The sequence below is a fragment of the Aminobacter niigataensis genome (genome assembly GCF_014200015.1).
Lineage (GTDB): Bacteria > Pseudomonadota > Alphaproteobacteria > Rhizobiales > Rhizobiaceae > Aminobacter > Aminobacter niigataensis.
The window spans coordinates 112,298-332,787 of record NZ_JACHOT010000002.1; the positions used below are offsets into that span (position 1 = coordinate 112,298).

230 protein-coding genes, 3 tRNA genes, 2 pseudogenes and 1 riboswitch (2 of these 236 running past the window's edge) are annotated in these 220,490 nt (G+C 63.6%); of the genes and pseudogenes, 111 read left to right on the top strand and 124 right to left on the bottom strand.

Going from position 1 to position 220,490, the window contains the following annotated elements:
• The 5 genes from GGQ99_RS10315 to GGQ99_RS10335 form a co-directional block, all read right to left on the bottom strand.
• A protein-coding gene (locus GGQ99_RS10315; protein ID WP_159091604.1) for a nuclear transport factor 2 family protein crosses the window boundary here: on the bottom strand, positions 1–174 show its 5' end (the start). Its footprint begins 198 nt before the window's first position; the window shows 174 of its 372 coding nt (coding positions 1–174); the start codon lies at positions 172–174; its stop codon lies beyond the left edge, outside the window.
• 47 nt (positions 175–221) lie between these two features.
• Positions 222–1,241, bottom strand: coding sequence for an esterase-like activity of phytase family protein (locus GGQ99_RS10320; RefSeq protein ID WP_183262484.1), 1,020 nt, complete (start codon positions 1,239–1,241; stop codon positions 222–224).
• On the bottom strand, positions 1,238–3,136 hold the full coding sequence (gene cobT / locus GGQ99_RS10325) for a cobaltochelatase subunit CobT (RefSeq protein WP_108606809.1): 1,899 nt from the start codon (positions 3,134–3,136) through the stop codon (positions 1,238–1,240). Before cobT ends, GGQ99_RS10320 begins: the two co-directional genes overlap by 4 nt.
• A gap of 12 nt (positions 3,137–3,148) precedes the next feature.
• Positions 3,149–4,135 carry a cobaltochelatase subunit CobS gene (gene cobS, locus GGQ99_RS10330; protein ID WP_067957584.1) on the bottom strand — a complete coding sequence of 329 codons (987 nt, stop codon included), beginning with the start codon at positions 4,133–4,135 and terminating at the stop codon, positions 3,149–3,151.
• Between the two features lie 116 nt (positions 4,136–4,251).
• A complete protein-coding gene (locus GGQ99_RS10335; protein ID WP_108606808.1) occupies positions 4,252–4,860 on the bottom strand; it encodes a J domain-containing protein in 609 nt (202 codons plus the stop codon).
• 140 nt (positions 4,861–5,000) lie between these two features.
• Here GGQ99_RS10335 and GGQ99_RS10340 point away from each other — a divergent pair, with 140 nt between their 5' ends.
• The gene (locus tag GGQ99_RS10340) at positions 5,001–5,303 is read left to right on the top strand and encodes a BolA family protein (RefSeq protein WP_108606807.1); all 303 of its coding nucleotides are present in this window, start codon (positions 5,001–5,003) and stop codon (positions 5,301–5,303) included.
• A 2-nt stretch (positions 5,304–5,305) separates the two neighbouring features.
• On the opposite strand, the gene GGQ99_RS10345 is transcribed toward GGQ99_RS10340, so the two are convergent.
• Genes GGQ99_RS10345 through GGQ99_RS10365 form a run of 5 tightly spaced genes read right to left on the bottom strand, consistent with a single transcriptional unit; the run spans position 5,306 to position 8,650 of the window.
• On the bottom strand, positions 5,306–5,707 hold the full coding sequence (locus GGQ99_RS10345; protein WP_183262485.1) for a type II toxin-antitoxin system VapC family toxin: 402 nt from the start codon (positions 5,705–5,707) through the stop codon (positions 5,306–5,308).
• The gene (locus tag GGQ99_RS10350; RefSeq protein WP_108606805.1) at positions 5,704–5,937 is read right to left on the bottom strand and encodes a type II toxin-antitoxin system Phd/YefM family antitoxin; all 234 of its coding nucleotides are present in this window, start codon (positions 5,935–5,937) and stop codon (positions 5,704–5,706) included. Before GGQ99_RS10350 ends, GGQ99_RS10345 begins: the two co-directional genes overlap by 4 nt.
• Positions 5,938–5,997: 60 nt before the next feature.
• Positions 5,998–6,918 (bottom strand): HlyC/CorC family transporter, encoded by a 921-nt coding sequence (locus GGQ99_RS10355; protein WP_183262486.1) that lies wholly within the window; start codon positions 6,916–6,918, stop codon positions 5,998–6,000.
• Positions 6,915–8,030: a 3-dehydroquinate synthase gene (gene aroB, locus GGQ99_RS10360; protein WP_183262487.1), complete on the bottom strand. Its 1,116-nt coding sequence runs from the start codon at positions 8,028–8,030 to the stop codon at positions 6,915–6,917. Before aroB ends, GGQ99_RS10355 begins: the two co-directional genes overlap by 4 nt.
• A complete protein-coding gene (locus GGQ99_RS10365; protein WP_183262488.1) occupies positions 8,027–8,650 on the bottom strand; it encodes a shikimate kinase in 624 nt (207 codons plus the stop codon). Before GGQ99_RS10365 ends, aroB begins: the two co-directional genes overlap by 4 nt.
• Positions 8,651–8,782: 132 nt before the next feature.
• Between GGQ99_RS10365 and GGQ99_RS10370 the strand changes: the two genes are divergently transcribed.
• From GGQ99_RS10370 to GGQ99_RS10390, 5 genes are all read left to right on the top strand, one after another.
• On the top strand, positions 8,783–8,932 hold the full coding sequence (locus tag GGQ99_RS10370) for a hypothetical protein (protein ID WP_055973301.1): 150 nt from the start codon (positions 8,783–8,785) through the stop codon (positions 8,930–8,932).
• On the top strand, positions 8,929–9,840 hold the full coding sequence (locus tag GGQ99_RS10375) for a site-specific tyrosine recombinase XerD (RefSeq protein WP_183262489.1): 912 nt from the start codon (positions 8,929–8,931) through the stop codon (positions 9,838–9,840). Before GGQ99_RS10370 ends, GGQ99_RS10375 begins: the two co-directional genes overlap by 4 nt.
• A 98-nt stretch (positions 9,841–9,938) precedes the next feature.
• On the top strand, positions 9,939–10,889 hold the full coding sequence (locus GGQ99_RS10380; RefSeq protein ID WP_108606800.1) for an acetyl-CoA carboxylase carboxyltransferase subunit alpha: 951 nt from the start codon (positions 9,939–9,941) through the stop codon (positions 10,887–10,889).
• Positions 10,890–11,112: 223 nt separating this feature from the next.
• Complete coding sequence (locus GGQ99_RS10385; RefSeq protein WP_183262490.1) at positions 11,113–12,372, top strand: L,D-transpeptidase family protein; 1,260 nt, start codon at positions 11,113–11,115, stop codon at positions 12,370–12,372.
• A 5-nt stretch (positions 12,373–12,377) separates the two neighbouring features.
• A complete protein-coding gene (locus tag GGQ99_RS10390; RefSeq protein WP_108606798.1) occupies positions 12,378–12,611 on the top strand; it encodes a sulfurtransferase TusA family protein in 234 nt (77 codons plus the stop codon).
• 293 nt (positions 12,612–12,904) lie between these two features.
• Here GGQ99_RS10390 and GGQ99_RS10395 read toward each other — a convergent pair whose 3' ends face one another.
• Both GGQ99_RS10395 and GGQ99_RS10400 read right to left on the bottom strand, forming a co-directional pair.
• Positions 12,905–14,014, bottom strand: a complete 1,110-nt coding sequence (locus GGQ99_RS10395; RefSeq protein ID WP_183262491.1) for a GTP-binding protein — start codon at positions 14,012–14,014, stop codon at positions 12,905–12,907.
• A complete protein-coding gene (locus GGQ99_RS10400) occupies positions 14,011–15,162 on the bottom strand; it encodes a D-alanyl-D-alanine carboxypeptidase family protein (protein ID WP_183262492.1) in 1,152 nt (383 codons plus the stop codon). The genes GGQ99_RS10395 and GGQ99_RS10400 overlap by 4 nt, the downstream gene beginning before the upstream one ends.
• A 211-nt stretch (positions 15,163–15,373) precedes the next feature.
• Between GGQ99_RS10400 and GGQ99_RS10405 the strand changes: the two genes are divergently transcribed.
• Together GGQ99_RS10405 and GGQ99_RS10410 are read left to right on the top strand one after the other, a co-directional pair.
• Positions 15,374–16,537 carry a M20 aminoacylase family protein gene (locus GGQ99_RS10405; protein ID WP_183262493.1) on the top strand — a complete coding sequence of 388 codons (1,164 nt, stop codon included), beginning with the start codon at positions 15,374–15,376 and terminating at the stop codon, positions 16,535–16,537.
• A gap of 107 nt (positions 16,538–16,644) precedes the next feature.
• Positions 16,645–16,721, top strand: a tRNA-Arg gene (locus GGQ99_RS10410).
• A 140-nt stretch (positions 16,722–16,861) separates the two neighbouring features.
• Here GGQ99_RS10410 and GGQ99_RS10415 read toward each other — a convergent pair.
• From GGQ99_RS10415 to GGQ99_RS10460, 10 genes are all read right to left on the bottom strand, one after another.
• The gene (locus GGQ99_RS10415) at positions 16,862–17,314 is read right to left on the bottom strand and encodes an urease accessory protein UreE (protein WP_183262494.1); all 453 of its coding nucleotides are present in this window, start codon (positions 17,312–17,314) and stop codon (positions 16,862–16,864) included.
• A 69-nt stretch (positions 17,315–17,383) separates the two neighbouring features.
• Positions 17,384–18,076: an ABC transporter ATP-binding protein gene (locus GGQ99_RS10420; RefSeq protein ID WP_108606772.1), complete on the bottom strand. Its 693-nt coding sequence runs from the start codon at positions 18,074–18,076 to the stop codon at positions 17,384–17,386.
• Positions 18,069–18,797: an ABC transporter ATP-binding protein gene (locus GGQ99_RS10425; protein ID WP_183262495.1), complete on the bottom strand. Its 729-nt coding sequence runs from the start codon at positions 18,795–18,797 to the stop codon at positions 18,069–18,071. Before GGQ99_RS10425 ends, GGQ99_RS10420 begins: the two co-directional genes overlap by 8 nt.
• Positions 18,794–19,825 (bottom strand): branched-chain amino acid ABC transporter permease, encoded by a 1,032-nt coding sequence (locus GGQ99_RS10430; RefSeq protein ID WP_183262496.1) that lies wholly within the window; start codon positions 19,823–19,825, stop codon positions 18,794–18,796. The genes GGQ99_RS10425 and GGQ99_RS10430 overlap by 4 nt, the downstream gene beginning before the upstream one ends.
• Positions 19,822–20,688 (bottom strand): branched-chain amino acid ABC transporter permease, encoded by an 867-nt coding sequence (locus tag GGQ99_RS10435; RefSeq protein WP_108606769.1) that lies wholly within the window; start codon positions 20,686–20,688, stop codon positions 19,822–19,824. The genes GGQ99_RS10430 and GGQ99_RS10435 overlap by 4 nt, the downstream gene beginning before the upstream one ends.
• A 77-nt stretch (positions 20,689–20,765) precedes the next feature.
• The gene (locus GGQ99_RS10440) at positions 20,766–22,013 is read right to left on the bottom strand and encodes an ABC transporter substrate-binding protein (RefSeq protein WP_108606768.1); all 1,248 of its coding nucleotides are present in this window, start codon (positions 22,011–22,013) and stop codon (positions 20,766–20,768) included.
• An 82-nt stretch (positions 22,014–22,095) separates the two neighbouring features.
• Positions 22,096–23,133, bottom strand: a complete 1,038-nt coding sequence (locus GGQ99_RS10445; protein WP_108606767.1) for an alpha/beta fold hydrolase — start codon at positions 23,131–23,133, stop codon at positions 22,096–22,098.
• A 312-nt stretch (positions 23,134–23,445) separates the two neighbouring features.
• Positions 23,446–24,015, bottom strand: a complete 570-nt coding sequence (locus GGQ99_RS26300) for an ANTAR domain-containing response regulator (RefSeq protein WP_159091599.1) — start codon at positions 24,013–24,015, stop codon at positions 23,446–23,448.
• Between the two features lie 142 nt (positions 24,016–24,157).
• Positions 24,158–25,297: a transporter substrate-binding domain-containing protein gene (locus tag GGQ99_RS10455; RefSeq protein ID WP_183262497.1), complete on the bottom strand. Its 1,140-nt coding sequence runs from the start codon at positions 25,295–25,297 to the stop codon at positions 24,158–24,160.
• A gap of 271 nt (positions 25,298–25,568) precedes the next feature.
• Positions 25,569–26,489, bottom strand: coding sequence for a LysR family transcriptional regulator (locus GGQ99_RS10460; RefSeq protein ID WP_183262498.1), 921 nt, complete (start codon positions 26,487–26,489; stop codon positions 25,569–25,571).
• Between the two features lie 105 nt (positions 26,490–26,594).
• Here GGQ99_RS10460 and dsdA point away from each other — a divergent pair, with 105 nt between their 5' ends.
• Together dsdA and GGQ99_RS10470 are read left to right on the top strand one after the other, a co-directional pair.
• Complete coding sequence (gene dsdA, locus GGQ99_RS10465; RefSeq protein WP_183262499.1) at positions 26,595–27,899, top strand: D-serine ammonia-lyase; 1,305 nt, start codon at positions 26,595–26,597, stop codon at positions 27,897–27,899.
• Positions 27,900–27,964: 65 nt separating this feature from the next.
• The gene (locus tag GGQ99_RS10470) at positions 27,965–29,536 is read left to right on the top strand and encodes an ABC transporter substrate-binding protein (RefSeq protein WP_183262500.1); all 1,572 of its coding nucleotides are present in this window, start codon (positions 27,965–27,967) and stop codon (positions 29,534–29,536) included.
• Positions 29,537–29,625: 89 nt separating this feature from the next.
• Here GGQ99_RS10470 and GGQ99_RS10475 read toward each other — a convergent pair whose 3' ends face one another.
• The 7 genes from GGQ99_RS10475 to GGQ99_RS10505 all read right to left on the bottom strand — a co-directional run bounded on the left by GGQ99_RS10475 (position 29,626) and on the right by GGQ99_RS10505 (position 38,302).
• A complete protein-coding gene (locus GGQ99_RS10475) occupies positions 29,626–31,086 on the bottom strand; it encodes an amidohydrolase family protein (protein ID WP_183262501.1) in 1,461 nt (486 codons plus the stop codon).
• A 54-nt stretch (positions 31,087–31,140) separates the two neighbouring features.
• Positions 31,141–32,661 (bottom strand): amidohydrolase family protein, encoded by a 1,521-nt coding sequence (locus GGQ99_RS10480; protein WP_246389548.1) that lies wholly within the window; start codon positions 32,659–32,661, stop codon positions 31,141–31,143.
• Positions 32,661–33,614, bottom strand: a complete 954-nt coding sequence (locus GGQ99_RS10485; protein ID WP_245439678.1) for an ABC transporter permease — start codon at positions 33,612–33,614, stop codon at positions 32,661–32,663. The genes GGQ99_RS10480 and GGQ99_RS10485 overlap by 1 nt, the downstream gene beginning before the upstream one ends.
• A gap of 7 nt (positions 33,615–33,621) precedes the next feature.
• Complete coding sequence (locus tag GGQ99_RS10490; RefSeq protein WP_245439676.1) at positions 33,622–34,572, bottom strand: ABC transporter permease; 951 nt, start codon at positions 34,570–34,572, stop codon at positions 33,622–33,624.
• Between the two features lie 64 nt (positions 34,573–34,636).
• Complete coding sequence (locus GGQ99_RS10495) at positions 34,637–36,232, bottom strand: ABC transporter substrate-binding protein (protein ID WP_183262502.1); 1,596 nt, start codon at positions 36,230–36,232, stop codon at positions 34,637–34,639.
• A 94-nt stretch (positions 36,233–36,326) separates the two neighbouring features.
• Positions 36,327–37,310: an ATP-binding cassette domain-containing protein gene (locus GGQ99_RS10500; protein ID WP_183262503.1), complete on the bottom strand. Its 984-nt coding sequence runs from the start codon at positions 37,308–37,310 to the stop codon at positions 36,327–36,329.
• Complete coding sequence (locus GGQ99_RS10505; RefSeq protein WP_210307837.1) at positions 37,307–38,302, bottom strand: oligopeptide/dipeptide ABC transporter ATP-binding protein; 996 nt, start codon at positions 38,300–38,302, stop codon at positions 37,307–37,309. The genes GGQ99_RS10500 and GGQ99_RS10505 overlap by 4 nt, the downstream gene beginning before the upstream one ends.
• A 912-nt stretch (positions 38,303–39,214) precedes the next feature.
• On the opposite strand from GGQ99_RS10505, the gene GGQ99_RS10510 reads away from it, so the two are divergent.
• The 3 genes from GGQ99_RS10510 (at position 39,215) to GGQ99_RS10520 (ending at position 43,426) form a co-directional block, all read left to right on the top strand.
• Positions 39,215–40,567 (top strand): 8-oxoguanine deaminase, encoded by a 1,353-nt coding sequence (locus GGQ99_RS10510; protein ID WP_183262504.1) that lies wholly within the window; start codon positions 39,215–39,217, stop codon positions 40,565–40,567.
• A gap of 55 nt (positions 40,568–40,622) precedes the next feature.
• On the top strand, positions 40,623–41,957 hold the full coding sequence (locus tag GGQ99_RS10515) for a uracil-xanthine permease family protein (protein WP_183262505.1): 1,335 nt from the start codon (positions 40,623–40,625) through the stop codon (positions 41,955–41,957).
• 698 nt (positions 41,958–42,655) lie between these two features.
• The gene (locus GGQ99_RS10520; protein WP_183262506.1) at positions 42,656–43,426 is read left to right on the top strand and encodes a glycosyltransferase family 25 protein; all 771 of its coding nucleotides are present in this window, start codon (positions 42,656–42,658) and stop codon (positions 43,424–43,426) included.
• Positions 43,427–43,520: 94 nt separating this feature from the next.
• Here GGQ99_RS10520 and GGQ99_RS10525 read toward each other — a convergent pair whose 3' ends face one another.
• From GGQ99_RS10525 to GGQ99_RS10545, 5 genes are all read right to left on the bottom strand, one after another.
• Positions 43,521–44,270 (bottom strand): F0F1 ATP synthase subunit A, encoded by a 750-nt coding sequence (locus GGQ99_RS10525; RefSeq protein ID WP_183262507.1) that lies wholly within the window; start codon positions 44,268–44,270, stop codon positions 43,521–43,523.
• A 286-nt stretch (positions 44,271–44,556) separates the two neighbouring features.
• Positions 44,557–45,954 (bottom strand): dihydrolipoyl dehydrogenase, encoded by a 1,398-nt coding sequence (gene lpdA, locus GGQ99_RS10530; protein ID WP_183262508.1) that lies wholly within the window; start codon positions 45,952–45,954, stop codon positions 44,557–44,559.
• 4 nt (positions 45,955–45,958) lie between these two features.
• Entirely contained in the window at positions 45,959–47,272 is a 1,314-nt protein-coding gene (locus GGQ99_RS10535) for a dihydrolipoamide acetyltransferase family protein (protein ID WP_183262509.1), read from the bottom strand.
• 2 nt (positions 47,273–47,274) lie between these two features.
• Positions 47,275–48,288, bottom strand: coding sequence for an alpha-ketoacid dehydrogenase subunit beta (locus tag GGQ99_RS10540; protein WP_108606752.1), 1,014 nt, complete (start codon positions 48,286–48,288; stop codon positions 47,275–47,277).
• 3 nt (positions 48,289–48,291) lie between these two features.
• Positions 48,292–49,527 (bottom strand): thiamine pyrophosphate-dependent enzyme, encoded by a 1,236-nt coding sequence (locus tag GGQ99_RS10545; RefSeq protein ID WP_183262510.1) that lies wholly within the window; start codon positions 49,525–49,527, stop codon positions 48,292–48,294.
• A 196-nt stretch (positions 49,528–49,723) separates the two neighbouring features.
• A riboswitch (TPP riboswitch) is annotated at positions 49,724–49,840 on the top strand.
• 109 nt (positions 49,841–49,949) lie between these two features.
• Between GGQ99_RS10545 and thiC the strand changes: the two genes are divergently transcribed.
• From thiC to GGQ99_RS10575, 6 genes are read left to right on the top strand one after another with little or no spacing between them, the layout of a single operon-like run.
• Positions 49,950–51,776, top strand: a complete 1,827-nt coding sequence (gene thiC, locus GGQ99_RS10550) for a phosphomethylpyrimidine synthase ThiC (RefSeq protein WP_183262511.1) — start codon at positions 49,950–49,952, stop codon at positions 51,774–51,776.
• Positions 51,773–52,762, top strand: a complete 990-nt coding sequence (thiO, locus tag GGQ99_RS10555; RefSeq protein ID WP_183262512.1) for a glycine oxidase ThiO — start codon at positions 51,773–51,775, stop codon at positions 52,760–52,762. The genes thiC and thiO overlap by 4 nt, the downstream gene beginning before the upstream one ends.
• Entirely contained in the window at positions 52,746–52,943 is a 198-nt protein-coding gene (gene thiS / locus GGQ99_RS10560; protein WP_183262513.1) for a sulfur carrier protein ThiS, read from the top strand. Before thiO ends, thiS begins: the two co-directional genes overlap by 17 nt.
• Positions 52,944–52,946: 3 nt before the next feature.
• The gene (locus GGQ99_RS10565; RefSeq protein ID WP_183262514.1) at positions 52,947–53,720 is read left to right on the top strand and encodes a thiazole synthase; all 774 of its coding nucleotides are present in this window, start codon (positions 52,947–52,949) and stop codon (positions 53,718–53,720) included.
• Positions 53,717–54,322: a thiamine phosphate synthase gene (locus tag GGQ99_RS10570; RefSeq protein ID WP_183262515.1), complete on the top strand. Its 606-nt coding sequence runs from the start codon at positions 53,717–53,719 to the stop codon at positions 54,320–54,322. The genes GGQ99_RS10565 and GGQ99_RS10570 overlap by 4 nt, the downstream gene beginning before the upstream one ends.
• Entirely contained in the window at positions 54,319–55,065 is a 747-nt protein-coding gene (locus GGQ99_RS10575) for a hydroxymethylpyrimidine/phosphomethylpyrimidine kinase (RefSeq protein ID WP_210307857.1), read from the top strand. The genes GGQ99_RS10570 and GGQ99_RS10575 overlap by 4 nt, the downstream gene beginning before the upstream one ends.
• A gap of 16 nt (positions 55,066–55,081) precedes the next feature.
• Here GGQ99_RS10575 and fghA read toward each other — a convergent pair whose 3' ends face one another.
• The 6 genes from fghA to GGQ99_RS10605 all read right to left on the bottom strand — a co-directional run bounded on the left by fghA (position 55,082) and on the right by GGQ99_RS10605 (position 61,571).
• On the bottom strand, positions 55,082–55,915 hold the full coding sequence (gene fghA / locus GGQ99_RS10580) for an S-formylglutathione hydrolase (RefSeq protein WP_183262517.1): 834 nt from the start codon (positions 55,913–55,915) through the stop codon (positions 55,082–55,084).
• Between the two features lie 201 nt (positions 55,916–56,116).
• Positions 56,117–57,244: an S-(hydroxymethyl)glutathione dehydrogenase/class III alcohol dehydrogenase gene (locus tag GGQ99_RS10585; RefSeq protein ID WP_183262518.1), complete on the bottom strand. Its 1,128-nt coding sequence runs from the start codon at positions 57,242–57,244 to the stop codon at positions 56,117–56,119.
• Positions 57,245–57,303: 59 nt separating this feature from the next.
• Positions 57,304–57,951 carry a glutathione S-transferase family protein gene (locus tag GGQ99_RS10590; RefSeq protein WP_183262519.1) on the bottom strand — a complete coding sequence of 216 codons (648 nt, stop codon included), beginning with the start codon at positions 57,949–57,951 and terminating at the stop codon, positions 57,304–57,306.
• A gap of 10 nt (positions 57,952–57,961) precedes the next feature.
• Positions 57,962–59,728 (bottom strand): 2Fe-2S iron-sulfur cluster-binding protein, encoded by a 1,767-nt coding sequence (locus GGQ99_RS10595; RefSeq protein WP_183262520.1) that lies wholly within the window; start codon positions 59,726–59,728, stop codon positions 57,962–57,964.
• A 43-nt stretch (positions 59,729–59,771) separates the two neighbouring features.
• On the bottom strand, positions 59,772–60,677 hold the full coding sequence (locus GGQ99_RS10600) for an aromatic ring-hydroxylating oxygenase subunit alpha (RefSeq protein ID WP_183262521.1): 906 nt from the start codon (positions 60,675–60,677) through the stop codon (positions 59,772–59,774).
• A gap of 27 nt (positions 60,678–60,704) precedes the next feature.
• Positions 60,705–61,571, bottom strand: coding sequence for an aromatic ring-hydroxylating oxygenase subunit alpha (locus GGQ99_RS10605; RefSeq protein ID WP_108606739.1), 867 nt, complete (start codon positions 61,569–61,571; stop codon positions 60,705–60,707).
• A gap of 244 nt (positions 61,572–61,815) precedes the next feature.
• Between GGQ99_RS10605 and GGQ99_RS10610 the strand changes: the two genes are divergently transcribed.
• The 11 genes from GGQ99_RS10610 to GGQ99_RS10660 all read left to right on the top strand — a co-directional run bounded on the left by GGQ99_RS10610 (position 61,816) and on the right by GGQ99_RS10660 (position 73,537).
• Positions 61,816–62,586 (top strand): GntR family transcriptional regulator, encoded by a 771-nt coding sequence (locus tag GGQ99_RS10610; protein ID WP_108606738.1) that lies wholly within the window; start codon positions 61,816–61,818, stop codon positions 62,584–62,586.
• Positions 62,587–62,632: 46 nt separating this feature from the next.
• Positions 62,633–63,727: a BMP family ABC transporter substrate-binding protein gene (locus GGQ99_RS10615; RefSeq protein ID WP_183262522.1), complete on the top strand. Its 1,095-nt coding sequence runs from the start codon at positions 62,633–62,635 to the stop codon at positions 63,725–63,727.
• 87 nt (positions 63,728–63,814) lie between these two features.
• Entirely contained in the window at positions 63,815–65,356 is a 1,542-nt protein-coding gene (locus tag GGQ99_RS10620) for an ABC transporter ATP-binding protein (protein ID WP_108606736.1), read from the top strand.
• Entirely contained in the window at positions 65,340–66,407 is a 1,068-nt protein-coding gene (locus GGQ99_RS10625) for an ABC transporter permease (RefSeq protein ID WP_108606735.1), read from the top strand. Before GGQ99_RS10620 ends, GGQ99_RS10625 begins: the two co-directional genes overlap by 17 nt.
• The gene (locus GGQ99_RS10630) at positions 66,407–67,327 is read left to right on the top strand and encodes an ABC transporter permease (protein ID WP_108606734.1); all 921 of its coding nucleotides are present in this window, start codon (positions 66,407–66,409) and stop codon (positions 67,325–67,327) included. Before GGQ99_RS10625 ends, GGQ99_RS10630 begins: the two co-directional genes overlap by 1 nt.
• A 26-nt stretch (positions 67,328–67,353) precedes the next feature.
• Positions 67,354–67,827, top strand: coding sequence for a hypothetical protein (locus GGQ99_RS10635; protein ID WP_183262523.1), 474 nt, complete (start codon positions 67,354–67,356; stop codon positions 67,825–67,827).
• Between the two features lie 173 nt (positions 67,828–68,000).
• Positions 68,001–68,840, top strand: coding sequence for a MurR/RpiR family transcriptional regulator (locus GGQ99_RS10640; RefSeq protein ID WP_210307838.1), 840 nt, complete (start codon positions 68,001–68,003; stop codon positions 68,838–68,840).
• 30 nt (positions 68,841–68,870) lie between these two features.
• Positions 68,871–69,980: an ABC transporter substrate-binding protein gene (locus GGQ99_RS10645; RefSeq protein ID WP_425486802.1), complete on the top strand. Its 1,110-nt coding sequence runs from the start codon at positions 68,871–68,873 to the stop codon at positions 69,978–69,980.
• Between the two features lie 112 nt (positions 69,981–70,092).
• The gene (locus GGQ99_RS10650) at positions 70,093–71,838 is read left to right on the top strand and encodes an ABC transporter permease (RefSeq protein ID WP_183262526.1); all 1,746 of its coding nucleotides are present in this window, start codon (positions 70,093–70,095) and stop codon (positions 71,836–71,838) included.
• Positions 71,835–72,932, top strand: coding sequence for an ABC transporter ATP-binding protein (locus GGQ99_RS10655; protein ID WP_183262527.1), 1,098 nt, complete (start codon positions 71,835–71,837; stop codon positions 72,930–72,932). Before GGQ99_RS10650 ends, GGQ99_RS10655 begins: the two co-directional genes overlap by 4 nt.
• On the top strand, positions 72,932–73,537 hold the full coding sequence (locus tag GGQ99_RS10660) for a histidine phosphatase family protein (RefSeq protein WP_108606729.1): 606 nt from the start codon (positions 72,932–72,934) through the stop codon (positions 73,535–73,537). Before GGQ99_RS10655 ends, GGQ99_RS10660 begins: the two co-directional genes overlap by 1 nt.
• Positions 73,538–73,931: 394 nt before the next feature.
• On the opposite strand, the gene GGQ99_RS10665 is transcribed toward GGQ99_RS10660, so the two are convergent.
• Positions 73,932–74,327 (bottom strand): c-type cytochrome, encoded by a 396-nt coding sequence (locus GGQ99_RS10665; protein WP_108606728.1) that lies wholly within the window; start codon positions 74,325–74,327, stop codon positions 73,932–73,934.
• Between the two features lie 265 nt (positions 74,328–74,592).
• Here GGQ99_RS10665 and GGQ99_RS10670 point away from each other — a divergent pair, with 265 nt between their 5' ends.
• Positions 74,593–75,432, top strand: coding sequence for a DUF2189 domain-containing protein (locus GGQ99_RS10670; RefSeq protein ID WP_108606727.1), 840 nt, complete (start codon positions 74,593–74,595; stop codon positions 75,430–75,432).
• Positions 75,433–75,533: 101 nt separating this feature from the next.
• Here GGQ99_RS10670 and GGQ99_RS10675 read toward each other — a convergent pair whose 3' ends face one another.
• The 7 genes from GGQ99_RS10675 to GGQ99_RS10705 form a co-directional block, all read right to left on the bottom strand.
• Complete coding sequence (locus tag GGQ99_RS10675) at positions 75,534–76,004, bottom strand: aminoacyl-tRNA deacylase (protein WP_108606726.1); 471 nt, start codon at positions 76,002–76,004, stop codon at positions 75,534–75,536.
• Between the two features lie 114 nt (positions 76,005–76,118).
• A complete protein-coding gene (locus GGQ99_RS10680) occupies positions 76,119–76,502 on the bottom strand; it encodes a cytochrome C oxidase subunit IV family protein (RefSeq protein ID WP_183262528.1) in 384 nt (127 codons plus the stop codon).
• 8 nt (positions 76,503–76,510) lie between these two features.
• Complete coding sequence (locus tag GGQ99_RS10685) at positions 76,511–77,233, bottom strand: heme-copper oxidase subunit III family protein (RefSeq protein ID WP_183262529.1); 723 nt, start codon at positions 77,231–77,233, stop codon at positions 76,511–76,513.
• A gap of 11 nt (positions 77,234–77,244) precedes the next feature.
• Positions 77,245–77,949, bottom strand: a complete 705-nt coding sequence (locus GGQ99_RS10690; RefSeq protein WP_183262530.1) for a cytochrome c oxidase subunit 3 — start codon at positions 77,947–77,949, stop codon at positions 77,245–77,247.
• Positions 77,946–79,718 (bottom strand): cbb3-type cytochrome c oxidase subunit I, encoded by a 1,773-nt coding sequence (locus GGQ99_RS10695; protein ID WP_183262531.1) that lies wholly within the window; start codon positions 79,716–79,718, stop codon positions 77,946–77,948. The genes GGQ99_RS10690 and GGQ99_RS10695 overlap by 4 nt, the downstream gene beginning before the upstream one ends.
• Positions 79,719–79,788: 70 nt before the next feature.
• Complete coding sequence (locus GGQ99_RS10700) at positions 79,789–80,634, bottom strand: cytochrome c oxidase subunit II (RefSeq protein WP_183262532.1); 846 nt, start codon at positions 80,632–80,634, stop codon at positions 79,789–79,791.
• Between the two features lie 243 nt (positions 80,635–80,877).
• On the bottom strand, positions 80,878–81,075 hold the full coding sequence (locus GGQ99_RS10705) for a heavy-metal-associated domain-containing protein (protein WP_108606720.1): 198 nt from the start codon (positions 81,073–81,075) through the stop codon (positions 80,878–80,880).
• Between the two features lie 331 nt (positions 81,076–81,406).
• Here GGQ99_RS10705 and GGQ99_RS10710 point away from each other — a divergent pair, with 331 nt between their 5' ends.
• The 3 genes from GGQ99_RS10710 to GGQ99_RS10720 all read left to right on the top strand — a co-directional run bounded on the left by GGQ99_RS10710 (position 81,407) and on the right by GGQ99_RS10720 (position 85,225).
• Positions 81,407–83,872, top strand: coding sequence for a heavy metal translocating P-type ATPase (locus GGQ99_RS10710; protein WP_246389549.1), 2,466 nt, complete (start codon positions 81,407–81,409; stop codon positions 83,870–83,872).
• A 73-nt stretch (positions 83,873–83,945) separates the two neighbouring features.
• The gene (locus GGQ99_RS10715) at positions 83,946–84,209 is read left to right on the top strand and encodes a glutaredoxin family protein (RefSeq protein ID WP_183262533.1); all 264 of its coding nucleotides are present in this window, start codon (positions 83,946–83,948) and stop codon (positions 84,207–84,209) included.
• The gene (locus GGQ99_RS10720) at positions 84,206–85,225 is read left to right on the top strand and encodes a 2Fe-2S iron-sulfur cluster-binding protein (protein WP_425486796.1); all 1,020 of its coding nucleotides are present in this window, start codon (positions 84,206–84,208) and stop codon (positions 85,223–85,225) included. Before GGQ99_RS10715 ends, GGQ99_RS10720 begins: the two co-directional genes overlap by 4 nt.
• A gap of 37 nt (positions 85,226–85,262) precedes the next feature.
• On the opposite strand, the gene GGQ99_RS10725 is transcribed toward GGQ99_RS10720, so the two are convergent.
• Positions 85,263–85,556, bottom strand: coding sequence for a hypothetical protein (locus tag GGQ99_RS10725; protein ID WP_183262534.1), 294 nt, complete (start codon positions 85,554–85,556; stop codon positions 85,263–85,265).
• A 224-nt stretch (positions 85,557–85,780) separates the two neighbouring features.
• Here GGQ99_RS10725 and GGQ99_RS10730 point away from each other — a divergent pair, with 224 nt between their 5' ends.
• The 3 genes from GGQ99_RS10730 (at position 85,781) to GGQ99_RS10740 (ending at position 88,280) form a co-directional block, all read left to right on the top strand.
• On the top strand, positions 85,781–87,310 hold the full coding sequence (locus tag GGQ99_RS10730) for a multicopper oxidase family protein (RefSeq protein ID WP_183262535.1): 1,530 nt from the start codon (positions 85,781–85,783) through the stop codon (positions 87,308–87,310).
• 115 nt (positions 87,311–87,425) lie between these two features.
• Positions 87,426–87,821 carry a Cu(I)-responsive transcriptional regulator gene (gene cueR, locus GGQ99_RS10735; protein WP_108606716.1) on the top strand — a complete coding sequence of 132 codons (396 nt, stop codon included), beginning with the start codon at positions 87,426–87,428 and terminating at the stop codon, positions 87,819–87,821.
• 21 nt (positions 87,822–87,842) lie between these two features.
• Positions 87,843–88,280, top strand: a complete 438-nt coding sequence (locus GGQ99_RS10740; protein ID WP_108606715.1) for a YqaA family protein — start codon at positions 87,843–87,845, stop codon at positions 88,278–88,280.
• A 103-nt stretch (positions 88,281–88,383) separates the two neighbouring features.
• Here the strand turns inward: GGQ99_RS10740 and GGQ99_RS10745 are convergent, their stop codons facing one another.
• Genes GGQ99_RS10745 through GGQ99_RS10755 form a run of 3 tightly spaced genes read right to left on the bottom strand, consistent with a single transcriptional unit; the run spans position 88,384 to position 92,771 of the window.
• Positions 88,384–89,460: an ABC transporter ATP-binding protein gene (locus tag GGQ99_RS10745; protein WP_108606714.1), complete on the bottom strand. Its 1,077-nt coding sequence runs from the start codon at positions 89,458–89,460 to the stop codon at positions 88,384–88,386.
• Positions 89,460–91,742 carry an ABC transporter permease gene (locus GGQ99_RS10750; RefSeq protein WP_183262536.1) on the bottom strand — a complete coding sequence of 761 codons (2,283 nt, stop codon included), beginning with the start codon at positions 91,740–91,742 and terminating at the stop codon, positions 89,460–89,462. Before GGQ99_RS10750 ends, GGQ99_RS10745 begins: the two co-directional genes overlap by 1 nt.
• A gap of 3 nt (positions 91,743–91,745) precedes the next feature.
• The gene (locus GGQ99_RS10755; protein WP_108606712.1) at positions 91,746–92,771 is read right to left on the bottom strand and encodes an ABC transporter substrate-binding protein; all 1,026 of its coding nucleotides are present in this window, start codon (positions 92,769–92,771) and stop codon (positions 91,746–91,748) included.
• A gap of 194 nt (positions 92,772–92,965) precedes the next feature.
• Here GGQ99_RS10755 and GGQ99_RS10760 point away from each other — a divergent pair, with 194 nt between their 5' ends.
• Together GGQ99_RS10760 and GGQ99_RS10765 are read left to right on the top strand one after the other, a co-directional pair.
• A complete protein-coding gene (locus GGQ99_RS10760) occupies positions 92,966–93,445 on the top strand; it encodes an NUDIX hydrolase (protein WP_183262537.1) in 480 nt (159 codons plus the stop codon).
• Between the two features lie 153 nt (positions 93,446–93,598).
• Entirely contained in the window at positions 93,599–94,618 is a 1,020-nt protein-coding gene (locus GGQ99_RS10765) for a LacI family DNA-binding transcriptional regulator (protein WP_108606710.1), read from the top strand.
• Here GGQ99_RS10765 and GGQ99_RS10770 read toward each other — a convergent pair.
• From GGQ99_RS10770 to GGQ99_RS10815, 10 genes are all read right to left on the bottom strand, one after another.
• Positions 94,576–96,303, bottom strand: a complete 1,728-nt coding sequence (locus tag GGQ99_RS10770; RefSeq protein ID WP_183262538.1) for a metallophosphoesterase family protein — start codon at positions 96,301–96,303, stop codon at positions 94,576–94,578. The two genes, GGQ99_RS10765 and GGQ99_RS10770, sit on opposite strands and share 43 nt — an antisense overlap.
• A gap of 28 nt (positions 96,304–96,331) precedes the next feature.
• Positions 96,332–96,964, bottom strand: coding sequence for a dual specificity protein phosphatase family protein (locus tag GGQ99_RS10775; RefSeq protein ID WP_183262539.1), 633 nt, complete (start codon positions 96,962–96,964; stop codon positions 96,332–96,334).
• A 38-nt stretch (positions 96,965–97,002) separates the two neighbouring features.
• Positions 97,003–97,839: an inositol monophosphatase family protein gene (locus GGQ99_RS10780; protein ID WP_183262540.1), complete on the bottom strand. Its 837-nt coding sequence runs from the start codon at positions 97,837–97,839 to the stop codon at positions 97,003–97,005.
• Between the two features lie 132 nt (positions 97,840–97,971).
• Positions 97,972–98,850: an inositol monophosphatase family protein gene (locus GGQ99_RS10785; RefSeq protein WP_183262541.1), complete on the bottom strand. Its 879-nt coding sequence runs from the start codon at positions 98,848–98,850 to the stop codon at positions 97,972–97,974.
• The gene (locus GGQ99_RS10790; protein WP_246389550.1) at positions 98,847–99,656 is read right to left on the bottom strand and encodes an HAD family hydrolase; all 810 of its coding nucleotides are present in this window, start codon (positions 99,654–99,656) and stop codon (positions 98,847–98,849) included. The genes GGQ99_RS10785 and GGQ99_RS10790 overlap by 4 nt, the downstream gene beginning before the upstream one ends.
• A gap of 75 nt (positions 99,657–99,731) precedes the next feature.
• Positions 99,732–100,874 (bottom strand): ABC transporter substrate-binding protein, encoded by a 1,143-nt coding sequence (locus GGQ99_RS10795; RefSeq protein ID WP_108606705.1) that lies wholly within the window; start codon positions 100,872–100,874, stop codon positions 99,732–99,734.
• A 65-nt stretch (positions 100,875–100,939) separates the two neighbouring features.
• Positions 100,940–102,067 carry an ABC transporter substrate-binding protein gene (locus GGQ99_RS10800; RefSeq protein WP_183262542.1) on the bottom strand — a complete coding sequence of 376 codons (1,128 nt, stop codon included), beginning with the start codon at positions 102,065–102,067 and terminating at the stop codon, positions 100,940–100,942.
• Positions 102,068–102,168: 101 nt separating this feature from the next.
• Positions 102,169–103,299: an ABC transporter ATP-binding protein gene (locus GGQ99_RS10805; protein WP_108606703.1), complete on the bottom strand. Its 1,131-nt coding sequence runs from the start codon at positions 103,297–103,299 to the stop codon at positions 102,169–102,171.
• Between the two features lies 1 nt (position 103,300).
• On the bottom strand, positions 103,301–105,064 hold the full coding sequence (locus GGQ99_RS10810; RefSeq protein ID WP_210307859.1) for an ABC transporter permease: 1,764 nt from the start codon (positions 105,062–105,064) through the stop codon (positions 103,301–103,303).
• A 610-nt stretch (positions 105,065–105,674) separates the two neighbouring features.
• Positions 105,675–106,136 carry a L,D-transpeptidase gene (locus tag GGQ99_RS10815; RefSeq protein ID WP_183262543.1) on the bottom strand — a complete coding sequence of 154 codons (462 nt, stop codon included), beginning with the start codon at positions 106,134–106,136 and terminating at the stop codon, positions 105,675–105,677.
• Positions 106,137–106,504: 368 nt separating this feature from the next.
• Between GGQ99_RS10815 and GGQ99_RS10820 the strand changes: the two genes are divergently transcribed.
• Together GGQ99_RS10820 and GGQ99_RS10825 are read left to right on the top strand one after the other, a co-directional pair.
• Positions 106,505–106,819 carry a hypothetical protein gene (locus tag GGQ99_RS10820; RefSeq protein ID WP_108606701.1) on the top strand — a complete coding sequence of 105 codons (315 nt, stop codon included), beginning with the start codon at positions 106,505–106,507 and terminating at the stop codon, positions 106,817–106,819.
• A 49-nt stretch (positions 106,820–106,868) separates the two neighbouring features.
• Positions 106,869–107,033, top strand: coding sequence for a hypothetical protein (locus tag GGQ99_RS10825; protein ID WP_183262544.1), 165 nt, complete (start codon positions 106,869–106,871; stop codon positions 107,031–107,033).
• A 22-nt stretch (positions 107,034–107,055) separates the two neighbouring features.
• On the opposite strand, the gene GGQ99_RS10830 is transcribed toward GGQ99_RS10825, so the two are convergent.
• Positions 107,056–107,778 carry a response regulator transcription factor gene (locus GGQ99_RS10830; RefSeq protein WP_183262545.1) on the bottom strand — a complete coding sequence of 241 codons (723 nt, stop codon included), beginning with the start codon at positions 107,776–107,778 and terminating at the stop codon, positions 107,056–107,058.
• A gap of 199 nt (positions 107,779–107,977) precedes the next feature.
• On the opposite strand from GGQ99_RS10830, the gene GGQ99_RS10835 reads away from it, so the two are divergent.
• Entirely contained in the window at positions 107,978–108,757 is a 780-nt protein-coding gene (locus GGQ99_RS10835) for a response regulator (protein WP_183262546.1), read from the top strand.
• 26 nt (positions 108,758–108,783) lie between these two features.
• Entirely contained in the window at positions 108,784–110,871 is a 2,088-nt protein-coding gene (locus GGQ99_RS10840) for a PAS domain S-box protein (protein WP_183262547.1), read from the top strand.
• A 153-nt stretch (positions 110,872–111,024) separates the two neighbouring features.
• Here GGQ99_RS10840 and GGQ99_RS10845 read toward each other — a convergent pair whose 3' ends face one another.
• From GGQ99_RS10845 to GGQ99_RS10860, 4 genes are all read right to left on the bottom strand, one after another.
• The gene (locus tag GGQ99_RS10845) at positions 111,025–111,435 is read right to left on the bottom strand and encodes a hypothetical protein (RefSeq protein ID WP_183262548.1); all 411 of its coding nucleotides are present in this window, start codon (positions 111,433–111,435) and stop codon (positions 111,025–111,027) included.
• A 341-nt stretch (positions 111,436–111,776) separates the two neighbouring features.
• The gene (locus tag GGQ99_RS10850) at positions 111,777–112,076 is read right to left on the bottom strand and encodes a GNAT family N-acetyltransferase (RefSeq protein WP_183262549.1); all 300 of its coding nucleotides are present in this window, start codon (positions 112,074–112,076) and stop codon (positions 111,777–111,779) included.
• Complete coding sequence (locus GGQ99_RS10855; RefSeq protein WP_183262550.1) at positions 112,073–112,693, bottom strand: alpha/beta hydrolase; 621 nt, start codon at positions 112,691–112,693, stop codon at positions 112,073–112,075. Before GGQ99_RS10855 ends, GGQ99_RS10850 begins: the two co-directional genes overlap by 4 nt.
• A 10-nt stretch (positions 112,694–112,703) precedes the next feature.
• Positions 112,704–113,636, bottom strand: coding sequence for a VOC family protein (locus GGQ99_RS10860; protein ID WP_183262551.1), 933 nt, complete (start codon positions 113,634–113,636; stop codon positions 112,704–112,706).
• A 231-nt stretch (positions 113,637–113,867) separates the two neighbouring features.
• On the opposite strand from GGQ99_RS10860, the gene GGQ99_RS10865 reads away from it, so the two are divergent.
• Positions 113,868–115,424: a sulfatase-like hydrolase/transferase gene (locus GGQ99_RS10865; RefSeq protein ID WP_183262552.1), complete on the top strand. Its 1,557-nt coding sequence runs from the start codon at positions 113,868–113,870 to the stop codon at positions 115,422–115,424.
• Between the two features lie 84 nt (positions 115,425–115,508).
• Here the strand turns inward: GGQ99_RS10865 and GGQ99_RS10870 are convergent, their stop codons facing one another.
• The gene (locus tag GGQ99_RS10870) at positions 115,509–116,441 is read right to left on the bottom strand and encodes a PRC-barrel domain-containing protein (protein WP_183262553.1); all 933 of its coding nucleotides are present in this window, start codon (positions 116,439–116,441) and stop codon (positions 115,509–115,511) included.
• A gap of 207 nt (positions 116,442–116,648) precedes the next feature.
• A complete protein-coding gene (locus GGQ99_RS10875) occupies positions 116,649–116,819 on the bottom strand; it encodes a hypothetical protein (RefSeq protein WP_183262554.1) in 171 nt (56 codons plus the stop codon).
• A 153-nt stretch (positions 116,820–116,972) separates the two neighbouring features.
• Between GGQ99_RS10875 and GGQ99_RS10880 the strand changes: the two genes are divergently transcribed.
• Complete coding sequence (locus tag GGQ99_RS10880; protein ID WP_343061725.1) at positions 116,973–118,376, top strand: sensor histidine kinase; 1,404 nt, start codon at positions 116,973–116,975, stop codon at positions 118,374–118,376.
• A gap of 4 nt (positions 118,377–118,380) precedes the next feature.
• Here GGQ99_RS10880 and GGQ99_RS10885 read toward each other — a convergent pair whose 3' ends face one another.
• Together GGQ99_RS10885 and GGQ99_RS10890 are read right to left on the bottom strand one after the other, a co-directional pair.
• A complete protein-coding gene (locus tag GGQ99_RS10885; RefSeq protein ID WP_108606690.1) occupies positions 118,381–118,833 on the bottom strand; it encodes a hypothetical protein in 453 nt (150 codons plus the stop codon).
• A gap of 19 nt (positions 118,834–118,852) precedes the next feature.
• A complete protein-coding gene (locus GGQ99_RS10890) occupies positions 118,853–119,179 on the bottom strand; it encodes an ElaB/YgaM/YqjD family protein (RefSeq protein ID WP_183262556.1) in 327 nt (108 codons plus the stop codon).
• Positions 119,180–119,300: 121 nt separating this feature from the next.
• Between GGQ99_RS10890 and GGQ99_RS10895 the strand changes: the two genes are divergently transcribed.
• Positions 119,301–120,413: an AI-2E family transporter gene (locus tag GGQ99_RS10895; protein ID WP_183262557.1), complete on the top strand. Its 1,113-nt coding sequence runs from the start codon at positions 119,301–119,303 to the stop codon at positions 120,411–120,413.
• 120 nt (positions 120,414–120,533) lie between these two features.
• Here the strand turns inward: GGQ99_RS10895 and GGQ99_RS10900 are convergent, their stop codons facing one another.
• The gene (locus tag GGQ99_RS10900; RefSeq protein ID WP_183262558.1) at positions 120,534–121,382 is read right to left on the bottom strand and encodes a hypothetical protein; all 849 of its coding nucleotides are present in this window, start codon (positions 121,380–121,382) and stop codon (positions 120,534–120,536) included.
• 15 nt (positions 121,383–121,397) lie between these two features.
• Positions 121,398–122,855, bottom strand: coding sequence for a metal-dependent hydrolase family protein (locus tag GGQ99_RS10905; RefSeq protein ID WP_343061711.1), 1,458 nt, complete (start codon positions 122,853–122,855; stop codon positions 121,398–121,400).
• A 141-nt stretch (positions 122,856–122,996) separates the two neighbouring features.
• Here GGQ99_RS10905 and GGQ99_RS10910 point away from each other — a divergent pair, with 141 nt between their 5' ends.
• Positions 122,997–124,064, top strand: a complete 1,068-nt coding sequence (locus GGQ99_RS10910) for a linear amide C-N hydrolase (protein WP_183262559.1) — start codon at positions 122,997–122,999, stop codon at positions 124,062–124,064.
• 107 nt (positions 124,065–124,171) lie between these two features.
• Here the strand turns inward: GGQ99_RS10910 and GGQ99_RS10915 are convergent, their stop codons facing one another.
• Complete coding sequence (locus GGQ99_RS10915) at positions 124,172–124,933, bottom strand: Crp/Fnr family transcriptional regulator (protein WP_183262560.1); 762 nt, start codon at positions 124,931–124,933, stop codon at positions 124,172–124,174.
• A 133-nt stretch (positions 124,934–125,066) separates the two neighbouring features.
• Here GGQ99_RS10915 and GGQ99_RS10920 point away from each other — a divergent pair, with 133 nt between their 5' ends.
• Positions 125,067–125,450 carry a response regulator gene (locus tag GGQ99_RS10920; RefSeq protein WP_183262561.1) on the top strand — a complete coding sequence of 128 codons (384 nt, stop codon included), beginning with the start codon at positions 125,067–125,069 and terminating at the stop codon, positions 125,448–125,450.
• On the opposite strand, the gene GGQ99_RS10925 is transcribed toward GGQ99_RS10920, so the two are convergent.
• Both GGQ99_RS10925 and GGQ99_RS10930 read right to left on the bottom strand, forming a co-directional pair.
• Entirely contained in the window at positions 125,436–125,984 is a 549-nt protein-coding gene (locus GGQ99_RS10925; RefSeq protein WP_108606683.1) for an RNA polymerase sigma factor, read from the bottom strand. The two genes, GGQ99_RS10920 and GGQ99_RS10925, sit on opposite strands and share 15 nt — an antisense overlap.
• A 6-nt stretch (positions 125,985–125,990) precedes the next feature.
• The gene (locus GGQ99_RS10930) at positions 125,991–126,188 is read right to left on the bottom strand and encodes a NepR family anti-sigma factor (RefSeq protein WP_108606682.1); all 198 of its coding nucleotides are present in this window, start codon (positions 126,186–126,188) and stop codon (positions 125,991–125,993) included.
• 201 nt (positions 126,189–126,389) lie between these two features.
• On the opposite strand from GGQ99_RS10930, the gene GGQ99_RS10935 reads away from it, so the two are divergent.
• The 5 genes from GGQ99_RS10935 to GGQ99_RS10955 all read left to right on the top strand — a co-directional run bounded on the left by GGQ99_RS10935 (position 126,390) and on the right by GGQ99_RS10955 (position 129,440).
• Positions 126,390–127,184 carry a response regulator gene (locus tag GGQ99_RS10935; RefSeq protein ID WP_108606681.1) on the top strand — a complete coding sequence of 265 codons (795 nt, stop codon included), beginning with the start codon at positions 126,390–126,392 and terminating at the stop codon, positions 127,182–127,184.
• 75 nt (positions 127,185–127,259) lie between these two features.
• A complete protein-coding gene (locus tag GGQ99_RS10940) occupies positions 127,260–127,424 on the top strand; it encodes a DUF1328 domain-containing protein (RefSeq protein WP_108606680.1) in 165 nt (54 codons plus the stop codon).
• Between the two features lie 219 nt (positions 127,425–127,643).
• A complete protein-coding gene (locus GGQ99_RS10945) occupies positions 127,644–128,609 on the top strand; it encodes a sensor histidine kinase (RefSeq protein WP_425486798.1) in 966 nt (321 codons plus the stop codon).
• Positions 128,610–128,703: 94 nt separating this feature from the next.
• Positions 128,704–129,024 carry a hypothetical protein gene (locus GGQ99_RS10950; protein ID WP_183262563.1) on the top strand — a complete coding sequence of 107 codons (321 nt, stop codon included), beginning with the start codon at positions 128,704–128,706 and terminating at the stop codon, positions 129,022–129,024.
• Positions 129,025–129,194: 170 nt separating this feature from the next.
• Positions 129,195–129,440 (top strand): YMGG-like glycine zipper-containing protein, encoded by a 246-nt coding sequence (locus tag GGQ99_RS10955; protein ID WP_108606677.1) that lies wholly within the window; start codon positions 129,195–129,197, stop codon positions 129,438–129,440.
• Between the two features lie 79 nt (positions 129,441–129,519).
• On the opposite strand, the gene GGQ99_RS10960 is transcribed toward GGQ99_RS10955, so the two are convergent.
• From GGQ99_RS10960 to xylF, 4 genes are all read right to left on the bottom strand, one after another.
• Entirely contained in the window at positions 129,520–131,121 is a 1,602-nt protein-coding gene (locus GGQ99_RS10960) for a CHASE domain-containing protein (protein ID WP_183262564.1), read from the bottom strand.
• A 114-nt stretch (positions 131,122–131,235) separates the two neighbouring features.
• Positions 131,236–132,024, bottom strand: a complete 789-nt coding sequence (locus GGQ99_RS10965) for an ATP-binding cassette domain-containing protein (RefSeq protein ID WP_183262565.1) — start codon at positions 132,022–132,024, stop codon at positions 131,236–131,238.
• 21 nt (positions 132,025–132,045) lie between these two features.
• A complete protein-coding gene (locus GGQ99_RS10970) occupies positions 132,046–133,398 on the bottom strand; it encodes a sugar ABC transporter permease (RefSeq protein WP_183262566.1) in 1,353 nt (450 codons plus the stop codon).
• A gap of 139 nt (positions 133,399–133,537) precedes the next feature.
• Positions 133,538–134,578 carry a D-xylose ABC transporter substrate-binding protein gene (xylF, locus tag GGQ99_RS10975; RefSeq protein ID WP_108606674.1) on the bottom strand — a complete coding sequence of 347 codons (1,041 nt, stop codon included), beginning with the start codon at positions 134,576–134,578 and terminating at the stop codon, positions 133,538–133,540.
• Positions 134,579–134,827: 249 nt separating this feature from the next.
• Here xylF and GGQ99_RS10980 point away from each other — a divergent pair, with 249 nt between their 5' ends.
• The gene (locus GGQ99_RS10980) at positions 134,828–136,078 is read left to right on the top strand and encodes an ROK family protein (RefSeq protein ID WP_183262567.1); all 1,251 of its coding nucleotides are present in this window, start codon (positions 134,828–134,830) and stop codon (positions 136,076–136,078) included.
• A gap of 35 nt (positions 136,079–136,113) precedes the next feature.
• Here the strand turns inward: GGQ99_RS10980 and GGQ99_RS10985 are convergent, their stop codons facing one another.
• The 12 genes from GGQ99_RS10985 to GGQ99_RS11040 all read right to left on the bottom strand — a co-directional run bounded on the left by GGQ99_RS10985 (position 136,114) and on the right by GGQ99_RS11040 (position 149,343).
• Complete coding sequence (locus tag GGQ99_RS10985) at positions 136,114–136,839, bottom strand: ferric reductase-like transmembrane domain-containing protein (RefSeq protein WP_183262568.1); 726 nt, start codon at positions 136,837–136,839, stop codon at positions 136,114–136,116.
• Positions 136,836–137,297: a hypothetical protein gene (locus GGQ99_RS10990; RefSeq protein ID WP_183262569.1), complete on the bottom strand. Its 462-nt coding sequence runs from the start codon at positions 137,295–137,297 to the stop codon at positions 136,836–136,838. The genes GGQ99_RS10985 and GGQ99_RS10990 overlap by 4 nt, the downstream gene beginning before the upstream one ends.
• A gap of 75 nt (positions 137,298–137,372) precedes the next feature.
• On the bottom strand, positions 137,373–138,182 hold the full coding sequence (locus tag GGQ99_RS10995) for a L,D-transpeptidase (RefSeq protein WP_343061712.1): 810 nt from the start codon (positions 138,180–138,182) through the stop codon (positions 137,373–137,375).
• 330 nt (positions 138,183–138,512) lie between these two features.
• Positions 138,513–138,935 (bottom strand): hypothetical protein, encoded by a 423-nt coding sequence (locus GGQ99_RS11000; RefSeq protein ID WP_183262570.1) that lies wholly within the window; start codon positions 138,933–138,935, stop codon positions 138,513–138,515.
• Positions 138,936–139,206: 271 nt separating this feature from the next.
• Entirely contained in the window at positions 139,207–139,896 is a 690-nt protein-coding gene (gene phoB / locus GGQ99_RS11005; RefSeq protein WP_108609689.1) for a phosphate regulon transcriptional regulator PhoB, read from the bottom strand.
• A gap of 97 nt (positions 139,897–139,993) precedes the next feature.
• Positions 139,994–140,698: a phosphate signaling complex protein PhoU gene (phoU, locus tag GGQ99_RS11010; RefSeq protein ID WP_108606668.1), complete on the bottom strand. Its 705-nt coding sequence runs from the start codon at positions 140,696–140,698 to the stop codon at positions 139,994–139,996.
• 40 nt (positions 140,699–140,738) lie between these two features.
• Entirely contained in the window at positions 140,739–141,560 is an 822-nt protein-coding gene (pstB, locus tag GGQ99_RS11015) for a phosphate ABC transporter ATP-binding protein PstB (protein ID WP_108609688.1), read from the bottom strand.
• A gap of 24 nt (positions 141,561–141,584) precedes the next feature.
• Complete coding sequence (gene pstA / locus GGQ99_RS11020) at positions 141,585–142,901, bottom strand: phosphate ABC transporter permease PstA (RefSeq protein ID WP_108606667.1); 1,317 nt, start codon at positions 142,899–142,901, stop codon at positions 141,585–141,587.
• On the bottom strand, positions 142,898–144,364 hold the full coding sequence (gene pstC, locus GGQ99_RS11025) for a phosphate ABC transporter permease subunit PstC (RefSeq protein ID WP_183262571.1): 1,467 nt from the start codon (positions 144,362–144,364) through the stop codon (positions 142,898–142,900). The genes pstA and pstC overlap by 4 nt, the downstream gene beginning before the upstream one ends.
• 102 nt (positions 144,365–144,466) lie before the next feature.
• On the bottom strand, positions 144,467–145,504 hold the full coding sequence (locus tag GGQ99_RS11030; RefSeq protein ID WP_183262572.1) for a PstS family phosphate ABC transporter substrate-binding protein: 1,038 nt from the start codon (positions 145,502–145,504) through the stop codon (positions 144,467–144,469).
• A 416-nt stretch (positions 145,505–145,920) separates the two neighbouring features.
• Positions 145,921–148,860, bottom strand: a complete 2,940-nt coding sequence (locus GGQ99_RS11035; RefSeq protein ID WP_183262573.1) for a response regulator — start codon at positions 148,858–148,860, stop codon at positions 145,921–145,923.
• Between the two features lie 126 nt (positions 148,861–148,986).
• Positions 148,987–149,343, bottom strand: coding sequence for a putative quinol monooxygenase (locus tag GGQ99_RS11040; protein ID WP_108606663.1), 357 nt, complete (start codon positions 149,341–149,343; stop codon positions 148,987–148,989).
• Between the two features lie 798 nt (positions 149,344–150,141).
• Here GGQ99_RS11040 and GGQ99_RS11045 point away from each other — a divergent pair.
• A complete protein-coding gene (locus GGQ99_RS11045; RefSeq protein ID WP_108606662.1) occupies positions 150,142–150,369 on the top strand; it encodes a hypothetical protein in 228 nt (75 codons plus the stop codon).
• Between the two features lie 228 nt (positions 150,370–150,597).
• A complete protein-coding gene (locus GGQ99_RS11050) occupies positions 150,598–151,161 on the top strand; it encodes a hypothetical protein (RefSeq protein ID WP_183262574.1) in 564 nt (187 codons plus the stop codon).
• A 43-nt stretch (positions 151,162–151,204) separates the two neighbouring features.
• On the opposite strand, the gene GGQ99_RS26305 is transcribed toward GGQ99_RS11050, so the two are convergent.
• The 3 genes from GGQ99_RS26305 to GGQ99_RS11060 all read right to left on the bottom strand — a co-directional run bounded on the left by GGQ99_RS26305 (position 151,205) and on the right by GGQ99_RS11060 (position 152,857).
• A complete protein-coding gene (locus tag GGQ99_RS26305) occupies positions 151,205–151,336 on the bottom strand; it encodes a hypothetical protein (protein WP_256371664.1) in 132 nt (43 codons plus the stop codon).
• A 106-nt stretch (positions 151,337–151,442) separates the two neighbouring features.
• Positions 151,443–151,793: a hypothetical protein gene (locus tag GGQ99_RS11055; protein ID WP_108606660.1), complete on the bottom strand. Its 351-nt coding sequence runs from the start codon at positions 151,791–151,793 to the stop codon at positions 151,443–151,445.
• A 194-nt stretch (positions 151,794–151,987) separates the two neighbouring features.
• Entirely contained in the window at positions 151,988–152,857 is an 870-nt protein-coding gene (locus GGQ99_RS11060; RefSeq protein ID WP_183262575.1) for an outer membrane protein, read from the bottom strand.
• Here GGQ99_RS11060 and GGQ99_RS11065 point away from each other — a divergent pair.
• Complete coding sequence (locus GGQ99_RS11065) at positions 152,850–153,251, top strand: iron chaperone (protein ID WP_183262576.1); 402 nt, start codon at positions 152,850–152,852, stop codon at positions 153,249–153,251. The genes GGQ99_RS11060 and GGQ99_RS11065 overlap by 8 nt on opposite strands.
• Before the next feature lie 33 nt (positions 153,252–153,284).
• On the opposite strand, the gene GGQ99_RS11070 is transcribed toward GGQ99_RS11065, so the two are convergent.
• Positions 153,285–153,587, bottom strand: a complete 303-nt coding sequence (locus GGQ99_RS11070) for a hypothetical protein (protein WP_108606657.1) — start codon at positions 153,585–153,587, stop codon at positions 153,285–153,287.
• Positions 153,588–153,789: 202 nt separating this feature from the next.
• Here GGQ99_RS11070 and GGQ99_RS11075 point away from each other — a divergent pair, with 202 nt between their 5' ends.
• The 10 genes from GGQ99_RS11075 (at position 153,790) to GGQ99_RS11120 (ending at position 162,987) form a co-directional block, all read left to right on the top strand.
• Complete coding sequence (locus tag GGQ99_RS11075; RefSeq protein ID WP_183262577.1) at positions 153,790–154,032, top strand: hypothetical protein; 243 nt, start codon at positions 153,790–153,792, stop codon at positions 154,030–154,032.
• A gap of 4 nt (positions 154,033–154,036) precedes the next feature.
• On the top strand, positions 154,037–156,490 hold the full coding sequence (ligD, locus tag GGQ99_RS11080) for a DNA ligase D (RefSeq protein WP_183262578.1): 2,454 nt from the start codon (positions 154,037–154,039) through the stop codon (positions 156,488–156,490).
• 30 nt (positions 156,491–156,520) lie between these two features.
• Complete coding sequence (gene ku / locus GGQ99_RS11085; RefSeq protein WP_183262579.1) at positions 156,521–157,393, top strand: non-homologous end joining protein Ku; 873 nt, start codon at positions 156,521–156,523, stop codon at positions 157,391–157,393.
• Positions 157,390–158,472 (top strand): tetratricopeptide repeat protein, encoded by a 1,083-nt coding sequence (locus tag GGQ99_RS11090; RefSeq protein WP_183262580.1) that lies wholly within the window; start codon positions 157,390–157,392, stop codon positions 158,470–158,472. The genes ku and GGQ99_RS11090 overlap by 4 nt, the downstream gene beginning before the upstream one ends.
• Positions 158,473–159,111 carry an alpha/beta hydrolase family protein gene (locus GGQ99_RS11095; protein ID WP_183262581.1) on the top strand — a complete coding sequence of 213 codons (639 nt, stop codon included), beginning with the start codon at positions 158,473–158,475 and terminating at the stop codon, positions 159,109–159,111.
• A gap of 16 nt (positions 159,112–159,127) precedes the next feature.
• Positions 159,128–159,898 carry an exodeoxyribonuclease III gene (locus tag GGQ99_RS11100; RefSeq protein ID WP_183262582.1) on the top strand — a complete coding sequence of 257 codons (771 nt, stop codon included), beginning with the start codon at positions 159,128–159,130 and terminating at the stop codon, positions 159,896–159,898.
• 181 nt (positions 159,899–160,079) lie between these two features.
• The gene (locus tag GGQ99_RS11105; protein ID WP_183262583.1) at positions 160,080–160,520 is read left to right on the top strand and encodes a DUF3291 domain-containing protein; all 441 of its coding nucleotides are present in this window, start codon (positions 160,080–160,082) and stop codon (positions 160,518–160,520) included.
• 542 nt (positions 160,521–161,062) lie between these two features.
• Entirely contained in the window at positions 161,063–161,542 is a 480-nt protein-coding gene (locus GGQ99_RS11110; RefSeq protein ID WP_183262584.1) for a GFA family protein, read from the top strand.
• A 160-nt stretch (positions 161,543–161,702) separates the two neighbouring features.
• A complete protein-coding gene (locus GGQ99_RS11115) occupies positions 161,703–162,077 on the top strand; it encodes a tudor domain-containing protein (protein WP_183262585.1) in 375 nt (124 codons plus the stop codon).
• A 415-nt stretch (positions 162,078–162,492) separates the two neighbouring features.
• Positions 162,493–162,987 carry a DUF2165 family protein gene (locus GGQ99_RS11120; protein ID WP_108606648.1) on the top strand — a complete coding sequence of 165 codons (495 nt, stop codon included), beginning with the start codon at positions 162,493–162,495 and terminating at the stop codon, positions 162,985–162,987.
• Positions 162,988–163,543: 556 nt separating this feature from the next.
• On the opposite strand, the gene GGQ99_RS11125 is transcribed toward GGQ99_RS11120, so the two are convergent.
• From GGQ99_RS11125 to GGQ99_RS11135, 3 genes are all read right to left on the bottom strand, one after another.
• Positions 163,544–163,618, bottom strand: a tRNA-Glu gene (locus tag GGQ99_RS11125).
• A gap of 184 nt (positions 163,619–163,802) precedes the next feature.
• On the bottom strand, positions 163,803–164,222 hold the full coding sequence (locus tag GGQ99_RS11130; RefSeq protein ID WP_183262586.1) for a VOC family protein: 420 nt from the start codon (positions 164,220–164,222) through the stop codon (positions 163,803–163,805).
• Positions 164,219–164,599, bottom strand: coding sequence for a fimbrial protein (locus GGQ99_RS11135; RefSeq protein WP_108606618.1), 381 nt, complete (start codon positions 164,597–164,599; stop codon positions 164,219–164,221). The genes GGQ99_RS11130 and GGQ99_RS11135 overlap by 4 nt, the downstream gene beginning before the upstream one ends.
• Positions 164,600–164,623: 24 nt before the next feature.
• Here GGQ99_RS11135 and GGQ99_RS11140 point away from each other — a divergent pair, with 24 nt between their 5' ends.
• Entirely contained in the window at positions 164,624–165,652 is a 1,029-nt protein-coding gene (locus tag GGQ99_RS11140) for an RluA family pseudouridine synthase (RefSeq protein WP_183262587.1), read from the top strand.
• A 186-nt stretch (positions 165,653–165,838) separates the two neighbouring features.
• Positions 165,839–166,738, top strand: coding sequence for an RNA polymerase sigma factor RpoH (gene rpoH, locus GGQ99_RS11145; protein ID WP_108606616.1), 900 nt, complete (start codon positions 165,839–165,841; stop codon positions 166,736–166,738).
• Between the two features lie 94 nt (positions 166,739–166,832).
• Here rpoH and GGQ99_RS11150 read toward each other — a convergent pair whose 3' ends face one another.
• Together GGQ99_RS11150 and GGQ99_RS11155 are read right to left on the bottom strand one after the other, a co-directional pair.
• Positions 166,833–167,195: a cell division protein ZapA gene (locus GGQ99_RS11150; protein ID WP_108609686.1), complete on the bottom strand. Its 363-nt coding sequence runs from the start codon at positions 167,193–167,195 to the stop codon at positions 166,833–166,835.
• 7 nt (positions 167,196–167,202) lie between these two features.
• A complete protein-coding gene (locus GGQ99_RS11155) occupies positions 167,203–167,475 on the bottom strand; it encodes a DUF4164 domain-containing protein (RefSeq protein ID WP_055974268.1) in 273 nt (90 codons plus the stop codon).
• A gap of 283 nt (positions 167,476–167,758) precedes the next feature.
• On the opposite strand from GGQ99_RS11155, the gene tkt reads away from it, so the two are divergent.
• From tkt to GGQ99_RS11170, 3 genes are all read left to right on the top strand, one after another.
• Positions 167,759–169,747 (top strand): transketolase, encoded by a 1,989-nt coding sequence (gene tkt, locus GGQ99_RS11160; protein WP_183262588.1) that lies wholly within the window; start codon positions 167,759–167,761, stop codon positions 169,745–169,747.
• 24 nt (positions 169,748–169,771) lie between these two features.
• The gene (gene gap, locus GGQ99_RS11165; RefSeq protein ID WP_108606614.1) at positions 169,772–170,782 is read left to right on the top strand and encodes a type I glyceraldehyde-3-phosphate dehydrogenase; all 1,011 of its coding nucleotides are present in this window, start codon (positions 169,772–169,774) and stop codon (positions 170,780–170,782) included.
• Between the two features lie 191 nt (positions 170,783–170,973).
• On the top strand, positions 170,974–172,842 hold the full coding sequence (locus tag GGQ99_RS11170) for a potassium/proton antiporter (protein WP_183262589.1): 1,869 nt from the start codon (positions 170,974–170,976) through the stop codon (positions 172,840–172,842).
• 89 nt (positions 172,843–172,931) lie between these two features.
• On the opposite strand, the gene GGQ99_RS11175 is transcribed toward GGQ99_RS11170, so the two are convergent.
• Positions 172,932–173,360, bottom strand: a complete 429-nt coding sequence (locus GGQ99_RS11175; RefSeq protein WP_183262590.1) for a VOC family protein — start codon at positions 173,358–173,360, stop codon at positions 172,932–172,934.
• Between the two features lie 256 nt (positions 173,361–173,616).
• Here GGQ99_RS11175 and GGQ99_RS11180 point away from each other — a divergent pair, with 256 nt between their 5' ends.
• Complete coding sequence (locus GGQ99_RS11180) at positions 173,617–174,813, top strand: phosphoglycerate kinase (protein WP_183262591.1); 1,197 nt, start codon at positions 173,617–173,619, stop codon at positions 174,811–174,813.
• Positions 174,814–175,081: 268 nt separating this feature from the next.
• Positions 175,082–176,107: a class I fructose-bisphosphate aldolase gene (locus GGQ99_RS11185; RefSeq protein WP_183262592.1), complete on the top strand. Its 1,026-nt coding sequence runs from the start codon at positions 175,082–175,084 to the stop codon at positions 176,105–176,107.
• A gap of 78 nt (positions 176,108–176,185) precedes the next feature.
• Here GGQ99_RS11185 and GGQ99_RS11190 read toward each other — a convergent pair.
• The 3 genes from GGQ99_RS11190 to GGQ99_RS11200 all read right to left on the bottom strand — a co-directional run bounded on the left by GGQ99_RS11190 (position 176,186) and on the right by GGQ99_RS11200 (position 177,270).
• Positions 176,186–176,259: transfer RNA gene (locus GGQ99_RS11190), tRNA-Gln, on the bottom strand.
• Between the two features lie 80 nt (positions 176,260–176,339).
• A complete protein-coding gene (locus tag GGQ99_RS11195) occupies positions 176,340–176,711 on the bottom strand; it encodes a hypothetical protein (RefSeq protein ID WP_343061713.1) in 372 nt (123 codons plus the stop codon).
• Between the two features lie 103 nt (positions 176,712–176,814).
• The gene (locus GGQ99_RS11200) at positions 176,815–177,270 is read right to left on the bottom strand and encodes a hypothetical protein (protein WP_183262593.1); all 456 of its coding nucleotides are present in this window, start codon (positions 177,268–177,270) and stop codon (positions 176,815–176,817) included.
• 164 nt (positions 177,271–177,434) lie between these two features.
• Here GGQ99_RS11200 and GGQ99_RS11205 point away from each other — a divergent pair, with 164 nt between their 5' ends.
• Positions 177,435–177,689 carry a DUF982 domain-containing protein gene (locus GGQ99_RS11205; RefSeq protein ID WP_108606607.1) on the top strand — a complete coding sequence of 85 codons (255 nt, stop codon included), beginning with the start codon at positions 177,435–177,437 and terminating at the stop codon, positions 177,687–177,689.
• Positions 177,690–177,754: 65 nt separating this feature from the next.
• On the opposite strand, the gene GGQ99_RS11210 is transcribed toward GGQ99_RS11205, so the two are convergent.
• From GGQ99_RS11210 to GGQ99_RS11220, 3 genes are all read right to left on the bottom strand, one after another.
• Complete coding sequence (locus GGQ99_RS11210) at positions 177,755–177,931, bottom strand: hypothetical protein (protein ID WP_183262594.1); 177 nt, start codon at positions 177,929–177,931, stop codon at positions 177,755–177,757.
• Between the two features lie 223 nt (positions 177,932–178,154).
• A complete protein-coding gene (locus GGQ99_RS11215; RefSeq protein ID WP_183262595.1) occupies positions 178,155–178,331 on the bottom strand; it encodes a hypothetical protein in 177 nt (58 codons plus the stop codon).
• Positions 178,332–178,430: 99 nt separating this feature from the next.
• Entirely contained in the window at positions 178,431–178,577 is a 147-nt protein-coding gene (locus tag GGQ99_RS11220; protein WP_108606606.1) for a hypothetical protein, read from the bottom strand.
• A gap of 255 nt (positions 178,578–178,832) precedes the next feature.
• Between GGQ99_RS11220 and GGQ99_RS11225 the strand changes: the two genes are divergently transcribed.
• Positions 178,833–179,588: a sulfite exporter TauE/SafE family protein gene (locus tag GGQ99_RS11225; protein WP_183262596.1), complete on the top strand. Its 756-nt coding sequence runs from the start codon at positions 178,833–178,835 to the stop codon at positions 179,586–179,588.
• Here GGQ99_RS11225 and GGQ99_RS11230 read toward each other — a convergent pair.
• Positions 179,585–179,740, bottom strand: a complete 156-nt coding sequence (locus GGQ99_RS11230) for a hypothetical protein (RefSeq protein WP_183262597.1) — start codon at positions 179,738–179,740, stop codon at positions 179,585–179,587. The genes GGQ99_RS11225 and GGQ99_RS11230 overlap by 4 nt on opposite strands.
• A 266-nt stretch (positions 179,741–180,006) precedes the next feature.
• Here GGQ99_RS11230 and GGQ99_RS11235 point away from each other — a divergent pair, with 266 nt between their 5' ends.
• From GGQ99_RS11235 to GGQ99_RS11245, 3 genes are all read left to right on the top strand, one after another.
• Positions 180,007–181,914: a propionyl-CoA synthetase gene (locus GGQ99_RS11235; protein WP_183262598.1), complete on the top strand. Its 1,908-nt coding sequence runs from the start codon at positions 180,007–180,009 to the stop codon at positions 181,912–181,914.
• A gap of 117 nt (positions 181,915–182,031) precedes the next feature.
• A complete protein-coding gene (locus tag GGQ99_RS11240) occupies positions 182,032–182,502 on the top strand; it encodes a nucleoside deaminase (protein WP_108606603.1) in 471 nt (156 codons plus the stop codon).
• Positions 182,503–182,800: 298 nt separating this feature from the next.
• Positions 182,801–184,453 carry an alpha/beta hydrolase gene (locus GGQ99_RS11245; protein WP_183262599.1) on the top strand — a complete coding sequence of 551 codons (1,653 nt, stop codon included), beginning with the start codon at positions 182,801–182,803 and terminating at the stop codon, positions 184,451–184,453.
• 6 nt (positions 184,454–184,459) lie between these two features.
• Here GGQ99_RS11245 and ybaK read toward each other — a convergent pair whose 3' ends face one another.
• Complete coding sequence (ybaK, locus tag GGQ99_RS11250) at positions 184,460–184,933, bottom strand: Cys-tRNA(Pro) deacylase (protein ID WP_183262600.1); 474 nt, start codon at positions 184,931–184,933, stop codon at positions 184,460–184,462.
• Between the two features lie 408 nt (positions 184,934–185,341).
• On the opposite strand from ybaK, the gene GGQ99_RS11255 reads away from it, so the two are divergent.
• From GGQ99_RS11255 to GGQ99_RS11280, 6 genes are all read left to right on the top strand, one after another.
• The gene (locus GGQ99_RS11255) at positions 185,342–186,739 is read left to right on the top strand and encodes an MATE family efflux transporter (RefSeq protein WP_183262601.1); all 1,398 of its coding nucleotides are present in this window, start codon (positions 185,342–185,344) and stop codon (positions 186,737–186,739) included.
• A 212-nt stretch (positions 186,740–186,951) separates the two neighbouring features.
• Positions 186,952–187,275, top strand: a complete 324-nt coding sequence (locus GGQ99_RS11260; RefSeq protein WP_183262602.1) for an ArsR/SmtB family transcription factor — start codon at positions 186,952–186,954, stop codon at positions 187,273–187,275.
• On the top strand, positions 187,272–187,682 hold the full coding sequence (locus tag GGQ99_RS11265) for an SRPBCC family protein (RefSeq protein ID WP_108606598.1): 411 nt from the start codon (positions 187,272–187,274) through the stop codon (positions 187,680–187,682). The genes GGQ99_RS11260 and GGQ99_RS11265 overlap by 4 nt, the downstream gene beginning before the upstream one ends.
• A 44-nt stretch (positions 187,683–187,726) precedes the next feature.
• Positions 187,727–187,954 (top strand): hypothetical protein, encoded by a 228-nt coding sequence (locus tag GGQ99_RS11270; protein WP_183262603.1) that lies wholly within the window; start codon positions 187,727–187,729, stop codon positions 187,952–187,954.
• Positions 187,951–188,373 carry a DUF1801 domain-containing protein gene (locus tag GGQ99_RS11275; protein WP_183262604.1) on the top strand — a complete coding sequence of 141 codons (423 nt, stop codon included), beginning with the start codon at positions 187,951–187,953 and terminating at the stop codon, positions 188,371–188,373. Before GGQ99_RS11270 ends, GGQ99_RS11275 begins: the two co-directional genes overlap by 4 nt.
• Positions 188,374–188,408: 35 nt before the next feature.
• A complete protein-coding gene (locus GGQ99_RS11280; RefSeq protein WP_183262605.1) occupies positions 188,409–188,858 on the top strand; it encodes a GNAT family N-acetyltransferase in 450 nt (149 codons plus the stop codon).
• A 64-nt stretch (positions 188,859–188,922) separates the two neighbouring features.
• Here the strand turns inward: GGQ99_RS11280 and GGQ99_RS11285 are convergent, their stop codons facing one another.
• Positions 188,923–189,396 (bottom strand): VOC family protein, encoded by a 474-nt coding sequence (locus GGQ99_RS11285; protein ID WP_343061727.1) that lies wholly within the window; start codon positions 189,394–189,396, stop codon positions 188,923–188,925.
• A gap of 245 nt (positions 189,397–189,641) precedes the next feature.
• Between GGQ99_RS11285 and GGQ99_RS11290 the strand changes: the two genes are divergently transcribed.
• On the top strand, positions 189,642–190,292 hold the full coding sequence (locus GGQ99_RS11290) for a glutathione S-transferase family protein (RefSeq protein ID WP_183262607.1): 651 nt from the start codon (positions 189,642–189,644) through the stop codon (positions 190,290–190,292).
• 34 nt (positions 190,293–190,326) lie between these two features.
• Here GGQ99_RS11290 and dmeF read toward each other — a convergent pair whose 3' ends face one another.
• Positions 190,327–191,298 (bottom strand): CDF family Co(II)/Ni(II) efflux transporter DmeF, encoded by a 972-nt coding sequence (gene dmeF, locus GGQ99_RS11295; protein ID WP_183262608.1) that lies wholly within the window; start codon positions 191,296–191,298, stop codon positions 190,327–190,329.
• Positions 191,295–191,567, bottom strand: coding sequence for a metal/formaldehyde-sensitive transcriptional repressor (locus tag GGQ99_RS11300; protein WP_108606593.1), 273 nt, complete (start codon positions 191,565–191,567; stop codon positions 191,295–191,297). The genes dmeF and GGQ99_RS11300 overlap by 4 nt, the downstream gene beginning before the upstream one ends.
• A gap of 171 nt (positions 191,568–191,738) precedes the next feature.
• Between GGQ99_RS11300 and GGQ99_RS11305 the strand changes: the two genes are divergently transcribed.
• The 5 genes from GGQ99_RS11305 to GGQ99_RS11325 all read left to right on the top strand — a co-directional run bounded on the left by GGQ99_RS11305 (position 191,739) and on the right by GGQ99_RS11325 (position 194,970).
• A complete protein-coding gene (locus tag GGQ99_RS11305; protein ID WP_183262609.1) occupies positions 191,739–192,524 on the top strand; it encodes an SDR family NAD(P)-dependent oxidoreductase in 786 nt (261 codons plus the stop codon).
• 140 nt (positions 192,525–192,664) lie between these two features.
• Positions 192,665–192,838, top strand: coding sequence for a hypothetical protein (locus GGQ99_RS11310; protein WP_183262610.1), 174 nt, complete (start codon positions 192,665–192,667; stop codon positions 192,836–192,838).
• Between the two features lie 26 nt (positions 192,839–192,864).
• A complete protein-coding gene (locus GGQ99_RS11315; RefSeq protein WP_183262611.1) occupies positions 192,865–193,476 on the top strand; it encodes a DJ-1/PfpI family protein in 612 nt (203 codons plus the stop codon).
• Between the two features lie 184 nt (positions 193,477–193,660).
• The gene (locus GGQ99_RS11320; RefSeq protein WP_108606590.1) at positions 193,661–194,377 is read left to right on the top strand and encodes a helix-turn-helix transcriptional regulator; all 717 of its coding nucleotides are present in this window, start codon (positions 193,661–193,663) and stop codon (positions 194,375–194,377) included.
• Positions 194,378–194,535: 158 nt separating this feature from the next.
• Positions 194,536–194,970: a GFA family protein gene (locus GGQ99_RS11325; RefSeq protein ID WP_183262612.1), complete on the top strand. Its 435-nt coding sequence runs from the start codon at positions 194,536–194,538 to the stop codon at positions 194,968–194,970.
• A gap of 54 nt (positions 194,971–195,024) precedes the next feature.
• Here the strand turns inward: GGQ99_RS11325 and GGQ99_RS11330 are convergent, their stop codons facing one another.
• From GGQ99_RS11330 to GGQ99_RS11355, 6 genes are all read right to left on the bottom strand, one after another.
• A complete protein-coding gene (locus tag GGQ99_RS11330) occupies positions 195,025–195,828 on the bottom strand; it encodes a class I SAM-dependent methyltransferase (RefSeq protein ID WP_183262613.1) in 804 nt (267 codons plus the stop codon).
• A 180-nt stretch (positions 195,829–196,008) separates the two neighbouring features.
• Complete coding sequence (locus GGQ99_RS11335; RefSeq protein ID WP_183262614.1) at positions 196,009–196,701, bottom strand: DUF1013 domain-containing protein; 693 nt, start codon at positions 196,699–196,701, stop codon at positions 196,009–196,011.
• A 224-nt stretch (positions 196,702–196,925) separates the two neighbouring features.
• On the bottom strand, positions 196,926–197,414 hold the full coding sequence (locus tag GGQ99_RS11340; protein ID WP_108606586.1) for a GlcG/HbpS family heme-binding protein: 489 nt from the start codon (positions 197,412–197,414) through the stop codon (positions 196,926–196,928).
• A gap of 114 nt (positions 197,415–197,528) precedes the next feature.
• Positions 197,529–198,119 (bottom strand): response regulator transcription factor, encoded by a 591-nt coding sequence (locus GGQ99_RS11345; RefSeq protein ID WP_183262615.1) that lies wholly within the window; start codon positions 198,117–198,119, stop codon positions 197,529–197,531.
• A 66-nt stretch (positions 198,120–198,185) separates the two neighbouring features.
• A complete protein-coding gene (locus GGQ99_RS26370) occupies positions 198,186–199,838 on the bottom strand; it encodes an ATP-binding protein (protein WP_183262616.1) in 1,653 nt (550 codons plus the stop codon).
• 108 nt (positions 199,839–199,946) lie between these two features.
• Positions 199,947–200,399, bottom strand: coding sequence for a deaminase (locus tag GGQ99_RS11355; RefSeq protein ID WP_183262617.1), 453 nt, complete (start codon positions 200,397–200,399; stop codon positions 199,947–199,949).
• A 98-nt stretch (positions 200,400–200,497) separates the two neighbouring features.
• Between GGQ99_RS11355 and GGQ99_RS11360 the strand changes: the two genes are divergently transcribed.
• The 4 genes from GGQ99_RS11360 (at position 200,498) to GGQ99_RS11375 (ending at position 204,546) form a co-directional block, all read left to right on the top strand.
• The gene (locus GGQ99_RS11360; RefSeq protein WP_183262618.1) at positions 200,498–201,235 is read left to right on the top strand and encodes a dCTP deaminase domain-containing protein; all 738 of its coding nucleotides are present in this window, start codon (positions 200,498–200,500) and stop codon (positions 201,233–201,235) included.
• Complete coding sequence (locus GGQ99_RS11365; protein ID WP_183262619.1) at positions 201,232–202,083, top strand: thymidylate synthase; 852 nt, start codon at positions 201,232–201,234, stop codon at positions 202,081–202,083. Before GGQ99_RS11360 ends, GGQ99_RS11365 begins: the two co-directional genes overlap by 4 nt.
• 800 nt (positions 202,084–202,883) lie before the next feature.
• Positions 202,884–203,180, top strand: a complete 297-nt coding sequence (locus GGQ99_RS11370) for a hypothetical protein (RefSeq protein WP_108606580.1) — start codon at positions 202,884–202,886, stop codon at positions 203,178–203,180.
• Between the two features lie 223 nt (positions 203,181–203,403).
• Positions 203,404–204,546, top strand: a complete 1,143-nt coding sequence (locus GGQ99_RS11375) for a DUF6666 family protein (RefSeq protein WP_183262620.1) — start codon at positions 203,404–203,406, stop codon at positions 204,544–204,546.
• Positions 204,547–204,689: 143 nt separating this feature from the next.
• Here GGQ99_RS11375 and GGQ99_RS11380 read toward each other — a convergent pair whose 3' ends face one another.
• On the bottom strand, positions 204,690–205,700 hold the full coding sequence (locus GGQ99_RS11380) for an NAD(P)H-quinone oxidoreductase (RefSeq protein WP_183262621.1): 1,011 nt from the start codon (positions 205,698–205,700) through the stop codon (positions 204,690–204,692).
• A gap of 115 nt (positions 205,701–205,815) precedes the next feature.
• Here GGQ99_RS11380 and GGQ99_RS11385 point away from each other — a divergent pair, with 115 nt between their 5' ends.
• The 3 genes from GGQ99_RS11385 to GGQ99_RS11395 all read left to right on the top strand — a co-directional run bounded on the left by GGQ99_RS11385 (position 205,816) and on the right by GGQ99_RS11395 (position 207,686).
• Positions 205,816–206,010 (top strand): DUF1192 domain-containing protein, encoded by a 195-nt coding sequence (locus tag GGQ99_RS11385; RefSeq protein ID WP_108606577.1) that lies wholly within the window; start codon positions 205,816–205,818, stop codon positions 206,008–206,010.
• Positions 206,011–206,082: 72 nt separating this feature from the next.
• Positions 206,083–207,336: an MFS transporter gene (locus tag GGQ99_RS11390; RefSeq protein ID WP_108606576.1), complete on the top strand. Its 1,254-nt coding sequence runs from the start codon at positions 206,083–206,085 to the stop codon at positions 207,334–207,336.
• A gap of 86 nt (positions 207,337–207,422) precedes the next feature.
• Positions 207,423–207,686, top strand: coding sequence for an ArsR/SmtB family transcription factor (locus tag GGQ99_RS11395; RefSeq protein ID WP_108606575.1), 264 nt, complete (start codon positions 207,423–207,425; stop codon positions 207,684–207,686).
• A 180-nt stretch (positions 207,687–207,866) separates the two neighbouring features.
• Here GGQ99_RS11395 and GGQ99_RS11400 read toward each other — a convergent pair whose 3' ends face one another.
• Positions 207,867–208,046, bottom strand: coding sequence for a YdcH family protein (locus GGQ99_RS11400; RefSeq protein WP_055974385.1), 180 nt, complete (start codon positions 208,044–208,046; stop codon positions 207,867–207,869).
• A 236-nt stretch (positions 208,047–208,282) separates the two neighbouring features.
• Here GGQ99_RS11400 and GGQ99_RS11405 point away from each other — a divergent pair, with 236 nt between their 5' ends.
• The 3 genes from GGQ99_RS11405 to GGQ99_RS11415 all read left to right on the top strand — a co-directional run bounded on the left by GGQ99_RS11405 (position 208,283) and on the right by GGQ99_RS11415 (position 210,149).
• A complete protein-coding gene (locus tag GGQ99_RS11405; protein ID WP_108606574.1) occupies positions 208,283–208,486 on the top strand; it encodes a YdcH family protein in 204 nt (67 codons plus the stop codon).
• Between the two features lie 119 nt (positions 208,487–208,605).
• Positions 208,606–209,070, top strand: coding sequence for a 5-(carboxyamino)imidazole ribonucleotide mutase (gene purE / locus GGQ99_RS11410; RefSeq protein ID WP_183262853.1), 465 nt, complete (start codon positions 208,606–208,608; stop codon positions 209,068–209,070).
• Positions 209,067–210,149: a 5-(carboxyamino)imidazole ribonucleotide synthase gene (locus GGQ99_RS11415; protein WP_108606573.1), complete on the top strand. Its 1,083-nt coding sequence runs from the start codon at positions 209,067–209,069 to the stop codon at positions 210,147–210,149. Before purE ends, GGQ99_RS11415 begins: the two co-directional genes overlap by 4 nt.
• A gap of 7 nt (positions 210,150–210,156) precedes the next feature.
• Here the strand turns inward: GGQ99_RS11415 and GGQ99_RS11420 are convergent, their stop codons facing one another.
• Positions 210,157–210,564, bottom strand: a complete 408-nt coding sequence (locus GGQ99_RS11420; protein WP_183262622.1) for a lysozyme inhibitor LprI family protein — start codon at positions 210,562–210,564, stop codon at positions 210,157–210,159.
• Between the two features lie 243 nt (positions 210,565–210,807).
• Here GGQ99_RS11420 and ykgO point away from each other — a divergent pair, with 243 nt between their 5' ends.
• The 3 genes and pseudogenes from ykgO to GGQ99_RS26420 all read left to right on the top strand — a co-directional run bounded on the left by ykgO (position 210,808) and on the right by GGQ99_RS26420 (position 212,784).
• Positions 210,808–210,933 carry a type B 50S ribosomal protein L36 gene (gene ykgO, locus GGQ99_RS11425; RefSeq protein ID WP_108606572.1) on the top strand — a complete coding sequence of 42 codons (126 nt, stop codon included), beginning with the start codon at positions 210,808–210,810 and terminating at the stop codon, positions 210,931–210,933.
• Between the two features lie 79 nt (positions 210,934–211,012).
• Positions 211,013–211,594, top strand: coding sequence for a tetratricopeptide repeat protein (locus tag GGQ99_RS11430; protein WP_183262623.1), 582 nt, complete (start codon positions 211,013–211,015; stop codon positions 211,592–211,594).
• Between the two features lie 135 nt (positions 211,595–211,729).
• A pseudogene (locus tag GGQ99_RS26420) lies at positions 211,730–212,784 on the top strand (alpha/beta fold hydrolase).
• Between the two features lie 120 nt (positions 212,785–212,904).
• On the opposite strand, the gene pyk reads toward GGQ99_RS26420, so the two are convergent.
• Together pyk and GGQ99_RS11445 are read right to left on the bottom strand one after the other, a co-directional pair.
• Positions 212,905–214,341: a pyruvate kinase gene (gene pyk, locus GGQ99_RS11440; protein WP_108606569.1), complete on the bottom strand. Its 1,437-nt coding sequence runs from the start codon at positions 214,339–214,341 to the stop codon at positions 212,905–212,907.
• Positions 214,338–214,826 carry a DUF1036 domain-containing protein gene (locus GGQ99_RS11445; RefSeq protein ID WP_108606568.1) on the bottom strand — a complete coding sequence of 163 codons (489 nt, stop codon included), beginning with the start codon at positions 214,824–214,826 and terminating at the stop codon, positions 214,338–214,340. Before GGQ99_RS11445 ends, pyk begins: the two co-directional genes overlap by 4 nt.
• A 243-nt stretch (positions 214,827–215,069) precedes the next feature.
• Here GGQ99_RS11445 and GGQ99_RS11450 point away from each other — a divergent pair, with 243 nt between their 5' ends.
• The 7 genes and pseudogenes from GGQ99_RS11450 to GGQ99_RS11480 all read left to right on the top strand — a co-directional run.
• Positions 215,070–215,867 carry an N-formylglutamate amidohydrolase gene (locus tag GGQ99_RS11450; protein WP_183262625.1) on the top strand — a complete coding sequence of 266 codons (798 nt, stop codon included), beginning with the start codon at positions 215,070–215,072 and terminating at the stop codon, positions 215,865–215,867.
• A gap of 11 nt (positions 215,868–215,878) precedes the next feature.
• Complete coding sequence (locus GGQ99_RS11455) at positions 215,879–216,187, top strand: DUF1244 domain-containing protein (RefSeq protein WP_108609680.1); 309 nt, start codon at positions 215,879–215,881, stop codon at positions 216,185–216,187.
• A gap of 138 nt (positions 216,188–216,325) precedes the next feature.
• Positions 216,326–216,475 (top strand): annotated as a pseudogene (locus GGQ99_RS11460) (GapR family DNA-binding domain-containing protein); the annotation flags it as partial.
• A gap of 105 nt (positions 216,476–216,580) precedes the next feature.
• A complete protein-coding gene (locus GGQ99_RS11465; RefSeq protein WP_183262626.1) occupies positions 216,581–216,841 on the top strand; it encodes a DUF2312 domain-containing protein in 261 nt (86 codons plus the stop codon).
• Between the two features lie 801 nt (positions 216,842–217,642).
• Positions 217,643–219,178 carry an AAA family ATPase gene (locus GGQ99_RS11470; protein WP_183262627.1) on the top strand — a complete coding sequence of 512 codons (1,536 nt, stop codon included), beginning with the start codon at positions 217,643–217,645 and terminating at the stop codon, positions 219,176–219,178.
• Positions 219,179–219,236: 58 nt separating this feature from the next.
• A complete protein-coding gene (locus tag GGQ99_RS11475; RefSeq protein ID WP_183262628.1) occupies positions 219,237–219,893 on the top strand; it encodes a M41 family metallopeptidase in 657 nt (218 codons plus the stop codon).
• Positions 219,890–220,490, top strand: the 5' portion of a protein-coding gene (locus tag GGQ99_RS11480; RefSeq protein WP_246389556.1) for a metallophosphoesterase. Its footprint extends 173 nt past the window's final position; the window shows 601 of its 774 coding nt (coding positions 1–601); it begins with the start codon at positions 219,890–219,892; the stop codon falls past the right edge of the window. Before GGQ99_RS11475 ends, GGQ99_RS11480 begins: the two co-directional genes overlap by 4 nt.

Here is a 220,490-nt window from a genome sequence, read left to right on the forward strand (position 1 = left end):
AATGTTTGCGATATGGGCCAGCAGTTCGTCTGCGCCGACAGCGTCGGCACGCGGGTCGGTGTATGTCGCCCCCTCGGCCCAGACAGCTTCGAGCGACGCCTTGCGCCGCACCGGGTCGGGTTCGTTCCAGACCGCGCAGTAGCGGTCAATGAGGCTGGTGGCATCGGACGACATGGCCGGCTCCTGCATCGCAAGCATCGACCATAGCGAAAAATCGCCGGTCAATCGCCGTGCAGGATGAATTCCAGGTAGAGATTGCGCTGCAGGATCGAGTGGTTGTCGTCGGAGATCAGCGACACCATCAGCGCGCCGTCGCTGCGCTGCCAGACGTCGAGTCCTTCCATATTGTCGATCTGGTAGCCCATGTTGGCTTCCAGCAGCACCTGGCCGTCGGCAACCTGGCCCTTGGCAATGCTGGCGGAAGCGATGCGCCTGAGCCGCATCTTGACCCCTGAGGCCATCGAGAAGCTGCGCTCCAGCAGCAACAGGTCGCCGCCGGGCAGGAAGGCACCATCGGTGATGTCGAACTCGCCGTCGCGCTTGACGGTGAAGATGCCCTTCTGTGGTCCCTCGATGATGGCGGCAAAGATGTTGCCGGCCGGATCGAGGCTCTTTTCCGACACCACCACCAGCCCGCCCTTCTCGGCGGAATAGGCCACGGTCTCGAAGCCGCGGTTCTGGCGCAGTTCGTTGCGCGGTACCAGGAAGTCGAGTTCGCGCAACGCCGGCTTCATGTTGGCGGGGTCGATGCGGAACTGGGCGATACGGTGGGTACGCTCGAAGCCGACGGTGGCGATGCCGTCCCTGACGGCGAGCCCTTCGGCATCGGCCATCCACTTCTTTTCGATGGCATTGCCCGAGGCGTCGACCATCTGGACCATGCTGAAATTCTCGACGCCCGCAGGCCGCAACGCGGCGTCGCGGGAAATCCGGCCGAAGAACCAGAAACCGGTGTCGGCGACGCCGATGAAGTCGCTTCCCGGCTTGAGGAAGCGGAACGCCGACAGCGCGCCGAGATTGCGCGAAGACGAGGTCAGTTCGAGGCCGCCGACGAACTCCAGCGGGCCGAACATCTTCTCGTCGAGGCCGATCTGGAACCGGGCGATCGGGCGCGCGGAAATCTCGATGCGTTCGATGGCGGGTTGCTCGGCCCGCGATGAGGCGGTGAGCGACGTGCAAAGGGCAAGCGCCGCCACAGCAGCGCAAGCAATGTGCCGCAGGCGGGCCGCGGACAGGATCATCCGGCGCGCCGGAAGCCGCCGCGGCGGTTCTCGCGGGCGCTCTCCTCGCCAAACAGCGATGCAAGCTGCTCGGTCATCGCGCCTGCCAGTTCTTCGGCGTCGACGATGGTGACGGCACGACGATAGTAGCGCGTGACGTCGTGGCCGATGCCGATGGCCAGAAGCTCGACCGGCGAGCGCGTCTCGATCAGGTCGATGACCGCGCGCAGGTGGCGCTCGAGATAGTTGCCGGGGTTGACCGACAGCGTCGAGTCGTCGACCGGGGCGCCGTCCGAGATCATCATCAGGATCTTGCGCTGCTCGGGCCGCGCGATCAGGCGCTGGTGCGCCCACAGCAGCGCCTCGCCGTCGATGTTTTCCTTGAGCAGGCCTTCGCGCATCATCAGGCCGAGATTGCGCCGCGAACGCCGCCAGGGCGCGTCGGCGCTCTTGTAGATGATGTGGCGCAGGTCGTTGAGGCGGCCGGGATTTGGCGGCTTGCCGTCCTTCAGCCATTTCTCGCGCGCCTGCCCACCCTTCCACGCACGCGTGGTGAAGCCGAGGATCTCCACCGAGACGCCGCAGCGTTCCAGCGTGCGCGCCAGGATGTCGGCGCAGGTGGCGGCAACCGTGATCGGACGGCCGCGCATCGAGCCGGAATTGTCGAGCACCAGCGTGACGACGGTGTCGCGGAACTTGGTGTCGCGCTCCTGCTTGAACGACAGCGGCTGCATCGGGTCGATGACGACGCGCACGAGGCGGGCCGGATCGAGGTAGCCCTCTTCCAGGTCGAAGTCCCAGGAACGGTTCTGCTGCGCCATCAGGCGGCGCTGCAGGCGGTTGGCCAGACGGCCGACCACGCCCGACAGGTTGGCGAGCTGCTTGTCGAGGAAGGCGCGCAGACGATCGAGTTCGTCCTCGTCGCACAGTTCTTCGGCACCCACCGTCTCGTCGAAGGCGTTGGTGAAGACCTTGTAGTCGATCTCCCTCGGCAAGTTGGCGAAGGGATTGTCCTGGCGGCGCGCCTCGCCCGGCGTCTCCGAATCGACATCGTCGTCGTCGGACATGTCGTCGGATGTGGCGTCGGACGCCTCCATCTCGCCTGACGGCTCCTCTTCGGCAGAGGATTCGGCCTCATCGGACTGCGATTGGTCGGCGCCGGAATCGTCCTCGCCGCCGTCCTCGCTCTGCTCCTCGCCTTGCGGCTGATCGTCGTCCTGGTCCTCGTTGTCCTCGGTTTCCTGGTCGTCGCCGTATTCCTCGGCCATTTCCAGCGAAGCGAGCATGTGGCGGACCATACGGGCGAAGGCCTGCTGGTCTTCAAGGCTGCCGAGCAGCCCCTCGAAATCCCCGCCGGCCTTGTCCTCGACCCATGAGCGCCAGAGCTCGACCATGCGCTCGCCGCTCTTGGGAACGGGCTGGCCGGTCAATTTCTCGCGCACCATCAGCGCCAAGGCTTCCTCGAGCGGCGCTTCGGACTGTTCGGTGACCTCGGCCAGATTGGCCTTGGCGTATTTGTCCTCGAGCATCGAGGTGATGTTCTGGGCGACGCCGGCCATGGCACGGCTGCCGATCGCCTCGACGCGGGCCTGTTCGACGGCGTCGAAGACGGCGCGGGCCTGCTTGCCCTCGGGCGCAAGGCGGGCGTGGATGCGGGTGTCGTGACAGGCGCGCTTGAGCGCCATGGAATCGCCGAGTCCGCGGGTGACGGCAATGTCGCTGGCCGAAGCCTTCTTGGGCAGTTCCGGCAGGCGGGCGCGATTGCCGGCAAGTGCCGGCCGCTCCTTGGCGAATGCCACTTCGAGCTCGTTGTCGCCCGAAATGGCGCGCATGGAGACGGTCACGGCACGCTTGAAGCTGTCAGCTTCCGAGCCCGTCTTCGATTTGTTGCGCGTGTTGTCGCCCGGCCCCGCCATCTGAGCCTGTTCTTATCCCAGCACGACGTTGGCGGCTGATTCGGGCAGGTCCTCGCCGAAGGCGCGCTGGTAGAACTCGGCAACGACGGAGCGTTCGAGTTCGTCGCACTTGTTGAGGAAGGTCAGCCGGAACGCCATGCCGACATCGCCGAAGATCTCGGCGTTCTCAGCCCAGGTGATGACGGTACGCGGGCTCATCACGGTCGACAGGTCGCCGTTGATGAAGGCCGAACGCGTCATGTCGGCAACGCGGACCATCTTGTTGACGATCTCCTTGCCCTTGGCGTCGCGGTAATGCTTGGCCTTGGCAATGACGATGTTCACTTCGTTGTCGTGCGGCAGGTAGTTCAGCGTCGTCACGATCGACCAGCGGTCCATCTGTGCCTGGTTGATCTGCTGCGTGCCGTGATAGAGGCCGGTCGTGTCGCCGAGACCGACGGTGTTGGCGGTGGCGAACAGGCGGAACGCGGGGTGCGGACGGATGACGCGGCTCTGGTCGAGCAGGGTCAGGCGGCCCGACGATTCGAGCACGCGCTGGATGACGAACATCACGTCCGGACGGCCGGCATCGTACTCGTCGAAGCACAGCGCGACATTGTGCTGGTAGGCCCAGGGCAGGATGCCGTCCTTGAACTCGGTGACCTGCATGCCTTCCTTGACGACGATGGCGTCCTTGCCGACGAGATCGATGCGGCTGACATGGCTGTCGAGATTGACGCGGACCATCGGCCAGTTGAGGCGGGCTGCGACCTGCTCGATGTGGGTCGACTTGCCGGTGCCGTGATAGCCCGACACCATGACGCGGCGGTTGTAGGCAAAGCCGGCGAGGATCGCCATCGTCGTCGCCTTGTCGAACAGATAGTCCGGATCGATGTCCGGCACATGCTCCGACGACGCCGAATAGGCCGGCACGACCATCTTCGAATCGAAGCCGAAGGTGTCTTTCACTGACACTGTCGTGTCCGGCAGGTTGGTGATGTCGCGATCGACCTTGTTCATAGCGTCTCCACGCGCGAAGCCTCAGCTACGCCGGCAATCGAAAATTTCTTCGGGGGCGGTCTTAAAGCCTTTTCCGACCAGATGAAAGTTGGAAAAAGGCCGCGGCCGCGGCTGGCTCAACACAATCCCGCTTGCTTGAGCACGCGATATGCCTGGAGCACATCCCTGAAGCGGTCCTCCGAACCCCGATCGCCGCCATTGGCGTCGGGATGGTGGCGTTTCACCAGTTCCTTGTAGCGCGCCTTGATGTCGGCGCCGGTGGCTTTCGAATCCAGCCCAAGCGTCTCCAGCGCCTTGGCCTCGAGGGGCTTGGCCTTGCGCTGTCGCGGCGCGCCGGCAGTGCCGAACATGTTGTGCGGATCGCGCATGCGGTTGTGGTAGCCGGCGCGGCCCGAGCGCTGCTGGGCGAAGTCGGGCGCCGAACGCGCCGCACTGTTGGAACCCATGGTCCAGGTCGGCCTGTGGCCCGTCATCGCCTCCTTCTGGAAGCGCGCGATCTCACCGTCGGCGAGGCCGGAGAAATAATTGAAGCCCTTGTTGTACTCGCGCACGTGGTCGAAGCAGAACTGGAAATACTCGCCTTCCTTCATGCGGCCGACTGGCGCCTTGTGCGTGCCGGGCTGCTTGCAGCCGTCCCACTGGCAGGCCGGGGCGCGCGACTTCACCTCCGCTTCCGGATCGGGCCGGACGCGGATCTTGTCGAAATATTTCGGATACGGCTTCATCTAATGGTATTTACCGCCTCTTGGCGCGGCGAAACAAGAATTGACATTTCGAGGATGTTGGCCCTAACGCCTGATTTGCGGCTCAATTGCGCCCGATGGCGCGAATGCCGCAGCGACACATGTGGTGAAAGGCGAAACCGATGTCCATACAGGCGACCATCGAAGACAAGCTGAACAAGGCATTTTCGCCGGAACGGCTCGTCGTCCTCAACGAAAGCCACCTGCACGCCGGCCATCACCATGTCGACGGCGGCCATGAAGCGGTGTTCGACGGCTCCGGCGAGACGCACTTCCGCATCCGCATCGTCGCACCCGGCTTCGCCGGCATGAACCGTATCGACCGCCACCGCGCGGTCAACGAGGCGCTCTCCGCCGAACTCAAGGCCGGCCTGCATGCGCTGGCGATCGAGCCGGCGGCACCGGGCGAACAGACGCGCTGGTAGGACTACCAGACGGTTACGACATGCGGGTAGCGCGTTATCTTGCTATCCGCGGTAACCAGCGGGGCAGCAAGTTCACGCGCCAGCGCCACGATCATCCGATCCGCCGGATCCGCGTGGAATTCACCGGGCAACATGACGCTATTCACCGCTACCCTGTTGTCGACAGGGATGAAGCGAAAACCTTCAATTTCACTGACGACATCCAGCCAGTGCGACACATCCATGGACAGTTCGAGTTTGCCTTTTGAAACCAGCATGGCGATCTCCCATGCGGAAATCGCCGAGGCCACTACGCCTTCATGGTCGTTCAATGCGCTTTCAATGGCTTGCCGCGCCGCGGCAGACAGCCTGGATGCATCGCTGCCAGCCCACCAGACGAGGGCGTGAGTGTCCAGGACGATCATTTCAGGGCGTCCCAGTCCGCCACGCCAACTGGTTCAAAAGGATTGTCATAGCGCTGCACCGACCCCTTCAGAAGATCGAGCGGATTGCGGTGTTTTCGATCAAGTCGTCGGATTTCAAGCTTCGGCTCACCGTGATCAGTGACGATCAGTGGCTCGCCGGTCGCTTCGATTTCACGAAACAACTCCAGCGCCTTTGCCTTGAACTGAGATTTTGACACGCGGACAACCATCAACGTACCTCCTGCACACCTACAAGATAGTGCAGAAATGACTATGGTCAATGACTATGGTCAACGAGGCGTTTGCGTCGCCGGTTGCGGCTCCACCACTGCCGGCCTGATCCTGATCCGCGCCAGCCGGTTCTTGTCGCGCTTCATGACGATGAAGCGCTTGCCGTGGAAGGTAAATGCCTGCTTTTCCTCGGGGATCGACTGGGTCTCGTGAATGACAAGCCCGGCGATCGTCGTCGCCTCGTCGTCGGGCAGGTGCCAGTCGAGCGCACGGTTGAGGTCGCGAATCGGCACCGTGCCGTCGACCACCACGGAGCCGTCGGCCTCCTGCTTGACGCCCTGGACGTCGATGTCATGCTCGTCGGCGATCTCGCCGACGATCTCCTCGATGATGTCTTCGAGCGTCACCAGCCCTTCGACCTCGCCATATTCGTCGACGACGATGGCGAAATGCGCCTTTCGGCGCAAAAAGGCGTTGAGTTGCTCCTGAAGTGTCGTCGTGTCAGGCACGAACCAGGGTTTGGATGCGACTTTCGGCACGTCGACCCTGCTGTAATCGCCCTCGACGTCGTTCAGGGCACGCAGCAGATCCTTGGCGTGAACGACGCCGACGATGTTGTCGAGCGAGCCGCGCCACAGCGGCATCCGCGTATATGGGCTCTGCAGGATCTCGCGGACCAGCGCCTCGGATGCGATGTCCGCATTGACCGACCGCATGGCGGTGCGGTGGACCATGACGTCGGAGACTTCGAGCTCGTGCAGGTCGAGCAGGCCACCGACCTGGTCGCGGTCCTGCTTCACCACCTGGCCGTCGCGGTGGAATTCGTCGACGGCGCCGCGCAGCTCGTCATGGGCGGAACGCTGGGGCGACAGTGCGATCAGCTCGTAACCGAGGGACGCGAGCAAGCGGTCGCGGAATACCATGATGGCAAGCATCAGCCCCCCAAGAACTGCCGCGGCGATCCAGCCTGCTTCGCTCATCCCGGGTGATTCTCCTTGAGGAAGGAGATCACTTCGGAGGCTGGCACGTCCTTGGCGATGAAGGACTGGCCGATGCCGCGCGTCAGGATGAAGGTCAACGCGCCGCGCGACACCTTCTTGTCCTGGGTGATGAAGTTGAACAGCGCATCGGCGTCGGGCAGGCTGCCCGGGATGTCGGCCATGCGCCACGGCAGGCCGACGTCGCGAAGATGCGCCTCGACGCGCGCCGCATCGTCCGGGCTCGCGAGGTTGAGGCGAGCCGAGAAGCGATGCGCCAGCGCCATGCCGATGGCGACGCCCTCGCCATGGACGAGCCGCGCGCCGTCATAAGCGGTCGCGGCTTCGAGCGCGTGGCCGAATGTGTGGCCCAGATTGAGCAGCGCACGGTCGCCGGTCTCGAACTCGTCGCGGGCGACGACATCGGCCTTGGCGCGGCAGGATTGGGCGATGGCCTCGATGCGAGCCGGGCCGCCGGAGAAGACCTCCTGCCAGTTGCTTTCCAACCAGGCGAAGAAGTCCGGCCTGTCGATCAGGCCGTATTTGGCGACTTCGGCATAACCGGCGCGGAATTCGCGCAGCGGCAGCGTGTCGAGGGCGGCGGTATCGGCCAGCACCAGCTTCGGCTGATGGAAGACGCCGATCAGGTTCTTGCCGCGCAGGCTGTTGATGCCGGTCTTGCCGCCGACCGACGAATCGACCTGTGCCAGAAGCGAGGTCGGCATCTGGACGAAATTCATGCCGCGGCGGACGATGCCGGCCGCGAAGCCGGTGAGATCGCCGATGACGCCGCCGCCGAGCGCGATCACCGCGTCGCCGCGTTCGAGGCGGGCGGCGATGATCTGGTCGACCACGGTTTCCAGAGAATCGAAGCTTTTCGTCTTTTCGCCCGCTGGGAGCTTGATCACGGCAGGCGGATTGCCGCCAGCGGTGAGGCTTTCGACCAACGGCCCGAGATGGGCAGCGGCGACGTTTTCGTCAGTGACGATGGCCGTGCGCGCCTTTGGCAAGCGTTTCTGGATCAGCTCCGCGCCACGCGCAATCAGGCCCGGGCCGATCAGGATGTCATAGGCGCGGTCGCCAAGCCCGACTTCGACTGTGACGGTGCCTGTCATTCGTGATCCTCCGAGACTTCCGATACGTGTATGCTGCCGGGCACGCCGAGATGGTTGCAAAGCGCTTCGATGACCTCGCTGGCGATCGCTTCCTTGCGGTCGTCGCGCGTCGCCACTGCGAGATCGGCAAGTGCATAGACCGGGTAGCGCTCGTCCATCAGCTTGGCCAGCACGGCGCGTGGGTCGGCGTTCTGCAGCAGCGGCCGGTTCTGCTTCTTGGAAACGCGCTCCATCAGCAGGTCGAGATCGGCCTTGAGCCAGACCGAGACGCCGTGCGCGGCAATGGCCGAACGCGTCTGCGCATTCATGAAGGCGCCGCCGCCGGTCGACAGCACCTGCGGGCCGCTTTCCAGCACCCGGCCGATGACGCGCTGCTCGAGCGCGCGAAACTCGGCTTCGCCGTAGCGTTCGAACAGCTCGGGGATCGTCATCCGCGACACGCTTTCGATCTCGTGGTCGCTGTCGATGAAGCGGAGACCGAGCACCTGGGAGACCTTGCGGCCGATGGCGGTCTTGCCCGCGCCCATCAGACCGACAAAGACGATCGAGCGCGTGCCGAGCCGTTCAAGCAGGGCAGTTGTCGAACCGTCCGGAAATGGAGTCTGCTCGTCGGGTGTCATGGCGTCCCTTTCGCCGGCGTATCGACATGAAAAGCCCCGTTGCGTCAAGCGCAGGGCGCCAAGAGCACCCTTGAATTGCAGGGAACGGCGTCCCATAAGGGCACAGGATAGGACAGACGGGCAAACACATCGATGCCGACACTTTTCCGGTTCCTTGTCACGCTCGCCGTTCTGGCGGGCATCGGCTACGGCGCGATGTTTGCGCTGGTGATGTTCGTCGAGCCCAAGAAGGCCGAAATCACCATCCGCATTCCGCCGGAAAAGCTCGCGCCAAAGCAATGAAAAGCGGCGCGCGCATCGAAGCTTTTCTCGAAATGATGAGCGCCGAGCGCGGTGCCGCCGACAACACCCTGGCCAGCTACCGCCGCGACCTCGAAGACGCCTCCGAACATCTCGGCGGCCGCCTGGCCGACGCAGACGCCGCCGGCATTCGCGGCTATCTCGACGACATCGCCGGCCGCGGCTTCGCCACCACCTCGCAGGCCCGCAAGCTGTCGGCGCTCAGGCAGTTCTTCCGCTTCCTCTATGCCGAAGGGCTGCGCGGTGACGACCCCACCGGCATCCTCGACAGCCCGAAGAAGGACCGGCCGCTGCCCAAGACGATGAGCGAGGGCGAGACCGGACGATTGCTCGACCGCGCGGCGGCGGAAGCGAAAGCTGCCACCGGCAACGAAATGGCGAGCGCAACGCGGATGCACGCGCTGGTCGAAGTGCTTTATGCCTCCGGCCTGCGGGTGTCGGAACTTGTCAGCCTTCCGCTGACCGTGGCGCTACGCGACGAACGCTTCTTCGTGGTGCGCGGCAAGGGCGACAAGGACCGCATGGTGCCGCTGTCGGCCAAGGCACGCGAGGCTATGCGGCGTTGGCTGGAAGAACGGAATCGCGATCCGAAACTAGTGGAAAGCCTGTTCCTGTTTCCGGCGGCGTCGGACAGCGGCCACATGCCCCGCCAGGTTTTTGCCCGCGATCTCAAGGCGCTGGCCGCGCGCGCCGGCATCGCCTCGGCAAAAATATCGCCGCACGTGCTGCGCCACGCCTTCGCCAGCCACCTGCTGCAGAATGGCGCCGACCTGCGCGCTGTGCAGCAATTGCTTGGCCATTCCGACATCTCGACCACGCAAATCTACACGCATGTGCTCGAAGAAAGGCTGTTGAAACTGGTCAACGAACATCACCCGCTTGCCGATTAAGGTCCATATCGCTATGTGAGTGCCACGTTCCACTGGCGCGGCGCCGCATTTTTCGTGCCCCGGTGCCTATTCTTTTCAGCGTGGTAGTCCGCTCGCCAATGTACAATTACCTCGATTTCGAAAAACCGGTCCAAGATCTCGAAGGCAAGATCCTCGAGCTCAAGAAACTCGCCGAGAACGGCGAGGCCGTCGATGTTGGCGACGAGATCAAGCGGCTGGAGAAGCGCTCGCGCGATGCGCTGCGCGACGCCTACAAGGCGCTGACCCCGTGGCAGAAGGTCCAGGTCGCGCGCCATCCCGACCGCCCGCATTGCCTCGACTACGTCAGGGCCCTGTTCACCGATTTCACCACTCTCGCCGGCGACCGCAATTTCGGCGAGGACGCCGCCATGGTCGGCGGATTTGCCCGCTTCCGCGGCGAACCGGTTCTGGTTCTGGGCCAGGAGAAGGGTTCCGACACCAAGAGCCGCCTCAAGCACAATTTCGGCTCGGTCCGCCCCGAAGGCTACCGCAAGTCCGTGCGCCTGATGGAAATGGCCGACCGTTTCAAAATTCCTGTCGTCATGCTGGTCGACACGGCAGGCGCCTATCCCGGTGTCGGCGCCGAGGAGCGCGGCCAGGCCGAAGCCATTGCGCGCTCGACCTCGGCCTGCCTCGGCCTCAAGGTGCCGTCGATCGCCGTCGTCATCGGCGAAGGCGGTTCGGGCGGTGCGATCGCCATCGCCACTGCCAACCGCGTCTTCATGCTCGAACACGCGATCTATTCGGTGATCTCGCCGGAAGGCGCGGCTTCCATCCTGTGGCGCGACACGACGCGCTCCAAGGATGCGGCGACCAACATGAAGATCACCGCGCAGGATCTGCTCGGCCTCAAGATCATCGACCAGATCATCGACGAACCGCTTGGCGGCGCGCACCGCAATGCCGAGGCGGTGATTTCGGCCACCGGCGACCTGATCGCCAAGACGTTCAGCGAATTTGCCGGCTCGAACATCGATTTCCGCGAGCACCGCCGCGAGAAATACCTGGCCATCGGCCGCAGCCTCTGATTGCGTAAACTGTGGCCCGAATGGGCCACATCACCGTTTCGCCACAAAATTGCCGCCTCGCCGAGTTCAATGAACTTGCCGTGATTTTGCGCGCGTGGGACGGGCCAGGAACTTGCGGTAAGGATTTTTCAAGGTTAACGACCCTAAGGTCGAAGCAGTATCAGGACGGGCCGGCCGAAGGCGTGAATGCGCTGTGGCCGCAAATGAGACGACATTAGCAACGATGATCGCCAATATCGCACGTGCCGGATTGCTTCTCGCCGCTATCGCAGTGGCAGGCTGTTCGGAATCCTCCGTTACGGACTTCGTTCCGCAGCATGCCAACCGGCAGCTGCCGCCCAAGATCCTGGCCGAAATGAAGGCCAAGGGCATGAGCCGCAGCTCGCCCGTGCTGGCGCGCGTGTTCAAGGAAGAAGGCAAGCTGGAAGTCTGGAAACAGAAGACCAACGGCCGCTACGACCTGATCGCCGCCTACGACATCTGCAAGATCTCCGGCAAGCTCGGCCCGAAGTTCACCGAGGGCGACCGCCAGTCGCCGGAGGGGTTCTATACCGTACGTCCGGGGCAGATGAACCCGAACTCCAGCTATCACCTCGCCTTCAACATCGGCTATCCCAATACCTATGACCGCGCCAACGGCCGTACCGGCTCGAACCTGATGGTTCACGGCGCCTGCTCGTCGTCCGGCTGCTTCTCGATGACCGATGCGCAGATCGAGGAAATCTATGCCTTCGCGCGCGATGCGTTCAAGGGCGGCCAGACCGAGTTCCAAGTGCAGTCCTATCCGTTCCGGATGACCGCCGCCAACATGGCGCGCTATCGCAGCGACCCGAACTACCAGTTCTGGGCGATGCTCAAGGAAGGCTACGACCACTTCGAGATCACCAAGGTGCCGCCGAAGGTCGACGTCTGCGAAAAGCGCTACATCTTCAATCGCATTCCCGAGGGCGGCGCCACTTTCAACCCGACCGGCGCATGCCCTGCCTACACCCAGCCGCAGGCGCTGCAGACGGCCTATCAGTCCTACAAGACCAAGTATGACAGCGCCTTTGCCAGCGCCAGCGGCGGCGAGGCGCCCAAGCCGACCATCGCCGGCATCAAGGAAGCGGCCATCGTCTCGGACTGGACCAAGAAGCGGGCCCGCGGCGAGCGCGTGCCGATCGAGCCGCCATCCCTGAACCACGACGGCACAGTGACCGTCACCGACCGCATGGGCCGCATCGACTCGGCCGAAGGCCGCCGCATGGCAGCGCTTGACGCCGCCGAAGCCGCCAAGAAAAGAGCTGCCGAGGAAAAGGTCGCTGCCGCAGCTGCAGCCAAGGCCGCCAAGCTGGCCGCCCAGCAGCCGGTGGTAACGGCGACCGTGCCGTCCCCCGAGCCCGTGGCAACCGAAGCACCCGCGCAGGCAGCCCAGGCAGCCCCCGCCGAAGAGGGCGGCGCCGCCAAGCTCAAGAAGAGATTGCTCGGCATGTTCGGCAGCTGAACGGCGTGAGCGAAACCGCCGACATCTACGATCTCAGGGGACTCAATTGCCCCCTGCCCGTGCTGAAGGCCAAGCGGCGCCTAGCCGACATGGCCGTCGGCAGCCAGCTCTGGCTCGAAACCACCGACCCGCTCGCAGTCATCGACATTCCCGCCTTCTGCCAGGACGCCGGGCACAGGCTTGTCGAGACGAAAGCCGTCGAAGGCGGCCATCGCTTCCTGATCGAACGGGCCGGCTGAGCTTCAGGCACTTGCAGTGCCTCCTTCGAGGCTCGCCCGCCAAGGGAATTACTGGCTCTGCCACAGCATTGCGGGCTCGTTCCTCAGGATGAGGACCGCGTAGACCCAGCCAGCCCTACTCCAGAGATGCTAAGCGCTTTGTGAATCCGCTGCAGTTGGATCAACCGCCGGTGCATGAACAAACGCAACGGTCCTCATCCTGAGGTGCGAGCCCACTATGGCATTGAAAAGATGGGAGCAAATGCCGGCGGGCGAGCTCAAAGGAAGCACGCCGCAGCCGATAGACCCGGATCCTACCGGCCGGCGATGGCCAGCGGGTTGTTTTCCATCGCCTCGCGGTCGGGCGTGTCGATCGCCGGCTTGTTGACGAAGGCCGCAAACAGCCGCTCGACATAATCCTGCGGCAAGTCGATGCCGATCAGCACCAGCCGGGTGCCGCGAACCTCATCCGGCCAAGCCGGCAGGCGTGCCGGCGGATGCAGCATCTTCTGCACGCCATGGATGACCAGCGGCCGCAACGGATCCTCGGCCAGCTCGACGATGCCCTTGATACGCAAAAGCTTGTCGCCCTGGGTCGACAGCAGCAGGTCGAGGAACATCTCGACCGTCGAAAACGGCAGCGCGCCGGCATGGACCAGCGAAAACGACCCGACGCGGGCATCATGGCGATGCGCGTGGTCGTGATGATGGTGATGATCGTCGCCGCCGTGGTGATGGTGGTCGCCGTCCGCCGCCTCGCCGAGCCAGCGACGCACGTCGGCGGTCTTGGTTGTGGGATCGTAAAGCCCGCATTGCAGCAGGCGAGCCACGGCAGCACCTTCCACTTCGCGGATTTCGGCACCCGGATTGATGCGGGTGAGCCGCGCCTTGAGCGCGTCGAGCCAGTCGGCGTCGTCGACAAGGTCGGACTTGGTAAGCACGATGCGATCGGCGACCGCCACCTGCTTGACCGCCTCGACATGGGCGTCGAGCGTCATCGAGCCGTTGACCGCGTCGACGAGTGAGATGACGCCGTCGAGCCGGAAGGCATGGATCAGCGCCGGATGGCCCATGATCGACTGCAGCACCGGCACCGGATCGGCAAGCCCGGTGGTTTCGATCACCACGCGTGCAAGACGCTGGATGCGTCCGGTCTGCAGGCGGTCGACCAGATCGGCCAGCGTATCGACCAGTTCGCCGCGCACGGTGCAGCACAGGCAACCGTCGGACAGCTCGATGATGCCGTCCGAAGCCTTTTCGACCAGCAGGTGGTCGATCGCGACATCGCCGAACTCATTGATGATGACGGCCGTGTCGGCAAGCTCCGGGTCTTTCAGCAGCCGGTTAAGCAGCGTTGTCTTGCCGGCGCCGAGAAAGCCGGTCAGCACCGATACGGGGATAGGAAAGGCCGCCTGCTGGCTCACGACCGGGCCTGGACGTTGCCGGAAACGAGCGGCGCGGCACCTGTGGGCGCCGGCATGTCGGGACGCCAGGTCGGCAGCGGCACGTCGGCATAGTCGACAAGGTCGCGCCCGCCGAGCGCCTTGGGCTTCGGCCCGGTGGCGCCGCCCAGACTAACCGTCACCCAGTTCCGCGGGCGCGTCATTTCGGGAATGATCGAGACCTTTTCGGGCGCTGCACCCGCTTCCGTCGGCACGGGTCCGTCGGAGGCCACATGCTTGGATTTTTTCGAGCAGACCTCTTCGCGCATGTTGGTCGCCACGTCGCGGTTGTCGCCATAGGGCGTCAGTCCGGTGACACTCACCGAACTTCCGGAACGGCTGAAGCCGTTCTGCAGCAGCTTGGCGGCTTCTTCGGCACGGTCGTCGGGCGAGGTCGCGCCCAGAACGATCGCGGCGAGCGTCCTGCCGTCGCGGTTGGCCGAAGCGACCAGGTTGAAGCCGGATTCGCAGACGAAGCCGGTCTTCATGCCGTCGGTGCCCGGAAAGCGTCCGACCAGCGGATTGAAATTCTTGAGCTTCGCCTTGCCGGCGATGATGCCTTCGATATCGAAATAGGAGGCATATTGCGGATACTCGAGACGGATTGCCCGCACCAGGATCGCGAGGTCGCGCGCGGTCGTGTACTGGTCGGGATCATGCAGGCCGTTGGCGTTGACCCAGTGGCTGCCCGACATGCCCAGGCGCTGCGCCTCGGCGTTCATGCGCGCCGCAAAGGCCTCGGTCGTGCCGCCGACATTCTCGCCGATGGCAGCCGCGACGTCGTTGGCCGACTTGACCATGATGATCTTCAGCGCGTTGTCGAGGGTCAGCACCGAGCCGGGCTTGTAACCCATCTTGGCCGGCGGGAAGGCCGCCGCTTTCTTGCTGATCCGGATCGGCGAGTTGAGCGCCAGTTCGCCCGCCTGGACCGCTCGGAACGTGGTGTAGGCGGTCATCAGCTTGGTCAGCGACGCCGGATGCCAGCGCTGAAACGCGTCCTGATGCTCGATCACGGCGCCCGAATTGACATCGAAAAGCATCGCCGGATTGGCGGCAGCCGGGACGGCGCCCAGCGCGGTTGCGGCCGCAAGACCGAGGAGCATGCTTTTGACGAACTGCATCTTCATCATCAAATCCGAAATCGCCTCTTGCCGACCATAGCCGGCCGTCCATAAGATTTCCGTAAACCGGGATGGCAACGCGCTGGCCGGTACCAAAGACCATGGCCACGGCGTCGCCGCTGCTGCTAAATAACGTATGTGACGCCAAGATGGCAGAGCTTGCGCGATCACAATTGCGAATCCGGACCCCTGGTCCAACAAACAGGAAGTCGAGACCAAAATGCCGATCCTGAACCGAGCCGCCGAAATGCAGGAAGAGATCGCCGGTTGGCGCCGCCACCTGCACCAGAAGCCGGAGCTGAATTTCGACGTCTTCGAGACCGCCGACTTCGTCGTGGGCAAGCTCAAGGAATTCGGCTGCGACGAAATCGTCACCGGGCTTGGCAAGACCGGCGTCGTCGGCATCATCAAGGGCGGCCTCGGCACAGGCGGCACGATCGGCCTGCGCGCCGACATGGATGCGCTGCCGATCGAGGAGATCACCGGCAAGCCTTATGCCTCGACCGTACCGGGCAAGATGCATGCCTGCGGCCATGACGGCCACACCGCCATGCTGCTCGGAGCTGCGAAATATCTGGCCGAGACACGCAACTTCGCCGGCTCCGTCGCCGTCATCTTCCAGCCCGCCGAAGAAGGCGGCGGCGGCGGCAACGAGATGGTCAAGGACGGCATGATGGAGCGCTTCGCGATCCAGAAGGTGTTCGGCATGCACAACATGCCGAGCCTGCCGGTCGGCCAGTTCGCCATCCGCCCGGGCGCCATCATGGCGGCGACCGCCGAATTCACCATCACAGTCACCGGCAAGGGCGGCCATGCCGCGATCCCGCACCGCGCCATCGACCCCATCGTCGCCGGCAGCCAGCTGGTCGCGGCGCTGCAGACCATCGCCTCACGCTCGACCGACCCGGCCGAGGCGATCGTCGTTTCGGTGACCAAGTTTATCGCCGGCTCTGCCTATAACGTCATTCCCGAGCACGCGATGCTCGCCGGCACGGTGCGCACGCTGAAGAAGGAAGTGGCGAAACTTGCCGAAGCGCGCATGAACGCGATCTGCCGCGGTGTCGCCGAGACGACAGGCACCGAGATCAAGCTCGACTACGACGCCAACTACCCCGTCACCGTCAACCACCCCGAAGAGACGGTGTTTGCCGGCGATGTCGCCGCAACAGTGGCCGGCGAGCCGCAGGTGCACCGGGCGATCCAGCCGCTGATGGGCGGCGAGGACTTTTCCTACATGCTGGAAGCGCGCCCTGGCGCCTTCATCTTCATCGGCAACGGCGACAGCGCCAACCTGCATCATCCCGCCTATGACTTCAACGACGAGGTCATCCCCCACGGTGTCAGCTACTGGGTGCGGCTGGCCGAGACGGCGCTCGCCGCCTGACGAAAATCGGAGGCGGCAACGGCGCGACAGAGGTTTTGCCGCTGCCGCCGATGTTCGGCAAAAACCGTTGGCGAATCCGCCGGAAGCCGCTATGTGTGCAGCCGAGTGGTCCCGTAGCTCAGTAGGATAGAGCGGCAGATTCCTAATCTGTAGGTCACAGGTTCGATTCCTGTCGGGATCACCATGCTTTTCAAGCACTATCGAACCGTCGCCATCCTTCTTTGCGAATTGGTACGGCAACCTTTGCGCGGGGGCCGTTGGTGTCGCGCGCAAGAATGGATGTCCCAGGGCGCAATCCACCCGCATTTCCTCGCAGGCTGACCATCATTTGTCTTCGCCGAGGAAAACAACGTCGCCGCGGCCGAGCACATGGTTGAGGCGGTCCAGAACGTGGCCGGATCCAAGTTCGCCGACGACGTAGAGATGGTCGCCTTCGAAACGCACCGGCCAATGCATGTTGCCGGCGCAGTATCCGAGCTCGATTCCCGCCGCGGCATCGACCGCCTTGAAGATCAGCCACCTCTCAGGCTCCGCCCGGACGACGATGGCGCGCTTGTCCTCGAGCAACAGCACCGCGCCGTCGACAAGCCGCTGCGTGCGCGGCAGGGAGATCGCGCAGAGCGTGCCTCGGTCTGTTGTCACCGACAGGCGCCGTCGGGCAATTTCGGCGGTGTCGAGCATGATGAACTCGACACGGCCTTCGTGATCCAGCAGATGGAGCCGGGCGCTCAACTGCTGGTCAGCCGCCAATCCGACAATGGAATTCAGCTTCAACATTCGACATCCCCCTGGAGCAGTTGGCCGCACGTTCTGGATCCCGTGGCAAATTCGCAGCCGGGTCCCGGGTCAGATCCCCAGATGGGCGTCGACGATTTCCCTGTCGTAGAGCTGGTCTGGCGAAATCTCGGCAACGAACGCGCCCTTCTGGATGATCAGCACACGATCGGCCAACTGGCGGATGAAGCGGATGTCCTGTTCGACCAGGATGATGCCCAGGCCCAGCGTGACTTTCAGTTCGCCGAGCTTTTCAGCGATGAGATCGACGATCGAGGGCTGGATGCCTTCGGTCGGCTCGTCGAGCAGCACCAGCTTCGGGCGCCCGGCAAGGCAGCGAGCCAGCGCCAGTATCTGTTGCTGTCCGCCTGACAGCCCGCGGCCGGGCCGCTCGAGCAGATCCTTCAGCACCGGGAAATGCCCGAGCATCTCGGGTATGGCGCTTGCGCCATCGCGCATGATCTCCCCCATCTTCAGGTTCTCCATGACCGAAAGCAGCGGGAAGATGTCGCGGCCCTGCGGCACGTAGCCAATGCCGGCGCGAGCCCGCTCGGACGAGCTGGCAGACGTGACGTCGCGGCCGTCGAACTCGATGCGCCCTTGCGTCGTCTTGATTTGGCCGACGAGCGTGCGCAACAGCGTGGTCTTGCCCATGCCGTTGTGGCCCAGGATGCCGACGACCTCGCCCGGCTTCATCGTGAAATTGATGCCGTGCAGGATCGGGATCCGACCGTAGCCGGAGTGCAGGTTCTTGACCTCAATCATCTTCGGATTTCCCCAGATAGACTTCGCGGACCAGTTCGTTGCCCTGAACCTTGTCCATCGTGTCCTCGATGAGAACGCGCCCCTGGTGGAACACGGTCACCGTTTGCGCGATCTGCTTGATGAACTGCATGTCGTGCTCGACGACGACGATGGCCGCCGACTTGTTGACCTCGCGGATGAGTTCAGCTGTCTTGTTGGTCTCATCCGCCGTCATTCCGGCCGCCGGTTCGTCCAGCAGGATCAGCTTGGGCTCGAGCGCCACCACCATGGCGAGCTCGACCCATTGGCGCTGGCCGTGGGCCAGTTCGCCGACCAGCCTGCCTGTCAGGGCGGTCAGGCCCAGCCGCTCCATGACGTCCTTGCCCTTGGCCGCGGCGCGCGCCTTGCCATGGCGAGAACGGGCGGCAACGGAGATGTTTTCGGCCACGGTCAGGTTGTTGAAGACGTCGGGCACCTGGTTCTTGATGCCGATGCCCAACCGGCTGACCTGATGCGGCTGGGCTCGGGTGATGTCGACGCCATCGAACAATATCTGGCCGGTCGTCGGCTTGAGCTGTGCCGTCAGCATCTTGAAGAAAGTGCTTTTGCCGGCCCCATTGGGACCGATCAGGCAGCGCAACTCACGCTGCTTCAGGCGGAAGTCGACGCTGGCAATGGCAACGACGCCGCCAAAGCGCTTTTCGAGGCCTCGGGTCTCGAGGATGCAATCGGGCGAAGTCATGGCACTCTCCTCTGTTCGACCAGCGGAGCGACGTAGGGGCGGAATTTCAACCGCCGAAGGGCGTCACTGACTGTCGGCACGACACCCTTCGGCACCAGCAGGACAAAGCCGATCAGGATCGTACCGAGCACCAGGTTGGCATTGAGCAGTTGCTGGGCGCCGAGCTTCGTGGCGATCCACTGGATGGCGAAGCAGCCGACGATGGGGCCAAGCAGCGTCCCAGTGCCACCGACGATCACCCAGATGATGACTTGCGCCGACTGCGCCAGCCCGAAGACATCGGGGCTGATGAACATGCCCCAGTTGGCGAACAGGCAGCCGGCCAGGCCAGCGATGGCGCCGCCAATCGCGAAGGTCGCCAGCTTGTAGAAGCGTGCGTCATAGCCAAGCAGTTCGGCGCGGCGTTCGTTTTCGCGGATGGCAACGACGACCTGTCCGAAGCGGCTCTTCAGCATCAGCCGCAAGCCGACATAGACCGCCAGCAATGTGAGGCCGGACAGATAGAACAGGCCGTCAAAGGAGAGCGCGACGTCGGGCCTGCCCGGAAGGTTCAGGGGCGGAACAGCCGGGATGCCGTTGTAGCCACCCAAGGGGGCGGCGCCGATGACATACTGGGAACCGGAAGTCGCGCCCATGACCTTGTAGAGGATCAATGTCACCGTCAGCGTGATGACGCCGAAATAGACATCGGTGATGCGCGCGTAGAACAGGAAGTAGCCGAGCAATGCCGCAAACAGCCCGGGAACGACGATCGAGAGCAGCAGCGGAATCGTGCTGTCGCCGAAATTGATGACGGCGATGGCGTAGGCATAAGCGCCGATGCCGAAGAACGCCGACTGGCCGAAGCACAAGATACCGCCATAGCCCCAGATCAGCCCGAGGCTGAGCGCCAGGATGGCCATGATCACATAGGACGTCAGCTCGATCATCATGACCGGGTCGACGATCTGCGGCAGTGCCAGCAACAGCACCAGCCCCAACACCGTGGCGGCAACCAGTCCGCCGTTTCCTTGCCAATTCGCGGTCATGCCGCCCTCCTGAAGAAACGCCCGGTGATGCCTTGCGGCATGAACCGCAGCAGCACGACGGCAGCGGCAAGAAGGGCCACCTCGCCGATAACCGGGGTCGAAAGATATGTGATGATCTGGTCGATCGCCCCGAACAGCACCGAGGCCGAAACCGTGCCCGCAAGGATAGCCGGGCCGCCACCGATGACGGTGATGAAAGCCTTGGCGACATAGGCCGCGCCGATCGTCGGTACGATGCCCGTGATCGGCGCCATGACGCCGCCGGCAAGGCCGGCCAGGCCGGCGCCGACACCGAATGTGACGGCATAGACGCGCGATGGATTGACGCCCAGGGCTGCGGCCATGTCGGCATTCTGCATCGTGCTGCGGGCGATCAGCCCATAGCGCGTGAAGCGGAAGACAGCCCAGATCGCGGCGAACACGGCGATTGCGATGACGATGATGATCAGCGAGTAGGCGGCGATGCGGTAGTCGCCGATCTGCAGCGACCCTGCCGGTGCCGAAATACCCTCGGTGGTATTGCCGAAAACGGTCGTCGCCAGGCCGACCAGGAAAAGGCTCAGCCCCCAGGTCGCAAGCATGGTGTCGCGCGGCCGGCCATAGAGGAAGCGGATGATCGTCCGCTCGATGACCACACCGAACAACCCCACCACAAGGGGACTGACCAGAAGCGTTGCGACCCAGATGTTGACGCCCGCCTTGGTCGCGACGATCGCAGCATAGCCGCCGAGCATGAGGAATTCGCCATGCGCGAGGTTGATCACCCGCATCATGCCGAAAATGATGGCAAGTCCGACGCTGATCAGCGCCAGGCTTGCAACGGCTTTGAGAGCCTCAAAGGAAAGTACTACGAGCAGGTCCATAACCGGCACAGCCTCCTGGATCGCTGCGTGGTCGTTCGCTCCAGTGCGACCGAACGACCCGCAACCTTTCGGATCATTCAGACCTTGATGACGTACATCGAGTTGTCGTCGGGGTTCTTCTTGAGATCGCAGACGCCTGACGTGTCGAGCGGCTGCTGCTGCGGAAAGCTCTCCAGGATGTTGATCTTGCGGTCCTGGATCTGGCCGATGTTGATGTCCATGACGCAGTGATGCGTCTGCGGATCGATCGAGAACTTGCCGCTGGGCAGGTCGAGGCTGATGCCAGACTCGAGTGCCTCGATCACCGGCATGCGTTCGGCGGTGCCCGCCCGCTTGACCCCTTCCGCCCACAGGTAGACGGACTGGTAGGTGGCCATCGCCAGTTCGGTCACATACGGGTAGTCGGCACCGAAGCGTTTATGGAAGCGCTCCAGGAAGGCCTTGTTGGCCGGCGTGTCGAGCGACTCGAAATAATTGAAGCACAACAGGATGCCGTTGGTTTCCTCGGGCGAAAGCACCATCTGCTCGCCGCCGATGGTCATCGTCGTCGACGCCATCGGGATCTGCTTGTTCATGCCGGCAGCGGCCCACTGACGGTAGAACGACTGGTGCGCGCCGCCGACCAGGACGAGATAGAGGAAGTCCGGCTTGGCTTCCTGGATCTTCTGGATCGTCGATCCGAAGTTGGTGACGTCGAGGGGGAAGAAGTCCTCGCCGACGATCTGGCCACCGTTTTCAGTGCAATATTTTCGGGTCCACGCTGCGGTGATCTGGCCGTAATTGTAGTCGGCAGCCAGCGTGTAGATCTTCTTGCCCCATTTGTTCATCGCATAGGGCACGTGCTTGGATTGTTTCTGCGCTGGCGTGATGCCGGTGCAGAAGATGTTGCGGTCGCAGACGCCGCCTTCGTATTGGGTGTTGTAGAAGTAAAGCGTGTTGAGACGCCGGAGTACCGGCCGCATCACCTCGCGGGAGGCGGACGTAATGCCTCCAAACACGGCAGACACCTTGTCCTTCAAGGCTGCCTGCTGGGCATACTGCGGATAGAGCCGCATGTCGGTCTGGGTGTCGTAGGTGACCAGGCTGATTTGCTTGCCCAGGAGCCCGCCTGCCTGGTTGATCTCTTCGACGGCGAAGGTGATGGCGTCCTGCATCGGCTTTCCGGCCGCATCGAGACCTCCGGAAAGATCGAGCAAGCTGGCGATCTTGATCGTATCCTCTTGCGCGAAAGCGCGGCCACCGGCGCCGATCAGGCCGAGGCTTGCTGCGGCGGTAGCCGTCGTCTTCAGGAATGACCGGCGATTGACGCTTGAATTTATTATCATTTGCGTTCCCCTTTGCTTTGAGGCCTATCCGCGCGGATAGGCCCGGTCCAAGTTCATGTTCGGAAAAGAAAGGCGTTGCGGCTCAGCTCGCCAGTAGTTCCCGCCAAGCCTCGTCGAGGAACTTCACATCCGCCTTCCTGAGGCCGGATCCGCCCGCGAAGTGTCCATGGCTCGAGCGGAAGGGGCGAAGTTCCGCATTCGGCATGTGTTCGACCTCGAACGCGCTGTCTTCCGGCGGAAAGTAGAGGTCGCAGTCGCCCGGCATGACGATCGCCTTGGCCTTGATGGCGCCGAGCGCCTTGCGGAAGTCGCCGTTGTAGAGCTCGTTGTCGCTGATGTCGCCGGACTGCCAGGTGCGGATCATCGCGACCATGTTGTTGGCGTCGCGCAGGTTGAACCACTGCTCCCAATAGCCGACGATGAAATCCTCGACGGAAGCGTAGCCGAGCTCGAGATATTCCTCCTTGCGGAAGAATTCCTGCGAGAAGCCCCAGCCCGCATAGACGCGACCCATGGCGCGCAGGCCTTTGAAGGGCTGCTCGTCATACCAGCCGTCCTTGAAGGCATCGTCGGCCGTCAGCGCAGCTTTCACGCCCTCAAGCATCACATGGTTATGCTTTGCCGTCTTCGCCGAGCCGGCAGTCGGACAGATCGTCTCGACCATATCGGGATAGAGCGCAGCCCAATGGAACGTCTGCGCGGCGGCCATCGACCAGCCAGTGACCATCTTGATCTTGGTAATGCCGAACTTCTCGGTCAGCAGGCGATGCTGCGCCTTGATGTTGTCGTAGTAGGTGACATGCGGGAAGCGCGCCTTGTTGTAGGGCGCCGGCGTGTTGCTCGGCGAGGACGACAGACCGTTGCCGAAGACGTTGGGGATGACGATGAAATACTTGCTCGGGTCGAGCGCGCCGCCTTCCCGGATGACCCACTGGTTGTCGTAGTGAGTGGAGGCCATGTAGGTCAGCAGGACGATGACATTGCTCTTGTCGGCGTTCAGCCTGCCAAACGTCTTGTATGCCAGCTTGGCGTCAGGAAGGGTCATCCCTTTCTGGAGTTTAAGATCTCCAAGCTCGAAGACTTCATAGTCAACTTCCTTGTCTAGCTTCCACTGCGCCATAGCTACCTCCTGCATTTGGCAATAGTCCAGGGTTCGGCCGCCCTTCTCAGGCCGGCCGTGGTGATAGTTCTGCTCAGGCAATAAGTATTCGTCCCGACCCGTCAGGGTCAGTTGCTGTCTACCTCAGAACTCTTGGCGTGTTTTCTCCAGTGCGATCCGCAGTTGGTAGAAAAACGCAAAAACCCCGCGCACTCAGAAACCTGAGTTTGCGCGAGGTCAATCTTGATCCTCTATGGAGCGCAGCGCTTTTGCTGCGAAAGTCGGCTCGCTTGGAGCCATCGAAGACCCAAAGGCCTCACGAACATTTAGATGTTATTCCATCAATCCGTAGGCGTCAACCAGGGCCGCAGAAATTGCCGCAACCGACATCTGCTTGGTCATGGCTTGCCGTCGCAGATAGTCGTACGCCTCGTTGGCGCGCAGCTTCTTCTGCGTCATCAAGATGAGCTTGGCCTGCTCGATCTGGCGTGAGGCATGCAGCGTCTCCTCGAGCTTCGCCACCTTGTTCAGCAGCCGCCGCTCGTAGCTGAATATGTTGCGCGCCAGAGCAAGGTTGGACAGTATGGCCGCCGGCTGGCACGGCTTGACCAGCACCGCCTGGGCGTTGGAAAGCCTGAGCACATCGACCGGTACACCCTTGTCCCCGTCCACGACCGCCACGACGGGCACCGGCGGCGCTCCGGAAAGCCACGGCGCCGTGGCAAGCACTTCGGCATCGATTGCCACCAGTGCGAAGTCGAAGCCGATCGGCGGCAACGTTGGCGCTGGCCAAGTCATCTCCACGCGGCATCCGACCCGCCTCACCTCACGCAGGACGGCATCGCCCTGGCCGTCGCGCGGATGCACAAGAAGCACCGTCGACTGGCGCAATTCCGCCTGCACGCCTCCCGATCCGCGCGTAGCCCTTGGTTGCGCACCGCTTGCACGCTGCGAACCGTCAGCACCTGCGCCAGGGGAACTCCGAGTGGGCGGGCCGCTCATGACCGATCCTCGTTTGCGCAGTTCTCAACCAAGTCGGTCACCTTCATGTCACCAGAAATGGGTCGGGCCGCAGCGCGACCATCGATTCCCGCAGGATATCGAACCGGCCGCGGTCGTCCGCCTTGCCGATCCGCGTCCAGAGTTCGGCGTGGCTGTTCTTGTAGTCGATGCCGATCCGCCCCTGAGGGGCTGCGATCTCCCGGCCGAGCACCGCCGGGCGCAAGGTGTCGGTATCCATGCTGTTGGTCTCGGCAACGGCCTGGGCGAAGAGGTGAACCTGAAAATATGCCGCCTCTGCGCACATGTTGGTCGACTCGTCCTCGCCGAAGCGCTGTTTGAAGAGACGAACGAAGCGGTCGTTCTCGTCATTCTCCACGCTCTCGAAATAGGTCGCAGCGGTGATGTGCCCGGCCCCGACGTCTGTTCCCATGAGCCGCAACTCCGCCTCGCAGGTGTTCAAGCTGCCGATGGGCATGTTGTCGGGGGTGAAACCGGCGTCGGCGTAGGCCTGGTAGAAGTGAGAGATCGCCTGGCCGACGACCGTCGAAAAGATGACGTCGGGTTTGTTGTTGCGAAGGTCGCGGATGATCGGCCGAATATCGTTCGGGCTGGCACCGAAACTCAAATATTCCTCGCCGACGATGGTGCCGCCTTGGCCGCACACCAGATCGCGCACGATCCGGTTGGTTCGCCGGGGATAACAATAGTCGGTGCCCAGCAGGTAGAATCGGTTGCCGTGGGTCGTGAGCAGGTAGTTGATCAGTTCGATCGTGTTCTGGTTGGGCGACGACCCGGTGTAGATGATGTTGGGCGAGAACTCGAAGCCCTCGTAGCGCGTCGGGTACCACAGCAATGCGTTGACCCGCTCCACCAGTGGCAGCACTGCCTTGCGGCTTGTCGAAGTGTAGCAACCGAAGATCGTCGTGACGCGATCCTCGATCAAAAGCTTCCGCGCATAATGGGAATAGAGTTCGGTGCTGGATGTCGGATCGTAGATGATCGGCACGATCTCGCGACCATTGATGCCGCCCGCCGCGTTGATTTCGGCGATGCCCAGCATCGTGCCCTTGAGCTGGGTCTCCTCGATCGCGCCGGTGTCTCCGGATTGCGAGAAGAGGACGCCGACGCGCCAAGGCTCACCCGTCGAGCCCATGGTCAACCGCCGCCTCTGGCAAGATGACATGCCAACATCTTATCCTCCGCGTCCATGCGCCTCGTCGGCCGGGTTCCAGCCATGGCCGACGCAGCTTATGCGCTGCTGCCCGCCACCCCTACGAGGAATTAGTTTTTCCTAACATATAAGTCGATTGGTACCAATCGAAAATGGGGGTCGTCCCTTCGAGGTCAGTTCGACCAGTTGGAAGGCGCATGCGCCAAGGGGCCGGACCTACATGCCTCCGCGAGGCTGCTTCGCTATTCTGTCGAGGCGGCGCGGCGGTCTGCCGCCGCCGCCATCAGGCTGTTTGGAGCGGTGACGGCCACGCATCGCACACGTAGCTCACAAAACTGGTGAGAGCCGCGCTCGGCGCCGCATCCATCAATGAAAGAAAATAGTACCGCGCCGCGACTATCGGCCGGGCCGATGTTGCCGGAACGAGACTGCCGTTCAAGATTTGCTGGTTGACCAGAGGAGTTCGACCGATTGCCACGCCTGCCCCCTGGGCCGCAGCCTGAAGAGCCAGCTTCGACAAGTTGAAGTATACGTCCTTGTGCCGTCGATCCGCGAACTCACTCGTCACCGCGTCGATTGCATCCCACTCCGCCGTGCGACTGGCTTTCGGCCATGCATGCGCGTCGTGCAGGCGCGTGAAGGAACATGCTTTGTCGCGAGCCAGCTTGGTTCGCAATTCCGATGTGCATACCGGGAAGATCAACGAGTCCAGGACCGCAAGTATCATGAGCCCCTGTGGCGGCGAGCTGTCATAGCGAATCGCAAGGTCGATGCTTTCGCGGCGTAGCTTGGCGATCTCCGGCAGGTCATCCTCCGCCACCAACTCGATCTCGATCGCCGGCTCCGTTGTCTGGAATTGCAGGATGAGACCGCCCAGCCAATCCAGCGCCAGCGAGCCGGAGCAGCTGATCCGTAGACGGCGCGGCTGAAACGGGCCTCCAAGCTTGAGCAACGCTTCAGCAATCTGGTCCATGGCGGGCCTGACTGCTTCGGCCAGCGACGCCCCCATGGAAGTAAGCGCGAGCCCCCTCGAACCCCGGAAAAAAAGCGGCTCGCCCAACCGCTTTTCCAAACGTGCAATTCTTTGGCTGACCGCGCCTTGGGTGACACGCATTCGCTCGGCAGCGCCGGTAAAGCTCCCGCACGCCGTCACTTCGGAAAACACAAAGAGATCTGCGGCCATCGTTGGGTCGAGCGTGCGCATCATCGTTCCTAATGCCGGCATTAGCAATACTGGCTTGTAACTTCTCAGTATCGAATTAACAATTCCCGTTAATCACGATTATATAGTTTGCAAGATGATGGGAATATGGAAAATAAACCAGAGACAATTCCGCAAGAAGTGCTGAATCGCGAACCATATATATGGATGAATCCAGGATTAGATTCATCATATGTTGTTATTCCGAGCCTTGACATAAACATAACGGACATTCGAGCAGCTCAAGCGCGATGGATACGGTTCCAGCCACTAATTGCCAGACTGTTCCCTCAGACAGTAGCGACAAATGGGCGTATTGACTCTGACTTGATCGAAATATCGGACATACCCTCATTGTTTCCAAATGCGGCTGTAGAGAGTCGCATTTTTGTTAAGACTGATCATGACTTGCCAATAACTGGCACTATTAAGGCAAGAGGCGGCATCTATGAGGTGTTAACTATTGCGGAAAAATTGGCCCTCAGCACTGGGCTTATTTCTTCGCCCGAGGACACTCTGGCCCTGGATAGCCCGAAGGCTGCCGAAACATTCAGCAGATTCAAGATAATCGTCGGATCAACTGGAAACCTTGGGTTCAGTGTCGGCGCAATCGCACGGTCGCTTGGCTTCAAGGCCGAAGTGCACATGTCGAAGGACGCCAAGAGTTGGAAAAAAGACCGGCTGCGGCGCATCGGCGTTTCAATAGTCGAACATCCGGGTAGCTACACGTCAGCGGTGGCCGCGGCACGGGCGTCCGCGGAGTTGGATCAATCATCCTTCTTTATCGATGACGAGAATTCCCGTGCCCTGTTTCTCGGTTATTCAACAGCGGCGTTCGATCTGGTCAGGCAACTCAAGTCGGCCGACATCGCGATCAACGCGGATACACCAGCCAATGTCTATCTTCCCTGTGGTGTGGGCGGCGCGCCGGGTGGCATCACATTTGGGTTGAAAGCGTTACTTGGCGACGCCGTTCGCTGTTACTTTATCGAGCCGGTCAACGCGCCTTGCATGTTGGTTCAACTGGCTTCTGGCTCCGATATCGCCATAGCGCTGGAAGACTTAGGCCTGAATGGCGAGACCATTGCAGACGGTTTGGCGGTAACATCAGCTTCCATGCTGGTGGCGCGGCTCATGGATCGATTGGTCGATGGCTGCCTGACATGCACGGATGCAGACATGGTGGCTTGGGTACAGCGCCTGTGGGAACAGGAAGGCTTGAGGCTTGAGCCCTCGGCGGCAGCCCCGTTTTGCGGCCTATCGCAATTGCTCGCCGCAGGGTCAGGATCAAATGCTGTCCATGTCCTGTGGACGACAGGCGGCTCTCATCTTCCCGACGAAGAATTCTTGCCGCTGATCAATCGGGAACCGCGGAGCGTCACCGGTGACGAAGCCGTGATGGCGACGACCTAGATCACAAACCGCTGCGAGCAGCCTTTGCCAAAAGCAGATCCATTCATCATATGGGAGGTACAACTATGCATGCATTCTTTTTGGCCGCGTTATCGCAAAGCCGGCGGCAGTTCCTTGCGAGCGTCGGCGTCGGCGCAGTCGCCGGGATGATTGGTCTCGGCGGTTCGACGGCCTTGGCCGCGGATCGTGAACACACGATCATCGTCGGGCGAAGCGGTCAGATCAACACGCTGGATCCCCTGCGGGCCGATTACAACCAGACCAACGCTGTCATCAGCGCAGTCTACGACACGCTGGTGACTTATGATGAGACCACGCTCATCGGCAGCCTGGCGACCGAATACGCCTATTCGGACGACGCCAGGTCGATCACCTTTACGCTTCGCTCCAGTGTGAAATTCCATGACGGGACGGCGCTGACGGCCAAGGACGTTGCCTACACGCTTGACCGCCTGAAGCGTCTCGGCGCCGGCGTCGGCTCGCTGGTGAGCGACTACAAGTCGACCACCGTCACCGATGACACCCACTTCACCATCAATTTGTCCAATCCAAACCTGCTTTTCCTGCCGTCGCTGAGCAAGATCTACATCCTCAACTCCGCATTGGTCGCCGCCAATGCTGGTGACAACGATGGCCAAGGTTGGCTCCAGGTTCATGACGCAGGCAGCGGCCCCTATGTGGTTGGCGATCAGTCGCAGGCAGTGGTCATCGACCTGTTCAAGGACTACTGGGCTCACGAGGAGGGACGTCCGCAGTCGATCGTGTTCCGTCGCATCGATGAAAGCTCGACGCTTCGCGATGAACTGCGGGCAGGTAACATCGACGTTGCCTTTAACTTTGCGGCCCGCGACGCCGCCACGATCGCCGCGGACCAGGCGCTCAAGGTTGTCCCGATCAACACCAGCTACCAGGCCGAAGTGGTATTCAACACCCGTGTCGGCCCGACCGCTGATCCCAAGGTCCGCAAGGCGCTACGTATGGTCTACGACTATTCAGGTGGCCTGCGCGGCATCCGCGATGGCTTTGGTGCGCTTGCCAATGGACCTTTGCCGGCCCGTCTCGACTGCCGTCCCGAATTGCCGGAGGTGAAGCGCGACCTCGACGCCGCCAGGGCGTTGCTTGCCGAGGCAGGTGCGAGCAACCTGAAGCTCAAGATGAACTTCCAACCCGTGTTCGACATGATGAAACAGGAAGCGACGCTGTTCCAGTCCAACCTGCGTGAGATCGGCGTCGAGTTGGAGCTCGAGCCGATCGCCTTTCCAAACTATCTCGCCAGCCTGAAGGACCCGAACTCGATTCCGCAGATGATGTTGATCGAGGACTCCGCCCAGGTGCCGGATGCCGGCGTCATGTTGGTGAAGAGCTACAAGTCGGATGCCATCGGCACCAACCGCACCGGCTATGCCAATCCGGAAGTCGACAAACTGCTGGACCAGGCTGTTGCGACCGCAGACGACGCCAAGCGCTGCGACCTTTACAAGCAGGTCCAGACCATCCTCCACAATGACGCAGTGATGGTCGACATGTATGGGGTCTACTTGCCGGCCGCCTACCGAGTCGATGCACTCGCTGAGTTGAAGCCCAGCATGCTCACAATGGGTATCGAGCCGGCGGACTTCCGTCTCGCCAAACCGTAAGCGAGGCCGGACAGGTTCGCGGTCTGTCCAAGCAGCCTCGAAACGAGGCTGCTTGGACATCGCGAAAAATGCGCGCCGGCAACCACGTGTCACGCCAACGGAAACGATGGCTTGAAGATCTCGTCGACTGAAGGATGACGCCAGGTACGTGCCGGATACTTGGCGATCAGTCCATCGAACTGGGCTTGCGCCCGATGGCGATAGGCTTCGAGGTCGATGCCCGGCAGTTGGCGATCCTTCATGACCACCCGCCCGTTGACGATCGACATCTTGAAGTCGCGGCCGGTGCCGCTCAGCATCATCGTCTGGATCGGGTCGATGACCTGGCCGAGTTCGAAGGCCGAGAGGTCGAACAGCGTCATGTCGGCCTTGGCGCCGACGGCGAGGCGCCCAAGATCCGGACGGCCGAGCGCATCGGCGGCGACGATCGTGGCAGCATTGTAGAAATCGGCCGAACTGCAGGCCGACACATCGCCCTCCGCAACGCGGCACAGGCTGATGCCGAGCCGCATGTTCTCGACCATGTCGGGCGGGAAGGTGTCGGTGCCGAGGCCGATGGGGATGCCCGCCTTCTTGAGCCGGGCAAAGGATTCCATCATCCCACCGTAGCGTGACAGCACCAGCGGACAGTGGATCAGCGCGGCACCGGAAGCGGCAAGAATGTCGACGTCGTTGCCGGTGCGCTTGATGGCACTGTGACCGGTGACGTAGACGCCATGCGGCAGCAGGGACCGCTTCGACAGGAAGCCCAGCGACGAGAGCCATTCCACCGGTGTCTTGTCGTAGCGCTCGACAATGCTGTCGAACTCGTCGAGGCCCTGGCAGCAATGCAGCCGGATCGGGCAGTCGAGCTCCTCGGCCACCGCGGCTGAGCGCCGAATGAGTTCGGGGGTGCAGTTTTCGATCCGGTCCGGCGCCAGCATGCCTCGGACCAGGCCATCATGGGCGCCGTCGAACTTGCGGACATAGTCGCGGGCAGACTCCAGGCCCTTGAGCCCGCGCTCCTCGTCCCAATGGACGCCGAAGCTGCCATTGTCGCGGATCAGGGAGACCCCGGTCATATAGCATGGCCCCAGATAGGCCCTGATGCCGATTTCGGCGGCGCTGTCGGCCGAGCGGGCGAACTCGTCGTAGGTCTCGGCCCATTCGCGATAGAACATCGAGGTGATCGGAAGTGCTGTGGTGATGCCGTTGCGGATCAGTTGGACGAAGGCGTACTTCATCTTGAAGGTCTGCTCGTCGGTGGAATACATCTCCATCGGACCCGATGCGACATAGTCCTCCGGCCAGACCCTGCCCTTGGCCCAGTCCGGCTGGTTGTCGAAGGCAAGCACCGTCGTGTCGAGATCGGCCAATGCGTTGAGGTCGATGAAGCCCGGCCCGAGGATGGCGTTGCCGCCGTCAATCTCCTGATCCACCGGCCCTTCATAGCCGCGTCCGACGAAGATGATGGTGTCGCCACGATAGACGACTTCCGCGTCCTTCATCGTCCGGTGGCCTTGGCCGTCAAAACCGATGACGTAGCGCGCTTTCACTCGTGTCGTGGTCATGCTGGAAACTATCCGGTTGTAGTGATTGGAGAATGTTGTGGCGAACGGCGCTGGCTACGGCACCATCGGGCCGGCCCATCTGTTCAGGCCGACCGGCGTGTCGAGCGCCTTAAGATACATCTGCCGATAGTACGGCTCGAGCTCGTCGGCGGCCGACTTGCAGCGTGCCATGTATTCGGAGAATTCCCCGGCAAGCGAACGTGCCTCGGCCTTGATCGCGTCTTCGTCGACGGTCAGCAGCTTGCGGTTCTCCATGACGATCTCGCCGCCAACCATGGCGGTGACGACCGAGGAGCCGTTCTCGCAATAGACGAGCTGCCGCCTCAGGTCGTTCAGCGGCGTGAACGCCAGCGAATTGAGATCGAGCAGGATGATGTCGGCCTGGAAGCCGGGCGCGAGACGCCCCGAGGGTTGCGGCAGCCGCATGGCCTTCGCGCCGCCCGACGTCAGTGCGGTCAGGATCTCGACCGGCCGAGGCCAGTCGTCATATCGGGGGTCGCCGATATTGTGCACGAGGCCTGCAACCTTGGCCACGGTCCACAGATGGATGCCGTCATCGGTAGAGGCCTCGTCATTGCCGATGCAGACATTGATGCCGGCCTTCTGCAACCGTCGGAACGGCATGACGCCGCTGCCGATCTTGAGGTTCGAGACGGGGTTGTGCGCGACCGAGCATCCGGACCCGGCAAGCAGCGCGATATCGTCATCGTCGACCCAGATCGAATGGATGACCATCGCCTGTTCATTGAGCACGCCCATGTCGTGAACGTAGCGGATCAGCGACTTGCCGAAATTCTCCTGGCCAAGCACCCGCTGCAGGCGGGTTTCGAGAATGTGCATGTTGTAGGGAATGTCGCGTTCGCGTGCGATCCGACCAAGCGCCTGCAGATAGGCCGGTGTCACGCGCTGCGGCGCCGAGCATGACACCGCACAGCGCAACCGGCCGGCCTCGGTGCCATGCCAGGTGGCCATGAAGCGGTCGTAGCAGCCAAGCAGCTCGGCATCCGTCATCAGCCGCACCTCGCTCATGCGCTTGAGCAGATGCGGGGGAAGGAAGTCCTTCAGGAAGGGATATTTCTGGTGCTCGGGCACATTGGGCTGGTCGAGCGTGACTGTGGCGCGAATGCCTGAGTCGGCATAGGCGCGCATGACGGCGTCGACCTCGTCATCGGTGACAACCGGCACGAAGAAACAGTCGTCGTGGACGGAGGTGACGCCCTGCTTCAGCATTTCGATGCAGCCGAGCATGGTCCGTACATAGGCGAAGCGCGGCGAGGCCACCTGATCCATCAGCGGCGGCACCTCGTAGAGCATGAACAGCTCGAGCGGCGAGTTGCCGAGCGCCCCCTTCATGAAATTTCCGGGCGAGTGGAAGTGCCCGTTGACGAGACCGGGCATCGCAAGCAGCCCCTTGCCGTCGATGATACGTGCCCCCTCACCCGCCTCTTTCGCAGCACCCGGCCCCAGGGCTTCTATCTTGCCGCCCGATATGACGATGTCGGCCTCGGCATATTCGGTATCGCGCTCGTCGAGCGTCAGGATGCGCGCGTTTCGGATGACCGTCTTTATCGGCATCACGCCTTGCCTTCATCGTCGGCCGAGGGCGCAGCGCGATGCTTGACGAGCTGCAGCCTGGTCTTGGGGTCGAGTGAATCCCGCAGCGAGTCCCCGAGCAGGTTGAACGCCATGACCAGAACGGTGATCGCAAGGCCTGGGAGTGCTGCGATATGCGGCGCGACGAAGACATAGCTCCTGCCTTCGCTGGTCATGATGCCCCATTCCGCGATCGGCGGCTGGACCCCGAGGCCCAGGAAACTCAACCCGGCCGCGGTGATGACGACCGCGCCGACGATGGTGCAGCTGTAGACCACCGAAGCGGCGACCACGTTGGGCAGCATCTCGACGAACAGGATCTTGAGGTCCGATGTCGCCATCGCCTTGGCCGCCTCGATATAGGCGAGCTCGCGCTCCTGGCTCGCGGCGGCATAGACCACGCGCGTGTTGTAGGGGATCAAGGTGACGACCAGCGCGATCATCATGTTGCCGAGGCCCGGCCCCATCAGGGCTGCAAGCATGATCGCCAGCAGCGCCATCGGGAAAGCGAAAAAGACGTCCATCACCCGCATCACCACTTCGCCGAGGCGCGGATACCATGCGCCGATCAGCCCGAGCGGGATCGAGATGGCTGCGCCCAGGATCACCGGAACGACACCCGACAGCAGGGTCAGGCGGGCGCCATAGATCAGGCGGGAGAGAATGTCCCTGCCTTGGTGATCGAGCCCGAGCAGGTGACCCGGCGTCCCCAGCCCCTGCAGGCGCAGGGCGGGATCGGCCTCGTTGGGCGGGAACGGAGCGAGATAAGGCGCAAAGATCGCGCAAAGCACCAGCAGCAGGATGATGACCGCCGCAATGCGGGCCACCGGATCGCCGAGCACGCCGCGCCAGACGAAATAGAGGTTGGAGCGGCGCGCCGGGCTGAAGCGCTGGCTGGGGACAGGACTGGTCGTTGCCATGGAGGTCACGCTCATGGTTGTCTCACCGCTTTCTGGGGTCGAGGGCATGGACGATGACGTCCGAGACCATGTTGCCGAGCACGAAGACGATCGCCACGACAAGCACGCAACCCTGGATGACCGGCACGTCGCGCTGCATGATGGCATCGAATAGCAGGAGCCCGACGCCCGGCCAGTTGAAGATGATTTCGGTGAAGATGACGCTGCCGAAGAGATAGCCGATCTGCAGGCCGCCGATATTGGCGAAGGTCGGCAAGGTGTTGCGCACCGCATGGCGAAGCACGATCTGCCTGCGGCTCAGCCCCCTCGCCCGCGCGGCAAGGACGTAGGGCTGGCCCAGCACGTCGATCATGCGCGAGCGCGTGACCCGGGTGACGACCGCGATGGAAGACGCCGCGGTGGTGATGGCCGGCAGCACCATGTGATGCAGCAACTGGCCGAGGCCTCCCGGATCGACCATGTTGTACATGCCGGAAATCGGGAACAGCTTCCATTTGAAGCCGAAGAAATAGAGCAGGACGATGCCCAGCCAGAACACCGGCAGGCTTGCCAGCACCAGGGTGAGTGCGACGACCGCCCGATCGGCAAAAGTGCGGAACCGAGGTGCGGACGCCACGCTGAGCAGGAAGCCGGCGGCAAGCACAAGCGCCAGGCTGCCCGCCATCAGGATCAGCGAATTGACGATCTTCGGGCCGAGGATCTGGGTAACCGGCAATTGCTGCGAGATCGAGTTGCCGATGTCTCCCCTGAACAGGTCGAGCAGCCAGCCGGCGTATTGGACGAGCAGTGGCCGGTCGAGCCCGAGATCCAGGCGCAGGGCTTCGAGCTGTGCCTGGGTGGCCATGCGGCCGAGCAAGGTGAGCGCAATGTCGCCGGGAATGAGTTGCAACGACAGGAATACGATGACGGTCACGCCGAGCAGCACTGGCACGGCATAGAGCATCCTGGTTCCGATGAAAGCGATGATCGACACGGACAGCCTCCCAACTGCACCGCCGACCGGCCCGCAAAACGGGCCGGCCGGACATGTGTGACGTCTATTGCTTGGTGATGCTGGTCAGGTCGAACCAGTGCTGCGGCGCCAGCACGAAGCCTTTGACTTCGGGCCGCGCGGCATAAGTCGACATGGCGGTGTAGTACGAGGTGAAGGCCATGTCGCCGGCGATGATATCGCGGATCTCGTGCAGCTTCTTGTCCATCTCCTCGCTGGACGCAGCACCGCGGGCAGCAGACAGCAACTCGTCGATCTTGGGGTTGCTGTAGTAGCCGGAGTTGCAGCAGTTCGGCGGCAGTGCACCGGCGGCAAGGACCTGGTCGAGCCAGGCAAACGTGCTCTCGCCCCACGACGCCGAGGTGAGGCCGGTGCCGTCGCGCATGCCCTTCGACATCATTTCCCAGAAGGTGTTGTTGTCGAACATCTCGATCGACGCCTTGATGCCGACCTTCTCGAAGTCGCGCTGCAGCCACTCCGCATCGCCCTTGGTGTTGACGTCGGCGCCGGCACCGAAGGTCCAGTCCATGCGGGTGGTGAAGCCGTCGGGATAGCCGGCCTCGGCAAGCAGCTTCTTGGCGCCCTCGGGATCGTATTCGCAATCCTTGTAGCCCGGGTCGTAACCGGGGCCGCCGAAATTGAGGACGCCATAGGACGGCCGTGCTAGGCCCTTGCGCTGATACTTGGCCATGTCCTCGCGGTTGATGGCCATGCACATCGCCTTGCGCACCTTCGCATCCTTGAAATGCGGATCTTTGGTATTGATCCACATGACATAGAGCATCGGGCTGTCGCCCGAGATGATCTGCATGCCCTGCTGCTTGAGGAATTCGAGCGAGTCGGGAGATGGCGTGCCGATGACGTCGACCTCGCCGCCAACCAGCGCGAGTTCACGGGTGGCGACTTCCGGGATGCCGCGCAGCACGATCTGGTCCGCCTTCGGCTTGCGCGCCTCGTTCCAGTAGTCGTCGTTGCGGGCGATGACCAGCTTCTCGCCAACGACACGCTCGACGAACTTGAACGGCCCGGTGCCTACGGGATGCTGCTCGACATTGTCGTTGCCGTGGGTCTTGACCGCCGTCGGGCTGATCATGCGCGGCGCACCGGAGCCACCGGCCGCCATGCGGCGCAGGAACTCGGCATTGGGCTGCTTGAGATTGATCTCGAAAGTGTTCTCGTCGACCACTTCGTAGCCGGCCAGGTCCTGCCACATCCAGCCCATCAGGCCGGGCGAGACGGGCTGATGGAACTCGAAATTCTTGTCCGTCATCCGGTCCATGTTGAATTTCGCAGCTTCCGCGTTCCACGGCGTGCCGTCATGGAACTGCACGCCCTTGCGGAGGTGGAAGGTGTAGGACTTGCCGTCTTCCGAAACATCCCAGCTTTCGGCGAGTGCGGGCACGATCGCCGGTGTCTCGGAGCCACCCTTGGTGAGGTCTTCCTCGACGAAGGTTTCGAAGATGTGGCGCACCACCTTGAAGGTGTTCCAGGTGCGCGAGGCGTGCGGGTCGAGGCGGCTGAAATCGGACTCGACCGCGAACACGATGGTGTTGCCCTCGGCGTGGGCCAGGTCGACGACCGCGGTGCCGCCGAAGCTGGCAGCGAGCAACACAAGAGCAGTGCCGGCCAGGCGATCGCGCATTCGGCGCGCTATTTGTCTTGAGGCGTTGGACTTCCGAAACATCATGCTTTTCCTCCCAGTTGGACAGATGTTTCTTCCTCCGCGCCACCGCCCCTCAGCGGTGGTCGTAGAGGAAGCAGGCGACGTTCCGCTGGTTTTCTATTTCGATCAGCGGAGGTGCGGATCCGCGGCACGCATCGAAGCAGTCCGCGCAATTGCCGACATAGGGGCAGCACGCGCCCCCAAGCTTGGCCGTACCCTCGAGGTCTTCGGCGCGTTCGGCCGCCTGCTCCCAGCGCATGTCGCCGCGCACGTGCAGGACGGTTCCCAGGAAATCGCGGGTGAAGGGATGCTTCGGCTCGCGGTAGACGGCTTCGCTCGATCCGGTCTCGAGGATATTGCCGCGATACATGACGATCGTACGGTCGCAGAACTGCTTCACGATCTTCAGGTCGTGGGAAACGAACAGGAATGTGAGATCGAGCTTCTTCTGAAGGTCTCCCAGCAGGTTCAGGATCTGCGCCTGGATCGAGACGTCGAGCGCCGAGACGGGCTCGTCGAGGAACAGGAATTCCGGCTCCAGCGCCAGGGCGCGGGCGATGGCGATGCGCTGGCATTGGCCGCCGCTGTATTCGTGCGGATAGCGATAGGACTGCGTCGGATCGAGGCCGACAAGCTCGAGCAGTTCCTCGACGCGCCGGCGGGCGACGGCCTTCGGAGTGCCGAAGTTGAGCAGCGGCCGCTCGACGTTCTCGGCAACGGTCCGACGCGGATTGAGCGACTGCAGCGGATCCTGGAAAACGATCTGCATGCGGCGGCGGAAGCCCCGCATCTCTTCCTGGGAAAGCGCGCCGAGGTTCTGCCCGTCATAACGCACCTCGCCGCTGTCGGGCTCGATCAGCCGCAGGATCATGCGGCCGAGCGTCGATTTGCCCGAGCCTGATCCGCCGACGCAGCCAAGGATCTCGCCCTTCCTGATATCGAGGCTGACATTGTTGACCGCCTTGGTACTGGCGGTCGTGCGGCGAAAGAAGGCGCCGCGCCTGACCGTGAAGGCCTTGTTGAGGTCGCGGACTTCGATCAGGTTCTGGGCGCTCATTGCCGTGCCTCCAGGTCGAACAGGTGGCAGCGCACGAAACGTCCCGGCTCGGGATTGTGCCACGCCGGAACCTCGTCGCGGCAGCGGCCGATGGCGTGCTCGCAGCGCGGGGCGAACCGGCAGCCCTTCGGCGGCGCCAGAAGGTTTGGCGGCTCGCCGCGAATGTAGGTCATGCTGCCGTGATCCTCGTCCGGGTCCGGAATCGAGCGGATCAGCGCCTGGGTATAGGGATGATGCGGGGTGGCGAGCAGGTCTTCGACCGCGCCCTCCTCCTGCACGTGCCCGCCATACATCACCAGCACACGCGTCGCGATGGCGCGCACCACGCCGATGTCGTGGGTGATGAAGACGATCGGCAGGCCGGTGTCGCGGCTGCGGTTCTTGAGCAGCAGCAGGATCTTCGCCTGCACCCCGACGTCGAGCGCGGTCGTCGGCTCGTCGGCGATCAGCAATTTGGGTTGGCAGGCGAGCGCCATTGCCAGACCGACGCGCTGGCACATGCCGCCGCTGAGCTGATGCGGATAGCTTGCCAGCACCCGGTCGGGATCGGCGAAGCCGACCTCGATCAGCGCTGCGCGGGCGGCCGCCTGTGCAGCCTTGCGATCGAGCTCGGGATTGTGCCGCAGCAAGGTCTCGACGAGCTGGAACTCGGCCGTGAACGACGGATCGAGCGAGGCGCGCGGGTTCTGGAAGATCATGCCGATGGTCTTGCCGCGCACGTCTTCGAGTTCGCGCTCGCTGAGGGCCAGGATGTTCTTTCCGTCGATCTCGATCTCACCGCCGAGATATTTGCCCGGTGGCGTCGGCACCAGCTTCATCAGCGACAGCGCGGTCACCGTCTTGCCGGAGCCGGACTCGCCGATGATGGCGAGAATTTCGTTCTGGCAGAGCGAGAAGCTTACATCGTCGACCGCCCGGGCAACGCCGGCAGGGGTGACAAAGGCGGTCCTCAGATTACGGACCGAAAGAACGACATCGGCGTCCTGCAGCACTCAGTTTCCTCCCGAGATCGAGTTGGAAAGCGCAATTGCCAATTCGTTTCATGTATACAATTTAATGTCAACATCGTATGCATCAACGACATGACACCAGACGCCTGTGAAGCTTCCTGAGTTGCTACCGTCTTTCCAAACAATGTGATTTCCAAACTTGGAGTTAGGCTTCCGGCTTCGCTTGGCGAGCCAAACCGATCCTGGCGTTGGAGCAGCTTTATGATCACCCCCGGAGAGGTTTTCTCAGAGCCATATTATGCACAATATCAATGGTATATCGTATACTTTTTGCGATCCTGAGCGCCCTGCTGTTTCGCAGGTTTCGCGAGCCAAGCTCATGCTGAACGCAGCGCCAACGAACCGATGTCGTTCTGATGCAATAGGCCTAGCCCCTGCCATCCATCCATTGAGCTAATTGCCTGCCAGCCGCCGCGGAGTAAGATGCATGATGGGCAGGTGGGGTAACGCCGACGTGACGCCTTAAATGCAGCGTGCAAGCGTTGCGTCGGCCACCCGCCCCCGCCACCTACGCAATGCCAATGGCCCGCTTGGATCGAGCATCCGGGCGGGCCGTTCGTTTGATCTCCAAGCGCAAAAGCCCATAGCCGAGCCTCCGTTGCGGCGCGGCCCGCTCCGCCGCGCAGCATCCCTCAAATGAAAATAATTTGACACAAGGGCAAATCTACGATTGCATCGCCAATGCCTGATGATGCGAACGCGCGAGCTTTCGCTCAGGCGAGGACGGCGACTGCAGCGTCAGTCGGCTTCCGAACAGCATGATCAGAGCAAGCCCGCTCAACCTACCAGTCGATGACGATCCGGAACTCGCAATTCCAGGGACAGGGCTCATAGCGCGACGAGGCTGAAAGGCAGCTTCGTCGAGTCGAATGAGAACCGACCTGGAGAAGTTGCATGTCCGTAGACCTGCTCGTCCGTGACGCATACGTGTATGTCGATCGCGGTTGGGAAATCGCCGGCGGCTGGATCGCCGTCAAAGACAAGAGAATCCATTCAGTGGGCAAGGCCGGCGACGAACCGGCCGCTGCGAAGACCATCTCCGCGCATGGCCGATTGGTCACGCCCGGCCTGATCAATGCCCACCACCACATGTACCAAAACCTGACGCGATCCTACGCGCCGGTGACCAACGGTACGCTGTTCGAATGGCTGACCGGCCTCTATCCGATGTGGGCCGGCTTGACGGAAGAATCCGTCTACGCCTCGACCTATGTCGCCATGACCGAACTGCTGATGGGCGGCTGCACCACCTCGATGGACCACATGTACGTCCATCCCAAGCCCAAGCTGATCGACGCCCAGATCCGCGCCAGCACCGACATCGGTTTCCGCTTCTATGCGACGCGCGGATCGATGACGCGCTCGGTCGAGAATGGTGGCCTGCCGCCGGCCTCGGTGGTGCAGCGCGAGGACGACATCCTCGACGACAGTATCCGTCTGGTCGAGGCGTATCACGACGCCAAGCCAGGCGCGATGACGCGGGTGGCGCTGGCGCCGTGCTCGCTGTTTTCAGTCACCGAGCGCATCATGTCGGAATCGGCGCGCCTCGCCGACAAGTACGATCTCAGGCTGCACACCCACCTCGCCGAGGACCCGGAGGAGGACAAGTATTGCGCCGAGGTCTATGGCTGCACGCCGACCGAATATTTCGAGCGTGTCGGCTGGGCCAGCAAGCGCTCCTGGGTCGCGCATTTCATCTATCCCACAGATGCGGAGATCGGCCGGCTTGCGCATGCCGGCGTCTGCGCCACGCAGTGTCCGTGCTCCAACATGCTGATTGGTGGCGGTTCGGCCGATGCCATGGGCCTGCGCTCTCGCGGCATGCGAGTCGGGCTCGGCTGCGACGGCTCGGCATCAACCGACCATGCCTCGATGTGGCTGGAGGCGCGCACCGCGCTGCTGCTCGGGCGCTACCGCAACGGGCCCCATTCGATGTCGGCACGCGACGCGCTTGATATCGCAACCCGCGGCGGCGCGGCCTGCCTTGGCTGGGAAGACGAGATCGGCCACCTCCGGCCCGGCGCCTGCGCCGATTTCGTCCTCTGGAGCATGTCGGAGGTGGCTCTCGCTGGCGCCCACAGCGACCCTGTCGAAGCCTGGTTGCGCTGTGGCCCGGCCGTCGCCGGCACCACCGTCGTCAACGGCAAGATCCTGGTCGAGGACGGCCGCCCGGTGATGGCCGAGCTCGGCAACGTGCTTGCCGAGCATGCCCGGCATTCGCGCCGCATGCAGTGCCTCGAAGCCTAGCCAACAACATCACTCAACGCCGCGCAGGCGGCACATACTTCTGGGAGGAGGTATCATGGCTGAATATGTTCATGCCCATGCGGGCGAGCATGACGTAGACCAAGGCGTGGTCGGGGATGTCGAGGAGATCATCCCCGCCCAGCGCCGGATCGCATTGGGTTTGCAGCAGGCGCTGGTGTCGAATGCCTGGCTCGATCCGATCTTCATAGCCTCGGTGGCGGGCTTTTCCGCCACCCTGGCGACCAATCTTGTGACGGCGACTTTCCTTGCTGCCGGTATCGTCACGGTCGTCCAGAGCACCAAGCTGGTGCGGCTGCCGGTGGTGCAGGGGCCGTCCTCGGCGTTTTCTCCGCTGGCGATCGGCTACTACAAGGCCGGCACCATCTCGGCCGCCAGTCTCGGGCTGATCATCGGGGCGGCGTTCGTGTTCATCCTGTCGGTGCTGGGTCAGTTCGCCCGGCTGCGGCGGCTGCTTTCCCCGGCTGTTTCGGGCACCATCATCACCCTGGTCGGCATAGCTCTTGCCGGCTTCACCTTCATGGAGTTCTTCGGCGGCATTGGCACGTCGAATTTTGCCACTGGCCAGAGCATCTTTCTCGCCTGCGTGACGACCGCAGTCGTTCTGGTCAGTTCAGCGCTGGGCGGCACCTTTCGGATGTTCGGCTTCCTGATCGCCCTGATCGTAGGCGACGCCCTGGCCCTCGGCCTCGGCCAGCTCGACTTCTCGGGCGTCGGCCAGGCACCTTGGATCGCCTTCCCCAAGCTCCTGCCCTATGGCTCCCTCACCTTCGACCCTGCGATCACCATCACCATGTGCATCGTCTTCGTGGTGGCGGTCGTTGAGGCCATGGGCATGTATGAGGCCACCGCGCGGCTGACCGGTGTCGAACTCACCGACAGGCGCGTCAATGCCGGTATCGCCGGCGAGGCGGGCGGGTCGATGCTTGCCGCCCTAATCGGCGGCTTCGGCACCACTGCCTACGCCCAGAACCTGGGGGTGATCAGGCTGACGGGCGTCGCCAGCCGGCATGTCGTGCGCGTCGCCGGTTTCATCTTCATCGCGCTTGCCTTCCTGCCCAAGGTCGCGGCGGTGCTGGTCGCAACACCGGCAGCGGTCGTCGGCGGCCTGTTTTTGCCGGCAGCCGCCACGGTTGTCATGACCGGCATCCAGATGGCCAGCCAGGATCGCGGCTCGGCGGTAAAGAACCTGGTCGCGCCCCTCGGTCTCATGGCGGGCCTGGGCATCCCGGCACTGGCGGGAGCCTTGTCCGGCGGTCTGCCACAAGTGCTCGCCGAAATGCTCACCCATTCGATCGTCGTGGGTGCAGTGACGGTATTCGCCGCAGAAATCCTGCTGGTGCGGGTACCTGAACTGTTGCGAGGTCGCTGACCCCATCGACACCAAAACGGTCGTCACGAAAAAGCCCCGCCAGCCGAAGCCGGCGGGGCCAGGGATGGGAGGTTCAACCCCTCCAGCCTATCATGATTCTGTCAGAGCACCCCAGGCTCCCGCGATGAGGAGCAACAACGACATGCCAATGCCGTGGACTTGGTGACGTCCTCGGCGCCCCGCTACCGGACAGTAGAAGAGCTTCCTCGATGCATGCAGCCATGACGACTAACGATGCGCGCACCAGTTTTTCGGCAGGTGTTTTGGCCTCGCCATGGACAGGCCGGCCGTTAGCGCCTCGTCCAGGCTTGAAGTGAAACATGCAGTCTCGGGCATCCCACCGAAATGGTTGACCCGAATGCTGCTGCCCCTCTTGCTGATCAGGACTCCGACAATTCTCAACTGCTCCCGAACCTCGCGGAACGTCATTTTCCACTCTCCCGCCACCACTTGAACCCCTCAGCAAGATTAGTGAGCACTAATTTAGCTCCACAGGCAAGAGCTTGGTTAATCGATGGTTAACCAGAGCCGGCAGATCGACTGCGAGGAAACCGGGCCGATCGATCAGGCATGAACGCACCTTTGGAAGCGGGGCGCCCGACACCGATCCCGTGGATGCCTTGCTGCGTCTGCGAGGGAGTTCGTTTGCCCCGACAACTCTGCTAGAAGTTCCGCGCCAGGAGTGAGGCGGAGCTGCCATGAAGTGCTACCTGATCAATCTCGACCGCTCGCCCGGGCGCCTGGCATTCATGGCAGAACAATTCGAGCGCCTGAGCCTGTCCTACATCCGCATCCCGGCGATCGACGGCGTCGCGCTCGGCGACGATGTTCTGGCCAGGCACAGGATGCCGGCAGCCATAGCAGCCTGCTTCCTGAGCCATCGGTCAGCCTGGCAGGCATTCCTCCACTCGGGCGAAAAGTTCGCGGCGGTCGTCGAAGACGACGCCTGGCTGTCCCCTGCCGCAAGCCACTTCCTTGCCGGCGAAAGCTGGATCCCGGCGGGTGCGGACATCGTCAAACTCGAGACGACAGGAACCAAGGCGGCAGTCGGCAACGACTGCATTGCCCTGGGGCCGACCAGGTCGCTCCGCAGGCTGCACTCGCTGCACGAAGGTGGCGCCTGCTACGTCGTCTCGCGGGTCGCCGCCGCTCGGCTCATCGAGGTCTCCGAGCACTTTGCCACCCCGCTGGACATGTTCGTGTTCGGGCAGCCCGTTATCGACGACATGAAGGTCTACCAGATGATCCCTGCGCCTGTCAGACAGCGGAGCACCGTCGAAGCCGAAGCCGTCGGCGAATTCAACAGCACGATCGACATATCTCGCTTCTCGGAGCCGCGTCGCAAGACGAAGCGCAGCATCAGGAAACTGTGGCATGAGTTCGGCCGCCCCTTCCGTCAAGCCTGGGCTCTCGTTCGACGAGCCATGAAGCTCGACGACGTTACGATACGGCGCATTCCATTCGGCTGAGGCTCACGCGGAAGCGCGCTTCTGGTGACCGGGCCCGAAACGAAAAGGCCCGCCACAACGGGCGGGCCTTTTGCTTTGAATTTTGCCGCTGCGTTCAGTGCCCGGGATGCAGGGCGTCGTTCAAATACATGCAGGTCAGCATGGTGAAGATGTAGGCCTGGATCACCGCCATCAGCAGTTCCAATGCGGTCAGCGCAACCGTCATCGCCAGCGGTAGGATCGCAACGAAAACGCCGAGGGTTCCCATGCTGCCGAGACTGACGACGAAGCCGGCAAAGACCTTGAGCGTGATGTGGCCGGCGAGCATGACGGCGAACAGACGCACCGAATGGCTGATCGGCCGCGAGATGTAGGATACGATCTCGATCGGCACGATGATCGGCGAAAGCGCCAGCGGCACGCCGGACGGCAGGAACAGCCGGAAGAAGCCGAGGCCGTTTTTCCAGATGCCGTAGAGCGTGACGGTGGCGAACACGATCATGGCGAAGGAGAAGGTCACGATGATGTGGCTGGTGACCGTGAAGGCATAGGGGAACATGCCGGCGAGATTGGCGATCAGGATGAAGACGAACAGCGAGAACACAAGCGGAAAGAACTTCATGCCGCCCTCGCCCGCATTTTCACGCAGCGTCTTCGACACGAACTCGTAGATAAGCTCGGTGATCGACTGCAGCCGCGACGGCACAAGGGCCCGGGCGCTTGTCGACAGCAGCAGGAACAGCCCGCCGAAAACAGCCACGCCCACCATGTAGGCGGCCGAATTGGTGAAGGCGATTTCCTGCCCCGCAAGCTCGAAGAGGGTGAAAATCGGCTTGATTTCAAACTGTTCTATCGGTCCCGCCACAGCGCCTCTCCGGTCTGTTCAATTGGTGATGAAAAAGCGCACGCTGCCGAAGCAAGCCCGGGATCCAGACGCAGCCGAGTGCGCCCACGGGTGGCCAAGCGCCGGCCTGCAGCGTTTTCGCGATTTTTCAGGATGAGATTGGGTCGGGGTGACAATTGATCGGCGCCATCTTTTGGATGGGGCCGTCCCCGAATGTGCAAGACACTGGTCGTCCAGTGCGTGGGCTTGTTAGCCTAACCGGCGGGCGCAGACAAGCCACAAGGTGACGCGGGGCACGCGCTCCACGTCAGATGTGGAGCGCGTGGCCGAGCGTGCGCAACGCCGCCTCGAGGAAGGCTTCGCCCTGTGTCGGATGCGCATGGATCGTGCCGGCGATATCCTCCAGCCGCGCACCCATCTCGATTGCCAGGCTGAAAGCTGCCGAGAGCTCCGACACACCCGTGCCGACCGCCTGGATACCGAGCACCAGATGGTTGTCGGCGCGGGCAACGATGCGGACAAAGCCGTCTTCCCCCTGCAAGGTCATGGCCCGGCCATTGGCCGAGAACGGGAACTGCGACGACTTGATCTCGATGCCGAGGTTCTTGGCTTCGTCAGGCGACAGGCCAGCGGTGACGACCTCCGGGTCGGTGAAGCAGACGGCGGGGATAGCGCGCTTGTCCCAGCTGCGCTTGTGGCCGGCGACGATCTCGGCAACCATTTCACCCTGGGCCATGGCGCGGTGCGCCAGCATCGGCTCGCCGGTGACATCGCCGATGGCATAGATGCCGCGCATCGAGGTGCGGCACTGTTCGTCGATACGGATGAAGCGGCCATCGCGGTCGAGGTCGATCTCTTCGAGGCCCCAACCTTCGACGAGAGGCTTGCGGCCGACGGTGACGAGCACCTTGTCGGCAGCAATCTTCTGCTCGCTGCCATCGGCGGCCTCGACAAGCAGCGCGTCGCCTTTGGAGGACAGTCCCTTGGCCTTGGCGCCCGTGAGCACCTTGACGCCGAGCGTGTCGAGCCGCTTGGCCACGGGCCGGGTCAGCTCGGCATCGTATTGCGGCAGGATGCGCGGCAGTGCTTCGACCACGGTGACCTTGGATCCGAGCTTGGCAAAGGCGGTGCCGAGTTCGAGCCCGATATAGCCGCCGCCGACAACGGCCAGAGCCTGCGGCACCTGCTTGAGCGCCAGCGCTTCGGTCGACGAGATCACCGGCCCGCCGAAAGGCAGGAACGGCAGCTCGACCGGGACCGAACCCGTGGCAATCACGATGGTCTCGGCGCGGATCACCTGCAGGCCGGTCTCGGTGTCGACCTCGACGGTCTTGCCGTCGCGAAAGCGCGCCCAGCCCTGCACCGACTTGACCTTGGCCTTCTTGAGCAGGCCGGCAACGCCGGTGGTCAGGCGACCGACGATGCGGTCCTTCCAGGCAACGGTCTTGGCGAGATCGAGCACCGGTGCCGTCAAGCTGATCCCCAGCGGGCTGGTACCACCGGCCATCTCGCTGACCTTGAGATATTCGTCGGCCGCGTGGATCATCGCCTTGGACGGAATGCAGCCGACATTGAGGCAGGTGCCGCCGGGCTTGGCCGCCTCGACGATGACCGTGTCGACGCCGAGCTGGCCGGCCCGGATGGCGCAGATATAGCCGCCGGGGCCGGCGCCGATGACGAGAAGCTTGCAGGAGATTTCCTTCACAGCCTCAGCCCTCCACGAAGATCATTGCCGGCGCCTCGAGCAGCGCCTTGAGGCGCTGGACGAAGACCGCAGCATCCCAGCCGTCGATGACGCGATGGTCGAAGCTGGACGACAGGTTCATCATCTTGCGCGGCACGAACTGCGTGCCGTCCCACATCGGCCGCATCATGATCTTGTTGACGCCGACGATCGCCACTTCGGGGTAGTTGATGACCGGCGTGGTGGCGACGCCGCCCATGGCACCCAGCGAAGTGATGGTGATGGTCGAGCCGGTCAGTTCCTCGCGCGTCGCCGTGCCTGCTTTGGCGGCGTCGGCGAGGCGGTTGACCTCGGTGGCGCAGTCCCACAGGTCGCGCGCTTCGGCGTGCCTGACGACAGGCACCATCAGCCCGCCCGGAGTCTGGGCCGCCATGCCGATATGGACGCCAGCATGGCGGTGGATGATGCCGGCATCGTCGTCGTAGATCGCGTTCAGTTGCGGCTGCTCCGCCACCGCCTTGACCAGCGCGCGCATCAGGAACGGCAACAGCGTCAGCTTCGGCCTGTCCGGCTTCTTCGAGGCGTTGAGCTTGGCGCGCAGCTCCTCGAGCGCCGTGACGTCGACCTCCTCGACATAGGTGATGTGCGGGATGCGCGACTTGGCCAGCGCCATCTTCTCGGCGATGCGCCGGCGCAGGCCGATAACCTTGATCTCCTCGACCTCGGTCTTCGCCTGCAGCCCGGCAGCGGGAACAGCCGAGCCCCGCGCGGCAAAGCCGTCGAGATCGTCATGGGTCACGCGCCCGGCCGGCCCGGTGCCCGGGACCTGGCGCAGGTCGATGCCGGCTTCCTTGGCACGCAGCCGGACAGCCGGAGAAGCGAGCGGACGTTCGCCTTCGGGACGCGGCAGGCCGAAGTTCGTGGCGCGCGGCACGGGCTTGAGCGCTCCGGACGGTACCGGAGCTTTCACAACAGGTTCGGATTCAACCTTCTTAGCCGGCGCAGGAGTTGGTTTCGGAGGTTCTGCTGCAGCCGGTTCGACGTCGCTTTTCGCCTTAGCCAGCGCGACGGCTGGCTCAGCTTCGGCTGGTGCGTCGCCGGCAACCTTGATGCGCACGATCGGCGAACCGACCGGGACAGTGTCGCCGATCTCGGCACCAAGCCAGAGGATTTCGCCATCGACCGGCGACGGGATCTCGACGGTTGCCTTGTCGGTCATGACCGCGGCCAGCACCGCGTCCTCGCGCACGAGATCGCCGATCTTGACGTGCCATTCGACGAGCTCGGCCTCGGCCACACCCTCGCCTACGTCGGGAAGCTTGATGACATGTTCGCCCATGTTCAGGCCCCCATCGTTTCGATCAATGCTTCGCCGACCCGCTTGGGGCCGGGGAAGTAGTCCCATTCCTGTGCATGCGGATAGGGCGTGTCCCAGCCGGTGACGCGGGCGACCGGTGCTTCCAGATGGTAGAAGCAGTTTTCCTGCACCAGCGACACGAGCTCGGCGCCGAAGCCAGAGGTCAGCGTCGCCTCATGTACCACCACGCAGCGGCGGGTCTTCTTGACCGAGGCGACGATGGTGTCGAGATCGAGCGGCAAAAGAGTCCGGAGGTCGATGACCTCGGCGTCGATGCCGGTCTCTTCGGCCGCCGCCTGCGCGACATAAACCATGGTGCCGTAGGCGAGCACCGTGACGTCGGAGCCCGGGCGCCGGATCTCCGCCTTGCCGAGCGGCACGGTGTAATGACCATCGGGCACCTCGCCCAGCTCGTGCTTCGACCAGGCCGTAACCGGCCGGTCGTGATGGCCGTCGAAGGGGCCGTTGTACAATCGTTTCGGCTCCAGAAAGATCACCGGATCCGGGTCCTCGATGGAAGCAATCAGCAGGCCCTTGGCGTCGAGCGGGTTGGACGGAACGACCACCTTGAGGCCGGACACGTGGGTGAAAAGCGCCTCCGGACTCTGGCTGTGCGTCTGGCCGCCGAAGATGCCGCCACCAGTGGGCATGCGGACGACGATCGGGCAGGTGAATTCGCCATTCGAGCGGTAACGCAACCGTGCCGCTTCCGAAACGATCTGGTCATATGCTGGATAGACGTAGTCGGCAAACTGGATTTCGATGCATGGCTTGAGCCCATAGGCGGCCATGCCGACGGCGGCGCCGACGATGCCCAATTCACTGATCGGCGCGTCGAAGCAGCGCGAGCGCCCATATTTCTGCTGCAGCCCTTGGGTGCAGCGAAAGACGCCGCCGAAGTAGCCGACATCCTCGCCGAAGACGACGACGTTGTCGTCGCGGCCCATGGCGACATCCATGGCGCTGCGGATGGCCTCGATCATGGTCATGCGTGGCATCGGCTACACTCCCGCCTTCTGGCGCTGGCGACGGAGATGCGGCGGCATCTCGGCATAGACGCCTTCGAACATGTCGCGCGTCGACGGCTTACCGCCGGCATGCAGGGTGCCGTGGCTCTCGGCTTCCTTCTGCGCCGATATGACGGTTTCGAGGATTTCGGCCTCGGTCTGCTTGTGGCGCTCGTCGGACCACTGGCCGCGCCTGATCAGATGGTTCTTGAGCCGGATCACCGGGTCGCCCAGCGGCCAGGCATCCGACTCGGTCTTGGGCCTGTAGGCGGAAGGATCGTCTGATGTCGAGTGCGCCCCGACGCGGTAGGTGACGTATTCGACCAGCGTCGGCCCGAGATTGCTACGGGCGCGTTCCGCAGCCCACTTGGCCACGGCATGGACGGCGAGATAATCGTTGCCGTCAACCCGCAGAGCAGCAATGCCGAAGCCGAGGCCACGCGCCGCAAACGTGCCCGAGCCGCCACGGGCGATGCCCTGGAAGGTCGAGATCGCCCACTGGTTGTTGACGATGTTGAGGATCACGGGCGCCTTGTAGGTCGAGGCGAAGACGAGCGCGGCATGGAAATCACTTTCCGCCGTGGCCCCGTCGCCGACCCAGCCGACCGCGATCTTGGTGTCGCCCTTGATCGCCGACGCCATCGCCCAGCCGACCGCCTGGATGTACTGGGTCGTCAAATTACCGGAGATCGAGAAGAAGCCGTGCTCCTTGGCCGAATACATGATCGGCAACTGCCGGCCCTTCAGCGGATCCTTCTCGTTGGAATAGATCTGGTTCATCATGTCGACCATCGGATAGCCGCCTGCGATCAGCAGGCCGGCCTGACGATAGGTCGGAAAATTCATGTCACCGGGATTGAGCGCCTTGCGGAAGGCGCAGCTCACCGCCTCCTCGCCCATATGCTGCATGTAGAACGAGGTCTTCCCCTGGCGCTGCGCCATCTGCATGCGCGCATCGAAGGTGCGCAGCGTCATCATGTGGCGCAGGCCGTCGAGCTGTTCCTCGTCGGTCAGCGTGCCTGCCCATGGCCCGACAGCATCGCCCTCGCGATTGAGCACGCGGATGATCGAATAGGCGAGATCGCGGATCGTCCTGGGATCGACGTCGACCGGCGGCCTGTCGACCGAACCCGCCTTGGGAATCGGCACGTTGGAAAAATCGGGCGTGCCGCCCGGCCGCACTTCGGGCTCGGGCACGTGGAACTTGAGCGGCGAGGGATTGTCCGTCACAGATGCTCCTCCTGTCTTGCCAGCGGGCCGAACGTCCTCCCCGGACACCGCAAGCACCAGACAATTTATGTCAGTAATACTGACCTATTATCCGATCGCATCGGTAACCGCAATGGGGTCCGACACCAGGACTTTGGCATTCTCTCGGCCTCAACGAAAGGCCGTTGACAGCACCGGCATTCGTCGCCCATGTTGCCGGCCTCACCAGGGGGGTCCCGACAAGGGGCTGAGATACTGCTGGCTCGCGCAGCGCAGTGACCCGTTGAACCTGATCCAGTTCACACTGGCGTAGGGACGGTGCGAGGCGCTGCGGGCCGGGCAATCCGGCTTTGGCATTCGGGTTCACGCCCGAACTCCCCAGGCAAAACCTCACCTCCTCCTCATCGCACGAACTGGGTCTCCATTGCACCGGAGACTCACTCATGAATGCCCACACCCCGACAGTCACGACAGGCGAACTGCCCGCCTCGAAGAAAGTCCACAAGCCTGGCAAGCTGCATCCCCGCATCCGCGTACCGATGCGCGAAATCTCGGTCCACCCGAGCGCCGGTGAGCCGCCTGTCACCGTCTACGATTCGTCCGGCCCCTACACCGACACGTCGGTGAAGACCGACATCGAGCGCGGCCTGCCGCGGCTGCGCGAAGACTGGATCCTCGCCCGCGGCGACGTCGAGCGCTACGACGGCCGCACGGTCAAGGACGAAGACAACGGCTTTGTCTCGGCCGAACGGCTGACGCCCGAATTCCCCGTGCGCAACGCGCCGCTGCGCGCCACAGGCGGCCGCGCCGTCACCCAGCTTGCCTATGCCCGCGCCGGCATCGTCACGCCCGAAATGGAATTCGTCGCCATCCGCGAAAACCTCGGCCGCGAGCAGCTCAAGGCAAAACTCGACCGCGACGGCGAAAGCTTCGGTGCCGCGGTCCCCGATTTCGTCACGCCGGAATTCGTTCGCGACGAGGTCGCCCGCGGCCGCGCCATCATCCCCTCCAACATCAACCACCCCGAGAGCGAGCCGATGATCATCGGCCGCAATTTCCTGGTCAAGATCAACGCCAACATCGGCAATTCGGCCGTCACCTCGTCGATGGCCGAGGAAGTCGAGAAGATGGTGTGGGCGACCCGCTGGGGTGCCGATACGGTGATGGACCTGTCCACCGGCCGCAACATCCACAACATCCGCGACTGGATCATCCGCAATTCGCCGGTGCCGATCGGCACGGTGCCGCTCTACCAGGCGCTTGAGAAGGTAAACGGCATCGCCGAGGACCTGACCTGGGAAGTGTTCCGCGACACGCTGATCGAACAAGCCGAGCAGGGCGTCGACTACTTCACCATCCATGCCGGCGTGCGCCTGTCCTACATCCACCTGACCGTCGACCGCGTCACCGGCATCGTCTCGCGCGGCGGCTCGATCATGGCCAAGTGGTGCCTGCACCACCACAAAGAAAGCTTCCTCTACGAGCATTTCGAGGAGATCTGCGACATCTGCCGGACCTATGACGTCGCCTTTTCGCTCGGCGACGGCCTGCGCCCCGGTTCGATCGCCGACGCCAACGACGCCGCCCAGTTCGCCGAATTGGAGACGCTGGGCGAGCTCACCAAGATCGCCTGGGCCAAGGACTGCCAGGTGATGATCGAGGGTCCCGGCCACGTGCCGATGCACAAGATCAAGGAGAACATGGACAAGCAGCTCGAGGTCTGCGGCGAGGCGCCCTTCTACACGCTTGGACCGCTCACCACCGACATCGCGCCGGGATACGACCACATCACTTCGGGCATCGGTGCGGCGATGATCGGCTGGTTCGGCACGGCCATGCTTTGCTACGTCACGCCCAAGGAGCATCTTGGCCTGCCCGACCGCGACGACGTCAAGGTGGGCGTCATCACCTACAAGATCGCGGCCCACGCAGCGGACCTCGCCAAAGGCCATCCGGCGGCCAAGGTCAGGGACGACGCACTGTCGCGGGCACGCTTCGAATTCCGCTGGGAGGACCAGTTCAACCTCTCGCTCGACCCGGAAACGGCACGCTCCTACCACGACCAGACCCTGCCCAAGGAGGCGCACAAGGTGGCGCATTTCTGTTCCATGTGCGGCCCGAAATTCTGCTCGATGCGGATCTCCCACGACATCCGCGCCGAGGCACAGAAGGAAGGGCTGGCGGCGATGGCGGCGAAGTACCGCGACGGCGGCGACCTCTACATGGCCGTGGAAAGCGCCGAACCCGCGGAGACGGCAGACCAGCCATGAAGGTGCTGATCCACGGTGCGGGCGTCGCCGGACTGACGCTCGCACATGAGCTGGCGACCTGCGGCGCTGGCGTCACCGTGATCGAGAAACGCAGGCAGATCGCCGGCAATGCCTCATGGCAGGCCGGCGGCATGCTGGCGCCCTGGTGCGAGCGCGAGAGTGCCGAGGACCCGGTGCTTTCGCTCGGGCGGGACGCTGCCGACTGGTGGGAGAACGCCCTGCCCGGCCACGTCATCCGCAACGGCACACTGGTGGTCGCGCCGGCTCGGGACGCGGCCGAACTCGACCGCTTCGGCCGCCGCGCATCGGGGTTTCGCCCAGTGGACGCCGAGGCGATAGCGGCGCTCGAGCCCGACCTCGAGGGCCGCTTCGGGCGCGCGCTGTTCTTTGCCGGGGAAGCGCATCTCGACCCGCGCAAGGCGCTGCTCGGGCTACAAGAGAAGCTCGTGCAGATGGGCGTGCGCTTCGAGTTTGGCTATGGCACCGCATCGAAACCGTACATGGCGGATTTCGAGGCCGACTGCACTGGCATAGCCGCCGCGCAACCCACTTTGCGCGGTGTGCGTGGCGAGATGCTGATTCTCAGGACATCGGAGGTCTCGCTGGCGCGGCCGGTGCGACTGTTGCATCCGCGCATCCCCGTCTACGTCGTGCCGCGCTCCGGCAACCTGTTCATGGTCGGCGCCACCATGATCGAGTGCGATGCAGCGGGGCCGATCACCGCGCGCTCGGTGATGGAACTGCTCAACGCCGCCTATGCTTTGCATCCGGCCTTTGGCGAGGCCGAACTGGTCGAAACCGGCGTCGGCGTGCGGCCGGCCTTTGCCGACAACCTGCCGCGCGTCGAGCGCGACGGAAACAAAATCCGCATCAACGGCCTCTATCGCCACGGCTTCCTGCTCGCACCTGCAATGGCGCGGCAGGCTTCCGACATGATCCTGGGCCACGAGACGAAGAAGGAGCTCGTCCATGAAGCTCACCGTTAACGGCGAAAATCACGAGGTCGCGTCCGGCACACTGGCGGCCCTGCTTGCCGAGCTCGACTACGAAGGCGGCTGGCTCGCCACGGCCCTCAATGGCGAGGTGGTACCCGCGAAGGAACGCGACGGCTGCGCGCTGGCGGATGGCGACCGCATCGAAATCCTCGCACCGATGAAGGGAGGGTGAACCATGCTCGAACTCTACGGACAACAGGTGTCCTCCCGCCTTCTCCTCGGCACCGCGCTTTACCCCTCACCCGCCATCATGGCCGAGGCAATCAAGGCGTCGGGCGTCGACATCGTCACCGTCTCGCTGCGCCGCGAGACCTCGGGCGGCAAGGCGGGCGGGCAGTTCTGGTCGCTGATCCAGTCGCTCGGCGTGCACGTGCTGCCCAACACTGCCGGCTGCCATTCGGTCAAGGAGGCCGTGACGACGGCAAGGATGGCGCGTGAGGTCTTTGCAACGAACTGGATCAAGCTCGAGGTCATCGGCAATCACGACACGCTTCAGCCCGACGTGTTCGGGCTGGTCGAGGCAGCAAAGATCCTGTCCGCTGAAGGCTTCGAGGTCTTTCCCTACACGACCGACGATCTGGTCGTCGCCGAACGCCTGCTCGACGCCGGTTGCAAGGTGTTGATGCCATGGTGCGCGCCGATCGGGTCCGCGCGGGGGCCTCAAAATCTTGACGCATTGCGCAGCCTGCGTGGCCATTTCCCCGGCGTGCCGTTGATCGTCGACGCCGGCATCGGCCGCCCGTCGCATGCGGCCACCGTCATGGAACTCGGCTACGACGCCGTACTGCTCAACACCGCCGTTGCCAAGGCAGGCGATCCGGTCGCCATGGCCGCGGCCTTCGGCAAGGCGGTCGAGGCCGGACGGCAAGCATTCCTCGCCGGCCCGCTCGAACCGCGCGACATGGCCGTCCCCTCCACCCCCGTCATCGGCATGGCAGCGTTTTCATGAAGCTCGACCCGTTCTACCTCATTCTGGATTGCGCCGCCTGGATCGAGCGTCTTGTGCCATTGGGCGTGAAGCTGGTGCAGCTGCGCATCAAGGACATGGACGACGCCAGCCTGCGCCGCGAAATCCGTGCGGCGAAGGCCATCTGCGAACGCCATGGCTGCCAGCTCGTCGTCAACGACTACTGGCGCCTCGCCATCGACGAAGGCTGCAACTTCGTCCATCTCGGCCAGGAGGACCTCGCCGAGGCCGACGTGGCAGCGATCCGCCGCGCCGGCATGAAGCTCGGCCTCAGCACCCACGACGACACCGAACTCGACACGGCCCTTGCGGCCGGACCCGACTATGTCGCGCTCGGACCCGTCTATCCGACCATCCTCAAGGCGATGAAGTGGGCGCCGCAGGGGCTCGACCGCATCTCCGAATGGAAGCGGCGTGTCGGTGCCACACTGCTCGTCGCCATCGGTGGACTGAACATCGAGCGCATCCCGGGCGTCTTCGCCCAAGGCGCCGATGTTGCAGCCGTCGTCACCGACATCACCCTGAATGCCGATCCCGAAGCGCGCACGCGCGAGTGGCTGGCGGCAACGGCTGAGTGGCGATGACCCCGCATGTGCTCATCGTCGCCGGGTCCGATTCGAGCGGCGGCGCCGGCGTCGTCCGCGACATCGAGACGGTATCGGCCTTCGGCCTGCGCAGTTGCGTTGCGGTCACGGCCGTGACGGTCCAAACCCATGACGCTGTCGAACGGATCGAGCATAGTGCACCCGACCTCGTTGCCGCCCAGATGCGCGCGGCATTTGCCGCCAACCCGGTCAAGGCGGTGAAGATCGGCATGCTCGGCAGCGCCCCGATCATAGAGACGGTCTCATCGGTACTGGCAAGCAGCCTGCCGGTCCCCGTCGTGCTCGACCCCGTCCTCGCCTCGACCTCGGGCCGTCAGTTGCTCGACGACGACGCGGTCGAAACGCTCAAGCGCAAGCTGTTTTCGCTTTGCACGCTGATCACGCCCAACCTGCCTGAGCTGGCGCTGTTGACCGGCCTGCCGCTCGCCGCCGGCGAAGGCGACATCATCTGGCAAGCCGCCAAGATGTTCGATGCAGGCGCGCCCGCCATTCTGGTCAAGGGCGGGCACGCATCGGGAGCAACGTCGACGGACCTGCTGCTCCTGCCCGGCCGCGAGCCCATCCGGTTCGACGCGTCGCGTATCCCGGTCGTAATGCGCGGCACCGGCTGCATGCTCGCAAGCGCGATAGCTGCGCATCTGGCCCAGCACGAAACGCTGGAGATCAGCGTCGGCAAGGCGAAGCGCCATGTCTTCGCCAAGCTGCTTGCTTCAAAGCCCTGACAGCGACTTTCGCCGCTCAGCCCAGACGGGCAGCATGCCACCGCAAATGGTCGTCCATGAAGGTGGAGATGAAGTTGTAGGAATGGTCGTAGCCTTCCTGCATGCGCAGGGTGAGCCCGATGCCAGCCTTCTTGCAGGCCTCTTCAAGCAGCCACGGCCGCAAGCCCTCCTGCAGGAAACCGTCGGCCGAACCCTGATCGACCAGGAACTCGGAAAAGCGCTTGCCGTCCTCGATCAGCAGCGTCGTGTCATAGGCGCGCCAGGCAGCTTCGTCTGAGCCGAGATACTTCTCCAGCGCCGGCTTCGACCAGCCCGCCGTCGAAGGCTGTGCGATCGGCGCGAAAGCCGAGCAGCTCTTGAAGCGCTCGGGGTGCTTCAGGGCGATGGTCAGCGCGCCGTGGCCGCCCATCGAGTGGCCGAAAATCGCCTGGCGTGACATGTCGGCCGGGAAGTTCGCCGCAATCAGCGCCGGCAGTTCTTCGGTGACGTAGGAGTACATGCGATAGTTTTTCGCAAAGGGCTCCTGCGTCGCATCGACATAGAAGCCGGCGCCGGAACCGAACTGCCAGTTGTCCTTTTCGTCGGCCACGCCTTCGCCGCGCGGGCTGGTATCGGGGCAGACGATGATCAGGCCGAGTTCGGCGGCCAGGCGGCGGTACTCGCCCTTGTCCATGACATTGGCGTGCGTGCAGGTGAGACCCGAGAGATACCACAGCACCGGCACCGGACCATCCTTGGCCTGCGGCGGTACGAACACGGCAAAGGTCATGTCGCAGGCGCAGGCCTCGGAGGCGTGCGAATAGACGCCCTGGACACCGCCATGCGACTTCGAGGTGGAAACGGTCTTCATCTGCTTTGCCTTCTCGTCAAACAATTCCGCCCGGCATACCCTCGGCGGACGGGGGCTGCAACGCTCAAAAAGATGCCGGCGGCGCGGCCGAGAGGTCGTGGAACCCTCGAACGCACCGCCGGCCGACGCCTGGCTTGGGGAACATGCGGGCAAGCTGGGAGGCTTTAAAGACCCGCAACAAGCCCAGGCGCGGTTCCGTTTTTAGTAAACCACGACGCTTCGGATGCTCTCGCCGGCATGCATCAGGTCAAAACCCTTGTTGATGTCCTCGAGCTTCAGCGTATGCGTGATCATCGGGTCGATCTGGATCTTGCCCTCCATGTACCACTCGACGATCTTCGGCACGTCGGTGCGGCCGCGCGCGCCGCCGAAGGCGGTGCCCTTCCAGGTCCGGCCGGTGACCAGCTGGAACGGACGCGTCGATATCTCCTGGCCGGCACCGGCGACGCCGATGACGATCGATTCGCCCCAGCCGCGATGGCTGGCCTCGAGCGCCTGGCGCATCACCTTGACGTTGCCGGTGCAGTCGAAGGTGTAGTCGGCGCCGCCGATCTGGTCAGCACCGCGCTTGGTCATGTTGACGAGGTAAGGAACGATGTCGCCCTCGACCTCCTTCGGATTGACGAAATGCGTCATGCCGAACTTTTCGCCCCAGGCCTTGCGCTCATTGTTGAGGTCGACGCCGATGATCATGTCGGCACCCGCCAGGCGCAGACCCTGCAGCACGTTGAGGCCGATGCCGCCGAGGCCAAAGACGATGGCCGTTGCGCCGATCTCGACCTTGGCGGTGTTGATGACCGCACCGATGCCGGTCGTCACGCCGCAGCCGATGTAGCAGATCTTGTCGAAGGGCGCGTCGGGGTTGACCTTGGCCAGCGCGATCTCGGGCAGTACGGTGAAGTTCGAAAACGTCGAGCAGCCCATGTAGTGGAAGATCTTGTCCTTGCCGATCGAAAAGCGCGACGAACCGTCCGGCATCAGGCCCTGGCCTTGCGTCGAGCGGATCGCGGTGCACAGATTGGTTTTCCGCGACAGGCAGGACGGGCACGAGCGGCATTCGGGCGTGTAGAGCGGGATGACGTGATCGCCCTTCTTGAGCGAGGTCACACCCTTGCCGACGTCGACGACGACGCCCGCACCCTCATGGCCGAGGATCGCCGGGAAGATGCCTTCCGGATCGGCGCCCGACAGCGTGAATTCGTCGGTGTGGCAGATGCCGGTCGCCTTGATCTCGACCAGCACCTCGCCCTCGCGCGGGCCTTCGAGGTCGACCTCCATGATCTCGAGCGGCTTTCCGGCTCCGACGGCGACTGCGGCGCGGGTTTTCATGTCTTTCTCTCCCAACAACAAGTAGGCGCCGGGCATTTCGTCCGGCGGATTATCGAACTTTAGGCAGCCTTGGCCGGCCCTGCGGGGAACACGCCCGACATGACGCTGAAACCCTTGAGGCGCTTGACGCGGTCGCACCAGCGGCGGATCGCCGGATAGTCCTGTCTGGGGATGCCGCCCTCTTCCGACAGCATGATGTAGGGGAAGCACGCGATGTCGGCGATGGTCGGCTGGGATGCCGAGCAGATCCAGTTGCGCCCTTCCTGCTCGCCGAACCACAGATGTTCGTCGAGGATGCGGAACAGCCGATGCGCGCCCGCGCGGGCCGCCTCGACGTCGAAGTCGTAGAACAGCGCGTCATGCAGCCGCGCCGCGGACGCGGTGCCGGTGATGCCGTCGGCAAAGGCCAACCACTGGCTGATTTCGCCGAGCAGCGCCGGGTTGTCGCGTGGATACCAGGTGCCTGACGCATCGTATTTCGAGGCGAGGTAGACCAGGATCGCCTGGGCATCGCGCAGCACCAGCCCGTCGTCGTCGATGACAGGAAGCTGGCCCAGCGGATTGATCTTCAGGAACCAGTCCGACTTGTGCTCGCGGCCGGGATAGAAGTCGACGGGAACGGTCTTCCATTCGACACCGAGCATGCCCATCAGCAGGCGCAGCTTGTAGCAGTTGCCCGACAGTTCGTAGTCATAGAGCGTGATCATCGGAGAACTCCTAGAGGTCGAGTACAAGCCGCGCCGACTTGGCACGCGACACGCAGGTCATGATCTTGGTGCCGGACTTGCGCTCGGCATCGTTGAGGTAGACGTCCTGGTGGTCGGGCTCGCCTTCGATGACGGTGGCCAGGCAGGTGCCGCAGGCGCCCTGCTCGCAGGACGACGGCATGTCGATGCCGGCGTCGCGCATCACCTCGAGGATCGTCTTGCCGGCAGGCACCGTCAGCGTCATGCAGGAGCGCGCCAGTGCGACCTCGAAGCTGGTGCTGTCGTCGATGACATTGGTGTTCTTGAAGTATTCGAAATGCACCGCCGTCTCCGGCCAACCCATCTCGGCAGCGATATGGCGTGCCGCCTCGAGCATCGGTCCGGGGCCGCAAAGATAGACATGCTTGTCCGGGCCGTAGCCGCTGAGGATCTCGCGCAGCATGGCGCCCGTCTGGTCGGGCGAAAGACCTAGATGCGGCTTCAGCGAGGCGCCGAGCGTGCTCGTCTTCTCGGGGAAGGCCAGCTGTGCCTCGTTCTGCGCGAAATAGTGCAGCTCGTGCGCAAGGCTCTGGTTTTTGAGTGCCTGGGCCATTGCCAGCAGCGGCGTGATACCGATGCCGCCGGCGATAAACAGCGTCTGGACCGCGTCGCGGCGCAGCGGGAAATTGTTGCGCGGCTCGGAGATCGCCAACACGTCACCTTCACGCACCGTCTCATGCAGGCAGGTCGAACCGCCCTTCGAGTCGCGCTCGAGCTTGACGCCGATGACATAGCTGTCGCTCTCGCCCGGGCCGTTGGTGATCGAATATTGCCGGATCAGGCCGTTCGGCAGGTGCACGTCGATATGCGCGCCGGGCTGGAAGGTCGGCAGCAGGCCCTTGATCGGCCGGAGCTCGAAGCCGGCGATACCGTCGGCGGCCGGCCACTTCCGCGCCACCTGGACTCGGATCGTCGCCTTGCGGCCGTGCTTGGTTTCCTCCGGCATCTCCGCCAGTTCCGGCGAGACGCGTTCGATCACCGGCTCCAGTGGTGCCGGCGCGGGCTTGTGCGCAGCCTCGGCCTCGACCGCGACGCGCAGTGCGGAGAGAAGTTCGTTGTGGTGGCGCAGCACGGCGAGACGGGCGGCACCTTCGACCTTGCCGTCGAGCACGCCGCGGATCACCGAGCGGTTGGAATCGACCGGCTGGACAAAGAACGCGGCGAGCGTCGCAGCACCACCTTCGACCGCGCGCAACGCGACGGTGAAATCGTTTGAAGCCTCGACGGCGACTTTTGCGTCCTTGCCGTCAAGGGCTGCGTTCGGCTGGAAGCGATAACCCTTGAGCCTGGCTGCCACGACGTCGGCCGGCGCGTTGACCGGGATGCCGCGCAGGGCGAGCAACTCGCCTTCGGCCAGGCCCGGAATTTCCGGAACCTCGCCTTGCGGCTCCTCCGCCGACCAGACCAGGCCGTAGCGTTCCACCGCCGCAAAGGTGCGGTTGGTGATGGTGCGGGCCGGCGCATCGGCCGGATGAGCGGGAATATAGGTGCAGCCGGCCGTGCGGTTCGAATAGCGCCAGCCGTGGTACTGGCACTTCAGCTCGCGGCCGTCATTGATGCCGATCGACAGGCGCACGCCGCGATGCAGGCAACGGTTCTCCCAGATATTGACGTAGCCATCGTCGGCGCGCCAGACGGCGAACTCGCGGCCGAGCAACTGGCCGTGGAAGACGTGGCGCAATGGCAGGTCGTAACCCGCGGCGATGGGATGCCATCTGGTCTTGGCTAGGTCGAGCATATGTTCCTCGCTGATATCTTGTCGGTTGGCGCCTTGAGGGCGCTCAGGTGGCGGCGGGGATGACCCCGTAGGTCACGCCCTTCTGGCTCAGCCACCGGCGGTAGGCGATGGCCGACTTGTCGGCACGGATCGGTGTTTCGGCACGCGGATCGAGCGGCAGCCGCTTCGGGAACTGATTTTCCAGGATCGGCTTGTCCTGTCCGAAGATCGTCTGCTGGAAACGCTTGATCACCTTGTCTTCATTGTCCTCGTCCAGCACGCACAGCATCATGTGGGCGCGGACATGCTCCTGGTCGACCGGTTGCAGGAACACGGCAATCACGTCGAGACGGCTCTCATCCAGGGGGCTCGATTTGTAGAGCACCGAGCAATAAGGATGCGGCACACGGTAGATGTAGTCGACATCGGCGCCGCCGTCGGAGGCCGTCGATGCCATCGGCTGGAAGAAGCGGCAGCGTGTGGCCAGGATCTCGTCGCGGTCGACCGAGATTTCGACGTCATACTCCTTCACCTCCGTATGCGGTTCGGCGCCGAGGATGTCGGTGTGGACATAGGGGAAATGGCCCATGTCGAGGAAATTCTCGATGGCTCGCGGCGCCGAGACATTGACCCCCAGCGTCGCGGCATTGAGCCTGCGCCGGTCGGCCTCGGCATATTCGGGGATCGGGAAGATATCGGCCGGCGGGTTGCCCAGTGAGGTCCAGACATAACCGTAGGCGATCTTGACCGGCAACGTGCCGCCGAGCGCGGCGATGTCGACGGGATTGTCCGCTGCAATTTCCGGACGCGAGCGCCACACGGCTGCCTTGCCGGCGCTGTCGGCGGCGAGGCTGAGCCGCTCTTCGAGCAGGACGGTGTCGACGACCACGCCCACCGGCAGTTCCGAAACGGCCGCGAGCGGGTGCCAAAGGTCGAGGATCACCTGATCCGTGCATCTCGTCTGGGTCATATGAGGTTCCTTCCTAAGGGCGCGGGTTCACATCCGCGCCGGTATCGCACCGTAGGTGACAGACTTGTCGCGCAGCCAGCGCCGGTAAAGGACGGCGACGGCATCCGCACGGATCGGAGTTTCAGCGCGCGGGTCGAGCGGCAGGCGCCTCGGCACCTGGTTTTCGAGGATCGGCTTGTCCTGCGCGAAGATCAACTGCATGAAGTTTCGGATTCCAGCCTGGTCGACGCCGTCCTTGAGGTAGCAGAGGAAGGGGTGAGCGACGCAATTGTCCTCGTCCACGGGCTGGACGAACAGGGTGATGACGTCGAGCCGGGCCTTGTGCACCGGGTTGCTCTTGTAGAGCGCCACTGTATAGGGCCGTATCACCTTGTAGACGTAGTCGACGATGAAGCCCTCCTTGGCCGTCGGCGAGGCGACAGGCTGGTAGAACTTGCATTCGGTCGCAACCAGTTCGTCGGCGGCCGTCAGTTCGACCTTGTAGGGTGCAACTTCCGTATGCGGCTCGTCGCCCAGCCAGCCCGTATGGACAAACGGAAAATGCCCCATGTCGAGAAAATTTTCGACCGCCCGAAGGCCCGAAACCTTGACCGCGATCGACCCGCCGGTGACCAGGTAACGGTCGCCCTCCTCCGCCTCCGGCACGAACACGATATCGCGCTCCGGTGTGCCAAGGCAGGCCCAGAGAAAGCCGTAGCGCTTGGTCGAATTGACAAGCGCACCGGTATCGTTGCGGACCACTTCCTTGTTGTAGCGGCCACGGCAATGGATGGTGATGTCGACGCCGAGAAGGCGGGTCTGGAACGGCTCGGCGGCCGACAGGTTCGTGAGGTCGGCGACCACATGCCAATCGTTGAGAAGAACTCTGTCGCTACAAAGGGCAGCTATGCTCATCGCACCCTCCCTGGCTAGCACTTCCCCATGAACCTAGCTCTTTTATGGCATTATTGGAAACACAAGATTGGATATCAATCAATGGAAATTTGCATTGCCATGTGAGAAAGTTGGTTGACAGGCGGAAAGGATTGACTACCGATATGGGAAACGTAACTCGGGATATGCGGCACATCAGGTGCAGCCAACGCCGGTGCGTGACCGCTGAGCAAGCCAAAGTGCGCAGGTGGGGGAGGAAGGTGCCATGAGCAGTCGCTCGCAGGCCATTGCCGACATACTGACGCGGGCGATCATCGATCACCGGCTGGTGCCCGGCTGCAAGCTCGGCGAACGCGAGCTGGCCGAGATTTTCGACGTCAGCCGTATCGTCGTCCGCCAGTCGCTGATCCGGCTGACCGATGACGGGCTCGCCCAGATCGAGCGCAACCGCGGCGCCTTCGTTGCCCGCCCGAGCATGCAGGAAGCGCTGGAAATCTACGACGCGCTGACGCTGGTCGAGCAGGGCGTCGCCGCCCAGCTCAGCGATCGCCTCGGGCCTGCCGGATGGGCCGAACTGCGCCAGCATGTCGAGCGCCAGCGCCAGGCGGTGGCTTCCGGCAACGACGCGCTCGCCGACGTGCTCGGCCAGGAATTCCACACCGTCTTCGTCCGCCTCAGCCGCAACAGGGTGATGCAGGAGATCCATGCCCAGCTGGTGCGCCGCACGACGCTGCTGCGTTCGCTGATCACCGCCGATTTCGACTATTGCAACCTGCTCGACGACCACGCCCGCGTCATCGACCTGCTCGAAAAGGGCCGGCTCAAGCCGGCGATGGAACTGATCGACGCGCATCACCGCTCCGTCGTGCGCGGCTACATCATGGACCGGCAGGTGTTTCCGGAACTGTCGCCGCGCGAGGCGCTGGAGCCGTATCTCGACGGCAAGGCCGGCGAAGCGCCGAAGCCTGCACCACGAAAAAAGACGGGAGATAACGGTGGAGCGGGGGCGCACGCCCACGTCCACGCCGCTAAATAGACCCGGCACGAAGCCGGGCGCCGACTACCAACAGAGGGTTACCACCATGATCAATCTCACCAGACGAAAATTCCTGCAATATTCCGGCGCTGCCGGCGCAGCTATCGGCACCGGCGGCTGGGCTGGCCTCGCCAGCGCCCAGGAGCCGCTCAAGGTCGGCGTTGTCTACGTCTCGCCGATTGCCGACATCGGCTGGACCAAGCAGCACAGCCTGGGCGTCGACGCCATCAAGGCGGAATTCGGCGACAAGGTCGCGCTCACGGTCATCGACAACATCTTCATGCCGCAGGACGCCGAGCGCGTGTTCCGCGAACTCGCTGCCTCCGGCAACCAGCTGATCTTCGGCACCTCGTTCTCGCACGGCACGCCGATGCAGAAGGTGGCGCCGCGCTTCCCGAAGGTCGCCTTCGAGCATTGCTCGGGCATCGTCCACCTCGCCAATCTCGGCACCTTCGAGGCCAAGTATTACGAAGGCACCTTCGTTGCCGGTGCCGCCGGCGCGCATATGAGCAAGTCGGGCAAGATCGGCTTCATCGGCGGCTTCCCTATCCCCGACATCGTCGGCCCGGCCAATGCGTTGCTGCTCGGCGCCCAGAGCGTCAATCCCGACATCACCTGCAATGCCATCTTCCTCAATTCCTGGTTCGATCCGGGCAAGGAAAAGGAAGCGGCCAACACACTGATCTCGCAAGGCTGCGACGTCATTTGCTCGATGACCGATACCGCAACCGGCGTGCAGGTAGCGGGCGAAGGCGGCGCATGGTCGATCGGCTACGCCAGCGACATGGCCAAGTTCGGCTCGGGCAAGCAACTCACGGCCTTCACGCTCGACTGGTCGAGCGACTATGTCGGCGCCGCCAGGGGTGTGGCTGCCGGCACCTGGAAGCCGGAAGCACGTTGGGACGGCCTTGCCGGTGGTGTGGTCAAGATGGCGCCCTACAACGAAGCCATCCCTGCCGACGTCATCGCCAAGCTCAAGCAGCTCGAGGCCGACATCGGCTCGGGCAAGGTCCATCCCTATGCCGGCGAACTGAAGGACCAGGACGGCAACGTCAAGGTCGCGGCCGGCAGCGTGCTGGCCGATGCCGACATCCGTGGCATGAACTGGTTCGTCAAGGGAATGATCGGCAAGCTCGGCTGATTTCCGCCCCACGCTAGCAAGTCCACCGGAGCGCAGGCTCCGGTGGCTATGGCTGCGCATCGTCCAACCCATATGGCAGGACCGGCTATGCCCCCACGCCTCGAATTGCGCAACATCACCAAAAGCTATCCCGGCATCGTTGCAAATGACGACATCTCGATGTCGATCATGCCGGGCGAAATCCACGCCGTGCTCGGTGAAAACGGCGCCGGCAAATCGACATTGATGAAGATCATCTACGGCGCGGCCCAGGCCGATTCCGGCGAGATCTACTGCGACGGCAAACCCATCGCCGCACACACGCCCGCCACCTCGCGGGCACTCGGCATCGAGATGGTGTACCAGCACTTCGCCCTGTTCGAATCCGTCACCGTGGTCGAAAACATCGCACTCGCCGTATCCAACACCTTCGACCTCGATGCCCTTGCCCGCCAGATCACCGAGCTGTCGAACCGCTACGGCATGCCGATCGACCCCCACCGGCGGGTGCACGACCTCTCGGTCGGCGAGCGCCAGCGCGTCGAAATCGTACGCTGCCTGCTGCAGGCCCCGAAGCTTCTGATCCTCGACGAGCCGACCTCGGTGCTGACGCCACAGGCGGTGGTCAAGCTGTTCGAGACCCTGCGCCAGCTCGCCAGCGAAGGTTGCTCGATCGTCTATATCAGCCACAAGCTCGACGAGGTGCAGGAGCTTTGCGACACGGCGACCGTGCTGCGCAACGGCAAGGTCACCGGCACCGCGCGGCCCAAGCAAAGCACGTCGCTCGAACTCGCCCGAATGATGGTCGGTGCGGAGCTGCCCGAAATGCATGTCAGCCCGTCGGTGCCGAGCGAAAAGCCGGTGCTCGAGGTGCGCGGACTCACCGCCCCTGCCCGCGACAAATATGGCGTCGAACTCAAAAACGTCTCCTTCGAGGTGCGCGGCGGCGAGATCGTCGGGCTTGCCGGTGTGTCCGGCAACGGCCAGGCCGAACTGATCTCGCTGCTCAGTGGCGAGCGCACCCACGGCAATGCCCTTTCGATCCAGATCGACGGCAGGGCTGCGGCCCATCTCAACGCCAGCGAACGGCGCAAGCTAGGCATGGCGTTCGTGCCGGAAGAGCGGCTCGGCCGCGGCGCCGTGCCCCCGCATGCGCTGTGGCAAAATGCGGTCCTGACCGCCCATCGCACCGGTCTGGTCCGAAACGGCCTCGTCGACCGCAAGGGAGCAAACAGCTTCGCCGCGAAGATCATCGAGCGCTTCAAGGTCAAGGCCAACGGGCCGCAGGCGAGTGCCCAAAGCCTGTCAGGCGGCAACCTGCAGAAATTCATCGTCGGCCGCGAAATCGCGCTGCAGCCGAAACTGTTCCTGGTCGCCCAGCCGACCTGGGGCGTCGATGTCGGTGCAGCCGCCTTCATCCGCCAGACGCTCGTCGATCTCAGCCGGTCGGGCGCGGCCGTGCTGGTGATCTCGGAGGAACTCGACGAGTTGTTCGAGATTTGCGATCGCCTGCTCGTCATCTGCCAGGGACAGGTTTCGCCGCCGCTGATCAGGACAAAAACCAACCGCGAGGAGATCGGCCTGTTGATGACCAAGGTCGACCGCGGCAACGGCACCAACGGGAGAGGCGAAGTTGCGGTACAGGATTGAACAAAGACCGGAACCATCCGCCAGGATGCGGGTGGCGGCGCCGGTCATCGCGACCGTGCTTACGCTTGTCGTCGGCTCGCTGTTATTTGCCACGCTCGGCTATGACCCGCTGGTGACGCTGCAGGCCTTCTTCATCGCCCCGCTCAACTCGTTGAACGGGCTTTCCGAGTGGCTGCTCAAGGCATCGCCGCTGATCCTCATCGCCTGCGGTCTGGCCGTCGGCTTTCGCGCCAATGTCTGGAACATCGGCGCCGAGGGACAACTGATCGTCGGGGCGATCGCCGCTTGCGGCGTCGGCCTGTTCTATCCCAACCCCGAGAGTCCCATCCTGCTGCCGTTGATGTTCCTGGCTGGCGCCTGTGGCGGCATGGCCTGGGCCGCCATCCCTGCCTTCCTCAGGGCGCGGATGAACACCAACGAGATCCTGGTCACCCTGATGCTGACCTATATCGCCACGCTTCTGCTGTCGTGGCTGGTGCATGGGCCGTGGCGCGATCCGGCAGGCTTCAACTATCCGCAGACGGCGCTTCTGTCGGCTGCCGCGATGTTCGAGCCCTTCGACTATGCCTACCGTCTCAACGCCTCGGTCTTCATCACCGTGGTCGCTGTGTTCCTGATGTGGCTGTTCACCGACCGCAGCTTCCTCGGCTACAAGATGTCGGTCAGCGGCGCGGCCCCCCTGGCGGCACGTTATGCCGGCTTCCGCGAATCCTCGGCCGTCTGGATCGGCCTGCTTGCCGGCGGTGCTGCCGCCGGCGTCGCGGGCATGGCGGAGGTGGCCGGGCCGCTCGGACAGTTGTCGCCGCAGATCTCGCCCGGCTACGGCTTCGCCGCGATCATCGTCGCCTTCATCGGCCGCCTCAATGCCTTCGGCATCGTGCTCGGCGGGCTATTGATGTCGCTGCTGTTCCTCGGTGGCGAGGCAGTGCAGATGAACCTTGGCCTGTCCGCAGCATTGACGCGAATCTTCCAGGGCATATTGCTGTTCTTCCTGCTCGCCGCCGACTTCTTCATCTTCTATCGACTTCGCCGCATTCCGGAGCACGCCTGATGGACCTGTTCATTGCCATCTTCACCGGTACCATCATTGCCGCCACGCCACTGATCTTTGCCGCCCTCGGTGAGCTCGTCGTCGAAAAGTCCGGCGTACTCAACCTCGGTATCGAAGGCATGATGCTGATCGGTGCCGCCTTCGCCTTCTGGGCGGTCATTGCCGGCTTGCCCATGCCGGTGGCGATCATCGCCGGCGCGCTCGGCGGGGCCGCCGCCTCGCTCCTGTTCGGCGTGCTGGCGCTGACCTTTCTCACCAACCAGTATGCGGCGGGGCTGGCCCTTGCCATCTTCGGCTCCGGCGTCTCCGCCTTCCTCGGACGCAACTTCGGCTCGGCCCCGATCGATGCGCTCGACCGCATGAGCATCCCGTTCCTGTCGGACATTCCCGTCGTCGGGCCGATGTTCTTCCGCTTCGACCCGATGGTCTATTTCGCCATTGTCATGTTCTTTGTCATCAGCTGGTTCCTCTACCGCACCAAAGGCGGCCTGATCCTGCGCACCATCGGCGAGTCGCCCGAGACCGCGCACGCCATCGGCTATCCGGTGATCAGGATCCGCTATCTCGCCGTGCTGTTCGGCGGGCTGATGGCCGGGCTTGCCGGGGCCTATCTGTCGGTCGCCTATACCCCGCTCTGGGTCGAGAACATGACCGCCGGCAAGGGCTGGATCTCGCTGGCGCTGGTGGTCTTCGCCACATGGCGGCCGTTGCGCGTGCTGCTCGGCGCCTGGCTGTTCGGCGGCATGACAATCCTGCAGCTCCAGGGCCAGGCGCTGGGCATCGCCGTTCCCTCCGAACTGCTCTCGGCCCTGCCCTATCTCGCGACGATCGTCGTGCTCGTGATCATCTCGCAGAACCGGCAGATGCTCGCACTGCATTTCCCGGCATCGCTGGCGAAGCCGTTCCGTCCGGCGACGTGAGCCGCCGGCAAGTAGAGAAGCAAAACATGATCACTGCCGAAAACCCGTTCCCCAACGACCCAGACCGCGCCGCGATCTGGGAGATGCTGGTGCGCCGCGACATCACCGCCTTTGTCGGCCAGGACTGGGCGATGGTGTCGGGCGATTTCGACGAACACCGTTTCCTCGGCGTCCATGCCCACAACTCGGCCAATCCCGACGACTGGCATGCAGCCTTCCCGACGCTATCGGTCTATCGCGACGAGTGGCTGCGCCAGGCGGCGGAGACGGCTGCCACCGCCTATGCCGAGCCGCTGGCCGACGGCATCTTCCGCGCCACGCGCCTGGCCGAAATCGACATCACGGGCGACGTCGCCGTTGCCCGCAAGAAGTTCGACGGCACCATCCGCCGCGCCGATGGCAGCGACGACCGCCTGAACTGGCAGACACTCTATTTCTGCCGCAAGGCTGGCGATCGCTGGAAGATCACCGGTTTCGTCGGCTATATGAAATACAGGTGAGCCACTTCGAGCGCTGCTAATCGTCCTATCTGCTCCCAATAAGGCGCCCCTTCGGGCGCCTTTTCTTTTCCCTGCCCATCGGCCTGCAAGATAGAAAGGTCAATCTTGCACACGTTTGCACTTGACTGCAAGATGCCTTGCATCATAAGAGTCGAGTGCAATATGGATGCAAGATGATGACTCTGCTGGATCGCATCAAAAGCCATTCGACCCGCCTCACCGAGGCCGACCAGCGACTCGTCTCAGCCCTGCTCGACAACGCCGCCGAAGCTGCCTTCCTGTCGAGCGCCCGGCTTGCCGAACGCGCCAGCGTGCATGAGGCGGCGACCACCCGGCTGGCCCAGAAACTCGGCTTCAAGGGCTATCCCGAACTGCGCTCGCAATTGCAGCGCGAACTGGTCGAGAGCCAGGATGCCGCCGAGCGCATGCGCCGCTCCGTCGCCAAGGTCGAGCATGGCGACTTCCTGCTCGACCTGATCGGGACCGAGATCGCGGCCCTCGAACACCTTCGCCTTGCCGTCACCCAGGACAGCATCAACCGCGCCGCCGACATGATCGTCGAGGCCAAGCGCATCTTCCTGTTCGGCCAGGGCCATGCCCAGTCGATCACCCAGTTCCTGCGCCGAAGGCTCGACCGCTTCGGCATGACCCCGATCGTGCTCGAGGGCCGCGGCCGCGACATCGCCGAGCGTGTCGTCGGCATGCGCGAGGGCGACCTCGTGCTCGCGCTCGCCTTCCGCAAGCAGCCGACCAGCTACGCTCCACTTGTCGAGCACTGTCATGCGCAAGGCGCCAAGGCCATGCTGGTCACCGACCTCGCCGGCACCATGATGCAGCCCCAGGCCGACCTTGTGCTGGCGGCACCCCGTGGCCGCTCGGGCAGCGAGTTCCAGACGCCGACGGTGCCGTTCGCCATCGTCAACGCCATCCTTCTGACCATTGCCGGCCGCCACCAGCCCCGCGTCATGGGCGCGCTGGAACGGCTGTCGGGTCTGTTCGACGAATTCGATTGAGAAACCTGGGAGGGAAATATGCTCAAGTCGATGAAATGGGCGCTGTTTGCAGCAGCCGCCATACTGCCACTGGCAGCGAGCGCTGCCGAGCTCGACACCATGAGCACGGCCGAGCTGCTGCCGCTCGCGCAGAAGGAAGGCAAGGTCACTGTCTTCTCGCTGTCGAGCCGCATCGCCAAGGTCGAGAAGGCCTTTGAGGAAGCCTATCCCGGCATCGACCTCGTCGGCGTCGACATGAGTTCGGTCAAGCAGATCGCCCGTGTCGTCGCCGAGCAAACCGCCGGCGTCAACGCCGTCGACGTGCTCTACATCGCCGACACGCCTGTCGTGTACGAGGATCTGGTGAAAACCAATCGCATCGTGCCCTACATCCCGCCGCGCGTCGCCGGCGAACTCGCCGAGGAACACAAGACTCCGCTGCTGACCCAGCGCCTGTCGACCAAGGTGCTGATGTACAACGAGGCGGCCAACCCGAATGGCGCGCCGGTCAACAATGTCTGGCAACTGACCACGCCGGAATGGAAGGGCCGCGTCCTGATGGTCGACCCCATGCAGCGCGGCGAATTGCTTGACCTCCTCGTCGAGTTCTCGCTGCGGCCCGACGACATGGCCAAGGCCTACGAGGCGCAGTTCGGCAAGCCGATCGCCGTCGACAGCGACCTCCAGGGTGCCGGCGAGCAGTTCATCCGCGACCTATTCGCCAACGACCTCGTGCTGGTGCCCAACAGCGACGCTATCAACAAGGCCATCGGCGACAAGACGACGGCCAATCCGCCGGTCGGCTTCGCCACCTATTCCGATCGCCGCGACAACGAAAAGGAAGGCTGGGCGTTGCAGGTTGCCAACGACGTCGCGCCCTCCAATGGCATTCTGTTCCCAGCAGTCCTTGCGCTGGTCGACAAGGCACCGAGCCCGGCTGCGGCTCGGTTGCTGATCGACTTCATGATGGGCGACGACTCGGCCACTGGCGGACCGGCCTTCGAGCCCTTCAACGTGCCGGGCGACTATGCCGTGCGACCGTCGGTGAAAGACAGCCCGGATTCAGTGCCGCTCAAGGACCTCAAGGCCTGGCGCATCGATCCCGTGAAGACTGCCGCCGCCCGCAAGCGCATCGCCGACCTGGTGCTGACGCTGCAATGACTGCGGCCGGACCGGCGCCTTGGGGGAGGCGCCGGTCCGTTCCCTTTGCCTTGCTGCCCGCGTCGCCACGGTCCGGTTGCCCCCGCGCTTCAATTCCGCGAGAAAGAATGTCATGTCCGCCGTTGCAACATCCGTGTTGTCCCGGAGAGGCTTTTTGCGCTCCGAAACGCTCGTACCCGTCGTCCTGATCCTGGTCGTCGGCGTCCTGGTCATCGCGCCGCTGGTCAAGATCGTCCTGTCGACGCTGACCGTTGAAGGCCTCGATGCCTGGCAGGCCGTGCTTGCCAGCAAGATGTCCGAGAACCTGTGGTGGCGTCCGCTCTGGAACACCGTGCTGCTCGGCATCGGCGTCGCCGCAGGATGCGTCCTGATGGGCGGCTTCCTTGCCTGGCTGGTTGTGCTGACCGACGTTCCCGCACCGAAGACGCTCGGCCTGCTCGCCACCCTGCCCTTCATGATCCCGAGCTTTGCCGCAGCCCTTGCCTGGGGCGCGCTGTTTCGCAACAGCCGGCTTGGCGGTTCGGTCGGCTTCTTCGAGGCCAACGGCTACATCGTGCCCGACTGGCTCGCTTGGGGCCTGCTGCCGACCCTGATCGTGCTGATCGCGCATTATTATTCGCTGGCCTTCACCGTCATTTCGGCGGCGCTGAGCTCTGTCGGCGCCGATCTCGTCGAAGCGGCACAAGTCGCCGGCGCCAAGCGTTCACGCATCTTCTTCGGCATCATCCTGCCGGTCGTCACCCCCGCGCTCGTCGCCGCAGCCTCGCTCACCTTCGCCGGCGCGGTCTCCAACTTCGCCGCCCCGGCCCTGCTCGGTCTGCCGGTCAGGATGCAAACTCTGTCGACGCGCCTGTTCGGCATGATCGAGACCGGCCAGACCGAACGCGGCTTCGTCATCGCACTGCTGCTGATCATCGTGTCGGCGTCCTTCCTGTGGCTCGGCGAGCGCCTGGTCGCCGGCCGCAAGAGCTATGTCACCGTCACCGGCAAGGGCGGGCGCACCAAGCGCTTCCCGCTCGGCAAATGGCGCTGGCCGCTGTTCTGCGTCGCCGTGCTGATGTGCGCACTGACGACCTTCCTGCCGGCAGTCATCCTCACCGCCTCGAGTTTCGCGCTGCAGAACGGCTCGCTCTTCTCCAACTGGACGACGCATTTCTGGATCGGCGAAGGCGGCACCGACATGGCGCAGGGCCAGGCCGGCATCTTCCGCAACCCCGTACTGATCGAGGCTTTGTGGATGACGCTGAAGCTTGCCGTTACCGTGGCATTCACCACCATGGCGCTTGGCCTGGCGCTGGCCCACACCATCGCCCGCAACAAGGGTTCGGTGCTCGCCACCGTCCTCGGCCAGGTGTCGTTCACCCCGATCCTGATCCCGAGCATCGCCTTTGCCGCCGCCTACATCGCACTGTTCGGCGCACCCATCGGCCCGCTGCCTTCCCTCTACGGCACCTTCCTGCTTCTGGTGCTGGCAGCTTCGGCGCATCTGCTGCCCTACGCCGTGCAGTCGGGCCGCTCGGTGCTTGGCCAGATCTCGGCCGACATCGAAGAGAGTGCCCGGCTGACCGGCGCCGGCTTCTTCCGCCGCATGGGCGCCATCATCATGCCGCTCGCCATCCGCGGCCTGCTCGCGGGTGCGCTGCTTGTGTTCGTCAAGATCGTCCGCGACCTGTCGCTGGTGGTGCTGCTGTTCACCTCGACCTCGCCGGTCCTCAGCATGCTCGCCTACCGCTACGCCGCCGAAGGCTTCATGCAGTTCGCCAACGCCATCACCATGGTCATCCTCGTCCTCTGCGTCGTCGCCACGCTTCTGGCGCACCGCCTGCAGAACCGCGTCCAGAAGTGGAAATCCGCATGACCTCGCAACACGGCACATCCGTCCCGGCGATCGCGATCCGCAACGTCACCAAGCGTTTCGGCAACTTCACCGCCGTCGACAATGTCGACATCTCGGTGCCGCAGGGATCGTTCCTGGTGCTAGTCGGCCCGTCCGGCTGCGGCAAGTCGACCTTGCTGCGCATGCTGGCCGGGCTGGAAACGCCGAGCGAAGGCGAATTCGCCTTCATGGGCCGCACCGTTTCCGACGGCACGCGCGGCCTCGTCGCCGATGCGGGCGCCCGCGATGCCGGCCTGGTGTTCCAGAGCTACGCGTTGTGGCCGCACATGACGGTCGCCGGCAACATCGAATGGCCGCTCAAGGTGGCGAAATGGAGCAAGGCCGACCGCACCGCCCGCGCCGACGAAGTGCTCGGCCTTCTCGGCATCTCCGCCCTGAAGGAGCGCTACCCCGCCGAAATCTCCGGCGGCCAGCAGCAGCGCGTGGCGATCGCCCGCACCATCGGCCCCAAGCCGAGCATCCTGTTGTTCGACGAGCCGCTGTCCAATCTCGACGCCAAGCTGCGCATCGAGATGCGCAGCGAACTGATGCGCATCCACCGGGCCACCGGGGCAACCTCTGTCTATGTCACCCACGACCAGGTCGAGGCGATGACGATGGCGAGCCATGTCGCCGTGCTGAACAACGGTCGCGTCGAGCAGTTCGGCGTGCCGCTCGACCTGCTGGAAAACCCGCGCACCACTTTCGTCGCCACCTTCCTCGGCACGCCGCCAGCCAATCTGATCGAAGTAACAAGAAGCGGCGACGGACTCGTCTACGATGGCTTGCGGCTGGCCGATGCCAGGCGGGCCGAAACGCAAGACGGGGTGCAGCTTCTCTATCCCGCCCACGGCCTGATGGTCGGCGACGTGCCGGGACGGCCGGCGATCACGGCGCGCTTCGAGGAGGCGGCGCCGATCGCCGGGCGCACCATGGTGACGGCCTTCTCCGGCGGCAAGCGGCTGACCGCAATGGCCGACGGCTACTTCCGCGCCGCGAGCGGCGACACGATACGCCTCAGCTTCCTGGGGGAGCCGAGTGCGGTTTTTGCAATGACTGGTGAAAGGATCGACTGATGAGATTGATAATGGTGCGCCATGGCGAGACCACCTGGAATGCCGAACACAGGCTCCAGGGCCACGACAACGCGCCGCTGTCTCCACGGGGCATCAGGCAGGTCCAGCGTTTCATCGATTTCGCAAAGGCCATGGAGCCCGACCATGTCGTCGTCTCCGATCTTGGCCGCACGCGCCAGACGGCCAGCCTGCTCGGCTATGGCGATGCCCCGCTCGACCCGCGCCTGCGCGAGATCGACATGGGCACCTGGACCGGCCGCGTCAAGCACGAGCTCGAAGCGGAGCGTCCGCACGAATATCTGGCCTGGCGCGCCGGCACCTTCACGCCCGAGCGCGGCGAGCCTTGGGCCGATTTCTGTGCCCGCATCGTCGACGGGTTGAGGGACTGCCTGAGGAAATGCAACGGCGACACGCTTGCCATCGTCCATGGCGGCGTCATCCGTGCGGCCTGCCATGCCTTCCTGGGGCTTCCGCCCTCGCGTGTGGTTCCGGTGACGCCGGGTACCGCGACGATCCTGAGCTTCGATGCCGCCGACGCGCCGACCGCGCGGCTCGAGGCCTACAACATCGCAGCCGTCACGCCCGATTTCGATGCGCCGGATTGAGGTGTCTTGCTAGACGCCGACGGCTGCATTGCGGCTGAGCGCGTACCGATCGGAAATCAGGGAAGCTCGCGGCGAAAGGAAAATGTCGCGGCTTCCGAGGGTCCCCCAAGAAGCCGCAGTTTCCCCCCTCACAGAGGCACTAATAGCTAGATTATTTAAAACGCTGGCCTGCAATACAGAGCTTGCTCAAAATGCTGTGCCGCCAATTGCAATGTTTCGTCCGACATACGTTATGAGTTGTTAGACGTTTGGTGCACCGAAGCTACCAACACCATTCCAAATTTTGCAGCATCCCCCGTTTGGAGTATGCCGCCCAAAAAATAGGCATTATTTGCAGCTCCGCCGCTGCAGCGACGAGCCGCCGTGATACCAGCACAGGCAACCGACCTGGCTGCTACTTCGAGGATTCCTCGATATAGGCGATCACATTGGCGATGTCGGCATCGTCCTTGAGACCGGGAAAGGCCATCTTGTTGCCGGGCACCTTTTCCTTCGGCGCCTTCATGTAGGCGGCGATGTTGGTCTCGTCCCAGACGAGACCGCCGGCGCCGGCCTGCTTCATGGCATCGGAGTATTTGGCTTCGAAACTGGCGAGCGTGCCTGCAGTACGGCCAACCACGCCGTGCAGGGAGGGGCCTATCTTGTTCTTGTCGACCGCCAGGTCATGGCAGGCCATGCATTTGCTGAACACCTTCTTGCCGGCGGCTGCATCGCCTGCCGCATGGACCGGATTGTTGACTAGAACCGAAGCTGCAAGAAGGGCGGATGCGCCCCATGCCGTCAGTCTCATGGCTATCTCCTAAGTCAGGTCGGCGCTCCACGTCGACGCGAGCGATACTATCCCCGGCTGTGGTAACGCGCCATGCTCCATTGCGTTGCAGCTTCTGGAGCCAGCAGGACCGCGAAATCGGAGGCGTGGTGCGGCAGGGGCGACAAGGGCCGCGATGATTGCTATCATCGTCCACGGTGCAGGTCGCGGTTCGCGTGACCAGTCACGCTGGACGGCAGCACCACAAGCCGCGACCGAACCGGGCCCGATCTCGGAGGAATGGTTAATGGCAAGTTTCCATGTCTACGCAGCAGGAACCGGCAGCAACGTCGAACACCCCGCCATACGCCGGATAGGGGTTTCGGATGTATTTGACGCGCTTCGCCGCGGATTTGAAGACTTTTGGGACAAACCTTCACACTACGTCTTTTTATGTCTGATCTATCCGGTGGTCGGCGTGTTCCTCATTACATGGACCTCCGGCGGCAACGCTCTTCAGCTCATCTACCCGCTGATGACGGGCTTCGCCCTGCTCGGCCCGTTCGCCGCGATCGGCCTCTACGAGATCAGCCGCCGGCGCGAACAGAATCTGGATACCTCCTGGTGGCATGCGCTCGACGTCCGGAATTCGCCCGCCATGCCGGCGATTGCCGTGCTCGGCATCATGCTGATGGCGTTGTTCATTGCCTGGTTGTTCACCGCGCAGGCCTTGTTTTCATGGCTGTACGGCGACAGTGCTCCAGCGACCTTCTCCGGTTTCGCCAGCGACGTGCTGACCACCCAGCGCGGCTGGACGCTGATCATCCTCGGCAACGTCATCGGCTTCGCCTTCGCCCTCGTCGCGTTGAGCACGACGGTCATCGCCTTCCCGGTGCTGCTCGATCGTGACATCGGTGCTTATGCCGCCGTCGAGACCTCGGCGCGCGCGATCATGGCCAACCCGATACCGATGCTGCTCTGGGGCCTGATCGTCGCTGTCGGTCTGGTCATCGGCACGCTGCCGCTGCTCGTCGGACTGGCAGTGGTTCTGCCCGTGCTCGGCCATTCGACCTGGCATCTCTACCGCAAGGTGATTGAAGCCGCGCCGGTACCGGCGCCGGTCAACACCGCAGGCAAGCGGGCCTGACCAACTCATCGCCGGTGGCGCCCAGCCGCCGGCGCATTTTCTCTCTCGAAAAAACTTCGCCCGCCCTGATGAGGGGCGGGCGTTGAAGTATCCGGCCCCTGTCAGGCCGGGTGGCTGAAACGGGCGACTTGCGCGCCCTGCAGCAGGTTGCGGAAATCGCCGCCACTGACATGCACCAGCGTCTTATGATCGCCGCCTTCGAAATAGACGTCGCCCTCCGCGCCGAAGCTTTCGTCGAGAATGACGGGCACGTCATAGGCAGCACCGACCGGGGGCACGGCGCCGATATCGCAGTCGCTGAACAGTTGCCCGACCTCGTCTTCTGAGGCGAGCCCGAGCCGCTTGCCGAGCACGTCCTGCAGGGTATTGAGTTCGACCCGGTGGCTGCTCGGAACCACGGCCAGCGCGTAGCCCATTTCGTGGTGGAGCAACACCGGCTTGGCAAGCCGCCTGCCCGGAATGTGCGCCGCCTGCGCCGTCTGGCTGCTGGTCGAGGTCCGGTGATGGGCAACGGTATCGAAGGGGATACCCTTGCCGGCCATGTAGTCTTGCAATTTCCTTGCGATCGTCATCTTGGGCGTCCTTCTGTTGGGGGTGATCCTCGAAGAACGAGAAAACTCATTCTCCTCCCATCAGTTTTCCTGTCAACGAAGAACGCGCCGGCGACCCGGTGCGGCCGGCTGCCGTTACGGCCCGGCGCCGAAGGACAGCACCCGCGTGATTTCGGTGTAGCGCGACTCGACCACCATGATCGCCACGAAAACCAGGATTACCAGCGGCGGCACGATGATTGCATAGGACAGCGCCAGCCGTTCCCAGGCCATGTGCATGAACACGGCAACAATCAGCCCGGCCTTCAGCATCATGAAGATGAGGATCAGCGCCCAGCGCAGATAGCCGTGAACGCCGAAATAATCGACGGCGTAGGAGCAGGCGCTGAGGATGAAAAGCCAGCCCCAGACGACGAGGTAGAGCTTGATCGGGTGTTGCTGCCCCTCGGCATGGGTAGCCGCGTGAGTCGCTGCGGCGTGCCCGTGCAGCCCATGATCCTGCGCTTCGACCTGTGCCATCGCTCACCTCACCAGAGATAGAAGAACGCGAAGATGAACACCCACACCAAATCGACGAAGTGCCAGTAGAGCCCCATGATCTCGACGCTCTCATACTGGCCCCGCCGGCTGGTGAAGAACCCGCGCGCACCGGTTTCGTAGTCGCCGCGCCAGACCTTGCGCGCGACGATCAGCAGGAAGATCACCCCGATCGTCACATGGGTGCCGTGGAAGCCGGTGATCATGAAGAAGGTCGAGCCGAACTGCGCGGCCCCCCACGGGTTCTCCCAGGGCCGCACGCCTTCGCTGATCAGCTTGGTCCACTCGAAGGCCTGCATGCCGACGAAGGTCGCGCCGAGGGCTGCGGTCAGCAGCATCAGGATCGCCGTCTTCCTGCGGTCGCGCCGGTAGCCGAAATTGACCGCCATCGCCATCGTGCCGGACGACGAGATCAGCACGAAGGTCATGATCGCGATCAGGATCAGCGGGACGTCCTGGCCGAACAGGTGCAGGGCAAAGACCTCGCTCGGATTTGGCCACGGCACGACAGTCGACATGCGCGCGGTCATGTAGGACAGGAGAAAACAGCCGAAGATGAAGGTGTCGCTGAGCAGGAAGATCCACATCATGGCCTTCCCCCAGGAGACGCCCTTGAACGCCCGCTGGTCCGACGACCAGTCGGCGACGAAGCCGCGCAGGCCCGGCGGCCGCGGCGCGGTGTGGTCGGCATGTCCCAGTGTGGTTTCGGCCATCCCCGTTCTCCTCAGCTCAGCAATCGGCGGCAGATGTCGATGAAGTCGGCCGCCCAGCCCATCAGCACGGCGAAGAGCACCAGCCAGACGATGAGCAGCACGTGCCAGTACATGGCGCACAGTTCCGTCGAGAGGACGAGATGTGCCGAGCTTTCGCCGCGCCATGCCCTGACATTGGTCCGGCCGAGCGCCACCAGGCCGCCGATGATGTGCAGCCCGTGCATCGCGGTGATCAGGTAGAAGAAGCTGACCGCCGGGTTCTCGGTCGCGAAATAGCCTTGTGCCGCCAGATCGCGCCAGGCCAGCAACTGACCGCCGAGAAAGACCGTCGAAGTCAGCGCACCGGCCAGCAGCGCGAGGCGGAGATTGTCGCGTTGCCCCTTGTGGGCGGCCACCACCGCGCATTGCAGCGCGACGCTCGCCAGCACCAGCATCGCGGTGTTGAGCCACAACAGCTGTGGCACGGGCGCTGCCTGCCAGTCGGCATAGACCATGCGCATGAAATAGGCGCTGATCATCAGCGCAAACAGCGCGCCTACCACCGCGAGAAACACGCCGAGCCCGATCTTCGCCGGATGCATGATCGGCGCTTCAGTCTCGGGAAAGGCCGTGACCGGCCCCACTTCGAGCCACGGCTTGGACATCAGCCGCTGACGCGACAGCCACCAGCCCGCAATGGCCGTGATCAGCGCGAGGAAGACCAGGATGACGCTCATGCCGGCCCGCCTTGCGTCGCCGGGCGCGGGTCGTTCTGCGGAATGAAGTCTTCAGGCGCACCCGGCACGCTGTAGTCATAGGCCCAGCGGTAGACCACCGGCAGTTCCTTGCCGAAATTGCCATGCGGCGGCGGCGTGCCCGCCGTCTGCCATTCGAGCGACGTCGCCCGCCACGGATTGTCGCCGGCATCCTTGCCGTTGCGCAGGCTCCAGAACAGATTGAACAGGAACACCATCTGGGCGAAGCCGACGGTCAACGCAGCGATGGTGATGAATTCGTTGAGCGTATGCACCGACGGCGGGATGAACGCCGTGTCCCCGAGTTCGGGATAGCGCCTGGGAACGCCGACCAGCCCGACATAGTGCATCGGGAAGAAGATCAGATAGGCACCGACGAAGGTGACCCAGAAATGGAAGCGGCCCATCGCCTCGTTGAGCATCCGGCCGATGATCTTGGGATACCAGTGATAGATCGCGCCGAAGACGACCATGATCGGCGCCACACCCATCACCATGTGGAAATGTGCCACCACGAACATCGTGTCCGACAGCGGCACGTCGACCACGACATTGCCGAGGAACAGGCCGGTCAGCCCGCCATTGACGAAGGTGACGATGAAGGCGAGCGCAAACAGCATGGGCAAGGTCAGGTGGATGTCGCCGCGCCACAGCGTCAGCACCCAGTTATAGACCTTGATGGCTGTCGGCACCGCGATGATCAGCGTCGTGGTGGCGAAGAAGAAGCCGAAATAGGGGTGCATGCCCGACACGTACATGTGGTGCGCCCAGACGACGAAGCTGAGCGCGCCGATGCCGACGATCGCCCACACCATCATGCGATAGCCGAAGATGTTCTTGCGCGCATGCGTGCTGATCAGGTCGGAGACGATGCCGAAGGCGGGCAGCGCCACGATGTAGACCTCGGGGTGGCCGAAGAACCAGAACAGGTGCTGGAACATGATCGGGCTGCCGCCATTGTGCGGCGATTGCTCGCCCATCTCGACCATGGCCGGCATGAAGAAACTCGAACCGATGATGCGGTCGAACAGCATCATGACGCAGGCGACGAACAGTGCCGGGAAGGCCAGCAGCGCCATGACCGTTGCCGTGAAGATGCCCCACACGGTCAGCGGCATGCGCATCAGCGTCATGCCGCGCGTGCGGGCCTGCAGCACGGTCACCACATAGTTGAGGCCGCCCATGGTGAAGCCGATGATGAACAGGATCAGCGACACCAGCATCAGGATGATGCCCCAGTCCTGGCCTCCGGGCGTGCCGGAAGTGATCGCCTGCGGCGGATAGAGCGTCCAGCCGGCCCCCGTCGGTCCGCCCGGCGCAAAGAAGCTCGACACCAGGACCAGCACCGCGACCAGGTAGATCCAGTAGCTCAGCATGTTGACATAGGGGAACACCATGTCGCGCGCGCCGACCATCAGCGGGATCAGGTAGTTGCCGAAGCCGCCGAGGAACAACGCGGTGAGCAGGTAGATCACCATGATCATGCCGTGCATGGTCATGAACTGGTAATAGGCCTCGGGCGTGATGAAGTCGAAGGTGCCGGGAAAGCCGAGTTGCAGCCGCATCAGCCATGACAGCACCAGCGCCACCAGGCCGATGGCCATCGCGGTGCCGGAATACTGGATGGCGATGACCTTGGCGTCCTGCGAGAAGACGTATTTCGTCCACCAGCTGTGCGGATGGTAGAGATCCATCTCGCCCACTTCCGCCGGTGGGATCAGGTCTGCTCCGTGCGGCGTGACATCGACCATGCGTGCACCTGTTGCTCTTGCCTCTGCCTTTCGCGGTGAGGCCGCCATCGAGCGGTCGCGCCGTGTCTCCTTATTCCACTGTCGCCGCAGCCTTCGCCCGGTCGACCAGCGCCCCCACCTTGGCAGGCCCGGTCAGCTGGGCGAATGTCGACTGCTGCTGCAGCCATGTCGTGTAGTCCTGCGCAGTGTCCACCATGACGATGCCGCGCATGAACCCATGTCCCGTGCCGCAGAGTTCCGCGCACAGCACTTCGAACGTTCCCGTCCGCGTCGGGGTCAGCCAGAAATAGGTGACCATGCCCGGCACCATGTCCATCTTGGCGCGGAACTCGGGCACGTAGAAATCATGCAGCACGTCGATCGAGCGCAGCAGCATCTTGACCGGCTTGTCGATCGGCAGGTGCAGGTCGGCTGCTTCGACCACGACATCGTCCTGGCCGTTCGGATCTTCGGGATTGATGCCAAGCGGGTTGTCGGAATTGATCAGTCGGGCGTTCGACGTGCCGAGCTTGCCGTCGGCTCCGGGCAGGCGGAAGCTCCACTGCCATTGCTGGGCGACGACCTCGACCTCGGTCGCATCCTTCGGCACGGTGACGAACTGCTTCCAGACATAAAGGCCGGGTGCCAGCATCGCCGCAACGCCGACCGCCGTTATCAGGGTCAGCCAGGATTCGAGTTTCCTGCTCTCGGGCTCGTAGGCCGCCTTCTGCCCTTCCTTGTGGCGGAAGCGGTAGACGCAATAGGCCATGAACAGCACGACCGCCGAGAAGACGGCGCCGGTGATCCAGAAAGTGACGACGAGGGTACTGTCGATGTAGCCCCAGTTGGAGGCTATCGGCGTCCACCACCAAGGGCTCAGCACATGAAACAGCACCGAGCCAATGACAACAAGAACGAGTACGAGCGCTATGGCCATCCTCTGTCCTCCCGGCATCCCGGGGGACGCTGTCCCCGCAGGAAGGCCAGCCGCATCATAGCTTGATTTGTCGTCGAAATACTAGGGGAGCAGGCCCGGCCAGGGTCGCGTCATATTTGCAGGCGCCTCGACAGCGCCGGAAACTCTTCCGCGGCAGCGTTATGTTGTTGCCAGCCGGACAAAATACAAAAAGGCGGTGCGGGTGGGGAAATCCCGCCGCACCGCCTTTGATTTTCGACCCTGTCAGACTGCTTGCGCGGGATAGCCGGCAGCGTCGAGCGCCTGGGCCACCTTGGCGGCATCGGCCGACGTTTCGACGGAAACGGTCTGCGACTTCAGGTCGATGTCGATACGCGCGGCCGCGTCGACGCTTTGCACGGCCTTGGTCACCATGCCGGCGCAATGGCCGCAGGTCATGTCGGGAACATTCATCTTCAGCATTTCAAGTCCTCATTCGGGTCGGCATGACGCCGTAGCCGCAATCTGGTGTTTCCAGCCACTGTAAGGTCAACAATTTTTCAATCACGGATTTGTTACCACGACTTTTCCCTCGTCGGCAAAGCCCCTTCAAGCCGAATTGGGGCGCATAGGTAAACGTTTTCAATGCGTTATCACCAAGATGGAAAACATGCAGGAAAGCGCTTGACCTTACCAACACTGGAAGCCTTAGACCTCGGTTCGAAAATCGATGAAATAGAGGTCCATGACCATGAATGCTCCCTTGAACCCACCAGCGGCCAGCACCGTCCGGCAAAGCTTCCCGATCGAAGGCATGACTTGCGCCTCCTGCGTGCGTCGCGTCGAAGTCGCCATATCAAAGGTGCCGGGGGTGACCGCGGCTGCCGTCAACCTTGCCACGGAAAGCGCTGACGTTGCCTTCGACCGCACGGCGGATTCCGCTGCCGTTATCGCCGCCATCAACAGTGCCGGCTATGCGGTTCCGGTCGAAAAGTCGGAGGTCGAGATCGAGGGCATGACCTGCGCCTCCTGCGTCCGTCGCGTAGAGCTGGCAATCGCCGCCGTACCGGGCGTGCTCAAGGCATCCGTCAATCTCGCCACCGAGCGCGCCACCGTTGAGACTTTCGCCGGTGCAGCCCCCCGTTCGGCGATCGACGCCGCCATCCGCAAGGCCGGCTACGAGCCGCGCCGCAGCGACAAGACCGGCGTCGAGGGCGACAGCCGCGAGGACGCCCGCAACCGGGAATTCTCTCATCTCAAGCGCGACTTCGCCATCGCTGCCGTGCTGACGCTGCCGATCTTCGTGCTCGAGATGGGCTCGCACCTGTTTCCGCCGATGCACCACTGGCTGCTGACGAATATCACCCAGCAGAGCCTCTACATCGCATTTTTCGTGCTGGCGACCATCGTCCAGTTCGGCCCCGGCCTGCGCTTCTACAAGAAGGGCGTGCCGGCCTTGGTGCGGCTCGCGCCCGACATGAACTCGCTGGTCGTGCTCGGCTCGACCGCCGCCTGGGCCTATTCGGTGGTCGCCACCTTTGCGCCCGGCGCGCTGCCTGCTGGCACGGTCAATGTCTATTTCGAGGCCTCGGCGGTCATCATCACGCTAATCCTGCTTGGCCGCGTGCTCGAGGCCAAGGCCAAGGGCCGCACCAGCGAAGCGATCAAGCGGCTGATGGGCCTGCAGGCCAAGTCGGCGCGCGTCCAGCGCAACGGCGAGTTCGTCGACGTCGCCCTGGAAGAAGTCGCCGCCGGCGACGTCATCCAGGTGCGCCCGGGCGACAAGGTGCCGGTCGACGGCACGGTGCTTTCGGGCTCGTCCTTTGTCGATGAATCCATGATCTCCGGCGAACCTATCCCGGTCAGCAAGGGCGAAGGCGCCGAGGTCGTCGGTGGCACCATCAACAAGACCGGCAGCTTCACCTACCGGGCCACCAAGGTCGGCGCCGACACGCTGCTGGCCCAGATCATCCGCATGGTCGAAACGGCTCAGGGCTCCAAGCTGCCCATCCAGGCGCTGGTCGACAAGGTCACGTCCTGGTTCGTACCTGCCGTCATGGTCACCGCAGCACTGACCTTTGCCGTCTGGCTGTTCTTCGGTCCGGAGCCGGCCGTCAGCTTCGCGCTGGTCAATGCGGTCGCCGTGCTGATCATCGCTTGCCCGTGTGCCATGGGTCTCGCCACGCCGACCTCGATCATGGTCGGCACCGGACGCGCGGCAGAACTCGGCGTGCTGTTCCGCAACGGCGAGGCGCTGCAGTCGCTGAAGTCGACGCAGGTCGTCGCGCTGGACAAGACCGGCACGCTGACGGCGGGCAAGCCCGTGATGACCGACCTCGAAGTCGCCAATGGCTTTGACCGTGCGAAGGTTCTGGCCCTGGTGGCCTCAGTCGAGGCCCAGTCCGAGCACCCGGTGGCTTCCGCCATCGTTGCTGCCGCCAAGGACGAAGGCCTTGTGCTCGGTGAGGCAGGTGCGTTCGAGGCCGTGCCCGGGTACGGCGTCAGCGCCAGCGTCGGCAAGCATCGCATCGCAGTCGGCGCCGACCGCTACATGGCCAAGCTCGGCATCAGCGTGCAGGAGTTCGCGGAGACCGCGATCAGCATGGGCTACAAGGCCAAGACCCCGCTCTATGCGGCTGTCGACGGCAAGCTCGCAGCTGTGATCGCCGTCTCCGACCCGATCAAGCCGACGACGCCGCAGGCCATCCGCGCTCTGCACGACCTGGGCCTGAAGGTCGCGATGATCACCGGCGACAACCGCCGCACGGCGGAAGCCATCGCCGCCCAGCTCGGCATCGACGAGGTCGTCGCCGAAGTGCTGCCCGACGGCAAGGTCGACGCCATCAAGCGCCTCAGGGCCGGCGGCCGTGCGGTGACCTTCGTCGGCGACGGCATCAATGACGCGCCCGCTTTGGCCGAGGCCGAGGTCGGCATCGCCATCGGCACCGGCACCGACGTCGCCATCGAAAGTGCGGACGTGGTGCTGATGTCCGGCGACCTGCTGGGCGTGACCAACGCGATCGCGCTTTCCAAGGCGACGATCAGCAACATCAGGCAGAACCTGTTCTGGGCCTTCGCCTACAACGCCGCCCTCATCCCGGTCGCGGCGGGCGTGCTCTACCCGATCAGCGGCACGCTGCTGTCGCCGATGCTGGCGGCAGGCGCGATGGCGATGTCGAGCGTCTTCGTGCTCGGCAATGCGATGCGGCTGAAGCGCTTCAAGGCTCCGGCCCGCGCAACGGCCACATCGGGCGCCCCGTCGCTGGTTCCCGCCGAGTAGCCAAACCTTGCGGCCTGCTTTCCCAGCAGGCCGCTCCTCCCCTCATCACCACGTCTGCTCATGCGAGGCCGCCATGCCCAACGCTCCCTGGATCGAGATCTTCACCACGCCCACCTGCCCCGACTGCCTGGCGCTGAAGCGCTGGCTGAATGCCCAGAAGCTCCCCTTCGTCGAGCGCGACCTGCGCGACCCCGCCATCGCCGACGAGGCCAAGCGCCGCACCGGCGTGCGCGTCGCTCCGATCACCATCATCGACGACAAGCACGTCTTCTTCGGCACTTTCCCAACCCAGCGCGCCGAGATCGAAGCGCTGCTGGACCTGACCCGAGCGGCATGACCATGACCTACCTGACCCTGCCCCAGCCCGGCCGACGTATCCCCGTTGGCGAAGCCCAGACGATCCTTCTGGCGGCACTCGAGGCCGGCGTTCCCTATCCGCATGGCTGCCGCTCCGGCCGCTGCGGCGCCTGTAAGTCGCGCCTGATCACCGGCGATGTCGAACTCGGCAAGCATTCGCCTTTCGCCCTTACGGAGGAGGATCGGGCCAATGGCCTGATTCTCGCCTGCCGGTCGGTGCCGACAGCTGACGTCACCGTCGAATGGCTGGACGAAGCCTTTGTCGCAAGGCCCGCCGTGACCCAGGACGCCGAAGTCGTCGCCATCGAGCGCATGACCCATGACATCCTTGCTCTCAGCCTGCGGCTTTCCGATCGCGCGGCCTTCCGCTTCGCCGCCGGGCAATATCTGACACTCACCGTTCCCGGCGCGCCGCCCAGGCAATATTCAATGGCCAATCGCGCCAGCGAAGAGCTCATCGAACTGCACATCAGGGCTGTGCCAGGCGGCCGCACCAGCGGGCTGATCCATGCGTCACTCACAGCGGGCGACAAGGTGCGGATCGAGGGTCCGGCCGGCTCCGCCTACCTGCGCGAAGCCCACGCCGGCCCGATCGTAGCGCTTGCCGGCGGCAGCGGCCTCGCGCCGATCAAGTCGATCGTCGAGACGGCGCTGCATGGCGGCTTCGACGCGCCTATCCATCTCTATTTCGGCGCCCGCGCCGAGCGTGACCTCTATTTGATCGCGTATTTCCGGGCGCTGGCGCAGAGGTTCCCCAACCTGAATTTTGTACCGGTGCTTTCGCAGGATGCCTCGGATGGTCGCCGCAGCGGCTACGTTTCAGACGCGCTCGCGCAAGATCACCGCGACCTTGCCGGCGCCAAGGCCTATGTCGCCGGCCCTCCGGCCATGGTCGACTCAGCCATGGCCGTTCTAGGCGCAAGCGGGGTTTTGGCAGCCGACATTCACGCCGACGTCTTCTTCACGCCTGAGGAAAGCGACAACAACGCCGCTTGACCAAGGCGAGTCCAGTACCCATTGATAGGACATGCATTCAATGCGGCACATGACGAACCACCCCGGGCGCGCTGGCCAGCGCGGGCAGGCTGGCGCGCGTGCTGTCGTGATGGCGTACGGCAGGCCCAGGGCATCGAGCGCCCTGCGCCTGATGCTGCCGCTGCTGCTCCTCTTCTTCCTCGCACTCGGTCAGGCAGCCTCTGCCCACCCGGCCAGCAGCCAGCACCAGCCGCATGCCACCCAAACGATGTCGCATCACGCCAAGGCAGCCGACGGCGCCTGTTGCGGCGACAATTCGCAGGACGTCGATGGCAATGCCTGCCTTGCTCAATGTGTGGCGTCGTGCAGCTATTGCGCACCCCTGCCCCTGCCCACAGTCTTCCCCGACCTGGCAACCATTTCGCCGCATCCCGCGACGACCGAACCCCTTTACGGGGCAATAGCCTCGCCTCACCCCCGGCCACCATCCGTCGCCTGAACTGACAGGCGCTGCAACGCGCCCGATCCGGCTCGCCCAAGAGCCGGAACTCTTTCAGTTTTTGGAGACTTTAGAAAATGAAAACCCTTTCACGCCGCAGGTTTCTGACGGCATCCGCCGCCACGCTTTCAGTTGCTGCGGTTCCCTCTCTCCTGCTTCCCGCCCGCCCGGCACGCGCCGACGGGCACAAGGTCATCGCGGCAGGCAAGCGCGTCATCGAGGTCAAGGGCAAGGCGGCCAACGTCTTCGGCCTCACCCAGGCCGATGGCAGCTCGGGCCTTGTCATGAATGCCGGCGAGAACTTCCGCGTCACGTTGAAGAACCTCATCGGCGAACCGACCGTCATCCACTGGCACGGTCTTACCCCGCCCTGGCAGCAGGACGGCGTCGCAGGCATCTCGCAGGAGCCTATCCCCGACGGCGGCAGCCACGATTACGACTTCCCCGTGGCCCGCGCCGGCACCTTCTGGATGCACTCGCATTTCGGGTTGCAGGAGCAGTTGATGCTTGCTGCTCCGCTGATCGTGCGCGATCCGGCCGAGGCAGGCCAGGACATGCAGGAGGTCGTGGTGCTGTTCCACGACTTCACCTTCCGCGATCCCCGGGAGATCCTGGCCGAACTACAGACCGGTGGCCACGACATGGGCGCTATGGCGCCTGCACCCGCCCCGGCAACAGGCGGCCATGAAGGCCACAACATGCCGGGCATGGCGATGGATGGCGGACAAATGAGCGGCATGGACCATGGCTCGATGAACATGGGCGGCATGCAGATGGGCGGCCAGATGGATGGCATGTCTCACCTACAGGACGTGCAGTATGATGCCCTGCTCGCCAACGACCGTACCCTCGACGACCCCGAAGTGTTCCCCGTCGAGCCGGGCGGGCGCGTGCGGCTGCGCCTCATCAACGGTGCGGCCAGCACCAACATGTGGCTCGACCTCGGCAAGCTCACGGGCAGGCTGATCGCCGTCGACGGCATGCCGGTGGAACCGGTCGAAGGCTCGCGCTTCGAGTTCGCGGTGGCGCAGCGCCTTGACATCGTACTCGAGCTGCCGAAGGAAGCTTCGGCCTGGCCCGTTTTCGCCGTGCAGGAAGGTGGGCGCATGCGCACCGGCGTGGTGCTCGCCGCCAAGGGCGCGTCGGTTGGCAAGCTGGCCGACATGGCGGACGAGGACTTCCCTGCCGTTGGCATAGAGCTCGAACAGAGGCTGCGGGCGGCAAAGCCACTAGCCGAAAAGGCGGCCACGCGCCAGCACACCATGATGCTGGGCGAAGGACCCAACTATGTCTGGACGCTCGACGGCGCCATGCATGGCCAGGACAAGCCGTTGGCGGTGAAGAGCGGCGACCGCTTCGAGCTGACCTTCATGAACCACACCACCATGTCGCACCCGATGCACCTGCACGGCCATCTCTTCCAGGTGGTCGCGGTCAACGGAAAACGCTTTGCCGGTGCGATGCGCGACACGGTTCTGGTGCCGGCCAACATGGGCATGGTGACCATCGCCTTCGACGCCGACAACGCCGGCAAGTGGGCGCTGCACTGCCACCATCTCTACCACATGGCCGGTGGCATGATGACCTCGATGGCCTACGACGATTGATTTGAACAGCAGGCCGGCGCTACGCGCGCCGGCCTGCATCACGTTTTCGCCAGCCCCTTGAACTTCCAGTTACTGGAAGCCTTATATCATTCGAAGATCGCTCAAGGAGTGAAAGATGAACATTGGTACTGCTTCGGAAAAGTCGGGCCTGCCGGCCAAGACCATCCGCTACTACGAGGACATCGGCCTGCTGCGTCCCGATCGCGCCGGCAATGGCTATCGCGACTATTCGATGTCGGACGTGCACCGCCTGCGCTTCCTGCAGCGCTCGCGCAGCCTGGGCTTTTCGGTCGAGGAATGCCGACAGCTGCTGTCGCTCTATGGCGACAAGGAGCGCGAGAGCGCCGACGTCAAGGCCATCGCCGAGATCAAGCTGGTCGAGATCGACCGCAAGCTCGCCGAACTGACCGAGCTGCGCAACACGCTGCGCCACCTCGTCCACAACTGCCACGGCGATGATCGGCCCGATTGCCCGATCATCGACGGCCTTTCCGGCAGGGCGACCCAGTAAGCTGCCGGGCAGGACCGCAGCATGACCGGCCTCGCCGCCTATGGCGGCCTCTTCGTCGCGGCCTTCGCGGCCGCGACGCTGTTGCCGGCGCAGTCCGAGGCCGTGCTCGCCGGGCTGATCCTCAATGGCGGCCATTCGCTTGCCTTGCTGATTGCCGTCGCAACCATCGGCAATGTGCTGGGATCGCTGGTCAACTGGGTGCTCGGCCGACAGGTCGAGCGCTTCAAGGACCGCCGCTGGTTTCCGGCCAGCCCGGCAGCGCTTGCGCGCGCCGAAAGCTGGTATCGCCGCTACGGCCGCTGGTCGCTGCTGCTCTCCTGGGTGCCGATCATCGGCGACCCGCTGACGCTGATCGCCGGCACGCTGAAGGAGCCGCTGTGGAGCTTTCTTTCTCTCGTCAGCATCGCCAAGCTGACGCGCTACGTCGCCATCGCGGCGGCAGCGCAGAGCTTCGTTTAGGCACTTCGCCGCTTGGCCGAAACAACTTGGACCGGATCAGCAGTGGCCTTGCCGTGCCCTTAACACTGAAACGGTTTGGATAGCCCAATCAAGCCAGAGATCCCTACCCCCTGATCAGCACCGGTCCGCGCGCGGCAAAGCCGATGCCAACCTCCTGCCCAGGCACGAACGGCGCATCGACATCGGACGACACGGCGAACACCTCGCCGAACTCTGTGCCGACCATGAACTCCAGGTCGGAGCCGACATAGGTCACCTTGTCCAGCCGGCCGGGGATCGTGCGCGGGCTGCCTGCCGGCTTGATCTCGATGCGGCTCGGCCGCACGGCGAGCTTGGCAGGCCCCGGCGCCATGCCGCGCGCGTCAAGCTTGGTCTCCAACCCACCCAACCGCACGCTCGCCATGCCGTCCGCCACCGCTGAAATCTCGCAGTCGAAGATGTTGGCCTCGCCGATGAAGTCGGCGACGAAGGCATCCGCCGGCGCGTCGTAGAGTTCGCGCGGCGTGCCGTCCTGGGCGATGACGGCATTGTTCATGACGATGATGCGATCGGAGACGGCCAGCGCCTCCTCCTGGTCGTGGGTGACATAGACCACCGTCAGCCCGAGCTTGGTCTGGATGTCGCGGATCTCCTCGCGCACCCGGCGCCTCAGCTTGGCGTCGAGATTGGACAGCGGCTCGTCGAACAAGAGCACCTGTGGCTCGAGCACCAGCGCGCGCGCCACGGCCACGCGCTGCTGCTGGCCGCCGGACAGCTCGCTCGGCAAGCGGCTGCCGTAGCCGGAAAGCCCCACCAGCTCCAACCCGGCGCGGGCGCGATCACCGATCTCCTTCTTGGCGAAGCCGGAGAACTTAAGCCCGTACTCGACGTTCTCGTTGACCGTCATATGCGGAAACAGCGCATAGGACTGGAACACCATCGACACGTCGCGGTCTGTCGCTGGCAAATGGGTGACATCGGCACCACCGATCAGGATCTGCCCCCGCGTCGCCATCTCCAGCCCGGCAATCATGCGCAGCGTCGTCGTCTTGCCGCAGCCGGAGGGGCCGAGCAAAGTGACCAGCTTGCCGGCCTCGACGAACAACGACACGTTGTTGACCGCCGGCACCGGGCTTTTGCCGTAGACCTTGGTGACCTCGCGGAACTCCACCGAAGCGGCGTTGCTCTTGATCTCAGCCATCAGCCGCCTCCAGAAAATGCCGGTTGGTTGCGCGCAGGCAGGCTGACGTTGGAGCGCCAGCCGCCGGACTGCGGATCCCCATGTTGCCCGCGCCGGCCGATGTTGCGCCGCCCGACCACAAGCTGCATCAGCCCGACCACCACCAGCATGACGCCGATCAGCACGGCCGAGTAAGCAATGGCAATGCCGTATTCGTTGTTTTCGACGCGGCCGACGATGTAGCTCGTCGACATGTCGTAGCGGGCGCTGACCAGGAAGATGATGGCGCTGATTGCCGTCATCGCACGCACGAAGGAATAGACCAGTGCGGCAACGATCGCGGGCCTGAGCAAGGGCAGCACCACCTTGCGGAAGGTCTGCCATGAATTGGCACCCAAGGTCAGCGACGACTCGTCAAGGCTCTTGTCGATCTGCGACATCGACGCCACGCCCGCCCGCACGCCCACCGGCATGTTGCGGAAGATGAAGGACAGAACGAGGATGATGCCGGTGCCGGTCAGCTCGATCGGCGGCACGTTGAAGGCGATCACGTAGCTGACGCCGATCACCGTGCCCGGAATGGCGAAGGACAGCATGGTGCCGAACTCGAAGGCGTTCTTGCCGGCAAAGTTCTGCCGCACCAGAAGATAGGCGGTGAGCAGACCGATGGCCGCCGTCAGCGGCGACGAGATCAGCGCGATCTGCAGCGTCGTCCAGAACGAGCTCCAGGCCGAGCCCTTCCAGTGGATGCCGAACTCGTTCCAGCCCACCGCGAAGGCCTTCACATAATGGGCGAAGGTCAGGCTGTGATCGACGCCCCAGAGCTTGACGAAGCTGCCATAGAAGATCGTCGCATAGATGAAGATGGTGAACGCGACCCAGAAGCCGGCAGCGCCGTAGACGGCGCGCTTCAGGCCGGTGGGCAGCTCCGGGTGGACGCCGGCGTCGCCCTTGCCCGACATCGTCGTGTAGGACTTCTTGCCGAGCCAGAAACGTTGGGCATAAAAGGCGAGCAGCGTGAAGGCGAGCAGCACCAGCGCCAGGATCGCCGCCTGCGCCTCGTCGTTCTGCGCGCCGACGATGGCAAAGAAGATCTCCGTCGACAGCACGTCGAAATTGCCGCCCAGCACCAGCGGGTTGCCGAAATCGGCCATGCTCTCGATGAAGCCGAGCAGGAAGGCGTTGGCGAGGCCCGGCCGCATCAACGGCAGCGACACCGTCCAGAAGGTCTGCCAGCGGTTGGCGCGCAGCGTCTGCGCCGCCTCCTCCATCGACGGGCTGACGCCCTCGACCACCCCGATCAGCACCAAAAAGGCGATCGGCGTGAAGGCCAGAAGCTGGGCGATCAGCAGTCCGGGTAGGCCGTAGATCCAGCGCGTCGGCTGGATGCCGAACAGCTCCGAGAACGTCTGCGTCACCGCGCCCGACAGGCCGAACAGTAGGATGATGGCGAGGCCGATGACGAAAGGCGGCGTGATGATCGGCAGCACCGTCAGCGCCCTGAGCAGCTTGCCATAGCGGAAGCCCGTGCGCGTCACCATCAGTGCGAAGACGAGGCCCAGCACGGTCGTCAGCACGCCCACGAGCACGGCGAGGAACAGCGAATTCCAGGCGACTCCGCAACGGCTGCCGCCAGCAAGGCAGTCGAGGCTCCACAGCCGCGCGCTGAACAGCTTGCCGAGGAAGGTCGTCAACGAATAGGTGCCGTCCTCCGTGATCAGCGCATTTGCCAGCATCTGCAGGATCGGCATGAAGATGAACAGGCCGACCGACGCCACTACGAAGGCGATGGTCGAGACCACGAAGACGTCGCCGCCGACCGCGCCGCGCGCCGCGAACCCGAGCGAGAACAGGAACAGGAAGGCCAGCCCCACCAGCAGCGCGCCGTAGCCCATGCCGAACTGGCGGTCGTCGAGATCGCCGAACAGGCTGTGCAGCCAGCCGAACTGCCAGCCGCGCAGGCCTATGGCAAAGCCCTGGAACAGCAGCCAGGCAAAGCCCGCCGCGCCTATCGCAACGAGCAGCCTGCCGAACAGTGGATCGGATTTCCTGCGGCCCCACAAAAGCAGCGGCGTAGCCAGCAGCAGGCCGAGCGGTGCCAGCCACAGCTTCTCCCCCTTGAGATTGAGGATCAGCGCGGGCGCGAACTCACTGTCGAGGGGATAGCCCTCGAACAGCCAGGACAAGCCGAAGAACCCGTCTTCGACGCCGTACCAGGGGAGCACGGCAAAGCCGAGCAATCCGACCGCCACCCAAAGGATGACGGTCGGGTGCAGGCCGCCGCTAAAGTCGCGGGAGCGCATCTATTATTGCGGCAGCGTCGAGACTTCCGTGTCCCACTTTGAAAGCAGCCGCTTGCGTTCTTCGCTCGAGCCGTACTTCTTGAAGTCGTAGTCGATCAGCTTGATCGTCGACAGGTCGGGCGTCAGCTCGGACACGGCAGCCGTCTTGTTCGAAGGCAGCTGGAACGACTTCACGTCCTTGGCCTTGCCTTGCATCTCAGCCGAAAGAGCCCAGTCGTAAAACTTCTTGGCCGCCTCGGCATTGCGGGCGCCCTTGATCAGCGACATCGAGCCGATCTCATAGCCGGTGCCCTCGCAGGGTGCCACCGTGACGATCGGGAAGCCGGCCGCCGTCTGGGCCACGGCATCGTGCATGAACACGATGCCGACTGTGGTTTCGCCGAGGCCCGCAGCCTTGATCGGCGCCGAGCCTGACTTGGTGTACTGGTTGATGTTGGCGTGCAGGGCCTTCATGTAGTCGAAGCCCTTGTCCTCGCCCATCAGCTGCACCATCGTTGCCAGCGTCGTATAGGCGGTGCCCGACGAGTTCGGGTTGGCGATCTGGATCTGGCCCTTGAATTCGGCCTTGGTCAGATCCGCCCAGCACTTCGGCTCGGGCAGGCCGTTCTTGGCCAGAAGATCTTTGTTGTAGCCGAAGCCAAGCGCGCCCGAATAGACGCCGATGGTCTTGTTGCCGGCGGCCTCGGCCTGCTTGATCGCCCAGTCGTGCAGTTCGCCGCGCATCGGCGAGATATACTCTTCGGTCAGGTTCTCCTCGGCGGCCTGCAGATGCGGATCGCCGGTGCCGCCCCACCACACATCGCCCTTCGGGTTGCTCGCTTCGGCACGCACCTGGGCATAGGTCTCGCCCGAACTCTTGCGCGTCATGTCGACGGTGATGCCGGTCTTTTCCTCGAAGCCGGTCTTGATCTGCTGGCACCAGGCCTCGTCAGCGCTGCAATAGAGCGTCAGGCTTTCAGCCTGCGCCGACGCGCCGCCGGCCATCATCAACGCGGCCAGCGCGGCCGAACGCAAAAGGGCAGTCTTCATATTGCAGTTCCCTCCATCTTTTTCGCCGTCTAACGATCTGATGTCGTTTTGGCCTGTTGCAGAGTGAGTGGTTTTTACGCATTTTGCAATCGTGTTCATTGCACTATCTTAAGCGTCATGAACCCAAACGGGCCGAGGTGTTACAAACAAAGCCGACAGCGCTTCGGCACATGCAAAGGAACAAGCGGGCAAAAATGCCGAAGGACAAGAAGACCATCCGCAAGGCGAACAAGGGCGAGATCATCGCCCAGGTCGCTGCCATCCCGTTCCGTGTGAACGAGGCCGGCGAGCTTGAGGTCATGCTTGTCACCTCGCGCGGCACGCGCCGTTTCATCGTGCCCAAGGGCTGGCCGATGAAGGGCAAGAGCGGCCGCCAGGCCGCGCTCATCGAGGCCCGCGAGGAAGCCGGCGTACGTGGCAAGGCATTGAAAAGGCCAGCCGGCAGCTATTGTTACTGGAAGCGGCTGTCGACCAGCTTCGTCCATGTCGAGGTCACCGCCTATCTCATCGACGTCTCCGAGGAACTCGACGCATGGCAGGAAGCCGGGGTACGTCAGCGCGCCTGGCTGACGCCGTCGGATGCGGCCGTGCTGATCGACGAGCCCGAGCTTTCGACCCTGATCCGCGGCCTCACCGTCGCCGATCTGGTCCAGCCCGAGGCAGAGCTGGCCTGAGCGGCCGCTCGAATCCCGATGCAGCATTTGCGGCTGCAAGATTCCAGTTGCAGCATTGCAGGCGGTCAAATCCGATTGTATCAGGGTGCAGCCGTTGCACATTTGTGCAAAGCCAAAAATTGGTTTGACGACCGACCCAAACTGGAGCCGTCGATGTCCGAACTGAAGCCGGGCAGGTCATTCGTAAGCGCCCAGCAGGTCGCCGAACTCGCTGGCGTTTCCCGCTCGGCCGTCTCCCGCACCTTCACCGATGGCGCCAGCGTTTCCGAGACCACCCGCAAGAAGGTGCTCGAGGCTGCCGAGACACTCGGCTATCACGTCAACCATCTCGCCCGCAGCCTGATCCACGAGGACAGCGGCATCGTCTGCCTCATCGGCGCCGACATCAACACGCCCTATCATTCACGCCTGCTCGACGCGATCACGCGGCGCCTGCAGGCCATCAACCGCGTCGCCATGGTCATCAACACCTCTGGCGACAGCGACAGCGTCGATGCGGCGCTGCGCCAGACGCTGAACTACCGCGCCAACGCCACCGTGGTTCTGTCAGGCACCCCGCCAGCCTCGCTCATCAACACCTGCATCAACAGCGGCCAGCACGTCATCCTGATCAACCGCGACGACCATCTCGACGGCCCCGAAAACATCACCGTCGACAATGCGGCCGCGGCCCGTGAAGCCTTCCATATGCTGCATCGCGCCGGCTGCCGCCGCATCGCCGTGGTGTCGTCGCAAGCCGGCACGCCGAGCCTGGTTGCCCGCGAGCGCGCCTTCGAGGCTGCGGCCGGCGAGGCCGGCCTGTCGGTCACCATCACCCGCGCCGGGCCCACCGGCTATGGCGCGGGCTTCGAAGCAGGGCGCCTGCTGCTCAGCGGCTCGGACCGGCCCGATGCCGCCTTCTGCGTCACCGACCTGCTTGCCTGCGGTTTCATGGATGCTGCGCGCGTCGAATTCGGCATGAACGTGCCGGCCGAGCTGTGCGTCGTCGGCTTCGACGACATCGAGCAGGCGGGCTGGGCGTCTTACCAACTGACCACCTTCCGCCAGCCGATCGACCAGGTGGCCGACCATATCACCAAGCTGCTCGACAGCGACGACCCCGAGCCTGCGCAAGGCGGCCGCGTCTGCTTTCACGCCGACCCGGTCTGGCGCAAAACCGTCCGGCCCAAGTGATTCTTTGAGGTCACTTCGCCGGTCGCAAGGTCGACCGAGAAGTCGCGTGACGGCGCGCTGGCCAGCCAGTCCATCATCATCTGCATGAACGATGCCAGCCGGTCCTGCAGGCAGCCCTCCGGCCACGCGCCGGCGGCGAACCGTCCAGCCAGATGGCGATAGGCGGCGATGCGCGCCGGATCGATGAAATCGAGCGCCACCTCGCGTCCCTTGCGCAGCCTGTACCAGTCGACCACCATTTCGAAAAGCGGCAGCCCTTGCCAGTCCGGCGCGTCCGGTTCGCCGGCAGAGGCCAGGAAGGTAAAGGCGTCGCCCGACGTCAGCGGCACCGTAGTGCCGGCCAGCCGATCGAGATCGCCTAGGTTCAGTTGCGGCACCAGCGCCGCAAGATCCCGCGGCCATTCCTTGGGCAGGTAGCGGTGCCTGACCATCTCCGCGAGATGGCGGCTCAGGAAATCAGCGTGGTTTTCCGCTTCCGTCACCGCGGCCGACGTTCTCTCCCGCGCAGCCTCGATGCGGTAGTATGGAAATGCCGCGTCGTGTCCCGGCACATCGGCGATGATGACCGTCTCGACCTCCAACCGCTCGCCGTCCATCTCGACGATCTTGTAAGCGGGCGGAAAACCCACCATCGACGGCACGGCGATGTTGACCAGCCAGTCGTCGCCGTCACGGAAGACGGCGGTGTCGTTGATGTGCAGGTGCCCGCTGAAATGCACCTTGATGCCGGTCGCCGCCGCAGCACGCGACACTTCCGCCCCCGGCGTGCGGCGCAGGAAGCTGGTGTCGTTGAGCAGCTTCGCCTCGTCGGCCGAGGTACCGTTGAGCGGATCGATGATCGGATAATGCGAGAATGCGATCAGCCGCTTGCCGGCTGCGTTGGCGCGTGCGGCAACGTCCTTCATCCAGTCGAGCACGAAACCCTTGTTGCGCGGCATCGAGTTCCAGCCGGCATCGGTGCTGTCGTGATAGCTCTTCTCCAGCCTCGAATCGAGGTCGCCATCCTTCGGCTCGAACACATTGGCATCGATGCATAGCAGCCATAGGCCTTCCACCGGCTCGACCAGGAATGAGGCATCGACCATGCGCCTCACAGTCCGGCCATCGGCCGAAACGATCTCGAAAGCCCGCGCCTCCAGCCTGTCGTCGGTTCCGAACGGGCACTCCCAGTGCAGGTCGCCTTCGCTGCGAAAGAAACCATAGGCGCCCATCGCCGGGATCGCGGCGCCATAGCCACCGCAATACATCTCGTCCGAGACGATGCGCTCGACGGAGTCGCCCTGTTCCATGGCGGGATCGCTGGTCACCAACGTGTGCGAGCCGTCTGTGTTGAGGAACCGCTTGCTCTGGTGCCGGCCGTGGATGGCGTAGAGGTCGTGATTGCCTGCAGTCGCCACGAAGCGCAGGCCGAACCGCCGGGAATAGTCGGCCAGCAGCGCCGTCGCCGCGACCATCGTCGACTGCTGGCCATCGTCTGTCAGGTCGCCGGCAACGACGACCAGCGAGATGCCGCGCCGGACGATGTCGTCAAGCAGCGCCTTGGTGGCATGGAAGCTTTCGTTGAAGACACGCGTCGAGGCGTTGGTGTCGGCCAGCGTCCGCACCGCCACCTGGTCCCCACGCCCCACGCCCTGGCGATAGTCGATGTCGTGGAAATGCGGGTCGGCGATGACGGCAATCTTCATTTCATTCTCTCTGCGAACGGCCTCGCCGTCAGTCCTGGGCGACCAAGACCGGCGCCGGCAATCCCTTGTCGATCATCGCGATCCACTGCGCCGCCTTGCGAGCGGCCTCGACCAGCATCGGCTTGGGCGCCTCGTGCCATTCGTCGCGGCGCAGCTCGCGCTGGGTGCGCACATGGTTCAGCGCATCGTCCAGCGTCGGGAACTTCTCGGGCATCTCGACATGCAGGAAGAGTGCGACCAGCGACACCGAGCGGCTGCGGCCGCCACGGCAATTGACCAGCACATTGCCCTTCTCGCGCCGGCGATAGGTCGCCTTCTCCGGCAGCACCTGGCTGAGGGCCCCGCGCAGCAGGTAAAAGCCCGACAGCATCATGGTCTCGGGGTTGCCGTGCCCGTCGATCAGGCCGAGCTTGTAGTAGCGCACCGCGCCGACACCGTAGATGGCGTCCGCCGCCTCGCCTTCGCCGAAAGGCTCGGTCGCATAGTTGAAGTCGAGATTGACGGCGCAGTTCACCACGGTCGTGATGTTCTTTTGCCGGAGCAATTCGAGATCGCCCGCGCCATCCATGCCGCCGACATAGATGTCGACGCCGTAGCCGGCGACGTCGCGCTCGATCAGGCTGAGCGCCGGGCGCTCATAGCGCGGGCTGGTCATGTCCATGGCTGTTCGGCCTTCCGTTTGTCGTTGTCCGGCGGCCGTCAGCGCGCGCCTTCGAGGCTGATGCCCGTTGCTTCGCTGATGCCTTGTGCCACGCCCGGTGCCGCTGCCAGCACCGCCCCGCCCTTGGTCAGGCCGTCGAGCGAAAGAAACGGTGCGACCACGCCGCCGGCTTCCTTGACCAGCAGAAGCCCGGCCAGGCAGTCCCAGGCATGCATGTGAAGTTCGGCATAGGCATCGGAGCGGCCGTCGGCGACATAGGCGAGGCCGAGCGCGCCGGAGGCGCCGCGCCGTACATTGGCGCCGCGCTCCAGGATGTTGGACAGCACTTCGAGGTAGCGCTTGTTTGTCTTGCGGTTCGACCAGCCGAACTCGACGCAGGCGGCGTCGAAATCGCGGGTCTTGGATACCGAGATCGGCTTGCCGTCGCGAGTCGCGCCCTCGCCCCGCCTGGCGAAGTAGAACTCGTCGAGCGCCGGATTGTAGATCGCACCGATCTCGATCTCGCCATTGCGCACGAAGGCGATGGAGATGCAGAAATGCGGGATGTCGCGGGCAAAATTTGCCGTGCCGTCGATCGGGTCCACGACCCACACGTCGGACTTGATCGCGCCACCGGTTTCCTCGCCGAGGAAGCCGTCTTCGGGAAACGCCTCCGCGATGCGCGCCTTGAGGTGGCGCTCCACCGCCGCATCGGTCTCGGTCAGAAAATCCTGCGGCCCCTTCATGCCGAAGCCCGGCGTCCTGTTCCTGAAGCCGTCGAGCGCCACCGCACCTGCGGACCTTGCAATCTCGCGGCAGAAGGCGGCACGCCGGTCCAGCTCAGCTTCGGCATCAGGCTTTGGGGCGACTGCGTGAACGGTCATGTCAATGCTCATTGGTGATTTCCGGGGTCAGATTGCACACGTGTGCAAATTCGTCAACGCCGCAGGATGAATAATGTTTTGCCGATGCACCGAAGATCATGGGATAGCAACGTGACCGCCGATGCACAGCCGTGCCGGACACGCTCATGCCACGCTTCCCGCCATCGAAAGTTTCGGCCTGGCGGCCTTCGCGGCCTCGCGGCCATCAGAGATTTCGCGAGCCACCCGCATCAGTGTCGGATAGTCGGCGCCGTCGCCGAGCGCGACATAGCCCGGGCACATGAAATCAGGCACGCCGGCGCCCACCTTGCCGAGGGTCAGGGGGTGATAACTGCCCCCAGCCTGCTTGAGAATGAGAACCGCCGCCGCCACATCCCATGGGTTGGAGCCGAACCCGGCGGAGGCATCTACCCAGCCCGCTGCGACATGGCAGAGGCTGAGCGCCCCGCTGCCTGGCCGGCGCAATGTCGAAAACGTCTCGGCCAGCACGCCGAAATTCGCCAGCGCCTGTTCGCGTCCGTCGAGCCTGAGGTCGCGCGCCACCGGATAGCCGGTGATCAGCGTTGCATGGCGTTCGTCGGCTATGGCGCGCGATTGCAGCGGCTCGCCGTTCAGCCAGGCGCCGGAAAGATCGGCCGAAAACAGCATGCCGGCGACAGGGTCGTAGACCGCGCCGGCGACGATCTCGCCATCGATCGCAACCCCGACCGAAACGCACCAGAAGGCAAATCCGCGGGCGAAATTCGAGGTGCCGTCGATCGGATCGACATACCAGCGCACCCGGCCCACACCGCTCTCGCCGGCCTCCTCGCCGACCACGACGGAGTCGGGCACCTCGCCGAGGATGAAGGCGCGGATCGCCACCTCCGCTTCCTTGTCGTGCCTGGTCACCACGTCGTGCAGGTCGACCTTGTAGTCGACCGCCATGTTGGAGCGGAATGCCGCCAAAAGCGGCTCGCGCATCAGCTGCGATGCCTGTTCGGCGACCGCCCGCAGGCGCCTCGATTCGTCTATTTCGATCATGCCGCAATCCCGCGCGTGGCTTCACGGAACAGACCGAGCAGCCCGACCGGATCGGCAACGATGGCGTCCGGCTTGAGCTTCAGCTCGTAGGGCAGATCGTAAGTTCCCTTGTCTTCCATCAGGATGTTGCCGCCGATGCCGGCACGCTTGCCGCACAGCACGTCGCGGTCAAAATTGTCGCCGACATACCAGGCCTCGGACGGCTCGATGCCAAGCGCCCGCGTCGCCAGCCAGATCATTTCCGGGTTGGGCTTGCGCACCTTCACCTCGTCGCTGTGGACGACCGTGGCGAACCGCGCGGTCAGCCCGTGGGCGTCGAGGAAGTCGACATGCACCTTGCCGCACAACGCATTACTGACGATGCCCACCGGCACGCCGGCCGCGTCCGCCGCATCGAGCAGGTCGAGCATGCCGCTGCGCAGGATGCGCTCACTCTTCCAGTTGCCCATCTTGCAGCAGAGATCGTAGGCCTCGGCGACGACGACGTCCCGCGCCTGTTGCGGCCAGTCGCCGGCAACGAAATCTCCCCAGAACTCCTCGTGCCGCAGTTCGCGCGGTGCCAACGGCCGCGACATCGCATTCTTCCAATGCGAGTCGGCCACGCCACCTGCCTTGATGTCATCGGCGATCTGCTCGGCCGAAAGTTCGGGCGCCGCCATGCCGGCCTTGTCGAGCAGGCCGCGTACGTGCCCGGCCAGCCGCGCCTGCCAGCCCGGCAGATGCGCCGTCGACACGATCACACCACCGAAATCGAGCAGCAGTGCCCTGGGTGGCGCGAGCTTTCGCCCCGAACTTTTCGACATCATCAAATCTCCATTTGCCAGTGGAAAAAAGCGGGACGGAGCCGAAGGAGAAGGGCCCCGTCCCTAGCCACCGGGAAGCTATTTCTTGTAGGCGAGGCGCCACAGATCCTGCCAATCTTGGCGCGCATCCCAGTCTTCGAGTGCCGTCGAGGCGTCGTATTGCTGCAACCTGTCCAGCACCTTGCCGATGCCCGAGGGCTCATCGGCGGGCAGGCCGATATCAGGGTTGGTCGGCAGCTTGCCGTCCTTCACCTGCGGCGCGATGCCTTCCTCGGTCAGGATGTAGTGGATGAACAGCTTGGCCGCGTTCGGGCTCTTGGTGCCGGTGGCGATCAGCCCGAGCTTGACGTAAGTCCAGCCCGGCCATGGCTCCAGCCCCTCGCACAGGCCGAGCTTGAAGCCCTTGTCGGCATTGTCGCGGAACTTGGCCGAACTCATCAGTCCGAAGAACGGCTCCTTCTGGCCCGGCGCACCCACGCTTTCCGATATTGCATCGTCGGAGTCGGAAAGCAGGGGGGCATTGCCGGCGAAGGCCTTGACCCAGGCGGCCGTGGCGCTGTCTTCGCCGACCTCGATCTCCTTGCCGAAATGCGCCTTGTAGGCGGCCTTCATCTTGTCGTCGTCATGCGTCGCCGTCTGGTTGAACCAGTCGGGATAGGTGCCCTTCGACAATGGATCGTAGAAGGCGACCTTGCCCTTCCACTTGGGGTCGGTGAGCTCCCAGATGTTCTTCACCGGGCAGGCGTCATGGACTTCCGTGTTGTAGGCCCAGACGCTGGCATTGGTGGTGATCGCCAGCGGGTCCTGGAACTTGGCCGGGATCTTGTCGGCCATGTCCGGCGGCAGGTAGCTCTCGACGAATTTCTGCGGCAGCAGCTGCGCAAGGCCTGCTGGCGCATCGGTGATCAGCACCACGTCGCCCTTGACGTTCTTGGCCTGGCCCTCGCGCACGATCATCTCCAGCTGCGCGCTCGCCGACACCTTGATGCCGGTCGCCTTCACCCCGTATTTGGCGGTGAAGTTCTCGGCCATTTCGACGATCTTGCCGGTGCTGTCGTAGATGTTGATCGGCGCTTCCTTCTTCGCCGCTTCGACCAGCGCATTGAGGTCGAAGGCCTCGGCGCGCGCCGGTGCCGACGCCATCACGCTAGCTGCCATCATCCCGGCCAGCGCCGTCGTCGCCAGTGCAACTTTCCTACTCGTTTCAAATGCCGGCTTCATTGTTTCCTCCCGAAAAATCCGGCTGAAACGCGCCCGGCCGAACGCCGGGCGCGCAATCGCAAGCACTATTTCTTGTAGTTGATGCGCCACAGGTCCTGCCAATCCTGGCGCGCGTCCCAGTCGCCCTGGGCCGACGCCGAGTCGTAGGGGAAGATCTGGTCCAGCGCCTTGCCGATGCCTGAGGGCTCGTCGTCAGGCAGCTTGGCGTCGCTGTTGGTCGACATCTTGCCGTCGGCCGCCTGCGGTGCGATGCCTTCCTCGGTCATCAGGTAGTGGATGAACAGCTTGGAAGCGTTTGGGCTGTCGGTGCCCTTGGCGATGAAGCCGAGGCTCGGATACATCCAGCCGGCGAAGGGTTTGAGCCCTGTGCACAGGCCGAGCTTGGAGCCGACGTCCTGGTTGTTGCGGAACTTGGCCGAGCTGATCAGCCCGATGAACTGTTCCTTCTGGTCGGGTGCGCCGACAGCCTGCGCAGCTCCTTCATCGGCGTCGGTCAACAGCGGGCCGTTGGCAGCCAGCGCCTTGACCCAGGCCGCGGTAGCGCCCTCCTCGTCGGTCACCAGATCCTTGCCAAAATATTCCTTGTAGGCCGCAGCCACCTTGTCGTCGGCATTGGTCGCCATCTGGTTGAACCAGTCGACATAGGACGCCTTGTTCAGCGGGTCCTGCATGGCGAGCTTGCCCTTCCACTTGGCTTCCGTCAGCTCCCAGATGTTCTTGACCGGGCAGCTTTCGTTGAGCTGGGTGTTATAGGCAAAGACGTTGGCCTCGTTGGAGACGGTCAGCGGGTTCTGGTACTGCGCCGGGATCTTGTCGGCGAGGTCCGGCGGCAGCCAGCTGTCGACGAAGCCCTGCGGCACCAGTTGCGCCACGCCAGCCGGCACGTCGCTGATCTGGATCACGTCGCCCTGCACGTTCTTGGCCTGGCCCTCGCGGATCACCATCTCCAGCTGGGCTGCGGCATTGGCCTTGGTGCCGGTCGCCTGCACGCCGTACTTCTTGGTGAAGTTCTCGGCCTGCTTCACGATCTTGCCGGTACTGGAATAGACATTGATCGGCGGCTCCTTCTTCGCCGCCTCGATCAGCGCGTTGAGGTCGAACTCCTCGGCCTGAGCGGCACTTGCAAACAGGCCGGCAGCGACGCCCAGCGCCGTCGCAGCAAGGAGCCGTTTCACATCGAAATGTCTGCTCATCTTTTCCTCCCTCTGTCGGGCCGGCGCCATGCCGGCCGTCTCGTTTCCCGATAGTCCTGCTTCATTTCCGGCGGACGGTCCTCCACCGCCCGCCGAACCTCTCAATGCAGCTTGGCCGGCCGCATCAGCCTGTCTGCCGCCTCCACGCGCTGGCCGGCCTTGTCGAAGACATGCAGAGCCTTGGGCTTGACCCACCAGGTCACGGCCTCGCCGACCTCGACCTCAGGCGATTGGTGCGTGGTCAAGAACAGCTTTTCGCCGGCGGCGGTCAGCTCGATGATCCAGCTGCCGCCCGTGGGCAGGATACCGGTCACCTCGGCCTTGCCCGACAGCGCCCCTTCCGAGACGCCGCGCTCGTCGTCTGCAAGGCGGATCGCTTCCGGCCGGATGCCGATCGAGCCCGCATCCAGTAGATCGGCGAAGTGCGAGCCGAGATAGGCATTGGCCAGCCGCGACACCTCCGACTTTGCATCGCCGAGTTCGACGATGTTGATCGGCGGGTTGCCGACGAACTGCGCCACGAAGCGGTTGGCCGGGCGGTCGTAGATGTCGTTGGGCGTGCCGACCTGCTGCAGTTGGCCCTCGCTCATGACGGCGATGGTGGTGGCGAGCGTCATCGCTTCCCACTGGTCGTGGGTCACGAACACGATCGTCGTCTTGAACTCGGCGTGCAGGCGCTTGAGCTCGGCGCGCATCTCGAGCCGAAGTGCCGCGTCGAGGTTCGACAGCGGCTCGTCGAGCAGCAGCACCTCCGGGTTGACCGCCAGCATGCGGGCCAAGGCCACGCGCTGCTGCTGGCCGCCCGACAGCTGCGACGGGTAGCGGTCGCGGTACTTCTCGATGCCGAGCGTCTTCATTACCTGGTCGACGCGCTGCTCACGCTCGGCCTTGGGCATCTTGCGCAGCCGCAGGCCGAAATCGGTGTTGCGCTCGATGGTCAGATGCGGCCACAGCGCGTAGCTCTGGAACACCAGCCCCATCTCGCGGCGCTCCGGCGGCACGAACACGCCCTCGACGACCGAGTCGACGACGCGGGGCCCGACGCGGATTTCGCCTGCCGTCAGGTGCTCCAGCCCGGCGATCATGCGCAACGTCGTGGTCTTGCCGCAGCCGGAGGGCCCCAACAGGCACATGAATTCGCCGTCACCTATTTCGAGGTCGAGGTCGGCCACCGCATTGGCCGAGTTGCCGCCGTAGTTCTTCTCGACGCCGCTCAGGTTGATCTTCGGCATGTCAGTTCCCCAGTCCTTGCGCGAGATTGGTCTTGGTCAACTTCTGGCCGAGCAGCGCGCCGAAATAGGCGAGGCCGGCGATGATGAGCACGACGGCGTTGGCGGCCTGCGTGTAGTGGTAGTCGACGAGCCTGAGTGAATAGGTGGTCAGCACGTCGGTCGACGGCACGGCCAGCACGACGAACAGGCTGAGGCCCTTGATGCCCGAGATGAAGGGCAGCAGGATGCCCGTCGTCAGCGACCCTTTCTGGATCGGGATGACGATCGAGGTCATGCGGCGGAACCAGCCGGCGCCGGCGATCTGCGCCGCCTCCTCCGGATCCTTGCCGAGCTGCGTCATCGCCGCGATGCCGGCGCGCGAGGCATAGGGCATCTGGTCGGCGATCAGCGCCAGCATCAGGATCAGCGTCGTGCCGTAAAGCGCCGGGATCGGCCCGCGCGGCACGGCAAACAGCGAGAGATAGGCAGCCGCAAAGGCGATGCCCGGCACCAGATAGGGCAGGAACGTCACCTGGCGCAGGAAGGTGCCGAGCGGCTTCACCGGGGTACGCGCCACGACATAACCGACCAGCAACCCGAGGATGCCGGATGTGATCGAGGCGACGCCGACGATGCGCAGGCTGTTCCACGCCGCGTTCCACAGGTCGGGGCTGAGCAGGATGCCGGTCTGTAGCGCCACCGTGTTGAGGTTGGTGCCGATCCAGTAGTCGAGCGTGAAATTGTCGAGGTTGAACTGGCCCGGCACCCGCATGATCGTGGACAGGAAAAGCGTGCCGATCGGCAGGCCGACGCTGAGCACGAACATCAGCGCGGCGAAACCGGTTGCCGGCATGCGCAGGATGCCGAGCGGGCTCAGCCGGTTCATCGAGCCTTTGGAACCGATGGTCACGAAGCGGCGCGCTTCCCGCATCAGCCGGGCATCGATGGTGATGGTGATGATGCCGATCAGCATGATGGCGCCGGCCAGCACCGCACCGACGCCGACCTGGCGCGATGAGATGTTCTGGTAGAGCGAGGTCGCCAGCACGTCGAAATTGACCGGCAGGCCGAGCACGTAGGGCACGCCGAACTCGCCGAGGCACTTGGCGAAGATCAGAACCATCGCCGACATCAGCGACGGGCGCATCAGCGGCATGATGATCTTGCTCGCCACCGTCAGCCTGTTGGCGCCCAGGATGCGGGCCGAGTCCTCGAGCTGCGAGTCGAAGCGGCGCAGCGCATTGCCGAACAAGAGGATGACGAAAGGCGAATAGTGCAGCGCCAGGATGATCGTCACCGGCAGTTGGCCATAGGACAGCCAGTCCGGCGGCGAAAAACCTATGGATTCCAACCAGCCGGGCTGGCCGCCGACGGTGCGGTTCTTGAACAAGGTCGTCCAGGCCAGCGCAAACGTCCAGGCCGGCAGCATGTAGGGCACGATGAGGGCCGTGGCGAACCAGCGGCGGCCGAACATATCGGTACGGCTGAGCAGCCAGGCGAGCGTGCCGCCGACCAGCATCGACAGTACGATCGCGCCGGCTGCCACGCTCAGCGTGTTGACCAGCGGTTCCCAGAACAGGTCGTGCGAAATGCGCGAGAGGAAGACGCGGTCGATATAGTACCAGGTGAGCTCGCCGACATCCTGCTTGATGCGGCGCTCGTCGCCGAACTGCACCCGCATCGCGTCGGACAGCATCGAGATGATCGGCACGACGATGAGATAGGCAAACAGCGCCGCGGCCAAAACGCCGATGATCGTCGTCGGCTCGCGCAGAGCCACCTTCATCCGGTAGCGCAGGCGCTGGCCTCGCGTCGGCGCGGCAAGCCGCGATGTGCCAGAGTTGCGGCGCACGGGCGCCGGCTTGGCCGATGTTTGGGCTGATGTCTGGGCAGGGCCGCTCACGAAGCGCCCCTCCTGATGCCGGCCTGGCCGGGACCATGGCCGCGGCCGCAGTCCATCGGACGCAGAGCCAGGCCTTCATGCGATGGCACGAACATGCATTCTCCTCCACTGGGCGCCTCTGGCTGGGCTCGGCCGGACTATGTCCGGCGCTCCTCGCCGCCCTTGCTTCAGGCGCGCCCGCCCTTCTCCGGGCAGGACGGCACATCGCTGTGCCTGTTGGCATATTCATTCCATCCGCGGTACGTCCGTGTCAATCCGGATTATCCATTTTTTTGCACAGGCGTGCAAATCGATGCGACTTGCTTGAAATCCTTTGTTTTTCTTACCTATGGCGGACATGTATCCGGCGACGCCGCATATCTCATGGGAAAATTGTGCACTGCCGTGCAACTATCGGTTTCCGAACAGTCGGCGCAGCAAAAAGCCCACCCGGGAACGGCGCAACGGCCGATCCTGGGCAGGCTTTGAAGCTCCAGCCGGATAGCCGGCGAGCCTACTTGACGATCTGGATGCTCGTGTTCGACGAGCCGAAGGCCTCGACCAACTCGTAGAAATCCTCGGCATGGTCAGGATGCAGCCGCACGCAGCCATGCGACGCCGGCCGGCCGAGGCGGTTGATCTGGCTGGTGGCATGCACGGCATAGCCGCCGTTGAAGAACACCGAGTGCGGCATCGGCGCGTTGTCGTATTTTCGCGAGTACCACATCTCGTGCATGCGTATCGGCTTGTAGGAACCCTTCGGCGTGACATAGCCCTTGCCGCCGGTGGAGACCTTCCAGACGAAGGTCGTCCGCCCGTCGATCATGACATGCATCCGCTGTTCGCCGATCGACACTCGGGCGACGATCTTGCTCGCCGCCTGCGCAGCACCCTGCCCGGCTCCAAGAAGAAGTGCGGCACCCGTCATGGCGACGGCCGTGATGTTGATGAACCGGGCGGAAAGGACGAACTGCATGTCTTGCTCCATCTGCCGGCCCGCGCCGGACGTTGAACTGATGGGCAGCGTTATGCGCGCTCCGTGTTTCATTAACATTTCGTTTGAGCTTGTTTCTCGTTTCGATTGTGTTTCATGACTTATACACGCGGTTTCAGAATCTGATCGAACCGCTACCGGAAACTGGCAGGCGAACGGCCCTGAAAGCCACTGGTCTACGGCGTGACGCGCCTCCCTCACCCCACGATCGATGAAAAAGAGGCCGCCACGGCAGGGATCCGCAACAGCATTGCAACAATTGAAGCCGTGCCGGACCCATCCGGCGGCATCTTCCCGATACAGCCGCCCGCCAAATTCACTCCCGACGAAACGAACGTTGCGAAAGTAGGATGGGCGCGAAACGGTCGACAGCAAGATGGTTCCTGCGGGTGGGCGTCGCTACGGCGATACTGTCGGGGATCGGAATTCTGGCCGACCCGGGCAACGCCATGGCAGCGGATTTGCTGCCGGTGCAGGACATGGCGCCGGCAGCCCACGCCATTCTTGCCTTCGCAACAGCATTGTTCGTCGCAACTCTGCACATCGGCCGGGTCCATGGGCGTGGGTGCCTGGCCTGGGTGAGCAGAACCTCGCGCGTCACTCGCAGCGAGGACAGGATACCCGCGCCGTCCACGGCAGGTCAGGCGGCGCGGGTATTCGGTTGATTGCAGGCCGGCACCACTAACCCCTGGGACGAAAACGGAACCCACGACCATGAAGAACAAATTCGTCGCATCCGTGCTTTCGGCACTTCTCTACACCCAGGGGCTTCTAGGCTTTGCCGCAGTGGCGAGCGTGCTCCTGAAGGACAGGGCCCACGCCGAAACGATGCCCATCGTCGGAACGGCCGTACCGGCCGCAGCCGCGCCGGCGCGCTGAAATCTTGGTCGCCGCAGCGACGTCAGCTCGGATTTTCGGTTGGAGCAGAGCCGGCCTCCTGGCCGGCCGCTTTTGTCGGCGGATCGAACCTGTAGCCCGATCCGCGGATGGTGGTGATGCTTTCCGTATCGAGTTTGCGGCGCAGGCGCACGATGCGCGAGTCGATCGAGCGGTCGAAGGCATCGGCGCTCTCGGCCGGCGCCGCAGCCATGATGTCGTCGCGCGTCAGCACTTTCCGCGGCTGCGACAGGAACAGCTTGAGCAGGGCGATCTGGCCTGGCGACAGTTGCTCCTCCTCGCCGGAACGATGCATCACCAGCGCCGACCGCAGGTCGACGGTCGAATTCTCCAGCACCACCAATTCCTGGGTGCCGCGTCCCCGGCGCGCCAGGAGGCCGCCGATGCGCGCGGCGAGCTCTCTGACATTGAGAGGGCTCTCCACGACATCGGCGGCGCCGAGCTCCAGCGCCAGCACCTTGTCGACCAGTTCGGTCGGCCGGCAGATCAGGATGAAGTCGGGTCCGCCCTCGCCGCCAAAGGCGCGCAGCAGGTCGCGGCCCTGCGATGGCGTCAGGCCATCGCCCACGACAACCACGTCGATGCCTTTGGCCGAAAGCAGCGACTCGGCTTCCCACAGCCGACGCGCCGTGCGCACGTCATGGCCACGCCGGTCGAGATGATCGGTCAGGTCGGAGGCAACGACCTCCGCTATGGCAACAAGTGCTACGACCGATCTTCCAGCCATGTTCCATCCCGCAGCGACAGTGTCGTCGCGACCATTGCCTGCCGGTCCGGTCTTGTCGCCGCTCCCAGGGGCAAGAAGATGCCGCGGGACGCGCTTGGCCGGGGATGGATCCCCAGTCTGGACGTCCGAAGCCTCTATCCGCCCCTAACGAGGCACAACGCCGTTAGCAACTGCCCACGCCAAATGATCACTGGACATCATGTTTATACCCAATCTACTTTCCGCCGATAGCGGAGGCGAGACTAAACTGCGCGCTCGGATTGTCATCGTCGAAGATGAGCCCGACCTGAGGGATGCCGTGGCCGAGTACCTCGGCGCGAACGGCTTTGACGTGACCGCCGTCGAAAGCGCAGCTGCCATGCGGGCGCTGGTCGAGACCGAACAGTTCCAGCTTGCCATTCTCGACATCGCCATGCCCGGCGAAGACGGCCTGTCGCTCGGCCGCTGGCTACGCTCCAGGATGCCCATCGGCATCATCTACGCCACCGCCGCAGGCACCGCGCTCGACCGGATCGTCGGGCTCGAGATCGGCGCCGACGACTACATGGTCAAACCCTATGAATTGCGCGAGCTTCTCGCGCGTGTCCGCAGCGTCATCCGGCGCGTGCCGCAGCCCGAAAGCTTCAGACAGTCGTTCCTCGCCGCCCAGCCGCCACGCCGCACCATCGCCTTCGGCCCGTTCCAGGCCGATCTCGACGGCCGCCTGGTCACGGGCAGCGCGGGTGCCATCATCGACATGGCCAAGAGCGAATTCGACATGCTCGAGGTCTTCCTGACCCGGCCAAACAGGCTGCTCAGCCGCGCCACGATCTCGGAGGCCATCGGTTTCGCCGAGGACCCCGAATCCTCGCGCGCCGTCGACATCCGCATCATGCGGCTGAGAAAGAAGATCGAGGACGATCCGGCGAACCCGAAATTTTTGCGCACCGTGCGCGGGGAAGGCTATATCTTCTCCCTGCCAGGCAGCGAAGGCTACTGACGCCTCCGGCCCCGCCAGGAACCGCGATGACCTTGTTGACCGTCTCACGCACCGACAATCCGTCGGGCACGCCGAGCCCCACAATTGTGGCGGGGCAGATCGTGCGTCGTCTGCGGCAGGCCCAGGATTGGCAGATCGAGATCGACCATATCCTGGAATCCTTTGCGCGCGGCTTCGGCGGCCATCGCACCATCCTGTTCAGGCTGCGCGACCTGCCCGGCCAGGGCTTCGCGCAGTCGATCGCCGCCTATTGGGTCGACCCGAAGATCGACGCCTTCGCCGCGCCTCCGACGACGATCAACCAGGCGCTGGTGGAATCCGACCCGCTGCTCGAACGCCTCGCCGAGGAAGGCCGCCAGGGCAAGATCTTCGCCGGGCTGACGCGCGACCTGACCGGCTTCCTGCGCAACGATTTCGAACAGCAGCACATCAAGTCCTTCCTTTCGGTGGCGGTATCGGCACACGGCCATCTCTGGGGCACGCTGGCGGTCAACGATTGCATCGTCGAACGCAACTGGACCGACGACGAAATCGCCGCCCTCGAAATCATCGCCGCAGCCCTTGGCGACGCCGTCGAACGCTCGCTGTCGGAGTATCATGTCAGCGAGATCATCCGCCGCACCATGTTGCAGGCCTCCCTCGACGCGATCATGGTGGTCGACGAGACCGGCTCGATCATCGAGTTCAACCCGGCCGCCGAAAAGATGTTCGGCTGGACGCGCGACGAAGTCCTCGGCAAGGATCTGCTCGATACGGTCATCCCCACCTACTACCGCAAGGGCTACAACAACGGCGCCGAGTACCTCGCCGGCCGCGGTTCGCCGATGGTCGGACACCGGCTCGAGACGGTGACCCAGAATGCTGCCGGCGAGATCATTCCGATCGAACTCACGGCCAACGAGATGCGGCTTGCCGACCGGCGGCTGATCCTCGGTTCCATCCGCGACCTCAGGGAAAAGCATCACGCCGAGGAAGAGATCAACCGCCAGCGCGAAAAGCTGCACCAGAACGAGAAGATGGCGGCCATGGGCTCGCTGCTCGCCGGCGTCTCGCACGAACTCAACAACCCGCTCGCGGTTGTTGTTGCCCAGTCGACGCTGCTGCACGAGTTTGCCCCCGACCCGCAAACCAAGTTGCGGGCCGAAAAGGTGCGCGCAGCCGCCGAGCGCTGTGGCCGCATCGTCAAGAGTTTCCTTGGCATGGTTCGCTTGCACCCCACCGCACGCTCCGAGACGGACCTCAACCAGGTCATCCGCGCCGCCCTCGAAGTGACCGCCTATGGCGCGCGTTCGAGCGGCATCAGCATCGACACCGACCTTGCGCCCGGTCCCTTGAGCGTCATGGCCGACGCCGACCATATGACCCAGGTGGCAGCCAACTTCCTGGTCAACAGCCAGCACGCCCTTGCCGCCGCCAGCGATCTGCGCAGCATCAAGGTCCGGACCTTCCGCAATGCCGACGGCAGCGCCGGTTTCTCGGTCGAAGACTCAGGCCCCGGCATCGCCGAGGCGATCCGCGACCGCATCTTCGAGTCCTATTTCACCACCAAGCCGGTCGGCGTCGGCACCGGCATCGGCCTGTCCATCTCCAAAGCCATCGTCGACCGCCACAACGGCAAGATCTGGTTCGAGCCGGTGGAGCCGGCCGGCGCGCGTTTCGTCGTCGAGCTTCCGCCGATGGGGGCCGGTCACAGCGCGGTCATGGAATCCGTCCCCAAGTCGAGCGGCCTGCGCCACGCGGTCATCATCGACGACGAGCCTGACGTCGCCGGCTCGCTGTCCGACATCCTCGAACTGATGGGCGTCAAGGCCCGCATCGTCTCGACCTGGGATTCGGACGCCGAAGCACTGCTCGATCAGCCGGTCGACATCATCTTCTCGGACCTGCGCATGCCCGACCGGAGCGGCATCACCATCTTTCGCGAGATCGTCGGCAAGCAGCCCGACATGGCGCAGCGTTTCGTGCTCGTCACCGGCGACCTGATCGGCGCCAAGGCCGAGCTCGAGCAACTGCCGCCGAACCTCAAGCCGCACATTCTGGAAAAGCCGTTCAGCACCTTCGACGTGCGCAGCGCCCTCAGTGCGGTCAGCGACCAGGTCGCGGACAACGAGTAAGCGCGATCCCGATCCAAGCGCTGCGTAGCGAACGCGGGTACGGAGCAAAAAAAGCCCCCACGGCCGAAGCCGCGGGGGCAGGTACGCGCTGGAGGATCTGAGTGCGCGGCAGGGAACGTGCCACGTTGCGGGGCCGCCGCCCCGAACGCCTGATTAGAAGATGTTGGGTGTGGTGCGGAGCGGCTCGGCGCTGGCAATCAGCCGCACCTTGCGTGCCTCGCGCATTCCGGTGTCCTTGGCGATAGCCTCGAGACAGATCTCGCTCTCGACACCCCAGGCCTGTCCGCGGCAGGCGATATCGGTCTCCGACATCGGCAGCCGATCGGTCTTTGGCGTCGTGCGCGCGCCATCCATCATGCGTGGCGCCGAGCCCATCGAGGCAAATGCCGGCCCGCTGCCCGGTGCCCAGGCCATCGACGAAAGCGAGGCGATGACCAGCACCGAAAACATCGCCATCGGGTGCTCGTTCGCGCGCTGGCGAAGAGCCAGGCGCGGGCGGCGGTAGATGCGCGCACGCGGCTGGAACTGACGGTCGAATTCGGAAACCTGCTTGATGCCGGTCATTGGATTTTGCCTTTTTCGTTAAATTTCATTCCCCTGTTGATATGAAGATATCCGCACTTTGTAACACGCGGATGCTGATCAGCATCCCCTAATGCAACAATCCAGAAACCACAAAACCGGTCAGCAATACTGCCAAATCGGTCACAATAAGCCGTAATTTCCGTCACATCAGCCAATTGCCTGTACCATTTTGAGAAACAGCCCGCGCGGGCCGTGTAACAGCTATTTCCAAGAGGCAGGAGAAATTCGAACCAAACGAAAGGGCCGATGCAATTGCCTTGCATCAGCCCTTCGAGTTGGCACGCTTGTGCCGGATCGGCTCTGAAACGCCGGCTTTTCGTTCAGCTCTTCAGCACATCGGCCCATTCGGGGTGGCGGCGGAACTGCGCCGCGGCAAACGGACAGAGCGGAATGATCTTTTTGCCCGCCGCGCGTGCATCTTCCACCGCCCGCGTCACCAACCGCAATCCGGCCCCCTGGCCGCGGAAGGCGTCGGGCACCTCGGTGTGGTCGATGATGAACAGATGGTCGCTTACGGTCGAAAAGGTCATTTCGGCCTCCGCACCGCCAGCACCGCGGATGACATAACGTCCTTTGGTGCCACGATCCTCAAGCTCGATGGTGGAAAGTTCTTCGGTCATTGCCCCTGCTCCGTCTTGGCGAAGAACTGCTTCGCCGCTTCGATTTCGTTGGGCCGCACCTCGTGCCCGCCCTCATGCCATTCCAGAGTGACGTCCGCACCCGCGTCCCGCAGGTAGGAGTCGAGCCGGCTGGTGATATCGGGCGGGCAGATCGGATCGCGGCGTCCGGCGGTGATCAGCACGCGGCGTCCGGCCAGGCTGCCTTTCACGTCCGGCGCGAACGGGATCAACGGGTGCATCAGCGCCGTGGCATCCAATACATCGGGTACGGCAAACAGCACCGAAGCTAGGATGTTGGCGCCGTTGGAGTAGCCCAGTGCGTAGACCGCCGAAGGCTTCTCCGCCTCGATATGGGCCTTCACGAACCCGGCCATCTTGGCCGTAGCCCGGGCAAGATCGTCCATGTCGTAGACGCCCTCGCCGGTACGGCGAAAGAAGCGCGTGGCCCCCATTTCGGAAACGTCGCCGCGCGGCGACACGACGGTCGCGCCAGGTACCAGTTCCCCGGCGAAGCCGATCAGCTGGTTTTCGTCGCCGCCTGTGCCATGGAAGGCAAAGACCAGCGGGCTGCCCGGATTGCCGGGCAGCAGCTTGTGGATGTAGGCGTCCTTGCTCATCGGTCCCTCCTCAGTCGCCCAGCGGCTGCAGGTTCTTTTCCAGATAATCGCGCAGATGCGCATGCTGTGCCGGCAGCTTCAGCGCCTCGCCAAGATGGGCCGTATCCTCGTCGCGGTCGAAACCCGGCTCGTTGGTCGCCACCTCGAACAGCACGCCGCCCGGCGTGCGGAAATAGATCGCCCAGAAATAGTCGCGGTCGATCACCGGCGTCACCTGGTAGCCCGTGTCCATCAGCGCCTTGCGCACTTCGAGCTGCTTGGCCCTGTTCTCCACCGCAAAGGCGATGTGATGCACCGAACCTGCACCAAGCCCGGCAAAGGAAGCCCCCGGCAGCGTCTCGATGTCGATGAAGTCGGCGCCATTGCCGTTTTTCACCGCCAGGCGCTTGGTGTTTCCGGACGTGTCCACTTCCTCATAGCCCATGAACCTCAGGAGTTCCTCGGTCGCGCCACTGTCGCGCAGGCGAAGCGAGGCCGAATGAAAGCCTCGGATCGCCTCGTCGGCAGCAACGCCGCCCTTGACCCAGGGCGCACGCTGGTCGCCCTTGGCCTCGACGAGCGCAAAACCGTCGCCATCCGGGCCGGAAAAGCCAAGACGCTTCTCGCCGAACGTCTCGTCGCGGGAGAGCCCGGTCACGCCTTCATCGGCAAAACGCTTTTCCCAGAACGGCAGCGTGCCTTCGGGAACCGAGAACACGGTCGTGCCTACTTCGCCGACGCCCGGGCGGCCCTTGCCGATGTTGGGAAACGGGAAGTAGGTCATTACCGAACCCGGCGTGCCGAGCTCGTCGGCATAATAGAGATGATAGACATCGGGTGCGTCGAAGTTGACGGTTTTCTTGACCCGGCGCAGGCCCAGCTTGTTGGTGAAGAACCTGTTGTTCTCGGCCGCATCCCTTGCCATCGACGTGACGTGGTGCAGGCCCTTGATCTGGTTGAGCATCGTCTCGCTCCTTGCTTTTGCCCCGGCCCCTGCCGCGGCGTTGGCATGAATATGGGCGCATCGATCGGCGGGGCATAGGCGCCGGTCGCAGAATGGTCTGTGTTCGTTTTGTGAACAATAGAAGCAGTCTCGTTCACACTTTGTGGCATGGTCCGTGCCTGCACAAAGGCGCTTGCACGAACCGGTGAATCCCGCTTCCTTGGCCGCGATTTGCGAACTTTGGGGACCAGCGTGGCAAACACCGGCCGACGAAAAAACATTCTGCTTATCACCTGCGACCAGTGGCGCGGCGACAGCCTGTCGGCGGTCGGCCATCCCGTGGTGAAAACGCCCAATGCCGATGCGCTCGCCCGCGAGGGCGTGCTGTTCAAGCGCCATTATGCCGGCACCGCGCCATGTTCGCCGGCGCGCGCCTGCCTCTACACCGGCCTCTACCAGATGAACAACCGCGTCTGCCGCAATGGCACGCCGCTGGACGACCGCCACGACAACATTGCCCGTGCCGCCCGCCGCGTCGGCTACGACCCGACCCTGTTCGGCTACACCGACGTCTCGCCCGACCCGCGCACCCGCGCGCCCGGCGATCCGTTCCTGCGCACCTATGAAGGCGTGTTGCCCGGCTTCACCACCAGGCAGCTTCTGCCCGAGCACCAGAAGGCGTGGCTATCCTGGCTCGCCGCGCGCGGCATCGATTCCAGCGCCGGCTTCCCCGACATCCATCGCCCGGCGGATGCCGATGCCCCTGAAGTCAGCAACGCGATTCCGGTCTATTCGAAGGACGAGACACCTGCCGCCTTCCTGGCCGGCGAATTCCTGCGCTGGCTGTCCGAACAGGACGAAGGCGAGCCCTGGTTCGCCCATGTCTCGTTCCTCAGCCCGCATCCGCCCTTCATCGTGCCGGAGCCGTTCAACACCATGTACGATCCGGCCGAGGGGCCGGCCTATCAGCGCGCGTCAAGCGTGCAGGACGAGGGCGCAAGCCATCCCTTCCTCGCCTACCATCTCGCCCATCACCAGAAGAAGTCGAGCTTCATCCCCGGCGCTCCTGGCCTCGTCGGCGACTGGAACGAGGATGAGTTCCGCGAGATCCGCGCGCTCTATTACAGCATGATCTCGGAGGTCGATTCCCAGCTCGGCCGCATCTGGCAGGGCATCCGGGAGAAGGGTGACTGGGACGACACCATCGTCATCCTCACCTCCGACCATGCCGAGATGATGGGTGACCATTTCATGCTCGGCAAGGGCGGCTGGTTCGACGGCAGCTATCACCTTCCGCTCGTCGTCAAGGCGCCCGGCCACGATGCGGCGGCGGGCACCCAGGTCGACCATTTCACCAGTGCCGTCGACATCATGCCGACGCTGCTCGACCTGATCGGCGGCGAGCCCTTGCCGCATCTCGACGGCCAGTCGTTGAAGACTTTCCTCGACCGTAATGAACCAGAGGTTTGGCGAGACGCGGCCTATTGGGAATACGACTTCCGCTCCGTCGCCGAAGGCACGACCGAGGCGCATTTCGGCCTCGGCTCGCGAGCCCTCAATCTCGCTGTCATCCGCACGGAAGCGGTCAAGTACGTGCATTTCGGCGGTGGCCTGCCGCCGCTGCTCTACGACCTCGCCAACGACCCCGGCGAATTGCACAACCTGGCCGGCGACCCCGGATGGCTGTCGGTCCGGCTCGAGTTCGCCGAACGGCTGCTCGCTTGGCGCGCGAGGCATCTCGACCAGTCGCTCGCCCTGTCCGAACTGACGGACGGCGGGCCCAAGGGCCACTTTGCCCGGCTCCCCTGAAACGCAGAAAACCCGCGCCGAAGCGCGGGCTTTCTGGCTCCGGTACCACGCAACGGCTGTCGCGCGGTACTTGGTCCGCCGCATCTACTGGGTGATGATCAGGCGCTGCTCGTCACGCTTAGCAGCCCAGCTGCTGGCGTCATAGGCCGGCTGGGCCTCGAGCTGCTCCTTGTTGAAGCTGGTGTAGAGATACTTCTTGCCATCGGCGTCGACCATGAAGGCAAGGTTGTCGCTGCCGACCGCCACCTTCTTTTCGCCCATGCCGAGGAAGCCGCCGACATCGATGACATAAGCGTCGATCTTGCCGTCCGCCGTCATCAGGATATCGCCGATCTCGCCGATATTGGCATCGTCGGCGCCATAGACGGTGGTGCCCATCAGCTCTTCGGCACGCAGATCAGCGCTCGGCAGTTCCTTGAGCGTCGACTTGTCAATTGCCGCGGTCTTGGTCTCGTCGGTGGTGGCCGCGTCAGGCGTAGCCGGGGCCGGCGCTTCTGCACTCTGGTCGGCCGGCGCAACCGGTGCCTGGGCCGTCTGGTCGGTCGCCGGGGCCGCCGGATCGGTCGCCGCTACGGGTGCCGGGGCAGGCTCATAGCCGCGACGGTCGAAGTCGGGCAGCGCCTGCAGCTGTTCCTTGGTCGTCGCCATCACCAGCCAGCGATCGCCGTTTTTCTCGGCCCAGTCGAATTCCTTGTACGGCAGGGCGACGTTCTTTTCGCCGATGCCAAGGAACCCGCCGACGCCGATGATCAACTGGTCGGCCGTGCCGTCGGCGGCAAGCACGATGTCATTGACGTCGCCGATGGTCTCGGCGTCTTCAGCCGTGCTGTTGTAGACGTTCTCGCCAATGATATTGGTGGCGAGGAAGCCGTCGGCATGCGGGATCACCTCAGGGGTTGCCGGAGCTGCCTCTGTCGGAGCCGCGGGAGCCGGCGCAGGAGCCGTGGTGTCCTGGGCGTAAGCGCCGGTGGCAAGCAGTGCTGCAATAGCAGTCGTGGCCAAAAGATTGCGGATCATGGTAAAGTCTCCTCGTGCGTGTTTCATGCATGCCGCGCCTGGATCAGTCTTTTGCGGGAAGGGTCCGGCGCGGCCTCTACGGGTTCACAACGTCGTGACCCCGCCATGGTTCCGAATTTCGCCCCGCTGATTTCAACCTCTGCCGGGTTCTGGAATGGTCGCTCGCAGCAGGCGAGCAAATCCAAATCGTCTTTTACGGACTTCTACTTAGCCCGGCGTGGCGGTCGTCTGGCTGGCGTCTTGATCGATCATCTCGCCATAGAATTCCGCACCGCCCCAAGCCGCGAAAGCGAGAAACAAGCCCGCCAGGAGCACCAGAAGCACATGACGGCCGCGCGTTCCCTGTCGCGCCTTCTGCGCCGGAATGATCTTGGTCATCGCTGTTCTCCCTTCTGGTTGGATAGGGCTAACGGCAGTCTCCCGGCATTGTTCCCGGGCTAAGGCCAAGGCTTTTCAAGCAGGCCTCACCCGTTTAGGTTCCGTGCTGGCGAGGGGGCGGTCGTGCAGGACAACAAAAGCATCGAAGCTGATGTGGTCGAAAACACCCAAGGCGACGCGGGCGTTGGCTTCGAGGCGCCGGGCGACGCGGATTTCGACCGGCTGACGAGCCTTGCCGCAGCGCTCCTTCACGCGCCCGCAGCCGTGCTTGCTCTCGCCGATCAGGCCGGCGTGCTGTCCATCCACTCGCATTTCGGCATCGACGCCGACCAAGCGGCCACAGCCATTGCCACCGAGCCCGGTTCGCCGGCAGCCGCCTTTGCCTTCCACCTCGCCGTGCCGATCGTCGTGCCTGGCCGTGAGGTCGGATCGCTCGTGGTGCTCGACCGCGAGCAGCGTCCGGCGCCCGACCCGGCACAGCTCCGGCAGTTGGAGGCGCTCGCCTCGCTCGCAGCAAGCCTGATCATGCTCCGCGACAGCTCCCTGGCCGGCGCACGGGCCGAGGCCGCCCTGGTGCATGCCGAAACCCGCCGTGCCGTGGCGCTGGAAGCGGCAGCGCTGGCAAGCTGGGTCTGGGATCCGCGCACCGGCGTCGTCGAATGCGATACGCTCCTGCCCGAGCTCTTCAACATGCCCCCGGCCACAAGAATGCGGGCGCGCGACATCGTCGTTGCCATCGACCGGCGCGACATCGACAAGACGCGCAAGATGTTCCGCGAAGCGCTCGAAGGCAGCGACGACTATTCTGGCGAATACCGCATCAAGGGTACCCATCCGCCACGCTGGCTGGCGGCCCGCGGCCGCGTCGTCGAGCGCGACGCCGAAGGCCGGCCGACACTGGTGTTTGGCGTCAACTACGACATCACCGAACGCCGCCACGCCGAGGAGCGCCAGCGCCTGCTGCTGCGCGAGATCAACCATCGGGTCAAGAACACGCTGGCGACGGTGCAGGCGCTCGCCAGCCAGACGGTGCGCTATGCGCGCGAGCCGCGCGAATTCCTCGACGCCTTCAGCCAGCGCCTTCGGGCCCTTGGCCTCGCCCACGGGCTTCTGTCGGAATATGAGTGGCGCGGCATCGGCATCCGCGATCTCGCCAGGCTGGAACTCAGCCCGTTCGACGACACCGATGCGCCTCGAATTTCGATTGTCGGCCAGGATGCGCTGCTGACGCCCGACCAGGCGCTGGGCTTTGCCCTCATCCTCCACGAACTTGCCAGCAACGCACTGAAATACGGTGCGCTGTCGGTACCGCGCGGCAAGGTTTCCCTGTCATGGACCATCAAGGGCGGAAAAGGCGCAAAACGCCTGAACCTGGAATGGATGGAAAGCGGCGGACCGGAGGTCAGCCCGCCCCAACATCACGGCTTCGGTTCAATCCTCATCAGGCGCAGCCTGGCCAAGGTGATTTCGAGCGAGGTCCGGCACGAATTTCACCCCGAAGGCGTGCGGGCGGAGATTTCCATGCCGTTCGGCGAACCTGCCGAAAGCACCGCATAGGCATTCATTCGCCGGCCGGCCCGTCACCGTCGTCGGACTTTCTGTTCTCGCGATAGATCGCATAGGCGGCCAGCGCCACGACCGGCCCCAGCACCGCACCTATGCCGCCCTTGCTGCGCAGCAATGTCGGCAACAGGGCCACGGCAGCCGTCGTGCCGAGCGCGGCGATGTCAGTACGCCGACGCTTCCGGTCTGCGCGGGCGCGTGCTCCCGCGGCGAGCTTGTGGATGAGAAGGATCAGTCCGGCGAGCACCAATAAGCCGAGGCCGAAGCCCAGAGCCGCCTCGATGTGGCCAAACCGTCGTGCCGCCCAGACGAAGGCGGCCCCGACAAGGAAGCCCACTCCGCACAATGCGGCCAGCCCGGCGGCGAGGTAGGCCACCGCTGCCCTGCGGGTTCGCCGCAGGGCAAGTGTCGTCTCGCCGGTGGCGAAACCCGCAATCAGCGATGCCAGCATGTGTCCCCCGGCCAACCGACTAGCGCCGCGCCAGCAGCGCGATGAGGAAGCCGACGCCAGCGGCGATGGCCAACGACGTCACCGGCTTTTCGCGCACGGTCGCCATGAACTGTTCTTCGATGTCCCTGGCGTTGGCGCGCAAGGCCTCGACGGCAGCGTCGCTTTGCGCCTTCAACTGGTCCGCACCTTGTGCCGCCGCCCGTCGCGCGGCGCCATAACCGTGCTCGCCGGTCGCCGCCAACTGCTTGGCGAGCGCTTCGATGTCGGCCTTCAATTGTTTGATGTCGGCCTCGAGGTCCGGGGGCGTCTTGGTGCCGTTGCCGGGCTTTCCTGCAGCTGTCGCCATGTCGATACTCCTTGCGTTCGATGGGGTCGAAACGCCCTGTGCGCCTGTCGGTTCCCATCGCCACAGGAACCATCGCCGACCGCCGGACGTTTTGCCAGTCTCATTCAGCTGGAAACCGTCGATGTCGAACCGCACCATGAAGAAGGCACCGACCGTTCGCCTGCCGCCAAAATCGAATTTCGAACTCTTGCTGGTGCGCGGCTCGCAGGTGTCGATAATTTTCATCGGCATCATCGCCACCGTGTTCGCGCTTCACGCCGGCGAGTTCATCCTCACCCCCATCGGCCTCGGCGTCGTCATCGGCCTGATGCTGGGCCCGCTTGCCTCCCGGCTCGAGCGTTTCGGCATCCCTCCGGCGCTGTCCGCGGCCGCTGTCGTACTGCTCTTCATCATTGCCGTCGGTGTCTTTGCGCTTCTGGTCGCGTCGCCGCTCAGTTTCTGGCTCCAGCGCCTGCCGCAGATATGGGCCCAGCTTGCCACGCAGCTGTCCGAATTGCAGGGGCCGCTCGAAACCTTCAAGAGCATGCGCGAGCAGCTGCGCCAGGTGACCGGCGGCGAAGGCGTGTCGGTTTCCGTCGACGAAGGCATGGGGGTCGAGACGATGGCAACGCTCGCCCCTGCCGTCATCGCCCAGGTGCTGCTGTTTTTCGCCAGTCTCTATTTCTTTGTCGCAACGCGCTACCAGACGCGCACAGCGATCCTCCGCATCTGCTTCAACCGTCGCCTGCGCTGGCGCGTCGCCCATATCTTCCGCGACGTTGAACAGCTCGTCTCGCAATATCTGCTGTCGATCACCGTCATCAACTTCGCCGAAGGCCTTACCGTCGGGATTGGGCTCTACCTTCTCGGCGTGCCCTCGGCGCCGCTCTGGGGCGCGCTGGCGATCGTCACCAATTTCGTTCCGTTCGTCGGCCCTTTGGTCATGGTGGTCATCCTGTTCGCCGTCGGCCTGACCGAGTTCGACACCATCGGCGCTAGCCTGCTGCCGGTCGCGCTCTATCTCGGCGTCAACACCATCGAGGGCCAGTTCGTCACCCCGATGGTCATCGGCCGAACGATGACGCTCAATCCCTTCGTCGTGCTGTTGGCCCTGGCGTTCTGGATCTGGTTATGGGGCGCCATTGGCGGCTTCATCGCCATACCGGCGCTGCTCGTCGGCTACGCCATCATCCGCAACGTGCTGCCGGGCGTGAACTGGGGCGTCGACGATCTGGACCGCCAGTACGGACGCTAGATGTTTGGTCCAGGCCTTCGGATGAACTTATGGCGGCGACGACGTCGGCAAGATGCCGACGCAGTCGTTCGTGGCTTTTCGCAGTGGTTGTTGCTGGCCCGATCTAAGCCCATGAAAGACTTAGAAGCGCCACGTTGTGCCCAGAACCGGACCGCTTAGGCGCGTGTCGTAGACATGGCCGCCCCGCTCATAGTCGACATCGAGCACCTTGTACCCTGCCGAAACCGAAAAGCGATCGGTGACGATGTAGTTGGCCGTTCCAAGCACTGACCAGGTAAACTCGGAGCCTGCACCAAAGCCGCCGATGTCGGCCTGTGCCTGAAGAGACAGCTTGTCCGTCACGGGAAGGAATGCCCGCAGCCCCACCACTGGATCCACCCAGCCGAAGCTTTCTCCATGGCTGGCGGAGCGGCTGCCAATGAGGGCGTGGCTTGCAGTAACCGTGACGTCGTTTGAAATGTGCCAGAAGCGTATGCCACCGAGCGCGTCGAGGGTGAATTGCGGCGTGTCGATGACGCGATAGCCGCCCTGCAGCGTGGCCATGAACTGCTTGCTGTCGACCTTGGCATCGACGCTGGCACCCGGCGGGATCGCAACGCCCAGGCCCGGAATCTGCATCGCAGGCAGCGGCCCGGTGCCATGGCCGTCCGACGTGTCGACATACATCACGTCGCCCGAGAAGACGAAGCGGTCATAGCGTCCCCACACATTGACGAAGCCGCCGAAATTGAGATCGTCCATGACGTCGGAGAACGATTTTTCCACGTGCATCGTCGGACCGCGTTGGAAGGGCGAGATGCTCCCGTCAAGGCCGGCGGCCCACATGTAAGGCGTGATCTGCAGCGCCCGGAGCGGGCGCTCCGTCACGTCAGGTGCCGGCTCTTCCGGAAGGCCGAGGACGGTGTCGGCGGCGTAAGTAGCCTGCGAGCCACAGAGGGACAGGGCAACGATGATGGCAAACCGGTTCAAGGTCTCTCTCCTCTGTCAGGCTGAAAGCGTGTTCTTGTGGATGCGCCCATCCTTCATGACGAGCTTCATCGTCCGGTCCGGATCTGCGATCAACGAGATGTCCTCGAGCGGATTGCCGTCGACGACGAGAATGTCCGCGTAGGCTCCGGCCTCGATGCGGCCGAGCTTTGCCGGATAGGGATTGCGTGGGCCCGAAAGAGCCGCAAGTTCGGCATTGCCGCTGGTCAGAAGGCGCAATACGTCCGCATTGTCGTACCACCGGGCAAATTTGGCGAGTTGCCGCCCTTGCGTCGCGGTGCCCTTCGGGTTGAACAATATGTCGGTGCCGAGTGCCATGTTGACCCCGTGCTTGCGCCCCAGTTCGACCGCCCTGGCTGTGCCTTCGGCGATCTGCTGCTGTTGCGCCCGCTGTTCCGCCGAGGCGTAGGTGTTGGCGTCCTCGTCGGCTAGGAAGGGCTGGATGCTCCACCACGCGCCGGCATCAGCCATGCGCTTGACCGTCTCGTCGTCGGCCAGCTGGCCGTGCTCGATCGATTTGACCCCGCAGGCAAGCGCCCGCTGCACGGCGGCAGCCGTATAGGCATGGATACAGACATATGTGCCCCAATCCGCCGCTGCGCCCACTGCCGCCTTCATCTCGGCCTCTGAGTATTGCAGCGCATCGACCGGATCGTAGGAAGAGGCCACTCCGCCACCGCCCATGATCTTGATCTGGCTGGCCCCGAGCATGAGCTGCTCGCGCACCCGGCGAAGCACTTCCGCCTCACCATCGGCGATCGCCGAGATGCCTGCTTGCTCCGCCGTGCTGAGATCGCTCTGCGACGTACGCGGCAAATCGGTACGCATGCGAAAATCGCCGTGCCCGGACGTCTGCGAGATCATGGCGCCGGAAGGATAGATGCGTGGTCCCGCGATGCGCCCTTCGTCGATGGCGCGCTTGAGCGCAAAGGACGGCCCGCCGACATCCCGCACCGTGGTGAAGCCACGCAGCACGGTGCGCTCGGCCTCTTGTGCGGCGACGAGATGGACGTAGGCGATGTCTGCGGTCATGGCCACGATCTGGGAGATGCCCGCAAGGATCGAATGCCAATGCGCGTCGATCATGCCCGGCATCAACGTGCATCCGCCGCAGTCGATCACGTCGGCATCGGCGACCGTTTCCGCCGAAGCGACCAGGGCCTTGATGAGGTTGCCTTCGATCAGCACGCCCTGGCCTTCGACGAGCTTGCCGTTCGTGCCGTCGAAAATATTCACGTCCGTCAGCAAGATCGGCTTTGTCGCAGTCTGGGCGAAGGCAGGGCTGACGATGCCAAGGACAGGGGCGGCAAGACTTGCTGCGACCCCCTTCAGCACCGCGCGGCGCGACAGCCCCGTATCGAGGCGTGCAAGCAGCTGCTGCGCTTGCGGGCTGTGGCAGGCGCAGCCCTTGCCATGGGTCAGGTGCTGGTATCTAGGACCAAAGCGAAACAACAAGATTAGTCCCCTCTCACGCTTGCACCCCTTCTATGCCAATCCGGCGAAGATCAATCAACTCATCAACTCGCCTGGCTTCCAAAAAGCGACCGGGCTGATAGTAGTCGACCAGTCGACCGGAAATTGAGGACAAGAGAAGCCATGATTTTGAAAAATCGTTCATTCGCCGCTGTCTGCACGGCTGCGCTCATGGCAACGACCATGCTGGTTGTACCGGCGGCCGAAGCTTGCACGCGCTTCGTCTATCATGGTGCAAACGACGAAGTTATCACAGCGCGTTCCATGGACTGGAAGCTCGATGTCGGCACCAATTTGTGGGTGTTCCCGCGTGGCATGAAGCGATCCGGAGAGGCCGGGCCGAACTCGGTCCAGTGGACGTCGAAACATGGTAGCGTCATCGCAACGGGCTACGACATCTCGACAACGGATGGCATGAACGAGGCTGGCCTGGTCGCCAATGTGCTATGGCTGGTGGAATCCTCCTACCCAGAATACGACGGCAAGAAGCCTGGCCTGACGATAGCGGCGTGGGCGCAATATGTACTCGACAATTTTGCGACCGTGCAGGAAGCGGTCGATACGCTTGCCAAGGAGCCCTTCACCGTCGTCACGGATAGCGTTCCTGGCGAAGAGAGGCTTGCGACCCTGCATCTCTCGCTCTCGGATGCCAAGGGCGACAGTGCCATCATCGAATATATCGACGGCAAGCAGGTCATTCACCACAGCCGCGATTATCAGGTGATGACCAACTCCCCGGTCTTCGACAAGCAGCTTGCGCTGAACGAATACTGGAAGCAGATCGGCGGCACGGTCATGCTGCCCGGTACGAACCGCGCCTCCGACCGTTTCACGCGCGCTTCCTTCTATGTGAACGCGATCCCGAAGAGCGAAGACCCCGTCGAAGCGATCGCAAGCGCCTTCAGCGTGATCCGCAACGTATCGGTTCCTTTTGGCATCACCACACCGGATCAGCCCAACATCTCTTCGACGCGCTGGCGCACCGTGTCCGACCATAAGCGCAAGCTCTATTTCTTCGAGTCGGCGCTGACCCCAAATGTCTTCTGGGTCGACCTGACCAAGGTTGATTTCACCGAGCAGACCGGCAAGGTGATGAAACTCGACCTCGGCCCCAATCAGACGCATATCTACTCGGGCATGGCCAACGATCAGTTCAAGGAAACCGCACCTTTCGAGTTCCTTGGGCTTTGAGCCAAAGGATGCGTCTTATGCCTATACCGGCATAAGACGCCTTGGACGGCGGCACCGTTGACCGGGCCGTCGAAGACACATGGGCGCGGCGAATTGGTCCGCAGTCCCTAGAGCAGCGGGCGGACGCTTTCGTCGAGGCCGTGCCAGTCGGCAAGCGCCATCAGCCCGTCGATGTCGAGCACGGTGCATCCGCCGTCGCGCCATTGAACAAGCTTGCGGTCGATCAGCTTGCGGATCGTCTTGTTGGTGTGGACCAAGGAGAGGCCGAGCGTGTCGGCGACATGCTGTTGCGTGATCGGGATCTCGACCTTCCTGGTGCCGTTCATGCCGACCTTGCGTGCCCGGCTGGCGATGAAAGCAAGGAGATAGGCCGCGCGCTCAAGCGCCGAGCGGCGCCCGATGCTCAAAAGGTTCTCGTCGAGCATGCGCTCCTCGCGCGCGGCGATCCAGGTGATGTCGTAGGCAAGGCCGGGATAGTCGCGATAGAGCTCCATCAGCCGGTCGCGCTCGAACATGCACAGTAGCATCGGCGAAAGTGCTTCGACCGAATGCTGCATCTCGCCCATCAGGCTGCCCTGAAGACCGATCATGTCGCCCGGCAGAACATAGTTCAGTATCTGTCGCCGCCCGTCCTCGAGCAGCTTGTAGCGAAAGCCCCAGCCAGACAGCACCGTGTAAAGGTGCGCGCTGTTGCTGCCTTCCGACAGCAGCGTCGCACCCTTGTCGGCGGCCAGTTCGCCGCGCTTGAAGCTGCTGACAAAGGCCAGTTCCGACCTCTCGAATTCCCTGAATACCGGCATCTGCCGCAATGGACAGCTTTCGCACGGAACCTGCCGCGTCATGTCGGTTGAGTCGCTCCGCGCTGTCATGCAAACTCCTGATTGTGCTCGCCAACGCCGCGATGTGACAAAGGTTCCAGACTGCTCCATCCATGTCTTTTTTAAATGACAGCGGCCTCGACAAACGCCATGTTCGGCTTCGATTCCTTGGAGTGTCCGCGACGTGCCAGCCCCGCTTTCAGGACTGCGTATTCTTGTGCTTGAAGACGAGGCGCTGATCGCGCTCGATGTCGACCAGCTTTGCCGTGACCACGGCGCCGAGGACGTCATCCTCGCCGCCAACTTGCGCGAAGCCCAGCAGGCCGCAGAGCCTTATGATGTCGCCATCATCGACGTCATGCTCGACGGCGAGCCGACGCTCGACTTCGCGCGCAGCATCGAGGCGGCCGGCGTGCCCTTCGTCTTCGCATCGGGATACGACCAGCTGGACGAACTCTTTGCCGGCTTCCCGGGTGTCCGGTTGGTGAGCAAGCCCTACTCGGGCGAAGACCTCGTCGAGGCCGTCGTCGCGAGCGTCCGCAAGCTCGCGAGTTCAGCTGACGGTTGACCCCATGACCTGGGCGGCGATCGCGTCCGGCCCGTAGTCGGCTTCGCCCGAGATATCGAGGATCTCCTGCAGCCTGTTGCGGGCGCGGCTGACGCGGCTCTTGATCGTGCCCACGGCGCAACCGCAGATTTCCGCCGCCTCCTCATAGGAGAAGCCCGACGCGCCAATCAGGATGATCGCTTCGCGCTGGTCTTCGGGAAGCTGCTCCAGCGCCTTGCGGAAATCGTCGAGGTCGAGCCGTCCGGGCTGGCTCGGATGCACCGCGAGCCGCGCCGTCAGGAGGCCGTCGCTGTCTTGCACCTCGCGTCCGCGCTTGCGCATCTGCGAATAAAACTCGTTGCGCAGGATGGTGAACAGCCAGGCCTTCAGATTGGTGCCGGGCTGGAAGCTCGACTGCTTGTCCCACGCCTTGACCAGCGTTTCCTGGACAAGGTCGTCCGCCCTGTCGGCGTTCTGCGACAGCGACATGGCAAAGGCCCGCAGGCCAGGGATCGCCGCGAGCAAGTCGCCTTTGAAACCAAGGGATGCTGCCATGCCTGGTCAGTCCTTCTGCTGTGCGGGTTCAGCTTCTTCCAGCTGGCTGAGCAACTGCGCGAAACGATCCGGCACGTCGTCGGACACCAGTTCATCATAATATTGTTTGAGTTTTCTGCCGATTTCGGAGTTGGCCCCAAGAGGTTCGCCATCGCGGCGACGAATCGGCCCGGCGCTGCTGGCGCCACTGCTCTGCCTAGTCATATGCTTGCTTGCCCTTTTACACCGTCAGACGTCCCGCTCCCGATACTGACGGCGCGCAACAACCTTGTCCGGTTTCCCGAATTTTGCACCCAACTCCCCAAATGCGGATAGGTTCCACGTAAGAGGAACTTTTGCACAGGCAACGCGTTGTGGCACGCTTCCACGAAGATATGACAGCGTCACATGAGGGAAACGTCGAATATGACCCTATCCACTAGAATTGCTCCACACCTGCCCTATCTCCGCCGCTTCTCACGCGCCGTGTCGGGCTCCCAGGGAAGTGGGGACGCATTGGTGGCCGCGATGCTCGAAGCGCTCATCGACGACATTGACGTGTTCCCCTCCGCCTCCAACGACCGCATCGCGCTCTACAAGGTCTTTGCGCGTCTCTTCACCTCGGTATCGATCCGGGTACCGCAGGAATCGTCGCCCCTGGCCTGGGAAAAGCGTGCCGCGGCCAATCTGTCCGCAATCGCCCCGCGCCCACGCCAGGCCTTCCTTCTTGTCGCCGTCGAAGGTTTCAACGACATCGAGGCGGCCGAGGTGCTCGACACCGACCAGGAAGAATTCGCCCGGTTGCTGCAGGAGGCGAGCGGCGAGATTTCGCGTCAGGTCGCAACCGACATCCTGATCATCGAGGACGAACCGCTGATTGCCATGGACATCGAGGAGATGGTGGAAAGCCTCGGCCATCGTGTCGTCGGAACGGCACGTACGCATGCAGAGGCTGCAGCGCTGTTCAAGCGGACACGGCCGCAGATGATCCTCGCCGACATCCAGCTCGCCGACGGCAGTTCCGGCATCGAGGCCGTCAACGAGATGCTGGCTGCAAGGCCGTTGCCTGTCATCTTCATCACCGCCTTCCCCGAGCGCCTGCTGACCGGCGAGCGTCCTGAGCCGGCGTTCCTCGTCACCAAGCCCTTCAACCCCGAAATGGTCAAGGCGCTGATTAGCCAGGCATTGTTCTTTGACAGGCAGGCAAAGGCTGCGGCATAGCCCTTTTTAGCACCGCCCCAGGGAACCAACCTTGGGGCGGAACGTTTTTCATCTATCATTTGAAGGAGATAGATCATGCTCTATTGGGCGCTCGTATTCCTTGTCGTTGCGATCATCGCCGGCGCCCTTGGCTTCGGCGGCATCGCCGGAACTTCGGCCGGCATCGCGCAGATCCTGTTCTTCGTCTTCCTCGCCTTCCTGGTGATCTCGCTCATCGCGGGCCTGTTCAGGCGCGCATGATCGCCTCGGCAAGATGAAGCACCAATCCCAAACTGGAAGCCGGCCCCCTCAGTCGGAATCCAGCGCCGCCGGGTAGCGCTCCTTCTTGAAGCGCTGCCCGGCGGTACCGTTTCAGCAGCATCGGAGTGTGCGCATCGCGTCGTCACCGCAAGCTGAAAAACCCGTGAAGGCGGCTCGTCTATGGCCAATCCCTCTCCATCGATGGGAAAAAGTTCCAGGTTGGACGCCGCCTTCTTCCATGCCTCCCGCAATGCCGGCATCGCCGTTCTGTACCAGGACCGCAAGCTGCGGACTGTCTGGTCACACAACCTCCAGCCGCCATGGGAGGAAGTCATCGGGGGGCACGGAAGCGACCACAACCTGCTTCCGGCGCAACAGGCCGACCGGTTGGTCGCGGCCAAGAAGAACGCCATCGCCACCGGCAGTTCCGGCGGCCTCGAGATCAGCCTGGCCGACAAATCTTCCGGCATGCGCTGGTTCGAAATCTGCATCGACGCCGACCGCTCGGCCCGGGGCCAGGTTCAGGGCGTGGTCGTCACGGTCATCGAGACCACCGAGCAGAAACTGCGCGAGCAGACACTCAAGGCGCTCTTGCGCGAGGTCAGTCACCGCTCCAAGAACCTGCTCGCCATCATTCAGAGCATCGCCAGCCAGACCGGCCACTATTCGACTTCCGTCGACGGCTTTCTCGAGCGCTTTCGCGGCCGGCTCCAGTCCATTGCCTCATCGCAGGATCTGGTCACGTCGTCCAACTGGCGCGGCGCCGGCTTCCGCGAGCTGGTGATCGGCCAGGTCGGGCGCTACAGCATTGACACCGGTCAAGCTGTGCGGATCTCCGGCGACGACCCCTACCTCAATCCCAACGCTGCCTTGCACATCGGCCTCGCCGTGCATGAGTTGGCCGTCAACTCGGCGAGTTACGGCGCGCTTGCCCACAACGGCGGCTATGTCGAGGTAACCGCCGTTGCAGCTCCGGATGCTGACGGCGAGGTGCACATGACCGTTCGCTGGACCGAGGCGATAGGCCCGGTTCCAGACAGCGAGTCGCGCAAGAAGCGCTTCGGCAGCGTAGCGCTAGAGCGGGTCGTCCCCGCCGCGCTCAACGGCACTGCCGAACTCGAGATCGGCCCCGACAGGCTGGAATATCGGCTGGTCATGCCCAAGGCCAATTTCGAACTGGAGTGAGGCGGCTCGCTCGGTTGGTTTCAATCGATCGAGCTACCTGCAGTGGCGGAACTTTTGACCCTACCTCCTCGTTTCTTGACGAAGGTGGTTTGCCATGGAACACATCGCAGCACTTCTGTTGGTTATTTCCTGCTCGCAGGACCTGTCCGGATGCCGTGAGATTCCGGCACCGACGCCCCTGTTCGAGGTCTACGAGGATTGCCAGGCCGCGTTGCCCAAGGCCGTGAGCATGCTCGCGCCGCAGCATCCCCGGATCCTCGCCAAATGCCTTGAAGTCGACCCCGCGCTTGAGGATGAATACAACCAGCTGACCTGGAACGTGCTGCCGAACGGAATGCTCGACGCGTCGCTTTCCGTCTCCAGCGTCGTCGCCGTTTCCGAGCCGGCGCAACCGGGGGAAGTGTATCTTCATTGACCGAATCGCAGCGCGGATTTTCGCGGCCGTTGCCGCAGCCCCCATTCCGCGCGCCTGCCTGCTGACCCTAACTGATTGAATTTACGTACTGCCTCGAAAAATGATTCCGCATTTCGAGGCGATGCGCTAAGTGTCGAACGGGACGATGTTAAAGTGAGAGGACTGATTGAATGAAGAAAGTTATTCTTGCGATTGCAGCCGTCGTTGCAATCTCCGGCTGCACCACCACCGAACGTGACGTTGTGACCGGGACGGGCGTTGGTGCAGTCGCTGGCGCCCTGATCGGCGGCGGCAGGGGCGCGGTCATCGGCGGCGCCGTCGGCGCGGCGTCGGGCCTTCTGGTCCGCAACCTGCGCAACGGCTACTGCGAGTATCGCAATAGCCGCGGCCAGATCTACACCGCGCGCTGCCGCTGAGCCTGCGGCACGAACAAATCGCCCGGCGCCGGCTCTGCCCGTCGCCGGGCTTTTTCATTGCCTCAAGCGTAGCCGCCGCTCAGCCGCGGTAGGGAATATCGATCTCGACCCTAAGGCCGTCCGCGGCATAGGTCCGCTCGATCTTGCCGCCCAGTTCGCGCGTGATGTTCATGTCTATCAGCTTGGTGCCGAAGCCGATCTTCTCGGGTTTCGTCACGCCATTCTGGTTACGCTCCATCCAGTTGAGCAGCAACCGCCGCCCCTTGCCCTTGCCGGACAGCCGCCAATCCACCTTGAGCCCACCGACGGAATTGTCGCCGTCGCCATATTTCAGCGCGTTGGTCGCCAACTCGTGGAAAGTCAGCCCCAGCGCCTGCGTCGTCGTCTCGTCCAGTTCGACCAGGTCCCCCTTCATCATGTCCTCGGGTAATTCCTTGCCGAACACCTGGCCGAGTTCGATGCGCAGCAACTCGCCCAAATCGGCCTTCTGCCAGCGCGAGCGCGTCAGCATGTCCTGGGATGCAGCCATCGCCTGCAGGCGCGCTGAAAAGGACGCCGAGAACTCATCGATGTCCTTCGCGCCTGAAGCCGTCTGGCGCGCCATGGCCAGCACCCGCGCAATCGAGTTCTTGATGCGGTGCTTCATTTCCTGAAGCATCAGGTCCTTTTCCAGCAGGCTCTTCTCGCTCGCCTCATGAAGCAGCGTCGCCGCCTCATAGGCACGCTGCTGGTAGCGGGCCACAAGCGCGATGGAACCTGCAAGCACAAGTCCGAACAGACCAAGCATCAACGGTGCCGTGCTTGGCGACGGTGGCACGAAAGCAGTGCTCGGCCTGAAATTGATCGTCCATTTGCGGCCGGCCACATTGGCTTCGCGCGTCACCGAAAAATCGTCGCCATAACTGGCGTCGGGCGGCGCTTGCGAGCGGAACAACAGCGTGTCGTCATCCCTGGTGCCGTCGAACACTTCAACCGCCAGCGGCAGCAGCGGAGCCTTGCCCAGCGCCGCCTGGAACAATTCGGCAGAGCGGAAGGCGACATAGAGCAAACCGGCGGGTGCCGCACCCGCGCCTTCAGGCCGGTCGACGCGCGCGAAAACCAGAATGCCAGGCTGCCTGGCGTTGTCACCCTGGCCGAGCAGCACACGTCCGGTCGCCCGTGGCTCGCCTTGCGCCGCCATTGCCGATTCGATTGCGCTCCGACGCAGCGGATCGGTCGCCATGTCGAAACCCATCGCATCGAGGCTGGCCTTGCTCATCGGCTCGAACAGCACGATCGGCGTCCGCCACTGCAGCTCGGTTTGCGGGAAAGGCACCCGGTCGATGCCGTAGCCGTCCTTCAGCTCGCGCGTGATTGCGTCGCTGTCGGCACTGTTGATGAACCTGACGAAGCCGATGCCTCGCAGGCTGGGGAAGTTCCGTTCTGCATCGAGCGATTCAAAGTAGTCTCGAAACTCGTCGCGCGAGAGTTTGCCCTTCTGGGCGGCAAACATCGCCTGTGTCGCGTGCAACAGGGCAAGGTCGAACTCGACACGGCCCTCGATGCGGTTGAGCGCATCGTCGGCCACGGACTGGAACTTGATGCGGGCTGCCTCGACGGTTGCCAGATAGACGAGCGCCGCCATGGTCAGGCTAACCAGCGTGACTCCAACAAAGATCAGACTGGGGAAGTACTTTCTCAATTCCGGCCGGCTCGTGTCACCCTGCAACCATTAAAGCATGATCGCGAAAAGTGGGAACTGCTTTTCGCGATCACGCTTTTAGCCAGGGTCATACGCCGCCGGGAAGTTGGCAGATCAGGCCGCGATCTGCATCGCTCCCGGTCCGGGGATCGCGCCGGGCGGGCACTTGCCGAGGATGATCATGCCGAGCACCTCGTCCTTGGTCACGTCCTGGGTACGTGCCGTGCCCACCACCTGGCCGTTCTTCATCACGCAGACGCGGTCGGCGAGGTCGAACACGTCGTGGATGTCGTGGCTGATCAGGAAGATGCCGATGCCGTCGGCCTTGAGCTGCTTGACCAGTTCGCCGACCTGCGCCGTCTCCTGGGGTCCGAGCGCTGCCGTCGGCTCGTCCATGATCAGGATGCGGGCATTGAACAGGATGGCGCGCGCGATCGCCACCGACTGTCGCTGGCCGCCGGAAAGCTTGCTCACCGGCTCCTTGAAGCGCTGGAAGCGCGGGTTGAGCCTGCCCATCACCTTGCGTGCCTCGGCCTCCATGGCGACGTCGTCGAGCGTGCCGTAGGCGGTCATGATCTCGCGTCCGAGGAACAGGTTGGCGGCGGCGTCGACATTGTCGGCCAGCGCCAGCGTCTGGTAGATCGTCTCGATGCCATATTTCTTGGCGTCGCGCGGGTTGGAGATCTGCGCCTCCTCGCCACGAACGAAGATTGCGCCGCTGTCACGCTTGTAGGCGCCCGACAGGATCTTGATCAGCGTCGACTTGCCGGCGCCATTGTGGCCGAGCAGCGCCACCACTTCACCGGGATAGAGGTCGACCGAGGCATCGTCGACGGCGCGGATGCCGCCGAAGGCAATGGAGATGTTCTTGAGGTCGACGAGCGGGATACGGGTCTGTTCCATGATCTTGGCTCCCGGATTTCGTTAGACGCGCTTGCGGTAGAGCGTGTCGAGCCAGACGGCCACGACCAGCACCAGGCCGACGACGATGTTCTGCAGCGGCGTGTCGATGTTGAGCAGCACCATGCCCGACTGCAGCGACTGCATCAGCAGAGCGCCCAGCATGGCACCCGCAACTGTGCCGGCCCCACCGGCGAGCGAGGTGCCGCCGATGACCGCCGCGGCGATGACCAGCAACTCGTCCAGCGTGCCGAGCGAGTTGGTGGCAGAGTTCAGGCGGGCACTGGAAACCGCCGCGCTGATCGCTGCCAGCACGCCCATGATCATGAACACCTTCATGGTGATCCAGCGCGTGTTGATGCCGGCGAGGTTGGCGGCTTCGGGGTTGCCGCCGATGGCGAAGACATAGCGGCCGAAGCGTGTGCGGTTGGTGACGAAGGTCATGACGATGCCCACGGCCACCGCGATCAGGACGGGAATGGCAATGCCATGGGCGATGAACAGCCCGCCTTCGGGGATCGTGATGCCATTGGCCTCGGCGTATCGGCGCACGATGCCGATCGGCCAAGGATAAGAATTGGCAATCCAGATCGCACCGAGGATCACTCCGCAGGTAACGGCACCAAGAAATGCCTCGGCCCAGAGCGGCCGCAGCGGGAACTTGAACCGCTTGCGTTGCTGGCGACCGTTCAGCAGCGCGAGAACCACGGCCAGGCATGCGACAAGACCGACGATCCAGCTCCATGTCGCGCCGATGGCGCCCTGGGGACCACCGCCCATCAGTTGGAAGGTCGCATCGAGCGGCGCGATCGTCTGGCCACTGGTGACCCACCAGGCCGCGCCGCGCCAGATCAGCAATCCGCCCAGCGTCACGATGAAGGCGGGAACCTCCATATAGGCGATGACGAAGCCCTGCAGCGCACCGATCACCAGGCCAAGCGCAATGCCGATGGCAAGTGCCAGCGCCCAGATCCATGGATTGCCGAGTTCGAGACCGACGGTCCTGACCAGGAAATGCACCTGGGCGAAGCCCATCACCATGCCGATCAGGCCTTCGGCCGAGCCGACCGACAGATCGATGTTGCGCATGACGATGACCAAAACCATGCCGGTGGCCATGATAGCCACGGCGGAAGCCTGTACCGACAGGTTCCACAGGTTACGGAAGGTCAGGAAGGTGCGGCTGTCGAACTCAAATGGGTTGACGCCGAGGCGCAGGCTCGAAATCACCTGCAGTCCGATCCAGATCAGCAACAGCGCGCCGACCATGCCGAGCATGCGCGTATCGATCTCGGTTGCCTTGAGGAAACGCCCGATTGGGGTGAGCTCGGTCGTTCGCGCTCGGTCGGCCGGCGCGTTGGTTGTCGTGTCTGTCATTGTTACCTCCCGACCGGATGGCCGTCTAAGCGGCAGCCGGTGTGCGCATGATAGGGTCAATCCGCCATGTCATGAAGCGGGCGCTTTTGAAAAACGCCGCGGCAAGCCGCGGCGTTTGACCGATCGGATGAAGCCGATCTTAGTTGCAGGCTGCGACCGAACCGGCCGCCACGCCCTGGCAGACCACGTCCTTGCCGACCCAGCCGGCGTCGATGACGACGTTGAGGTTTTCCTTGGTGATCGGAACCGGCGTCAGGAAGACCGAGTTCAGCTCGAGGCCGCCGGGCGTCTTGAACTTGGTGACGTTGGCGATCTCTTCCATCTTCTTGCCGTCGGCGAGCTGCGAGGCGATCTCGGCCGCGTTCTTGCCGAGTTCGCGCGCATCCTTCCACACCGACACGGTCTGGGTGCCGAGCGCGATGCGGTTGAGCGCGGCATGGTCGCCGTCCTGGCCCGAAACCGGAACCGAGCCGGCAAGGCCCTGTGCCTGCAGGGCCGCGATCGCGCCACCGGCGGTGCCGTCGTTCGAAGCCACGACCGCGTCGATCTTGTTGTCGTTGGCGGTCAGGAACTGCTCCATGTTCTTCTGGGCATTGGCGGGCAGCCAGCCGTCGGTATAGGCCTCGCCGACATTCTTGATCTTGCCGGCGTCGACGGCTTCCTTGAGCACTTCCATCTGGCCCGCGAACAGGAAGTCGGCGTTCGGATCGGCACCGCTGCCCTTGATGAAGACGTAGTTGCCTTCAGGCTTGGCGGCGAACACGCCCTTGGCCTGCATGCGGCCGACTTCCTTGTTGTCGAAGGTCAGGTAGAAGGCGTCCTTGTTCTCGATCAGGCGGTCGTAGCCGACGACCGGGATGCCCTCGGCGACGGCCTTGTCGACGGCCGGACCGATGGCGCTGGCGTCCTGTGCCAGGATGATCAGCGCATTGGCGCCCTGCGAGATCAGGCTTTCGACGTCGGTCAGCTGCTTGGCCGGCGACGACTGCGCGTCGGCCGAAATGTACTTGTCACCGGCGGCCTCGATGGCGGCCTTCATGGCGGCTTCGTCGGTCTTCCAGCGCTCTTCCTGGAAGTTCGACCACGACACGCCGACAACCTTGTCCTTCGCCTCGGCGACAGCCGAAAGCGATAGAGTCATGGCGACGCCCGCCAGAATGGCGGTGGTAAACTTTTTCATGATTTTCCTCCCTGCGCCCAACGGGCGCGCCTTCTTCGCGATAGCCCTTGGAGAAGCTCTTTTTTTCGAGCCTCGAAAAAATAGTGACTCAACCGCCTGTCGCTGTCAACATGGTTTCGCAACGCTTCCCTATTTTTTTCGGAGCTCGAAATAAATAAAGACATTTGCCCTCCGCTCTGTCACAATGGCTTGGCGCGATAGGGACTGCCGCTTAAGAAGGCAGCGCTTCGCCGGGAGGAAGACGAGCACATGTCGGTCGGCATACGTCACGACGATCTGAGACGACGCAATCGAGCTATGGTTATATCCGCAGTTCGCCGCGCCAGCCAGCCTTCGCGCACAGAGATTGCCGCCACCACCGGCCTCAGCCATTCCACCATATCGACGATATCGTCCGACCTCATCGCAGAGGGCATTCTCGCCGAAGCCAAGGGCTCCGAGCCGGTCTCGATGAAGCGCGGCCGGCCGCAGGTCGCCTTGACGCTGGAGCCCAGGGCGGCATCGATCGTTGCCGTCGTGCTTTCGCTCAACAGCCTGTCGGCCGCCATCATCGACTATGCCGGCAACACCATCGTCGAGGACACCAGGCGGCTGGTGACCCAACGCATGCCGGCCGAAGCCTTGATCGACGAATGCATCGCCATGATCCGGCGCCTGATCGAGGGGGTCGCCACCTCCGGAGGGCCGGTGCTGCGCATTGCGATCGCGGTCCAGGGCATCACCGATTCCGGCTCGCGCAAGCTGCTGTGGTCGCCGATCACGAGACACGATGACATCCCTTTCGCCGACCGGCTCGAACAGGAGTTCGGCGTGCCGGTGACGGTGGAGAACGACTGCAACATGATCGCCGAGGCGCTGCGCTGGCGCGATCCCGTGCGCTACCGCGACGACTTCATCGCCATCCTTCTGTCGCACGGCATCGGCATGGGTCTTGTCATCAAGGGCGAACTGTTCACCGGCACGCAGTCCTCCGGCGCCGAGTTCGGCCACATGATCCACCGCCCCAACGGCGCGCTCTGCCGCTGCGGCCGCCGCGGCTGCATCGAGGCCTATGCCGGCAACTACGCCATCTGGCGCAACGCCAAGCTTGGCGACGAGAATGCCGAGCCGCTGGCCGACCTGTCCGACGACGACATCACGGCGCTCGCCGATGCCGCCCGCGACCATGACGGTCCCGAGCGCGAGGCTTTCCGCAAGGCCGGCGAAGCCATCGGCTTCGGCCTGGGCTCGATGTTTGCGCTGTTCGACCCGGCGCCGCTCGCCTTCGTCGGCGTCGGCGCCACGGCTTTCGACCTGATGGAGCCGCATGTGCTGTCGGCGATCGCCAAGACAGCCGGCGGGCTGCACTCGAAGGCAATCTCGTTCGATACCGAGCCCAACGAGGTTCCGCTCAAGCGCGAGGGCGCAATGATGCGCGCCCTGCTCCATGTCGATCAGGAGATATTCGCGGCCCGTTTGGGCGGAGCCACCCCTGCGAGTGCAGGAAAGAACGTCGCCTAGCCGCGCCCGTCCGCTGCGGCTTTTGGCACGAGGGGTCACCTGGAACTGTTCCTTTTCTTGCTCCAGGTCGAACGGAAGGCCGCGGCTCTAAGCAGGAGCACCGACAGCACGGCCGCCACAAAAGGCCACTGCAGCGGGTTCGGCTCGGGCATCGGACGATGGAAGCTCAGGAAGTGCATGAACAGGAAATAGGCCGTGTGCAGCAAGGCAAGTCCCCACAGCACTGTTGCGGCGTTCTGCAGAAACTTCCAGACCGAAGAACCGAGCATGCGGATTGACCGGTCGTTCGAGGTCGACATGAGCACGAGCGCATAGGCAAGGGCTGCAATCCCCGTCAGGTTGGCCAGACCGAAGCCGTGCTGGAACATCACATATTCACCCGTCTGTGGGTTCATTTCGTAGCCGAAGAGCCGCGCGAAATCCCACTCGACCCAGCCTTCGAGTATGATGATCGTATGCACGGCCGCCAGAAGGGTCGCGTAGATGCCGGTCTCCCGCCGATAGGCCACCACCCGGAGCAAGGCGGGCCACAGGCGCGACAATGGCCCGATCGACATGGTGATCACCAGAAGCGCCAGCGATGCGTCCGCGAATGCACGGTTCCACCGGTGCATCGGGCTCCACTGCCCGTGAACGACGGCGAATGCATAGACCAGTGCGCCAGCAAGCCCGACAACCACGACATGACGAAGCAGCGTCCGGCGCCACAATAAAGGGACTGGCTGACCGGCGCGGACGCGATCGCTTGGGATATCGGTCATTGCAGATACTCCGGTTGCATGGCGGCATCCACTCGACGAGCGCGTATTTCGTGCCATGACGCAGCAGTGAGGAACGCAATGCCGAGCGCTGAAATCACGGGGCGGATCGGGTCGAACCACATCATCAGGAATTCGCCCCCGAACAGAAGCATGAGGATCTTGTTGCACGTCGGGCAGGCGATGCCGATGAAACCGGCCACGCCGCCGATGCCCGCGCGGCGCACTGAACAGACGGGTCGCCGCACGGCGACATAAAGCCCCGAGAGCGCCGACAGGACCACCAAAACGGGCAGTTCCCAGCCCGCGACGGGGGTCATCCGGACAAACAGCGGATTGTCCCAGAGCGCCGAAACGGTGCCCAGCGCGGCAAAGCTCAGGATGGCCACGGCCATCCCCTTGAGAACTGCGCCGCCATGCCAAGACCCTGACTGCGCCAAGCCGATGATGCGGTCATTCATGTCGTGTCTGCTCCAAATTGGCCGGACGGCGCTTCGCAAGCCGGCCGGCGAGAACCTGCTGGGGTGACCGCTACATCAGCCGGCTTGCGAAGCGCTGCTGCCGGCGACCTCATGCGAATGGGGTTGGGTCGGATCGCCCAGCACCAGGATGGGCGACTGGCTCGGCACCCGTTCGTACAGATCGATGATGTCCTGGTTCATCAGGCGAACGCAGCCGCTCGAGACCGCCTTGCCAATAGTCCAGTACTCGGGCGTTCCGTGAACGCGATAGAGTGTGTCGACCTTGCCTTGGAAAACGTAGAGGGCCCGTGCTCCCAGTGGGTTTTCGAGGCCGGGCGGCATGCCGCCACGGTCGGCGCCCCACTGGGCGAGATTTGGTTGACGCGCGATCATCTCGTCGGGCGGCGTCCATTTCGGCCATTCCTGTTTCCAGCCGATGCGGCCCCTTCCCGCCCAGGTGAAGCCAGCCCGGCCGAGCCCGACGCCGTAGCGCATGGCCTTGCCGTCCGGCTGGACGAGGTAGAGGTAGAAATTATCCGTGTCGACGACCAGCGTTCCGACCGGTTCCTCGGTGACATAGTCGACCTGCCGCCGGTAATAGCGGCTCGGCACCTTGGTCAGGTCGATCGCGGCAATGGGGAACTTCTCGTTCGGCAGCGGGCCGTACATCGCAAGGGCATTGCTGTCGACGACCGGCGGCGGCGCCTTCTTGACCGGCGCACTTGCGGCCGGCACGGTCGCTTGTTGGGTGCTGACGCAGCCGGACACCGCAAGCGTCCCCAGCCCGGCTACGCCGGCGAGAAAACGCCGGCGGCTCAATGCCGAGCCACCTCCGGGCATCGACGCGGCGCCCGCGGCGTTCGTTTCAAAAGTGTTCCTAGTCATTGGCAGTCTCCTGGCACCATTTCCTGTATTTCGGGCGACACTCGGTCGTGGAGGTCGATGACCGGTCGTTGACCATGCGCATGCAGCCACTCGGAACCGATCCGCCGACCGGTGACGGCTCGTGCGTGCGGGCGCACGTCATCTAGCTGTTGCCGCGAGCAAAGCACGCGGGCTCCTTGCGGGCTGGCGGGAATGCCAGCCGGCGGCTTCGCTACGGCGGACGCGCTCGGGCCTGGCCCAAGCGCAAGAGTTTCTCGGGAAGATCGTCCGTCTCCTCATCGCAACTGATTTCGGACGGCCTCGCCGGTGCGAGGGCCGAACGGTCAAAAATCAGGCAGCGATCGGAGGCCGAAGAAACGATGCGCTCGCCACGCGACGCGGCATGGGATCTGGGAGCCGCTTGCGAAGCATCGTGTGGATCGGTGCGGCAAGCTCGTCATGGGCCTGCCAGGCAGGGCAGTCGCCCAGGCAGTGTGTGCTGGTGCTGTGCTCGTCGGACGTCTCGCCGGTGCAGCGATCCAGGGAAGGCAAGCACCCATCGGGCGCGGCGATAACTTCCGCCTGCCCGGTTGTCACCGGCTGCGCGCCAATGTTCGTGCCTGCGGCCTCTGCCCGATCGAGGGGCAGCCCGTAAAGCATGGTGATCAGCACCAGAACAATGGCCGAGACAACGTTGCGCACAAGGCGCCAGCTAGCATGAAAATGGACAATTTTTGGTATCGATGACATCACGAAACCGTCATCGCAGGCCATTTAATCTACCGTTGCTGAAGAAGTTACCCATCAGCGACATGGATCATTAGTTGTTCCTGCAGAAAAACCATCCCGCCGCCAGAAGGTTTGCTTGCATCGACACCAAAGCATCGCGACGCAGGCGAGCTGTCATGATCGAGTGCCAATCGCGCGGCCGCGCCGCCACCCTGGCGGAGCACAAATCGACGACGCGCCTACCGACCCGATCTGCTGCAGGCCGCAGCTTGCCTAGGCCCGCTTGCGGCCAGAACGAAACAACGGTCGTCGAGCGCTAATCCTCGCGGATGGCGTAGCCGGCACCGCGGATGGTGCGGATGACGTCGGGCATGCGGCCGTTGTTGACCGCCTTGCGCAGGCGCCCGACATGCACGTCGACGGTGCGCTCGTCGATATAGATCGTCTCGCCCCAGACATTGTCGAGCAGCTGGCTGCGCGAGAACACCCTGCCCGGATGCCGCATCATGAATTCGAGCAGGCGGAATTCGGTCGGCCCGAGCTTGATCTCGCTCTTCTTGCGGTAGACCCGGTGCGACTCGCGGTCGAGCATGATGTCGCCTACCTTGAGGATGGACGACAGCACCTCGGGCTTGGCCCGGCGCAGCAGCGCCTTCACCCGCGCCATGAACTCGGGCGTCGAGAACGGCTTGACCAGATAGTCGTCCGCACCGGTCGACAGCCCGCGCACCCGGTCGCTCTCTTCGCCGCGCGCCGTCAGCATGATGATCGGCAGCCGTTCGGTATCGGGCCGCATCCTCAGCCTGCGGCACAGCTCGATGCCGGAAAGTGCCGGCACCATCCAGTCGAGTACCAGCAGATCGGGCACGTTTTCCTGGAGCCTGATCTCGGCTTCGTCGCCACGCGTGACGACTTCGACCTGATAACCTTCGGATTCGAGGTTGTAGCGAAGCAGCACGCCCAGCGGCTCTTCGTCCTCGACGACCATGACCTTGGGAGCGATCATCGGCTGTGCCTTTTCTTGGCGCATGACCCCGATCGGATCATGCGCGGATTAACTTGCCGCAGCGCCCCCGCGCCCCGCACATGCGGCGCTGAAGTGGTCAGGCCGACACTGCCGTCGTGGTCTCGTCGACCTTCGGGCGGTTGAGCGGCAATTGCGTGCCGGTGACCACGAAATAGGCGTTCTCGGCGACGTTGGTGACATGGTCGCCGATGCGCTCGAGGTTCTTGGCGCAGAACAGCAGATGCGTGCATGCGGTGATGTTGCGCGGATCTTCCATCATGTAGGTCAGGAGCTCGCGGAACACAGCCGTGTACTGGATGTCGATCTTCTGGTCGTCGTTGCGCAGTTCCTTCAGGCCTTCGGCCTGGCGCGCGACATAGAGATCGACCACGCCGCGGACCTGGCCGAGCACCAGCTGCGCCATCGCGTCGATGGAGTGCGAAAGGTTGCGCGGCGTCGGCGACTGGCCGACGGCACCGACACGCTTGGCGATGTTCTTGGCCAGGTCGCCGATGCGCTCGAGATCGCCGGCCATGCGGATGGCGCCGACCACGGCGCGCAAATCCTGCGCCATCGGCTGGCGCTTGGCGATCAGCGTGATCGCGCTGTTGTCGAGCTCGCGCTGCTTGGCGTCCATGATCGTGTCGTCGGCGACGACGTTCTGCGCCAGCGCCTGGTCGGACGAAAGCAGTGCGCGGATCGCACCTGCCACCATCGCGCCGGCCAGGTCGCCCATGTCGCGGATAACCTGGTCGACGTGTTTGAGTTCTTCGTCGAAGGACCGGACTGTGTGCTCGCCCATGGTGTGTTCCTCGTCTGATGCTGGTCGGAGCCGATATCGCTCAGCCGAAACGGCCGGTGATGTAGTCCTGCGTCCGCTTGTCGTCGGGGTTGGTGAACATCTTGTCGGTCGGGCCTTCCTCGACCAGATAGCCGAGATGGAACATCGCCGTGCGCTGCGACACGCGCGCCGCCTGCTGCATCGAGTGCGTCACGATGACGATGGTGTAGTTCTCGCGCAGCTCGTCGATCAACTCTTCGACCTTGGCGGTGGCGATCGGGTCGAGCGCCGAGCACGGCTCGTCCATCAGGATCACCTCGGGCGCAACCGCGATGGCGCGCGCGATGCACAGGCGCTGCTGCTGGCCGCCCGACAGGCCGGTGCCAGGCTCGTTGAGACGGTCCTTGGCTTCGTTCCACAGCGCTGCCTTCTGCAGGCTCTTCTCGACGATCTCGTCAAGCTCGGCCTTGTTCTTGGCGAGGCCGTGGATGCGCGGGCCGTAGGCGACGTTCTCGTAGATCGACTTGGGGAACGGGTTCGGCTTCTGGAACACCATGCCGACACGGGCACGCAACTCGACGACGTCGATCTTGGGATCGTAGATGTCTTCGTTGTCGAGCGTGATCTTGCCGCCGACACGGGCGCTGTCGATGGTGTCGTTCATGCGGTTGAGGCAGCGCAGAAAAGTCGACTTGCCGCAGCCCGAAGGGCCGATCAGCGCCGTCACCTGGTTCTGGCGGACATCGAGATTGACCCCGAACAGCGCCTGCTTGTCGCCATAGTGCACGGTGACCTGGTCGCCACGCATCTTGATGGGTTCATTGGGTCTGTTCATCTCGGCATTCACCGCGTCTTCGAGGGATTTCTCGGTCATGATGTTCATAGCAGGATGCTCCTTGTCCATGCCCTACCAGCGGCGCTCGAAGCGGCGGCGCAGGACGATGGCGACGATGTTCATGGCCATGAGGAAGATCAGAAGGATGATGATGGCGCCCGACATGCGCTCGACGAAGGCGCGCTCGGCCTCGTTCGCCCACATGTAGATCTGCACCGGCAAGGCCGTCGCCGGGTCGAAAGGCGTCTTGGGATAATCGGCGACGAACGCGACCATGCCGATCAGAAGCAGCGGCGCCGTCTCGCCGAGCGCACGCGCCAGGCCAATGATCGTGCCGGTCAGGATGCCGGGAGCGGCCAGCGGCAGGATGTGCTGGAACACCATCTGCATTTTCGACGCGCCGAGACCAAGCGCTGCCGAGCGGATCGACGGCGGCACCGCGGCGAGCGCGGCACGCGTTGCGATGATGATGGTCGGCAGCGTCATCAGCGTCAGCACGAGTCCGCCGACGAACGAGGCCGAGCGCGGCAGGCCGAGGAAATTGATGAACACCGCCAGGCCGAGCAGGCCAAAGACGATCGACGGCACGGCGGCGAGGTTGTTGATGTTGACCTCGATCAGGTCGGTGAAGCGGCTCTTCTTGGCGAATTCCTCGAGATAGATCGAGGCGGCGACACCGATCGGCAATGCCAGCAAAAGCACGATCACCATCATGTAGATCGAGCCGATCAGGGCGACGCCGACGCCCGAGGTCTCGGGCCGGCTCGACGCACCATAGCTGAACAGGCCGGTGTTGAAGTGCTCGGCCATCACGCCTTCGGCCTTGAGCTTGTTCATCCACTCGACCTGCTGGTCAGACACCTTGCGGCGGCTTTCCGGCACGTTGAGGTCGATCTGGCCCTTGTAGGCCGAGTCGAGATTGGCGGCCGCAAGGATGTCCACGTCCCGCGTCGTGCCGATGACCGACGGATCGGCCGCAACGATGGCCCTGAGCTGGACGCGCGAACCGTCCGACAGGAAGCCCTTGAGCTTGCGCACGGTGGCGCGGTCGCTCGGATCGATGCCGAGTTTTTCGATCAGCGCGGCCTCGGCGAGCTTGGGATAGTTCGCCGTGACCAGCACGTTCGGATCGGTCGCCCGCTTGTTGGACGGGTCGATGATCTTTTCGTCGAAATGGATCGGCAGCGTCACCGTCGTCTGCCAGAAGGCGGTGTAGCCCTTGGAGACGATCGAGGTCAGCATGACCCCAAGGAACGCCAGGCCGACCGCAATCGCCAGCACGCCATAGAGGCGGAAGCGGCGTTCGGCGGCGTAGCGTTTCTTGATGCCGATGTCGCGGCGCGGACGAGCCGCGGACGAGGCAAGCGTGTCGAGCGAAATATCGGTCATTCGTACTGCTCCCGGTACTTCCGGACGATGTAAAGCGCGACGATGTTCATCACCAGCGTCAGCGCGAAAAGCGTGATGCCGAGCGCGAAAGCGACCAGCGTCTGCGGCGTGTTGAACTCGAGGTCGCCGGTCAGCTGGTTGACGATCTTGACGGTGATGGTGGTCATCGCCTCGAACGGGTTGAGCGTCAGGTTGGCGGCAACGCCGGCCGCCAGCACCACGATCATCGTTTCGCCGATGGCGCGCGAAGCGGTCAGCAGGATGGCACCGACGATGCCCGGCAGCGCGGCTGGGAGGATGACGCGCTTGATCGTTTCCGAGCGCGTGGCGCCGAGTCCGAGCGAGCCGTCGCGCATGGCGCGCGGCACGGCGGTGATGATGTCGTCGGAGAGCGAGGAGACGACCGGGATCAGCATCACGCCCATCACCAGGCCGGCGGTCAGGATCGACTGCGCCTGGATGAACGGTGTGCCGCCGGCAAGTGCCGCGCTGATGTCGCGCAGGAAGGGTCCGAGCGTGACGAGCGCGAAGATACCGTAGACGATGGTCGGAATGCCGGCGAGCAGTTCGAGCGCCGGCTTGACCACCGCGCGCACCTTGGGCGCCGCATATTCCGACATGTAGACCGCCGACATCAGGCCGATCGGCACCGCGACCAACAGCGCCACGAAGGCGATATAGAGCGTGCCGGCCAGCAGCGGGATCAGGCCGAACTGGCCTTCCGCGCCACCGGAGCCGGCGGCCGCGAAACGCGGGTCCCACACCGTGCCGAAGAAGAAGTTGGTCAGCGGGATCTTTTCGAAGAACGCGATCGTCTGGAACAGCATCGACAGCACGATGCCGATGGTCGTCAGGATGGCCAGCGTCGAGGCGCCGAGCAGGCTCCACAGCATCACCTTCTCGACATGGTTGCGTGCCCTGCCGCGCGGGGTGATGCGGCTGAGGCCGTAGACCGATCCGAGCAGGGCAAGCCCGATCGAAACGACCGCGACGATCATGTCGAGACGATCGGAGACGCGGTTGGCGTCTGCGGCAATCGGGATCATGTAGTCCTGGGTATCGGGCGCCAGCGCCACGCCCTTTGCGGCGAGCATCGGCCGCAGTTCGGCAAAAGTCTGGGGCAATGCGGCAAGCGTCTGGCTGTCGAGCCGGCGCATGCCGCTGGCAAGGCTCTTGACCAGACCCGCCGCGAGATCTTCATGCGCCACCGTGCCGTCGGCGATATCGGCAGGCAGGGCCGCATGGATATGGCTGTTCAGATAGGCGCTCGCGCCGATATCCCAGGCCGCGAGAAACAGAACGGCCGGAATGACGCCCGTGAGGAACGCCCACCAGCCATGATAATGCGCCCGCGAGTGCGGCTTGACCGTTCCGTCGTCCTGCGCGCGCGCCCTTTGCCGGCCGATCACGAATGCGATCAGCCCGATTGCGAGTACGATGGCGAAGACGAGCAGGAAAGACATGGGCCGGCCTCGGTGAATTCGGTTCTTTGTGCCGAACGGGACAGTCGGCGAAATATTCCACGGGGCGACGGATCTTTCCGCCGCCCCGTGGCAGTTCGAAGATTACATAGTCTTGCCGGCGGTGAACGCCTCGCGCTGGGCAGCGCGTTCCGCGTCCGGAGCGGCAACCAGGCCGTAGTCGGCGAGCGGGCTTTCCGGGCCGACCATCTGGTCGTCGAGGAAGAACTCGACATATTCCTTCAGGCCCGGAATGACGCCGAGATGCGCCTTCTTGACGTAGAAGAACAGCGGACGCGAAACCGGATACTCGCCTGCGGCGATGGTTTCGACCGAAGGCGTGATGCCGCCGACGGTGGCGACCTTCAGCTTGTCGGCGTTGTTTTCGTAGAAGGCCAGGCCGAACACGCCGACGCCGGTCTTGTTCGAGTCGATGCGAGCCAGCGTCTCGGAGTAGTCGCCGTCGATGTCGACAGCCTTGCCGTCCTTGCGGACTGCCTTGCACGAAGCGTCAGCGGCCTTGTCGTCTAGGCCGGCCGCCTTGGCAGCTTCGACGCCGCCGAGTGCCTTGCAGCCGGCGATCAGCAGCTTCTCTTCGAAGACTTCGCGGGTGCCGTGCTTTTCGCCAGGAATGTAGGCGGCAATGTCCCAGTCGGGCAGGTTCGGGTTGACCTGGTTCCACTTGGTGTTGGGGTTTTCGACCAGCTTGCCGTCGACGACGATCTTGGCGGCCAGCGCCTTGTAGATGTCTTCCGAGGTCAGAGCCCAGTCCGGGCCGTTGACGTCCGTCGCAAAGACGATGCCGTCATAGCCGATCTTGACTTCCTGGATGTCCTTGACGCCGGCGTCGATGCAGGACTGGACTTCGTCCTTCTTGATCGCGCGCGACGAGTTGGCGATGTCGATGGTGTTCTCGCCGACGCCCTTGCAGAATTCCTTGATGCCGGCGCCCGAACCGCCGGACTCGACCACCGGGGTCTTGAAGTTCGAGAAGGTTTCGCCGAACTGTTCGGCAACGATCTTGGCATAGGGCAGAACGGTCGAGGAACCGGCAACCTGAACCTGGTCGCGGGCCGAGGCGTAGCCTGCCGAGGCGACAATCGCGAAGGCAGCCGCCGACGCAGTGAGAAGAGCTTTTTTCATTGGGGCCTGCTCCTGTGGAGTATCTCGTATGACGCCTTTCTTCGGCGCCCGGTGAGCCAATAGCCCCCCTCTATTACAGTTGCATGACAGTTTCGTGTCACCCCTGTAACGGTTGCAGTGCTTGGCGGTGAAGGGGTCGTTTCCTCGGTCCTTTGCCGGCGCGAGGCAAACAACAGACCGGAGCCGAAAGCAAGCCGTCTACCCAACGGCAGGCCGGGCTTTACGGTTGCGGGCTGTCACATTTCCACAGTCTTCGGCGCTCTGACCCGGTGCGCGCGGAAGATTAACGTCAGGCCGGGCCGAAAATGATGGGTTCCGGGATCGCTCTTGGGCGACGAACGGAGCGGACGTTCAAGTACGTGGGTACCGGAAGCGCGGTATCAGATATCTGCGGCCGGCATCACCTGAATCAGCCCTTAGATCGCGCCGCGGCGCTCATCGTCCTGCCACGACCAGCGTTCGATCTTTTCGAGCAGCGCACGCGGGCTGATCGGCTTGGGCAGGTAGTCGTCCATGCCGGCTTCCAGGCAGCGTTCCTTGTCGCCCTTCAGCGCATGCGCGGTCACGCCGATGATCGGCACGCGCGTGCCCGTGCCGCGTTCGAGCTTGCGGATTTCGCCCGTCGCCTCCAGCCCGTTCATCTCGGGCATCGACACGTCCATCAGGATCATCCGCGGACGTCGCTCGCCGAACGCCGCCACCGCGCGCCGGCCGTTGCCGACGATCTCGAACGACAGCTCGGTTTCAGCCAGGATCTGGCTGAACACCATCTGGTTCACTTCGTTGTCCTCGGCGACGAGAATGTCGAGGCCGCCCTCGCCAGCCGGCCGCTGTCCGCCGCGCAGGCGCGTCACACTGGCCGCCTGGCCGCCCGCGTCCTTGGCCGGCATCTGCCCATCGGCCACCTGCACCGGCGTGAGGTTCGGCGCCCGGCGGCGCTGGATGCTGCCGACCAGTGCCTCGAGCAGCGCCGACGATCGCGCCGGCTTGATCAGCTGGGCATCGATGGCGAGGTCCCGGTGGGCGGGGCCCGACAGCGACTGGTCGACCGAGGTCAGCATGACGATCGGCGTGTCGCTGAGGCCAGGTATATGGCGCACGATCCGCGCCATCTCCGCCCCGGTCATGCCTGGCATCTGGTAGTCGAGCACGATGCAGTCGACCTTGACGCCCATCGCCTGCGCTGCGGTCAGCACGCGCAAGCCCTCGTCACCGCTGCGCGCAGCACAGGAATCGAAGCCCCACGACACCATCTGCTCGGTCAGGATCGTCCGGTTGACGGCATTGTCGTCGACGATCAGCACGCGCGCGCCGGTCACGTCGATCAGCGCCGCCGGTCGGCTTTCCAGCCGCCCGGCATTGGGCAGCGTCAGCGTGAACCAGAAGGTCGAGCCCGCACCTTCGGCGCTTTCGACGCCGATCTCGCCGCCCATCATGTCGACGAGCCGCGAGGTGATGGCGAGGCCGAGGCCGGTGCCTTCATGCCGGCGCGTCGAGGACGCATCGACCTGGCTGAACTTCTCGAACACCAGCTTGAGCTTGGCCTCGGGAATGCCGATGCCAGTGTCGGTCACCGCGACATGCAGCTTCGTCGCATCGCCCTCGCTGCGGCCGGTGACATCAACCAGCACATGGCCCGAATCGGTGAACTTGACGGCGTTGCCGAGCAGGTTGGTGATGATCTGCCTGATGCGCCCGACATCGCCGACATAGAGATGCCGCAGGTCGGGCTGCAGCCGCACGATCAGTTCGAGGTCCTTCTCCTTGGCCCGTGTCGACATCAGGGTCGCGACGTCCTCGATCGCCTCGGCCAGGTTGAACGGGATCGGATCGAGCACCAGCTGCCCGGCGTCGATCTTCGAGAAGTCGAGGATGTCATTGATGATCGTCAGCAGCGCATTGCCCGACTTGACGATGATGTCGGTGAACGTCTTCTGCTTCGGATCGAGATCCGATTTAGCCAGAAGCTCCGCCATGCCGAGCACGCCGTTCATCGGCGTGCGAATCTCGTGGCTCATGTTGGCGAGGAATTCCGACTTGGCGCGGTCGGCCAGCACGGCCCGGCGCTGCGCTTCCTCGAGTTCGGCTTCGCGCTGCTTGAGTTCGGTGATGTTGGTGGTCGAGCCGATCAAATAGAGCGAGCCGTCGGACGCCACCATCGCGCTCTTGCGGGCGAACTGGTGGCGCGTCGAGCCATCGGCCTCCGTCGCCGTCTCCTCAACCTCCACCGTTACGCCGCTGCGCATCACCTCGCGGTCGGCCTCCATGAAAGGCTCGCCTTCGGGGCCGAAGATCTCGGCGTCGGTCTTGCCGATCGCCTCTTGTTTCGAGAAGCCGGTCAGCTCGCACCAGCCCTGGTTGACATACATCAGCCTGAGATCGTCGTGCTTGGCGTAGATCGACACCGGCACATTGTCGATCAGGCTGCGGAAAACCTCGTTCTCGCGCATGCTTTCCTGCAGCGCCCGCTCGCGCTGCTTGAGCTCGGTGATGTCGACGCGCACGCCGATGAATGTGCCGTCGGCGAGGCGCTGGTCGAAGACCTGATACCAGCGCCCGTCGGGATTGCGCCGCTCGCGCTCGGCATGGCTGGTGTGGTAGCGGCCGATCATGCCTTCGATCCAGGCTTCCGGATCGGCATCGTAAAGGGCGTCGAGCGCGGGCTCGCCGGTATCGCGGTAGTAGCCGGCGCGCTGCGCCAGCACTAGGCTGTCGCGTAGCGTGCTGCCCTCGGCCATGGCTTCGCCAATTGCCGGCAACGCGCTCTTGAGCTTGCGGTTGGCGAGCACGAACCGGTCGTCGCGGTCGTAGATGACGACGCCCGCCGGCAGCGATTCCAGCACCTCGGCAAGCCGGTGGCGTGCCTCAACGGCCTCGACCTCGCGCCGTTTCATCTCGGTGACGTCGTAGTAGGAGACCAGCCGCTTGCCGCCCGAAAGTGCCGTCACCGAATAGATGATGGTGCGGCCGTCGGCGCGGCGGAATTCACGTGGCGCGACGTCGCCGGCCAGGATCTCGTCCCCGCGGGAAGCGACATAGCCTTCCCACTTGTCGTCGGCGATGGCGTAGACGCCGTTGTGGCGGTTGACGTCCATCAGCGCCCGGAACCGGCAGCCGGCCGCCACCTGTTCGGCGGTAACGTTCCAGATGTCGTAGAATGCCTTGTTGATAAACAGCACGCCGAGCGCGGCGTCGACCAGCACCACGCCCATGTTCATCGAATCGATGGTGCGCTCGAGATCCGCATAAGGCAGGTCCTCGACCGGCCGCACATTGCCGATTTCTATCGCCCGCGCCGTGCCATTGACCGGCTCGCTGGCCGGATCGCTGGCGTCCGACCCAAGATTTTTCCGCATCCCGTCAGTCCTGCATGCAAGGGCGATGCTGCTCCCCCGCAGCTCGCCGCAATTAACCTTGCAGCAGAAGCATTAACGACTGACTAACCTTAATGCTCACTATCCGGCGCGTATCGCGGGCCGGGCCTAGTCGTCATTGGCAGCGTTGAGTTCTTCCGGCCGCATGCCGCCATTGGGATCGGTCAGCCCGAGCGATGCGGCAAGGATCAGCCGGCGCGACTTGAGCAGGGGCGACAGTGCCGCCTGCACGTCGGACATGCGCGGGTTGCGCTCGTGCGTCGCGACCGCCGATTCGTCGGCATAGAGCTCGTTGACCATCACCATGTTGGGGATCGGCGTGCCGTCGCGCTCGACCGGCTTGATCACCTCGAAGCGCAGGCATCCCGGCTCTTCCTGCAATGTGGCGCGCGCGTGTTCGGAAATCAGGTCGAGGAACTGTTCCTCGGCGCCGTCCATGGTCTCGAACTCGACGATGATGGTCATTTCTGCCAAGGGTTCATGCCTTCTTCTCGATGCTCAACTTCTGCCGCCGGAACGGTGCCATCAGGCTAACGCATCGGCCCGCAAAGCGGAATCGATTTCGGCGACCAGCATGCCGTGCCGCAAAGACCCCGCCGACTCGCGATGACGCATCGAGTACGGGTCATGCCGGAAAAACGGGGAGTTTCAGGGCTTTCGACGCACCGGCGGGCAGAAGGGTTGTGCAGCCCGCCGGGCGTTGCCGAAGACGCGCACTCGATACACTGCGCACGAGGAAAGTGCGGGCGCGATGGTGAACGATTTGTGAATGCCGCCGTTCAACGACGATGACAGACTGTAACGAAACCGGTCCCGCGCGGAACCATTCCCGCGCGTCAGAGTTCAGGTCAGGCACACCGAGTGTGGTCTTTTCCTTTCAACCACGCTCCGAAAGGGCCCGTCGCTCCCTCTGCGGCGGGCTCCTTTCGTGTCGAAAACTGCCTTGGGCCTGCAATTTCGGTGCAACCCAGGGTGACTCGACAGGATGCAGGTTGTGGCGCAGAGTTCCTGCCCCTGAATGGAAATGCGGTAGCATGCAACCTTGCCTCAAGGAGGCATATCGATGCACTCGCCTGCGGCAGACACCTCCACAATGCGCACCGAAGCCGGTCACGGCCCCCGCACGATATACGTGGGCGTCGGAGATAGATCGCGCGACTGGGTGCATTGTCCGCGTTCGGCTTGACTGACCGCGACAGGAAGCAGGCAACAAACCAGCAGCAAGCATAAGTCAAAAGAACAAGCGCCATATGGGAGAAGACTATGGAGCACGTACTTTTCACCCAGCCTAACTCCCCCATTTATCCCAAGGATCTCGCACTTCTTCAGCAGGTGTTCGACCAGATTTGCGTCGAGCGCGGCGAGGACCCGAGCTCCATCTGGGCAAGCGAAATAGCGAGGACACTTCTCAAGCTTTATAAAAGCGGCGTGCGCGACGAGGATCTGCTGCTGGCGAGCATACCGCGGTTTAGGACAAGAAACGCCGCCTGACCCCAGGCGCGTCAACGCTGGGCATCTAGTCCCGAAAGCGGCCACCGCTTTCGGGAAAGGTGGGTGTCATCCCGGCACGGCTCTCCGACATCATCCGTCCTGCGATCCGGCGTTTCGGCATCCGGAGCGTTCCAACAGGCGCGTTCTTCCCGACGCATTTTGTGATCGGGCACGGCGTCGATCGGCCCATTGATCCTGCGCGGTTCCGCGCAGACAATGCGACTCGGCATGTCCATGAAGCCAGGACGCATGACGCAACGTCTCGCCACGCTCGTCGCCACGCTCGTCGTCGCCCTCGCCGCATCGCCGGCGGCTCGGGCAGAGGCCATGCGTGGCCGAAGCCTGCTCGGCGATCCGCATCAGCACGGCCTGGCCGCGCTTTACGCAAGATGGCCTGGGATTGCCGCCGACTACGCCACCGCGATGATGCGTTACCGCGGTGCGGCCGCCCACGAGGACTTGCCCCCCAGCGTCTATCCCTTCGTCCTGTTCACACGCCCACCGCTTGGCGGGCCATGGACATGGACCGCCCCGAACGGCTCGCATGCCCGCCGCCTGCGTGACGGTGCATTGCGCATCAGCCTCACCGACCGGCTCGGCAACTGGTTTGTCGAGATCCTCTGCACGGATGCCGGCTGGCCGGTCTATTCCTGCAGCGATGGTGTCGAGCGCGTCGCCGAGGCGCCCGAGCCTCGCCTGCTCGTCATCGACGGCGTCGAGTTTTCCCGCCTCCTGCCGGCACCGGACGGTCCGCCGGCACAGGGCAGTCCCCCGGGAGAGGAGAGCCCCTAGCGGATCGGACCTGCCGCCGGGGCGGCAGGTCCGGCAGTCAGTTTCAGTGCGTGTAGAAATAGCCCCCCACCAGCACGACGGCGACAAGCAGGCCCAGCACGATCCAGCCGCGCAGGGCTTCCTTGCTTCCGGCGGCGTCAGTGGCGTTGGCGGACGGTGTCTTGTTCTCGTTCATTGGAATTTCCCTCTTCGGGTGAAGTTTGCATGCAGCGACGCGGACACCGGGCCGGTCGACTGACCGGGAGCGTCTGCAAGTCACTGCGAAGAATTGGCTAAGGTCGTCAGGCGCCGGGCGGCGGCGCCCGGGCCGAAAACGCTGCAAACTTCTCTGCCGGCCCGGCGGCGTCGTGGTGCCACGCCGAAACCAGCCGCTGGTGTTCCGGTTCCCGAAGCCAGGTATTCGCCTCGAACAGCGCCTTGCCGGCACCGCCCGAGGTCTTGCCCGACTGTTTTGGGTCGGAACTGCGCAGGGCGCTCTGGCCGCGGTCGTAGCTCGACAGCGACAGCACCACGTTGCCGTCACGGATGACGGCCTGCTTGCCCGACCAATCGACGGTCGCAACAGGCGACGCGCCGAAGCTCGAGGGCAACAGCAGCAGCGCCCATGTCAGCACGAGCACCATCAGGCGCATCAGAACGGAGGTCTCCCCGTGATGCGTTTCCGAAGGGTGTCGATGGTCGAACGGCGTTTGGATGGCGTGTGCCCCGTGGCGCGCCCTTTTCGCATTTCAGGCCGTCCGGTTCAACCTTTGAGCGCTATCTTGCCGCCTCACGGGCAAAAACCCCGGAACGATGGCCGGGGTTTGTCATCGATGCGATGTCGCGATCAGAATTTGTAGGCGACGCCCAGACGGAAGTCATGGCTGCGGATATCGGCGTCATGGATATCGCCGTTGTAGTAATCGAAGTCATTCGTTCCGTAGTCGGAATATATGTACTCCGCACGCACGATGAGCTTTTCGGTCGCGGCCCACTCCACGCCGCCGCCAACGGCATATCCGGTCAGCGTTTCGGTCGCGAAATCTTCCGAATTGCCCTGCCCACCATGGTCGCCGCGGAAGCTGCCGATTGCCACGCCGCCGGTAACGTAGGGAAGCAAAGTGCCCAGGGCGTAACCGGCGCGCACACGCGCGGATCCGGCGAGCCTAGCCTCGTAAGGAATGTACATGGCGGAGTCTTCGACCTCCGCGCCGGAAAATTTCAGGTCCGCCTCAACGCCGAGCACGACGTTGCCGAACTGGTGATTGTAGCCGGCATATATCGCCCCGGATGCGCCGCCGTCCGAGAAACGTCTAACGTCATCTCCGCCCTCAACCGACAACTTGTTGAGACCTACAGCTGCGCCGACATAAAGGCCCGACCAATTATAGGTCGACGCCCCCGGCTGGTAGACGACCTCGTCGGCTGCCAGCGCGCCGCCGCAAACCGCCAACAGGCAGGTAGATGCGAGAAGAATTCTGATCATCGATATAACCCCAGGATTGCCCAAATCAGTGCATCCGCATCTATCCTTAAGGTTGTATATTTGAAATAGAAAACTCGCTATGCGCGCATGATCCCTTGTGTCGCGTGACGTTTCCGCCACACATCTCAAAGCACTAAATTGGGCGGTGGCAGCTGTCACTCCGGCGATGTATTTGCCATGATTGTCGCTTCGCAAGTCCGCGCTACGATGACCGGAGGCAACGATGGCCAAGACCGATTTCAAGTCCGTGGAAGAATACATCGCGGCGCAGCCGCAGACCGTCCGACCTACCCTCGAACATGTGCGCAAGATCATCCGCGATGCCTTGCCTGGCGCCGAAGAAGTCATTTCCTACCAGATTCCCGCCTACAAGCTGCACGGCGGCCGGGTGATCTACTTCTCCGGCTGGAAGGAGCACTTTTCGCTCTATCCGGTCACCGAAAACCTCGTCGCAACACTCGGAGACGAGGTCGCGCCTTATGTCGCCGGCAAGGGAACGCTGCGCTTTTCGCTGGCTAAACCGGTACCGGCGAAGCTGATCGAGCGGATCACCAGGCTCCGCGCCGAGGAGGAGGCCGACGCCATGAAGGCGAAAGCAGCGGCCAGGGCGAAGCGGCGCGGCTGATCGCCATCGGGAGCGTACCGCGGGTCCGGCGGGTCAGGGAACGTCGTCGCTCGCCACCGGGCCGCCCTCGCCTTCCAGCGTCGACAGCCGCTTCGTCACCGATTTGCTGAACTTGAGCCGGACACCGGCGCCATTCGCGCCTTCTTCGGCAATGAAGGCCGCGCCGAGGCTCTCCAGCGCCGCCTGCAGCGCCAGCACGGTGTCGTCGGCAGGCGTGGAGATCTTGCGTTCGAACGCCTCGATGACCAGCTCGTCCACCTTCGATGCCTGCGCCAGTCTCGATCGGCTGATCTCCACGATCGCACGCGCTGCCTTGCAGATCGGTCCGGTAATCATGTGCTGCGTCTCCTGGTCAAATCCGGCAAATCCATTGTCGTCCAGCTATTTAGGCAAATGGTGGCGGGTACCGAAAGGGGGTGCGTCGTTGTTGCCGGCCTACCTCCGATTTAGCGCATTTGGCAGCAGAAAACGCGGCGACGTTGATCGCCGCCGCGGTTTGGAGGATAGTCACGCCAGCGTTGCATGGAGCCTCAGGCCAATGCGTACACCGGTTGCCAACCAGATCAGCAAGCGCAAGGCCGTGGCCGATGTGCTGAACCGGCAGAAGGTTTTCGTCAGTTCCAGGCGTTTCCGCGGCGACGGGCAACCCATCTCCCGCGTGCTCGTTTCCGGCCGCTATTACGATGTCAGCGACCAGTTGCTTGACATGCTGCGGCATGGCGCGACGCCGGGCGAGCTCGAACTGGAGCCCGCGTCCGACGACGCGGCCGGCCTGCAATAGGCGCATGGCAGCAGAAAAGCTTCGCACCTACCGGCAGAAGCGCGATTTCTCCAGGACGCGGGAACCACCTGGCGCGTTGGCAGGCCACGATGGCAACCGCTTCGTCGTCCACAAGCACCATGCCACGGCCGATCACTACGACCTGCGCCTCGAACTGGGCGGTGTGCTGAAAAGCTGGGCCGTGCCGCGCGGCCCCTCGCTCAATCCCGCCGACAAGCGGCTTGCCGTCGAGACCGAGGACCACCCCATCGAATATATCGACTTCGAAGGCCTGATCCCCGAGGGGGAATATGGCGGCGGGCCGATGATCGTCTGGGACACCGGCGTCTGGGCGCCGATGGAGGATGCCGAAAAGGCGCTTGCCAAGGGCGCCTTCAAGTTCCGCCTGTCGGGCGAAAAGCTGAAGGGCGGCTGGATGCTGGCGCGGCTGAAGCCGAAGCCCGACGAGAACAAGCACAACTGGCTGCTGCTCAAGGAGCATGACCCCGCCGCCGACGAGAAACTCGATATCCTCCAGGCACGCCCCGAAAGCGTGAAGACCGGCCGGCTCATCGAGGAACTGGCCGGTCCGCCGAAAAAGCCGCCATCGAAGCCCGCCGACCTCAAGCCCGGTAAGCTTGCGGGTGCGGTGCGGGCACCGATGCCGGCGCGGATCGAACCGCAGCTGGCCACAGCGGCGCCCAAGCCGCCGTCGGGCGAGGGTTGGCTTCACGAGATCAAGTTCGACGGCTATCGCACCATGGCCCATGTGGCGGATGGCGCCGCCAAGTTCATCACCCGCAGCGGCCTCGACTGGACCAAGCGCTATGGCGGCCTCGCCAAGGCCTTTGCCCCGCTACCATGCAGCGATGCCGTCATCGATGGCGAGATCGTCGTGCTCGACGACAAGGGCATCAGCCGGTTTGCGGCCTTGCAGGACGCGCTGGCCAGCGGGCATGACGAGCTCCTGGTTTTCTACGCCTTCGACCTTCTCCATCTCAATGGCTGGAATCTGACGGGCACGGAACTCAGCAAGCGCAAGGGCATGCTGGAGACGCTGCTTGCCGGCCATGTCGACGGCCGCTCGGCGCTGCAGCTCAGCGGACATGTCGAGGGCGACGGCCAGGCGCTGTATGACCAGGCGACCGAAATGGGGCTCGAGGGTGTGGTGTCCAAGCGGGCCTCGGCACATTACACCTCCGGACGCTCGCACAGCTGGTCCAAGACCAAGGCGCTGGACAAGGGCGACTTCGTCATCGCCGGCTACACGACATCGCAGGCAGCCGAAGGGCTTGCGGCCCTCGCGCTCGGCGAATGGGTCGACGGCGAGTTGCAATATCGCGGCAAGGTCGGAACCGGCTTCGACGCTGAGACGTTGCAGTCATTGCTGCACCGGCTGGAAGCCCTGCGGGAAGGTGCGGACAAGCTCGATGGTGCGCCGAAGGAGGTCATCCCAGTGCGTCCGGTACTGAACGCCCATATCCACTATGCCAACCGCACCACCGACAATGCGCTGCGGCACGCCGTGTTCAAGGGCCTGCGCGAGGCGGAGCTGACCGCGAGCGCCTCCGCGCCGCGCAAGCGGCTGATCTCGGATGCCGATCTCGCCGGCATTTCGATCACCAATCCGACGCGGCGGGTGCTCGGCAAGGCCGGGCCGACCAAGCTCGACGTCGCGGTTTATTACGCCGCCATCGGCGATTTCATGCTGCCCCACATTATGGGGCGGCCGGTATCGCTGTTCCGCTGTCCGAGCAGCCGGCCGCAGGACTGCTTCTTCCAGCGTCACGCCTTTTCAGGCATGCCACCGACGATCGCTTCGTTCGACACCAGGAATTCCGAGGGCGAGACCAAGAGCTACATTTCGGTCGAGGACGCCAAGGGCTATCTCGCGCTGGCGCAGTTCGGCGTCGTCGAGTTCCACGCCTGGGGGGCCCTTCGCAAGCATCTCGACAAGCCCGACCGTGTCGTCTTCGACCTCGACCCGGGCGAAGGCATCGGCTGGCGCGAGGTCGTGGAGGCCGCCGTTCACGTGCGCGGCGAGCTGGAAAAGCTCGGCCTCGTGCCTTTCGTCAAGACATCCGGCGGGCGCGGCATCCATGTCGTGGTGCCGACCACCGGCAAACTCGGCTGGAAGCCATTCCATCAGGCAAGCAGCGAAATCTCGTCGCTGATTGCTGCCACTGCTCCAGAGACTTTCACCACCGTCATGGGCAAGGACAACCGCAAGAAGCGCATTTTCATCGACTTCCACCGTAATGCGCGCAGTGCAACGGCGGCCGCGCCCTATTCTCTTCGGGCTCGCACCGGCATGCCTGCTTCGACACCTCTTGGCTGGAACGATCTCGAGTCCATCGACGCTCCGGAAGATTTGAACTATTCTTCGCTTCCCGGCCTCGTGGCCAGGTCAGGCGATCCCTGGGCGGACATCGGCGACCACGCCCGCGACCTGACGACTGCAATCAGTGCCAAACGTTAGTCTGTTTATGGTTTCGCGTAGGAGACAAGCATGGCCCCCAGGGCAAGTTGGAAGGGATATCTGAAGCTCAGCCTCGTCAGCTGCCCGGTGCGGCTGTACCCGGCGACGAGTTCCAGCGAGCGCATCAGCTTCAATCAGCTGCACAAGGACACCCACAACCGGATCAACATGAAGCCGGTCGATCCGGAGCTCGGCCTCGTCGAACGTGCCGACCTGGTCAAGGGCTACGAATACGAAGACAAGAGATACGTCATCATCGACGAAGCCGACCTCGACAGCGTCAGGATCGAATCCAACCACACGATGAACATCGAAGCCTTTGTCGATGAGCATTCCGTCGACGTCATCTACCAGGACGCACCCTACTATCTTGCCCCCGACGGAGCGATGGCGGAGGAAACATTCGCCGTGTTGCGCGAGGCGCTGCACAAGTCCGGCAAGCTGGCGATCGCGCGGCTGGTGCTGTCGAGCCGCGAACGCGTGGTCACCATCGGCGCGCGCGACAAGGGCATGTTCGTCTGCACGCTGCGCAACCCGAGCGAGGTGCGCAGCACCGCCGAATATTTCAGCAACATCCCCGCCGGCAAGCCCGACCCCGAGATGCTCGAACTCGCCGAGGCGCTGATCAAGCAGAAACTGACGACCTTCGATCCGAAGAACTACGAAGACCGCTACGAGATCGCCTTGATGAACATGATCAAGGAAAAGCTGAAGGGTCACAAGCCGATCATCGCCGCCGCACCAGAGCGCGGCAATGTCATCAACCTGATGGATGCGCTGAAGGCGAGCCTCGGCCAGGCCAAGCCGCCGGCAAAGAGCAAGACAAAGGCCGAACCGGCCGAGAAGCCGGCGGCCAAGCTGACCGCGGTCGCGGGCGGCAAGCAGGCCAAGGGCAAGAAGTGAACGAAGGCCGTATCTACGGACTGATCGGTGCGCTTGCAGCCTTCCCGCGCCGCCTCGCCGTCCGCGAGGTGGCGCGGCAGGGCGGCGAGCTACAGCATGGCGTGACGCGGCGCACCACCCATGTCGTCTTCGGGCGCACGCTCCTGCACAAATCGGACGAGGCAAGGCTGGAGGCCCGCTTCGACGCCGCATCAGCTTCGGGCCGTCCCGTCCTCAGCGAAAACGGCTTCCTGCGCGCGCTCGGCCTGCTGGACCAGGTCGAGGGTGCCGGCATGACGCGGCAATCCCTGCTCGACCAGGCCAAGCTTGCGCCGCGTGAACTGGACCTTCTGTCGCTCTTCGACGCCTTCGAGCGCGACGCCGAACCCTATGCCTTTCGCGACCTGATCCTGGCCAGGAAATATGCCGCGCTGCTCGCCGGCGGTTCAACCTGGAGCGCCATCGCCCGCTCGGTTCGCCGCTCCGGCGCAGTGGCGCAGCTGAGCGCGCTCTCGCTCCAGGCCGACGGCAAGGACACGATCTATGCCCGCCTCGGCGCCGATCTGGCAGAACTCGACGGGCAACGCCTGCTGCCGCTCGACCGCACCGGCGACGCCGAGCTGGAGGATCTGTTCGCGCTGGCCGAAGACGCGGAAGAAGACGGGCGCTACGACGAGGCCGCCGCACTTTATCGGCGCTGCCTTGCCGCCGACCCGGGCGACAGCGTCGCCGCCTTCAACCGCGCCAACTGCCTGCGTGCGGCCGGCATGGGCAGCGAGGCGATGCAGGGCTACATGCGGGCGATCAAGCTCGACCCGAAGTTCGTCGAGGCCTGGTTCAACCTTGCCGGCCTGTTCGCCAGCGAAGGCAAGGCCCGCACCGCACGCCGCCATCTCGAAAAGGCGATCGCGCTCGATCCGGCCTATGCCGATGCCATGTTCAACCTCGCCAATCTTGCCTACGAGGCCGGCGATCTCGCCGAGGCGCGGCGCTGGTGGGAGGCCTATCTCCGGCTCGACGCGACCTCGGAATGGGCAAAGACCGCGGCCAAGGGCATCCAATATGCCGATCTGCATTTGAAAGAACGGACGGCAAGCTAGATGGCAGTGCATTTCCTGTTCGACGGCCCCGAAAACGCAGCCGTCACCATCCTGCTCGCCCATGGCGCCGGCGCGCCCATGGATTCGGCCTCGATGACGGCAACGGCCGCAGCACTTGCCGCAGCCGGCCTGCGCGTCGCCCGCTTCGAATTCGGCTATATGGCGGCGCGCCGGACGGGCAGCCGCAAGCCGCCGCCGCGCGCGGAAACGCTCAATCCGGAATTCAGGACCGCCATCGATGAACTCGGCGCCAAGGGGAAGCTGATCATCGGCGGCAAATCGATGGGCGGGCGCGTTGCCAGCATGATCGCCGACGAGATGCTCGATGCCGGCAAGATCGCCGGGCTGCTCTGCCTCGGCTATCCCTTTCACCCACCGGCCAAGCCGACGCAGCTCCGCACCAAACACCTCGCCGGCCTCCGGACGCCGGCGCTGATCGTCCAGGGCACGCGCGATGAGTTCGGCACCCGCGACGAGGTCGCCGGATATGAGCTGTCCGACCGGATCGAGATCCTGTGGCTCGAGGATGGCGACCACGATCTCAAGCCGCGCAAGAGCATCTCGGGCTTTTCGGCCGCCGACCACCTGAAGACGACAGGCGAAACCGTCGCGGCCTGGGCGGCCCGGCTCGGCGCCTAGAACCCACGGCGGCCCGATGAAGATCGCCACCTTCAACATCAACAACGTCAACCGCCGGCTCGAAAACCTGCTGGCGTGGCTGGGCGAAGCGAAGCCCGACGTCGTCTGCCTGCAGGAATTGAAGGCGACCGACAGCCAGTTTCCGCGCGCGGCACTGGAAGCGGCCGGCTATGGCGCCGTATGGCGCGGCCAGTCGACCTGGAACGGCGTCGCGATCCTCGCCCGCGATGCCGAACCGGTTGTCACGCGGTGGGAATTGCCGGGCGATCCCGGCGACACGCAGAGCCGCTACATCGAGGCGGCCGTCGGCGGCGTGCTCGTCGCCTCGCTCTACGCCCCCAACGGCAACCCGCAGCCAGGCCCGAAATTCGACTACAAGCTTGCCTGGCACGAGCGGCTGAACGCGCATGCGGCGACCTTGCTGGCCGCCGGCGTCCCGGTCGTACTCGCCGGCGACTACAACGTCGCCCCTGATACGCTCGACGTCTATGCGACCAGTTCCTACGACGACAACGCGCTCGTCCAGCCCGAAAGCCGCACAGCCTTCCGGCAGTTGCTCGACCAGGGCTGGACCGATGCGGTGCGCAAGGCTTTCCCCGGCGAGGCGGTCTACACCTTCTGGGATTACCGCCGGAACAGATGGCCGCGCAACGCGGGCCTCCGGCTCGACCACCTGCTGCTCAGCAAGCCGATGGCAAAACGCCTCAAGACAGTCGGCATCGACCGCGACATCCGCGGCCGCGACGACGCCAGCGACCACGCGCCTCTGTGGATGGAGATGAAGTAGCGATTTTGCCGGCGGCGCCACCAGCGTTACCAAACCCAAAAGCCCATCGGACGAAGCCTGGCTGGGCTGGGCTAATTAACAATTGTTCACAGCGACAAGCCCGATTTTTACCGACTGATCCAACCTGATTTACAATGCGTGGCTATTCTCGCGATGTCGTCGGTCCAGTGAGGATAAACAAATGGCTATCGCTCAAATGAACTGGGGTCGGATGAAATTTGCGCCGAACGATGCCCGCGCGCGCGAATTTATGAGCAGTCTCGCAACTGTCTACGAACTGGCCGAACAACATCCCGGCTTCATCTGGCGGATTCCCGACGGGGTGATTGCTTCGGAGTTGTCTTCAAAAGGCTTCGATAATCGAATGTCGGCAACGGTGTCCGTATGGCAAGGCGTTGAAGCGTTGCGGAACTATACATTCAACACAATGCACGGTGCCTTCCTCAACCGAACCTCGGAATGGTTTGAGAAAGTGGAAGGGCCTCAATTGGTCATTTGGGCTGTCAACGCGGACAGCCGGCCCAGCTTCCTTGATGCATGGGACAGGCTTCAGCACCTCAAGCTCAACGGCCCATCCGAGAAAGGATATGGTTGGCCGGCCCAAAATCACGGCCAACAGTAAGGCGCTCGGACCTTGCGAAGAAGCTCGGCCTGGCGCGCAAGCCGAATCTGCGCCCCGCAGGCACGACAACTGAGGCTGGCGCGCAGCCTCAGTGAGTGGTCGCCGCGGCCTCGGCCTTTGGCTTCGCGGCCGGCTTGCGGCGACGTTTGCGCTGGGCCGATGGCGCCGGGACAGGGTCGAAGTCCGATGGCACGCTGGCAATGAACTCTCGACCCATCCTGTAGGCGGCATATCCGACGATAAGCAGTGCTAGCGCTCGAAACATGGCAGCGTTCTCCTTTGCCCACGCAACGCCTGTCGGCAGGCGAGGTTCCGCAATCCGCCTGCCGACAGCGGTTCAAGCTGCCTGCGTTCGCCCCCGTCACCCCATCGTATTACCCAAGTCACCCCATCGTATGAGTTGGGCGCAGCGTGGCCGCAGCGTTAACCCAGATTCTGCATCTGCGGCCGGTAGAGCCGGGTATCGACCTGCCGATGCAACCGTCTTTTCGCCAAAGCGTTTTCCGGGCTAGGTTTCGGGTGAACCGGAAAGGAACCCCGCCATGAACGACCGTATCGACGAAACCGTTCGATTTGGCAGCTGCTACTGTCGTGCCGTCACGTTCCGCGTCACCGGGCAACCTCTGCGGGTGGGAATCTGCCATTGCGCGGATTGCCGCAAGACCAGCGGTTCGGCGTTTTCCGCCTATGCCGTCTGGCCCATCTCGGTTTTCGAACAAACGGGCCAGACCAGCACATATGGCAACCGGAGCTTCTGCGTGACCTGCGGCAGCCGCGTGACATGGGTCCACGACGACGAGGCCGAAGTCATGATTGGCAGCCTTGACGTCGTACCCACCGATCTGACGCCGGAGTATGAGCTCTGGGTTGGTCGCAGGGAGAACTGGCTACATGCCTTGCCTGAGGCAAGGCAGTTCGACCACGATCGCGAGACCGAGCGAGGACTGTCCGAACCCGGAGCGCCAGGGCGAACCGTCGAGACGGATGTACCGCGTCCGGGCGAACTTCTCCCGCCGGTCTGAGGCTGGCGCGAGACAGCTTCAGCTGCGTTTGGTTCGGCACCGTCGCCAGCGAGTTTATTTGGGCTCGGCGCGGCAATTTTCATCGTCCATTCAGATCAGCTCAAATATGCATTGCTGGCAGCTCAATGGGGGGCTGGGGTGAAATCCCAAGGGTGATATTTTGAAAAGATATGTTTCAGTTCTACTGGCTGCAGGCGCCATTCTCGCCACCGTCGGCACCGCCGACGCCCAGACGGCCGGTGACTGGGTTCTGGGGAACTACAAGGGTTCTGGCTATTGGTTCGCAGGCGTCATCGAAAAGGTGCAGGGCGACACCATTACCGTTCGATACGACGACAACGAGCGCGAAACGACCAACCTCAGCAAGGTTCGTCCCTACGATTGGATGATCGGCACGAAGGTCGAGTGCAACTTCAAGGGCGCCGGCGAGTGGTACAAGGGCACGATCACCTCCCTGGCCGGCGAGAAAGTCGGCATCGCCTACGACGACGGTGACAAGGAAACCACCAAGACCGGCCGCTGCCGGACCAAATGAACGTGTCGGGCAGGCTTCATGCCTGCCCGTTCACATGCGCCCGTTCGATTGATGAATGGCCCATGAAACCTGCCGGCCTCGCTGGTCTCACTGGCTTTATCCTACGCCGCCATCGGGGCGCACCGGCAGTGACCGGAGGCAAGAGTGCAAGGGCGGCATGGTTGAGAACGATCGTGCCAGTGTGCGGTAATCTCGCGGATGTTGGTGCCGTGAGCATCTAAGTAGATCGCGGCGACCGGTTACAAATCCTGCTGCAAAACGGCAGGAGGGCGAGTTTTCTTACAGTCGATTCCTCTCGCATCGCAGCAAGCGATACAGCTTGACTGATCTCGTTTCATGATCATATTTTGTGATCACATCACCTGGCAAGGTGATGGGCTCTTCTCGAGTCAAAACGAAAACTTGGGGGAAAACGATGAATGCTCGAATTACGAAGATAGGGATGTGCTTCTCGCTGGCCGCCTTCACGCTTCTTGTGGTCTTCAACAACATCACCGACTACGGCTCAAATTATAACTTCGTCCGCCATGTGCTGAGCATGGACACGACGTTCCCGGGCAATGCGTTGATGTATCGTGCCATCACTGCGGAGACTCTTTGGCATCTCGGCTACTGGCTGATCATCGCTGGCGAAGCTGTGGCTTGTGTGCTTTTTGCACTGAGCGCCTGGGCCTTGTTTCGGGCGCGGAATGGCACCGCTGCCAGCTTTAACAAGGCAAAGAGCAAGGTGCACGCGGCCGCCGGTGTCGGCTTCATGGTTTGGTTTTTCGGTTTTATGGTGGTTGGCGGCCAATGGTTCGTTATGTGGCAGTCGGACAGCTGGAATGGCCAGGACGCCGCATTTAGGTTCTACACAGCCATCATCGGCGTACTGATCTATGTTACCATGCCGGATGGTGAACTGGAGTGATGTTGCGCTAACGCGCACATATTGCGTGCGATCCCCTCTTCACTGAGGGGATCGTATTCTGTTTCCGGTCAGCGCAAGCACGAATCTTGGCGTTTGCAACAAGGCCCTACTTGGCCTTCCCAGCCTTCGGCGCCGCCTTGGTGGCTTTGTCGATGGTTCAGGCAAGTTCGCCGCCTCCTTCCCCGCTGATGTTGACGCCGATGTAGCGTCCTTCATGGCCGACTCGCAGGTTCCGGGGGGTGTCGAAGCGCTGGCCGGCGCAGTCACCGATCCGGCCTGGAAGTCCAAGCCCAGCTACTACCTGTCGCCTCCGAGGCTGTTGCCGCCATCATCGAGCAGACCGCGACAACCAAGTGAATGGCCGTCGACAGCACCACCGAAGCGTCTTTCGGCGCTTCGGTGGCATCGCATGAAGCGCTCCGTCCACCGGCAACGATGAACATCGACGATAGCCAATGCGAGCAAGGGCGACACAATCACGAGCGCGAGCTTGGGAGCCTTGTTTCACCGTCGTTTGACGGCCCAGGCCCAAAGTAAAGCAAGTGCTTGGAAAACTTGGTACGCCCAAGGGGAATCGAACCCCTGTTCCCGCCGTGAGAGGGCGGTGTCCTGACCGCTAGACGATGGGCGCAGCCGAGATCGGCGATATAGGCTGGCGTTTTCGAAAAAGCAACAGCCCTTTCGTGAAGAGTCTGTTTGAAAATTCGTCATGCCGAGGCATATGGCTCGGATTTCGAGAACCGGAGCGGAGCGTACTAATAGTACGTGAGCACCGGAAGCGCAGAAAGCCGCGTCAGATGACCGGCAGGGCGGATTTACGAACGGGCTCTCTTCGGTTCGATCAGGTCCCACAGATTGCCGTGGATATCGGCGAATACCGCAACCGTGCCATAGGCCTCGTGGCGCGGCGTTTCGCGAAATTCGACCCCGTTGGCCAGCATCAGCGCGTGGTCGCGGGCAAAATCGTCGGTCTCGAGGAACAGGAATACCCGCCCGCCGGTCTGGTTGCCGATGGCGGCCGCTTGTGCGGCGCCGTCGGCCTTGGCCAGAAGCAGCCTCGCCCCCTGCCCGCCGCCCGGCTCGACCGTCACCCAGCGCTTGCCGCCGCCGAGATCGACGTCCTCGACAAGCACGAAGCCGAGTTTTTCGCCGTACCAGGCGATCGCGGCGTCATAGTCCGCGACCACCACCGCAACGGTGGCAACCTTCCGCCCGGAGGCAGGAAATCCGCTCACTGCGCCTTGACCGCGAACTGGCCTATCAGCCGGCGCTGGGCAATGTCGTAGACGAAGATCGATCGGCTGCCGTCGCTGAGTTCGGCGTCGATAGAGATACGGTTGCCGGACAGCGCCTGCGACACGATCTTTGCGCCTGCGGGCAGGATGATGTCACCGGTCAGCTGACTGCCCGCCGGCACGGCAATCTCGCCGCCCGCAACCGCGGCAGCGGGTGGCGCCGTCCGCGATTTGTAGACAACGCCGCCAATGACGGCCATAAGGGCGATGAACAACAGCCCCAAATTGATGATGAAGAAGCGGATGAGTTTCCTGCGGACGCGCTCAACCGACGGGTCGAGCGGCTTGTCTTCTTCTTCAATGGCGGGCCGAGACATGGCAAAATTTCCGGAACAATTGGTATGAGCGCATCAGATAGCGAAGCGACAGGCACTTTGATAGTGCTCGAAGCCGACGCCGATGCCGCAGGCCTGCGGCTCGACCAGTGGCTGGCCGCTCGCCTCGCGCCCGATCTGTCGCGCAGCCGTGTCCAGGCGCTGATCAAACAGGGCTCTGTTCGCGTTGCCGGCAAGGTCGTCAATGAAGCCAAGCGCAAGCTCGCTCCAGGCGAACAGATTGCCATCGACATGCCCGAGCCTGAACCGGCGGAGCCCGAAGGCGAGGCGATCGCCCTCGACATCCTCTTCGAAGATGACGAGCTGATCGTCATCAACAAGCCGGCCGGCCTCGTCGTCCATCCCGGCGCCGGCAACTGGACCGGCACGCTGGTCAACGCCCTGATCCATCATTGCGGTGACAGCCTGTCGGGCATCGGCGGCGTCAAGCGGCCGGGCATCGTCCACCGCCTCGACAAGGAGACGTCGGGCGTCATGGTCGTCGCCAAGACCGACCGCGCCCACAAGTCCTTGTCGGAAGCCTTCGCCGACCATGGCCGCACCGGCGACCTCGAACGTGCCTATGACGCACTGGTCTGGGGCATCCCGCAGCGGCTGACCGGCACCATCGATGCGCCGCTCGGCCGCCATGCCGACCGTGTCCGCCGCGCCGTCGTGCCCGAGCATCGCGACGACGCCCGCCATGCCATCACCCACTTCACCGTGCTGGAGCGTTTCGGCACCGGGCAGGCCGAGTTCGCCGCCGCCAGCCTGGTCGAGTGCCGGCTGGAAACCGGCCGCACCCACCAGATCCGCGTCCACATGGCCCATATCGGCCACCCCGTCGTCGGCGACCCCGACTACGGCCAGGCCTTCCGCACCAAGTCCAACCGCCTGCCCGAGCCGCTGAAATCCGCCGTCCAGGCGTTTCCGCGCCAGGCTCTGCACGCCAGGCTCCTTGCATTTCGCCACCCGGCTACCCATCTGATCATGCGGTTCGAGGCGCCTTTGCCTCGCGACATGGGGGAGTTGGTCGAAGGCTTTCGGAATCTCTGAACCTCCGATCAGAAAACCTGACTCGCATTGTTCACTTTGGCGTGACACACTGTTTCGCATTGAACAAATCGTGTCTTTTCCGGTTTTGTTCCTGTATAAAACCCATGGCGCGACAGTGCATTCGGCAGCCGCGCCACATGCTCGCCTGGATCAGGGGGCATTTCTCGTGCAGAGGGAGGGCGCTATATGGCCCAGTCACTACCCAGTATCGTCTCCGGCGAAGGCGGCCTCAGCCGCTACCTGGAAGAAATCCGCCGCTTTCCGATGCTCCAGCCGCAGGAAGAGTACATGCTCGCCAAGCGGTACAATGAGCATGAGGACACCACCGCCGCCCACAAGCTGGTCACCAGCCATTTGCGTCTCGTGGCCAAGATCGCCATGGGCTATCGCGGCTATGGCCTGCCCATCGGCGAAGTCATCTCGGAAGGCAATGTCGGCCTGATGCAGGCCGTCAAGAAATTCGAGCCGGAGCGTGGCTTCCGCCTCGCCACCTATGCCATGTGGTGGATCAAGGCCTCGATCCAGGAATACATCCTGCGCTCGTGGTCGCTGGTCAAGATGGGCACCACCGCCAACCAGAAGCGGCTGTTCTTCAACCTGCGCAAGGTCAAGGGCAAGATTCAGGCGCTCGACGACGGCGACCTGAAGCCCGAGCACATCACCGAGATCGCCACGCGCCTCAATGTCTCCGAGGCCGAGGTGGTGTCGATGAACCGCCGCCTGTCGGGCGACGCCTCGCTCAACGCGCCGATCCGCGCCAGCGAAGGCGAGTCGGGCGAGTGGCAGGACTGGCTGGTCGACGACCACGACAGCCAGGAAACCATGCTCATCGAGCAGGACGAGCTCGACAACCGCCGCGGCATGCTGGCGAGCGCCATGTCGGTGCTCAACGACCGCGAGAAGCGCATCTTCGAGGCACGCCGTCTTTCCGACGAGCCGCTGACGCTGGAAGAGCTTTCGGCCGAGTTCGATATCTCCCGCGAGCGCGTCCGCCAGATTGAGGTCCGTGCCTTCGAAAAGGTCCAGGACGCGGTCAAGGCCGCCGCCAAGAAGCAGGCCCAGGCGCTCCGCACCATCGACGCCTGATCCTGCAGGCTTCACCAAACAAAAAAACGCGCCGGCAAAACCGGCGCGTTTTTCGTTTTGGTCTCCACTTTCCCCCGAAGGTGGAAGCCCGTCCCTAACCCTTCTTCACCAAACTCAGCGCCAGTTGTTCCATGCGCTCGGCCAGCGAGCCCAGCGCGCCGGTCAGCGCTGCGTCGTTCTTGTCGGCCTTGGTCAGCGCGTCGTCGCGCGTCTTGCGCAGCGTCAGGACCTCGGTCTCCATGCCCTTGACGCGCTTCTGCAGCTCGGAAAGCTCGTCCATCACCATGATGCCGGCCATTACCGTCAGCCGCTGGTCGCCGATTTCGCCGAAAGAGTCCTTGAGGTGCAGCACGTAGCGGTCGAAGCGGTTGGCGAGATCGATCAGATGCTCTTCCTGCCCTTCGTCGCAGGCCATGCGGTATTGCTTGCCGTCGATGGTAACAGTGACTTGCGCCATCTCCATCCTACCTGTCCAGAACGGCGCGGATTGTCTCCATGGCGGTCACGAGCCGCCGCGAGACTTCCTTGTTGGCTTCTTCCAGCCTTTCGGCGCGGGCTTCGGAATTGTCGAGCTCCTGCGCCAGGCGGGCACGGTCGGCATTCATGCGCTGAACCTCGGCTTCGGCCTCGCCGTAGTCCTGCTCGTGCTCGAGCCGAGCAGCGACCGCACTTTCGAGCGTCTCGATCGCCCTGCCAAGCCGGCCAATGACTTCCCTGAGTGTCGTATCCCCGGTCATGGCTCCCGTAGACCCTCGCCCATCACCGAATCGCGCACGTTTCAGAACGCGTTATGCGTGAAACATTAGGCACCGGTTGAAGGAGGCGTCAACAAAGCTGTTAGGCCTTTCCCCCAATAACCGCACGAGCGCGAATATCGGAAAGGCACGCAGGCGTGACTTGGCGCCGCAATGGGGGTGCGAAAACGCACCGATTTATTGACTCAAGCCCTATGCCTGCTATGTGTCGCGCACTTTTCCGGGGCTCCCACTGCCCCACTTTCCAAGGGTTATGGGAGGGACGATGTCCTCGCGCGAAAAACACGACCGGATGGCCAATGCGATCCGCTTTCTGTCCATCGATGCCGTAGAGAAGGCCAATTCCGGCCACCCCGGCCTGCCGATGGGCGCCGCCGACGTCGCAACCGTGCTCTACACCCGCTTCCTCAAGCATGATCCAGCCAACCCGCATTGGCACGACCGCGACCGCTTCGTGCTCTCGGCCGGCCACGGCTCGATGCTGCTCTACTCGCTGCTCTATCTCTCGGGCTACGAGGACATCACGCTCGACGAGATCAAGAATTTCCGCCAGCTCGGCTCCAAGACCGCCGGCCATCCCGAATACGGCCACGCCGCCGGCATCGAGACGACCACCGGCCCGCTCGGCCAGGGCCTCGCCAACGCGGTCGGCATGGCGCTCGCCGAACGCATCATGAATGCCCAGTTCGGCGACAAGCTGGTCGACCACTACACCTACGTGCTTGCCGGCGACGGCTGCCTCATGGAAGGCATCTCGCAGGAAGCGCTGTCCTTTGCCGGTCACCTCAAGCTCAACAAGCTGATCGTCTTCTGGGACCACAACAACATCTCGATCGACGGCCCGATCTCGCTCGCCGACTCGACCGACCAGCTCGCCCGCTTCGCAGCGTCCGGCTGGAACACGATTGCCATCGACGGTCACGACCCCGAGGCCATTGCCGGCGCCATCGAGGTCGCCAAGCGTTCCGATCGTCCGACCCTGATCGCCGCCAAGACCACCATCGGCTTCGGCTCGCCTGCCAAGGCCGGCACCAACAAGGTCCATGGCTCGCCGCTCGGCGCTGCCGAAATCGAAGCCACCCGCAAGGCGCTCGGCTGGGACTACCCGGCCTTCGAAGTCCCCTCGGACATCCTCGACGCCTGGCGTCTCGCTGGCCTCAACTCGGCCAAGAAGCGCAACGACTGGGAAAAGCGTCTCGCCGAGGCCGAAACCGAAGTTCGCGCCGAGTTCGAGCGCCGCATGCGCGGCGACCTGCCGGCCAATTTCGACGCCACCATCGCCGAGTACAAGAAGAAGCTCGCCGCCGACAAGCCGAAGGTCGCCACCCGCAAGTCGTCGGAAATGGCGCTTGAGGTCATCAACGGCGTCGTGCCCGAGACCATCGGCGGCTCGGCCGATCTCACCGGCTCCAACAACACCAAGACCAGCCAGACCAAGCCGATCTCGGCCGAAGACTACGGCCAGCGCTTCGTCCACTACGGCATCCGCGAGCACGGCATGGCGGCAGCCATGAACGGCATGGCGCTGCATGGCGGCGTCATCCCCTACTCCGGCACCTTCCTGTGCTTCTCCGACTATGCCCGTCCGGCGATGCGCCTGGCATCCCTCATGGGCATCCGCGTCGGCTTCGTCATGACCCACGATTCGATCGGTCTCGGCGAAGACGGCCCGACGCACCAGCCGGTCGAGCACTTCGCAGCACTTCGCGCCATTCCCAACCACATCGTCTTCCGCCCGGCTGACGCGACCGAAGCCGCCGAATGCTGGCAACTGACGCTCGAGAACCGCACCACCCCCTCGACGCTGGCGCTCACCCGCCAGAACCTGCCGGCCGTGCGCACCGAGTTCGTCGAGGAGAACCTCTGCGGCTACGGCGCCTACGAACTGGCCACCGCCGAGGGCGATGCCGAAGTCACCATCTTCGCCACCGGTTCCGAGGTCGAGATCGCGCTCGGTGCCCGCAAGCTGCTGCAGGACGCCGGCCACCCGACCCGCGTCGTTTCGGTGCCCGCTTTCGAGCTGTTCGAAAAGCAGAGCCCCGAATACCGCAAGGCGATGATCGGCAACGCCAAGGTCAAGATCGCCATCGAGGCCGGCATCCGCATGGGCTGGGACAGCTTCATCGGCACCGACGGCATCTTCATCGGCATGCACGGCTTCGGCGCCAGCGCCCCGATCGAAGACCTCTACAAGCATTTCGGCATCACCGCCGAGGCAGCCGCCCAGGCTGCCAAGGCTCGGCTTCAGGCTTAAGACGTTCCCCCAGGAGGATCAGACATGACCGTAAGAGTTGCCATCAATGGTTTCGGCCGCATCGGCCGCAACATCGTGCGTGCGATCTATGAATCGGGCCGCAAGGACATCGACGTCGTTGCCGTCAACGACCTCGGCCCGGTCGAGACCAACGCCCACCTGCTGCGCTACGACAGCGTGCATGGCCGCTTCCCGCACGAAGTGAAGGTCGAAGGCGATTCCATCAACATCGGCAGCGACAGCTTCAAGGTCACGGCGATCAAGGACCCCTCGCAGCTGCCGTGGAAGGAACTCGGCGTCGACATCGCGCTCGAATGCACCGGCATCTTCACCTCGAAGGACAAGGCCTCGGCGCATCTGGCCGCCGGCGCCAAGCGCGTCATCGTCTCGGCGCCCGCCGACGGTGCCGACCTGACCGTGGTCTACGGCGTCAACCACGACCAGATCACCAAGGACCACATCGTCATCTCGAATGCGTCCTGCACCACCAACTGCCTGGCCCCCGTCGCCATGGTCCTCAACAATGCCTTCGGCATCGAAAAGGGCTTCATGACCACGATCCACGCCTACACCGGCGACCAGCCGACCCTCGACACCATGCACAAGGACCTCTACCGCGCCCGTGCAGCGGCAATGTCGATGATCCCAACCTCGACCGGTGCAGCCAAGGCCGTCGGCCTGGTCCTGCCGGAACTCAAGGGCAAGCTCGACGGCGTCTCGATCCGCGTGCCGACCCCGAACGTCTCGTGCATCGACTTCAAGTTCGTGTCGAAGAAGAACGTCACCGTCGACGAGGTCAACGCGGTGCTCGTCGCCGCCGCCAACGGCCCGCTCAAGGGCGTCCTCGCCTTCACCAACGAGCCGCTGGTTTCCATCGACATGAACCACAACCCGGCCTCGTCGACCTTCGCGCTCGACCAGACCAAGGTCATCGAGGGCAACCTCGTCCGCGTCATGTCCTGGTACGACAATGAGTGGGGCTTCTCCAACCGCATGGCCGACACCGCCGTCGTCATGGGCCGTACCATCGGCTGATTGCAGCCGCCCGACTTGGGCGGCAAGCTAACCCATTGGCAACGCCCGGCTTCGGCCGGGCGTTTTCATTTTGCCGCAACGCAAAAAACTTTGGTCCAAGCCGGCAAAAATCCATTCTTGCTTGCACATGGCCTTTTCTTCGCCGCACTCTCCACCGACGCAGCTAGAAGCAGCTTCGTGGGCGGGTCGGCATGGAACAGGCGGTATATCTAGTCACGCTGGTCGGCACCGCGTTGGTGGTGGCCGCGGCGTTTTCGAGCCTGATCGCCTTCCGCTTCGGCGCCCCGCTGTTGCTGCTTTTCCTTGGCATCGGCCTCGGCTCCGGCGTAGACGGCCTCGGCATCGTCTTCGACAATGCCCACATCGCCTATTTCGTCGGCGCCATAGCGCTGGCCGTCATCCTGTTCGATTCCGGCTTCGGCACGTCGGTCGGCGTGTTGCGCCAGGCCGGCCTGCCCGCGCTCACGCTGGCAACCATCGGCGTCGGCATCACCACGGTCATCTTCGGCATCGCCGCCTATTATCTGACCGGCTTCACCTGGCTCGAATCCTTCCTGCTCGGCGCTGCCGTCGCCTCCACCGACGCGGCCGCGGTGTTCTTCCTCCTGCGCGCCGGCAACATCAACCTGCGCGAACGCGTCCGCTCGACACTTGAAATCGAGTCCGGCACCAACGACCCGATCGCCATCTTCCTGACCATAACCCTGGTCGAGATCATCGCACTCGGCGCCAAGCCCGATGCCGACCTGCTGCTTGTCGATCTCGTCGTCGGCTTCATAGTCCAGATGATCCTGGGCGCGGCCATCGGCCTGCTCGGCGGCTTCCTGATCGTCAAGCTGGTCGAGCGGCTCAACCTCGACCGCGGCCTGCTGCCGATCTTCGTGCTCACGCTGTCGCTGCTGGTCTTCGCCGCCGCCGGCGCCGTCGGCGGTTCAGGCTTCCTCGCCGTCTATCTTGCCGGCCTTGTCGCCGGCAATTCCGACATCCGCGCCGTCTCCACCTTGAAGCGTTTCCAGGACGGCATGTCCTGGCTCGCCCAGATCATCATGTTCCTGGTGCTCGGCCTGTTCGCCACGCCCTCGCAGTTCCCCGCGATCCTGGTGTCTGCCCTCGTGCTCGGCCTGTTCCTGATGTTCGTCGCCCGACCGGTGGCGGTCTGGCTCTGCCTCATCCCGTTCAACATCCCGCGCCAGGAAACCGCCTTCATCTCCTGGGTCGGCCTGCGCGGCGCGGTCTCCATCCTGCTTGCCATCACGCCGCTGCTCGGCGGGCTGGAGAACGGCCGGGCGATCTTCAACATCGCCTTCATCATCGTGCTGACCTCGCTGGTCATCCAGGGCTGGACGGTCGGACCGCTCGCCCGCCGTCTCGGCCTCATCGTGCCGCAGCGCTACGGCCCGCTCGACAAGGTCGAGCTCGAACTGCCCGGCTCCGCCCACCACGAGTTGCTTGCCTATCGCGTCGTCCCCGGCTCACCCGTCGCCAAGGGCCAGCGCATCCCGCGCTGGGCGCGGCCATCGCTGGTCGTGCGCGACGGCCGCTCGATGCGCTTCCAGGACATGGGCCGCCTGCAGGCCGGCGACAACGTCTACATTTTCGTGCCCGACCGTTATCCGCGCCTGCTAGACCGGCTGTTCGCCAGCCGCGCCGAGGTCGATGCCGAGGACGAGGATTTCTTCGGCGCCTTCACCGTCGACCAGACCCATCTCGCCGGCGAACTCGAAGCGGTCTACGGCGCCGCCATCAGGGAAGAAGAGCGCAAGCTCACCATCGCCGACCTGATCACGCAGCGGCTGCGCGGCCATGTCGAGTATGCCGACCGCGTCTCGCTTGGCCTGATCGACCTGATCGTCCGCGACGTCGACGAAAAGGGCCGCATCGTCTCGGTCGGCCTGTCGATCGAGCCCGCCCCGCCGCCGCCGACCGTTCCGGTCTTCCTCAGCGCCGGCGAAATCCGCGACCGCATCAGGCGCTTCTTCGCCAAGCGCCCGGAGAGGGCCCCGGCCAAGCCAGCCGCCGCACCGGCGACGACGTCCGAGGGCCTATCCGAGGACGCTTGAGGCGAATGCACAATGTCGGCGACCAGTTCCAAATAGACGACTGGGCGCCGCGTTGGGGCAGATGGTAATAGGGAAGCGATCTGCCGTCCTCAGAACGTGATTGTCACGGAAGCTGCGCTTCGGTTCGCTTCGCCATGATAGACGGCTTCGATGTTGTTGCCCGCAGGGTCGATCAGGAAAGCGGCATAGTAGCCGGGATGGTAGGCTCTCTCGCCCGGCGGACCATTGTCGCTGCCCCCGTTCGCCATGCCGGCAGAATAGAATTCATCCACCATGGCCCTGCTTGCGGCTTGAAACGCCAAATGATGACGACCCGTGGGCCGGCCTTGTACCGCGGCGCTGTCCAGCGACGAAATGAACAACTCATCGACCCAAAGATCGTCCTCCGAACTCCCTCCGATGGGGATGTTCAGCGCGCCGAAAACGGCCTCGTAAAACCGTCGACAAGCAGGAAAGTCTTCGACTGCCAAACCAATATGATCGATGAGACGCCCGCGATGCAGTTCATTCTTTTGCATCCGTTCCTCCTCTTGCTGCCAACGACAGCATACGGACCTGCCACCCCTCCGTTCTGGATTCTTGCAGAGGCAGTACGGCAATGCAATTCGCAGACCTTTTGCCGTCGTGGGAACGCCCGACCCGGAAACGACTATGCGCCTCTGCCAGCCGGACACCCCCTGCCAAATTTTCCCGCCCCCCAACCCCCACAAACCTTGCATCCGCGCTGACGCTGGGTATGGTCCGCGCGATCTCCAAAAGGGAAAGGGAAACCCCATGGCCGCCTTCAAGACCCTCGACAACATCGGCTGCGTCGCCGGCAAGCGGGTTCTCGTCCGCGTCGACCTCAACGTCCCCATGGCTGACGGCAAGGTTTCCGACGCCACTCGCATCGAGCGTGTCGCCCCCACCATCACCGAGCTTTCCGGCAAGGGCGCCAGGGTCATCCTGCTCGCCCATTTCGGCCGCCCCAAGGACGGCCCCGACCCGGCGCTGTCGCTGGCACCCATCGCTACCGCCACCGCCGAGGTCATCGGTCGCCCGGTCGGCTTCGCTGCCGACTGCATCGGCGAGAAGGCAGCCGCTGCGGTGTCGGCCATGAAGGACGGCGACGTCCTGCTGCTCGAAAACACCCGCTTCTACAAGGCCGAGGAAAAGAACGACCCGGCCTTCGTCGAACAGCTTGCCGCCAATGGCGACATCTTCGTCAACGACGCGTTTTCGGCCGCCCACCGGGCCCATGCATCCACCGAGGGCCTCGCCCACAAGCTGCCGGCCTATGCCGGCCGCACCATGCAGGCCGAGCTCGAGGCGCTGGAAAAGGGCCTCGGCAACCCGGTCAAGCCCGTCGTCGCCATCGTCGGCGGCGCCAAGGTCTCGACCAAGATCGACCTGCTGATGAACCTGGTGAAGAGGGTCGACGCGCTGGTCATCGGCGGCGGCATGGCCAACACCTTCCTCGCCGCGCGCGGCACCGATGTCGGCAAGTCGCTGTGCGAGCACGACCTCGCGACCACCGCCAAGCAGATCATGATCGAGGCCGCAGGCGCAGGCTGCGCCATCATCCTGCCGTCGGACGGTGTCATTGCCCGCGAATTCAAGGCGGGCGCCGCCAACGAGACCGTCGCCATCGACGCCGTGCCGGCCGATGCCATGATCCTCGACGTCGGCGAAAAGACCGTTGCTACGATCAATGAGTGGATCGATCGCGCCGCAACGCTGGTCTGGAACGGCCCGCTCGGCGCCTTCGAGATCGAGCCCTTCGACAAGGCGACGGTGTCCGCCGCCCGGCACGCGGCCGCCCGCACCAAGGCCGGCAAGCTGGTCTCCGTCGCCGGCGGCGGCGACACGGTGGCCGCCCTCAACCATGCCGGCGTTGCCGACGACTTCACCTATGTCTCGACCGCCGGCGGCGCCTTCCTCGAATGGATGGAAGGCAAGGAACTGCCCGGCGTCGAAGTACTCAAGGCCTGAGCCGCGGATGCCGAGCGCCAAGGGCGTGCCGGGCTTCGGGCCAGGCTGTGCCGAAAATGGTCGTGACCGAGAACCGGAGCGGAGCGTACATTTGGTACGTGAGCACCGGAAGCGCAGGGCACGGCCGTTTGCAGGCCAGCCTCGTCCGAAGAGCGATGCGCCCTAAACCGATTGAAATAATTTCAATCGGTTATAGGCTACCCCCCGGCATTCCGTTCCCGGGACGCTTCTGCTATGCGCCCGGTGCATCTGTTATGGAGGTATTTGTATGAGCGAACGTCTCGAAGACATCGCAGTCGCCATGGTGGCGGGTGGTAAAGGCATTCTGGCTGCGGACGAAAGCTCCGGCACCATCAAGAAGCGTTTCGACGTCATCGGCGTCGAGTCGACGGCCGACAGCCGCCGCGACTATCGCGAGATGATGTTCCGCACCACCGAAGCGATGACCAAGTATATTTCGGGCGTCATCCTCTACGACGAGACCATTCGCCAGAGCGCCGCCGACGGCACTCCGCTGGTCGAGCTGATCAAGGCCGCCGGCGCCATTCCCGGCATCAAGGTCGACGCCGGCGCCAAGGCGATCGTCAATTTCCCCGGCGACACCATCACCGAGGGCCTCGACGGCCTGCGCGAGCGCATGGCCGAGTACTACAAGCTTGGCGCCCGCTTCGCCAAATGGCGCGCCGTGATCGACATCGACACGACCAGGAACGTGCCTTCGGCCTATTCGCTCTCGGCCAACACCCAGGCGCTCGCCCGCTACGCCGCACTCTGCCAGGAAGCCGGCATCGTGCCGATCGTCGAGCCGGAAGTGCTGATGGACGGCGCCCACGACATCGACACCTGCTACGACGTCACCAAGGCGACGCTGGTCAAGCTCTATGACGAGCTCTACGCCGCCCGCGTCGTGCTCGAGGGCACCATCCTCAAGCCGAACATGGTCATCTCGGGCAAGAAGGCGGCCAGGCAGGCCAGCGCCGAAGAGATCGCCGAAAAGACCATCAAGCTGTTCCGCGAGACGGTTCCGGCTGCGGTCCCGGGCATCGCCTTCCTGTCGGGCGGCCAGTCCGACGAAGAGGCCACCGCCAACCTGAACGCCATCAACGCGATTGGCCCGCATCCGTGGAAGCTGACCTTCTCCTACGGCCGCGCGCTGCAGGCAGCGCCGCAGAAGGCATGGTCGGGCAAGACCGAGAACCTCGGTGCTGGCCAGGCCGCCTTCACCCACCGCGCCCACATGAACCACCTGGCCGCCCTCGGCCAGTGGAAGTCCGGGCTGGAGAAGGCGGCTTAAGCCAAGCCTTCAGGCAAGAATGCGAAAAAGCCCCGGAGCGATCCGGGGCTTTTTGTTTGTCGAGGGACGGCAGCCGTTTGGTTCCCGCTCATGGGCTCGAACCACGATTCACGCCTTCAAAGGGCGGTGTCCTACCATTAGACGAAGCGGGAATAAGCTCTAGTTTCTCAGCAAATCATCGCAAGCGCGGCGTGTCGAGGGGCCGAAAGCGAACCCAGCGCCCCCAAAAACCTCAATCCTGATACGTATACGACGCGCACATGTCGTCGCTGCTCTCCGGTGGCTCGTCGCCGGTAAACACCGCAACAATCGTCAGGCCCTCGCCGCCGGCCCAGTTCGCAAGGTAGGTCACGTCGCCCGCGCCGCACAGCCGGTTGCCGTTCTCCAGTTCGGGGTCCGAGGGATCCTCGATGCTGTAGACCGACGCATTGACCCGCTCTCCGTCGACGACGAAATGGTCGCCCAGTAGGGCGGCGAACTTCAGGGATTCGCCATTGGCGAAGGTGATGCCGAAATCATCCATGGAAATGTCGCCGGTGATGCTCTCGGCGGTGGTGCTGAAAGCTTGGTAGCGGTCGCCCTCGGCAGATGCTGGAGCAGCCACGGCAGCCAAAAGCCCAAGAGCCGCAGGCAGTATCAGTTTGCTGTTCGTTCTTCCCTCTTGTGGCTCGGCGGTCTGCCGCGGCGCGCACGGATACGGCCCTGTCTCAATCCGAGCGTATCAATTCCGTCGCCACGCCAAGCGGCGCCCGCTCGCGCCAGAAATAGTGGAGCGCCGCCGTTAGGGCGATCACGTACTGTGCCCCCAGTATCGCCTGCGTCGTCGTGAATGGCAGCGAAAACCGACTCACCGTCGTCATGGTCAGCACGACCACGAACATCCAGAAGACGGCGCGCGGCCGGTAGGCGTCGAATGTCAGGTCACAGGCGAGCCGCGCCGCCCAGATACCGGCAACAGCGCCGAACACGGAGCCGACGAGTTGGATGACGTTGGGCCGGACACCGCCAAGCAGCCAGTCGATCGCGAAGGCAAAGGCATCGGCGGCCACGGCCAGCACCGCAACGGCAAGGAACGAGCCGAATACGTAGACCACCAGTGCCACCACCATGGCGCCCATCGTCTGTGGTCCGAACCAGACCTGTGCCGCACCGCCGGTGTCCATTGTATTTCCCGCCCGCCCGTTCGCGGCTATTTTCACAGTTGACGGAAGCTCGCGTTCCGTCAATCTGGCATGATCCAACAGCGCGGCAGCCGCAACAAGCAAGCCTGTGCATCCCCAGTTGTTACGTGCCTCGCTTCCCCCGCCGGTTTGGCGTATGAGCAGCCATGGAAAATATCAGATTTGAAACACCCGTCACCGTAAAGAGCGATCCGGCCGGCACCCCGCTCATCCTCCGCACAGCCAAGGAGGCGTCGGCCTTCCTGCTCAACAACTGGCCCGGCAAGCGCGGCCCCAAGCACCGCGCCGCCCTTCAGGCATGCTCGGATGCACTGTCGGGCGAAAGGCCGGTCATGGCCGCGCGGCGTGCTTTCATCGCAGCCGTGCGCGACGCCAACGTCCTGATCAGCGACAAGGACTGATCGCCGGCGCGTCAGCCGTAAGCAAGCTCATCGCTCTCGATGCCGGTTCAGGGTGTTCCCAAACCTCAGTCCGGCTTCAAACCCACCGAAAGTTCGGTTTCCGCTTCAGAGGTCGTTTCGGCCTCTGTCCCGGACTTGCGCTCCTTGGCTTCGGCCTTGGCCGCAAGCTTCGCGGCCTGCTTCTCGGCCTTGGCGCGATCACGGTCCCTACGTTCCTGATTGTAGTTGGTCGGTCTGGCCATGAGTATCCTTTCTTGGTCATGCCTGCCTGGAGCATGATCCCGAACCGAAGCTCCGCCTACGGGAAACCGACTCGGAAAAAGACCATGCCCACACAACAGGCTAGAGCCTGTTCCATCCCGATCTCGGGGATGGAAAGGCTCTAGGGCGATACGCCCCGGAACACAACCTGCCTGTCGCCGCACGCGCCTGACGGCATCGGGTCGGGGATACCCAGACGATCGTTCATCGCGGTCCCCCGGCAATCTGCTCGTGTATTGCTTGAAAGCACGTATCCAGGTCGCGATGCAGGCGTTCGCTGGCCGCGCTGCCGGTCACATCCTCCAAAACCCCGTCACGGGCTTCGTCGGCCGGCTTTCCGTGGAAGGCCGCAGCAAGCAGGTTTTGCAGTAGCTCGAACATCGCAGCTTCCAGGTTTGTCTCGCCATGAAACAACACATGAAGCGGCGGAGCGTTCCATCGGGCCAGCTCGCGTCCCGGCACGGCCCGGCGGGACAGCGCCTAGTTTTCCTGGACCGAAATGCCCGTTTCGTCGATGCGCAGCTCGACGCCCTTGGGCTTGGTCTCTTCGCGGAAGATGTAGACGCCAAGCGCAATCACGGCCACGGCCAGGGCGCCGATGATGAGGTAGAGAGTGTTCTGCTTCATTGGGCCGTCGTACCGGCATGCAGCCGGCAAGTCCAGCAGATCGGGCACGCCGATCCGGGCCGCGTCCCATTCCGGCACAGATCCGGCTGGCACGCCGCGTGCATGGCATGGCTAGCCGGCGATGGCCGGAGCCTGATTTGTTTCAAATCAGGTAAGGCCCGCTGGGGTTGGGATGGGGTTTTGCCCCGGCGGGCCCCCCATCGCTGTCGCATCGGCTCTTGCCCGCACCCATGGTGACGATGCATCCTCGCCGCCATGCCGGAGCCATATCTGCTCTTCACCGTCGTCGGTGCCGTCTTCGTCCTTGCCGGGCTGGTCAAGGGTGTCGTCGGCCTCGGACTGCCGACCGTTGCGATGGGGCTGCTCGGGCTGGTGATGCTGCCGGCCGAGGCGGCGGCCATCCTGCTCTTGCCCTCCTTCGTCACCAATGTCTGGCAGTTGCTGGCCGGTCCCGATATCTCTGCCTTGCTGCGCCGCCTCTGGCCGATGATGCTTGCCGTCTTCGCTGCCACCCTGGCCTCCACCGGCCTCATCACCAGCAACTACACCGCCATCGTCACAGCGGGGCTCGGCCTGGTGTTGCTCGCCTATGCCGCCCTCGGCCTGCTCAGGCTGCGCATGGCAGTCCCCAGTTGGGCCGAGCCGTGGGCAGGCCCGGTCGTCGGTGCGGCGACCGGGGTGATGACCGGCGCCACCGGTGTCTTTGTCATTCCGGCCGTGCCCTATCTCGGCGGGCTCGGCCTTGGCCGCGACGATCTCGTGCAGGCCCTGGGCCTGTCGTTCACGGTCTCGACGATCGCCCTCGGCATCGGCCTGTGGTGGAACGATGCCGTGCCGCTCCAGTCGGTCGGCACATCCGCATACGCCATCGTTCCGGCACTGGCTGGCATGTGGCTGGGTGGCTGGCTGCGCGGCCGCGTCAAGCCGGAAACCTTCAGGCGCTGGTTCTTTGCCGGACTCGCCCTGCTCGGCGCGCACATTTCATGGCAGGGCCTTGCCCCGGCTTTCTAGTGTCCGAGCAGCGCCGTAATCGAGATCGCGGCCAGCGCCAGCACGGCCAGCTTCCAGAAATCGCGGCGCTGCCTCAGTCCCGGCAGGCCAAGCGGCTTGAGGATCTGGATGGCCATGATGGCCAGGATGATGAGCGAAAGCGCCTTCGACATGCAGCCTTTGATCAACTTCGCGCGCCCCTGTCAAAGTGCAGCCGGCAATCTGCTATCCTTGCCGCCATGCAACCGAGCCCGCGCCAAAGGACGCACTACACCGGGCGAATACCCGAAGTGCGCAAAACCACATCGGAATATCGGTCGAAATGGGGTTTGCTGGCCGGCACTTAAACCAAGGTCAAATGGACGCCCCGTCGGCAACGCAGGTACAAGGCTAGCCAACGAGACGCCCTGAAGGGCCGACATCCTGGGAAGGAGACGCCATGCCATCTCGCTATCACGAGGTCTATGACGGTTGGGTCAGCAACCCCGAGGCGTTCTGGGCCGAGGCTGCAGGCGCCATCGACTGGTTCAAGCCCTGGGACAAGGTCTTCGATGCCGAGGGCGGCGTCTACGGCCAGTGGTTCTCCGGCGCCGAGTGCAATACCTGCTGGAATGCGCTCGACCGCCATGTCCAGGGCGGCCGCGCCGAGCAGGTGGCCCTGATCCACGACAGCCCGATCACCGGCACCCAGAAGAAGTTCACCTATGCCGGCGTTCTCGCCGAGGTTAACGCGCTGGCAGCCGTGCTCGCCGACCAGGGCGTCGGCAAGGGCGACCGCGTCATCATCTACATGCCGATGGTCGCCGAAGCCGCCTTCGCCATGCTCGCCTGCGCCCGCCTGGGCGCCATCCATTCGGTGGTGTTCGGCGGCTTTGCCGCGAAGGAACTCGCCACCCGCATCGACGACGCCACGCCGAAGCTGATTATCTCCGCCTCCTGCGGCATCGAGCCGGGCCGCGTCATCGCCTATAAGCCGCTGCTCGACGGCGCCATCGAAATCGCCACCCACAAGCCGGAGCACTGCATCGTCCTGCAACGGCCGCAGCTGACCTGCGACCTCATCCCCGGCCGCGACCTCGACTACACCGAGGCCGTCGGCGCGGCGAAGGCCGCCGGCCGCAAGGTCGAATGCGTGCCGGTTCTCGCTACCGATCCGCTCTACGTGCTCTACACCTCCGGCACCACGGGCCAGCCCAAGGGCGTCGTCCGCGACAATGGCGGCCACATGGTCGCGCTCACATGGACGATGGAAAACGAATTCGGCGTCAAGCCGGGCGAGGTGTTCTGGGCCGCCTCCGACGTCGGCTGGGTCGTCGGCCACTCCTACATCGTCTATGCCCCGCTGCTGCACGGCGCCACCACCATCCTGTTCGAGGGCAAGCCGGTCGGCACGCCCGACGCCGGCACGTTCTGGCGTGTCATTTCGGAACACGGGGTCGTCGCCCTGTTCACCGCGCCAACCGCCTTCCGCGCCATCAAGAAGGAAGACCCGCAAGGCACCTTCGTGCCGCAATACGACCTGTCGAAATTCCGCACTCTGTTCCTCGCCGGCGAGCGCGCCGACCCCGAAACCATCAAATGGGCCGAGCTGAAACTCGGCGTGCCGGTCATCGACCATTGGTGGCAAACCGAGACCGGCCACCCGATCAGCCAGAACCCCGTCGGGCTCGGCCTGCTGCCGGTCAAGTACGGCTCGCCCTGCGTGCCGATGCCGGGCTACGACGTGCGCGTGCTCGACGATGCCGGCCATGAGGTCGGACGCGGCACGCTCGGCAATGTCGTGGTCAAGCTGCCCCTGCCGCCCGGCTGCCTGCCGACGCTGTGGCATGCCGACGAGCGCTTCTTCACCGCCTACCTCGCCGAGTTCCCCGGCTACTACAAGACGGCCGATGCCGGCTTCGTCGACGATGACGGCTACCTCTTCATCATGGCCCGCACCGACGACATCATCAACGTCGCCGGCCACCGCCTGTCGACCGGCGGCATGGAGGAGGTCGTGGCCGAACACCCCGACGTCGCCGAATGCGCCGTCATCGGCATCGCCGATGCCATGAAGGGCCAGATCCCTTGCGGCTTCATCGTGCTCAATTCCGGCGTTGCCCGCGACACCGGCGCCATCGAGAAGGAGGTCGTCGGCCTGGTCCGCAACCGCATCGGCCCGGTCGCCGCCTTCAAGACGGTCGTCACCATCAAGCGCCTGCCCAAGACCCGCTCCGGCAAGATCCTGCGCGGCACCATGCAGAAGATCGCCGACCGCGAGGACTGGAAGATGCCTGCTACCATCGACGATCCCGCCATCCTCGACGAAATCACGGAAGCGCTCAAGGCGAGGGGCATCGGCGTCTAGCAGGCGTTCAAAAGGCGCTCGCCGCAAGGCGGTGAGCGATCCATCGGCTCCGACGAGATTCGGAGGGGTGACAGTGCGCGGCGACGGGTCAACAATGGGCATGCCAGGGAGGCAGCCATGAGGAGCGACACCGAATATCTACGTCTCGCCGTCGAGATCGCCACCGAGAGCCGGGCAAGCGGCAATCATCCCTTCGGGGCGCTCCTGGTCGGGCCGGAGGGCGACGTGCTCATTTCATCGGGCAACACCTACGCGCAGGATCGCGGCGTTGGCCACGCAGAGGCAAACGTGGCCCGCGCGGCCGCGCAGCAATACGACCCGACCTTTCTTGAGCGATGCACGATGGTAACCTCGGTCGAGCCGTGCTGCATGTGCGCCGGGGCCTGTTACTGGGCTGGCATCGGCACCGTGGTCTACGGACTCAGCGAAAGGCGGTTGGCCGAGCTGACTGGGGACAACCCGGAGAATCTGACCCTCGATCTGAGCTGTCACCAGGTGTTCGCCGCCGGTCGGCGCCATGTAGCGATCCGTGGCCCAATCCCTGAACTCGAAGAAGAGATCGTAAACGATCACAAGGATTTCTGGTGACGGAACCCATCGTGGTGACGTGACGGGTGTCGATGAGAGGACGTAGCCTCTGCCGCGCCATTGGTTCCGCTTCTTCGTGCTTCGGCAAGCGGCGCCGGTTCCGGATGCCTTGCTCACAGGAGCGACACGTCAGTAGCCCACTTGATGAGTCGTGAGCTTGCCGAACGATCCACCCACCAGCGCGCTTGGCGCTGGATGCAGCCGGCCCAACCCTCCCCACAGATTTGGACGCTGTGCCATTGCCTGCACGCCGGGCTCGGGGCAAGTTGCCCCCGGAATGGCATGAGGGGCACTGAAGATGCTGCGGAACTGGGTCGTCAGGTACTGGTATTCGTTTTCGACCACCGGTCTGCTGTTGGGAACGCTGTTCTTCGCCGCGTCGCTGACCCCGACGCTGATCCCGCGCAACTACCTGACCCAGGGCGTGCTGTCGGGCCTTTCCGCCGCCGTCGGCTATGGCTGCGGCTTCTTCCTGCGCTGGCTGTGGCGCTACCTCGAACTGCCCGAACTCAAGGCGCGCATCCTGATCGGCGGCAAGCTTGTCGCCGCCGTCGCCTGCGGCATCGTCGGCCTGGTGTTCCTGTGGCGCGCCTCGGAATGGCAGAATTCGATTCGCAGCCTGATGAAGCTCGCCCCGGTCGACACCGCCCACCCGCTCGAAGTCGGCGCCATCGCGCTCGTCACCTTCATCGTGCTCGTGGCGCTTGGCCGGCTGTTCAAGCTGACGCTGATCTTCGTCTCCGAAAAGCTGCGCCGCTTCGTGCCGACGCGTGTGTCCTACGTCATCGGCACCACCATTGCGGTGCTTCTGTTCTGGTCGGCGGCCGACGGCATCATCTTCCGCTACGGCCTGCGCGTGATGGACAGCTCGTTCCAGCGCCTCGACGCCCTGATGCCGCCGGAGACGCAGCAGCCGACCGAGCCCGGCAAGACCGGCAGCGCCGCATCCCTGGTCCGCTGGCAGGATCTCGGCCGCATGGGCCGCTCCTACATCGCCACCGGCCCGAGCGCCGCAGACATCGGCAATCTCACCGGCAAGCCGGCCATGGCGCCGGTCCGCGTCTATGTCGGGCTTCAATCGGGCAGCACGCCGCAACAGCGCGCCAGGCTCGCGCTGGAGGAGCTCAAGCGCGCCGGCGGCTTCGAACGCTCGACGCTCGTCATCGTCACGCCCACCGGCACCGGCTGGGTCGACGAACAGGCCATCGACCCCATCGAGTTCCTGCACAATGGTGACGTCGCCAGCGTCGCCACGCAATATTCCTACCTCGCCAGCTGGCTGTCGCTGCTGGTCGAGCCCGGCTACGGCGCCGACCAGTCGCGCGCTTTGTTCTCCGAGGTCTACGGCCACTGGCGCACGCTGCCCAAGGAAACACGGCCGAAGCTCTACCTGTTCGGCCTCAGCCTCGGCGCCTTGAGCACCGAGCTTTCCAACGAGCTGTTCGAGGTCCTTGGCGATCCCTATCAGGGCGCCCTGCTCAGCGGCCCGCCTTTCGCCAGCCGCATCTGGCGCTCGATCACCGACGACCGCAATCCCGGCACGCCAGAATGGCTGCCCGCGTTCCGCGACGGCTCCTATGTCCGCTTCACCGCGCAGAACAACGCGCTCGACATTCCGGGCGCCACATGGGGCCCGCTGCGCCTAGTCTACCTACAATACGCCTCGGACCCGATCGTCTTTTACGAGCCCCGTTCGCTCTACCGCGAGCCGGACTGGATGAAGACCCCGCGCGGGCCCGACGTTTCGCCCGAGCTGCGCTGGTATCCTGTCGTCACCTTCCTGCAGCTGACGCTCGACATCGCCATGGCCACCACCGCACCTATCGGCCATGGCCACGTCTATGCCGCCGAGCACTACATCGATGCCTGGATGCAGGTCGCCGACATCAAGGACTGGGCGCCTGGCGACATCGCCAAACTGAAGCAGCATTTCATCGACGCCCGCAAATGACGCGGGTCAGCGGATGAGGTCGGCCGCCTTGGCGCCGAGTGCTAAGATCAGGTCGTCGGGACGCATGCGGATCTGCAGGCCCCTCTGGCCGCCATTGAGGTAGATCTCGTCCTCCAGCGTCGCCATCTCCTCGACGGCCGTCGGCACCTGCTTGCGCTGGCCGAAGGGACTGATGCCGCCGACCTTGTAGCCGGTCAGCCGCTCGGCATCGATCGGCTTCATCATGTGCGCCGCCTTGCCCCCGAAGGCGGCGGCGACCTTCTTCATGTTGACCTCCTGGTCCGAGGGCACCACCACGCAGGCCGGCTTGCCGTCGACCTCGACCATCAGCGTCTTGAGCACGACGCCAGGCGCAACCCCCATCGCCTCGGCCGCCTGCAGCCCGACGCGTTCGGCACCGGAATCGTAGTCGTAGGTGGCAACGGCGAACGGGATGCCCGACTTGGTCAGCGCGAGCGTGGCGGGAGTGGTCTTCGACATGCCCCGTTGTGCAACAGCGCCCCGGCATTTCGCAAGAGCGCGGTTGCGGCAATGGCAGAGGCGGGGTGGAAAGCTGACGGTCCGCTTTTGGGTCCACGGGCGGCAAAGAAGGACCTAATCCGATGCCGCGAGCCGCACATTGCGCCGCGCAATAGACGGCTCCACCGAACCTTAACCAGTGTCCGCCAAATATGCACAAGCTCAATTTATGCTCCTTGACAGTAAAACGACCCGAAAATAGACACGCATCCAGGTCCACAGGGTGACCTGCCGCTCGCATGGCGTTTTCGCCAGTGGTTAAGCCCCTGCATTAGACAAGCTGATCGCCATTTCCCCCTGGGGCAGTTGGAGCGATGGCAATGCGAGCCCCATCAAAATCATCCTACTTGCCCATGACGGGAGTTTTTGATGAGCGACCAATCGTCGTTGGCGGCTGAGCCGAAAAATTCATTCTTGCGTGGATCGATCCGATCCGTATTCATTCGAACCTGCCTGCCAATCATCGTCGTGACGACGATTAGTGGCCTGCTGACCGTGGTCGATGCCATGTTACTAGGCGCATTCGTGGGGGCTGATGCCCTGAGCGCGGTGACGTTGGTGTTTCCAATCTCGATGTTGTTGGTGGCTGTCTCGACTATGGTCGGCATCGGCATGGCCAGCATATTGGGTCGCCGACTAGGTGCCCAAGACATGGATGGGGCAATCAATACCTTTGCTTCCGCACAGGGGCTTGCCGTTGCTGTCGCTGCCTTGGCAATGCTGACTTTTTTTGGACTGGGTGTCCATATTGTCAGTTTGGTTGCGGGCGGTAACGTCCACCTCGGTGAGATGGGGTGGACCTTCCTTGCCATTTCATTTTCTACCGCACCGGCAGGGTTTCTACTCTCTGTGCACGCCGACGCGCTGCGCATGGAGGGTCGGGTTGGCTTCATGGCTATGGCAGGCGTGTTGGTGACACTGGCCAATATCGGGTTCAACGGATTGCTGATCGGAGTGTTTGATTTTGGAGTAGCTGGGTCAGCCTGGGGTACGGCCCTGGCGCAGGTATTGGGGCTGGGTATCGTGGTCGTCTATCGCATGAGCAGCAGGGCAGTTCTGCCGATGGTCGGTTTGAGATACGACCGTGAATGGCGAGAAATGCTGACTCTTGGCGCACCGCGCAGCCTCAATTTCATCGGTATTTCGCTCAGCTCGGCGGCGGTGCTGTACGCCCTGCAACGGCTGGAGCTCCCGCAGTCCGACATGACTATCGCAGCGTATGGGGTGGTGATGCGCTTGATGACATTTGCCTTCCTGCCGCTGATGGGTATGAGCCTGGCCCTGCAGGCAATTGTCGGCAATACGGTAGGTGCTGGACAGGATGAACGGACAAAGCAGACGCTTTACTTTTCGCTTGGCGTGAGCGTCGTTTATGGCCTGCTAGTGCAACTGCTGCTGCTTGGTGGACGCGACTGGCTGGGCGGACTTTTTGTGCCCGATGCCCTTGTTAGGCTGGAGGTGGCACGCATTGTTCCGCTGTACCTTGCAGCGTATTTCGCTTTCGGCCCGGTAATGATGGCCGCCAGTTATGCGCAAGCTATAGGCAGGGCGCGGGAAGCCGCCATCCTCTCGCTGGGGCGGGCATATCTGTTCGCAATTCCGCTGACCTTTGCCTTGCCCTACATTTGGGGTGAGACCGGTGTATGGATCGCCGCTCCAATGGCCGATATCTTGATGCTGACGCTCAGCGTGTTGGTCTGGTGGCGTGCCGGCATTTATACTTCGCGAAAGGCCGGCCACTTAGGATCAAACTCGCTCACGCCATAATGTGGGGTTATGCGCCGCATTGCCTGATGGACTACTATTGCTGACCACGCCGACGACTTGCGACGAAAGGCAGCTTTAGGGATTTTGCAATCTACTTACGAATGACCAACATGAGGTCGAGAGCCGGCGCCATCAGTCCTGACATCACCGCCCATTGACTAACTCATACCCGATTGACTATGAATAACTCATAGCCAATCGGGTATGAGTTAATGTCTGAGCCTCAGGACGCGATCTTCCGCGCGCTGTCCGATCCCACCCGTCGCGGGCTCTTCGAGCGTCTCTGCCGCAACGGCGACACGACGGTCGTAGGCCTGCTCGGCGAGGCCGGCGTCTCGCAGCCCGTGGTCTCCAAGCACCTGAAGATCCTTAAGGCTGCAGGGCTCGTGCGCGACCGGCACGAAGGCCGCTACACTTACTACAGTGCTGAGCGCGACGCGCTGAGGACGCTGGTCGACTGGACGACCGAGATGACCGGATTCTGGCACGACCGCTTCGACGATCTCGACAACCTGCTCAAGAGGATGGACCAATGACAGAAACGATGGAAACGACGCGCTCGGTCGTGGTCGAGCGCGATTTTCCCTATCCGCCGGAAAAGCTCTGGCGCGCCCTCACCCAGCCGCATCTCATCGCAGAATGGCTGATGAACAACGACTTCACTCCCGAAGCCGGCCGTCGCTTCACCCTGTCCGCCGACTGGGGACAGGTCGATTGCGAGGTCGAGACGGTCGAGCCGAACCGCGCGCTGTCCTACCGCTGGGATACCAAGGACCTGCGCAGCATCGTCACCTGGACGCTCGCCCCCACCGCCACCGGCACCAGCCTGCGCATGGAGCAGCGCGGCTTCACCACCGCCCAGAAGTCCTATTTCCAGGGCGCAACTGTCGGCTGGCCGCGCTTCATCGCCCAGTTGGGCGACGTCGTCTCGAAGCTGGACTGACCATCGCCTCGCCGGCACCGTCAATCGAAATCCGGGAGCTTGCCATGAACTCTGTGATCCGCACCGTCCATCGCTGGACCTCGCTCGTCTTCAGCCTGGCCGTCGCATCGATCTTCGCCGGCATGGCCATCACCACCCTGCCCGAGTGGTTCTACTATCTGCCCCTGCCGCCGCTCTTCGTACTGATCCCGACCGGCATCTACATGTTCTTCCTGCCCTATCTCGGCGGCCAGCGAAACGCCGTGCCTGCATCGAAGGGCAGCGCCTTATGACCGCAAAGGAACCCGCCCAAGTAAAGCTCCTGTCCGGCGGCAATCCGCAGATCGCCAAGGGTTATGGCGACGCCGTCGTCCAGTCCTACATCGAAGCCATGCCCGGCTGGAAGCAGGACGTCGGCCGCCGTCTCGACACTCTGATCACCGAGGCGGTCCCCGGCGTGGTCAAGGCGGTGAAATGGAACTCACCCTTCTACGGCACGGCGAAGGATCTCTGGTTCCTCGGCTTTCACTGCCTCACCAGATACGTCAAGGTCGCGTTCTTCAAGGGCGCACACCTCTCGCCGCTCCCACCCGGTACGTCGAAGCAGGCGAATGTGCGCTATCTCGACATCTACGAGGGCCGCCCGTTCGACGAGGCGCAGCTCTCCGACTGGGTCAGGCAGGCCAGCGCCCTGCCCGGCGAGAAGATGTGAGGCGCACTGTCCTGAGCGAGCACGCGGGAACTGCAATGACCGTCAACATCCGGCCAGCCCGCGCTGAGGAAAGGGATACCCTCGGCGCGCTCAAGCTGCGGTCTTCGCTGGCCTGGGGAGATCATGTCGAGGAACTGCAGGCGCTGCCGGAGGCGAGAGAGGTCCCGGCCGCACACCTGCCGCATGTCGTGGTCGCCGAGATCGCCGGGGAGATCGTCGGCTTCGTGACGGTCCTCCCTGACGACGTAGCCACTCTGGCCGAACTGGAAGATCTCTTCATCGCGCCGGAGGCATGGCGAAAAGGCATCGGCAGCATGCTCCTCGCCGAAGCCGAACGCCGCGCCGCAGCACTCGGCGCACGGTCGCTACGTGTCGTGGCCGGCGCGCGGGCTCGCCCGTTCTACGAGGCTTCCGGCTTCCGGTTCGCCGGAACCGTTGCGACGTATCTGGCGCCCGCTGTCCAGCTGCGAAAGGATCTTGCCTAGGTTTGCAATCGGTGCCGGACAGGCTCGCCCTACTGGCGATGTGGCTACAAAGCCCGGCGGCACCTCACCCGCGCCGCGCCGCCTCGATCGCCGCGACGTCGATCTTCCTCATGTCCATCATTGCCGCAAACGCCCGTTTTGCCTCGGCGCCGCCGGCAGCCATCGCATCGGTCAGCACGCGCGGCGTGATCTGCCAGTTGACGCCCCACTTGTCCTTGCACCAGCCGCAGGCGCTCTCCTGCCCGCCATTGCCGACGATGGCGTTCCAGTAGCGATCGGTCTCCTCCTGGTCGTCGGTGGCGATCTGGAACGAGAAGGCCTCGTTGTGCTTGAACACCGGCCCGCCGTTGAGGCCGATGCAGGGAACGCCGGCGACGGTGAAATCGACCGTCAGCACGTCGCCCTCCTTGCCCGAGGGATAGTCGCCCGGCGCGCGGTGGACGGCATGTACTGCGCTGTCGGGAAAGACCGTTACGTAAAAGCGGGCCGCATCCTCGGCGTCCTTGTCGTACCACAGGCAGATCGTGTTCTTGGCGATGGCCATTGCGCGTTCCTTTCGCTTGGGAGCCAATTAACCCGCCCGCACCCTTTCGACATAGGGGGGCAACGGCCTTTGTCCACCCCCGGAAGCCGTGGCCGAAAAGACCGGGCAACTTGTCGGGAGCCGCCCCGGTCATTCGTCCTCTGTAGGCAAAGCGCAAGGACTGGATATCTGGCCATGAGAAAGAGCCACAATCACGCACATCGTTCTTGGCACCATCATGCAAACACGGGAGCCTTTCGATGACCCCCACCATCACGGCATTTGAACGCTCGCCCGACCGCGGCAAGGGACAGGCACGTGACATGCGTGTTCGTTGGGCGCTCGAGGAAGTAGGCCAGCCCTACGACGTCCGTCTTGTCTCGTTCAGCGAGATGAAGCAGCCCGCCCATCGTGCGCTACAACCGTTCGGTCAGATTCCGACCTACGAGGAAGGCGATCTCGCCTTGTTCGAGTCAGGCGCGATCGTGTTCCATATCGCGGAGCGTTATGCCAGCCTGCTGCCCGAGGATGCCAATGCGCGTGCGCGCGCCATCACATGGATGTTTGCCGCGCTCAGTACGATCGAGCCGCCGATCCTCGAACGGGAAAGCACAGGGTACCTGGAACGAGACAAGACCTGGTACGCGGAGCGCTTGCTCATGCTTGAGGATCGCATCCGCAACCGGCTGGGCGACCTTTCCCGTCGCCTGGGCAAAGCCGACTGGCTCGACGGCGCGTTTAGCGCCGGCGACCTCGTGATGGTGGGCGTGCTGCGCAGGTTGAACGGATCGGGCCTGCTCGAGGAGTTTCCGAACCTCGCCGCCTATGTCGCCCGCGGCGAAGCGCGGCCGGCCTTCAAGCGTGCCTTCGATGCCCAATTGGCGGTTTTCACCGCCGCATCGTCAGGCTGATCGAGGCTGCTCCGGGGGCCCTATCACCCGCGTCCTACGCCGGCTGCACCTCGATCGTCACATGCGACAGGTCGTGGATGTGGGCGAGCTTCGACTTGTAGCTCTCGGGCGTCGCCGGCGCGCTCGATTTCAGCGCCACGATCGCCGCGTGATGGCCGGGCCCCACCTGCCAGACATGCAGGTCGGTGATCACATCCCTGTCGGTCTCCACCGCCTCGCGGATCTCATCGGGCAGGTCCTCACCCGAGGGCACGTAGTCGACCAGCACGCGCCCGGCATCGCGGATCAGCGTCCATGACCAGCGCGCGATGACCACCGCGCCGACGATGCCCATGGCCGGGTCGATCCATTGCAGCCCGTAGATCGCCCCCATCACCAGCGCGAAGATGGCGAGCACCGAGGTCAGCGCATCGGCCAGCACGTGCACATAGGCGGCGCGCAGGTTGTTGTCGTGCCCATGGCCATGTCCATGAGCGTGGTCGTGGTCGTGGCCATGCCCGTGATGGCCGCCATCATGCAGCAGCCAGGCGCTGGCGAGGTTCACGGCCAGCCCGACCACCGCGATGATCGCCGCCTCGCGAAAACTGATCGCCACCGGGTTCATCAGCCTGGCCACGCTCTCCCAGCCTATGTAGATCGCCACGATCGCCAGGATCACGGCACTTGCGAAGGCGGCAAGGTCGCCCACCTTGCCGGTGCCAAAGGTGAAGCGCGGGTTGTGCGCCTGCCGCCGCGCGAACACATAGGCAAGAGCCGCGATCAGCATCGCCGCTGCATGGGTCGACATGTGCCAGCCGTCGGCCACCAGCGCCATCGAGCCGTAGATCGTGCCGGCGACGATCTCGATCACCATCATGGCAGTCGTCAGCGCGATCACCAGCATCGTCCGCCGCGCGTTGCGGTCGTGGCGCTCGCCCAGGAAGACATGGCTGTGCGCCGGCTCGAACGGTTGGTCATGGTGATGGTCATGCCCGTGATGGTGGCCGTGCGGATGGTCGTGGCTCATTTCAGATAGGTCCTGATGACGTCGATCAACTCTTCGCCGCCGCGCTGGCGCTCTGTAGCATCGGCGGGGGCGAGCACGTGGTCGCGGATGTGGTCTTCCATCAGCTCGGCGGTCAGCCCGCCGACGGCGCCGCGTACCGAGGCGACCAGTTGCAGAACGTCGGCGCAGCCGAGCTCGGCCTCCAGCGCCCGCTCCACCGCCTCGACCTGGCCCTTGATGCGCCGCACCCGCGCAAGCAGCTTGGCCTTTTCCTTGATGACATGCGACATCGCACCCTCGTTATAATATAGGGGGGTATCCTATGTTTCCCCGCACTGATTGGCAATCCCCGGGATCGCTGGTTCCGCCACTGCACGCGAGCCGCCCGTTGACCGCGCCCGCCCTTCCCGCCACTGTCCGCCACTGGAATCGCCTCGCGGCAACAGTGACAGGAGCGGAACATGAGGCTCGACGGCAAGACGGCAATCGTCACGGGCGGCGCCAAGGGCATCGGTTATGCCGTTGCCGAGCGCCTGCTCAGCGAAGGCGCGCGCGTCGTCATCGCCGACATCGACCAGGAACAGGGCGACGCAGCCGAGCGCGACCTCGCCAAGCTCGGCAAGGCGCGTTTCGTCCGCGCCGATGTCGGCAAGCGCCTCGACGTGCACAATCTGGTGGCCTCTACGATCGACGCATTCGGCGACGTCGACGTTCTGGTCAACAATGCCGGCATCGATCACCAGGCCGATTTCCTCGACCTCACCGAGGACGATTTCGACCGCGTGCTCAGGGTCAACCTCAAGGGTGCCTTCCTCGCCGGCCAGGCTGTGGCCCGGATCATGGTCGAAAGGGTCACGGCCGGTGGTGCGCCGGGCTCGATCGTCAACATGTCGTCAGTCAATGCCGTGGTCGCGATCGCCGACCAAGTACCCTATGCCGTGTCCAAGGGCGGCATCGCCCAGCTCACCTCCGTCATGGCGCTGGGCCTTGCGCCCTACGGCATCCGCGTCAACGCCATCGGCCCCGGCTCGATCTCGACCGACATGCTGGCGCGCGTAAACGCCGACCCGGCAGCCATGGCGCGCGTCCTGTCACGCACGCCGCTCGGCCGCATCGGCGAGCCCGGGGAGATCGCCGCGATCGCCGCTTTCCTGGCTTCCGACGACGCCAGCTACATCACCGGCCAGACCATTTTTGCCGATGGCGGGCGACTCGCGCTCAACTACACGGTGCCTGCCAAGAGCTGACCGAGGGCGGCAGGCGGGCTTGTTGGAATGCAGAGTGAGACAGGCCTGAACTGAATCTCGATACGCCGACCGGCTCCTGACAGAGGGCTGTCAGGAGGGCTGTGCGATACTCCTCCCGTAAAAGAATTGGAGGATCAGTCATGAGCTCGTTCACCCCCGACATCTTCCGCGCGGTCAGGCATTATGCCGGCAAGATCAGGACCATCCACAACGAGATCCGCACCGAGCGCTTCCTGAATTCGCTCCCCGCCGATCTTCGCAAGGACATCGGCTGGCCCGACCGCTTCGGCTCGCGCCGGGCCGACAGCAACTGACAGGGCTGGCAGGAAAGGACGCACCAATGACCGCCTCGAAAACCATCGGCGTTCTCTTCATCGAGGGCTACGCAGACTGGGAATACGGCATGCTTGCCGCCTCGGCGGTCGAGTGGTTCGGCGCACGCGCCATTGCGATTTCGCCGCACGCATCGCCGCTGACCTCCATCGCGGGCTTCCGCCTCGATGCCGCACGCGGTGCCAATCCGGCGGAAAACCAGGATCTCGATGCGGTTGCGGTCATCGGCTCCGACGGCTGGGCGGCGAAGGATGCACCAGACGTTTCGCCGCTGCTCAAGGCGGTGGCCGCGCGCGGCGGCGTGGTCGGCGGCATCTGCGCCGGCACGCTTGCGCTCGCCCGTGCCGGCCTCTTCGAAGACGTCGGCCACACCAGCAACGGCCGCGACTGGATCCTCGGCCATGAGCCCGCTTATGCCGGCGCTGCGAACTATCGCGACGTGCCGCATGCGGTTGCCGACAACAACATCGTCTCGGCGCCGGGATCGGCGCCGGGGACCTTCGCTGCGGCCTTCCTTGAGACGCTCTATCCCGAGCAGGCCGGCCAGATCGGCGAGATGCGCGTCATGTTCGCGCGCGAGCATGCCGTGGTCACGCGCGAACATGGTGACGGCTCCTGACAATACGCTGTCAGGAGGCCTGTGCGATGATAGAGTGAAGAGGTTCGCGTTCCGAGGTGCTTGGCTTTGCTCGGTGCCGAGTACGAGATGGCACGCCGGACCGGCTTTTTGACCACGCGCATTGTCATCGACGCCAGGCGCCCCCACTTGGCCAAGAACAGCGCGAGACCTTGAGGGGTAATCGATGAGACGCGCCGACAGGCTGTTCCAGATCGTACAGCATCTCCGAGGTGGCCGCCTGGTCACCGCGCACAAGCTCGGCGCGTGGCTCGAGGTCTCCGAGCGCACGATCTATCGCGACATCGCCGACCTGCAATCGACGGGTGTGCCGATCGATGGCGAGGCCGGGGTGGGCTACATGATGAGGGAAGGTTTCGACCTTCCGCCGCTGATGTTCACACGAGACGAAATCGTCGCCCTGGTTGCCGGCGCCCGCATGGTCCGCGCCTTCGGCGGTGCCGCCATGGCGCGTGCCGCCGACGAGGCCCTGGTCAAGATCGGTGCGGTCCTGCCGGACTCGGAAAAGGACCGCATTGCCCGCACCGAGATCCACACGCCGATGTGGGTCGTCTCCGACGCCGACCGCGAGGCGATCGACCTGATCGAGCGCGCCGTCGAAAAACGACAGGTGCTCAAGCTCGATTACAATGACGAGGCCGGCCGCGGCTCGGCGCGCGACGTGCGTCCGCTCGGCCTGTGGTTCTGGGGCAAGGTCTGGACGCTGATCGCCTGGTGCGAGATGCGCAACGACTTCCGCGCCTTCCGCATCGACCGCATCGCCTCTGTCGACTCCGCCGGCCGCACCTTCAAGCCCGAGCGCGGCAAGCTTCTGGTCGATTATTACCGCAGTGTCGAACGCAGCGAATCCTTTGGCACTCCCGATCGCAATTCCCGCGGCTGACGCATCCTCCCAGCGTCAGCCTCTTGAAAAGCCCGGCCAGAAGCCGGGCTTTTTTTACATTGGCACAAGCGTTGATCAGGCCCGCATCCTTGATGTTGGGAAGGGTTCAGTCCAGTTGGGGCGCGCCGAATAGTCCGGCAACCGGAGACATCGCCGACATGAACATGGACATCCACGAGATCAACGGCGCCTGCCACTGCGGCACGGTCCGCCTGCGCGTCAGGCTCTCGGACGGCCTGCGCAGCGCGCGGCGCTGCACCTGCTCCTACTGCCGCATGAAGGGCGCCGTCGCCTTGTCGGCCGACCTTGGCGGCGTCGATGTCATGGCTGGCGAAGAAGCGCTCACCATCTACCAGTTCAACACCATGGCGGCGAAGCACTACTTCTGCTCGAAATGTGGCATTTACACCCACCACCAACGGCGGTCGAACCCCAACCAGTACGGTGTCAACGCTGCCTGCCTCGAAGGCATAAGCCCGTTCGACTTCACCGAGATTCCGGTCATGGACGGCATCAACCATCCCTCCGACCGTAAGGGCTGCACATCAGGGTCGGGAATCGCCGGTACGCTGAAATTCATCGCCACTGAATAGGTACCAACGCCGGCGTTGCAATCCGCGCGCCGGCGGCTGAACGCATCCTGCCGCTCAGCCTCGCCTGCTTGCCTTGACCATCCAGGCTCGTGCAGCAAGGCTGATCGGGCCCGTTGCCCCCAGGCGCTCGGCCAGCCGCGCCTTGAGCCTTGCCCTGTGATCCTCGGTCAGGCTCATGCAGTAGCCGGGTGCCGGACCAGCGCCCAGCGTGAACGGTTGCCAGAACGCCTCGAAATCCTCGAACCGGGTTTCGATCTCGACCGGCGCGATGGCAACCTCGCGCCAACCGGCCTCCCGGCACAGCGCCAGCAGCCCTTCCCTCGTGCAGAACGGAAACCGGGCGCCTTCGCCGAGCTTTGCAGCATCCGGATCGATCTCCACGGCAGCCTTCCAGAACGCGTGGATGAAACCGATGCCGCCGCCGGGGTAGTCCCAGACATAAAACGACAGCAGGCCGTCCGGCTTCAGCACCCGCTGCATCTCCGCTAGTGCCGCCGGCCTGTCCGGAATGAAGTTGAGCACCAGCCCCGACGTAACGACGTCGATGCTTGCCGGTTGCGCCGGCAGCTTCAGCGCATCCGCCACCTGGAAGCTGGCGCGCCCGTCGCCGATCGCTGCGCGGGCATGCGCGACAAAGTCGGCCGACGGGTCGATGGAAAGGATCGAGCGCGGCGCGGCACCTGCCAGTATGGCTGCCGTCGACGCGCCGGTGCCGCAACCGATCTCCAGCCATGCGGCCTGCTCGGGCGGCGACAGCCAGGGGACGAATTTTTCAGCCACCAGCCGGCTCCACCGGCCCATGTAATGTTCGTAGCTCTTGCCGGCACTCCAGGCGTCGAATGCAGCGGAACCGCTCATCTCCGACCTCGATGTTTCAGGCGAATTTTCCTGAGACAACCATGCGCCCTCGCAAGCGGGCTCGGCAAATCAAAACACCCGGCCAACGTCGGGCACCCGGCCTTTCGGCCACGAAAAAAGCCCGCATATCGCGGGCTTTTTTAACTCTACCCCGCACCAAGTCGCGGGCGACGAAAAAGACTATTCCTCGTCTTCGTCCGGGGTCTTCGACTTGAGCGCCGACAGCTTGGCGAACACCGCGTTGGCGTCGAGTTCCTTGTCCTCGTCCTTGGGCGCGGCCTGCTCCGGCGTCAGGCGCTCGGTCAGCGAGGCCGGCAGCAGCGTATCGCCGGTCGGTGCCGGGGCTTCGCGGCCGCGCGAGGCGCGCTGCACTTCGATGTCGAGATCGATCTGCGAGCACAGGCCGAGCGCCACCGGATCGAGCGGCGTCAGCGTCGCCATGTTCCAGTGCTTACGCTCGCGGATCTGCTCGATCGTCGCCTTGGTCGTGCCGACCAGGCGCGAGATCTGCGCGTCCTTGAGCTCGGGATGGTTCTTCACCAGCCAGTAGATGGCGTTCGGGCGATCCTGGCGCTTCGACAGCGGCGTGTAGCGCGGGCCCTTGCGCTTGCTCTCGGGCACGCGAACCTTGGGGTCCGACAGCTTCAGGCGGTGGTTGATGTCGCCCTCGCCCTTGGCGATCTCGGCGCGCGTCAGCTGGCCGGTCATGATCGGGTCCATGCCCTTGATGCCCTGGGCCGATTCGCCGTCGGCGATGGCCTTCACTTCGAGCGGGTGCAGCGAGCAGAACTGCGCGATCTGGTCGAACGAAAGTGCCGTGTTGTCGACCAGCCAGACAGCGGTCGCCTTGGGCATAAGCAGCGTATTGGCCATGCGATATATCCTCTTCGCTCGCCCGCGTCCCTCACGCGGGCGGTGGATCAAGACCACCAGAAATTGGGAAATTCGGCCCGTATATAGACGTATTCGCCCGCCACCGCAACGATTTTGGAACTGCCCGCAAACGCGCCGTTTCGCCCGCCATGCGACGCAAAAAGCCCCGCCTCCTGGTCTCAGGAAGCGGGGCTTCGTTGTGCCGGCAATGGTGCCGGACAGGCTTACTTCAGCTGGTCGGCGACCTTTTCGATGGCCGCAACAGCGCAAGCCTCGTCGAAATTGCCGCCCGGCGCGCCGCCGACGCCGATGGCGCCGATGACGGCGTCGCCAGCCTTGATCGGCACACCACCTGCCAGCACCAGGAAGCCGTCGATGTCGACCAGGCCGGCCGCACCCGGGTTCTTGGCGACGTTCTCGGCCATCTTGCCGGTCGGGGTGCGCGACGAGGCCGAGGTGAAGGCCTTGTCCTGTGCGGCCGAAACCGTGTGCGTGCCGGCATTGTCGGCGCGGACGAGTGCGCGCAGCACACCCGCACGGTCAACCACCGCGGCGGTCACGTTGTACTTGTCGGCAGCACATGCGGCGACCGCGTTCTGGGCGATCTCGACGGCGAGGCTCGACGAGATGTTCTTCTCGGTCAGCACCTGTGCGGAAGCAGCACCGGTGATGGCGACGGTGGCAGCGGCGGCGAGGAAAATGCTCTTGATCATGACCTGTCCTGATGTTGCTCGGGAAAAAGCGTCTTGCTTGTCCTGAGACAGAACTACGCCGATCCCCCGCCCGGCAGAATCCGCGACGCCACCACCCGCCCTAGGTAATGCTACCTACTTCTCCTGAAGCGTCAGCCGCACGAACTCGGCCACCGAGCTGGTGCCCAGCTTCTCGGCGATCTTCGCCCGGTGCGCGTCGATGGTGCGCACCGACACCTCGAGTGCCGCCGCCACCTCCTTGCTCGCCCAGCCCCGCGCCACCATGTCGAGCACCTCGCGCTCGCGCTCCGTCAGCCTGGCCAGCAGCGCGCGCGCCTCGCGCTTTTCCAGCCGGGCGTCGAGGCTCGAAAACCCCTGCTGAAGTGCTTCGACCAGCACCTCGCCATCGACCGGCTTGGTCAAAAAATCCTGGATGCCGGCCTTGAAGGCGCGCCTGCAGGCGGCGACGTCGCCATGGCCCGTGATCATCACCGTCGGCCAGTCGATGCCGCGCTCGGCAAGCCTCTGGTACAGCTGCAGGCCGGAAACCTCCGGCATGCGCAGGTCGACCACCAGCACGCCGGGCTTGGCCTCGTCGACATGCGCCAGGAACGTCTTGGGCTCGCCGAAGCTCTCGACATCGATGCCATAGGTGCCGAGCAGAAACGCGATCGCCTCGCGCACCGCCTCGTCGTCGTCGATCAGATAGACCTGGTACCTGCTCATGCCTTCACCCCCCGGAGCGCCGCGCGTCCTGCGGACGCGCAAAGGACGCTCCGGCACTTGTCGAATCTACGCATCGTGCTTCCCGAAAATCGATTCCGATTTTCGGGCCGATGCGTGGGGCAGCGTAATCACAAACCGCGCGCCGCCACCGGCATCATTTCCGGCCTCGATCCGCCCGTCGACCCGCTCCACCAGCGTCTGGCACAAGGAAAGCCCCAGCCCCATGCCGTCGGCCTTGGTGGTGAAGAACGGCACGAACAGTTTCGGCAGCACGTCGGCCGGTATCCCCGGCCCGTTATCCGCCACCTCGATCTTCGCGTCTGCGCCCACGACCTTCGTCACGATCGAAATCCGCGCGTCCAAAATCCCAGCCCCTTCCAGCGCATCGGCCGCATTGCGGATCAGATTGTGCAGCACCTGCTCCATCTCGATGGCGTCGACCACCGCCTCCGGCGCCTCCGCCGAAAGGTCCAGCTCCAGCTTGATCCCACGCCGTTCGAGATCGGCTGCCGTCAGTGCCACGATCTCGCTGACGATCCCGTTGAGTGCGCTCGGCTTTGGCTCCGGCGCCTTGTTGGAGGCATAGTCGCGCATCCGCTTCAGCATCTCGCCGGCGCGCTTGGCCTCGCGTACATTGACGTCGAGCGCCTGCGTTATCATGCCGAGATCGGGTTTTTCCGCACCCGCTAGCCTGAGCGCCGCCTGGCTGCGGCTCAGCACCGCCGTCAGCGGCTGCGTCAGCTCGTGCGCGATGCCGGACGCCAGCTCGCCCATGGCGTTGACGCGCGAGGCATGCGCCAGCAGCGTCTCCCGCTCCTGCAACAGCGCCCGTGCCTCCGCCTGCCGTGCCACTTGTTGCGATTGTTGCGCCGCCGCCCGCTGCCTGAGCGCAAACATCAGCGCAAACGACGCCAACCCGGCCAAGACGGCAAACCCAAGCAACGACCGCCACGGCAAAAGCGCGTCGAGCGGCAAGGCCCGGTCGAGCGAAAGCAGGATCTTCTGCCCCTCGCCGTCGATCACTTTCTCGAAATGCGGCGCGGTGAAATGCGGTGCCAACGAAGCGCCCGCGCCCAGATCATCCTCCGCAGGCAGGTCGAGCAATTCCTGCCCGTCGAGCGTCAGCCTCAGATGTGCCCAGGCCGGCCGCTCCTCCGGCTCGAGCAGAAGTGCTGCGTCGATGCCGAACACCAGCGCCGCATCGGAAGGTGCGGGCGCCCGCTTGGCCAAGAGATAGCGCCCGTTCCCGCTGGCATGCACGCCGATCTTGCCGCGCAATTGCTCGCCGATCGCCCCGCGCAAAGGCGCGAGATCCTCGCCCCCGCCTTCGGGCACCTCGACCAGCATCCTGACCCCGCCGGCCCCAACCGCCGCCCCCGCGCCGGTGGCAACCCCCGTGCCCGCCTCGCCGCCATCGAGCGAAACCAGTGCGATCCAGGCGATGCGCGGATAAAACCTTGAAATGCTCTCCATCACCTGCCGCACAGCGCCCAGGGGTGCTGCCTCCGCCCCGCTGGTCAGCGCGATCAGGCTGGTCATGTGCGCATCATGCTGCGCCGCCCGCTGCGAGATCAGCCGGTGCAGCGTCCGCCCGGTGACCTCCAGCTCACCCGCCAACCGCGCCCGCGACGCCTCCACCGAATAGAGCGCAAATGCCAAAAGTGCGGCGAGCCACAGCGCGAGGCCGAAGAGCCAGGATTTGGAGAGGGATTTGGTCACGCACTCAGCCCGAAAATCACCCGCAGCACGCCGCTCAAGACGAGACAATCTCGCTATGCCACGAACCGTAATTCGCCCGCACTGTAATTTTTGAGTAAGTCGAAATTATCAGCCTAAGGCAGATACGGGCAAGACTTCCTCGGCGATAAATGGACGGAATACCAATGTGGAATTCTCTTGTATCATCTTAGAGTGACGAAATTCTTGTGACCACTTCTCAAGCGAATAATCGGGCAATGGTGCAACTAGAACAGCCATTTCGCACTGTATAATTGCACGCATACAAGACGCACAAGGAAACAATGTTGTGTATATTGTGCACCCTTGCAGCCCATTTCCCTTCTTAATTGCAGCATAAATTGCTGAGCGTTCAGCATGCTCAACCCAGAAATTCTTTGAATCATCGCTGTTCAGATCGAATTTTTCCGGCAGACGGACAGAAACGACAGGCTCATTACACGCCTCTGAAATGACCAGCCCCCGACTGTCGGCGATTACTGCGCCGACTTGCCGGCTAGCAATTGGACTACGCGCACCTGCCGTGACAGCCCTATGCATCATTCTTTTGTCCATTAACCTCACTTGCTCTTCCTCGACTGTTTAAGCCATATCTGACATGGCATATGCATTGCTGCACATCTATATGGAAAGAACGTGACATGCTGCTGACGGACAATGAGATCAGACAAGCAGGCGTCGTCCGCTCTGGCCGCGACGAGCATTACGGTTCAACTTCCTATGATCTTTCCATTCGATCGATCATCGATTCTGAAGGAAAATTGTTCGTAAGTGAAGGTTATACCGTAAAACCTCAAGAAATTGTATGGGTAACGTCAAAGGAAAGAATAGTACTTAACTCTGATATTACAGCTCACGCTGTCATCAGAACCAGCCTGTGCAATTCTGGCCTTCTTGCATTGAACATTGGCATCGTTGACCCAGGCTGGAACGGGCAGCTCGCCACGGCTATAATAAATTTTTCGAAATCGGAGTACTACCTGCGGCCAGGAGAGAAATTCCTCCGCTTATCTTTTTATAAGCACTCGACTCCAACCAAAGTGAACAATATAAATAAGACCGAACTAGAATACATACAAGAAAGAAAGAAACTTGCCATAGAGACGTTTGGATCAACATTCCTAAATGTGGAAGACCTGACGCGACGAGTTCGTGAAAGCTTCATAGGGAGTTGGAAAGAGAAAACCATTCTTTGGGGCGCCATGGGCGCAATCATATTTGGATTTCTGTCGATATTCGTGGCTATTGCAGCATATATTATACCATGGAACGGAGCTTTATATCAAAGCAACTTTGAAGATCTTCAAGAGCGCGTGGGTATTCTAGAAGGCATGATTAAGAAAGAAGGCATGGTCGGAACAAACAGAGAGACTGAATGAGATTCTCATCTTCAAACAAGGCCCTGAAGTCACTGGCAAGTCTTGTGTTAGACCGCGGGCAGCTGACTGCTCCGCGTGGTATGCCAACGATTGAGCTCCTGGGAGTTCAATTCGTGCTCACTAACCCGCGGGCTCGGATCGTTACCTTGCCTTCGAGAAAATTCAGCTTGCCACTCGCGCTAGGTGAGCTGTGCTGGCACCTGCGGGGCGACAACGAGGTCGGCGCGCTAGCGTACTACGCAAAAGCTTGGCGTACGTTCACAGATGATGGCCGACATGTCTCCGGAAGCTGCTACGGTAGAAAATTATTATCTGATAGCTGCGAAGGGACTACCGCTTGGAACCGCCTGGTCAACCTTTTGCGTCACGACCCCTCCACGAGAAGGGCAACTTTCAGCTTCATTAGCAATGAAGAACAGGTTGAGGCCTCTCGGGATGTAAGCTGTGTCAGCAATATCCAGTTTTTACTAAGAGGCGGAAAGATTCATCTCTTTACGTTTATGAGAAGTAACGATCTTTTCCTTGGGCTCCCCTACGATTTATTCCTCTTCACCTACTTTCAGGAACTAATGAGCCTCGAACTCGGCGTCCCGATGGGGGAATACCATCACTACGCCACGTCTCTGCACATTTACGAGCACAACATCGTTGCTTGCAAAAACATGGCTCAAGAGCAAGATTTGCCTGACGGATACTCACCTAAGATCAACAGCAAACAGGACCTTGTAGAGCTTGCCGAAACTGAGGCGTCTATAAGGCTGGGGGACACTTCACCGTACCGTGACGGCCCTTTGACGGCATATGTTGAGGCGCTCTTGGACTTTCGGCAGAACGTTCACTCCGACTAGGCACGCATACATGCTGGCTGTAATTGGCGCACCACTGACTTGAAGCTTTTAGCAGGTGGTGAAGCAATTGACGAACGCTCGGCCGGCGTAGATTTTGCCGAAATGTGCCCCTCGTGCATGTGCCAATGCACCCCAAGCCTCCTGAGCCGGAATATTACTTCCATGACCGACGCATGGCGCGGAATCCGCACAATCACTGCCTGACCTAGGTTGCTAACCCGGACAATGAGGTAGTTAACCACTGCACGGCAATTTTGGCAGACGTGTTCGCGCAGACCGGATGAACTTGGCATTCTCCCACCCAAATGGCTACCAGAGTGGATAGATTCTCGTACCCATTGGCACCGAGGCTTTCCCTCCAATCATGCTAACATGTTGGAATACATACGTTTCTTGGGTTATTTTCCTTCACGTCGAATAATTTTCTTTTCCACGCCCCTTCGCACCTGACGGATAATCCCCGCATCGCCCTCAGGGAACCCGGGTCATGAACCGGATGCCTGGGGAGGGCGACGGCGTCCGGGCTGGCAGGGGATACGGTGCCCCTGCTGGGTGATGAGCCCCCAAGTCCGGGCCTTGCGGCGGCTGACGGTGAAAGCCGAGGCGACTGAGCGGGGCAAGAGCGCTGGCGGACGCATGGCTGCGCGTCACGCACTAGCATCTGAGAGACGCAAGGCCATGCGTCCGGTTCCCAATCCCGGCTTCATCAGCGCGGGACACTTTTGTGCGCCCAGATTTTCCCCAACCACCTTGCCCGCGCCCAAAAAGACCCGCGCGGGCCGCCAACCGGAGACAGCTTCATGTCGAGGAAACGCAAGCAAGAGATCGAAATCATCGACCCGCCGCTGCCGGGCTACGGCCGCCTGCCCTATTCCATGCACAACGCGCTGGTGCTCGCCGTCAGCATCGCCGCCACCATGGAGGGCGCGCATCTGAAGTGCCAGCGCCGCGAATGCCGCAATTTCGGTCGCTGCCGCGCCTCGCCGACCGAATTCGGCCGCGCCGGCTTCTGCCCGGTGCCGCTCAGTCGCGCCGCCGACCGCCGCATCGAGGGCATGCTCCTGTTCGTCCTGCAACTCGCCAATGGCTGGCGGTGACGATTGGCAAGGCGCCCTCATCCGGCCCTTCGGGCCACCTTCTCCCCGCTGGGGACAAGAGGCGCGCGGCGGCGCCTCAGGCCTCCTCGCCCGGCGCTCTTCTATCAGCTGTGTAGCATTTTCGCCACACCCTGTAACTCTTCTTGGTGGAGCGGGTTCTCCGCTTTCCAACGAACCCTAGCGTGTTTAACCGTTGGTTGGGGATTCAGGGAGGGGTTGGCACATGAACAGCATTCTGGCGGCCGCAGGTCGATACGCAGCGGCCGGGATGGCCCGCCCACTGGTCGTAACCATCGCCTTGTCAGGCGTGATTGACGCTGCAAACGCAGCCACTCTCACCCCGGAACAACAGGCAGTTGTCGAAAAATATAATATCAGTGAAGCCGACCAGCAAAAGTTGTTTGGAACTGCGGTAGCAAACACGTCTGGCTCTGGGACGCAGGCAAAAGAAGCGTCTCGTCAGCAGCAAGCTTCATCAGAGACTTCCGACGGCCCGGTAGCCGGTTTTCTTTCTGGCACCTACGTTTGGGCCAGCGCCGATGCGTACAAGTCACTTGGCGAGCGGATTACGAACATCAACGGCGGGACCGGAGCACTTACTGGCAGCTTCGGCGGCGTAGCCGGCTTCAACAGCGGCTTGAGCTTCGGCGAGTCAACCTTCGGAGTCCAGGCCGGCGCCAGCATCGGCATCTATGACTTCAAGGGTCGTCTCCGTATCGTCCCGGATGCCACCGCCCTTGAACGGCAAGTGTTTTACACGGCGGGTTTCTACAAGCGCGGCGACATGTCGACAGAAAACCCGTCGATAGCAGATCGGCTGAGCTTGGGCGTCGTATACGACGGCTTCCAGGCCGAACGTTGGGGCGTCAACGCAAGCGACATTAGCCTGGGTCAAGTCCGCGGCACTCTTGGGGTCGCGCTGAGCGAATCGACCGAGGTCGGCGTGTGGGGCACGTATGGCGTGAACACTGACCGGGCTGCGGTCACTGTGGCCGGCGCTCCTAGCCTTCTCACGACAATTCGTGCGATGAACCAGAAGAACGTCTACGTGAAGCACAACTTCGATTTCGGCGGCGAGGTCATGGCCTACTACGGCATCTTTGACGACGAAGACATCGCCAAATGGCAATTCGGCGTGGTTGGTAAAGTACCGCTGAGCGACAACTGGTCGACGTTTGCCAGCGCCAACTATGTGGCGCCGCGCACTCCCTCCGGCCCACTTGGCTCAGGCCAGGAGCAGTTCAACGCCTCTGTCGGCATTGCCTACTACTTTGGCGGCAACGCGGCGAGCAAGAGTGTCACCGGTAACAAGGAACTGCCCTTGCTCGACGTGGCCAGCAACAGGTCGTTCCTCATCACCGACTAGCGAGGACGCGGGCTCCTCGCCCCCGCGACGCGGGAAGAGAGCGCAATTTTCCTCCCCCTCGGGGGGAAGGATAAAGGGTGGGGTACCCTTGGACGAGAGCCGCCCCCACCCGGCCCTCCCCAAACGGGGGAGGAGAAGAAAACTCACCCGACATCCAGCACGATCTTGCCGATGTGCTCGCCCTCTTCCATGCGCTCATGCGCCCGCCAGGCTTCCTTGAGCGGGAAGATCATGTCCATCACGGGTGCGACGCGGCGGACGGCCAGCAACGGCCACACCTGGGCTTCGAGGGCCGCGGCGATGCCCGCCTTGAACTCGGTGGTGCGCGGCCTCAGCGTCGAGCCGGTATGGGTCAGCCGCTTGACCATCAGCCGTGAGAAATCGGCGCTCGCCACCGCCCCGCCCTGCGTCGCGATCTGCACGATGCGGCCGTCGACCGCCGCGGCATGGTAGTTGCGCCCGACATACTCGCCGCCGACCATGTCGAGGATGACATTGGCGCCTTTGCCGTCGGTGGCGTCCTTCACCGCCTGGACGAATTCTTCCGTTTTGTAATTGATCGCGCAGTCGGCCCCGAGCTTGAGACAAGCAGCGCACTTGTCCTCCGAACCCGCGGTGGCAATGACATAGGCGCCGAAGGCCGAGGCGAGCTGGATCGCGGTGGTGCCGATGCCCGACGAGCCGCCATGGATGAGCAGCGTCTCGCCCGCCTTGAGCGCGCCGCGCTCGAACACGTTGTGCCAGACGGTGAAGAAGGCTTCCGGCACCGCCGCGGCCTCGGTGAAGGTGAAGCCCTTGGGCAGCGGCAGGGCGTTGGTTTCGTGCACCTTGGCGTATTCGGCGTATCCGCCGCCCGGCGTCAGCGCGCAGACCGCGTCGCCGATGCGGAAGCGTGTCGCCCCCTCGCCGAGGGCTGCCACCTCGCCCGACACTTCGAGCCCGGGCAGGTCGGACGCGCCGGGCGGCGCGGGGTACGCACCCTTGCGCTGCTGCACGTCGGGCCGATTGACGCCGGCCGCATGCACCCGGATCAGGATCTCGCCTTGGCCAAGCTCGGGCAGGTCGCGCTTTTCCGCCTTGAGCACGCGCGGCCCGCCGGGCTGCGTGATCGCCACCGCGAGCATCTTGGCTGGAAGCTTGGCAACGTTGGCCATGTCTTTTCGGTCTCCGCTGGTCCGGTGCGCCCCGGACTTTACATGTGGTTGACCGCACTATGTATTCTGATTGGCAAATCAGGCAAACGCCTGTCTGGAGATCAAGGAGAGCGAGATGGCGCTGTTCGACGACGAGCCGAAGAAGAAAAAGACCGTCCACGAGATCGGCCAGGACCTGTCTTTGCTTTCGGTCGGCGAGCTCAACGAGCGCATCTTAGCCCTGCGCGCCGAGATCGGCCGGCTCGAGGCCGAGCTTTCCGCCAAGGGTTCGACGAAATCGGCCGCCGAGGCGCTGTTCAAGCGCGGCTGACATCTTGCCGTCGCCGAAAAGCCCCAAAGGGGCGGTCGACCTAGCGCTCTTGATTCTTGGTGGGACAGTTCGATGCTCGCAACCTACAGGCCGATCCTCTCGCTGCTTCGCGGCACCGCCTTCCTGCTCGCCGCGTCGGGCCTGCACGGCCTGCTGCTTCCCCTGCGCGGCCAGGAAGAGGGCTTTTCGACCACGGCACTCGGCCTGATGGGCACCGCCTGGGCCGGCGGTTTCGTTGCCGGCTGTTATTTTGCCCCCCGCGTCGTCCGCCGCGCCGGCCATGTCCGCGCCTTCGGCACCTTTGCCGCGTCGGCTGCGATCATCGCCCTGCTCACCGGCCTGATCGTCAACGAATATGTCTGGATCGCGCTGCGCGCCTTCACCGGTTTTGCCATGGCCGGCGCCTTCATGGTCATCGAGAGCTGGCTCAACGAGCGCGCCACCAACGAGAACCGCGGCACGGTCTTCGGCCTCTACATGATGGTCACCTACGCCTCGATCATGGCCGGCCAGATGATGGTCGCCGGCGGCGACGTCACCAGCGCCTCGCTGTTCATGGTCACCGGCATCCTGTTTTGCCTGTCGCTGATCCCGACGGCGGTTTCGAGTGCCGCGCACCCCAAGCCGCTGCAGGACGTTTCGCTCGACATCAAGGGGCTCTACGCCAACTCGCCGGTCGCCTCGGTCGCGTGTTTCCTGATCGGCGTCGCCAATGGCGACTGGGGCACGCTGGGTGCCGTCTACGGCGCGCGCGTCGGCATCTCGACGCCCGAAATCGCGCTGATGATGAGCCTGGTGGTGATCGCCGGTGCCGCCCTGCAGATCCCGATCGGCAAGATCTCCGACCGCACCGACCGCCGCTACGTGCTGATCGGCGCCTCGCTCGCCTCGGCGGTGGCGGCGGTGCTGATCTTCTTGGTGGCGCCGCGCTCCGGGCCATTCGTCATCGCCATGACCGCCTGCTACGGCGCCTTCGCCTACACGCTCTATTCGCTGGCGGTGGCACACGCCAACGACCACGCCAAGCCGGAGGATTTCGTCAAGGTCTCGGGCGGCCTGCTGCTGCTCTACGGCTTCGGCACCATGGTCGGTCCGATGCTCGGCGCCGGCCTGATGGATATGATGCGGCCGGAGGCGCTGTTCCTCGCCACGGCTGCGGCGCATTTCGCGCTGGCCGGCTACACCGCACTGCGCATCAAGCGCCGTGCGCCGGTTCCGATCGAGGATCGCGAAGCCTTCAAGACCCAGCCGGCCGACCGCTCGGCGACACCCGAATCGCTGCGGCTCGATCCACGCCAGAAGGACGAACCCGAAACCCTGCCCTGACAGCCACGCCTGGGCAGACGCGGGCATTGGGGCAGCAGCCGCGACCAACAGTTGAGATTCCGCCGATGTTGCGGCACAAAGGAGCCATGACAGCTGACGCCTCCTTCCTGGCCATATCGGATGCCAACCGGCGCCATCTGCTGGAAGAATTGCGTCGCGGTCCCAAGACGGTCAGCGAACTCGCAGCCGGCCTACCGGTCTCGCGGCCGGCCGTGTCGCAGCATCTCAAGGTGCTTCTCGATGCCGGGCTGGTCAGCGCCCGCGCCGAAGGCACGCGCCGTGTCTACGCGGTCAGTGCCACCGGCTTCAGGAAGCTCAATATCTGGCTTGACCAGTTCTGGGACGCTTGAGCCGGAACGGCTGGACTGGCACCGGCTCGCGTGCCGGGGGAAATCCTGTCACCGCCGAACCGCAAAAGCCCACAAAATACAGCAACCAATCACCCTGTCCCGGCGGCGAGGGTGATTCGCCGCCGGCTATCTGGCCCGTGCCGAAAGAGTGGGCCACTAAGTTGAGACCGCGATCGTGGGCTAGTGCTGGGTCGGGTCCACTCTCAGCTTTTCAATCTCGTCCTTGAGAGCCAGCTTGCGACGCTTCAGCGCTACGATTTGCAGGTCGTCCATGGATGGATGGTTCATCGCTTCGTCGAGCTGACGCTCGACGTCGCCATGTTTGCGCTGAAGCTCTTCAAGATGGGAAGCAAGAGACATGATTGGTTCTCCCTTTCATGGTTTCCTCGATGCACCGCACAAGCGTGCCCACCGCAGACAGCGCTCTGTGACGGAACCATGACAGTCTGCCACCCCCGATCTGCGATGTCGAATAAAGTGTGGTAGCATTTCCCGTCAGCGTGAAATGTGATAAGGGCATCGCGCCGGTGACAAGGGGTCGCCGACCCCGCCTTAGGAGCGCCCCGGGTGCGCCAGTGAGTTTGCAGACGGTAGACATGTCGGAACAGGAACAAGCCGAGGTTCGTCTCGAGTTTGCACGCTTGAAGCAGGACCATGCCGATTTTGATGCGGCGATCAACGCGATGATCGCGATGGGCTGCGACCCGTTGCAGATCCAGCGGATGAAAAAGAAGAAGCTGGTTCTCAAGGACAAGATCGTCCAGATCGAAGACCGGATCATCCCGGACATAATTGCCTGAAACTCCTGGCAGAGGGCTGCCGGGGTTTGGTTGCGATTGCTCCTCATTTCCGCTAAGCGCTGCCTATCGAGCAAGGGGTGCCGCGCGTGAGCAAGGACAGGGTCGACGTCGCCATCATCATGGGTAGCCAGTCTGACTGGGCGACCATGCGCCATGCCGCCGAGTTGCTCGACGTGCTGGCCGTTTCCTACGAAGCGCGCATCGTCTCGGCCCACCGCACCCCAGATCGCCTCTACGAATTTGCCAAGGGTGCCAAGGCGGCCGGTTTCCGCGTCATCATCGCGGGTGCCGGCGGCGCTGCCCATCTCCCCGGAATGACGGCGGCCATGACCTCGTTGCCGGTGTTCGGCGTGCCGGTCGAATCAAAGGCGCTGTCGGGGCAGGATTCGCTGCTCTCCATCGTCCAGATGCCGGCCGGCATCCCCGTCGGCACGCTTGCCATCGGCAAGGCCGGAGCCGCCAATGCGGCACTGCTTGCAGCGGCCGTTCTTGCCCTTTCCGACGACGCCCTGGCGACGCGACTCGAAGAGTGGCGCGCCGCCCAGACCGCAAGGGTCGCCGAACAGCCGACGGACGACGCGTGAGCGCCCCCCTCCCCACAGGCTCCACCATCGGCATCATCGGCGGCGGCCAGCTTGGCCGCATGCTGGCCATGGCCGCGGCCCGGCTGGGCTACCGCACCGTGATCCTCGAGCCGCAGGCCGATTGCCCGGCGGCCCAGGTTGCCAATCGCCAGATCGTCGCCGCCTATGACGATCCCGCCGCCCTCGACGAACTGGCCCGCGAAAGCGCCGTCGTCACCTACGAGTTCGAGAACGTGCCCGTCGTGGCCGCGGAGCACCTGGCGAAGACCGTCGCGGTCTATCCGCCGGCACGGGCACTGGAAGTGGCACAGGACCGCCTGGTCGAAAAGACCTTCCTCAACGGCATCGGGATATCCACAGCCCGCTTCGTGCCTGTGGATAACGACCAGGACCTGGCCGCTGCCCTGCAGGCATTCGACGGCAGCGGAATCCTGAAGACTTGCCGCATGGGCTACGACGGCAAAGGCCAGATGGTCTTCCGCAACATGACCACGGGCGGCTTCGACGGTGCCTGCGCCTCACTCGGCAACGTGCCGCTGGTCCTCGAATCCTTCGTGCCTTTCGAACGCGAGATCTCGGTGATCGCCGCGCGCGGCACCGATGGCAGCATCGCCGCCTTCGACCCCGCCGAAAACGTGCACGGCAACGGCATCCTGGCCAGTTCGACGGTGCCAGCCGCGATCCGCGACGACACGGCGGAAGCTGCGCGCGACGCCGCGCGAAAAATCCTCGCCGCGCTCGATTATGTCGGCGTCATCGGCGTCGAATTCTTCGTGCTGGCCGACGGCTCCCTGCTTGCCAACGAAATGGCCCCACGCGTGCACAATTCAGGACACTGGACCGAGGCAGCCTGCGTGGTTTCCCAGTTCGAGCAGCATATCCGCGCCGTTGCCGGCCTGCCGCTCGGCGATGCCAACCGCCATTCCGACTGCGTCATGGAAAACCTGATCGGCGACGACATCGCCAAGGTCCCGGCCCTGCTGGCCGAACCGGACGTCGCCGTGCACCTCTACGGCAAGGCCGAGGCACGCCCCGGCCGCAAGATGGGCCACTTCACGCGGCTTCTACCACGCCGCTAGCCGGGCACTACTGCGCCGGCACCGGACAGCTCAGGTCGCCCTCTTCGCATTTGAGGTAGGCGCCAAGCTGGGCAACACGCGCGTCGGTCAAGCCCTGCAGGCATCCGGCCTGCATCATCGGATAGATCGACCCGCCCTCGACGCCGGAGGACGCGAACTTGCATTCGGCGTCGCGGAAGGCGATCCAGCTCCGCTGCGAATCCTGCAGCAGCTTGCGAGCGTGGGCGCTCTCGGACAGGCGTTTCATGATATCGCCATACGCAGCGTTGAGTTTGGCGTCGGACGCAGCAAAGTCCGAGCCGGCACAGATGTTCATCCCGGTCTGGGTCTGGTCGTTGCGGTCGCATTCCTCGGCGAAAGCAGCGGACGCCATCATCGAGCTTGCTACTGATATCGACAGAATCAAAAGCCGCATCCAACCCTCCATTTGCTTGAACGAACGGACGATTCCAGCGATGCCGGCCGCTGGCAAGTCCCGGCGCGAAGGCACAATGCGACCGCATGCCGACAAAAGCCAAATCAAACCGCCACACCAAGCCTGCCCGCGGTTGACTGGCAATGACTCCTCGTCTAAGAGCCTCTCACACGAATTGGGCGCGCTCTTTTGGCGCGCTTTTAGTTTCGGCCCGTTGATGGGCCCATCCGACGGGTTAGTGACATGAAGATCAAGAATTCGCTCAAGGCGCTCAAGGCTCGCCATCGTGACTGCCAGCTGGTTCGTCGCAAGGGCCGCATCTACATCATCAACAAGACCGCCCCGCGCTACAAAGCTCGCCAGGGCTGATTGTAGCCCGGCCGCACGCGGCCGGCGCATCACGGCAATTTCAGTTTGACGTTCCCATGCGGGGGTCTAGAATTTCCGCATGCGGAACGTTTTTGCCTTTTGTACCCTGGCCTTACTGGCGACAACCCAGCCGCAGCAGGCGTTTGCCGAGAACGCCGGCGCTCCAATCGTAGCCAAGGCTGACAACCAGCTCGACACGCTGTTTTCCGATCTCAAGCGCGAGCGCAACGAGAAGGCTGCCGAGCGCCTCGCCAGCCGCATCTGGGAAGCCTGGTACAAGTCGGGCAGCGCCTCGGTCGACCTGATGATGCAATGGGCGCAGCAGGCGGTCGAGGCCAAGAAATTCGACGTCGCGCTCGATTTCCTCGACCAGGTGGTGACGCTGCAGCCCAAATACGCCGAGGGCTGGAACCGGCGCGCCACCGTGCATTTCCTGATGCAGAACTATCGCAAGTCGATGGCCGACATCGAACGCACGCTGGAGCTCGAGCCACGCCATTTCGGCGCCCTGTCCGGCATGGCGCAGATCATGGCGACCACCGGCCGCAACGAGTTGGCGCTGCAGGCATGGCAGCGCGTTCTCGACATCTATCCGATGCTGCGCAACGCCCAGAACGAGGTGTCGCGACTGTCGGAAGAACTCGCCGGCGAAGGCATCTGAAGAAGCGAATAGGGAGTAGGGAATAGCGAGTAGAAACAGGCTTGGCGGTTGCCGCCCCAGGGAGCACACTCATCTGCTCTCGGTTCTCTACTCACTCTTCCCTACTCGCTATTCCGCTGACCCACCCCATCCCGCATGAACATCCTCACCTTCATCCTGGCACTGCTGCTTGCGCTGTTCGTTGCGCTTGCCGGCGCAACCCGTGTCGCATCGTGGCTGATCGAACGGCGAAATCCGCCCGTCGGCAGTTTCGTCGATATCGATGGCGCCATCATCCACTACGTGAATGTGCCGGCACCTGCCGGCGGCGACCTGCCGCCGCTGGTCTTCATCCATGGCGCCAGCGCCAACCTGAAGGACCAGATGCTGCCGCTCAGGCCTCAGTTCGAAGGCCGCGCCGAGATGCTGTTCTTCGATCGCCCCGGCCATGGCTGGTCCGGCCGCGGGCCTGGCAACAATGAGACGCAGCAAGGGCAGGCCGCCACCATCGCGGCCCTGATGGACCGCCTCGGCATCAAGGACGCGATCATCGTCGGCCATTCGTTCGGCGGGTAGCGGCGACGTTTGCGCTGGAGCACCCGGAAAAGACACGTGGCCTGCTGTTCCTGTCGGCGGCGACCCACCCCTGGCCGGGCGGCGGCACCTCCTGGTATTACAGCTTGAGCGCCTTGCCGGTGGTCGGCCGCGCCTTCGCGGAAACGATCGCAAATCCGGCCGGGCTGATGCGCATCGGTGCCGCAACCACCTGCGTCTTCTCGCCCAACAAGGTGCCGGACCTCTATGTCGACGACGCTGCGATCAAGCTGGTGCTGCGACCGGGGGCTTTCCGCGCAAACGCCATCGACGTCGAAGGCCTGTACCGCCACGTGCTGGTGGCCGCGCCGCGCTATCCCATGATCGAGGCGCCGACGGTGGTAATCTCCGGCGACCACGACACGGTCGTCTATGAAGAGATTCATTCGATCGGGCTGGCGCGCGACATTCCCGCTGCCGAACTGGTGTGGGTGAAGAACCTCGGCCACAAGCCGGACTGGGTGGCACCCGATCTGGTGGTGGCGGCCGTCGAAAAACTCGCCGGCCAGCCGCGCGACCTGCAGGCACTGTCACGCGCTGTCGAAGCGCGCATTGCGGGTGACGATTTCGGGACGGGTGTGTGTTGGGATGAGAAGGCGCCCGCGAATAGCGAATAGCGAATAGCGAATAGCGAATAGCGAATAGCGAATAGCGAATAGCGAATAGCGAACAAGACCCCGCACGCGCAGTCGTGCAATGCCCTATTCGCTAATCGCTACTCCCTATTCGCTGTAACCTTACCTGCTGCCTTTGCCTTCCGGCCCGACATAGGCAATGCGCAGCATGTTGGTCGAGCCCGGCGTCCTGAGCGGCACGCCGGCCGTGATGATGACGCGGTCGCCGCCAGCGGCAAAACCCTCGTTGAAGGCGACGTTGCAGGCGCGGTCGACCATGTCGTCGAGATCGACGGCATCCGGCGAGACCACGCAATGCGTGCCCCACAGCATCGACAGGCGGCGTGCCGTGGCCAGGATCGGCGACAGCGCGATGATCGGCACCTGCGGCCGTTCGCGCGCCGCGCGCAGGCCCGTGGTGCCGGATGCCGTGTAGGTGATGATCGCCGACAGCTTCAGCGTCTCGGCGATTTCACGCGCCGCAAGCGAGATCGCGTCGGCGCCGGTCGCCTCCGGCTGCGAGCGCTGGGCGTTGATGATGCCGGGATAGGTCGGGTCCTTTTCGACGCGCTCGGCGATGCGGTTCATCGTTGCCACCGACTCGACCGGATACTGCCCGGCGGCCGATTCGGCCGACAGCATGATCGCGTCGGCGCCTTCGAACACGGCGGTCGCCACGTCTGAGACCTCGGCGCGGGTCGGCACCGGCGCGGTGATCATCGATTCCAGCATCTGGGTGGCAACCACCACCGGCTTGCCGGCGCGGCGCGCGGCACGGGTGATCTGCTTCTGGATGCCAGGCACCGATTCGATCGGCATCTCGACGCCGAGGTCGCCGCGGGCGACCATCAGGGCATCGGACAGCTCGATGATCTCGGCCAGGCGGGCGACCGCCTGCGGCTTTTCGATCTTCGACAGCAGCAATGCGCGCCCTTGCGCGATCTTGCGCGCTTCGGCGAGATCCTCCGGGCGCTGGATGAACGACAGCGCGACCCAGTCGACGCCTGTCTCGAGCACGGCGTCGAGGTCCTTGCGGTCCTTCTCGGTCAGCGCGCCTACCGGCAGGTCAGTGTCGGGCAGGCTGACGCCCTTCTTGTCGGAAATCTTGTTGCCGGCAACGACCGTGCAGACGATCGACTTGCCGTCGGTCTTCACTGCCCTAAGCTCGAGCTTGCCGTCGTCGATCAGCAGGCGATGGCCTTCCTGCACCGACTTGAGGATCTCGGGATGCGGCAGGTGCACGCGCGCCGAGGTGCCCAGGTCGGCATTGTCGTCGAGGGTGAAGGTCTGGCCGACGGTCAGCTCTTCCTTGCCGTTGGCAAACTTGCCGACGCGGAGCTTCGGGCCCTGCAGGTCGGCGAGAATGCCGATCGGACGGCCGACCGCCTCTTCGACCGACCGGATGCGGCCGACGAGCGTGCGCATCGAATCGTGGTCGGTATGGCTCATATTGATGCGGAAGACGTCTGCGCCCGCATCGAAGAGCTTGCGGATCATCGCCTCGTCGGACGAGGCGGGACCGAGTGTTGCGAGTATCTTGACCTTGCGGCTACGTCTCATTGACCGTTCGTTCCCGAGGCGGCCGTTGGGCCGCCCGTTGCGGGCTCGTCGGTGAGCTGGACCATCCAGTTCGCCTGTTCGCCCGTGTCGTATTCCTGGAAGCCGGCGCGCTGGAAGCCGCGCGCTACGCAGTCGGTGACGCCGGCGATCTTGAACTCTTTTTCAGCCACGCACATGTTGATCGGGCCATCCCAGCGTCCGCCGCGCTCGGCATCTTCTGCATAGAGATAATAAAACCTCGATGACAGCGGCCCCTCGATCAGCGTCTTGCAGGTGGAACCTTCGATGTGCCACCAGCCTTCGGTGATCCAGCCCGCCTTGGCGCGGTAGCCGATGCCGACTCCGACCAGGCTCTGGGTCGCGTTGCAGACCCTGAAGTCGGCGCGTGCCGGCGTGGCCGCGACGGCCATAAACAGTGGAACGGAGAGAAAAAGGAAGAGCGATGCCAGGGCTGAGCGTGTCCGCGGCCTCCCGGCAAGTTCCATCCCCAAGCCCCTCTTCGACGATTTCTGCATTTCTGGAGCCCTTTTCGGCAATGTGCGGGCGCATGTCAACGCGTGGCTGCGCGCTTATCCAATCGATTTAGGTGCGCTCAGCCGCGGTGATTTGCTGCCTCATCTGGCATATTCGAAAAAAGGTTGGCAAAACAACGGCGTTAGCACATATCCCCACATCAGGGACGGGCGCGAAACTACACCCAAGCCGTGCCGAAGGACAAATTGCCGCCGATGACGCGAACCGCAATCTTTGCCCCTTTCGAGATCATCGAAGGCGACCGCAGCAGGGGCATCGTGCTTCTGTGCGACCATGCCAGGCGCGACCTGCCGCAGGAATATGGCGATCTCGGCCTGCCGCCCGAGGAGTTCGAGCGCCACATCGCCTACGACATCGGCGCCGAACAGGTGACCCGCAAGCTTGCCGCGATCATGGGCGCGCCGACGGTCCTCGCCAACTTTTCGCGCCTGCTGATCGACCCCAACCGCGGCGAGGACGACCCGACGCTGATCCGCCAACTCTATGACGGCTCGGTCATCCCGGGCAATTATCCGATGTCTGAGGAGGAGCGCGCGCGCCGCCTCGACAATTTCTACCGCCCCTATCACGACGCGGTCGGCGCCATGGTCGCCTCGGTTCACAAGCAGACCGGCACCGCGCCCTTCATCTTGTCGGTGCATTCCTTCACGCCCGTCATGCAGGGGCGCGCCAGGCCTTGGCACGCCGGCGTGTTGTGGGACATGGACCACCGCGCCGCCTGGCCGCTGATCGAGATGCTGGCCGAGGACAAGGCGCTGGTGGTCGGCGACAACGAGCCCTATGACGGGGCGCTGCGCGGCGACACCATGTTCCGCCACGCCATCGTCAACGGCTTTGCCCATGCGCTGATCGAGATCCGGCAGGACCTGATCGGCGATGAGGCCGGAACGACGGATTGGGCCAGGCGGCTGGCGCCGATCATTGACGCCATCAACCGCCGCCCCGATATACATGAAGTCAGACAATTCGGCTCGCGTACCGGGCCGCTGTGATGGAGGACCAGATGGCCGAACTCAGCGAAGCGCAGCAGCGCGAATTCGAGGCCGCAGCCTTCCGCCGGTTGCTCCAGCACCTGAGCGAGCGTTCCGACGTGCAGAACATCGACATGATGAATCTCGCCGGATTCTGCCGCAATTGCCTGTCCAACTGGTATCGCGACGCGGCCGCCGAGGCCGGCGTCGAGCTGTCCAAGGACGCCTCGCGCGAGATCGTCTACGGCATGCCTTATGCCGAATGGCAGGCCAAGCACCAGCGCGAGGCCACCGACGCGCAGAAGGCCGCCTTCGAGGCCAGCCGCCCGCGCGATCACTGACCGATATTTCCGCAGGGTCGTGTCAGCTGCGTTCCCGCGTACCCTTGACCCTCCCCTCATCATCAGGCATCGAAACCGCCGAAATTCCCTTGGCGCGCCGAGTCGCGCTTTTCCCAGTCACAATTTGCGGAGTGCCCCATGGCCGACGAAATCACCGATACCAGCCAGACCGTTGCCGCCGGCCAGTTGCGCGCCTTCATCGAGCGCATCGAGCGGCTTGAGGAAGAAAAGAAGACGATCTCCGACGACATCAAGGACGTCTATGCCGAGGCCAAGGGCACCGGCTTCTAATCCCCCCTAAGTGATGTAGTCAAGAAACAAGATCAATAACTTAGGTAGGCTACACTTCGTCCGTTTAGACGACAGCCACCTTCAGAGTCCAGGATCAGAGATATGGCCGACGAGATTAGCGAAACCAGCCAAACTGTTGCTGCGGGACAGCTTCGCGCATTCATCGAACGCATCGAGCGTCTCGAAGAGGAGAAGAAGACAATCGCCGACGATATCAAGGACGTGTACGCGGAGTTGAAGGGTACGGGATTCGAACCTAAGGCGGTCCGGCAGTTGGTCAGACTCAGGAAGCAGGATCAGGCCGAACGCGAAGAGGCGGAAGCAATCCTCGATTTGTACAAGGCTGCTCTCGGCATGGTCTGATTGAATTGCGGAGTGGTTGGGCTCCGCATCTTCATCCTCGTTTCAATGTGAACCCGCGGTTGCCGCGGGTTTTTTCGTTTTCAGAAACATGGAGCCTTGGGCCTAGAACCGTAGATCTTGGCGCGACAGGATTTCCAGTGGGATCGTAAGCCCAGGCCCGTAGTCCGACGTTGGTGGGAGAAAGCGAACTCCCGCCCGCTCTAGCGCCTCACGTACACGGACAAGCGTCGCGGGCGAAACCTTGTCCTGCGCCCGGTCACGAGTTCTTGCGGTCACTAGCGTGCGCTCTCCGATGCCTGAACGCGCCGCAAGTTCCTCCACGCTCCATCCCAGTGCAGCTGCGGCAACCACCAGCAACCGCAATTCCGAAGGTGCCGACTGCAGCCGCATGCCGGGTCCATGCTTTGGGCTGCTCGCGACAAAGACAACACCTTCGCCTTCTAGCGCACGACGGAGTGCTTCGAGCGTCCTAACAGCCACACGCTCGTTGAGCTCGCTTCGCTTGACTGACGTGGGCGCAATGCCCGCCGCAGAAGCAAGTTCGAGCTGCGACATCGACATCGCAATCCTAGCGGCGCGGAGTAGCTCTGATGGGACCAACAAGGACGGAATCCTTTAGACCCCGGCTGCTTGTAACATTGAGGCTTGCAACTCAACGACGTTGCCAAATATGGCGCCTTCAGATTCATTTACTGAAACTATAGACGCTTAGTTCGATTGCCTGTTAGAAATCCGCGCGTGAATCCTTGCGGCCTGATTCGTGTAGTTCTCGAAATGGTCCTGATGTTTGTGAGGCAGGGCGTGAGTACCAAAGCGTCGGAACAGGACCGCCATTTCGACCGTAGGCAAAAAGCTGCAAAGGCGGGACTTCACCTCCCTACCGAGCAGGAGCTGCTTCACGGAATGGCCTTCTACCGCGACGACATGATCGAGGACATTCGCGAGTATGCGTCGCGCCTTTCCCGACGTGTACAGCGCAGACGGCCCGAAGGGTTTGGGTTCTTGTCGGAAACCCTGGACGAGCTCGTTGTTGATCCTACCTGCGATGCCATTCTTTCGGTCGAACAGGCGCTTGAGCATGTGATCGACACCAGCGACGCTCTCATCGAAGAGTGCCGCCTGCGGTGCATCATCTATAGGGGCCTGTTCGGGGATGCACGGGCCGCTGCGTCGGTTGGCGGCGAGCTGGCGCTCTGGGCACAAAGGGCATTGCCAAATGCGCGAGGTATCGAGTTCCTGTGCCGTGCAGCGGCCTGGTCCGCATACGCTAGGAACGTCGAGAATTGGCAGAGAGATGGCATCGTTCCCCGCACCAGGAATGATCGACGGCGAAACTCCATTGACGACTACATCAACAAGTTCACGAGCAGCCTGAGAAAACTGACTGAGCGAAATGAGGAACCGGAGCAGGTTTCGTCCAAGATTACGAAGGAAAAGAATGACCCTTTTCTCCCGTCGGGTTCGGCTTCATCCGCGGATGGAATTGTCGTTATCACTGATTTTGGGAACGACTTCACATCTGAGGGCAAGCGGACCGCTAGGGAGTTCGATAAGATTAAGGGGCGGCCACTCCCGCTACCGGAGACACCGGATCTGACGATAGTCCGGGCTCGACTTGTTGCCGAGTTCCCGTATGCAACCTCGGTTGTCGACACGGTGCTGACCGGGCTGGTCGGCAGGCCCCATGTCCACATTCGTCCGACCCTGCTTGTGGGCTCGCCTGGCAGCGGAAAGACGCGGCTCGCCCGCAGGCTGACTGAGGAGTTGGGCATTCCAACCGAACTTGTCAGCTGCGGTGGATTGAGCGATGCCGCCATCGGGGGAAATCCTCGAAAGTGGAGTACGGGCGAGCCAAGCTTACCGCTGATGCTCATTCACAAACACGACTGTGCCGGACCAGCCATCATTCTGGACGAACTCGAGAAGGTCGGCTCTGGTCGACACAACGGCCACGTACACGATGCATTGGTCGGTCTGCTAGAACGCGAAACTTCATGCCGATGGCATGATCCCTATCTGGAGGCAGCGTGTGATCTGTCAAATGTCTCATGGCTGATGACAGCTAACTCGGTTGGACCGATCCCCACGGTACTCAAGGACAGATGCTGCGTACTCCAGTTTCCGGAGCCCGGTGCCGAACATCTCTTGGCGCTAGCACCGCGACTTCTGGAAGCTATCTACGCCGACGCTGGCAAGGATCTGCGTTGGTCAGTGCCTTTGGACGCTATCGAAGTCGACGCACTGGCCAGCGGCTGGAAGGGCGGCTCTCTCCGACGGCTCCGACGAATGCTCGAAATGATTGTCGAAGCACGGCATCGCGAAGGGTTCATGCACTGAGGCCTATCGGCCTCATGCATGTGAATGATTCTACGTTCACACGATGAAGAGGGCGACTATGACGGCGTTCATTCCCGAGGTTCCAGTGCCGACCAGTCCTGCGGGGGAGCAACCGATTGGCAGACTAGCACGAGACGACATTGACTCCAAAGGAGCCAGAGCTCCAACCATATCGGAAACGCGTAGCGCCATTCGCCAAGCAGCTCACGCGGTGATCAGGCTGTATTTGGAAATCGGGAAAATCAGGCAAATCTCCATGGCGCCCCCTGGCGGTAGCATTGTCTGGGAGCACGATGAGCCTCGGGATCACACCGAAGAGTACCTACTCGCCATGCTCTCTGTCACGCTGTCCGGGCGTGCCGCTGAAGAAGCAATCATCGGCAACGTGGCCGCTGAAATCGGTGTCCCAGCAAGCGACCTGCGAATAGCGACCGAAATGGCGATCCGGTTGGAAACTACAAGCGGGTTCGCGCAAAAATGGCGTTTGCTCCATCGACCTATCAAGGACCCAGCGCTCATTTTCGCGGTCGACCCGAGTTTCGCCGGGCTCGTCCACAATCGCCTGGAAGCGGCATACGGTGCAGCCAAGACTTTGGTTGCTCGCCAGAGGGGCGCAATCGAAGCTCTTGCAGGGGCGTTGCTGACCCACAGGACACTAGAGGGAAAACTACTTGAGCAGACCCTCGATAGGGTGCGCGAACGCATCCAAGAATGAAGCGATCGAGAGTGAGGCTCTGGATTCTATCCGACTTACATTTGGAAATCGCCAACTTGCCTGGGCCGCTCCACGTCCCGGCGGCGGATGTCTGTGTGGTCGCCGGCGACCTCTGCAACGGCATCGATAGAGGCGTTCAATGGCTTGAGCAGCATATCGCCCCGTGCATGCCTTGCATCTATGTTGGCGGAAACCATGAGTTCTACAGGGGAGCAATTATCGAAGGCATCGCCGCGGGAAAGGTAGCCGCTTCCCAAACTCGACGCGTTCACTTCCTTCAGAATGAAACGGTGGAGCTTGATGGCGTATGTTTCGTGGGGGCGACGCTCTGGACCGATTTCCGTCTAGCCGGCCATCAAGCACTAGCAATGTCTCATGCCCAGGAACGAATGAATGACTTTCGCAAGATAGCATACCGACGTGCCCCTTGGGCACGCTTCCGGCCCGCAGCGGCCGTCGGACTCCACTCGGAAAGCCGAAGATTCATCGAAGACTCGCTCGCGAGCAGATCGTCGCCCGTAGTTGTGGTGACACACCATGCCCCCCTTCGACAGTCTTTGCCGAACCCGGATTCCAACGACCTTCTTGGCGCGGCCT

What these genes read in the sequence shown, in the direction of transcription:
- GGQ99_RS11205 (WP_108606607.1), top strand. Translation starts at nt 177,435, where the DNA reads ATGGAAAATATCAGATTTGAAACACCCGTCACCGTAAAGAGCGATCCG.
- phoU (WP_108606668.1), bottom strand. Translation starts at nt 140,698, where the DNA reads ATGGGCGAGCACACAGTCCGGTCCTTCGACGAAGAACTCAAACACGTC.
- GGQ99_RS10510 (WP_183262504.1), top strand. Translation starts at nt 39,215, where the DNA reads ATGTCCGTAGACCTGCTCGTCCGTGACGCATACGTGTATGTCGATCGC.
- GGQ99_RS11230 (WP_183262597.1), bottom strand. Translation starts at nt 179,740, where the DNA reads ATGTCGAAGGCGCTTTCGCTCATCATCCTGGCCATCATGGCCATCCAG.
- GGQ99_RS11355 (WP_183262617.1), bottom strand. Translation starts at nt 200,399, where the DNA reads ATGATGCATAGGGCTGTCACGGCAGGTGCGCGTAGTCCAATTGCTAGC.
- GGQ99_RS10645 (WP_425486802.1), top strand. Translation starts at nt 68,871, where the DNA reads ATGAAATGGGCGCTGTTTGCAGCAGCCGCCATACTGCCACTGGCAGCG.
- xylF (WP_108606674.1), bottom strand. Translation starts at nt 134,578, where the DNA reads ATGAAAAAGTTTACCACCGCCATTCTGGCGGGCGTCGCCATGACTCTA.
- GGQ99_RS10990 (WP_183262569.1), bottom strand. Translation starts at nt 137,297, where the DNA reads ATGAATGACCGCATCATCGGCTTGGCGCAGTCAGGGTCTTGGCATGGC.
- thiS (WP_183262513.1), top strand. Translation starts at nt 52,746, where the DNA reads ATGAAGCTCACCGTTAACGGCGAAAATCACGAGGTCGCGTCCGGCACA.
- GGQ99_RS10830 (WP_183262545.1), bottom strand. Translation starts at nt 107,778, where the DNA reads ATGGCTGGAAGATCGGTCGTAGCACTTGTTGCCATAGCGGAGGTCGTT.
- GGQ99_RS10825 (WP_183262544.1), top strand. Translation starts at nt 106,869, where the DNA reads ATGAAGAACAAATTCGTCGCATCCGTGCTTTCGGCACTTCTCTACACC.
- GGQ99_RS11370 (WP_108606580.1), top strand. Translation starts at nt 202,884, where the DNA reads ATGTCGAGGAAACGCAAGCAAGAGATCGAAATCATCGACCCGCCGCTG.
- GGQ99_RS10470 (WP_183262500.1), top strand. Translation starts at nt 27,965, where the DNA reads ATGCATGCATTCTTTTTGGCCGCGTTATCGCAAAGCCGGCGGCAGTTC.
- ligD (WP_183262578.1), top strand. Translation starts at nt 154,037, where the DNA reads ATGGCAGCAGAAAAGCTTCGCACCTACCGGCAGAAGCGCGATTTCTCC.
- GGQ99_RS10995 (WP_343061712.1), bottom strand. Translation starts at nt 138,182, where the DNA reads ATGACTAGGAACACTTTTGAAACGAACGCCGCGGGCGCCGCGTCGATG.
- GGQ99_RS10565 (WP_183262514.1), top strand. Translation starts at nt 52,947, where the DNA reads ATGCTCGAACTCTACGGACAACAGGTGTCCTCCCGCCTTCTCCTCGGC.
- GGQ99_RS11155 (WP_055974268.1), bottom strand. Translation starts at nt 167,475, where the DNA reads ATGACCGGGGATACGACACTCAGGGAAGTCATTGGCCGGCTTGGCAGG.
- GGQ99_RS11345 (WP_183262615.1), bottom strand. Translation starts at nt 198,119, where the DNA reads ATGAGCAGGTACCAGGTCTATCTGATCGACGACGACGAGGCGGTGCGC.
- GGQ99_RS10895 (WP_183262557.1), top strand. Translation starts at nt 119,301, where the DNA reads ATGTCGAACCGCACCATGAAGAAGGCACCGACCGTTCGCCTGCCGCCA.
- GGQ99_RS10595 (WP_183262520.1), bottom strand. Translation starts at nt 59,728, where the DNA reads ATGCTCGACCTAGCCAAGACCAGATGGCATCCCATCGCCGCGGGTTAC.
- GGQ99_RS10695 (WP_183262531.1), bottom strand. Translation starts at nt 79,718, where the DNA reads ATGGTCGATGTCACGCCGCACGGAGCAGACCTGATCCCACCGGCGGAA.
- GGQ99_RS11380 (WP_183262621.1), bottom strand. Translation starts at nt 205,700, where the DNA reads ATGGCCAACGTTGCCAAGCTTCCAGCCAAGATGCTCGCGGTGGCGATC.
- GGQ99_RS11465 (WP_183262626.1), top strand. Translation starts at nt 216,581, where the DNA reads ATGGCCGACGAGATTAGCGAAACCAGCCAAACTGTTGCTGCGGGACAG.
- GGQ99_RS10925 (WP_108606683.1), bottom strand. Translation starts at nt 125,984, where the DNA reads ATGGCAGCATCCCTTGGTTTCAAAGGCGACTTGCTCGCGGCGATCCCT.
- GGQ99_RS11385 (WP_108606577.1), top strand. Translation starts at nt 205,816, where the DNA reads ATGGCGCTGTTCGACGACGAGCCGAAGAAGAAAAAGACCGTCCACGAG.
- GGQ99_RS11220 (WP_108606606.1), bottom strand. Translation starts at nt 178,577, where the DNA reads ATGAAGCAGAACACTCTCTACCTCATCATCGGCGCCCTGGCCGTGGCC.
- pstC (WP_183262571.1), bottom strand. Translation starts at nt 144,364, where the DNA reads ATGTCTTTCCTGCTCGTCTTCGCCATCGTACTCGCAATCGGGCTGATC.
- GGQ99_RS10770 (WP_183262538.1), bottom strand. Translation starts at nt 96,303, where the DNA reads ATGAAGATTGCCGTCATCGCCGACCCGCATTTCCACGACATCGACTAT.
- GGQ99_RS10415 (WP_183262494.1), bottom strand. Translation starts at nt 17,314, where the DNA reads ATGTTGAAGCTGAATTCCATTGTCGGATTGGCGGCTGACCAGCAGTTG.
- GGQ99_RS10435 (WP_108606769.1), bottom strand. Translation starts at nt 20,688, where the DNA reads ATGGACCTGCTCGTAGTACTTTCCTTTGAGGCTCTCAAAGCCGTTGCA.
- GGQ99_RS11360 (WP_183262618.1), top strand. Translation starts at nt 200,498, where the DNA reads ATGCTGCTGACGGACAATGAGATCAGACAAGCAGGCGTCGTCCGCTCT.
- GGQ99_RS10675 (WP_108606726.1), bottom strand. Translation starts at nt 76,004, where the DNA reads ATGACGATCGCAAGGAAATTGCAAGACTACATGGCCGGCAAGGGTATC.
- GGQ99_RS10715 (WP_183262533.1), top strand. Translation starts at nt 83,946, where the DNA reads ATGCCCAACGCTCCCTGGATCGAGATCTTCACCACGCCCACCTGCCCC.
- aroB (WP_183262487.1), bottom strand. Translation starts at nt 8,030, where the DNA reads ATGACAGGCACCGTCACAGTCGAAGTCGGGCTTGGCGACCGCGCCTAT.
- GGQ99_RS11320 (WP_108606590.1), top strand. Translation starts at nt 193,661, where the DNA reads ATGAGACGCGCCGACAGGCTGTTCCAGATCGTACAGCATCTCCGAGGT.
- GGQ99_RS10455 (WP_183262497.1), bottom strand. Translation starts at nt 25,297, where the DNA reads ATGTCATCTTGCCAGAGGCGGCGGTTGACCATGGGCTCGACGGGTGAG.
- GGQ99_RS10335 (WP_108606808.1), bottom strand. Translation starts at nt 4,860, where the DNA reads ATGAAGCCGTATCCGAAATATTTCGACAAGATCCGCGTCCGGCCCGAT.
- GGQ99_RS11280 (WP_183262605.1), top strand. Translation starts at nt 188,409, where the DNA reads ATGACCGTCAACATCCGGCCAGCCCGCGCTGAGGAAAGGGATACCCTC.
- GGQ99_RS10950 (WP_183262563.1), top strand. Translation starts at nt 128,704, where the DNA reads ATGGAACACATCGCAGCACTTCTGTTGGTTATTTCCTGCTCGCAGGAC.
- cobT (WP_108606809.1), bottom strand. Translation starts at nt 3,136, where the DNA reads ATGGCGGGGCCGGGCGACAACACGCGCAACAAATCGAAGACGGGCTCG.
- GGQ99_RS10440 (WP_108606768.1), bottom strand. Translation starts at nt 22,013, where the DNA reads ATGATAATAAATTCAAGCGTCAATCGCCGGTCATTCCTGAAGACGACG.
- GGQ99_RS11340 (WP_108606586.1), bottom strand. Translation starts at nt 197,414, where the DNA reads ATGATCAAGAGCATTTTCCTCGCCGCCGCTGCCACCGTCGCCATCACC.
- GGQ99_RS10795 (WP_108606705.1), bottom strand. Translation starts at nt 100,874, where the DNA reads ATGAAGCCGGCATTTGAAACGAGTAGGAAAGTTGCACTGGCGACGACG.
- GGQ99_RS10600 (WP_183262521.1), bottom strand. Translation starts at nt 60,677, where the DNA reads ATGACCCAGACGAGATGCACGGATCAGGTGATCCTCGACCTTTGGCAC.
- GGQ99_RS11275 (WP_183262604.1), top strand. Translation starts at nt 187,951, where the DNA reads ATGACCGCAAAGGAACCCGCCCAAGTAAAGCTCCTGTCCGGCGGCAAT.
- GGQ99_RS10840 (WP_183262547.1), top strand. Translation starts at nt 108,784, where the DNA reads ATGACCTTGTTGACCGTCTCACGCACCGACAATCCGTCGGGCACGCCG.
- GGQ99_RS11390 (WP_108606576.1), top strand. Translation starts at nt 206,083, where the DNA reads ATGCTCGCAACCTACAGGCCGATCCTCTCGCTGCTTCGCGGCACCGCC.
- GGQ99_RS10355 (WP_183262486.1), bottom strand. Translation starts at nt 6,918, where the DNA reads ATGAGCGAAGCAGGCTGGATCGCCGCGGCAGTTCTTGGGGGGCTGATG.
- GGQ99_RS11075 (WP_183262577.1), top strand. Translation starts at nt 153,790, where the DNA reads ATGCGTACACCGGTTGCCAACCAGATCAGCAAGCGCAAGGCCGTGGCC.
- GGQ99_RS10400 (WP_183262492.1), bottom strand. Translation starts at nt 15,162, where the DNA reads ATGATGAAGATGCAGTTCGTCAAAAGCATGCTCCTCGGTCTTGCGGCC.
- GGQ99_RS11170 (WP_183262589.1), top strand. Translation starts at nt 170,974, where the DNA reads ATGGAACAGGCGGTATATCTAGTCACGCTGGTCGGCACCGCGTTGGTG.
- GGQ99_RS10700 (WP_183262532.1), bottom strand. Translation starts at nt 80,634, where the DNA reads ATGGCCATAGCGCTCGTACTCGTTCTTGTTGTCATTGGCTCGGTGCTG.
- GGQ99_RS11150 (WP_108609686.1), bottom strand. Translation starts at nt 167,195, where the DNA reads ATGGCGCAAGTCACTGTTACCATCGACGGCAAGCAATACCGCATGGCC.
- GGQ99_RS11100 (WP_183262582.1), top strand. Translation starts at nt 159,128, where the DNA reads ATGAAGATCGCCACCTTCAACATCAACAACGTCAACCGCCGGCTCGAA.
- dmeF (WP_183262608.1), bottom strand. Translation starts at nt 191,298, where the DNA reads ATGAGCCACGACCATCCGCACGGCCACCATCACGGGCATGACCATCAC.
- GGQ99_RS10480 (WP_246389548.1), bottom strand. Translation starts at nt 32,661, where the DNA reads ATGCCGATAAAGACGGTCATCCGAAACGCGCGCATCCTGACGCTCGAC.
- GGQ99_RS10885 (WP_108606690.1), bottom strand. Translation starts at nt 118,833, where the DNA reads ATGCTGGCATCGCTGATTGCGGGTTTCGCCACCGGCGAGACGACACTT.
- GGQ99_RS10855 (WP_183262550.1), bottom strand. Translation starts at nt 112,693, where the DNA reads ATGAGCAAGGACGCCTACATCCACAAGCTGCTGCCCGGCAATCCGGGC.
- GGQ99_RS10340 (WP_108606807.1), top strand. Translation starts at nt 5,001, where the DNA reads ATGTCCATACAGGCGACCATCGAAGACAAGCTGAACAAGGCATTTTCG.
- rpoH (WP_108606616.1), top strand. Translation starts at nt 165,839, where the DNA reads ATGGCCCAGTCACTACCCAGTATCGTCTCCGGCGAAGGCGGCCTCAGC.
- GGQ99_RS11310 (WP_183262610.1), top strand. Translation starts at nt 192,665, where the DNA reads ATGAGCTCGTTCACCCCCGACATCTTCCGCGCGGTCAGGCATTATGCC.
- fghA (WP_183262517.1), bottom strand. Translation starts at nt 55,915, where the DNA reads ATGAAGACCGTTTCCACCTCGAAGTCGCATGGCGGTGTCCAGGGCGTC.
- dsdA (WP_183262499.1), top strand. Translation starts at nt 26,595, where the DNA reads ATGGAAAATAAACCAGAGACAATTCCGCAAGAAGTGCTGAATCGCGAA.
- GGQ99_RS10630 (WP_108606734.1), top strand. Translation starts at nt 66,407, where the DNA reads ATGGACCTGTTCATTGCCATCTTCACCGGTACCATCATTGCCGCCACG.
- GGQ99_RS10605 (WP_108606739.1), bottom strand. Translation starts at nt 61,571, where the DNA reads ATGAGCATAGCTGCCCTTTGTAGCGACAGAGTTCTTCTCAACGATTGG.
- GGQ99_RS10680 (WP_183262528.1), bottom strand. Translation starts at nt 76,502, where the DNA reads ATGGCACAGGTCGAAGCGCAGGATCATGGGCTGCACGGGCACGCCGCA.
- GGQ99_RS10615 (WP_183262522.1), top strand. Translation starts at nt 62,633, where the DNA reads ATGATCAATCTCACCAGACGAAAATTCCTGCAATATTCCGGCGCTGCC.
- GGQ99_RS10875 (WP_183262554.1), bottom strand. Translation starts at nt 116,819, where the DNA reads ATGACCAAGATCATTCCGGCGCAGAAGGCGCGACAGGGAACGCGCGGC.
- ybaK (WP_183262600.1), bottom strand. Translation starts at nt 184,933, where the DNA reads ATGTCGAAGACCACTCCCGCCACGCTCGCGCTGACCAAGTCGGGCATC.
- GGQ99_RS10370 (WP_055973301.1), top strand. Translation starts at nt 8,783, where the DNA reads ATGCCGACACTTTTCCGGTTCCTTGTCACGCTCGCCGTTCTGGCGGGC.
- GGQ99_RS11405 (WP_108606574.1), top strand. Translation starts at nt 208,283, where the DNA reads ATGTCGGAACAGGAACAAGCCGAGGTTCGTCTCGAGTTTGCACGCTTG.
- GGQ99_RS10420 (WP_108606772.1), bottom strand. Translation starts at nt 18,076, where the DNA reads ATGATTGAGGTCAAGAACCTGCACTCCGGCTACGGTCGGATCCCGATC.
- GGQ99_RS10590 (WP_183262519.1), bottom strand. Translation starts at nt 57,951, where the DNA reads ATGATCACGCTCTATGACTACGAACTGTCGGGCAACTGCTACAAGCTG.
- GGQ99_RS11210 (WP_183262594.1), bottom strand. Translation starts at nt 177,931, where the DNA reads ATGGCCAGACCGACCAACTACAATCAGGAACGTAGGGACCGTGATCGC.
- GGQ99_RS10495 (WP_183262502.1), bottom strand. Translation starts at nt 36,232, where the DNA reads ATGCGCGATCGCCTGGCCGGCACTGCTCTTGTGTTGCTCGCTGCCAGC.
- GGQ99_RS10910 (WP_183262559.1), top strand. Translation starts at nt 122,997, where the DNA reads ATGATTTTGAAAAATCGTTCATTCGCCGCTGTCTGCACGGCTGCGCTC.
- GGQ99_RS11140 (WP_183262587.1), top strand. Translation starts at nt 164,624, where the DNA reads ATGAGCGCATCAGATAGCGAAGCGACAGGCACTTTGATAGTGCTCGAA.
- GGQ99_RS10515 (WP_183262505.1), top strand. Translation starts at nt 40,623, where the DNA reads ATGGCTGAATATGTTCATGCCCATGCGGGCGAGCATGACGTAGACCAA.
- GGQ99_RS11235 (WP_183262598.1), top strand. Translation starts at nt 180,007, where the DNA reads ATGCCATCTCGCTATCACGAGGTCTATGACGGTTGGGTCAGCAACCCC.
- GGQ99_RS10670 (WP_108606727.1), top strand. Translation starts at nt 74,593, where the DNA reads ATGGCAAGTTTCCATGTCTACGCAGCAGGAACCGGCAGCAACGTCGAA.
- GGQ99_RS10575 (WP_210307857.1), top strand. Translation starts at nt 54,319, where the DNA reads ATGACCCCGCATGTGCTCATCGTCGCCGGGTCCGATTCGAGCGGCGGC.
- GGQ99_RS11040 (WP_108606663.1), bottom strand. Translation starts at nt 149,343, where the DNA reads ATGACCATCATCGTCGAGTTCGAGACCATGGACGGCGCCGAGGAACAG.
- GGQ99_RS10785 (WP_183262541.1), bottom strand. Translation starts at nt 98,850, where the DNA reads ATGATCGAAATAGACGAATCGAGGCGCCTGCGGGCGGTCGCCGAACAG.
- GGQ99_RS11200 (WP_183262593.1), bottom strand. Translation starts at nt 177,270, where the DNA reads ATGGACACCGGCGGTGCGGCACAGGTCTGGTTCGGACCACAGACGATG.
- GGQ99_RS10540 (WP_108606752.1), bottom strand. Translation starts at nt 48,288, where the DNA reads ATGCCACGCATGACCATGATCGAGGCCATCCGCAGCGCCATGGATGTC.
- gap (WP_108606614.1), top strand. Translation starts at nt 169,772, where the DNA reads ATGACCGTAAGAGTTGCCATCAATGGTTTCGGCCGCATCGGCCGCAAC.
- GGQ99_RS10380 (WP_108606800.1), top strand. Translation starts at nt 9,939, where the DNA reads ATGTACAATTACCTCGATTTCGAAAAACCGGTCCAAGATCTCGAAGGC.
- GGQ99_RS11045 (WP_108606662.1), top strand. Translation starts at nt 150,142, where the DNA reads ATGGAGCACGTACTTTTCACCCAGCCTAACTCCCCCATTTATCCCAAG.
- GGQ99_RS11185 (WP_183262592.1), top strand. Translation starts at nt 175,082, where the DNA reads ATGAGCGAACGTCTCGAAGACATCGCAGTCGCCATGGTGGCGGGTGGT.
- GGQ99_RS11175 (WP_183262590.1), bottom strand. Translation starts at nt 173,360, where the DNA reads ATGCAAAAGAATGAACTGCATCGCGGGCGTCTCATCGATCATATTGGT.
- GGQ99_RS10860 (WP_183262551.1), bottom strand. Translation starts at nt 113,636, where the DNA reads ATGCTCAACCAGATCAAGGGCCTGCACCACGTCACGTCGATGGCAAGG.
- GGQ99_RS11135 (WP_108606618.1), bottom strand. Translation starts at nt 164,599, where the DNA reads ATGTCTCGGCCCGCCATTGAAGAAGAAGACAAGCCGCTCGACCCGTCG.
- GGQ99_RS10750 (WP_183262536.1), bottom strand. Translation starts at nt 91,742, where the DNA reads ATGCGCTCCCGCGACTTTAGCGGCGGCCTGCACCCGACCGTCATCCTT.
- GGQ99_RS11240 (WP_108606603.1), top strand. Translation starts at nt 182,032, where the DNA reads ATGAGGAGCGACACCGAATATCTACGTCTCGCCGTCGAGATCGCCACC.
- GGQ99_RS11110 (WP_183262584.1), top strand. Translation starts at nt 161,063, where the DNA reads ATGAACGACCGTATCGACGAAACCGTTCGATTTGGCAGCTGCTACTGT.
- GGQ99_RS10810 (WP_210307859.1), bottom strand. Translation starts at nt 105,064, where the DNA reads ATGAAGGTGGCTCTGCGCGAGCCGACGACGATCATCGGCGTTTTGGCC.
- GGQ99_RS10610 (WP_108606738.1), top strand. Translation starts at nt 61,816, where the DNA reads ATGAGCAGTCGCTCGCAGGCCATTGCCGACATACTGACGCGGGCGATC.
- GGQ99_RS10820 (WP_108606701.1), top strand. Translation starts at nt 106,505, where the DNA reads ATGGGCGCGAAACGGTCGACAGCAAGATGGTTCCTGCGGGTGGGCGTC.
- GGQ99_RS10350 (WP_108606805.1), bottom strand. Translation starts at nt 5,937, where the DNA reads ATGGTTGTCCGCGTGTCAAAATCTCAGTTCAAGGCAAAGGCGCTGGAG.
- GGQ99_RS10870 (WP_183262553.1), bottom strand. Translation starts at nt 116,441, where the DNA reads ATGATCCGCAATCTTTTGGCCACGACTGCTATTGCAGCACTGCTTGCC.
- cobS (WP_067957584.1), bottom strand. Translation starts at nt 4,135, where the DNA reads ATGAACAAGGTCGATCGCGACATCACCAACCTGCCGGACACGACAGTG.
- GGQ99_RS10940 (WP_108606680.1), top strand. Translation starts at nt 127,260, where the DNA reads ATGCTCTATTGGGCGCTCGTATTCCTTGTCGTTGCGATCATCGCCGGC.
- GGQ99_RS11375 (WP_183262620.1), top strand. Translation starts at nt 203,404, where the DNA reads ATGAACAGCATTCTGGCGGCCGCAGGTCGATACGCAGCGGCCGGGATG.
- GGQ99_RS10500 (WP_183262503.1), bottom strand. Translation starts at nt 37,310, where the DNA reads ATGAGCGCCCAGAACCTGATCGAAGTCCGCGACCTCAACAAGGCCTTC.
- GGQ99_RS10650 (WP_183262526.1), top strand. Translation starts at nt 70,093, where the DNA reads ATGTCCGCCGTTGCAACATCCGTGTTGTCCCGGAGAGGCTTTTTGCGC.
- GGQ99_RS10535 (WP_183262509.1), bottom strand. Translation starts at nt 47,272, where the DNA reads ATGGGCGAACATGTCATCAAGCTTCCCGACGTAGGCGAGGGTGTGGCC.
- GGQ99_RS10710 (WP_246389549.1), top strand. Translation starts at nt 81,407, where the DNA reads ATGACTTGCGCCTCCTGCGTGCGTCGCGTCGAAGTCGCCATATCAAAG.
- GGQ99_RS10965 (WP_183262565.1), bottom strand. Translation starts at nt 132,024, where the DNA reads ATGGAACAGACCCGTATCCCGCTCGTCGACCTCAAGAACATCTCCATT.
- GGQ99_RS11270 (WP_183262603.1), top strand. Translation starts at nt 187,727, where the DNA reads ATGAACTCTGTGATCCGCACCGTCCATCGCTGGACCTCGCTCGTCTTC.
- GGQ99_RS10660 (WP_108606729.1), top strand. Translation starts at nt 72,932, where the DNA reads ATGAGATTGATAATGGTGCGCCATGGCGAGACCACCTGGAATGCCGAA.
- GGQ99_RS10320 (WP_183262484.1), bottom strand. Translation starts at nt 1,241, where the DNA reads ATGATCCTGTCCGCGGCCCGCCTGCGGCACATTGCTTGCGCTGCTGTG.
- GGQ99_RS10805 (WP_108606703.1), bottom strand. Translation starts at nt 103,299, where the DNA reads ATGCCGAAGATCAACCTGAGCGGCGTCGAGAAGAACTACGGCGGCAAC.
- GGQ99_RS11055 (WP_108606660.1), bottom strand. Translation starts at nt 151,793, where the DNA reads ATGCGCCTGATGGTGCTCGTGCTGACATGGGCGCTGCTGCTGTTGCCC.
- GGQ99_RS10570 (WP_183262515.1), top strand. Translation starts at nt 53,717, where the DNA reads ATGAAGCTCGACCCGTTCTACCTCATTCTGGATTGCGCCGCCTGGATC.
- GGQ99_RS10780 (WP_183262540.1), bottom strand. Translation starts at nt 97,839, where the DNA reads ATGAGCATTGACATGACCGTTCACGCAGTCGCCCCAAAGCCTGATGCC.
- GGQ99_RS10740 (WP_108606715.1), top strand. Translation starts at nt 87,843, where the DNA reads ATGACCGGCCTCGCCGCCTATGGCGGCCTCTTCGTCGCGGCCTTCGCG.
- GGQ99_RS10815 (WP_183262543.1), bottom strand. Translation starts at nt 106,136, where the DNA reads ATGCAGTTCGTCCTTTCCGCCCGGTTCATCAACATCACGGCCGTCGCC.
- pstB (WP_108609688.1), bottom strand. Translation starts at nt 141,560, where the DNA reads ATGAACATCATGACCGAGAAATCCCTCGAAGACGCGGTGAATGCCGAG.
- GGQ99_RS10850 (WP_183262549.1), bottom strand. Translation starts at nt 112,076, where the DNA reads ATGACCGAAGAACTTTCCACCATCGAGCTTGAGGATCGTGGCACCAAA.
- GGQ99_RS10385 (WP_183262490.1), top strand. Translation starts at nt 11,113, where the DNA reads ATGATCGCCAATATCGCACGTGCCGGATTGCTTCTCGCCGCTATCGCA.
- GGQ99_RS10460 (WP_183262498.1), bottom strand. Translation starts at nt 26,489, where the DNA reads ATGCGCACGCTCGACCCAACGATGGCCGCAGATCTCTTTGTGTTTTCC.
- thiO (WP_183262512.1), top strand. Translation starts at nt 51,773, where the DNA reads ATGAAGGTGCTGATCCACGGTGCGGGCGTCGCCGGACTGACGCTCGCA.
- GGQ99_RS11035 (WP_183262573.1), bottom strand. Translation starts at nt 148,860, where the DNA reads ATGCGGAAAAATCTTGGGTCGGACGCCAGCGATCCGGCCAGCGAGCCG.
- GGQ99_RS11000 (WP_183262570.1), bottom strand. Translation starts at nt 138,935, where the DNA reads ATGGCCTGCGATGACGGTTTCGTGATGTCATCGATACCAAAAATTGTC.
- GGQ99_RS11070 (WP_108606657.1), bottom strand. Translation starts at nt 153,587, where the DNA reads ATGATTACCGGACCGATCTGCAAGGCAGCGCGTGCGATCGTGGAGATC.
- GGQ99_RS10955 (WP_108606677.1), top strand. Translation starts at nt 129,195, where the DNA reads ATGAAGAAAGTTATTCTTGCGATTGCAGCCGTCGTTGCAATCTCCGGC.
- GGQ99_RS11105 (WP_183262583.1), top strand. Translation starts at nt 160,080, where the DNA reads ATGGCTATCGCTCAAATGAACTGGGGTCGGATGAAATTTGCGCCGAAC.
- GGQ99_RS11330 (WP_183262613.1), bottom strand. Translation starts at nt 195,828, where the DNA reads ATGAGCGGTTCCGCTGCATTCGACGCCTGGAGTGCCGGCAAGAGCTAC.
- GGQ99_RS10655 (WP_183262527.1), top strand. Translation starts at nt 71,835, where the DNA reads ATGACCTCGCAACACGGCACATCCGTCCCGGCGATCGCGATCCGCAAC.
- GGQ99_RS10720 (WP_425486796.1), top strand. Translation starts at nt 84,206, where the DNA reads ATGACCATGACCTACCTGACCCTGCCCCAGCCCGGCCGACGTATCCCC.
- GGQ99_RS11455 (WP_108609680.1), top strand. Translation starts at nt 215,879, where the DNA reads ATGGCCGAACTCAGCGAAGCGCAGCAGCGCGAATTCGAGGCCGCAGCC.
- GGQ99_RS10475 (WP_183262501.1), bottom strand. Translation starts at nt 31,086, where the DNA reads ATGACCACGACACGAGTGAAAGCGCGCTACGTCATCGGTTTTGACGGC.
- GGQ99_RS10365 (WP_183262488.1), bottom strand. Translation starts at nt 8,650, where the DNA reads ATGACACCCGACGAGCAGACTCCATTTCCGGACGGTTCGACAACTGCC.
- GGQ99_RS11475 (WP_183262628.1), top strand. Translation starts at nt 219,237, where the DNA reads ATGACGGCGTTCATTCCCGAGGTTCCAGTGCCGACCAGTCCTGCGGGG.
- GGQ99_RS10375 (WP_183262489.1), top strand. Translation starts at nt 8,929, where the DNA reads ATGAAAAGCGGCGCGCGCATCGAAGCTTTTCTCGAAATGATGAGCGCC.
- GGQ99_RS11265 (WP_108606598.1), top strand. Translation starts at nt 187,272, where the DNA reads ATGACAGAAACGATGGAAACGACGCGCTCGGTCGTGGTCGAGCGCGAT.
- GGQ99_RS10635 (WP_183262523.1), top strand. Translation starts at nt 67,354, where the DNA reads ATGATCACTGCCGAAAACCCGTTCCCCAACGACCCAGACCGCGCCGCG.
- GGQ99_RS11400 (WP_055974385.1), bottom strand. Translation starts at nt 208,046, where the DNA reads ATGTCTCTTGCTTCCCATCTTGAAGAGCTTCAGCGCAAACATGGCGAC.
- GGQ99_RS11225 (WP_183262596.1), top strand. Translation starts at nt 178,833, where the DNA reads ATGCCGGAGCCATATCTGCTCTTCACCGTCGTCGGTGCCGTCTTCGTC.
- phoB (WP_108609689.1), bottom strand. Translation starts at nt 139,896, where the DNA reads ATGATCGCTCCCAAGGTCATGGTCGTCGAGGACGAAGAGCCGCTGGGC.
- GGQ99_RS11445 (WP_108606568.1), bottom strand. Translation starts at nt 214,826, where the DNA reads ATGGAACTTGCCGGGAGGCCGCGGACACGCTCAGCCCTGGCATCGCTC.
- GGQ99_RS10835 (WP_183262546.1), top strand. Translation starts at nt 107,978, where the DNA reads ATGTTTATACCCAATCTACTTTCCGCCGATAGCGGAGGCGAGACTAAA.
- GGQ99_RS26305 (WP_256371664.1), bottom strand. Translation starts at nt 151,336, where the DNA reads ATGAACGAGAACAAGACACCGTCCGCCAACGCCACTGACGCCGCCGGA.
- GGQ99_RS11430 (WP_183262623.1), top strand. Translation starts at nt 211,013, where the DNA reads ATGCGGAACGTTTTTGCCTTTTGTACCCTGGCCTTACTGGCGACAACC.
- GGQ99_RS10800 (WP_183262542.1), bottom strand. Translation starts at nt 102,067, where the DNA reads ATGAGCAGACATTTCGATGTGAAACGGCTCCTTGCTGCGACGGCGCTG.
- GGQ99_RS11180 (WP_183262591.1), top strand. Translation starts at nt 173,617, where the DNA reads ATGGCCGCCTTCAAGACCCTCGACAACATCGGCTGCGTCGCCGGCAAG.
- GGQ99_RS10585 (WP_183262518.1), bottom strand. Translation starts at nt 57,244, where the DNA reads ATGAAAACCCGCGCCGCAGTCGCCGTCGGAGCCGGAAAGCCGCTCGAG.
- pyk (WP_108606569.1), bottom strand. Translation starts at nt 214,341, where the DNA reads ATGAGACGTAGCCGCAAGGTCAAGATACTCGCAACACTCGGTCCCGCC.
- GGQ99_RS11245 (WP_183262599.1), top strand. Translation starts at nt 182,801, where the DNA reads ATGCTGCGGAACTGGGTCGTCAGGTACTGGTATTCGTTTTCGACCACC.
- GGQ99_RS10915 (WP_183262560.1), bottom strand. Translation starts at nt 124,933, where the DNA reads ATGACAGCGCGGAGCGACTCAACCGACATGACGCGGCAGGTTCCGTGC.
- tkt (WP_183262588.1), top strand. Translation starts at nt 167,759, where the DNA reads ATGTCCTCGCGCGAAAAACACGACCGGATGGCCAATGCGATCCGCTTT.
- GGQ99_RS11335 (WP_183262614.1), bottom strand. Translation starts at nt 196,701, where the DNA reads ATGGCCAATACGCTGCTTATGCCCAAGGCGACCGCTGTCTGGCTGGTC.
- GGQ99_RS10745 (WP_108606714.1), bottom strand. Translation starts at nt 89,460, where the DNA reads ATGGCTGAGATCAAGAGCAACGCCGCTTCGGTGGAGTTCCGCGAGGTC.
- GGQ99_RS10430 (WP_183262496.1), bottom strand. Translation starts at nt 19,825, where the DNA reads ATGACCGCGAATTGGCAAGGAAACGGCGGACTGGTTGCCGCCACGGTG.
- GGQ99_RS10405 (WP_183262493.1), top strand. Translation starts at nt 15,374, where the DNA reads ATGCCGATCCTGAACCGAGCCGCCGAAATGCAGGAAGAGATCGCCGGT.
- GGQ99_RS11120 (WP_108606648.1), top strand. Translation starts at nt 162,493, where the DNA reads ATGAATGCTCGAATTACGAAGATAGGGATGTGCTTCTCGCTGGCCGCC.
- GGQ99_RS10845 (WP_183262548.1), bottom strand. Translation starts at nt 111,435, where the DNA reads ATGACCGGCATCAAGCAGGTTTCCGAATTCGACCGTCAGTTCCAGCCG.
- GGQ99_RS11260 (WP_183262602.1), top strand. Translation starts at nt 186,952, where the DNA reads ATGTCTGAGCCTCAGGACGCGATCTTCCGCGCGCTGTCCGATCCCACC.
- GGQ99_RS11215 (WP_183262595.1), bottom strand. Translation starts at nt 178,331, where the DNA reads ATGTTCGAGCTACTGCAAAACCTGCTTGCTGCGGCCTTCCACGGAAAG.
- GGQ99_RS10705 (WP_108606720.1), bottom strand. Translation starts at nt 81,075, where the DNA reads ATGCTGAAGATGAATGTTCCCGACATGACCTGCGGCCATTGCGCCGGC.
- purE (WP_183262853.1), top strand. Translation starts at nt 208,606, where the DNA reads ATGGGTAGCCAGTCTGACTGGGCGACCATGCGCCATGCCGCCGAGTTG.
- GGQ99_RS11305 (WP_183262609.1), top strand. Translation starts at nt 191,739, where the DNA reads ATGAGGCTCGACGGCAAGACGGCAATCGTCACGGGCGGCGCCAAGGGC.
- GGQ99_RS11325 (WP_183262612.1), top strand. Translation starts at nt 194,536, where the DNA reads ATGAACATGGACATCCACGAGATCAACGGCGCCTGCCACTGCGGCACG.
- GGQ99_RS11050 (WP_183262574.1), top strand. Translation starts at nt 150,598, where the DNA reads ATGTCCATGAAGCCAGGACGCATGACGCAACGTCTCGCCACGCTCGTC.
- GGQ99_RS11450 (WP_183262625.1), top strand. Translation starts at nt 215,070, where the DNA reads ATGACGCGAACCGCAATCTTTGCCCCTTTCGAGATCATCGAAGGCGAC.
- pstA (WP_108606667.1), bottom strand. Translation starts at nt 142,901, where the DNA reads ATGACCGATATTTCGCTCGACACGCTTGCCTCGTCCGCGGCTCGTCCG.
- GGQ99_RS10730 (WP_183262535.1), top strand. Translation starts at nt 85,781, where the DNA reads ATGAAAACCCTTTCACGCCGCAGGTTTCTGACGGCATCCGCCGCCACG.
- ku (WP_183262579.1), top strand. Translation starts at nt 156,521, where the DNA reads ATGGCCCCCAGGGCAAGTTGGAAGGGATATCTGAAGCTCAGCCTCGTC.
- GGQ99_RS11065 (WP_183262576.1), top strand. Translation starts at nt 152,850, where the DNA reads ATGGCCAAGACCGATTTCAAGTCCGTGGAAGAATACATCGCGGCGCAG.
- GGQ99_RS10790 (WP_246389550.1), bottom strand. Translation starts at nt 99,656, where the DNA reads ATGATGTCGAAAAGTTCGGGGCGAAAGCTCGCGCCACCCAGGGCACTG.
- GGQ99_RS10665 (WP_108606728.1), bottom strand. Translation starts at nt 74,327, where the DNA reads ATGAGACTGACGGCATGGGGCGCATCCGCCCTTCTTGCAGCTTCGGTT.
- GGQ99_RS10685 (WP_183262529.1), bottom strand. Translation starts at nt 77,233, where the DNA reads ATGGCCGAAACCACACTGGGACATGCCGACCACACCGCGCCGCGGCCG.
- GGQ99_RS11290 (WP_183262607.1), top strand. Translation starts at nt 189,642, where the DNA reads ATGACCCCCACCATCACGGCATTTGAACGCTCGCCCGACCGCGGCAAG.
- GGQ99_RS10760 (WP_183262537.1), top strand. Translation starts at nt 92,966, where the DNA reads ATGCCGAAGGACAAGAAGACCATCCGCAAGGCGAACAAGGGCGAGATC.
- GGQ99_RS10640 (WP_210307838.1), top strand. Translation starts at nt 68,001, where the DNA reads ATGATGACTCTGCTGGATCGCATCAAAAGCCATTCGACCCGCCTCACC.
- thiC (WP_183262511.1), top strand. Translation starts at nt 49,950, where the DNA reads ATGAATGCCCACACCCCGACAGTCACGACAGGCGAACTGCCCGCCTCG.
- GGQ99_RS11300 (WP_108606593.1), bottom strand. Translation starts at nt 191,567, where the DNA reads ATGTCGCATGTCATCAAGGAAAAGGCCAAGCTGCTTGCGCGGGTGCGG.
- GGQ99_RS11255 (WP_183262601.1), top strand. Translation starts at nt 185,342, where the DNA reads ATGAGCGACCAATCGTCGTTGGCGGCTGAGCCGAAAAATTCATTCTTG.
- GGQ99_RS10485 (WP_245439678.1), bottom strand. Translation starts at nt 33,614, where the DNA reads ATGAGCGTGACCTCCATGGCAACGACCAGTCCTGTCCCCAGCCAGCGC.
- GGQ99_RS10890 (WP_183262556.1), bottom strand. Translation starts at nt 119,179, where the DNA reads ATGGCGACAGCTGCAGGAAAGCCCGGCAACGGCACCAAGACGCCCCCG.
- GGQ99_RS10930 (WP_108606682.1), bottom strand. Translation starts at nt 126,188, where the DNA reads ATGACTAGGCAGAGCAGTGGCGCCAGCAGCGCCGGGCCGATTCGTCGC.
- GGQ99_RS10970 (WP_183262566.1), bottom strand. Translation starts at nt 133,398, where the DNA reads ATGACAGACACGACAACCAACGCGCCGGCCGACCGAGCGCGAACGACC.
- GGQ99_RS10765 (WP_108606710.1), top strand. Translation starts at nt 93,599, where the DNA reads ATGTCCGAACTGAAGCCGGGCAGGTCATTCGTAAGCGCCCAGCAGGTC.
- GGQ99_RS10445 (WP_108606767.1), bottom strand. Translation starts at nt 23,133, where the DNA reads ATGGCGCAGTGGAAGCTAGACAAGGAAGTTGACTATGAAGTCTTCGAG.
- GGQ99_RS10980 (WP_183262567.1), top strand. Translation starts at nt 134,828, where the DNA reads ATGTCGGTCGGCATACGTCACGACGATCTGAGACGACGCAATCGAGCT.
- GGQ99_RS10620 (WP_108606736.1), top strand. Translation starts at nt 63,815, where the DNA reads ATGCCCCCACGCCTCGAATTGCGCAACATCACCAAAAGCTATCCCGGC.
- GGQ99_RS10985 (WP_183262568.1), bottom strand. Translation starts at nt 136,839, where the DNA reads ATGACCGATATCCCAAGCGATCGCGTCCGCGCCGGTCAGCCAGTCCCT.
- GGQ99_RS11095 (WP_183262581.1), top strand. Translation starts at nt 158,473, where the DNA reads ATGGCAGTGCATTTCCTGTTCGACGGCCCCGAAAACGCAGCCGTCACC.
- GGQ99_RS10755 (WP_108606712.1), bottom strand. Translation starts at nt 92,771, where the DNA reads ATGAAGACTGCCCTTTTGCGTTCGGCCGCGCTGGCCGCGTTGATGATG.
- GGQ99_RS11315 (WP_183262611.1), top strand. Translation starts at nt 192,865, where the DNA reads ATGACCGCCTCGAAAACCATCGGCGTTCTCTTCATCGAGGGCTACGCA.
- cueR (WP_108606716.1), top strand. Translation starts at nt 87,426, where the DNA reads ATGAACATTGGTACTGCTTCGGAAAAGTCGGGCCTGCCGGCCAAGACC.
- GGQ99_RS10520 (WP_183262506.1), top strand. Translation starts at nt 42,656, where the DNA reads ATGAAGTGCTACCTGATCAATCTCGACCGCTCGCCCGGGCGCCTGGCA.
- GGQ99_RS10935 (WP_108606681.1), top strand. Translation starts at nt 126,390, where the DNA reads ATGACCCTATCCACTAGAATTGCTCCACACCTGCCCTATCTCCGCCGC.
- GGQ99_RS10690 (WP_183262530.1), bottom strand. Translation starts at nt 77,949, where the DNA reads ATGAGCGTCATCCTGGTCTTCCTCGCGCTGATCACGGCCATTGCGGGC.
- GGQ99_RS11365 (WP_183262619.1), top strand. Translation starts at nt 201,232, where the DNA reads ATGAGATTCTCATCTTCAAACAAGGCCCTGAAGTCACTGGCAAGTCTT.
- ykgO (WP_108606572.1), top strand. Translation starts at nt 210,808, where the DNA reads ATGAAGATCAAGAATTCGCTCAAGGCGCTCAAGGCTCGCCATCGTGAC.
- GGQ99_RS10775 (WP_183262539.1), bottom strand. Translation starts at nt 96,964, where the DNA reads ATGGACATGACCAGCCCGCGCTATGAGCGCCCGGCGCTCAGCCTGATC.
- GGQ99_RS11030 (WP_183262572.1), bottom strand. Translation starts at nt 145,504, where the DNA reads ATGAAAAAAGCTCTTCTCACTGCGTCGGCGGCTGCCTTCGCGATTGTC.
- GGQ99_RS11420 (WP_183262622.1), bottom strand. Translation starts at nt 210,564, where the DNA reads ATGCGGCTTTTGATTCTGTCGATATCAGTAGCAAGCTCGATGATGGCG.
- GGQ99_RS10425 (WP_183262495.1), bottom strand. Translation starts at nt 18,797, where the DNA reads ATGACTTCGCCCGATTGCATCCTCGAGACCCGAGGCCTCGAAAAGCGC.
- GGQ99_RS11395 (WP_108606575.1), top strand. Translation starts at nt 207,423, where the DNA reads ATGACAGCTGACGCCTCCTTCCTGGCCATATCGGATGCCAACCGGCGC.
- GGQ99_RS10345 (WP_183262485.1), bottom strand. Translation starts at nt 5,707, where the DNA reads ATGATCGTCCTGGACACTCACGCCCTCGTCTGGTGGGCTGGCAGCGAT.